The sequence below is a fragment of the Streptomyces sp. NPDC053069 genome (assembly GCF_044546895.1).
In the GTDB taxonomy this organism is placed as follows: domain Bacteria; phylum Actinomycetota; class Actinomycetes; order Streptomycetales; family Streptomycetaceae; genus Streptomyces.
This window is the reverse complement of record NZ_JBITZN010000004.1, coordinates 394,260-573,231: the sequence shown is the minus strand read 5'-3', so window position 1 is coordinate 573,231 and position 178,972 is coordinate 394,260. Positions and strand designations below refer to the sequence as shown.

Genomic DNA, 178,972 nt, shown 5'->3' with positions numbered 1-178,972 from the left:
CCTCGTCACCGGAAGGATCCGGTAGACGGGGTATCAACATATCTGGCGTTGATTTTTGGCACGCTGTTGAGTTCTCAAGGAACGGTCGCTTCCTTCGTACTCACCCTCTCGGGCTTTCCTCCGGGCGCTTCCCTTCGGTGTTTCCGACTCTATCAGATCTTTTCTCGATCCGATTTCCTCGGTGCTTTCCAGGTTCCCGCTCTCGCGTTTCCCTTTCCGGCGGTTCCGACTCTATCAGATCCTTTCGGCGTCTGACTCCCAGTCAGCGGGTTTGTCTTCCCGGCCGTTGGGCCGTTCCGACGTCTCAAACCTTAGCGGATCCGCTCGGCGATTCCCAATCGGACCGCCGGGCTTCCCTTCGAATTGAATTCGGGCACGCCGAATACAACCCGTGCGGGAGATCATGCTGATGGTGTGAGGGGTGCCGCTCGGGGCGGCTCAGTTGTTGCTGCGGAACCGTTACGGCTCCCTGACAACCCGAAGAACTTTACGGAACGGGGAGAGCCGTGTCAACCGGTCCCTGTCAAGATCTTTTCCGCGCCCTCAGTCGAGGTCGCTGAGACGGCCGCCGGCATCCGGCTGGGCGTGCTCCACCCTGCGCAGGAGGCGGGTCAGCACCTCGCCGAGGACCGCTCGCTCCGCCGGCGTGAGGTCCTGGAGCAGGTCCTCCTCGAAGACGGTCGCCAGGCGCATTGCCTCCAGCCACTTCTCCCGCCCCTCCGGGGTCAGCTCGACGATGACCCGCACGCGGTTGGACTCGTCCCTCTCACGGGTGACCAGTCCTTCGGAGACCATGCGGTCGATCCGGTGGGTCATCGCGGCCGGGGTGAGGCCGAGGCGCTTGGCGAGGTCGCTGGGGCCCATCCGGTACGGGGCGCCGGAGAGCACCAGGGCCTTGAGGACCTCCCACTCGGCGTTGCTGATGCCGAGGGCGGAGGTCTGGCGGCCGTAGGCGACGTTCATGCGGCGGTTGAGCCGGGACAGCGCCGACACGATCTTCTCGACCTGGGGATCGAGGTCCCGGAACTCGCGCTGGTAGGCGGCGATCTGCTCTTCGAGCGTCGGCTCTGTGACGTCGGGGGCGGTGTCGGCCATGCCCGCAGTATCGCACGCAGCGCCTTTGCCTTGAAGTCCTTCGATGTGTACTCTTTAGCTTCGAACTTTAGCTTCGAAGTCTTCACTCCTAACTAGTGAGAGAGGTGAACGTGACCAGGGCGATGGGCGCAGCGATGCGCCGGATCCACGTGGGCAACGCACTCAGCGCATTCGGGCTCGGCTTCACGGTCCCGTACCTGTACGTCTATGTGGCGCAGGTGCGGGGGCTGGGGGCCATGACGGCGGGACTCGTGCTCGCCGTCTTCGCCGTGGCCGCGCTGATAGTCCTGCCGTTCGCCGGCAGGGCGATCGTGCGGCGCGGCCCGCTGCCGGTCCTGCTCGCCGCCCTGGTCACCGCCGCGCTCGGCGCCCTGAGCCTGGGTCTCGCCGGCAGTGCCGCCGCCGTACTGCTGTCGGCCTCGGCGCTCGGTGCCGGCCAGGCCGTGATGCAGCCGGCGCTGGCGACGATGATCGTGGACTGTTCCTCGGCCGACACCCGGTCGCGGGCGTTCGCGATGCAGTTCTTCCTGCAGAACCTGGGGCTCGGTATGGGCGGCCTCATCGGTGGTCATCTCGTCGACACCACGCGCGTGTCGTCGTTCACGCTGCTGTTCGCGATCGAGGCGGCGATGTTCCTGCTGCTGGTCGGGGTGATGGCGACGGTGCGGATGCCGCACTCGCCGCGTATGGAGGAGGCTCCCGCGGGCTCGGCGAAGGGCAGCTGGAAGCAGTTGCTCGGAAACCGGGCGATGGTGCAGCTGTGCGTGCTGGGCTTCGTGCTGTTCTTCGCCTGCTACGGCCAGTTCGAGTCGGGGCTGAGCGCGTACGGCGTCGAGGCCGCCGGGATATCCACCTCCGCGCTGGGGACGGCCCTGGCCGCGAACACGCTGATGATCGTGGTCGCCCAGTTCGCCGTGCTGAAGTTCGTGGAGCGGCGTCGGCGGTCCCGGGTGATCGCCGGGGTCGGTCTGATCTGGGCCGTCGCCTGGCTGGCCGCCGGGTACGCGGGGCTGGGGCACGGCAGCCAGGAGATGGCGACCGCCGCCTTCGTGTCGACGTACGCGCTGTTCGGACTGGGTGAGGCGATGCTGTCGCCGACGGTCGCGCCGCTGGTCGCCGATCTGGCACCGGAGGGCATGGCCGGGCAGTACAACTCGGCGTTCGCGCTGGTCAAGCAGCTGGCGCTGGCCGTCGGACCGGCGGTGGGCGGGCCTCTGGGCGCCTCGCTGCACGCGCCGTACATCGTGACCTTCCTGCTGTTCTCGCTGGGGATCACCGTCCTGGCGCTGCGGCTCGGGCGGCGGCTCACCGTCGTACAGGACCAGCCGTGGCCGGCGCGCGGGTCGCGGGTGGTCGCCCGTGGCGAAGCGCCCGCGGAGCCGGTTGCCGCATAGCGCTCCACTGGTGGTGCCCCAGTTGTGCGCTGGGGCTACGGCCGTCGCCTTCGGGTGGCGGCCGTTCCGCGTATCCGTCAGCGGGTCGCCGTCAGCAGGATCGCGGTGAAGGGGAGCGTCGCCGTGCCGTCGGGGCGGTGTGGCCGGCGAGCTGGTCGCGGATCAGCTCGCCGGCCCGGGTGAGGGCCTCCTCGCCGCCGGCTTCCGTGATCAGGCCGCCCCAGAGGGTGGCGAGGTGGCCGTGGGCGTACTCGTCCAGCGGGGGCAGGGCGATGCCGAAGGTGACCTCGCGGTGGGCGGTGTCGCCGTAGCCGGCCGTGCGCAGGGCGGTGGTGAGCCGCTCGGCGGAGCAGGAGAAGGCGCGCGCGAAGTAGCGGGGCGCGTCGGGGCCGCCGTACTGCTGGAGGGCTCGTTGCTGGGCGAGGAAGTAGGGCTGGCGGTCCACGGGGGCCCAGACGGTCGCCGCGAAACGGCCCTTGGGGCGGACGACCCTGGCCGTCTCGGCGAGGGCCGCGTCGAGGTCGGGGAAGAACTGGACGCCCTGCTGGCAGAGGACCGCGTCGAAGGTGGCGTCCTCGAAGGGGAGGCGGTCGGCGGGGGACACGGTGAAGTCGATGTCCGGGTAGAGGCGGGGACGGTGTTCCCGGGCGACCCGGATCATGCCCTCGTCGATGTCGACGCCCGACACCCGGCCGGTGGGGCCGACCAGTGCGGCGGCCGCGTGGGCGGCGAAGCCCGTACCGCAGGCGAGGTCGAGGACGGCGTCCCCCGGGCGGAGATCTGCCGCGTCCAGCAGCTCGGCCACGAAGGGGCCCATGATCGGGGCACTGTGGGTGTCGTACGCCTCGGGGCCTTCGCTTCTGCCGTGCGTGTCTGTCATGGGTCCGCTTCTCACACGGGCGTGCGACCGCCGCAGGGTCGGGCGCGGCAGTCGGTCAGGGCTTCACCTTAGGCAGGACGAACTCGCACCACACCGCCTTGCCGCCGCCCGGGGTGCGGCGGCAGCCCCAGCTGGAGGCGATCGTCGCCACGATCGCGATGCCCCGGCCGGACTCGTCGCCGGGTTCGGCGCGGCGGCGCCGGGGCAGGTGGTCGTCGCCGTCGGTGACCTCGATGATCAGCCGGCGGTCGGTGCGGCGCAGGCGCAACCGCATGGGCGGGGTGCCGTGCTGGAGGCTGTTGGCGACCAGTTCGCTGGTGGCGAGGACGCCGAGGTCGTGCAGTTCGGCGGGGAAGCGCCAGCTGGTGAGGACGCCGGAGGCGAAGGCACGCGCGCGGGGGGCGGCTTCGACGCCGCCGAGGAGTTCCAGGGCCGCGTTGCGGAAGAGATCACCGTCGGGGCCCGTGCGGGCGGGGTGCTGGAGGACGAGGACGGCTACGTCGTCGTCGTGGTCGGCGGTGACGCCGGCCGAGCGGACCAGGCGGTCGCAGACGACCTGCGGGGTGCCGGTGGCGCCGGCGAGGGCGCCTTCGAGTGCGGCGATGCCCTCGTCCAGGTCCTCGTCGCGGCGTTCGACCAGGCCGTCGGTGTAGAGGACGGCGGTGGCGCCGGGGCCGAGGGCGATGGAGCCGGAGGAGTGCATCCACCCGCCGGTGCCGAGCGGCGGGCCGGTGGGTTCGTCGGCGCGGGAGACCGTGCCGTTCTCGTCGCGGACCAGGATCGGCAGGTGCCCGGCGGAGGCGTACACCAGGCGGCCCTCGTTGGGGTCGTGGACGGCGTAGACACAGGTGGCGATCTGGTTGGGGTCGATCTCGGTGGCGAGGCCGTCGAGGAGCTGGAGCACCTCGTGCGGGGGCAGGTCGAGGCGGGCGTACGCCCGCACGGCCGTCCGCAGCTGGCCCATCACCGCCGCCGCGCGCACCCCCCGCCCCATGACGTCGCCGATGACCAGGGCGGTGCGGCCGCCGCCGAGGGTGATCACGTCGTACCAGTCGCCGCCGACCGCGGCCTCGGTGCCGCCGGGCTGGTAGGTGGCGGCGATACGCAGGTCGTCGGGCTGTTCCAGCTCTTGTGGGAGCAGGGAGCGCTGGAGGGTGACGGCGGTCTCGCGCTGGCGGCGTTCGCTGGCGCGCAGGCGCTCGGCGGCCTCGGCGTGGTCGGTGACGTCGGTGGCGAAGACGAGCACGCCGCCGTCGCGGTCGCCGTCCTCGGCGACGGGGGTGCAGGTGAAGGTGTAGGAGCGGCCGTCGACGGCCTTGCGGGACTTCAGGGTGCGGGGCTTGCCGCTGCGCAGCACCTGGTCGAGGAGCGGGAGCAGGCCCAGTTCGGCGAGTTCCGGGAGCGCCTCCCGCGCGGGTGTGCCCGTGGGCCGTGCGCCAAAGGCCGCGGTGTAGGCGTCGTTGACGTAACCGATGCGGTGGTCCGGGCCGTGCACGAGCGCGACGAGGGCGGGGACGCGGTCGAGGACGTCACGCGCGGGCAGTTCGTCGACGGGGTGCACCGGGGAGGTGCCGTCGGCCGGGTGTTCGGCGCGGGCCGCGGGCACGGAGCCTTCCCCCCGCCGGTCCGGGGAGACCGGGGTATCGGTCCGCGCGGCGGCGCGGCGCTGCGTTCCGGGGAGCCGGGCGCTCCAGCGCGTGAAGTTCACTTGGGAAGAAGCCTCGTGGGTGCTGTGGGCGGGTGGGTGGCCCGTCCGCGGACGTGGGGCGGTCTGGCAGGGGCGGCGCCGCGGCGACATCGGTCAGACGCCTGGGCGGGCCGGGGAGTTCCTGGGTCCGGTCAGGACGACCCCTTCGGGTTGTCCGAGGGGCTGTGAGGAGGCTTTCCACCGGCCGCGAGTTCGAACTCCGCTCGCGGATGTTCGAGTGAACCGAGCGAGACGATCTCCCGTTTGAAGAGTCCGGCGAGGGTCCATTCCGCCAGGACGCGGGCCTTGCGGTTGACGGTGGGAACCCTGCTGAGGTGGTAGACGCGGTGCATCAACCAGGCAGGGTAGCCCTTCAGCTTGCGCCCGTAGACCTGGGCGACGCCCTTGTGCAGGCCGAGCGAGGCGACCGAGCCGACGTATGCGTGCGCGTACGTCTTGAGCGGCTCGCCGCGCAGCGCATGGGCGATGTTGTCACCGAGGACCTTGGCCTGGCGTACGGCGTGCTGGGCGTTCGGCGCGGTCTCGGTGCCGGGTTCGGCGGCGGTGACGTCGGGTACGGCCGCCGCGTCGCCCGCTCCCCAGGCGTGTTCCGTGCCGTCGACGGTCAGCTGGGCGGTGCACTTCAGCCGGCCGCGGTCGGTGAGCGGCAGGTCGGTGGCGGCGAGCAGCGGGTGGGCTTTGACGCCGGCGGTCCACACGACCGTACGGGTCGGGAAGCGCTGGCCGTCGCTGAGGACGGCGACGCGGTCGGCGCAGGAGTCCAGGCGGGTTTCGAGGAGCACCTGGATGTTGCGGCGGCGCAGCTGGGTGACGGTGTAGCGGCCCATCTCGGCGCCGACCTCGGGCAGGATCCGGTCGGAGGCCTCCACGAGGATCCACTTCATGTCCTCGGGGCGGACGTTGTGGTAGTAGCGCGCGGTGTAGCGGGCCATGTCCTCCAGTTCGGCGAGGGCCTCCACGCCCGCGTAGCCGCCGCCGACGAAGACGAAGGTGAGGGCGGCGTCGCGGATCGCGGGGTCGCGGGTGGAGGAGGCGATGTCCATCTGCTCGATGACGTGGTTGCGCAGGCCGATGGCCTCTTCGACGGTCTTGAAGCCGATGCCGTACTCGGCGAGGCCGGGGATGGGCAGCGTGCGGGAGACCGAGCCGGGGGCGAGGACGAGCTCGTCGTAGCCGAGGAGTTCGGCCGGTTTTCCCTCCTCGGCGGTGGCGAGCGTGTGGACGGCAGCCGTGCGCATTGCGTGGTCGATGGAGGTGACCTCGCCGACGACGACATGGCACTGGTCCAGCACGCGGCGCAGCGGTACGACGACATGGCGGGGGGAGATCGAGCCCGCGGCTGCTTCGGGAAGGAACGGCTGATACGTCATATAGGGGTCGGGGGTGACGACGGTGATCTCGGCCTCACCCCGCTTGAGCTCGCCCTTCAGCTTCCGCTGCAGACGCAGGGCCGTGTACATCCCGACGTAGCCGCCGCCGACAACGAGAATGCGCGCACGTTCCTTCACCATCCCATGACGCACCCGGCGCAGGTGTTTGTCCACAGCCCCGGCAATTTGTGTGACTGGCGGCCGGGTGTACGCCGGGCCGGGTGCGGTGTCCGGGCGGGACGAAAGGGGGCAGGTCAGCGGGGGCGGGCGAGGCGGATCGAAGGTGAGGAAACGGGACGTACGAGACCCGTACTCCGATCGGGGGGCGCACTGTGCGGAACCTGCCCCTTCTGAATTGACTTCCTCTCAACTATGTTCGTGTGTCGACGGGGTGTAGGGAATGTGGTTGAACGGGTGCCGCGACGGGCGGACCCGGTCGAGACCGGCGCACGTTCCGCGCACTCCGCGTTCAGTGGCGGGGAGTCTCCGGGGGGAGACGTCATTACCGGGGGAACACATGCATGTTCAGGACACGCATTGGTCGGCGGCAACCGCGATCGCGACCGGCGGTGGCGCGGTGAGCACGGCGGCGGGCAACGGGCGCGCGCACGGGGCGCGCACGACGCCGCTGCGGGTGGACGCACAGCGCAATCTGGAGCACGTGCTGCGTGCGGCGCGTGAGGTCTTCGGCGAGCTGGGGTACGGCGCGCCGATGGAGGACGTGGCGCGGCGCGCGCGGGTGGGTGTCGGCACGGTGTACCGGCGCTTTCCCAGCAAGGACGTGCTGGTCCGGCGGATAGCCGAGGAGGAGACGGCGCGGCTGACCGAGCAGGCGCGGGCCGCGCTCGGGCAGGAGGACGAGCCGTGGTCGGCGCTGTCGCGGTTCCTGCGGACGTCCGTGGCGTCGGGGGCGGGACGGTTGCTGCCGCCGCAGGTGCTCGTCGGCTCCGCCGGTTCGGCCGGGTCCGTCGAGGAGCCTCGGGTGCCTCAGCAGCGGGTGCAGCCGGGGGCCGGTGAGCTGCGGCTGGTGCCCGGGGAGTCCGCCGGGACTGCCGATGACAGCGGCGTCGGGGCGTTGCTCGATGTCGTCGGGCAGTTGGTGGAACGGGCGCGGGCGGCCGGTGAGCTGCGGGCGGACGTGTCCGTGGGGGATGTGCTGCTGGTGATCGCCACCGCGGCGCCTGCTCTGCCGGATGCCGCGCAGCAGGCGGCGGCTTCCGCCCGGTTGCTGGACATTCTGCTGGAGGGGCTTCGGTCTCGGCCCGCGTAGGGTCCGAGAGCCGGTTGGGGGTGGGTGGTGCGCGCAGTCGTCGGGCTGTGGGTCGTGGGCGCTGGTCGCGCAGTCCCCGCGCCCCCAGGGAAGCTGCGGTGCCGCCTGCCCCATCAGCACCCCCGAGGAACCGCAGCCCCCTCATTCGAGTGATGGACGGGGGTCCGGGCTGACCACAGCCCTCGGACGGGTGGAAGCCGTGAACACACCGGCCCTGGCCGAAAGGCGGTGTGGCACCCTGAGCCGGTGACGGGTTGGGCTGGGCCGGGGTCGGGGGCTTTCCGCGATGGGCGCTGACGGGTGGGACGAGTCACGCGGTGACGACGCGGGCCCGGAGGCCGCCGGGCTGACCCCGCCCCAGGTGCCGCATCAGGGCGGGCGTCCGGTTTCCCGCGGCGGCCGGAGTGACGCGAGCGTGCCCGCCCAGCGTGAGGGCAGCGTGCTGCCACTGCCCCGGGAACTGCCGCCCGACGACGGTGAGCTGGTCGAGCGGATGCGCGGTGGTGACGACTCCGCGTACGCGGAGCTCTACCGGCGCCACGCGGACTCCGTACGGCGGTATGCGCGCACCTGCTGCCGGGACGGGCACACCGCCGACGACCTGACGGCGGAGGTCTTCGCCCGGATGCTGCAGGCGGTGCGCGGCGGGTCGGGGCCCGAACACTCCGTCCGGGCCTATCTGCTGACCTCCGTGCGGCGCGTCGCCGCGCACTGGACCAAGTCGGCCCGGCGCGAGCAGCTCGTCGACGACTTCGCCGTCTTCTCGCAGCAGGCCTCGCGCGCCTCCGAAGTGTCCGACGACGCTGCATCCGTGGGCGCCTTCGGAGCGGGCCTGGACCTCGGCGCCGATGTGCGCGCGATGCACGAGGCCGAGCAGTCCCTGGCCATGCGGGCCTTCCGGTCGCTGCCCGAGCGCTGGCAGGCCGTGCTGTGGCACACCGAGGTGGAGGACGAGTCGCCGAGCGAGGTCGCCGTACTGTTCGGCCTGGATGCCAACGGCACCCGGGTCCTCGCCAGCCGGGCCCGCGAGGGGCTGAAGCAGGCCTATCTGCAGGCCCACGTCAGCGCCTCGCTGGCTGGTGACGCGGAGTGCGCCCGCTACGCCGACCAGCTCGGCACCTACGCCCGCCGCAAACTGCGCATGCGCGCCGAGCGGGGGCTGCGCAAGCATCTGGAGGAGTGCGCCCGGTGCCGGCTGGCGGCCGCGCAGATCGAGGAGGTCGCCGGCGGTATCCCCGGTGTCGTCCCGGTCGCGGTCATCGGCTGGTTCGGGGCCGCCGGGTACGCCAAGGCGCTCGGGATCGTCGCCGGCAGCGCGGGGGCGGGGGCGGCGGGTGCCGCCGCGGCCTCCGGCTCGTCCGGCGGGACCGGCGGCGCGAGCGGTGCCGTGGCCTCCGAGGCGCTCGGGGCGCCGGTGAAGGCGGGGATCGCGGCCGGTGTGGTCGCGGTGGCCGCCGCCGCGGTGGCGCTGGCCCTGGTGAACGACGGTCACCCGCCGGCGAAGGAGGCGGCCAAGCCGTCGCCGGCCGCGCCCGTCGTGCGCTCCGAGCCGCCCAAGCCGACCCCTCCCGAGCCGACCTCGCCGAAGCCGACCCCGCCCAGGCCGACGAGGAAGCCCGCTCCCGAGCCGGTCGTACTGGCCCCCGAGCCGGCCCCCACCCCGACGCCTACGCCGACCCCCAAACCCACACCCACCCCTACGCCGACGCCCACTCCGGCGCCGACTCCCACCCCCGCACCGAAACCGACCCCGAAGCCCGCTCCGCCTCCGGCGCCCACCGTCTACGAGCTGAGCGACCTCGACTACGACCTCACCGGCGACGGCACCCGGCCCGAGATCCGGCTCGGTGAGAGCAGCTGGGTGTGGCAGCGCTACGGCATGACCGTCGGCGGCACGCGCTACGCGCGCGGGGTGACCGTGCACGGCGAGTCCTCCGTCACCGTCGCCCTCAACCGGCAGTGCACCGCCTACGACGCCCTGGCCGGCGTCGACGACATGACACTCGGCCTCGGCAAGGTGTCCTTCGCGGTCTACGCCGACGGGGTCCGGCTGTGGCAGTCCGGGACGGTCAAGGGCAACGACCGGGCCGTGCCCGTCCATGTGGACCTGACCGGGCGCGGAACCGTACGGCTCGTCGTGCGGCCGCACAGCAACCTCTTCGACCGGGGGGCGCTCGCGGACTGGGCTCGGTCCCGGTTCACCTGCCGGTAGCCGTCCTCAGCCGCGCTCCACGGCCGCCTCCGGCACGCCCAGCTCCCGCAGCACACCGGCCACGTCGAGGGACGCGCCCCGGGCGCGCTCGGCCGCGTACCGCCCGGCGGGCAGGGCCACGCGGGCTTCGGACTGCACCCGGACGGCCTCGCTGCGCTCCGGCTCGGGACGCAGATTGCCGTCGCGCCAGTGGTCCGCCGCGGCGAACAGCCGGACCGCACCGGCCGGGTCGCCGCACCGGGCCCGCAGACCGGCCGCGGTGTCCACCAGCACCGCGGTGATCGCCTCGGAGCACCGCTGGGCCACGGCCTCGCGGAGCGCCTCCGCGAGGATCGGCAGTCCGTGCTCGGGGCCCGACTCGTCGGCGGCGAGGAGCGCCTCGACGGCGCGCAGGGCCGCCATGAACTGCGGTGGCGGGGTGCCGCCGTGCGTCACCGCGCGCGTCGCCTCGTACAGCTCACGGGCACGGGCGGTCTGCCCGTCGTGCAGGGCGATGTGAGCGCGCATCAGCAGCACGAAGGCCCGCGACTCCGGCACCGCGTAGCGGTCGGCGGCCGCTTCCGCCTCGTCCAGGGCGGCCAGCGCGGCCTCCGGGTCGCCGGAGCGGTAGGCGATCTCGGCGAGCCGCGCCTTCAGGAACGGCGACTCGGCGTGGGCCCCCACCTCGTGGGCGAGGCGCAGCGCCTCCTCGTACTCATGGCGCGCCTCGTCGAAGCGGCCGCGCGCCATGGCCGCCTCGCCGGCCGCGCTGCACACCTGGGCCCGCATCCAGCGGTCCCCGACGCGCCGGCTGAGCGTCCGCAGTTCGGCGAGGTCCTCGTCCACGCCCCGCAGGTTGCCGGGGGAGTCGACGACCATATGGGTGCGGTACATCAGGGAGACGCCGATCTCCCAGTCGCCGCCGTGGGCACGGCAGTTGGCGACGGCCGCGACCATGTCCGGGCCGAGGTCCACCGGGCCGCCCAGGTAGTAGGAGGTCAGCGGCCAGACGATGCCGGGGAGCCGGGCGGCCCGGGGGCCGCCGGGCTCGTAGGCGGCCCGGACGCGCGCGACGTACTCCGGGGCCCGGGGGTCGGCCCCGAGGTGCTCGTGGCTCGACTCGGAGGTCAGGAACAGGTCGAGCATCCGCAGGTCCATCCGCAGCTCCCGCAGCGGGTGCCGGGCCTCGCCGTCGGGCGCGGTGACGAGGGCGCCGATCGGGTCGGCCGACTCCACCAGAGCCATCAGCGCCTCCGCGTCGCCGGCGGCGTCCGCGGCAGGCCCGGAGGGGCGGGAAGCCGCACGGGCGTCCAGGGCCACGCCCAGGCGCAGGACCAGCCGGACCCAGGAGACCGCCTCCTGACGGTGGTTGCGCAGCCACCAGAACCAGCCGATGGCCAGGACGATCGCGCCCGCCTCCGCCTCGTCGCCGGCGCGGACGGAGCGGTCCAGGGCCGCCCGGATGTTGTCCAGTTCGGTCTCCAGGCGGGAGATCCAGGGCAGCTGGTCCGCCGACCGCAGGCGCGGCTCGGCCTCCTCGACCAGTGCCCGCACCCACGCACGGTGCCGGCGCTCGGCCGTGGCGCGCAGACCGGGTACCTCGGCCGCACGCTCGGTGGCGTACTCGTGGATGGTCTCCAGCATGCGGTAGCGCATGCGGCCCGTGGCGTCCGGAGCGGCGACGACGAGGGACTTGTCGACCAGGGCGCCGGTCAGGTCGGCCGCCGGGCCGGTGCATACGGCCTCGGCGCCGCTGAGGTCCCAGCCGCCGGCGAACACCGAGGCCTCGCACAGCACCGTGCGCTCGCGCTCGTCGAGCAGGTCCCAGGACCAGTCGACGACCGCGCGCAGGGTCTGCTGGCGGGGCAGGGCCGTGCGGCTTCCGGAGGTGAGCAGGCGGAAGCGGTCGTCGAGCCGGTCGGCGATCTGCCGTGGGGTCAGCAGCCTGAGCCGGGCGGCGGCCAGCTCGATGGCGAGCGGCAGCCCGTCCAGACGGCGGCAGATCTCCGCCACGGCCTCGGTGTCGGCGAGCACCGCGTCGGCGTCGGGACGGACGGCCTTCGCGCGCTCGGCGAACAGGCGGTGCGCCTGCTCCGGGACAAGAGGCTCGACCGGGCGCACCGACTCACCGGGGACGCCCAGGGGTTCACGGCTGGTCGCGAGGATCGTGAGCCCCGGGCAGTGGGTGAGGAGGGTCTCGGCGAGGGCGGCGGCCGCGCCGATGACATGTTCACAGTTGTCAAGGAGCAGGAGTTGGCTGCGCGGGGCGCAGTACTCGATCAGCAGGGCGACGGGGTCGGCCTGCGGGGTCACCAGCTCGTTGGTCAGCAGCACGGTCTCGCGCAGACCGAGGGCGCTGACCACCGCGCCGGGCACCGCCTCCGGATGGTCGAGCGGGGCCAGCTCGACCAGCCATGCCTGCGGAAGCCCTGCGGCGGCCTCCTCGGCGAGGCGGGTCTTTCCGGAGCCGCCCGGTCCGGTGAGCGTGACCAGGCGGGCCCTGTGCAGATCGGAACGAATGGCTTCGAGTTCGGGTTCCCGTCCGACGAAGGACGTCAGACGGGGGCGGATGTTGCCGGTGCGCTCGGGGGCTCGGGCGGGAGGCGGTGCCTTCCGTGGCTCCGGCTGTGGCCGTGGTTCCTGCTGCGGCTGTGTGGGTGGTTCCTGCTGCCTGAGCAACGACGCGTGCAGGGCTTTGAGTTCCGGGCCGGGGTCGGTGCCGAGCGTGTCGGCGAGGGTCCGGCGGGCGGACTCGTACGCGGCGAGGGCGTCGGCGGGGCGGCCCGTGTCGCGCAGGGCGCGGATGTGGAGGGCGAGCAGGGGCTCGTCCAGGGGGTGGGCCGCGGTGAGTTCCGTCAGCTCCGGTACGACGTCCGGGGCGCGGCCGAGGTCGAGGGCGGCGGCGGCGCGGGCGCGGGTCGCCGCCAGGCGCAGTGCTTCCGGACGGGTGGCGGCGGTGCGGTCGGGCAGGTCGGCGAGGGCGGGGCCGTGCCAGAGGGCGAGGGCCTCGGTGAGGGTGCGGTGGGCGGTGGCTGGGTCGCCTGCGGTGAGGGCCTCGGTGCCGGTGCGGGCGAGGCGTTCGAAGACGAACAGGTCGATGTCGTTCTCGGTCGCCTCCAGGCGGTAGCCGCCGGGGGTGGAGCTGACGGTCTGCCTGCCGAGGGCGCGGCGGAGGCGGCCGACGAGGGCCTGGAGGGCGGCGGGGGCGTCGCTCGGGCGGTCGTCCGGGTGGGCGTCGGCCCAGATCTCCTCGATGAGGGTTTCGGGGGTGGTGGTGCGGCCGGGGCGGAGGGCGAGGGCGGTGAGGAGTGTGCGCAGGCGCCGGCCGCCGATGGGTACGGGGGTGCCGTGATCGTCTGCCGCCTCGGTCACGCCCAGGATTCTGTACCGCACCCGGTCATTGTCGCGGGGGGTGCGGGGTGGGGCGACGGGGTTTCACCGAGCGGTCCTGGATCGTTGCCCCGCAGCGGCGGTGGCGCCATGCAGGCGGGGCGCACTGCAGCTGCGCAGGGGCGCGGGGAACTGCGCGACCAGCCACCACGTGAGCGGCCACCGACGGTCGGAACCACCCGGCAGGGGCCCGGGGGCGGCAGCCCCCAGCAGGGCGGGGACAGCGCCCCGGGCCGTCAAGCACCGGAAGCCAAGGCTCCCCGACGCGGCTGGATCCCGGAGGGCACCGCACGGGCGCGGGCCGGTGTGCCCGTCCAGCACGTCCCCCGGCGGGACAGGAGGCGGTGGAGCCAGAGTTCCAGGGAGATCAGGTCGGCCAGGCCGTCCAGGGGCAGGGGGTCACCGGCGGCTGCCGCGTGGAGCGCCTTGCGGATGACGTGGGCCTCCACCAGGCCGGCGTCGGCCAGCAGGGGCGTGGAGAAGAGGTCCAGCAGGGGGTCGGCCGCCACGCGCAGGCCCGCGCGTGCGGCTGCCGCCGAGGAGGCGTGCGAGGGGGCGCCCCAGCCGGGCGGGAGGTCGGTGACGCCGGCTCCCTCCAGGACCGTACGGAGGACGGCGGCGCGGGCGCCGGGCTGGACGCGCAGGGCCTCGGGCAGGGCCCGGCAGGCGCGGACCACCTGGTTGTCGAGGAACGGCGCGTGCAGGCGCTGGGAGCGGATCTCCGCGGCCTGTTCCAGGACGCGCAGGTCGGCGGCGTAGCGGGCGAGAGCGGCACGCGCGCGATAGTCGCCGGGTCGCTGGACGCCGGTTGCCGAGCGGTCCGCCTCCGACTGCAGCAGAACCGATACTTCGGCCAGAGCCTCCCCCGTCAGCCAGCGGGCCGCCGGCCCGGGGCCGGCCCAGGTCAGCGCGGCCAGGGACGCGCCGACCGCGCCCCTGGGCTCGTCGAAGCGGCGCCGCATCAGCCGCTCGGCCAGCACCTCCAGGCCGGTCCGGTAGGGCGTGCGGGCGAGGCGGCGGGCGGCGCCGTACACGCGCGCGGGGACCATCACCGAGCCGTCGGCCTTGGCCAGCGCGGCGACCGGGCGGACCAGATGGCGGCGTTTGCGGTCCATGAGGAGGTCGGCGAGGCGGGCGGGGTGGGCGTCCAGGACCTGCCGGGCGCCGTGGCCGGTGAAGTGGTCCGCGCTGCCGGCGGCGAGCCGGGCGCGGTGCCGGGCGGCCATGACCAGCGAGGGGCCCGGTTCGTCGGTGAGGGGGCCGTCGAGCTCGGCGTACGGGAGGGTCTCCTCGGCTCCGGTGACCACCATGTGGTGCAGGCGCGGGTTGGCGGCGAGGGCTCCGGCGCGTTCGAGTTCGGCCTCGCGGCCGGCCACGGTCAGGTCGTTGAAGGTGACGGCGACGAGCCGTTCGCCCGCGCCGGTGCCGTGGCCGAGGAGCGTGCCGGGTCTGCCGGGCAGCCCGGCGGCCAGCAGCGCGAGGGTGCCGGAGGCGGGGCCGCCGGAGAGGTCGGCGCCGATGCCGGGCACGGGCATCCCGCGCCGGGCCCGCCGCTCGGCCGGGCCCATGCCGGGCACCGGCCCGGGGTCGAGGCCGGGCACGTGCCGCGGTGCCGACAGCCGGGTGCGGACCGCCTCCACGAGGGCGTCGCGCACGGCGTCCACGGCGCGCTCGGGGTCGGCGGGGGCCGCGGCCACGGCGAGGGAGGCGACCGGCTCGTACCCGGCGATCTCGCGTGCTCCGGCGCGCAGCACGAGCGCGTGCCCCGGCGGAACGCGCCGCACGCCCTCGTAAGGGGTGCTGTCGCGCACCGCGGCCGGTACCTCGGGGGCGGCGAGCAGGGCGGCCAGGTGGGCGAAGTCGAGGTTGGCCTCGATGAGGTCGGCGAGGGGCAGCGCGGCGGTGGCGTAGGCCGTGCCGCCGGCCCAGGGGGTGTGGAAGACCGGGCGGGCGCCGGCGAGATCGCCGCAGACGGTGATGCGGCGGCCGACCTTGACGACGGCCGTGTAGCTGCCGGGCCAGGCCGTCAGATGGCGCAGTGCGCCCCCGCGCGCGGTGAACAGGCCGCGTCTGAGCTCCTCGTCGGAGGCGCCGCAGATGCCGAGGACCGCGATGTGGCTGTCCGCGTCGGCCCGCACCACGCGCACCTCGTCCGGGCGCCAGTCGCCGACGGCCCACAGCGGATCCGGGTCGCCCCACAGGAGGTGGGAGCCGACCGGGTGCAGGGTCTCGCCGTCGTAACCGGTGGCGCCCGCGGTGCCGATCCCGGCGACGCCCGCGGCGGTGCTGCTCCAACCCACCAACCACCGCATCGACGCCTCCACAGGCTGTGGACAACAGTGCACCGTACGAACCGGACCCCCATGCTGCCATGAAGGACGCGCTGTGGAGGGGCGGCGGCACCGGCTTCGATCGAGGGACGTGCACGGGGGGCCGAGGTGAGTACGACTCGAATGCGCCCCCCGTACGCTCCCCCAAGACGCCTTTCGCGCCGTCAAGTTGCATGGTCGGAGCGGATGTCCCTCGTGAGAGACGGGGGCGATTTTCAGCCAAATACGCAGAGCGAAGCGGGAGATGCGCACGCTCCGTACAGGCCCTGCTCAACGCGCGGCGGCGCGAACACGCGCACAGTCCGGGAGGCGGGCATCGCCTCCCGGACCGGTCCGCCACCCGCGGGGATGAAGGTGGCGGTGTCCCCCAGCCCACTGGATCCAGTACAGCGGGCCGACCCACGCAAGAGCCATGGAACCGCTCCCCCGGTGGCCGGAGAAGAGCGCACGGACAGGCGCACGGCCACACGCGCGGGGGCACGTGACGACAGGCCGTGCACGGTGCGTACAGGACCGTACTTCCGTACGGACCACAATCCCGCCATCCGGAACAATGCCCCTTAACGCTTGGGATGCGGCGAACTACGCTGGGTTTACGAATGCCGCATGGTTATGCCAGCGCGGCAGCCGTCTGTGTCGAGGGGTGGCGCATGTCCAGGGAGCAACGCGGGCCGAACGAAAAGCTCGGCGCCGTTCTCGCCCTCGCGGGAATCAGCAACGCAGGACTCGCACGACGCGTCAACGACCTTGGCGCCCAACGCGGGTTGACTCTTCGCTACGACAAGACCTCGGTGGCGCGCTGGGTGTCGAAGGGGATGGTGCCGCAGGGTGCGGCGCCGCACCTCATCGCGGCGGCCATCGGGCAGAAGCTCGGCCGTCCGGTGCCGCTCCACGAGATCGGCCTGGCGGACGCGGATCCCGCGCCCGAAGTGGGCCTCGCCTTCCCCAGAGACGTGGGACAGGCCGTGCGGTCGGCGACGGAGCTGTACCGTCTCGACCTCGCCGGGCGCCGGGCCGGCTCCGGCGGCATCTGGCAGTCCCTCGCCGGGTCGTTCGCAGTGAGCGCATACGCAACGCCCGCCTCACGATGGCTGATAACCCCCGCCGACAGCTCGGTCGCGCGGGAGGCCGGCTCCGCCGAGGGCTCCGGCGCACCGATCAAAGTCGGCCACAGCGATGTGCGCAAACTGCGGGAGGCCGCCGAGGACGCCAGGCGGTGGGACTCCAAGTACGGCGGGGGCGACTGGCGTTCGTCGATGGTGCCGGAGTGCCTGCGGGTGGAGGCGGCGCCGCTGCTGCTCGGGTCCTACTCCGACGAGGTGGGCCGGGCCCTGTTCGGCGCCTCCGCCGAACTCACCCGGCTCGCCGGGTGGATGGCCTTCGACACCGGCCAGCAGGAGGCCGCGCAGCGCTACTACATCCAGGCGCTGCGTCTCGCGCGCGCGGCGGCGGATGTGCCCCTGGGGGGTTACGTCCTGGCCTCCATGTCGCTGCAGGCGACGTACCGCGGCTTCGGCGACGAGGGAGTCGATCTGGCCCAGGCCGCGCTGGAGCGGAACCGGGGGCTGGCGACCGCGCGCACGATGAGCTTCTTCCGGCTGGTGGAGGCGCGGGCACACGCGCGTGCGGGAGACGCGCAGGCGGCTGGTGCGGCGCTGAAGGCCGCCGAGGGGTGGCTGGAGCGGTCCCGGGAGGGCGACAACGATCCTTCTTGGCTTGGTTTCTATGGATATGACCGGTTTGCCGCCGATGCCGCGGAATGCTACCGGGATCTGAAGGCCCCTCGGCAGGTGCGGCGGTTCACCGAGCAGGCGCTGTCCAAGCCGACCGAGGAGTTCGTGCGCTCGCACGGGCTGCGGCTGGTGGTCTCGGCCGTCGCCGAGCTGGAGTCCGGGAATCTCGACGCCGCCTGCGAGCAGGGGGTACGGGCCGTGGAGGTGGCCGGGCGGATCTCGTCCGCGCGCACCACCGAGTACGTGAAGGATCTTCTGCACCGGCTGGAGCCGTACGGGGACGAACCGCGGGTGGTGGAGCTGCGGGAGAGGGCTCGGCCGCTGCTGATGGCACCAGCATGACAACCATCACCACCTGCGTTTGAAGGCATTGTCAGTGGCGCAGTGCACTATCGGGAGTGGAGGTGGTGCTCGTGCCAGTCGGGGCGTACGACGGTGATGTGCTCGTGGTCGGCGGGGGGATCGTCGGGCTGTCCACGGCGTATGCGATCACACGGGCCGCGCCGGGCACGCGGGTCACCGTGCTGGAGAAGGAGCCGGGACCGGCCCGGCACCAGACGGGGCGCAACAGCGGGGTCATCCACAGCGGGATCTACTACCGCCCCGGCTCGCTCAAGGCGCGGTACGCGGTGCGGGGCGCCGCCGAGATGGTGAAGTTCTGCGCCGAGTACGGCATCGCGCACGCCGTCACCGGCAAGCTGATCGTCGCCACGGAGCGGGAGGAGCTGCCCCGGCTGCACGCCCTCGTGCAAAGAGGGCGCGAGAACGGGATTCCGGTGCGGGAGCTGGGCGCCGCACAGATCGGTGAGTACGAGCCCGAGGTCCGGGGGCTGGCTGCCATACACGTCGGGACCACGGGCGTGTGCGACTTCACCGGGGTGGCCCGGCAGCTCGCACGGGCGTCCGGGGCGGAGATCCGGTACGGCGCGCGGGTCGTGCGGGTCGACCGGCGGCCGGAGCGCGGTGTGGCCGTGCTCACCTCGGCCGGGGATGTCGTACGCGCCCGCGTGCTGGTGAACTGCGCCGGGCTGTACTGCGACGAGGTGGCCCGCCTGACCGGGGACGAGCCCGAGGTGCGGATCGTGCCGTTCCGCGGGGAGTACTACGAGCTGGCGCGGCCGGAGCTGGTGCGGGGGCTGGTGTATCCGGTGCCGGATCCGGCGTTCCCGTTCCTCGGGGTGCATCTGACGCGCGGGATCGACGGAGGTGTCCACATCGGGCCCAACGCGGTGCCGGCGCTGGCCCGGGAGGGGTACGGCTGGGGAGTCGTACGGCCCCGGGAGCTGGCCGGGACGGTGGCGTGGCCGGGGTCGTGGGCGATCGCCCGGCGGCACTGGAGATACGGCGCGGGCGAGCTGCGGCGCTCGCTGTCGAAGGGGGCGTTCCTGGAGGCGGTGCGCAGGTTGCTGCCCGGGGTGGAGGCGGACGATCTGGTGCGGGCCCCTGCCGGGGTGCGGGCGCAGGCGGTGTTGCGGGACGGAACGCTGGTGGACGACTTCCTCATCCGGGAGGGGGCGCGGGCTGTGCATGTGCTGAACGCGCCCTCGCCTGCGGCCACCGCGTCCTTGCCCATCGGGCGGGAAGTGGGACGCCGGGTGCTGGACATGCTCGGTTCCCTGTAGTGCCGTACCAGGGGACTCCGTCCCCCGGCCCCCTTCGAAACTGCCGGCCCCGAGGGCGCCCTCGTAGGGCGCCGTAAAATCGGAAGCACTGTGTCTGACTTCCTCAACGCCCCCGAAGCCCCCTCGCCGACCTCCCACACGCCCGGCGTCTCCGTCCGGCACACCCGGGCCAAGGGGGAGCCGCGGTTTCCGGACGGTCCCAAGGCCGATCCCGCCGGATCGCATTTCGAGCGGCGGATCCGGAGTTTCCAACCGCGGCGCAGCCGGGTGACCGCCGGGCAGGCGGATGCGCTGCAGCGGCTGTGGCCCAAGTGGGGGCTCGACATCGACGGGCAGCGGGTCATCGACCTCGGCGAGCTGTTCGGGAACGACAAGCCGGTCGTGCTGGAGATCGGGTTCGGGATGGGCGAGGCCACCGCGCAGATGGCCGCGGCCGACCCGGACACCAACATCCTCGCCGTCGACGTGCACACCCCGGGGCAGGGCAATCTGCTGGGACTCGCCGACCGGAACGGCCTGTCCAACGTCCGGGTGGCGAACGGTGACGCGATCATCCTGCTCAGGCAGATGCTCGCCCCCGACTCGCTCGACGGTCTGCGGGTGTACTTCCCGGACCCGTGGCCGAAGAAGCGGCATCACAAGCGGCGGCTCATCCAGCCCGAGTTCCTGACGCTCGCCGCGACCCGGCTCAAGCCCGGCGCGATCGTGCACTGCGCGACCGACTGGGAACCCTACGCCGAGCAGATGCTGGAGGTGCTCACCGCGCACCCCGACTTCGAGAACACGCAGGCAGACGGCGGTTTCGCGGCACGCCCCGAGTACCGGCCACTGACCCGTTTCGAGGGACAGGGACTGGACAAGGGACATGTCGTGAACGATCTGCTCTTCCGGCGCGTACCGCACAGCAAGGACCGATAACGCGTACCGCATCGGGGCCGCAAACGCTCCGGCCCCTTGTCCCGCCACCGTTAGGGTCGATGCCGTGGCCACCAGTCCTCCGTTTCCGACGTATCCCCCGGGCCCCGACGGGCTTGTGCTCCGCCATCCGCACTGGTGGCAGCACAGGTGGGTGCGGTACGGGGCACTGATCACACTGCTGGCGCTGTCCGGGCTGGTCATCCTCGCGCTGGTGCGCAGACAGACCGGCACGGAGGGGTTTCTCGTCGGTCTCGGACTGGCCGTACTGCCCGTGCCGTGGCTCATAGCCGCCTTCCGGTGGCTGGACCGGGTGGAGCCGGGGCCCTGGCGGAACCTGGTCTTCGCCTTCGCCTGGGGAGCGTGCGCGGCGGCGCTGATAGCCATCGTCGCCAACAGCTTCGCGACCAGGTGGATAGCCACCTCCACCGCCGACCCCGCCGGTGCCGACACCCTGGGCGCCACCGTGATAGCGCCCATCGTGGAGGAATCGGCCAAGGCCGCCGCCGTCCTGCTCGTCTTCCTCTTCCGCAGACGTGATTTCACCGGGATCGTGGACGGGGTGGTGATAGCCGGGACCACCGCCACCGGCTTCGCGTTCACCGAGAACATCCTCTACCTGGGTACGGCCTTCGGGACCGACCAGCTCAGCGGCGGCCGTGGCATCGCCTCCGTCACCGCCGCCACCTTCTTCGTGCGCATCGTGATGTCCCCGTTCGCGCACCCCCTGTTCACCACGTTCACCGGCATCGGCTTCGGCATCGCCGCGCTCTGTGCCGAGCGGCAGCATGCCCGGCGGGTGCTGTTGCCGCTGTGCGGTCTGCTGCTCGCGATGAGCATGCACGCCTTCTGGAACGGCTCCTCCACCTTCGGCGAGTTCGGGTTCTTCGCCGTCTACGGCGGGTTCATGGTGCCCACGTTCGGGTTGCTGACCTGGCTCGCGATCTGGACACGGCAGCGGGAGCTGCGGACCGTGCGCTCGGAGTTGCCGGCGTATGTGCCGGCCGGGTGGCTGGGGCCCGCCGAACCCCTCGCGCTCGGGTCGATGAGGGCACGGCGGGCGGCCCGTGACTACGCCCGCCACCACGCCGGGCGGCCTGCGGCGCGCGCCGTGGCGCAGTACGAGGCGTACGCGACGTCGCTGGCGTCTCTGCGGCACCGGGGGCGCCGGGGGAAGGGCGGGGCGGACTTCGTCGTACGGGAGCGGGAGCTGCTGGACGAGCTGTGGAAGCGGAGGGAGGTGGCCCGGCCGGCTCTGGAGTATGCGGCCAGGGCGACTGTTCCGGCGCCGGTCCGCTGGGCTCCGCAGTTCGGATATCCGGCGGGGCCGATGCCTACGGCGTACGGACCGGCGTACGGACCGGCGTACGGGTATCCGGCGGGGCCGTATCCCGGGGACAACCCGTATCGCTCATAGGCCTCGGGCCGCGGGAAAGATCAAGCCGACGCTTGCGTCAGCTTGGTCAGCTCCTCGTCCGTCAGTTTCAGGTCCGCCACCCCCAGCAGCGCCGGGAGCTGCTCCACCGTGCGGGCCGAGGCGATCGGGGCCGTGATCGTCGGCTGTGCGGCCAGCCAGGCGAGGGCGACCGTGGCGACGGGGGCCCCGTGGGCGGCGGCGATCTCGTCCAGGGCCGCCAGGACCTGCCGGCCGTGCGCGGAGTCGGCGTACTGCTGGGCGCGGCCGGCGCGGGCGCTGTCGACCTTGGTGCCGGGGCGGTACTTGCCGGTCAGGAAGCCCGCGGCGAGGGAGAAGTACGGCACGGCGGACAGGCCCTCGCGGGCGGCCAGGTCCTGCAGCGGGCCCTCGTAGGTGTCGCGGGAGACGAGGTTGTAGTGCGGCTGGAGGGCGACGTAGCGGGCCAGGCCCTCGCGGTCGGAGAAGTCCAGGGAGGCCTGCAGCCGCTCGGGGCTGATGTTCGAGGCGGCGATGTACCGGACCTTGCCCGCCTTCACCAGCTCGTCCAGCGCGCCGATGATCTCCTCGACCGGCACCTCGGGCTGGTCGAAGTGCGTGTAGTAGAGGTCGATGTGGTCGGTGTCCAGGCGGCGCAGGGAGGCGTCGGCGGCGGCCTTGATGTTGGCCGCGGACAGGCCCTGGTACTCGGGGTGCTGGCTGACCTTGGTGGCGATGACGACGTCGGCGCGGTTGCCGCGGGCCTTGACCCACTTGCCGATGATCGTCTCGGACTCACCGCCCTTGTTGCCCTCGATCCAGGCGGAGTAGGCGTCGGCGGTGTCGATGAAGTTGCCGCCCGCGGCGGCGTAGGCGTCGAGGACGGCGAAGGAGGTCTCCTCGTCGGCGGTCCAGCCGAAGACGTTGCCGCCCAGGGAGAGCGGGAAGACCTTGAGGTCGGAGGAACCGAGCTTGCGCAGAGAAGTCATGCCTTGTGCCAACGCCGGCGGTGGATGATCGCATTCCACCGCCGGCGCCGAAATCCCTCGAAAGGAGATCAGGGGGTGAGCCCCTTGTCCCGCAGCCACGGCGCCGGGTCGATGCCGGCGGCCTGGCCGTTCGGGTGGACCTCCAGGTGGAGGTGCGGGCCGGTGACATTGCCGGTGGCGCCGATGCGGCCGATGACCTCACCGGTCGAGACCTTCTGGCCGACCCGGACGTTGATCGAGGACTGGTGGCAGAACCACAGCTCGGTGCCGTCGTCCAGGGTGAGGACCGTGCGGTAGCCGTAGGCACCGGCCCAGCCGGCCTGGGTGATCGTGCCGCTGTGGATGGCCTTGATGAGGGTGCCGGTGGGGGCGGCGAAGTCGAGACCGGTGTGGTAGCCGGAGGACCACATGGCGCCGGGCTGGCCGAAGGTGCCGGTGATCGTGTACGAGACGACGGGCAGCTGGTACTGCTTGGCCAGCTCGGCCAGGCGCTTGGCCTCGGCCGCCTTCTTGGCGTCGGCCTCCGCCTTCTCCTTGGCGGCGGCGGCCTTGGCGGCGGCCTCCTGCTCCGCCTTGGCCGCGGCGTCGGCGGTCTGCTTCTCGGCGGCGGCGAGCGCGGCGGCGGTGGCCTTGCTGTCGGCCTTGCTCTGCTGCTGCTCGGCCTGGGCCATGATCCGGTTGCGCAGTGCCTCGCCCGCGTCGGAGTCCTTGCTGTCGGCCGAGGTCACGCCCATGGTGCTGAGCGCGGTGGAGTTCGTCCGGGGTGCGTCGGAGGAGTCGTCGCCGAAGAGGTGGCCGACGGAGTCCAGGTCCGGCAGGGATATGGAGACCGGCGGCTTGCCGGTGTTGGCGCTGGCCATGCCCCCCGCGCCGACCGCGGCCAGCACGCCGACGCCGAGGACGGTGGAGCTGCGCGCGAAGCCGCCGCGCTGCTTGGTGACGCGGTGCCGGCCGCGGACCGGGGCGACGGAGTCCTCGGTGGGGTTCCACTCCTCCCAGGGGCCCTCTTCGGCGCGGTAGGTGCCGTAGCCGAAGGTCTCGGGCTCGGCCGGCGCGGGCATGAACGGGGCTTCTGGGGCAGGCCGGTTGGACGCCACTCGGGCGCACTCCTTTCCTTCCTCCGCCTACCGGGTTAGCTGACGGGTTCGGAGCAGGAAGGTCTCCTACGCGCGTATACCAACTGCGGCATTCGCACGATTCACCCCAAGGTGGTGGTTCCCCGGTTCCCTCGCGGGATTCGGCGCGTGCGCACGGAGCCGTCTCTTGTGACGGCTGGGACGACCGCGCTGCGTTATCGAACGTTAATAGACCTGCCGGTTACTTTCCAAGCCGTTCGACTTGATCATTAACGATTTCGGGCGTGGACTTACCGGTCAGGAGCGCCGCAAAGCGGGCGAGTTGTCCGGCGTTCAGGAGTCTCGGCGTTTTTGATGGTGTCTCAGATGTTATGCGCACGGCGGTCGCCCAGTCACCGTGGGTGACCTGGCGGGAGGGGGCCGGGAATACCGGTGTGCGTGCCGCCCTGCGCATGGGGTACTCTGGAGTCACAACGACGCGGGGTGGAGCAGCTCGGTAGCTCGCTGGGCTCATAACCCAGAGGTCGCAGGTTCAAATCCTGTCCCCGCTACTGAAGGCCCGGGGCCGGAATCCAGTGGATTCCGGCCCCGGGTGTTTTCAGCCTCCCAGCAGATGCCTGTTCGGCGCCTTGGCGAGTGCCTCCAGCTCCGGCACCACGGCCACCTGCGCACCGGCCGTGACCAGGACCCCCGTGCCGTCGGCCGCCGAGACGAACGTGTCCGGCTCACGCCACGCGGTGACCACCCTGCGCACCCCCGCCCGCAGAATCAGCTCGGCGCAGGGCGCGGGCCGCGAGGCCCGCCGGGCACAGGGCTCCAGGCTGCTGTAGACCGTTGCGCCGGCCAACCGGGCATCCGCCGGGTCGATCTTCGCCAGCGCCGCCTCCTCCGCGTGGACCACGGGGTCGTCGCCCTCGCGTGAATGGCCCCGGGCCAGCTCCGTCCCGTCGGCGGCGACCACGACCGCGCCGACGCTGAACGCCGTCTCCGACGGCGGGCACAGCGCGGCCAGCTCGCAGGCGGTGCGCAGCCAGTGCCGGTCGGCGGCGACGGGGGCCGGGCCGGTGCCGGGGGCCGTGGGCTCGTAGCGCATGAGGACCACGTCCTCGATGCGGCGGGTCTCGGTGAGGCGCAGCCGGCCGGGCTGGTAGACGCCCGGGCCGAACAGGCGGGGGGCGGCCGGATCGCCGACGAACAGCGGCGCGAGGACCAGCTGGAGCTCGTCGGCGAGGCCCAGCTGGAGCAGCTGGGTGTGGACCGTGCCGCCGCCCTCGACCATCAGGCGCCGTACGCCGCGCACGTCGTGCAGATGACCCAGCAGGGCGTGCCAGTCGAGGTCGGGGCCGAGCGGGACGATGCCGGCGGCGGCGCCGAGGAGGCGTGCGGCCCGTTCGGCGCCCTTGTCGGTCGTGTAGACGAGTTTGTCCCCGCCGGTGTGCCAGAAGTGGGCGTCGGGATCGAGGTCGCCGGTGGCGGTGACGGTCACCTTCAGCGGGTACTCCGGCCTGCCCCCGGCCACCCGGGCCGCGCGGCGCTCGGCGGAGTTGACCAGCAGCCGGGGGTTGTCGGCACGGATCGTGCCGGCGCCGACCAGGATCGCGTCGACGGAGGCCCGGACCGCGTCGACCCGGTCGAAGTCGGCCGGACTGGACAGCAGGAGCCGGTCGGGGCCGGTGTCGTCCAGGTAACCGTCGAGGGAGACGGCGGCGGACAGCAGCACATAGGGGTACGACATCGGCGCGCTCTCCCTGCGAAGTCGCTCTTGGTTCAAGTTTGAAACAAACCTACACTGGGTGCATGACGACCCGCTGGCTCACTCCCGAGGAGCAGCGCGCCTGGCGCGCCTACCTGGCCGCCGCCCGGCTCCTGGACGACGCGATCGACCGGAACCTGCAGCAGACGGCCGGCATGCCGCATCTGTTCTACTCCGTGCTGGCCAACCTCTCGGAAGCGCCCGACCGGCGGCTGCGCATGACCGATCTCGCCGGGACGCTGAAGATCACCCGCAGCAGGCTGACATACGCGGTGACCCGGCTGGAGCGGGACGGGCTGGTGCGCCGCGAGGACTGCCGCTGGGACAAGCGCAGCAGCATCGCCGTACTGACGGACGAGGGACTGGCCGTGCTGGAGCGTACGGCGCCCGGGCACGTGGAGACCGTGCGCGCCACCATGTTCGACCGGCTCACGCCGGAACAGGTGGGTCAGCTGGAGGAGATCTGCACCGGGATCGCGCGCGGACTGCAGGGCGACGACACCGAGCCGGGGGCGGAGGACGTGCCCTGGCGGCGCCGGTCGTCCTGTTCCTCGTCGAACCCGCCCGCGTCCCCGGATTCCCGTCCCGCACCCGGAAACTAATTGCTTTAAGTTTTAAGCATGAGATAGGGTCCCTGCGAACCGCTGCTTCAAATCTGAAGCAACCTCCCGGAGGGATCCGCATGCCCGACACCACCGCCGCCACGCCGCGCGCCCGCGTCCGGGTACCGCTGCGCTTCCACGACGGCTACAGCGTCGACGCCGAACTCGTCACCTTCCACGGCCTGACCGACGGCCAGGAGCATGTCGCCGTCGTCCTCGGCGACCCCGGCCCGGTCCCGCTGGTGCGCCTGCACTCCGAGTGCCTGACCGGCGACGTCTTCGGCTCGGCCCGCTGCGACTGCGGACCCCAGCTGCGCGAGGCGGTCGAGCGCATCGCCGCCACCGGTGGCGTCCTGCTCTACCTCCGCCAGGAGGGCCGCGGCATCGGCCTCTACAACAAGCTCGACGCCTACGCCCTCCAGGACCAGGGCCTCGACACCTACGAGGCGAACGCCGCGCTCGGCCTGCCGGAGGACGCCCGCGACTACACCGCCGCCGCGCAGATGCTCACCGCCCTCGGCATCGACGAGCTGGACCTGCTGTCCAACAATCCCGACAAGGCCGAGCAGTTGCGCGCACTGGGCGTCGTCGTACGGGACCGGGTACCGACCGGTGTCTTCACCACGGACCACAATGTCCGCTACCTGCGCGCGAAGGTCCTCCAGACCCGCCACACCCTGCCCCTGGCCGAACTGACGGAGCTGACGGCGGGCTGAAGGGCGGGCTGGAGCCGGGGTGGGCCGGGGGGATCGGCGGAACGGATCCGCCCCTCACCGCACGTGCCTGCGGCCCGGAAGCGCAAGGGCCGGCAGGGCCGCCAGGGCCAGCAGGGCCGCCGCGACGGTGTACGCGGTGCGGAAGCCGGACGGGTGCAGGCCCGCCGATCCCAGCACCACCGACAGCACGGCCGTGCCGACGGAGGCGCCCAGCTGGGAGTTGATGCTCAGGGCGGTGCTCGCCGCGGGCAGCCGCTCCCCGGGCAGTTCCCGGCTCGCGGTGGTCATCGCCGGCATCAGCACCGTGCCGGCACCGATGCCCATCACCATCGACGACGCGACCATCCGCCAGGACTCGACCCCGGGTGTCCCGGACTGCCAGGCCAGCAGGGCCATGCCGAGGGCGGCGACCGCGATGCCGGCCGGGATCAGCCGGCGCGGCGCCACCTTGTCGATCCGCCGCGCCGCGATCTGCATCGTCGTACCGACCACGAGACCGACCGGCACGCCCAGCAGCCCGGTCGCCGTGGCGCTCAGGCCCCGCTCCTGCTGCCAGTACAGCGGGCCGAGCAGCATCGAGCCGAAGTAGCCGCAGGTGAACAGGGCCAGCGTGCCGGCGCCGGCGGCGAAGGTGCGGTCACGCAACAGCCGCAGGTCCAGCAGCGGCGAGGAGGCGGTGAGCGCCCGTCGTACGAAGGCCGCCGCGAGGGCCGCGCCGGCGAGCGTCGGCACGAGGGCGCCGGGCGCGGTGAAGTCGCCGCGCTCACCGCCCCGGGCCAGGCCGTACAGGAGCAGGGCGAGGCCCGGCGAGAGCATCAGCAAGCCGGGGAGGTCGAGGCGGGCGGCGGTCCGCCCGGGCCCGGGCGCCGGCGCGTCCGGCGGCAGCAGTCGTAGGGCGAGGGCCAGGGCCAGGGCGCCCACGGGCAGGTTGACCAGGAAGATCCAGTGCCAGGAGGCCGTGTCGACCAGCCAGCCGCCGAGCACCGGCCCGGCGACCGGACCGACCAGGACGGGCAGCCCGCCCACGGCCATCGCGCGGCCGAGCCGGCTGCGGTCGGCCGCGCCCATCACCATGGCCATGCCGACCGGCTGCAGCAGTCCGCCGCCGAGCCCCTGCACCGCCCGGAAGGCGATGAGGCTGCCCGCGTCCCAGGCGCACGCGGCGAGCAGCGAACCGAACGTGAAGAGGGTCAGCGCGGTCAGATAGGTGCGCTTGGCGCCGATCCGGGCCATGGCCCAGGCGGCCGACGGGATGACGGCGGCCAGCGCGAGCGTGTACGCGGTGGCGGTCCACTGGATGGTCTCCAGCGAGGCGCCGAAGGACTGCGAGAGCCGGCGCATCGCGACGTTGACGATCGTCATGTCGAGCACCGCCATCACGGTGCCGATGACGGTGACGGCCAGGATGCGGTTCAAAGCCGCGGCCGGGTTCCGGGCCGGGTGGACCGGTGTCGCGGCGGGTGCGGTCGTACGCATCTGCCCCACCTCTCTTCCCCCGCCCTCAGCCCGCGTACGGGCGCTCGGCCCGCGCGGCCCGCAACGCCCGGCCCCACCAGGTGAGTTGGCCGAGCATGCCCTTCGCGGCACCGGCGCACACGGCCGCGTCCCGCGGGGCGCCGTCCTCACCGAGGCCGGACCAGGGACCGTGCAGGCTGACCGAGTCGCGCACGGTCGTCGCGTGCAGTTCGGCGAAGACCAGCCGGAGTTGCTCGACCGCGCGCAGCCCGCCGCCGAGCCCGCCGTACGAGACGAAGCCCACCGGCTTGGCATGCCACTGGGTGTGGTGCCAGTCGATGAAGTTCTTCAGGGACGCCGGGAAGCTGTGGTTGTACTCGGGCGTGACGACGACGAACGCGTCGGCGGCGGCGAGCCGCGGCGAGACCTCCCGCAGCGCGGCGGCGGCCTCGGGGCTCGGCGTGCCGCCCCAGCCGGGCAGCACCAGCGGCAGATCGACCTCGGCGAGGTCGATGACGTCGAAGTGCAGGCCCTCGTCCCCGGCGGCGGTGCCGAGGAACCAGTCGGTGACGGCCCGGCCCTGCCGGCCCTCCCGGACGCTGCCCACGACGACGGCGACGCGCAGCGGTGCTTCGGTGCCCTCGGACACGGCTTCCTCGCTGGTGACAGACACAGGTGTCCCCCTTCTCCGGTGGGGCGACCGCCCGGTGCGGCCTCCCGCACCAAAGTACAACGGTCGTTGTAAAAAGCACAACGATCGTTGTAATTCGGGTAGGGTGGCTGGTCACGAGGAGGCAGGTGTGGGCGAAACGAACGAGTCCCGGACGGCGCAGGCGCGACGCGAGGTCTCACCGCGCAAGCTGGAGAAGCAGATGGCCATCGCGAGCGCGTCGTGCACGCTCTTCGGCCGCGAGGGCTATGCACGCGCCTCGGTCGACGCGCTGGCCGCCGAGGCCGGCGTCTCCACGCGCACGCTCTACAACCACTTCCCCGGCGGCAAGGCACAGCTCTTCCAGACCGTGGTGACCTGGACCTCCAACGAGGTCCGCGACGCCCAACTGGCCCGCCTGCACGCCGTACTGGACCCGGAACGGCCGCCGCGCGCCGAGGACCTGGAACGCGATCTGGTCGCCCTGGCCCGCGCGTTCGTCGGCCTCATGGCCGACTACCCGAACCACTTCGCCCTCGTCCGCCACATCCACGCCGAGGCCGACCATGTACCACCGGAGGTCCTCAAGGCCTGGTACGAGGCGGGACCGGGACCGGTCGGCCGGGCCGTCGCCGAGGCGATGGCGCAGCTCGCGGACGCCGGCCTGCTCGACCTGCACGGCGACGCGGCCATGACCGCCGCGCACTTCACGGCCCTGACCACACATACGATCGTCCAGCTCACCAACTACGGCGTCCGCCCCCTCCCACCGGCGGAGACGGACCGTCTGATCAGGGGCGGAGTGGCGGCGTTCCTGCGGGCCTACCGCGCGTGACGGGTCCCCGCCCCACCGGGTGAACGGCCCGGCACCCGCGGCCCGCCTGCAGCCGCCCGACGATCACTTTCGGACAGGCCTTGCGGCGGGCCGCGCGCCCGCGCCTTACCGCACCCCTGCCGTTCGCTTCCCACTCCGGCCCGCGCGCCACGGGCTGTTTCACCCTGACGGACGCACGGAGGGCCCAGCAGGCCGGCCGTGACGACCAGGCCGTCCGTGGCTGGATCTGATCCCTCTATATTCACGGAATGCAATTTCCCAGTTACTCGCATTTTCGCCAATTGCTGTCATCGGACCCGCCGGATACTGCGTTCGGACCACGGAAACACCCGAATGCCGCACACCCCCGCGACCCAAGGAGCTCGTTAGGCGGTCGTGACACTGACTGAGAGGCTCGCAGCCGGGAATCTTCGCTCGGCGCTCACACTTCAGGCGGAACACGACGAAGGGGAGGGACGCTTTGACGGATGTTCGGATCTACTCGATGAGTTCCTGAGGAGAATCACCCAGCTGGAAACCGAGTATCTGCAGGCGATGGTGGGGCTATAGGACTTACCTGATGGACAGGATTCAGGACGAAGACATCTTCAGCGACACCGAGTTCAGCACGATCGAGATAGAGTGGGATCCGGTCGAAGAGCTGGCCCAGATGCTGTCCGCCGCGTCCGGCGCGAGTCCCGAGCCGAGCCCGCCGCACGAACGGTCCAGCCACAGACGGAACCGGCGGCGGATCCGCACGGAGTCCCGCTCGCCCGAGAACAGTCGCAGCGCTCACGTCACCCTCTTGATCGCGACGATCTCGGTGTGCGCAATCTGCATGTTGGGCTGGTCGTTTTCTTATTCTTATACCCAGCTCCGCGCCACCGCTTCTTCCGTACTGCCGATGAGACTGGCCCAGTGGTGGCCGCTGACGGTGTACGGGCCGTGGCTCGTTGCGGCCCTGTCCATTCTGCGGGCCACCGTGCAGAGTCGGAGTGCGCGCAGATCCTGGGGTGTGCTGCTGGGTGCCTCCGCCATGGCCGTCGCCCTGTGCGTCAGTCATTCATCACATTCACCGCTTTCACTGATCATCTTCGGAATTCCGCCGATCACCGCACTGGTGTGTTTCTGGGAGATCGTGGGACAGGTCTCGTCGAAGGTGTCCAAGCCCCGGCACGCCGCACACAGTCGGCGGAACTCCAAGCCGCAGGGGCAGTCGTTCGAGACCCCGTGAAAGTACGGCGTCCGGACCGGCCTCGGCCGGTCCGGACGCCGCCGCGGTCACGGACCGTGTTCGTTCGACATGCGGAGCGTGCGGGTCTACGCAAGCCTGGGCTCATTCCCCCAAGACACCTGTCTTGCCGGAGGACCCAGAAAGGACCGTTCGCCATGCGACACATCTCCGCCCTCTTCATCGCCGCGCTCCTTGCGGCCCTTGCGATCCCCGCCGGTACCGCTGCGGCCGCCGACGGCCACATCTGCGATACCCACACGATTAGCTCGCTGTGCTGGCGGTAACCCCTTCTTGAGCGTGGACAGGCCGTCGACCGTGGAGGTCGCGGCCTGTTCGCGTTCCGTGTGAAGGTCGTGCGAGCAGGGCCAACTTCCTGTAAAAACTGCCCTGTTGGCGTATCTTCCGAAGTGTCCACGGCTGACGGAAGCGACACGGGGGACGCACGGGGGGCCGCGTGTATGAACAGGAGCCGGAACTTCCAACTGGTGAGGAAACCGCCGCCGCGTGGTGTGCAGCGGGCGGCCAGAGGGCGCGTGCTGGTCTGGGGCGGGTGGACCCTGCGGATCGTGGGTGCGGCTGCGGGCCTGCTCGGGTTCACGGCCTTCAGGAGGAGCCTGGGAAGCGATCAGTGGGCTTCCATCCCCCATGTCCGCTGGTGGTTACGCCTGTTGGGGACGGTGACGGCGGTCTTCGCCGGTGTGGTCGCCTTCATGACGGGCCGGCTGGCGGTGGTGCGCGGCAAGCAGCATCTCACCGACGTCGTCGACTCCTTGGAGCGCCTGCCCGGCACCCACTACCTCCTGTACTTGCGCCCGTTCTCCAACGACGAGGTCATGAGCGCGCTGCCCGATGACATCCAGGGTGGCGGGGCGAACCTCCAGGCCCTCTTCTTCATCTCGGGGCTGACGCATGAGGAGTCCCTGGTCCGCCGCTTCCGGCGGTTCGGCCGTGTCATCGCGATCGGCCGGCCCGGCGAGGAACTCCCACTGCCCGGCGCGGCACGCGGCTACCTGCCCCTGCACGACTGGCAGTCCACGGTGAGCAGGCTGATCGCAGGCGCGCACGCCGTGCTGCTGTCGGCAGGTCCCGGACCGGGCACCGTATGGGAGTTCACCGAGGCGGTGCGCCTCGTGCCGCCGACGCGGCTGTTCCTGCTGGCCTACTGCGACGCCCCGACCTACGACCGCTTCCGCGAGGCCGTGGCCGAGGAGTACGAGCGGCGGTCACACGCCGAACCGGGGGCGCCGGGCACGGGGCTGTGGCCCCCACTGCCCGACCTGCCGGACTACCCGCCGCCCGCGCGCCCCGAGCGGCCCCGCTGGGAAGTGTTCCTGAACGGCGGGCGGAAGCGGTTGCGCTGGGACTTCACCCTCAAGGGGTTGATCGTCTTCGGGCCGGGCTGGGAGGCCCGGTTCGTACGGTTCGACCCCACGACCCTCCGCCTGCCCAGCACCTGGTCACTCAGCCGCCTGGTCAAGCGTGAACTGCAGCCGGTTGTCGACCAGTTGACCGCGCTGGACCCACGACACCAATGAGGGGAGGACGGGTGACGGCGAATCCCCGGCCGGAGCAGCGGCCGGAGTTGCTGGAGCTGTACACACTCGCCGTGGAGATGGCCGACCGTGTCTCCGCTCGTCGAGGCAGCGCCAACGCCTTCTTTCTGTCGGTGCAGTCCGCGCTGGTCACCCTGGTCGGCTTCGGCACACCCCAGTTCGAGCGGTCGCCCTGGTGGGTACCGCTGGCCGTGGCCTCGGCGGGCATCACCCTGTCCGTCACCTGGTGGATGCAGCTGCGCAGCTACCGCGATCTCAACCGGGCGAAGTTCAAGGTCATTCTCAAGCTGGAGGAAGGCCTCGCAGCGAGGGTCTTCGGGGACGAGTGGGACATTCTCCGGCGTGATCCGCTTCCCGGCCGGCGGGGGCGCTACGCAGAGCTGGGCACGTCCGAGCGTGTCGTTCCCCTCGTGTTCGCCGTGGCGCACCTGATCCTGTTTGCGGGCACACTGTCCGTGTGACCTACCTGGACGCTCTCGCCGATCGCATCCGGTCCTGTCTGCCCCCGCACGCCGAGCCTCCCGCGGACTCCGACGCCCTGTTCCGCCTCTATGCCGTGCTGCTGCAGGCCAAGGGGGAGCAGGTGACCGACGAGGACGTGCACAACGCCTGGTGTGCCTGGATGCAGACGGTGAACGGCAACCACAAGGCCCTGGTCCCCTTCGACGACCTCGACCAGGAAACGCGCGCCGCGGACGCCCCGTACACACAGGCCATCCGCACGGCGGCACGCCGGGAGCTTCACGGCCAGGAGTAGCCGTCCACCCGGCCGGACACCACCGTGTCCGTCGCTTCGGGGAGTGCCGATCGGCCCGGAGCTCCTCGTCGCTCGTGCACCGCGCCGTCGGCCATGGCATCGGTCGCGGGTTCCGGACCGACGATCTTCGGGCCACTGGCGAAGGGGGACGGCTCCTGGCTCCCCCCGAGGCAGTCTCGAAGACCTTCCGCCGCATCCTCGCACGGCACATCCGATCGGGCACCGCTCCCGCAAGCACCCGGAAACGAGACAGCGCCCGAGCCGACCGAAGCCGGCTCAGGCGCTGCACCGCAGGTCAGGGGCCATATCCCCCCGCCCGTCGTCCGTAGGCCCTGTGGGACTCGAACCCACAACCAATGGATTAAAAGTCCACTGCTCTGCCAATTGAGCTAAGGGCCCAGGCGATGTTGCCTGTCCGAGCATAGCCGGACGAGGCCGAGTCTCCGATCGGGTATCGGTGACCCGGCCGCGTCACGTGGGGTTCGGAACGGGAGGAGCGTGCCGGATGGTCACTTTTCGACCAGCGTCGGGGTAGCGGCCCGCTCCCCGGCGAGGAACCAGTGGCGGGCCGAGGCCAGCCACCAGGCCGCCGCGAAGCCGAGGACGACCAGGACGGCGACGGGGGCGTAGTTGAAGGTCTTCCAGGTGACCGGGGAGACCTGCGGGAGCATGAAGAGGATCGTGATCACCACGACCCAGGTCACCGAGACGACACCGATCAGGGACGACCAGCGGCCCAGGTGCCACGGCCCGCGTTCGAAGGCGGCGCCCCTGCGGACCCGCAGGAAGGTCGGGATGACGTACGCGATGTAGAGGCCGATGACCGCGATCGAGGTCACCGCCGCGTACGCCGTCGAGTTGATCAGGTAGGGCAGGCCGAGGGCCAGGGCACCCAGTGCGGCCAGCCAGACCGCTGCCACGGGGGTGCGGGTGCGCGGGCTGACCGTGTGCCAGACATGGGAGAACGGCAGTGCGCCGTCGCGCGAAAAGGCGTAGATCATGCGGCTGTTGGCGGTGACGGACGCCATGCCGCAGAAGAGCTGGGCGCCGATCACGACCAGGAGCAGGAGTTTGCCGGTCGTGGCACCGAGTGCGTCCAGGAGGATCTGGGCCGGGGGCGCGCCCGTCGGGGACGTCAGTTCCCCGTCGTAGGACTGGATCGCGAACGTGAAGCCCAGCAGGAGCACGAACCCGGCGATCCAGGACGTCCAGATCGAGCGGACGATGCCCTTCGGGCCGGCCGTGGCCGCGTCGTGGGTCTCCTCGGTCATATGGGCGGAGGCGTCGTAGCCGGTGAAGGTGTACTGGGCCATGAGGAGGCCGAGGAGGACGACGTACGGGCCGCTGCCCCAGCCCGTCTCGTTGACGAAGTGGGTGAACACGAAGGACGCCGACTGGTGGTGACCGGGGACGAACGCCAGCGCGCCGACGATCACCGCCACGCCCAGCACGTGCCACCACACGCTCACGCTGTTCAGGAACGCGACGATGCGCACGCCGAAGGTGTTCAGCAGGCCGTGGAGGACGAGGATCGCCGCGAACAGCAGGACCGTGCGGACCGGTGTCACCTCGAAGTCGAACTGGAGGTTCAGGTACGCGCCCAGGAAGGAAGCCGCGCCGAAGTCGATGCCCGCGGTCACCGCGACCTGGCCCAGCACGTTGAACCAGCCGGTGAACCAGGCCCAGGCCGCCGCCGAGCGGGGTGGTGCGAGGCGGTGGGCCCAGAAGTACAGGCCGGCCGAGGTCGGGTACGCCGAGCAGATTTCGGCCATGGAGAGTCCGACGAACAGGGTCAGCAGTCCCACCGCCACCCAGCCCCAGGTGATCACCGCCGGACCGCCGGTGGTCATGCCGAAGAGGTAGAGCGTCAGGCAGCCGGACAGGACCGAGATGATCGTGAACGAGACGGCGTAGTTGGAGAACGCCGACATCCGGCGGGCCAGGACCTGTGTGTAGCCGAGCTGGGCCAGCCGCTCCTCGTCCGAGAGGCCGTGGGTCCCGCTCGCTCTCGCGTCTTCTGTCATGCCCCCAGCAATTCCCTCCCTGGGTGCGTGACATGCGTCACGCAGTGACTGAAAAGGGCCCGTACGACCGGAGTCGTACGGGCCCTCGTCAGGTCACTCTGCGTCAGCCGTTGCGCTTCCAGCGCGGCTTGTCCTCACGGCGGCCGAAGGAGCCGTTGCCGCGGTGGTCGTCACGGCGGCCGTAGGGGCGCTCGTGGCCGCCGGAGCGGAAGCCCGGGCGGTCGTCGCGGCGGTCGCGGTTGAACGGACGGTCGCTGCCCCGGTGCCCGCCGCGCTCGTCCCGACGGAAACCGCCACGGTCGTCACGGCGGTCGAAGGAACGGCCACCGCGGTCGCCGCGGTCGCTGCGCTCGCTGCGGTCGCGGTCGAACGGACGGCGGTCGTCACGGCGGTCGTCACGGCGCTCGAACCCACGGCCACCGCGGTCGTCACGACGCTCGAAACCGCCACGGTCGTCACGGCGCTCGAAGGAGCGGCCACCGCGGTCGCTGCGCTCGCTGCGGTCGCGGTCGAACGGACGGCGGTCGTCACGGCGCTCGAACCCGCGGCCGCCCCGGTCGTCACGGCGCTCGAAGGAGCGGTCGCGGTCGAACGGGCGGCGCTCGTCACGCCGCTCGAAGCCACGGCCACCCCGGTCGCCCCGCTCACCGCGCTCCTCGCGACGGTCGAAGCCACGCTCACCACGCTCACCACGGTCGTCGCGGCGGTCGAAGCCGCGCCGCTCCCGGCGCTCGTACGGCGCCGAAACCGCCGGGCGCTCCTCGCGCTCGGTCTCGCGCTCCGCCGACTCCTGGGCCACGGCGAGCTCCTCGGCCGCCGTCGCCTGCGCCTCGGCCACCGCGGCCTCGGGGTCCTCGCCGCGCTCGCGGGCGACCCGGACCACCAGCCGGTCGGCCTCCTCGCGCAGCTCGGTCGCACGGCGCTGGGCGCGCTCCAGCTGCTTGGTGAGCTGGGCGACCTCACGCTCGGCCTGCTGGGCGGCGTTGGCGGCGGACTCGGCCTGGACCTCGGTCATGGAGCGGGCGCCGGTGATCTCGGCGACCTCGGGGTCGAAGGCGGCACCGCCCTGGATGATGTGGCGGGCCGCGTCGACGCCGGCGTCCTCCATCAGGCGGAAGATCTGGCGCCGCTGGTGCGGCAGGGAGAGGGAGACGACCGTGCCGGTACGGCCCGCACGGGCGGTACGGCCGGCGCGGTGCAGGTAGTCCTTGTGGTCGCCGGCCGGGTCCACGTTCAGCACCAGGTCGATGCCGTCGACGTGGATGCCGCGCGCGGCGACGTCCGTCGCGACCAGGACGTTGACGTAGCCGTCCTTGAAGTCGGCCAGGGTGCGGGTGCGGGCGCCCTGGGTCATGCCGCCGTGCAGCGCGTCGGCCTTCACGCCGGCGTCGCGCAGCTGCTCGGCGACACGGTCGGCGCCCAGCTGGGTGCGGACGAAGATGATCGTGCGGCCCTTGCGGGAGGCGATCGCGGCCGTGACCGGCGCCTTGTCCTTGGGCTTCACGATGAGGATGTGGTGCGACATGGTCGTCACCGCGCCCTGGGCCGCGTCCACCTCGTGGGAGACGGGGCTGTTCAGGTAGCGGTCGACCAGGGTCTGGATCTCGTTCTCCATCGTGGCGGAGAAGAGCATGCGCTGGCCCCCGGCCGGGACCTGGTCGAGCAGTTCCGTCACCTCGGGCAGGAAGCCCAGGTCGGACATCTGGTCGGCCTCGTCCAGGACGGCGATCTGCACGTCCTCCAGGGAGCAGGCGCCGCGGTTGATGATGTCGCGCAGGCGGCCCGGGGTGGCGACGAGGATGTCGACGCCGCGCTCCAGGGCGTAGATCTGGTTGCCCATGGAGGTGCCGCCGCAGACGACCTTCATCTTCAGGCCGACGACGTCGCCGTACGGCTGGAGGGCGTCGGCGACCTGCATGGCCAGCTCGCGGGTCGGGGTCAGGATGACCGCGCGGGGCCGCTTCTTCTCGGTGCGGCCGCCGGCCAGCTGGGCCAGGGTCGGCAGACCGAAGGAGAGGGTCTTGCCGGAGCCGGTACGGCCCCGGCCGAGGATGTCCTTGCCGGCCAGGGCGTCCGGGATGGTCGCGGCCTGGATCGGGAAGGGGGTGGTCACGCCGTTCTGCGCGAGCTTGCGCACGACACCCTCGGGCAGGCCGAGGTCGGCGAAGGTGGTCTGGGGGGTCTGGGTGGTGTCGGCCTCGGGGGCCTCGGTGACCTCGGTCGTCACGTCGACGAGTTCGTTCTCGAGCTCGTTCTCGGACACGACGATCTGATCAACACTGGACACGGACATGCGAATGCGAAACCTTCCGGAGTCTCTTCGGCACGCGCCCGTCAACTCCGTGATTCGCTCACGACCGCCTCAATGCGGTCCGCCACGGCAAAGGAGAGTACGCGCCACACGGCGCGCTCTGTGGTGGCGCCGGGCAAATGGGATCAAACGATCTACCACCATACGCACCCACCACCCCTGAAGGCAAACTGAGCCTCATCGCCGCAGGTCAGGTCGGCAGCCGGGGGCGACTGGATGGGCGGGAAGGGCAGCTCGTCGCCCGCGGACCGGCTCGGCGCCGGCTGAGCCGACTCGATGTCCGCCGGGTCGGCACGGTGCCAGTGGGGTCGGCTCGTCGGCTGCGGACCGGATCGGTGCTCGTGCGTCGGCCCATCGTCCGCTCGGCCGCTCACGCCGGTGCGCCGGCCGTGGGTGCCGGCTCCCGCTGGACGAGCTGTGGTCCGGTCTCCTCGTGCGCCGAGGAGGACGGCTCGGCCGACGGCGGCTCGGAGGTCGCCGGGGGCGGGGTGGAGGCCGGGGGCGGCTCGGGCGGGGCGGAGGTGACCGGCGGAGCCGACGGGGCCTTGGTCGGCTCCGGGTCCACGGGCTCTTTGGTCTTCGGCGGCTTCGCCGAGGCCGCCGGGGCGCTGCCCTGGCCGGACGGGGTGGCCGACGCGGAGGCCCGCTTCTCCGGCTTCGCCTTACCGCCGCGCCCGTGCTTGCCGTCGACCGCCGCGCCGTTGTGACCGAGGCCGCCGGCACCGACCACCGGGCCGCCGTCGGGCGCCTTGCCGTCGTGCTGCCCCGCCGAGTGGGAGGGCCTGGCCGGGCCCGCGGCGTCACCCACGTTCACACAGCCGGCGGCAGCGGCGAGGGCCAGCACCGTGACGGTGAGCCGGACGGGTACGGGCAAGGGGCGCACGGCGGCCACCTCCGAGGCGAGGAAAGGAGTCAACCTCCCCAACTCCCGTTACCCACAAGAGGACACGCGCCCCCGCCCCTTCCCCGCACCCATCACCGATCACATACACCCGCATCACCGATCGGCCCCGGCATCCACAACCCATCCACACCCGCCCACGCTCAACCCCGCCCGCCCGGGGCCACGCCCAGTGCCACACCCGGCGCCACCCGGCCACACCCGGCCCCACACTGCGCCGCGCCCAGCCTCAGCCCGCCCCCGCCCCTCCATCCACCCTCACCCATAACCGAGCGCGTGCAGGCGGGCGTCGTCGATGCCGAAGTGGTGGGCGATTTCGTGCACCACGGTGACCTCGGTCTCCGCGACGACGTCCGCGCGGCTGGTGCACATTCTGAGTGTGGGTCCGCGGTAGATGGTGATCCGGTCCGGCAGCACCCCCGCGTACCACTCGCCGCGGTCGGTCAGCGGTGTCCCCTCGTACAGACCCAGCAGCTCGGGGTCGTCGGCGGGCGGTTCGTCCTCCACGAACACCGCCACGTTGTCCATGAGCCGCATCAGCTCCGGCGGGATCCGGTCGAGCGCCTCGGCGACCAGTTCCTCGAACTCCTCGCGCGTCATCTCCAGCACACGGTCATTGTCCGGTACGAGAGGCTCGCGGGAGCGGTCCCGGACGGGCCGGGCGCGGCCCGCACGAGGCCGACAGGGGCGTATTTCCGCATATCCGCACGGGGCCGTGGGCATACGGCACCAATGGTCCGCGTCCCGGTCGCAGCACTCCGCACGATGACGAACCGCATGACGATGACGAGCCGCATGCTCACCGCCCGCCACGGCAGCCGCCCCCTGCCCGACCCGGAGCTCGCCCCTCGCCCCCGCCCCTGGCTCCGCGCCCTCGGCCTCACGGCCGTCGTTCTGCTCGGCGCCTGGCTGGGCCTGCTGATCGTGGGGAACGTACGGACCCCGGTCGGCCCCATGAACACGACGATGGCGCTGCGCCCGTCCCTGACCGGCGGCACGAGGATCAACATCTCGCCCCTGGGCGCGCTCTCCCTGGACAGTCATGTGGCACCGGTCCGCCTCGACGTGAACGTGGACCAGCTGGACCCGCTCCGCTCCCAGGCCCTGGTCGACCACCCGGAGCGGATCTCCGGCCTCCAGGACGAGGTCGCCAAGGATGTCGAGCACGGCACGCTGGACCTGGCCGTACGCTCCTGTGTCGCCGTGGTCGCCGGTGCCACGGCCCTCGGCCTGGCCGTCTACCGCAGCCCCCGCCGCGCCCTCGCCGCCGGCGGCCTCGCGCTGGCCCTGCTGGCGGCGTCCGGGGTGAGCGCGTACGCCACCTGGAACCCGAAGTCGATCCTGGAGCCGAAGTTCTCCGGGCTGCTCAGCTCGGCGCCGCAGGTGGTCGGCAACGCGCGCAGCATCGTCACCGATTTCGGCGTCTACCAGCAGGAGCTGGCCCGCCTGGTGACGAACGTGACGAAGCTCTACGACGTCACCTCCACGCTCCCGGCCTACCAGCCGGACCCCTCCACCGTCCGGGTCCTGCACGTGTCGGACATCCATCTCAACCCGGCGAGCTGGAAGATCATCGCTTCGCTGGTGGAGCAGTACAAGGTGAACGTGATCGTCGACTCCGGCGACACGATGGACCACGGCACGGCGGCGGAGAACGGCTTCCTGGACCCGATCCGGGACCTGGGGGTGCCCTATGTGTGGGTGCGGGGCAATCACGACTCCCGGACCACCCAGCGCTATCTGGAACGGATGAAGAACGTGCATGTCCTGGACGACGGCCGGGCCGAGACCGTCGCGGGCCTGCGCTTCGCGGGCATCGGCGATCCCCAGTTCACCCCCGACCGCTCGGTCGAGCCCGGCGGAGACGCGGCCGAGCAGCTGGCCGGTGACCGGCTGGCCAGCGCCCTGCGCGACCAGCGGGCGGCCGGGAAGCCGGTCGATGTCGCGGTCGCACACGAGCCCTCCGCGGCCCGTGAGACGGACGGTGAGGTGCCGCTGGTGCTGTGCGGCCATCTGCACCACGAAGGCGACGAGACGCTCCCCTACGGCACCCGGCTGCGCATGGAGGGCTCCACGGGCGGGAGCGGGCTGCGTGCGGTGGAGCGCACGTACCCCGCCCCCATCGAGGCCTCGATCCTCTACTTCGACCGCGACAACCGCCGTCTGCAGGCGTGGGACGCGATCAAACTGGGCGGGCTGGGCGAGACGACGGCCGAGGTCAGCCGCCACCTGGCCGACGACGCCCTCGGCCATCGGCACCACCGCGAGCAACGAGGCGTCACACTGGCTCCGACGGCCCCTTCGCGCGCCTCCACCGCGCCCTCGCCGTAAACCGTTTTGGCGATACCCCCCGCCATCCCATATGCTTCTCACGTCCCCGACGCGCTGAGAAGCGCCCAGGCGGGCCGATAGCCCTCATCGTCTAGCGGCCTAGGACGCCGCCCTTTCAAGGCGGTAGCACGGGTTCGAATCCCGTTGGGGGCACGCAATACCGTGTGCGACACTGTTGCATGCACGCTTGGTCCTGTGGAGCAGTTTGGAGTGCTCGCCACCCTGTCAAGGTGGAGGCCGCGGGTTCAAATCCCGTCAGGACCGCTGGTGTTTCACGTGAAACACCGTGGCTGGGTAGCTCAGTTGGTACGAGCGTCCGCCTGAAAAGCGGAAGGTCGCCGGTTCGACCCCGGCCCCAGCCACAGCCAGAAGGCCCCGTTCAGCGAACGGGGCCTTCGTCGTACGGGGCTGGACGCTGCTGAACAGGGGGAACGGGGAGATGAGCCAGAATCAGGCCGCCGCTCTGCCGGCCGACACCCAGCTGGAGAAGGTCCGGGCGCGTTACGGGCTGCTCGCGGTCGTGGTCAGCAATCTTGCGATCGTCGCCGTCGCGATCTTCGGGGTGTGGCGGCTCGACGGGGACAAGTCCGTGATCGTCGGCATCTTGACCGCCGCGTTCACCGCCATGAGCGGTATGACGACCGCCTACCTGGGCATCAAGGCCGTTTCCAATACGGCGAGGTCGATCGCGCTGGGGCAGCAGAACGCCGCGTCGGCCGCCGCACCGCCGGTCTCCGCACCGCCCGCCCGGCCCGCCCCCTAGGCAACGCAGCAAATCGTTCGCGTGTTTTTCGGACGGGGTGAGATCCTGGACCGCGTATGTCTACGCATCCCGCCCCCGTCCTCGGCACCCTCGCCCCCCGTCTGACCGAGCTGTCGCTGCGCGACGCGCACCGGCTCGGCCGGCGGCTTGAGGGCGCGCGCAAGATCCGTAAGCCGGAGGCCCGCGCCGCCGTCCTCGAAGACATCGAGGCCGAGATCGGCAGGGCCGAGGAACGGATCGGTGAGCGGCGTGCCCGTGTGCCCGCCGTCACATATCCCGAGCAGCTGCCGGTCAGCCAGAAGAAGGACGACATCGCGGCGGCCATCCGCGATCACCAGGTCGTCATCGTCGCCGGTGAGACCGGCTCCGGAAAGACCACGCAGATCCCGAAGATCTGTATGGAGCTGGGCCGTGGCGTGCGCGGCATGATCGGGCACACGCAGCCCCGTCGTATCGCCGCCCGGACCGTGGCCGAGCGGGTCGCGGACGAACTGAGGACGCCGCTCGGCGAGGCCGTCGGCTGGAAGGTGCGGTTCACCGACCAGGTGAACCCCGACGCCACGTTCATCAAGCTGATGACGGACGGCATCCTGCTCGCCGAGATCCAGACCGACCGCGAGCTGCGCGCCTACGACACGATCATCATCGACGAGGCCCACGAGCGGTCCCTCAACATCGACTTCCTGCTCGGTTATCTGGCGCAGCTGCTGCCCAAGCGGCCGGATCTCAAGGTCGTCATCACCTCGGCGACCATCGACCCCGAACGCTTCTCGCGGCACTTCGACGACGCTCCGATCATCGAGGTCAGCGGCCGGACGTATCCGGTGGAGGTGCGCTACCGGCCCCTCCTGGAGGAGGAGAGCGACGACGCCGACCGGGACCAGATCACCGCGATCTGCGATGCCGTGGAGGAACTCCAGGCCGAGGGCCCGGGCGACATCCTCGTCTTCCTCTCCGGCGAACGGGAGATCCGGGACACCGCGGACGCGCTGGAGAAGAAGAAGTACCGCTTCACGGAGGTGCTGCCGCTGTACGCCCGGCTGTCCCACGCCGAGCAGCACCGCGTGTTCCAGCCGCACACCGGGCGCAGGATCGTTCTGGCCACCAACGTCGCCGAGACCTCCCTCACCGTCCCCGGCATCAAGTACGTGATCGACCCCGGCTTCGCCCGGATCAGCCGCTACAGCCACCGCACCAAGGTCCAGCGGCTGCCCATCGAGCCGATCTCGCAGGCCAGCGCCAACCAGCGCAAGGGCCGCTGCGGCCGGACGAGCGACGGCATCTGCATCCGGCTGTACAGCGAGGAGGACTTCCTCGCCCGGCCGGAGTTCACGGACGCCGAGATCCTCCGTACGAACCTCGCCTCCGTCATCCTGCAGATGACCGCGGCCGGCCTCGGCGACATCGAGAAGTTCCCGTTCATCGACCCGCCGGACCACCGCAACATCCGCGACGGCGTCCAGCTGCTCCAGGAACTGGGCGCGCTGGACCCGACGCAGAAGGACGTGCGCAAGCGGCTCACCGACACCGGCCGCAAGCTCGCCCAGCTGCCCGTCGACCCGCGCCTGGCCCGGATGGTGCTGGAAGCGGACAAGAACGCCTGTGTCCGCGAGGTGATGGTCATCGCCGCCGCGCTGTCCATCCAGGACCCGCGCGAGCGCCCGGCCGACAAACAGACCCAGGCCGACCAGCAGCATGCCCGCTTCAAGGACGAGACCAGCGACTTCCTCGCCTACCTGAACCTGTGGCGGTACGTCCGCGAGCAGCAGAAGGAACGCGGCTCCAGCTCCTTCCGCCGGATGTGCAAGCAGGAGTACCTGAACTTCCTGCGCATTCGCGAATGGCAGGACATCTATACCCAGCTGCGCACGGTCGCCAAGCAGATGGGGATCCACCTCAACGAGGAGGACGCCCCGGCCGACCGCGTCCACGTCTCGCTCCTCGCCGGCCTGCTCTCCCACATCGGGATGAAGGACGTACGGGACGGCAACAAGAACGAGTACCTGGGCGCCCGCAACGCCAAGTTCGCGATCTTCCCGGGCTCGGCGCTGTTCAAGAAGCAGCCCAAGTTCCTGATGTCGGCCGAGCTGGTGGAGACGAGCCGGCTCTGGGCGCGGGTCAACGCGAAGATCGAGCCCGAGTGGGTCGAACCGCTGGCCGGGCACCTGCTCAAGCGGACGTACAGCGAACCGCACTGGGAGAAGGACCAGGCGGCCGTGATGGCGTACGAGAAGGTCACGCTGTACGGCGTCCCGATCGTCGCCCAGCGGAAGGTGAACTACGGCCGGATCGACCCGGAGACGAGCCGCGAGCTGTTCATCCGCAACGCGCTCGTGGAGGGCGACTGGCGTACGCACCACAAGTTCTTCGCCGACAACCGCAAGCTCCTCAGTGAGGTCGAGGAGCTGGAGCACCGGGCGCGGCGCCGGGACATCGTGGTCGACGACGAGACGCTCTTCGACTTCTACGACCAGCGGGTACCCGAACACGTCGTCTCCGGCGCGCACTTCGACTCCTGGTGGAAGCGGAAGCGGCACGAGCAGCCGGACTTCCTGGACTTCGAGCGGGAGATGCTCATCCGGGAGTCGGCGGAGGCGGTCACCAAGGCCGACTATCCGGACTCCTGGCGGCAGGGGCAGCTCAAGTTCCGGGTGACGTACCAGTTCGAGCCGGGTGCGGACGCGGACGGTGTGACGGTCCACATCCCGCTCCAGGTGCTCAACCAGGTCACGGACGAGGGCTTCGACTGGCAGATCCCGGGCCTGCGCGAGGAGGTCGTGACAGAGCTGATCCGCTCCCTGCCGAAGCCCATCCGCCGTCACTACGTGCCCGCGCCGAACTACGCGAGGGCGTTCCTGGAGAAGGCGGTGCCCCTGCAGGAGCCGCTGACGGTGACGATGGCGCGCGAGCTGAAGCGGATGGTCGGCGTTCCCTTCGAGGCGGACGACTTCGACTGGTCCAGGCTCCCCGACCACCTCAAGATCACCTTCCGTATCGTCGACGAACGGCGCCGGAAACTGGCCGAGGACAAGGACCTGGAGGCGCTGAAGCTCAGGCTGAAGCCGAAGGCGAGGCAGGCGCTGTCCCAGGCGGCAGCGGCGACGGCCTCCCGCGAGGGCGGCGAGTCCCTGGAGCGCAAGGGCCTGACCGACTGGACGATCGGCACGCTGACCCGAGTCTTCGAGACCCGCCGCGCCGGCCAGCCGGTCAAGGCGTACCCGGCGCTGGTGGACGACGGCGACACGGTCTCGGTCCGGCTCTTCGACACGGAGGCGGAACAGGCCGAGGCGATGTGGAAGGGCACCCGGCGCCTGATCCTGCGGAACATCCCGGTGAATCCGGCGAAGTTCGCGTCGGACAAGCTGACGAACGCCCAGAAGCTGGCGCTCTCCGCCAACCCGCACGGCTCCGTCCAGGCGTTGTTCGACGACTGCGCGATGGCGGCGGCCGACAAGCTGATCGCGGACTTCGGCGGCCCGGTGTGGGACGAGGAGTCGTACCGCAAGCTCTACGACAAGGTGCGGGCGGAGATCGTCGACACGACGGTCCGTGCGGTCGCCCAGGTGCAGCAGGTCCTCACGGCCTGGCAGGCCTGTGAGCGCCGTCTGAAGGCCGTGCGCAGCCCCGCGCTCCTCGCAAACCTGACGGACGTCCGCAAGCAGCTGGACGCCCTTGTGAAGCCCGGTTTCGTGACGTGGGCGGGCATACGGCGCCTCCCCGACCTCATGCGCTACCTGGTGGCCGCCGACCGGCGCCTGCAGCAGATGCCGACGGGCGTCCAGCGGGACACCACCCGCATGGAGAAGGTCCACGAGATGCAGGACGAGTACGCCTGGCTCCTGGAGCAGCTCCCCCAGGGCCGCCCGGTGCCGCAGCAGGTCCTGGACATCCGCTGGATGATCGAGGAGCTCCGGGTCAGCTATTTCGCCCACGCCCTGGGCACCGCGTACCCCGTCTCCGACAAGCGGATCGTGAAGGCGATCGACGCGGCCGTCCCGTAACCGTACACACACAGAGGGTGAGTTCGACCAGGCGGGCTCCCCTCCTGTACAGTCTCTTCTCGCAGCGCAACGCAGCAAGCCGAGCGCCGCGAAACCTGGTCCTGTGGAGCAGTTTGGAGTGCTCGCCACCCTGTCAAGGTGGAGGCCGCGGGTTCAAATCCCGTCAGGACCGCACAAGAAGGGCCCGCATCCGGCAACGGACGCGGGCCCTTTCTCATGCCCCCAGTCACAGCGGAGGCCGCGCCCGCGGCGGAGCATCCGACAACGGACGCGATCCCTTCCCCAGGCCGTCAGCTTCTCGGGTCGACCGGGGCTGGGGGCGGCGGCACCCAGAGGGCTCCAGGGGGCGCACCGGCTTCGGTGGCGGTGCTCGTGATCGACTGAACCGGCGGAGCCCCCCGCCCTTGACGGCGGCACATTGCGCCGGTACCCAAGGACCAGGGCCCGTTCCCCTGTGCGGTCCGCGGAGGTGGCATATGGCGGCATCGGCCAGGCACGAGACGCGGGCGCTGCTGAGGGCGCACCTGTCGGCTGCCTCGTCCTACCGGCATCTCACCCGCCACTGCCCCATCTGTCACCACCTGCTGAGGCTGGCCATGGACGCCGGCCCCCGGGTCACGGAACCGAGCGACGAGGAAGCCGAGGACGAAAGTCCCCGCAGCGCATGACCGACGCCGGCCCCAACTGCCCACCGCATGAGGGACGCTGGAACAGGCCACTCCGCTAGCGCACACATGCCGTCGGCAACAACCGCCGGGGCATGTGACGGGAGTCACCGCATGAGTTTTTGAAAGGCCGGTACTTACCCCCGCCCTACAACTGTTCAATTTAATATGTGCAATTGCACCGGCCCCCGGGGTCATGCACAGCGGTTCCGGCAGCCCTGCCCAGACTCCGACAAGGCCGCTCACAGCGATCCACCCACCACCCGACCAGCGCACAAAAAAGATCGCGCTGGACCCGGCGGAGTCCAGCGCGATCTACGACGCACCCTGTGTCGCTGCCTACAACGTTCTTTTCGGCTTGGGCGAGGGGCCTGTTGGGGCAGGTCCCGCGTCGCTTGGAGCTAGCGTTCCAGGCGCCTCGGCGGGTTGGGGGACCAGCCGTATTGCCCGGTTATGCGATGGTTCAGGCCTCGCTGCGCTGCTGCGGGATGCCCGCGAGCAGAGCGCGGACCTCGGCCTCGCGGTAGCGGCGGTGCCCGCCGAGCGTACGGATGGACGTGAGCTTGCCGGCCTTCGCCCACCGCGTGACCGTCTTGGGGTCGACGCGGAACATGGTGGCGACCTCAGCCGGGGTCAGCAGCGGCTCGGCATCAGGGGTGCGAGCGGTCATGAGCGGCCTCCTCGGGAGAACCGAACCTTCTCGGTTCTTTCCTCTAAATTCTGCACCTTGACCCGCGTTGCCCGAAATGGCGGACGCGAGTCGAGTCGGTTATAGGACGAACGGCTTGTCCTCGGCACTACAACTACACCATCTGTCCAGCCGCGTCGGCCAAACCGATGGAATTGCCCTCCCAGGTGTTCATCAGCGACGGAAGCCGATGGACCATGCCATAGCGGACAGTCACGCCACTGTGACGATCAGTCACAGGACGATCAGGAGCCACGAGACCCCCCAAAGCGCGCAATGCCGAGAATCCGCCCATGATGGAGCATAGTTGGACGGACGGAGCCCTCCCCGGACTCCTTGTCCTATTTTGGCATGAGGGGCGGCACTTAGGGCAAGGCTCTTGTAAGTGCCGTCCGTCACCCTTGGGACAAAAGTCCAGATCGGGACCAACGTCCCGTCAGATGAGCAAGTGCCGTAGACCGTACGTCGTGCGACGCCATTCGAGCCGTGACCTACGTCACTCGACTGCGTCACTCAGTTCGCGGACCGCCGGTCCCGCACCGCCCGCCACCGCTCCACGAGCCGCACATAGGCCTCTCCGGCCGCCGCCCCGTCACCCCGGCGCAGCGCCGCGATGCCCTCGGCCACCTCCGCCGCCGAGTGGTCGCCCTCCAGCTCGCCGGCCGGCAGGACGTGCACCAGGCCGCCGTAGTCCAGCTCCACCAGCGAGCGCGGGTGGAACTCCTCCAGCCAGCGGCCGACGTCCAGCAGGCCGTCGATCAGCGGGCTCTCCTCGACGGTGTCCTTCAGCGTGCGCAGCGCGCGTGCCACCCGCCTGCGGGCCTGCACCATCGGCGTGCGGTAACGCAGCAGCGGCGGCACCTCCGCGGTGCCCTTCTCGTACCGCCGCTCCTCGTCGGACACCAGCACGAACCAGTTCAGCGGCACCTGCCAGGTCGCCGTACGGATCCACGGGCGGGCGTCGGGGTTGCGGGCGAGCCAGCGCTCGTAGTCCTGCGCCGCCTGACGGCGTACGACCGGGGGCAGCACCGCGTCCAGGACCGGCGCCGGAAGCTCCTCCGCCAGCTCGTCGAGCGCCTGCCAGCCGCGCAGCCGGGTCCGCCACGGGCACACGCAGACCACGCCGTCGACCTCGGCCACGAAGGCGTCACTGCTCTCGTGCACCGGCACCGCGACCGGCGGGGTGGGCAGCAAGTCGGCCAGGGAGCGGCGCAGTTCGTCCTGGTAGGAGGGGCGGTCGGAGCGACGGGCGTACCGCGCCCAGTGGCTGCGCTCCGGCTCCGGGAAGGCGCCCAGCGGCTCGTACACGCGCAGATACGCGGCATAGGGGACGACGACGGAGGACACCTTCGGCACGCCTGCTCCCTCCCCATCGGGCCCCGCTCGAAAACCGCTGCAAAACCACTGCAAATCGTGCCACGGTCATGCGTGCACAAGAGGCCCGCGCGAGTGATCCTGAACACTGCGCGGATGGTGGTCGTGCGAAGGCTCTACGCTCATGCCACCAGCACCCGCCACCCGCACGGGGGCTGAGCCCCACTCGCCGCTCTTTACACAGGAGTCACCACAGTGACCGACGTAATTGGCGCACCTGCTGATGTCCTGCACACCCTGTTCCACTCGGACCAGGGGGGCCATGAGCAGGTCGTGCTCTGCCAGGATCGGGCGACCGGCCTGAAAGCCGTGATCGCCATCCACTCCACCGCCCTGGGTCCGGCCCTCGGCGGCACGCGCTTCTACCCCTACGCGACCGAGAGCGAGGCCGTAGCCGACGCCCTCAACCTCGCGCGCGGCATGTCGTACAAGAACGCCATGGCCGGTCTCGACCACGGCGGCGGCAAGGCCGTCATCATCGGCGACCCGGAGCGCGACAAGACCGAGGAGCTGCTGCTCGCCTACGGCCGCATGGTCGCCTCGCTCGGCGGCCGCTACGTCACCGCGTGCGACGTCGGCACATACGTCGCCGACATGGACGTCGTGGCCCGTGAGTGCCGCTGGACCACCGGCCGCTCCCCGGAGAACGGCGGCGCCGGCGATTCCTCGGTGCTCACCGCCTTCGGCGTCTACCAGGGCATGCGCGCCTCCGCCCAGCACCTGTGGGGCGACCCCTCGCTGCGCGGCCGCAAGGTCGGCGTCGCCGGCGTCGGCAAGGTCGGCCACCACCTGGTGAAGCACCTGCGCGACGAGGGCGCCGAGGTCGTCGTCACGGACGTGCGCGCGGACGTCGTCCAGCGGATCCTCGAGCAGTACCCCGTGGGCGTGACGGCGGTCGCCGACACCGAGCAGCTGATCCGGGTCGAGGGGCTGGACATCTACGCCCCCTGCGCGCTCGGCGGCGCCCTGAACGACGACAGCGTGCCGGTGCTCACCGCCAAGGTGGTGTGCGGCGCGGCCAACAACCAGCTCGCCCACCCGGGCGTCGAGAAGGACCTCGCCGACCGCGGGATCCTCTACGCGCCGGACTACGTGGTGAACGCCGGCGGGGTCATCCAGGTGGCCGACGAACTGCACGGGTTCGACTTCGACCGGTGCAAGGCGAAGGCGGCGAAGATCTTCGACACCACGCTGGCCATATTCGCACGTGCGAAGGAGGACGGGATCCCGCCGGCCGCGGCGGCCGACCGGATCGCCGAGCAGCGGATGGCCGAGGCGCGCGCGGGACACGCTGCGCACTGACCCGGTCGCACAGGTGAGCGGTACCCGTCGGCGGGAACTTAGAGAGAACTCTCACTTCCACCGGCGGGTCGTTCCCCGATAAGTGGTTAAAATCGCCACTGACCAGCGAGGACGGGGCGCCTCGAAGGTCCTGGGCACACGCGCGTGCTGCGGGCGACGTACCGTATGGGCGCGGGCTCAGGTACCGTGGAAGCCCTACGGACCGGCCTCTCCGCGGAGGGTCCGTTCCAGATCATGAACGCGTGTCAGACTCTGGGGCCATCAAGCCCCGTCACCGAGGGGGTCGAGCCATGGGGCGCGGCCGGGCCAAGGCCAAGCAGACGAAGGTCGCCCGCCAGCTGAAGTACAACAGCGGTGGGACTGACCTGTCACGGCTGGCCAGTGAACTGGGCGCATCGACTTCGAGCCAGCCGCCGAACAGCGAGCCGTTCGAGGACGATGAGAATGAAGAGGACGATCTTTACTCTCGTTACGCCGACCTCTACGAGGACGACGACGAGGATGAAGACGACGGTCCCTCACAACATCGTCGCGGCGCTTGACCTTGCACTGAGCACTCGCCCGGTCGGTGGCACTGCCACCGACCGGGTTCTGTGCTACCCGCAGGTTCAGCCGGCGTAGTCTCCGGCCATTTCCGCGCCGGTCTCCTTCTCGCCCCGCTCGGTGATCTCGCCGGCGACCCAGGCGTCGACCCCACGGTCGGCCAGCGTCGCGAGGGCCACCTCGGTGGACTCCTCGGGGACGATCGCCATCATGCCGACGCCCATGTTGAGGGTCTTCTCCAGCTCCAGGCGCTCGACGTTCCCGGTCTTCCCGACCAGGTCGAAGATCGCGCCCGGGGTCCAGGTGGAGCGGTCGACGGTCGCGTGCAGCCCGTCCGGGATGACGCGGGCCAGGTTGGCCGCGAGTCCGCCGCCGGTGATGTGCGAGAAGGCGTGCACATCCGTGGTGCGGGTCAGGGCGAGACAGTCCAGCGAGTAGATCTTCGTGGGCTCCAGCAGTTCCTCGCCGAGCGTACGGCCGAGCTCCGCGACCTCCGTCTCCAGGGCCAGGCCCGCCGTGTTCAGCAGGACGTGGCGGACCAGGGAGTACCCGTTCGAGTGAAGCCCGGAGGACGCCATGGCGATCACCGCGTCACCCTTACGGATGCGATCCGCGCCGAGCAGCCGGTCGGCCTCCACGACGCCCGTACCGGCGCCGGCGACGTCGAAGTCGTCCTCGCCCAGCAGGCCGGGGTGCTCGGCCGTCTCACCGCCCACCAGGGCGCACCCGGCGAGCACACAGCCCTCCGCGATGCCCTTCACGATGGCCGCGACGCGCTCGGGGTGGACCTTGCCGACGCAGATGTAGTCGGTCATGAACAGCGGCTCGGCGCCGCACACCACGATGTCGTCCATGACCATGGCGACCAGGTCGTGGCCGATGGTGTCGTAGACGCCCATGCGGCGCGCGATGTCGACCTTCGTGCCGACGCCGTCCGTGGCGGAGGCCAGCAGGGGGCGCTCGTAGCGCTTGAGGGCGGAGGCGTCGAAGAGCCCGGCGAAGCCGCCGAGGCCGCCGAGGACCTCGGGGCGCTGGGTCTTCTTCACCCACTCCTTCATGAGTTCTACGGCGCGGTCGCCCGCCTCGATGTCGACGCCCGCCGCTGCGTAGCTGGCACCAGTGGTCTCAGACATGACTGTGACTTTCGTGTCGTACTGCAGGGTGTTACGGGCGACGGATCGCGTCGCTGGCAGCGGTGGCTGCCGGGCCGGCGGCCAGCTCGGTCTCCAGCAGCTGCTTGCCGAGCAGCTCCGGGTCCGGCAGCTCCATCGGGTACTCGCCGTCGAAGCAGGCACGGCACAGGTTCGGCTTGGCGATGGTGGTCGCCTCGATCATGCCGTCGATGGAGATGTAGGCGAGCGAGTCGGCGCCGAGGCTGGTGCCGATCTCCTCGATGGTCATGCCGTTGGCGATCAGCTCCGCGCGCGTGGCGAAGTCGATGCCGAAGAAGCAGGGCCACTTCACGGGCGGCGACGAGATCCGGATGTGGACCTCGGCGGCGCCGGCCTCGCGGAGCATGCGGACCAGGGCCCGCTGGGTGTTGCCGCGCACGATCGAGTCGTCGACGACGACCAGGCGCTTGCCCTTGATGACTTCCTTCAGCGGGTTCAGCTTCAGGCGGATGCCCAGCTGGCGGATGGTCTGCGAGGGCTGGATGAAGGTCCGCCCGACGTACGCGTTCTTCACCAGACCCGCGCCGAAGGGGATGCCGGAGGCCTCCGCGTAGCCGATGGCGGCCGGGGTGCCGGACTCCGGGGTCGCTATGACGAGGTCGGCCTCGACGGGGGCTTCCTTGGCGAGCCGGCGGCCCATCTCCACGCGGGAGAGGTACACGTTCCGGCCGGCGATGTCGGTGTCCGGGCGGGCCAGGTACACATACTCGAAGACACAGCCCTTGGGCTTCGCTTCCGCGAATCGGGAGCTGCGCAGACCGTTCTCGTCGACGGCGACGAACTCGCCCGGCTCGATCTCGCGGACGAAGCTGGCGCCGCAGATGTCCAGGGCGGCGGTCTCGGAGGCGACCACCCAGCCGCGCTCCAGCCGGCCGAGGACCAGCGGGCGGATGCCCTGCGGGTCACGGGCGGCGTAGAGGGTGTGCTCGTCCATGAAGACGAGCGAGAAGGCGCCCCGCACCTTCGGCAGGACCTGGTGGGCGGCCTGCTCGATGGTGAGCGGTTTGCCGTCCTCGTCGACCTGTGCGGCGAGCAGCGCCGTCAGCAGGTCGGTGTCGTTGGTGGCCGCGACCCGGGTGGACCGGCTGTTGTTGTCGTTCGGGAGCTCGGCGACCATCTCGGCGAGCTGCGCCGTGTTGACCAGGTTGCCGTTGTGGCCGAGCGCGATCGAGCCGTGCGCGGTGGCGCGGAACGTCGGCTGGGCGTTCTCCCACACGGAGGCGCCGGTGGTCGAGTAGCGGGCGTGTCCGACCGCGATATGACCCTGGAGCGAACCGAGCGAGGTCTCGTCGAAGACCTGGGAGACCAGGCCCATGTCCTTGAAGACGAGGATCTGGGAGCCGTTGCTGACCGCGATTCCCGCGGATTCCTGACCCCGGTGCTGGAGGGCGTAGAGCCCGAAGTACGTGAGCTTTGCGACCTCTTCACCCGGAGCCCAGACACCGAAGACGCCGCAAGCGTCCTGGGGGCCCTTCTCGCCGGGAAGCAGATCGTGATTGAGTCGACCGTCACCACGTGGCACGCCACCGAGTGTAGGCGAGGTCGACCACTGGTCCGAATTGGGGATACGTGGCCGTAACCGACACAGCGGTCGCGATCACCTTGTGGGTTTCCTCGTTTGCGCTGGTCAGCGCGGTGCCGCTGGTGCGCGGGCGGCCGTGGGGGGCCTGCCCCGCGGCGGTCGAAGGCTCTTTTCGCCCGATGCGCGAGTGAGGCGTCGCACATCATTCGGGCGCGCTGCGGCTGAGGTGGATGCGGTCGCCGTCGCCGTCGGTGAGCGTCAGCTTCCCGTCGTCCGCCTTGGCGACGAGGGTGCCGGTGGTGAGCGCGCGGGCGAGGGCGCGCTCGAAGTCCATGCGGTCCGGGGCACAGGCCATCCTGGTCGTGCGCAGGTCGCCGAAGGTGATCCGGTCGCCGTGCACGGTGGCCCGGGCGCTGAACTGGTTGCAGCCCAGGTTGCCGGCCGCCTTGCCGTCGTCGTCGATGCGGAGCCGGGCTGCGGCGGGTGCGTGCCGGGTGGTGCCGCCGGCGGTGATGCTGTCGACCCGCCAGTCGATGCCGGTCAGCCGTGACTGCTGGACGCCCACCGGACCACTGTCCGCCTTTCCGATGCCACAGGCCACCGTGAGCGGGACGAGCACGGCGGCCGCCGTCAGGGTCATGCGCTGCTTGTACCGGTTCATATGGGTTCGACGGCCAGGCGGTACGACCGGTTCCGCCTGGGGCTCTACGACATGAGCGGCAGCAGTCCCCCGATGTCCGCCCGCTCCCCGCCGGCCCTCACCTTGGCCTCCTCCAGGGCGTCCTTCCAGGCCAGGCGCCCGGTGGCGAGCCGGATCCAGGTCAGCGGGTCGGTCTCGACCACGTTGGGCGGGGTGCCGCGGGTGTGCCGGGGCCCCTCGACGCACTGCACCACGGCGTACGGCGGCACGCGGACCTCGGTGGAACCGCCGGGCGCCTTGACGGCGAGGGCGTCGGCGAGCAGCCGGGTGGCGGCGGCCAGGGCCTGGCGGTCGTAGGGCACCTCCAGGCCGGGCACGGCGGCGTTCAGGTCGTCGGTGTGGACGACGAGTTCGGCGGTGCGGGTGACCAGATAGTCGTCCAGAGGCATCGCGCCGGCGCTCGTCCGCAGGATCCGGGTGCCGGAGTGCTCCGCGAGCAGGGCGCGCAGGGACTGCTCGATGTCTGCGAGGTAGGCGTCGGGGTCGGGGTGTCCGGCGGTGATCTCCCGGGTGAACGCGTCGATGGCGGCGGCGTTGGCCGCAGTGGCGAAGGGCCAGTCGAGCAGGACGGCGTCCGCCTTCGGCGGCTCGGGCAGGGCGAGCGCCCGGGGGATCGCGGTGAGCGCCATGCCGATGTGCGCGATCAGGTCGCGTACGGTCCACTCGCCGAGCCGCGTGGGCAGCGCGAGCTGCTCCGGTGACAGGCCGCGTACGGCCTCCCGTACGTGTCCGAACTGGGCGAGGACCGCCGCGCGGGTCTTGACGGGGTCGTAGCTGCGGGCGCGCTTCTTGGCCGGGGACATGGCAGCGACCCTATGCCTTGACCGCGTAGCCCTTCAGGCCGTTTTCGACCAGGCCGAAGGCGGTCCTGGCCCGTTCCACGGCGTCGGCGGCGACCTGCTCCGGGCTCTCGCCCTCGGCGATACGGCGGTGGTGCTCCTCGATGAGGGCGTTGCGGGCGGCGCTCAGGGTAGCGGCGGCGACCGTGGCCTGCATCAGGTCCCCGGTCTCGGCGGCCAGCAGGGCGGCCAGCTCACGGGTGCCCTTCTGGAAGCTGACGAAGGCACGCTCCATCAGGACGGGGGTGTCGCGCACGAGTTGCCGGACCTGGCGGGCGGTCGGCTCGGGGTTCAGCCCGATCGAGGGGTCGCGGGACTCGACCATCTCCAGAAACTGCCGTCGTACGGCGTCCAGGGCGGATTCTCCCGGCTGCCGCTCGCGCACCGCGCGGGCCGTGTCGCCGAAGTGCTCCTCCATCGGCCGGAAGATCAAGTCCTCCTTGGTGCCGAAGTAGTTGAAGACGGTCATCTTGGAGACCTCGGCGGCGTCGGCGATCTCCTGCACGGAGACGTTGTCGTAGCCGCGTTCGACGAACAGGCCGACCGCGACCCGGTAGATCCGCATCGCCGTCTGCAGCTTCTTGCGCTCGCGCAGCCCCATCGCCTCAGCCATGGCGTCAGATTACCAAGATGAACATTGTGCTCGGATTAAATGTAATCGCAGACAAAACATTGACTGGGTACATAGTCGTGGGGCAGTGTGATGCCCATGACCGACACCCAGCGCAAGATCGGCTTCCTCGTCTGCCTCGTCACGATCGTCCTGGCCGTCCTGGACATGCAGATCGTGTCCGCGGCGACCGTCCCGATCGTCCGCGACCTCGACCCCTCGCACGGCATCGCCACGATCCCGTGGCTGGTCAGCGCCTTCTCGCTGGCGTCCGCGGCGATGCTCCCGCTCTACGGCAGGCTGTGCGACGTGCTGGGCGCCAAGCGGGTCTTCCTCGGCGCGCTCGGCGCCTTCCTGACCGGCTCGGCGCTGTGCGGAGCGGCCCCGTCGATCGGCTGGCTGATCGCGTCCCGGGCCGTGCAGGGCATCGGCGCGGGCGGGCTGATGAGCGTCACGATGGTCGTGATCGCCCAGCTGAAGGGGCCGGGCGAGAAGAAGAACAAGGGTGCCGGGACCGGCGGGATCGTCGCGGGCGGCGGCATGGCGGTCGGGCCGTGGCTCGGCGGCTTCCTCGCCGACCACGCGAGCTGGCGCTGGGCCTTCTACCTCAACCTGCCCCTCGGCATCGCCGCCCTGGCCACCGCCGTGGTCGTCCTCAAGCTCCCCCGCCACACCGCCGACCGCGCGATCGACTTCCCCGGCGCGGCCCTCGCCGCCGCGTTCTCCACCACGCTGCTGCTGGTCACCGAGTGGGGCGGCAAGCAGTACGCCTGGACGTCACCGCAGGTCCTCGGCGTCGCCCTGGCCTCGGTGATCGCGCTCGCGCTCTTCCTGCGCCGCCAGTTCACCACCGCCGAACCGATCCTGCCGCCCTCGCTGTTCCGCGTGCCCGAACTGCGGCTGGGGTTCGCGATCCAGGGTCTGATGGGCGTGGCCATGACCGGCGCCATGTACTACGTCCTGGTCTATCTCCAGGTCGCACGCGGCATCGCCAGCTCATCCGCCGGGCTCTTCCTCATCCCGATGGCCGTCGGCATCATGACCGTCGGCATCGCCGCCGGCCGGCTCACCGAACGCGGCTGGTCCGAGCGCACCTTCGTGATCAGCGGTGCCTCCGTGGCCACGGCGGCCTTCCTGCTCCTCGCCACCACCGGCACCGGCACCTCGCTGTGGCAGCTGCGCGCCGCCCTGCTGCTCGTCGGCATCGGCTTCGGCCAGCTCCTCGGCCAGCTGATCCAGGTGGTGCAGGAGGCGGCACCCCGGCACCAGCTCGGCGTAGCCACCACCGCCGTCCGCTTCTTCCAGACCCTGGGCACGGCGCTGGGCGCCACCCTCTTCGGCACCCTCCTCAACCGCCTGTACGACGGCCCCGGCGACATCGGCTCCCTGGCCGCCCTGCGGGGAGCGGCACACGCTGCCGGTGTGGAGGCGTACGTCTCCGCGATGGACACGGTGTTCCTGTGCGGCGCCGGGGTGATGGCGCTGTGCCTGCTGCTCGCCCTACACCTGCCGAAGGCCCGCCCGGCCGGGGCGGAACCGGCGAAGGAACCCGTCACCGCATGAGAAAGGCCCCGCCCGGCGTCCCGGACGGGGCCTTCACCGGCGTACGACCACTACGCCAGCAGCGCCGGAATCGTCTCCTCGTGCGCCTTCCGCAGCTCCTCCAGCGTGAGCGTGAACTCGCCCTGGATCTCCACGGCCGCACCGTCCACGACACCGATCCGGGTGGCCGGCAGGCCCCGCGCACCGCACATGTCGTTGAAGCGGACCTCCTCCGAGCGCGGCACGGCGACGATCGCGCGGCCGGCCGACTCGGAGAACAGGAAGGTGAAGGCGTCCAGGCCGTCCGGGACGACCAGCCGGGCACCCTTGCCGCCGAGCAGCGCGGACTCCACGACCGCCTGGACCAGACCGCCGTCGGACAGGTCGTGCGCGGAGTCGATCATGCCGTCGCGGGAGGCCGAGACCAGGATCTCGGCCAGCAGGCGCTCCCGTTCCAGGTCCACGGCCGGGGGAAGGCCGCCGAGGTGGTCGTGGATCACCTGGGACCAGGCCGAGCCGCCGAACTCCTCACGGGTGTCGCCGAGGAGGTAGATCAGCTGGCCCTCCTCCTGGAAGGCGACCGGCGTGCGGCGGGCGACGTCGTCGATCACGCCGAGGACCGCCACGACCGGCGTCGGGTGGATCGCCGCCTCGCCCGTCTGGTTGTACAAAGACACATTGCCGCCGGTCACCGGGGTGCCCAGCTGCTGGCAGGCGTCCGCCAGACCGCGTACGGCCTCCGCGAACTGCCACATGACCGCCGGGTCCTCGGGCGAGCCGAAGTTCAGGCAGTCCGACACCGCGAGCGGCTTCGCGCCCGTCGTCGCCACGTTCCGGTACGCCTCCGCCAGCGCCAGCTGCGCGCCCGTGTACGGGTCGAGCTTGGCGTAGCGGCCGTTGCCGTCGGTAGCGATGGCGACGCCGAGGCCGGTCTCCTCGTCGATGCGGATCATGCCGGAGTCCTCCGGCTGGGCCAGGACGGTGTTGCCCTGCACGAAGTGGTCGTACTGGGACGTGATCCACTTCTTCGACGCCTGGTTGGGGGAGCCGACCAGCTTCAGGACCTGGTCCTTCAGCTCCTCGCCCGACGACGGACGCGGCAGCTTGTTCGCGTCGTCGGCCTGGAGGGCGTCCTGCCAGGACGGGCGGGCGTACGGGCGCTCGTACACCGGGCCCTCGTGGGCGACCGTACGCGGGTCGACGTCGACGATCTTGCCGCCGTGCCAGTAGATCTCCAGGCGGTCGCCGTCCGTCACCTCACCGATGACCGTGGCGATCACGTCCCACTTGGCGCAGATCTCCAGGAAGCGGTCGACCTTCTCCGGCTCCACGACCGCGCACATGCGTTCCTGCGACTCGCTCATGAGGATCTCCTCAGGAGACAGGGTCGAGTCGCGCAGGGGGACGTCGTCCAGCGTCACGCGCATACCGCCGGAGCCGTTCGACGCCAGCTCCGACGTGGCACAGGACAGGCCCGCGGCGCCCAGGTCCTGGATGCCGACGACCAGCTTCTCCTTGAAGGCCTCCAGGGTGCACTCGATGAGGAGCTTCTCCTGGAAGGGGTCGCCGACCTGGACGGCCGGACGCTTGGACGGCTTGGCGTCGTCGAAGGTCTCCGAGGCCAGGATCGACGCGCCGCCGATGCCGTCGCCGCCGGTCCGGGCGCCGTAGAGGATGACCTTGTTGCCCGCGCCGGACGCCTTCGCGAGGTGGATGTCCTCGTGTCGCATCACGCCGATGGCACCGGCGTTGACCAGCGGGTTTCCCTGGTAGCAGGAATCGAAGACGACCTCGCCGCCGATGTTCGGCAGGCCCAGGCAGTTGCCGTAGCCGCCGATGCCCGCGACCACGCCCGGGAGCACCCGCTTGGTGTCCGGGTGGTCCGCGGCACCGAAGCGCAGCGGGTCGACCACCGCGACCGGGCGGGCACCCATCGCGATGATGTCGCGGACGATGCCGCCGACGCCGGTGGCCGCGCCCTGGTAGGGCTCGACGTACGACGGGTGGTTGTGCGACTCGACCTTGAAAGTGACCGCGTAGCCCTGGCCGACGTCGACGACACCGGCGTTCTCGCCGATGCCGACCAGCAGGGCGTCGTTCTCGGGGGCCTTCTCGCCGAACTGGCGAAGGTGGACCTTGGAGGACTTGTACGAGCAGTGCTCGGACCACATGACCGAGTACATGGCGAGCTCGGCACCGGTGGGCCGGCGGCCGAGGATCTCGACCACGCGCTCGTACTCGTCCTTCTTCAGGCCGAGTTCGGCCCAGGGCAGCTCGACGTCGGGGGTCGCGGCCGCGTGCTCGACCGTGTCCAGAGGCGTCCGGCTCATGCGTTGACCAGCTTCTTGAGGATCGAGGTGAAGAAGGGGAGGCCGTCGGTGCGGCCGGTGCCGACGAGCGGCTCCACGGCGTGCTCCGGGTGCGGCATCAGGCCGACGACATTGCCCGCCTCGTTGGTGATGCCGGCGATGTCGCGCAGCGAGCCGTTGGGGTTGAAGTCGAGGTACCGGAAGACGACACGGCCCTCCGCCTCCAGCTTGTCGAGCGTGTACTCGTCGGCGACGTACCGGCCGTCCATGTTCTTCAGCGGGATGTGGATCTCCTGGCTCTGGCGGTAGTCACCGGTCCAGGAGGTCTCCGCGTTCTCCACCCGCAGCTTCTGGTCGCGGCAGATGAAGTGGAGGTGGTCGTTGCCGAGCATCGCGCCCGGCAGGAGGTGGGCCTCGGTGAGGACCTGGAAGCCGTTGCAGATGCCGAGGACCGGCAGGCCGGCCTTCGCCTGCTCGATGACGGTCTCCATCACCGGCGAGAAGCGGGAGATGGCGCCGGCCCGCAGATAGTCGCCGTAGGAGAAACCGCCGGGGAGGACCACGGCGTCGACCTGCTTGAGGTCCTTGTCCTTGTGCCACAGGGCGACCGGTTCGGCGCCCGCAAGGCGGATCGCGCGCTGGGTGTCCCGGTCGTCGAGGCTGCCCGGGAAAGTGACGACGCCAATACGAGCGGTCACTTGGCCGCCTCCGCGACTTCTTCCACCTTGACGGTGAAGTCCTCGATCACCGTGTTGGCGAGGAAGGATTCCGCAAGATCGTGGATGCGGGCGAGCGCGGCCTCGTCAACGGGCCCGTCAACTTCCAGTTCGAAACGCTTTCCCTGACGTACGTCCGAGATCCCTTCGAAACCCAGACGCGGCAGCGCACGCTGGACCGCCTGGCCCTGGGGGTCGAGGATCTCCGGCTTGAGCATGACGTCGACTACGACGCGTGCCACTGGCACTCCCGGTGTGTGGTGCTGAGCAGGTTCCTTCAGACTACCCGCACAAAATTTCTACGCGAGTAGAGTTGTAGGAAACTACGTGAGGCGCATCACGATCGGGTGTCGAAGCCGTACCGCCGCGAAAAGTTCTGGGAAAGTTCGACAGTCCACCCGGCCTGCCTATTGTGTTCGGACACGCGGGCGGATTTAGTCGGGCTTCACTTTGCATTGCCGGGCACTGTACAAATGAATTGGCAATAGCCGATACTCGGCACGTCATCGCTGTTGAGCTGTATCGACGTGCCGCACGAAGGGACCGATATTCGTGGCGCAAAAGGTCGTGGTCACGCTCTTTGACGACATCGACGGCTCGGAAGCGGCGGAAACGATCGCCTTCGGACTCGACGGCAAGTCGTACGAGATCGACCTGAACGAAACCAACGCCAAGAAACTGCGCAAGGCGCTCGCGCCCTACGTCGAGGCCGGCCGCAAGCGGTCGCGCTCCGGCAAGGCGTACAAGCAGACGGAGGTCGCCCCCGATCCGGCGGCCGTCCGTGCCTGGGCCCAGGCCAACAAGATGGACGTCCCGGCCCGCGGACGCATCCCCAAGAAGGTCTACGAGGCCTTCAGCGCCGCGCAGTGAAGCCCGCGAAGGGGCAGTCCTCAGGGCCCGTCAGCGGACCCTGAGGACCGTGCACTTGGGCATACCGGACAGCAAGGGGAGCCGACTTGCGCGACCCCCCTGCTGATCAGCTAATGTCTGGAGCACGCCGAGGGGCGAGGCCGAAAAGGCCGAAACCCCGAGGAGCGTGCGGGTGTAGTTCAGTAGCAGAACATCCCCCTTCCAGGGGGAAGGCGCAGTGTGCGATTCCTGTCACCCGCTCCGGCACCGGTCACGACCACTCGTGTGGATCAGGTAGGCTGGTGCTCGCACCGATCGGTGGGAGCCGGTCGGGAGCAGTGCGGACGTAGCTCAGTTGGTAGAGCGCAACCTTGCCAAGGTTGAGGTCGCGAGTTCGAGCCTCGTCGTCCGCTCCAGGGAAAGCCCCGGTCCTCGCGACCGGGGTTTTTTCGTGCGCCTGTGCCTCCGGCACGTTCCGGTTCGCCTCTGACATTTGTCATGCCGGGCGATGACAGCGCGCACTGCCGTCCCGCCCCGGGCGCCGCGACGCTGGCTTCATGCACTACGACGAACACGAACACGTGATTGAGGTCACCGATCTCAGGCGCGTCTACGGGGGCGGGTTCGAGGCCGTACGCGGAATCAGCTTCTCCGTGGCCCGCGGGGAGATCTTCGCCCTGCTCGGTACCAACGGGGCGGGCAAGACGTCGACGGTCGAACTGCTGGAGGGCCTCGCCGCACCCGCCGGAGGCCGGGTCCGCATCCTCGGACACGATCCCTGCCGGGAACGGGCGGCCGTACGCCCCCGCACCGGCGTGATGCTCCAGGAGGGCGGCTTCCCGGCCGAACTGACCGTCGCCGAGACAGCCAGGATGTGGGCGGGGTGCACGAGCGGGGCCCGGCCGGAGACCGAGGTGCTGGAGCTGGTCGGGCTGGCCGGCAAACACGGGGTGCGGGTCAAACAGCTCTCCGGTGGTGAGCGGCGCCGGCTCGACCTGGCGCTCGCCCTGCTCGGCGATCCCGAGGTGCTCTTCCTCGACGAGCCGACGACCGGGCTCGACGCGGAAGGCCGCCGGGACACCTGGGAGTTGGTGCGCAGGCTGCGCGACGCGGGTACGACCGTGCTGCTCACCACGCACTACCTGGAGGAGGCCGAGGGCCTCGCCGACCGGCTCGCCATCCTGCACGAGGGCCGGATCGCGGCCTCCGGAACCCCGGCCGAGGTCACGGCGGGCCGCCCCTCCCGGATGACGTTCGAACTGCCCGACGGCTACTTCCTCGGCGACCTGCCACCCCTGGCCGACCTCGGCGTCTGCTCCCACGAGAGCGACGGAAGGGTCGTACGGCTGCGCACGACCCAGCTGCAGCGGACCGCGACCGGCGTCCTGACCTGGGCCGAGCGGACCGGGGTCGAGCTGCGCGCCCTGGACATGCGCTCGGCGTCACTGGAGGAGGCATTCCTCGGAATCGCCCGCGAGCACGCACCACGGGCGGCGGCATGAGCGGAACCGAGACACGTCCGAGGGGGCGCAGCGGGGTGAACGGGGCCGGAGCGGAGACGGAGGGTTGCGCGGTGAGCGGGACGAGTGGGGTTCGGGTGGCGGCCGGGGACGGTGTACGGGCAGTGGGCGGTACGCGGGTGAGTGGCCGGGATCGTGTGGGCAGTGGTGGCTGGGGGGTGGTGGGGCGGCGGCTGGGGGCGCTGGGGCGGGCCGAGTTCGTGCTGCTCGGCCGTAACCGCGGGGTCGTGTTCACCGCGCTGGCCGTGCCACTGCTGCTGCCGTTCAGCGTGCGGCCGGCCATCGATCAGCTGGACCTGAGGAAGCAGGGACTGACCGTCGGCACCACTCTGCTGACGGCCGCGATCGGCTTCTCCTTCCTCTTCGCCGTGTACACCTCGCTGGTCAACGCCTACGTCGCCCGACGCGAGGAACTCGTCCTCAAACGGCTGCGCACCGGCGAGCTCTCCGACGCCGAGATCCTCACCGGCACCGCCCTGCCCGCGCTCGGCATCGGACTCGCCCAGGCGCTCGTGCTGTGCGTCGGATGCGCGGCCCTGCTGTCCACCGGCGCGCCCAGGGCGCCGTATCTGATCCTGCCCGGACTGCTGGCCGGCTACCTGGTCAGTGCCGCGCTCGCCGCGCTCACCGCGTCCTTCACCCGGACCGTGGAGAGCAGCCAGGTCACCGCGCTGCCGCTGATGTTCCTGTCGATGCTCGGATCCGGGATCACGTTCCCGACCGAGCTCCTGCCGGACAAGCTGGCCACCGTCTGCGAACTGCTCCCGCTGTCCCCGGCGATCCGGCTCGTCCGCGGCGGCTGGACGGGCCAGTTGAGCGCCGGCGAGGCACTCGGCGCCCTTGTCACCGCGTTGGCCTGGATCTTCATCGCGGTGTTTGCTGTACGGCGGCGGTTCCGGTGGGAACCGCGGCGCTGAGCACGGAAGCGACGGGGGACGGGCGCGCATGGTGGGCCGGATACGAGGATGGCAGCAGCGGCACTGGGGGCGGCGGAGCAAGGCGGAGCGGGTCGAGCTGACCAGCGTCTTCACCTGGTACGGCACGATCTGGTTCATCATGTGCTTCTGGGTGCTGCTGCCGTTGCCCGGCGGTCTCGCCCACCGGCCGGTGGCGGGTGGGCTCGGCGCCCTCCTCGTCCTCGTGGCGATCCTGCAGTGCGTGGTCGCGAACCGGCTCACCAGGCCCGTGCTCAGCCACTATCTCGGGCGTGCCGAGCTGCCGGCCGGGGCGCACCGCACACCGGCCGTCCTGCTGGGGCTGGCGCTGGCGCTGATCGTGGCGCTCGCCGGGCTGAACGCGGCGAGCGGGATGACGGTCCGGTTCACGATCGGCGGCGTCGTGCTGCCGTTCGCGCTGCTCTACGGGTTCATGGTCCCCGTCGGGGTGTTCCTGCGCCGGTCCGCGGTGTTCACGGTCCTGCTCACGACGGCCGTCGGGCTCGCCGACCGTGACGGCTTCGGCCTGGTGGCGACCGTCGCGACGATCGTCTTCCAGGCGGTCTTCGCGCTGCTCGCCGGCCGCTGCGGCGCCTGGACCCTCTCCGTGCTGTGGGAGGGGGAGCGGGCCCGTGAGGTGGAGGCCCGGCTCGCCGTCGCGGAGGAGCGGCTGCGGTTCGGGCGGGATCTGCACGACGTGCTGGGCCGGAACCTGTCCGTGATCTCGCTCAAGAGCGAGCTGGCGGTGCAACTGGCCCGGCGGGGGCGGCCGGAGGCCGTGGAGCAGATGATCGAGGTGCAGCGCATCGCGCAGGAGTCCCAGCGCGAGGTACGGGCCGTCGTACGCGGCTACCGGGAGGCCGACCTCGGGGCCGAACTCACCGGCGCCCAGGGTGTGTTGACGGCCGCCGGGATCGACTGCGAGGTCAGCGCGGAGACGGCGGGGCTGCCCGCAGAGGTGCAGTCCGCGCTCGGCTGGGTGGTGCGCGAGGCGACCACCAATGTGCTGCGGCATGGGGACGCCGGACGCTGCACGTTGTGTCTGCGGGTGCTTGAGGGGCGTGTGGTGCTGACGGTGGAGAACGACGGGCTGCCCGGAACCCCCCACGGGGGTGGGGGTTCCGGGCTCGCCGGGCTGCGGGAACGGCTGGCGGTCGTCGGCGGCACCTTGAAGGCGGGCGCGGTGCCCGAGGCCCGGTTCCGGCTGGTGGCAGAGGTGCCACTGGAACAGAAAGTGAGTGAAGTCACGTCATGAGCACTCCGGTACGGCTGTTGCTCGCCGACGACGAGCATCTGATCCGCGGCGCGCTGGCCGCGCTGCTGTCGCTGGAGGACGATCTCCTCGTCGTCGCGGAGGCGGCCAGCGGACCCGAGGCGCTGGCGATGGCGCGGGCCCACGCACCCGACGTCGCCGTGCTCGATCTCCAGATGCCGGGCGCCGACGGTGTGAAGGTCGCCACATCCCTGCGGGCCGAACTGCCCGGCTGCCGGGTGCTGATCGTCACCGGACACGGACGGCCGGGCCATCTGAAACGGGCACTCGCGGCCGGTGTGCGGGGGTTCGTCCCGAAGACGGTCAGCGCGCAGCGGCTCGCCGAGATCATCCGGACGGTGCACGCCGGAAACCGTTACGTCGACCCGGAGTTGGCCGCCGACGCGATCTCCGCCGGGGACTCCCCGCTGACCGCGCGGGAGGCCGAGGTGCTGGAGCTGGCGGCCGACGGAGCACCGGTCGCGGAGATCGCCGAGCGGGCCGCACTGTCCCCGGGGACCGTACGGAACTACCTCTCCTCGGCCGTCACGAAGCTCGGCGCGGAAAACCGTCATGCGGCAGTGCGTCTCGCACGGGAGCGAGGTTGGGTATAGTTGCTCTCGCGCCACGGCGCAACGCGGACGTAGCTCAGTTGGTAGAGCGCAACCTTGCCAAGGTTGAGGTCGCGAGTTCGAGCCTCGTCGTCCGCTCCAGTAAGGCCCCCGGTCTCCCGGGGGCCTTTTGCGTCACCGCTCGCGGGTCAGGACCAGCTCATGCCCGTCAGCCGCTCGTACGCCTCCACGTACTTCTGCCGGGTCGCCTCCACGACGTCCTGCGGCAGCGGCGGCGGGGGCTGCTCACTCTTGCGGTCCCAGCCGGACTCCGCCGAGGTCAGCCAGTTCCGGACGAACTGCTTGTCGTACGACGGCTGCGTCCGGCCCGGCTGCCACTGGTCGGCCGGCCAGAAGCGGGAGGAGTCCGGGGTGAGGACCTCGTCGGCGAGGACGAGGGTGTCCCCGTCGAAGCCGAACTCGAACTTGGTGTCGGCCAGGATGATCCCCCGCTCGCGGGCGATGTCCCGGGCGCGGGAGTACACGGCGAGCGTGGCCTGGCGCAGCTGGGCCGCGGTCTCGGCACCGACCTGGCGGGCGACCTCCTCGTAGGAGACGTTCTCGTCGTGTTCGCCGACCTCGGCCTTGGTGGCGGGGGTGAAGATCGGGGCGGGCAGTTCGGAGCCGTCGACGAGGCCTTCGGGGAGGGCGAGGCCGCAGACCGTACGGGACTCGTCGTACTCGACGAGTCCCGAGCCGGTGAGATAGCCGCGGGCCACGCACTCGACCGGGACCATCCTCAGGGACTTGCAGACCAGCGTGCGGCCCGCCCAGTCGGCGGGGGCGCCCTCGGGCAGCTCGGTGCTGATCACATGGTTGGCGGCCAGGTCCCGCAGCTGGTCGAACCACCACAGGGAGAGCTGGGTGAGGACGCGGCCCTTGTCGGGGATCTCCGTGGGCAGCACCCAGTCGTAGGCGGAGATGCGGTCGCTGGCGACCATCACGAGGTCGCCCGCCTCGTTCCGGTACAGCTCGCGCACCTTTCCGGTGTGCAGATGCACCAGGCCCGGAACCTGGATCGGCTCGGGCTTTTCTACGAATCCGGACACGGTTCCTCCCCGTGGTTCTGTCCAATGGCTTGATTGTCCCGTATGGAACCCCCGAGCCGGACAGCGGGTCAGTCGCGTTTGCAGATGCGGTCCAGCAGATTCGCCGTGGCGCGCTGGATACGGGGGTCCACATGGCCGGGGCGGTCGAGGGCCGGGGACCAGGCGAAGGTTCCGGAGGCGAAGACCCAGGCGCCGGAGGGGGCCCGGTACAGGGACGTCTCCTGGTGGCGCAGGGCGCCCTCGCCGTCGGTGTACGGGGAGTGGGCGAGCAGGATGCGCTCCTCGTGCTCGGGCAGCGGGGTGCGCGGGAAGTACCGGTCGGCCTCGCCGGCGACCAGGCCCTCGATCTCGTCGCCCTCGTGCGCGCCCGTCGCCTCCCACAGCCAGTGGCCGGCGTTGCGGACGATCAGCGGGTGCGGCTCGGGTACGCGGCCCGCGTACTGGATGCCGACCAGCTGCTGCTCGGGCCGGTCGATCTCGCGCCACAGCACCGGCTTTCCGGGGCCCTTGCGTTTGCGGCAGGTCAGCAGCCGGTCCGGGACGCCGGACGGGGAGGGGCCCAGCTCCACCTGCCAGTACATGGTGTTGGCGGAGAGGAAGACCAGCGAGGTGCCCCGGTCCCGGGCGTCCTCGACGGCCCGGCGCATCGGCACCGACCAGTACTCGTCGTGGCCGGGGAAGACCAGGCCCCGGTAGCGGGTGGGGTCGACGCGGCCGGCGTGCAGATCGCGGGCTTCGGCGTAGGCGAGGTCGTAGCCGTAGCGCTCGGCCCAGCGGATGAAGTCGTAGGCGTGCCCGACATGCAGGGGCAGGCCCGCTCCCGCGTAGGGGCGGTCGAAGGAGACCGTGGTGGCAGCGTCGGCCTCGCCGAGCAGCCGGCCGTTCTCGTCCCAGGCGTGGTAGAGGCTGGCGCCGGTGCGGCCGTCCTCCGGATACAGGTTGTACGCCTGCCAGGTGATGTCCGGCAGCAGCAGGAGCAGGTCGGCGGGGTGGTCGTCGCGGACCGTGAACGGCACGTGGGAGCGGTAGCCGTCGGCGGTGGTGAGGACGGCCACATAGGCGCCGATGCGCCAGTGGGAGGGCACCTGGAGGCGCCAGGACAGCCACCAGTGGTGGCAGGAGACCGTGCGGTCGGCGGCGAGCGGCGGGAGCTGGACGATGCCGGACAGCCGCGGGCTGGTGGTGATCTTGGAGGCGCCGTCGCCGCCGTAGTGGCCGATCCGGTAGACGTCGACGCTGAACTCCTGGGGCGGGTCGACCGTGACGTGGAAGTCGATCGCCTCGCCCGGCCTGACCGCGCCGGTGGAGGTGAAGCCCTTGATCTGGCGGTGCACGTCGTCGGCGGCGCGGGGCCCGGTTGCACCCGCACGCGGCGCGGGCACCCGGGGCCTGCCGTCGGTGAGCTGCTGCGGGCTCGCATCGACGTACCAGGGCACGACGTGACCGGTGTCGTCGAAGTAGGTCTCACTGCCGCGCAGCCAGGGCAGAGGACCCTGGCCGAAAGGATCCGTGACGGCGTGCGCGAGCGCTCCGGACTCCCAGCGGCGAATGTGGTCCGAGGCCATGGCCGTCCCCTCCCTCATGCCCCCGTGTCGTCCTGTCTCGGTGGTGCTCGCGGTGCTCGGTGGTGCGCCCCGGGCTCGGCCGTGCTGTCGTATGTCGCACGCCTTTGCCAGGTGCGTGGTCGCTCCCAGCACATCACATAACGCACGGGCTCGGTCACTACTCGTTGCGAATTGACCTGAACTGGAAGACAGGGCTTCCGTCAGACGAGCCGAACGGGCTTCTCGGGGCGTATGCCGGAAGCGGCCAGCCAATCGCGCAGCGGGCCCGGGTCTCCCTCTTCGACCAGGCTGAGCACCCTGGTCGTGAGGTCGGCGGCCCGCTCGCCGCCGAGCAGCAGGGAGGGGCCGTCCAGCCAGTCCAGGGCGGGGACCGCGCCGGCGGTGTCGATGGCCGCGCAGCACACCATCGCCGTGACGTGGTCGGTGAGCAGGTCGCGGGCGGTGCGCGGGGGCTGCAGCGGGAACAGCGGCAGCCCGCCGTCGTCCCACAGGGCGCTCTCGGGGCTCCGGCCGGTGGCAGTCGCGCCCCCGGGCACCCCGTGCTCCTCACGGGCCAGCGCGGCGCTCAGACCGGCGGCAAGGGCGGCGCTCCGCTCCCCCTGCGGCGCCTCGCCCTCACCTTCGGCGGGGATCCGCATCCCACCCCCGCGGCTTTCGCCATCGGGCACGTGCGGCGCCTGTGGGGGGTGCTCGCCGTCGGGGATGTGCGGGTCGGGCGCCGGGGCGGGCGGCTCCAGGGGGCCGTGCTCGCCCTCGGCGGCTCGCGGGTTGCTGTGGGGGGTTCGGGGGGCTGCCGCCTCTGTGGCGGGCACGGTCAGGTGGTCCAGGACGCGGGCCAGGGTGGGGCCGCCGGGGTCGGGGGTCGCGGGGTCGAGCGAGGCGCGGACGCCGAGGGAGTCCAGGACGCGGTGCAGACGGGCCGCGTCGGCACGCCAGGTGCGGTCCACGACCTCCTCCGGGTACGCCTGCCAGTCCACCGGCGCCCAGTCCGGACCGGACTCCGCGGGACCGCCGTGGAACAGCCGCGCGGCGAGCAGCGAGGCGGCCTCGTCCACCGCGCCGGGCTCTTCCAGCAGGTCGCAGGCGGGGCGCTCGCCGAGCCGGGAGGTGAAGCCCTCGGCCAGGCGGTCCCGCCGGGACAGCTCGGTGAGCGCGGCGACCACGCCCGCGTCCAGCCCGGAGGGCCAGCGGCCCATCCGCCAGGCGGGCAGTGCGACCCGGGTCAGCAGCCGGTCCCAGCCGGCGTAGGCGAGGCCGACCTGCTCCTGGGCGACGATCCTCAGGCCGTAGTCGACGGCCTGGGCCCGCTCGGCCGCCGCCGCGGCGACCCCGCGCTCCATCTGCGTCGCGTGCTCCCGGCAGCCGCGCAGCAGCAGCCGGGCCACCCCGCCGAGGGCCGCGCACACCCCCCGGGCCACCAGGCAGCGGCCCGGTGCGGAGGCGACCGCGACCGCGGCATCCAGACCGCGCACGAAGCGCCGGGCGGCCGCTATGTCCGGGTGCGCCGAAGGGCCCGTACCCGCGATGACCGGGGCGAGGACCGCGCGCAGCTCCCCGACGCGCATCCACCACAGAAACGGGGAGCCGATGACGAGCACCGGCGCGACGGGGGCCCGGCGGCGGCCCGGGCCCGCTATCTCGTCGGGCGCGGGGCGCGGGGGCGGGCCGTGGGCCGCGTGTGTGCGGTCCTCCAGCCAGCTGTCGCAGTCCGGGGTGAGCGCTATGGCCGAGGGGGCCGGGACGTCCAGGCGGTCGGCGAGGTCGCGCACCAACCGGTACAGGTCCGGGGCGGACTGCTCCGGGATGGGCACCGTCGGGCTGACTGCGGGACGCGCCCGGGCCACGACCAGCGCGATGCCGACGGCGGCCAGCAGCACCAGCACGGCGAGGACGCCCACGGCCCAGCGCGCGGCGTCCCAGCCCCGGCCGACGAAGTGGCCGGTGGACACGCCGGTCAGCAGGATCACCGCGGCAGCCGCGGGCAGCAGGGCCACGCCCAGCGCGCGGCCCCGGACCCGCAGTACGGCGAGGGCCCGGGAACGCGCGGCCTGCGCGCCCGCCTCCGCACCGATTCCGGTCACGTGCCGACCTCACCCCCTCGCTGCCGATGCCGTGCCGATCTGGTGGTGCTCACTCCCCCACTGTGGCACCCGCCACTGACATCGCAATGCCGGTGGGCCAAGTGCCGGAACGCTTGCGCGGCACCCTAGTTGGGGCCCCGGCCCCCGTCAGCCGTATGGGCGATTGCTCACTCGATGGAATGGCTTTGGTCAGAGGTGGGTGACAGACAGCAAAGATCAGGCCCCGGATTCGGAAATCCGGGGCCTGGGTGTCGTGCCGGCGGCAGGGGGGCGGGTCAGGCGCTTGCCCGCGCCGCCTTCGCGGCGATGTCGGTGCGGTGCTGGGAGCCGTCCAGACGGATCCGGCCCACCGCCCGGTACGCCCGCTCGCGCGCCTCGGTCAGGTCCTTGCCGGTGGCGGTGACGGACAGCACGCGCCCGCCCGCACTGACCACGGCGTCGCCGTCCCGCTTCGTCCCGGCGTGCAGGACGTACGCGTGCGGGGCGTCCTCGGCGGCCACCTCGTCCAGACCGGTGATCGGGTCGCCGGTGCGGGGGGTGCCGGGGTAGTTGTGCGAGGCGACGACGACGGTGACGGCCGCGTCCTCGCTCCAGCGCAGGGGCGGCAGATCGGCGAGGTTGCCGGTGGCGGCGGCCATCAGCAGCCCGGCCAGCGGGGTCCTCAGCCGGGCCAGCACCACCTGGGTCTCCGGGTCGCCGAAGCGGGCGTTGAACTCGATGACCCGGACACCGCGGCTGGTGATCGCCAGGCCCGCGTAGAGAAGGCCGGAGAACGGGGTGCCGCGGCGGTGCAGCTCGTCCACGGTCGGCTGCAGGACCGTCTGCAGGACCTCGTCGACCAGCTTCGGCTCGGCCCACGGCAGCGGCGAGTAGGCGCCCATGCCACCGGTGTTCGGACCCTCGTCGCCGTCCAGGGCGCGCTTGAAGTCCTGGGCGGGCTGGAGCGGTACGACCGTCACGCCGTCGGTGATCGCGAAGAGGGACACCTCGGGGCCGTCGAGGAACTCCTCGACGACCACGCGTTCACAGGCGGCGGCGTGGGCCTTGGCGGCGTCCAGGTCATCGGTGACGACGACGCCCTTGCCGGCGGCGAGGCCGTCGTCCTTGACGACGTAGGGGGCGCCGAAGGCGTCCAGGGCCTCGGCGACCTCATCGGCCGTCGTGCACACGTAGGAACGGGCGGTCGGCACCCCGGCCGCCGCCATGACGTCCTTGGCGAAGGCCTTGGAGCCCTCCAGCTGCGCGGCTTCCTTCGACGGACCGAACACCGGGATGCCGGCCGCACGGACGGCGTCGGCCACACCGGCGACCAACGGGGCCTCCGGGCCGACGACGACCAGGTCGGCACCGAGGCCGGCGGCCAGCTCGGCGACCGCCTTGCCGTCGAGCGCGTCGACCGGGTGCAGCTCGGCGACCTCCGCGATGCCGGCGTTGCCGGGGGCGCAGTGCAGCGCGGTGACGTCGGGGTCGAGGGACAGGGAGCGGCACAGGGCGTGTTCGCGGGCGCCGCTGCCGATGACGAGGACCTTCACGGGGTCAGCCTAATGGCAAGGTTGCCGAAGACCGGGGCCCGGGCTTGTTGGACTTTCCTCCAAAGGGCCCGCGCCGGTCCTGCCTGTTCGTTGCCGACCCAGCCCATTCGTCCGGTCCGGCCCATTCGTAGCCGGTCCGGCCTATTCGTTGGAGAACTCCTCCACCACCGTCGCCCCCAGCTCCTTGACGATCAGTTCGTGGCCGGAGAGTGCCGACTCGTCGAGGTCCGGGTCGTCGTCCTCCGGAATGTCGTCCTCCAGGGAGACCGGCGGCGGCTCCGGGGCGGCCGTGGGCCGCGGGGCGGGTGCGGCAGGAACGGCAGCGGGGCCGGACCGCGCGGGTGCGGACGGCTGCGGGGCCGGCTGGGGAGCAGGGCGGGGCGAGGCGGGGGCGCCGTAACCGCCACTCCCGGCCGAAGCGCCGCCGTAACCGCCTCCGCCGAAGCCACCGGCGGACTGGGGTGCGGATCCGCCGCCGGACGGGTCGACGACCGCCTCGATCTTCCACTGCACGTGGAACTGCTCGGCCAGCGCCGCCCGCAACACGTCCTCGCTGCCGCTGCCGGCGAAGTTGTCCCGGGCGCCGGCGTTGACGAAGCCGAGTTGCAGGGTGGTGCCGTCGAAACCGGTCACCTGGGCGTTCTGGCTGAGCAGGATCCAGGTGAAGCGGCGGCGGTTCTTGACGGCCTCCAGGATGTTCGGCCAGAGCACACGCGGATCGAGGCCGCCGGCCGCGGGAGCTGCTGCCGGAGCCGGTGCGGGTGCCGCCGGAGCCGCGGGGGCCGTCTGCGCGGCGCCGCCCGCCTGGTGCTGCGGCGCAGCGGGTGCCTGGCCGGGAGCCGGCCGGCCCTGCTGCCCACCCTGCTGACCGCCCGCCGGTGCCGCGGCCGTGGGCCAGCCACCGGGGCGCCGACCGCTGCCGGCAGCAGCGGCAGTGGGCCAGGCGCCGGGAGCGGCGGGGGACGGGGTGGAAGCACCGGCCGGGGCCGGGAAGGCAGCGGGCGCACCAGGGGAGTCGGACGGCCGTACCGGGGCCTGGTCGGTGGGGGTGGGGCCGGGGGCCGTCGTGGGGGTGGCCGGGGTCGGCGCTGCCGGGGTGGGGGCTGTGGGTGCGGGGGCGGCCGGAGCCGGACCACCGACGCCGGAGCCGGGACCGTCAACGCCCGGGCCACCGGCACCGTGACCAGGGACGCCAGGACCAGCGGCCTCCGGACCACCGGCACCCGGACCAGCGACACCAGGACCACCTGCGCCCGGACCGCCCGGGACGGATCCGCCCACGCCCGGCTCCCCGGCCCCCGGACCACCGGCACCCGGACCGTTGGCCGCGCGCACCGCCGCGCGGGCCGCCGCGGGACCGCCGCCGGGCGGCACTGGGGCGCTCGCGGGCGATACCGGAGCACCGGCGGGCGATGCCGGGGCACCGGCGCCGTGGGCCTCGGGCCCGGGGACGTACCCCATGGCGGGCGCACCGGTGCCGCCCGAGAAGTGGACGCCGCGTTCGAGACGGTCGAGGCGGGCCATCACGGACCGCTGGTCTCCGTAGGCGGCGGGGAGCAGCACGCGCGCGCAGATCAGTTCCAGCTGGAGGCGGGGCGAGGTGGCACCGCGCATCTCCGTCAGGCCCTCGTTGACGAGGTCGGCGGCGCGGCTCAGCTCGGCGGCGCCGAAGGTGGAGGCCTGGGCCTGCATCCGCTCCAGGACGTCGGCGGGGGCGTCGAGGAGCCCCTTGTCCACGGCGTCCGGAACGGCGGCGAGGATCACCAGGTCCCGCAGCCGCTCCAGCAGGTCGGCGACGAAGCGCCGCGGGTCGTTGCCGCCCTCGATGACGCGGTCCACGACCTCGAAGGCGGCGGCCCCGTCGCCGGTGGCGAAGGCCTCGACGACGGAGTCGAGCAGCGAGCCGTCGGTGTAGCCGAGGAGGGAGGTGGCCATGGCATACGTCACACCCTCCGCTCCGGCGCCGGCGAGCAGCTGGTCCATGACGGACATGGAGTCACGCACGGAACCGGCGCCGGCGCGCACGACGAGCGGGAGGACGCCCTCCTCGACCGGGATGTTCTCCTTCTGGCACACCTCGGCCAGGTAGTCCCGCAGGGTGCCGGGCGGGACCAGCCGGAAGGGGTAGTGATGGGTCCGGGACCGGATGGTGCCGATGACCTTCTCGGGCTCGGTGGTGGCGAAGATGAACTTCAGATGCTCCGGCGGCTCCTCCACGACCTTCAGCAGCGCGTTGAAGCCGGCCGACGTGACCATGTGGGCCTCGTCGATGATGTAGATCTTGTACCGGCTGCTCGCGGGGCCGAAGAAGGCTTTCTCACGCAGCTCACGGGCGTCGTCCACACCACCGTGGGAAGCGGCGTCGATCTCGATGACGTCGATCGAGCCGGGCCCGTTCCTGGCCAGGTCCCGGCACGACTGGCACTCCCCGCAGGGCGTCGGCGTGGGACCTTGCTCACAGTTCAGACAGCGGGCGAGGATCCGCGCGCTGGTCGTCTTGCCGCAGCCGCGCGGACCGCTGAACAGGTACGCGTGATTGACCCGGTTGTTCCGCAGCGCCTGCTGCAGCGGGTCGGTGACATGCTCCTGCCCGATGACCTCGGCAAAGGTCTCCGGGCGATAGCGGCGGTACAGCGCGAGAGACGACACGCATACGAGGTTATAGGCGCTCACTGACAACCGGCCCCGGCCGCGGACGCCCCGGGAACGCAAGGGCCCCCCACGCACCCGCCAGAGCCGACCTACCCTTGCTGCCTTCCGGCCCTGGGGGAGTTCAGTCAGATAGCGCCGCGTGAGGGGCTGCGCCCACAGTACCCGATCGCGGCCCGTGGGCTGTAACGGATGCGGGCCTGCGGGAACGGGTTCGCGAGCACTCCCCTCGGTCATGTAATGTTTCCGGCGGAGGATTCGCCTAGAGGCCTAGGGCGCACGCTTGGAAAGCGTGTTGGGGGCAACCCCTCACGAGTTCGAATCTCGTATCCTCCGCCAGCCCGAAGGGCCGGACCGCAGCAGCGGTCCGGCCCTTCGGCGTATGTATGTCTGTCCGAGCAGGCCCTTCCCGAACCCGCGACCGGTGGGGAGGGGTCAGCGGCTCGGGGAGGAAGTGGGTGGGGTTGTCGGGAGGGGGCTGATGCCCGGCTCGTAGTGGTCGCGGAGGTAGATGCGGGTGCGGTCCGGGGCGTAGTCGTGGGCGTAGAGGCTGACGCAGCCGGTGTCCGAGGTGCCGTACGGATCGGCGAGCGGGTCCGGGCTCGCGGTGGGCTCGGGGTCGGCGCCGGGGCAGACGGAGCCGTAGCGCATGCCCTTCTTGAACGACTCCGGCTCCGGCACACCCAGGTGTCTGAAGTCGTGGGTCCGCACGTCGGTCACGGCGGCCGTGGGCTCCAGCAGTTCGCCGGCCGGCGGATAGGCGGCCAGGAAGGCCCGTGCCTGGGACCTGGTCAGTGTGAAGGTGAGCACACCAGTGTCGAAGCGGGAGGTCACCTGATAGCCGGCCCGCGCGTCCTGGGCCGCCGCCGGGATGTCGACGCCCATGTGCCCGCTCATCCACCCCGGCGTGACGCCCTCGACCCACCTGTCGTCCGCGGTCTGCCGGGCGGCGCGGTCACCGGCCGGGCCGGTACCGGAGTCGGGTACGGAGCAGCCTGTCGCCGTCAGGGCGCCCAGCAGGGCCAGCGTGCCGAGGGCCGCCCCGGCGGCGCGCGTCCGGCGGTGGCCGCCTGTGTTGTCGTGGGCGTCGTTCATCGGCCGGCCGTCCTCCCGGGTGACCTGTGCGTCGTACGGCCCTGCTGTTGCTCCCGGCCCGGGTCCGTGCGTCCGTCCCTGCTTTCGTCGGGGCCCGGCGGCGGGGACTGGTTGGGCTGCGAGGAGCCGAGATCGTAGTGGTGCGTGCTGCTGCTCCCCGCCATGTCGTACTCCTGGGCGAGTCCCACCCGGTGGAGCTTGGCCATCTGGCCGTCGGGGATCTTCATCGGGCCCACGTTGACGCCCTTGCCCTCGTCCCAGTTGTAGCGGTCCCAGACGTTCGCCTGGTAGTCGACGGAGATCTTCGGGTTGCCGTGCGCATCCGGTACGGCCGTCACGACGCCGGTGACGTTGGTGTTGGCGCCGCCCACCGCGTAGAACCAGTTCTCGTTGATGTCCTTGCTGAAGTAGAAGCCGTCGGGCAGCTTCGCCTCCACCGGGATGGCGACCGGTTTGCCGCCGTTCTCCCGGAACTGCTGCAGGGCCTGCTGGCGCCAGCCGTTCTGGTGGTGCCGGACGATGTCGTCGACGTACGTCTTGAACTCCGGGACGTCCGCCATCATCTTGTCCACGGGCAGGACCATCGGGGAGCCGCTGTTGCCGAGGTAGTGGGCCATGTTGCGGGAGGCGTCCGTCATGCCCTTCCAGTCGGCGCCCTCGGCGAGCAGTTCCATCTTTCGCTTGGTGGCCCACTCGTCGAATCCGGGTGACTCCGATCCGTGCGCCCCCGCCCCGGCGTCGGCCGCGACCTGCGGCATGGTCGGGCTCAGGATGCCGGCCGCCATGAGGTCGTCCTTCTTCGCGAGCCAGAGGCGGGCCCGCGCCTCGGGGCTCAGCGACCCCCACAGGCGTTTCAGCTCGGCGCGTTGTTTCGCGTCGGCGTCACCGCCCAGCGCGGCGAGTTCCTCGGCGCGGGGCAGCTGCTCCTCGTCGAGGGAGGTGTACTTGGCGTGCCCGGCGTTGTACGGGTCGTTGCCGTGGCTCTTGCGCAGCGCCCGTACCGCCGCGGCGTCGACCTCGGCGGCGTGCTGGACGATTCCGGTGAGCGTGTCGGCATACCACTGGATGTAGTCCTTGGTGCGCTGGTTCGGGCCCTTGGGTGTGCACATCGCCTCCATCACGCGGACCGTGCCGCCCGGCCCGTCCGTGACGAAGAGAGGGGGGTCCGGGGGGTCGTGGGCGGGGTTGCCCTTGCGCGCCGCGTCGGTGAGGCTCTTCGCCTGCTTCTGGTACGTCGTCAACTCCGCGTGGGTGTCCGCGAGCACGGCGGCGATGCTCTCCGCCTCCGACTGGAGATCGGCGATCTCCTTGGCCGTCTTGCGTACGAACTCCCTTGTGACGTCCGCGTTGACACCCTTCCAGCGAGCCCCTTCGGACTTCTTGAGCATGCCGTCCCGCGTGTCGGTGGCCAGTTCGGCCAGGCCCTCGGCCATCGACTTCCAGTCGGACACCGCCGTGCCCAGCTTGCCGAGGTCCAGAGCCATGAGATCCGAGTAGGTGAAGTCCCCCATGTCCTCTCCTACCTGCCCTACTTGAAGTACTCGCTCAGCACCGAGACGGGCACCGGTCCGTTACGTCCACTGATGTCGGCGGCGATCCGGGCATCGTCCCGCGCGTGCAGCTTCTTGCTGTAGTCGAGGTGGTTGGAGATGTGCGCACACGCCTGCAGCACGTGCTTCACCTGGGAGGTCCAGATCTCGACGGTCGTCTCCAGTTCCGAACCGAGCCCGAGGTGGCTGCTCTTCAGTTCGGCAGCCGCCTGCATAGTGGATCCGGACGCGTGACGGCCGGCGCCGGCCGCGGCGATGTCGGCCTTCTTGCTCAGCTCACCATGGAGAACGAACGCCTCGTGGCCCACGGCCCCCAAGTCGTCCTCGTGCACGACGAGATCCGCGTCATCGGATCCTCCGAGCCCGGCCTGGTTCAGCTGCATCCGGGCGCCGCCGCCCTGCGCTGTCGCAGCCTTGGCCCTCTCCCACTCTTCCCACGCCATGTGTTCCCCCCTGACACCCGTCAGCCCGTGCGACGACCGATCAAACGCCGCACCAGCGAACCTATCAATTCCTTTACCAATTCGGGTGGAGGTTTTGGTCTATCGAGGCACCCGCACCGGTACCGGCACCGTCACCTGGTCCACGTCCGACACCCGTACCGTCACCTTCATCGTCCAGGTCCCCGGCAGGGGCAGGTCGAAGGAGTCGGAGGCCCAGTAGCCGCCCCGGTCGGTGACCCTGGTGTCCAGGGGGCCGATCCGCCGTCCGGCCAGGGTGAAGGTGACCCGCAGTTCGGGGACCGAGGACAGGCCGCCGTCGGGGCCGTAGACCACCGCCTGGACGGAGGTGCGGCCCACCCGGCCCGGGTCCAGGGTGACCTGGACCTTGCCGTGGCCGCCGGGGGTGCCGACATCGAAGGGGACCGTGGTGACGGAGGCCGTCGGGATGCCGCTCGCCGGTGCCGCCGTCTCCGCGGTCTCCGCGGCCTCGGTGGCCGTCCGGCCCGGCACCGTGCTCGTCAGGAGCGTCGTCAGGGCCAGCACCACCACGCCGACGGCCGCCTCCGCCAGCACCGAGCGGCGCAGGAGGTGGAAGGGGAGCTGCGGGGGCGGGGCGGGGGGGTCCGGCGGGAGCGGGGGACCCGTGGCCGGTTCGGGGACGCGGGCGGCGGGTGCCGCCTTGCGGGCCCGGGCCTGCGTCAGGCGGGCTGTCCAGGTGCGGGAGCAGGCCGCCGCCAGCAGCAGCGCGGTGACCGCCGCCAGTTTGGCCAGCAGGGTGCGCCCGTACGTCGTGTCCGTGAGCGCCTGCCAGGAACCGAGGCCCCGCCAGGACTGGTAGACACCGGTCAGGACCAGGACCGTCACCGAGGCGAAGGCCAGGCGCGAGAAGCGGGCCGGGACCGAGGCCGGGAGGGCGGGGGTGCGCTGCAGCATCCTCAGCAGCGCGGCCAGGCCGCCCAGCCAGGCCGCCATGGCCAGCAGGTGAAGGGTGGCGGAGGTGATCGCCGGCGGGACTTGCAGGCCCGCGGAGGCGTGCTCGGCCGCCGACCAGGTCAGGACGAGGGGCAGGGACAGGGCCGCGGCCACGGCGAGGGTGGCGCGGCGGGGAAGCCTTCTGCGGCGGGCCCTGAGCAGGGCCACGGCGGCTGCCGCCAGGAGCAGCAGCGCCAGCCGGGCGAGCAGGAGTGCGCCGGGGCGGGTCGTGGCCGCGTGCGCGAGGGCGCGCAGGGAGAGGGCCTGCGCGGGGGAGGTGCCTTCCTCGTAGGGGGTGCGCAGGACGAACAGGGCGGCCGTCGAGGCGAGGAGGGTCCAGGCGGCGGCCAGGGCGGGGGTGCGCAGCGGGGCCGCGACGGGCGGGCGGCAGTACGCGACGAACGCGGTGGTGCCGAGGAGGAGGGCCAGGCAGAGGTAGGCGAGCCAGCGGGCGATGTTGTACAGGGCCGCCGTGGCGGGGTTCTCCGTGGCGTCGGGGACCGCGCTCACGGTCGTCGCCGTGCGCTTGCCGACCGAGAAGGTGAGCGCGCCGGACACCGGGTGGCTGTCCGCCGACACCACCCGCCAGGCGACCGTGTAGGTGCCGGTGGCGAGGTGGGCGGGCAGGGAGACGCGGGCCGTGTCCGAGCGGCCCGGGGCGTGGCCGGCGGGGCCCGTGCGCACCCGGTGGTTGCGGGGGTCGTAGACCCGGAAGGAGTCGGTGAGCAGGCCGACCGACTCGGTGAAGGTCAGGGTGACGTGCCGGGGGGCCGTACGTACGACGCTGCCGTCGCCGGGGTCGCTCGTGCGCAGGGCCGCGTGCGCCGACGCGGGGGCGGCCGGGACGAGCAGGAGGAACAGCAGGCCCGCGCAGAGCAGGGTCAGCCGTCGTGGCCACCGCCGGTGTCGGTCGCGCAAGCGCACCTCGTCCCCTCCGTCACCGCATGCCCTCGTGCGAGCAGGCCTCGCCACAGCCCTCGGGTGAACACGTCTCGCCGCGTGCCCTGCCTACGAGTACGCAGAGACCGGCCGGAGTGCTCACCACGTCGGGCGGGCCGAGACACCGCCGTCCACGGTCAGGTCGTGGCCGGTGATCCAGCTCGCGAGCGGCGAGGCCAGGAACACGCACGCGTCGGCCACGTCCCGGGGACGGCCGAGGCGGCCGGTGGGGGCGGCGGCCAGCCAGCGGCGTACGCCGTCCGGCCAGGACTCCGCCAGGCCCTCCCGGTCGATCAGGCCGGGCGAGACGCTGTTGACACGGATGCCGTCGGGCCCGTACTCCAGGGCGGCCGCGCGGGCGTGCATGACGACCGCTGCCTTGGCCGCGCTGTAGTGGGCGTGGCCGGGGGCGGGGCGGGCGGCCTCGATGGAGGCGATGTGCGTGATGGTGCCGCCGCCGTGTGCGCGCAGGTGCGCGGCGGCGGCCTGGGTGCAGGAGAAGACGCTGGTGAGGTCGGTGTCGACGACCGTGCGCCACTCGTCCGCCGTCATACCGGGCAGGGGCTGGACGGGCTGGACGGCCGCGTTGTTGACGAGGGCGGTCAGCCGGCCGCCGGACCAGTCCGTCACCTCCCGGACGAGGCGGTGGCAGGCGTCGTCGTCCGTCAGATCCGCCTGGAGTACGACGGCCTCGCCGCCCGATTCCCGGATCCGGGCCGCCACTTCCCCGGCCGCGTCCACCGCCGTACGGCAGTGGAGGGCCACCGCCGCGCCCTCCTCGGCGAAGCGCAGCGCGATGGCGCGGCCGATGCCGCCGCCCGCGCCGGTCACCAGGACGGTCTGTCCGTCGAGCAGGCTCATGGGCGGCACAGTTCCGTGATCCGGGCGGCCTCGGCCGGGTAACGCGCCGTGAGCTCGGCCGCGTCGCCGTGTTCGTAGTCCGCGTAGGTGAATCCCGGGGCCATCGTGCAGCCGAAGAACGACCATGCGCCGGCCGGCGCCACCCGTGCGCCCATCCAGGTGCCGGCCGGCACGGTCAGCTGGACGTGCTGCCCCGACAGCGGGGCGGGGCCGAGGGTTTCGGTGCGGGTGGTGCCGTCGGGGGCGAGCAGCAGGAGATGCAGCGGGTCGCCGAGGTAGAAGTGCCAGATCTCGTCGGTGGGCAGGCGGTGCAGGGCGCAGAAGTCGTCCGAGGTGAGCAGGGCGACGATGGCCGAGCCCGCGGGACGGCCGTCGGTCCCCTCCGGCCCCTGCCAGGTGCGGCGGAACAGGCCGCCCTCGCGGGGGATGGGTTCGAGGCCGTAGTGGGCGATCAGCTCTTCGGGCGTCGTCGTCACGCGGGCAAGGTTAGCCTTCCGGAAAGGCCATCGCCCGTTCCAGGAAGGCGAGTTGGGCGTGCTTCTCGGGCAGGTACACGTCGGGGACGTCCACCTCGGGCAGGACGACCACGGGGCCGCACACGAATCCCTGGCGTTCGAAGCGGGCGATCGCCTTGGTGTTGCGTACGTCCGGGTCGACCACGAGCCGGCGCCGGTCCAGGACGCGCAGCGCGTAGGCCGTCATCACGTGCAGCAGGGCGGCGGTCCAGCCGGGACGGCGGCCGTCGGGGCCGGCGGGGCCGAGGAGCACATGGACGCCGAGGTCGCCGGGGAGGACGTCGTAGCACTCGCCGACCCGGTCCGCGGCCGGCTCGTACGTCTGGAGCAGAGCCGCCGGCGTGCCGTCCTTGGTGACGAGGTGGGCGTGGTGGGTGTCGAGGCCGGCCATGTGGGTGTAGACGTCGGCGACCTGGTCCCGGGTGAGGCCGTTCATGCCCCAGAAGGCGGCGCGTTCCTCGCTCACCCAGCCGTGGATCACGTCCGCGTCGCACGCCGGGTCGAGGGGACGGACGCGGATGGTGCCGAAGCCGTCGACGTGCTGGGCGAAGGCTTCCTCGAAGCGGTCAGTCATGGGTTTCCTCGGTGCGTTCCAGGAGGGTCAGCAGGGTCCAGTCGGTGACGACGGGGGCCAGTTCCCCCTTGAGCCACAGGGGGAGTTGGTCACGGTGGTGGGGGGCGCCGGGGACGCCGTCGGCGCCGAAGGGGACCACCCAGCGGCTGCCCGCGCGGTCGGCCAGGTCCCAGACGTACCGGGCGGCCGGGCCACGGGCCGCGCGGTCGGTGAGACCGGGTACGGCGGAGGTGCAGAGCACGCAGTCGTGGTCACCGGCGAGCCCGGGTCCGGGGTCCTCCGGCGCTTGCGGGAGTGCGCGCCAGGGGGCGAGGCGGTGGGTCGTGGACCAGGTGCCGGCCGGCTGTGCGGCGGCCACCTCCTCCAGGGCCGCACGGACGGTCGCCGGGCGGTCGATGCCGTACAACTCCCTGGCGCGCAGCAGGTGTTCCAGGGCGTATCCGATGCGCGGGACGAGGGCCAGCCAGGGGAGCAGGACCTCCGGGTAGGCCGGGGGCTCGGCGAGCGGGGCGAACACCGGGTGGGCGGCGAGACGGCGTACGACCGCGGAGCGTACGGCGGCGTAGGCGGCCGCGTCGGTGCTGTCGGCGTCCATGCGGCGGTTCCAGGCGAGCAGGCGGGCACGCAGGCGGGCCGCTGCGGGGCTGAGGCCGGCGAGGGCGGAGAGATGGTCCAGCAGGGGCGCGGCGGAGGCCAGATGGGTGTCGGTGTGGATCGCGGGCATGCCGTCGGCGGTCCAGGTGCGGTGCGCGTCGAGGAGGGCGCGGATGCGGTCGGCGCGGTGCGGTGGGGCGAACTCGACGCCGAGGGGGGTGGCGGGGCCGCGCTGGTTGGCCATCACCGCGATGCCGTCCGGCACGGGCGCGTACGGCGTCTCGTGCCAGCCGTGCCATTCGTGGCCGGGGTGCCAGGCGGGGACGGGGTGGAGGCGGTTGGCCCGGGCGCGCACGGGGACGCGGCCGGCGACGCGGTGCAGGGTGCCGCCCCGGGTGTCCGCGGCCTGTACGACGTTGACGGGCTCGGCCCAGGCGTCGAGGGCACGGTCGACGTCTTCGACGGTGCGGGCGCGGAGGAGGGGCAGGAGGGCGCTGAAGCCGAGGTCTGCGGTGACGCGCGGCGGGCAGCGGAGAGCGAGTGCCTGCGGCGCTTCGGCGCGAGGGGATCCCGCCTCGGCTTCGTCCTCGGCTCGGATTGCGTTCCCACCGGCAGCACCCGTACTGCCTTCGTGGTCGGGCGCGGGTGGCCCCTGTGGGGAGTTCTCGACGTCGGCGGCCTGCGGGGTGTACGGCCGTGTCGACGTGAGACCCGCTTCCAGCCCCTCCGGCCCCCCGATGATCACCGGCCCCCGGTCCGTCTCGATCACCTCGATCGCGATCGGCGGTTCGCCCGCGATGTCGACCGTCTCCGTGTGCCGCGTGGCCCGGTGCCAGTGGCCGTCCGGGCCGAGGGCCTGGACGCCGGTGCCCGTGCGGCGCAGGCGTTCTCGGTACAGGTCCTGGTAGTCGGCCATGGCGTTGGTGATGGCCCAGGCGACCGTGCCGGTGTGACCGAAGTGGGCGATGCCGGGGACGCCGGGCACGGCAAGGCCGATGACGTCGAACTCGGGGCAGGCCAGGCGGATCTGCTGGTAGACGCCGGGGTCCTCGATGAAACGGTGCGGGTCGCCGGCGATCAGGGCGTGGCCGGAGGCAGTGCGGGCGCCGGTGACGAGCCAGCCGTTGCTGCCGGCGGTGCCGGGGCCGTCGGTGGCGAACAGGCGGACGACGTCGGGGCCGAGGTGCCGTATCGCCTGCTCGCGCCAGAGCTTGGCCGGGAAGCCGGCGAAGAGGAGGTGGGTGGCGAGCCAGACGCCGAGCGGGGTCCAGGGCTGCCAGCGGCCGGGGGCGAGGCCGGTGCGGCCGAACTCGCAGGCGCGGCGGGCGCCTTCGGGCAGGCCCGCATTGACGCCGTCGACGTATGCGCGGACCCAGTCGGCCGTTTCGGGGTCCCGGCGGTCCAGCGCGGCGAAGCACCGGCGGGCGGTGTCGTCGAGCCGGGCCCGGCGGGCGAGGACGTCCCAGGACAGGGCGCCGGCGCCGAGGAAGGAGGCGGAGGTGCCCTGGGACCGGTGGCGTTCGACCTCCAGCTGCCAGGCGCGGTCCAGTGCGGTCACCCGGCCCTGGGCATGGGCCAGTTCACGGGCGCTGGAGGCGCGCAGGTGGGGGATGCCCCAGGCGTCGCGGTAGGTCTCGGTGGTCACCCGTGAGCCCCCCTTTGTTTTAGGTAAGCCTTGCCTAAGTTCCTTGCAGGAAGGAATCGTACGCGATGCATGGCCGACCCCGGCCGAGGTTCGCTTCCGCAGGCGGACAACCATTCGAGTACTTCATGGGTCGAGTGGGACGTCCGTTACTAGTGGGGGAGATTTCGTGCGAAGAGTTCTGACCGCGGGCACCGTGCTGGCCGCCGTCGCCGCCGTTCCGCTGACCCCGGTGGCGTCCGCCGCCGCCACGCCCTACAAGGGGGCCAACACCGCCGCCGTCCAGGACGACTTCAACGGGGACGGGTACCGGGACCTGGTCATCGGTGCGCCCGACGCCGCGAGCGGCGGCGTGCTGAAGGCCGGCGCGGTCGTCGTGCTGTACGGCTCGGCCTCGGGCGTGAGCACGGCCCACCGTCAGGTCATCACCCCGGCCACGGCCGGGATTCCGGGGGCCCCGGAGAAGAACGACCGCTTCGGCCAGACCGTCACCACCGCCGACCTGGACCGGGACGGGTATGCGGACCTGATCGTCGGCACCCCGCGCGAGGACTTCGGCCTGCAGCAGGGCTTGCGCGGCACCGTGACGGTGATCTGGGGCGGCCCGAGCGGCCTCAAGGGCGGCGCTGACATCGCTCCGCCCGCCGGCTACGGCCCGGACCGGACGTACTGCCTCTTCGGGCGGTCGCTCGCCACCGGGGACATGAACGGCGACGGCGCCCCCGAGCTGTCCGTCGGCAGCAACTGCCAGAGCGTCACCTACACCGGGCCCTTCACCCGCAGCGGAAAGCCCGTCTCCGGCTACCTCGGCAAGGGCGAAAACCACAGTGTGGTCATGGGTGACGTCGACGGCGACGGCAAGGCCGAGCTGTTCTCGCTGCCCGGCCCGGTCCAGGCCTACAGCGGGCCCCTCTCCGTCGGCCAGGACGATCCGGCCGCACCGATGACCCGGCTGCCGCTCGCCCACGGCTGGAACGGGCAGGTCGGCGACGTCAACGGCGACGGCTACGGCGACCTCGTCACGGGCATCCAGTACGACACCCACTTCACCCAGGACCCGCACGGCGCCCACAGCGGCGGCGAGATCCAGGTCCTGTACGGCAGCGCGCACGGCATCACCGCCGACCAGCAGCCCGTCGCCATCCACCAGGACACGCCGGGCGTCCCCGGCGTCGGCAAGGACGGCGGCCAGTTCGGCTCGTCGCTCAGCGTCGGCGACGTCAACGGCGACAAGTACGCCGACGTGCTCGTCGGCGTGCCGTGGAAGACCGTCGGCTCGGCCAAGTGGGCCGGTGAGGCCGTTCTGCTGCGCGGTTCCGCCGCCGGGCTCACCGGCGCCGAGGCCACCGCCTACACCCAGAACACGGCGGGCGTCCCCGGCACCGCCGAGACGGAGGATCACTTCGGCTGGGCCGTCCACCTCGCCGACCTCAACAAGGACGGCGAGGCCGAGGTCGTCGTCGGCACGCCCGGTGAGAACACCGACGGCCTGGTGTGGATCGCCCGCGGGTCGGCAGGCGGACCGGTGACGAACGGCTCGGCCGCCATCTCCGGCAAGAGCGCCGGCCTCACTGTCCGCACGACCGACAGTGCCTCCGGCCTCGGGGCCGCGCTGCCCAGCACCGCGATGACCCGGTAGCGGGCTGCCCGGCAGCGGGCGGATCCCGGGCGAGGCATGATCGACGCATGGACGTCACGCTGCACCTCGCCCAGGATCCCGAGGCGGACGCGCTCCTCGGGCGCAGTCCACTCGCCGCGCTGACCGGGATGCTGCTGGACCAGCAGATCCCGATGGAGTGGGCGTTCAAGGGACCCCGGACCATCGCCGACCGGCTCGGCGCCGGAGCCGGCGGGGATCTCGACGCGCACGACATCGCCGCGATGGACCCGGAGGCCTTCGCCGCGCTGCTCGCCGAGAAACCGGCCGTGCACCGCTACCCCGGCTCGATGGCCAAGCGCATCCAGCAGCTGTGCCAGTACCTCGTCGAGCACTACGACGGGGACGCCGAGGCGGTCTGGCGGGACGCCGGCAGCGGTGCCGAGCTGCTGAAGCGGCTGGAGGCACTGCCGGGGTTCGGCAAGCAGAAGGCACAGATCTTCCTCGCGCTGCTCGGCAAGCAGCTCGGGGTCACCCCGAAGGGCTGGCGGGAGGCCGCGGGCGCGTACGGCGAGCCCAAGTCCTTCCGCTCCGTCGCCGACATCACCGGACCCGAGTCACTGGCGAAGGTCCGCGCGCACAAGCAGGAGATGAAGGCGGCGGCAAGGGCGGCGAAGGCCTCCGGCACGCAGGACGTCCGGGACGCGTAAACCTCTCGGACGTCACCCGACCGGCCCCTCTCTGCTGGCAGCTCCCGCCCCGCCGGTCCAAGCATGGACCATGACCGAAGCACCCAACAGCGGCCCCGAGTGGGGCCGTGAGTACGACGACCAGCGCGCCCACGCCGCACAGCCGCCCGGCGGGCCGCACGCCCGCCATGAGCCCGAGCCGCCGTTCGAGGGCCCTCTGCACGCCCTGTCCCGGGCCGCCTGGCAGGTGGTCCTGGTCACCGGGATCGCCTCGCTGATCCTCGGCATCCTGGTCCTCATCTGGCCCGGTGCCTCCCTGCTCGTCGCCGGCGTGCTCTTCGGCGTCTACCTCGTGATCAGCGGCATCTTCCAGCTGGCCTCCGCGTTCGGCACGCACAAGACGACCTCGCTGCGCGTACTGGCCTTCATCAGCGGCGCCCTGTCGATCCTGCTCGGCCTGTTCTGCTTCCGCGGGCCCATGCAGTCGATCCTGCTGCTCGCCCTGTGGATCGGCATCGGCTGGCTGATCCGCGGGATCACCCAGACCCTGGCCGCCCTGCACGACTCCCGGATGCCCGCCCGGGGCTGGCAGATCTTCCTCGGGGTCATCACCTTCATCGCCGGAATCGTGCTGATCGACTCGCCGTTCCGGTCGGTCGGCGTGCTGACCCTGGTCGGCGGCATCTGGCTGGTCGTCGTGGGGATCACCGAGATCGTCACCGCGTTCCGCATCCGGGGCCGGGCCAAGGCGGTCCCGCAGACGCTGTGATCCCGGGCCACGGACCTGTGATCCCGGGGCACGGACGCCGCGACACGAGCGTCAACCGCGCGCCCCGTTCCTACGCCGAGCGGGCGGATCTCGCGCCCCGCATGCTGCGTTCCGCTGTCGCCCCGGGGAGACACCTGCTGTGAGCAGGACCGCAAGCCGTCCCCGCAGCCGGACCTGGCTGCGGGTGCTCGTGCTGCTCCTCGCCCTGTGGGTGCCCGGCGTCCATGCACAGGTACAGGCGGCCCCCGCGCTGGGCGTGTCGGCCGAGACCTTCGAGCACGACGTCTTCGACATCCTCGTACGCCCACCCGCCCGTGCCGTCCACCTTGCCGACGTGCCCGAGCGCCCGGCTCCCCTCGCCGACCCGGCACCCGTCCGGCCGACGGCCCGGACGCGCCCCGCCGCGCCACGGGTGGCCTACCCCTCGTCCCTGCCGCGCACGGTGGTCCTGCGCTGCTGACAGACCCGCGTCCCCCACGACAGGTCGGTCGGCTCGACGCAAGGAGCACAGCCATGCCCATGGATCCCTACGCCGTCCTGCGCGCCCTGCTGCGCGCGGAGGCCAGACGTGCGACGGCACCCAGACCGGAGCAGAAGGAGGAACCGCAGCGGCCGCCCGGGCAACCGGGCCGCTGAACCGGCGCCGGCGGAGGCGGGCCACCGCCTTCGCCGGCCGTCCTCGGCCGAACGGAGGAAATCGGCCGCGTCCTTGTTCCGGCGCACCGCAGCGGACGATAGCCACCCCTATGACCCTTTCGCGGCATCTTTTCAAGCGGCACACTCCGCCGCCATGGCTGCGCCCGGAACGTCTTGACCGGTAGGCTTTCCGTGTGATCTTCAAGCGCATCGGAAACGGCCGGCCGTACCCCGACCACGGCCGGGAAAGCACCCGGCAGTGGGCGGACGTCGCGCCGCGCCCGGTCCGCCTCGATCAGCTCGTGACCACCAAGCAGCAGCTCGACCTGGAAACCCTGCTGGCGGAGGACTCGACGTTCTACGGCGACCTCTTCGCGCACGTCGTGAAGTGGCAGGGCGACCTCTACCTGGAGGACGGGCTGCACCGCGCGGTCCGCGCCGCCCTCCAGCAGCGCCAGGTGCTGCACGCACGCGTGCTCGAACTCGACTGACCCGGCGCGACAGGGCCGTTGGCCCTTGACCCTTTCGGGTTCCGCTGAGCGGCGTCTACTGATCATCTAATAGGCATCGCCGCTCAGGCGCACTACGCTGCGCCCATGAGCATGCTGACTCCCCCGGGCATGGGCGGCCAGTACCGGATCACGGGGGACAAATACCCTCGGATGCGTCCGCCGCGCCGGCACGGCAGGCTCGTGGCCGCCGTGGTGGCGTCCGCCGCCGTGCTCGGCCTGCTCGGCTGGGGCACCCTGCAGCTCATCGACGTCTTCACCGGCGGCAAGAAGGGCACGGTGGCAGCCGCCAAGACCGAGTGCCGGAAGACCAAGGCCGCACCGGCGGCCCGGGTCAGGGCCCTGCCCAGGCCCGGCGACATCACCGTGAACGTCTACAACGCCACCCAGCGCACCGGGCTGGCCAAGGACACCGCGGACGCACTGAAAAGACGCGGCTTCAAGATCGGCGACGTGGGCAACGCGACCAAGGAGTTCGACAAGAAGGTCAAGAACGCCGGGATGCTCCTCGGCCCGCCCGAGGCCCGGAACACCTCACTGGCGGTGCTCGGCACCCACCTCGCCGGGGCCGAACAGCGCACCGCCGCCGGCCGCAAGGGCGCCGCCGTGGACCTGATCATCGGCGACGCCTTCAAGGGCCTGACCTCACCCGCGGCGGCGGACCAGGCACTGGCGGCCCTGACGGCACCCGAACCGACGGCATCTCCGAAGAAGAGCTGCTGACGAGCGCCCCGAAAGGGGCCCGGGGAACGGCGTGGTCGACCACCACGCACCCGCAGTCGCCGGACGGCCAGTGGCCGCCTATTCAGCCGCGCCGTAAAGCCGGTCCCCCGCGTCCCCCAGCCCCGGCACGATGTACCCCTGCTCGTTGAGGTGATCGTCCACGGCCGCCGTCACCACCGTCACCGGCGTCCCCGCCAGCTCCCGCTCCATGACCGCGACCCCCTCGGGTGCGGCGAGCAGCACGACGGCGGTCACGTCGTCGGCCCCGCGCTTGATCAGCTCCTGGATCGCCGCGACCAGCGTGCCGCCCGTGGCCAGCATCGGATCCAGGACATACACCTGGCGGCCCGAGAGGTCCTCCGGCATACGCGAGGCGTAGGTGGAGGCCTGCAGCGTCTCCTCGTTGCGGATCATGCCCAGGAAGCCCACCTCGGCGGTCGGCAGCAGCCGCACCATGCCGTCGAGCATGCCGAGGCCGGCGCGCAGGATCGGCACGACCAGCGGGCGCGGACGGGCGAGCTTGACGCCGGTGGTCTGCGCGACCGGCGTCCGGATGTCGACGGCGTCCGTGCGCACGTCCCGCGTGGCCTCGTAGGCGAGCAGGGTGACCAGCTCGTCGGCCAGCCGGCGGAAAGTCGCGGAGTCGGTGCGCTGGTCGCGCAGCGTGGTGAGCTTGTGGGCGACCAGGGGGTGGTCGACGACGTGGAGACGCATGCCCCTAACGGTACCCGCGCCCGGCACCCCGCCGACCCTGGCGTCGGACCCGCCGTCCGAGGGAAAGTGGGAGGGACGGACTGGGGTGGTGTGACGTGCCCGACCTGCCTGAGCTGCCCGACGACACGGGCGGCGATCCCGAGACGGCCGAGACCGCGACGCCGGAGACGGCCGCCGAGCGGCGGCGCCGCCGCGCCCAGTTCCTGCGCGACCTCGCCGAGGCCCGCGCGCTGCGCGCCCGGGTCCAGCCGCGACGCGCCAAGGCCGCACGGCTGCGCCACGCGATGCGCATGCGGACGTTCCGCTGGTAGGGAGGACCCTTGTGAGCCCGGTGAGCACGACACTGCAGGGAAAGTTCTGGTGAGGAAGTTCCGCGTGCGCCCCGGCGTTTGGGCGGTGGGCGTGCGTGAGTGCTTGGAAAAGCCGCGTACGATCCGCAGGTGGTGGCAACGAACGCTCAAGACACAGGGAGCCGAAGACGTCCCCTGACAGCCTTGTTTCTGCCACGATTCCGAGTGGGTGGGGCTCGGAGCCCAGCTCTCTCCGCCCAAGTACCTCCGCCGGGGGGACCCCCAACCGGCACGCCTATGACCAGTGGGAGAGTCACGGTGTACTTCGCCGCACTGCTCGCGCGCACCGAAGACGGGTGGGAAGCGAGCGACACAGAGCTCGACGATGTGGAGACCCTGTCGGATCTGGCCGACCTGGCCCGGGAAGCCTCTCCCGACGAGGACACGGTGCTCGTCCTGATCGAGCAGGAGGACGCCTGGTTCGGCGTCGTCCGCGTGGACGGCGAGGACGACCCTCGCATCTACGTCTCGGATGCCGCCGCCGCCCAGCGCAGCGCGTACGGTGAGCTGCTGCTCACCGACGAGCTGCTCGGCCGGGAGCCGGGTGCCGACGACGGCCCCGATCTGGACTCCCTGGACCTCGACGGCACGGAGGACGGCGAGTCCGAGTCCGACGAGGACGACGAGGAGGGCGGCGCCGACGCGGTCCCGCACAGCCCGGTGGGCGACAGCCGGATCCTCGACGACCTGGGCATCAGCGAGAAGGAACTGCGCGCCCTGGACGCCGATGACGCGCTCAGCTCGATCGCCGAGGCGCTGGGCGCCTCGGAGGTGCTGGAGACCGTCCGCTGACCGCGGCACAGGACACGCAGGGCCCCGTGGACCCGGTACGCGACCGCTGGCGGGCCGCGATGCGGCTCGCCCTGGACGAGGCCGGACGGGCCGTCCAGGGCGGGGACGTCCCCGTCGGCGCCGTCGTGCTGTCCCCGGACGGTACGACGGTGCTGGCCGCCGGGCACAACGAGCGTGAGGCCACCGGCGATCCCACGGGCCACGCCGAGGTCCTCGCGATCCGGCGGGCCGCCGCCCGGCTCGGGGAGTGGCGGCTGGCCGGCTGCACTCTCGTGGTCACCCTGGAGCCCTGCACGATGTGCGCGGGCGCGATCGTCCAGTCGCGGATCGACCGGGTCGTCTACGGCGCCCGGGACGACAAGGCGGGTGCGGCCGGTTCGCTCTGGGACGTGATCCGCGACCGTCGGCTCAATCACCGTCCGGAAGTCGTGGAGGGCGTTCTCGCGGCGGAGTGCGCGCGGCTTCTCACCGAGTTCTTCCGGGACCGGTGACGGCGCCGCCGAATTCCGATTTCAAACCATGCCCCACCTTGCTGTAAGGTCTCCCTCGGTAGCGTGTCCGAGCGGCCGAAGGAGCTCGCCTCGAAAGCGAGTGTGGCGCAAGTCACCGAGGGTTCAAATCCCTCCGCTACCGCTCGAAGAAGGGCCCCGTCGAAAGACGGGGCCCTTCTCGTCGTAACGGTCCCTTGAGCACAGGGCGGGGCAAATGACCCGGGGCGGCGGGCCGTTGGTCCCCAAAAGGGGCGTGAAGGTTACACTCGCCGCCGGCAGCAGGGGGCCCACAGGGCGCAGACGCAGCACAGGGGAGGCCGCGGTGGCGGTGAACGCCAAGAAGATCGCCGTATACGTGCTCGTGGTCTTCGCGCTGTACGTGATCATCACGGACCCGCCCAAGGCGGCCCACTACGTCCAGATAGTCTTCGAGGGCATATCGGACGCGGCCAAGGCCATCGGCGACTTCATGACATGGGTCGCCAACGGAGGAAAGAGCTGAGGTACACCCCATGATCCGCCACCTGGTCCTCTTCAAGCTCAACGAAGGTGTCGAGCGCGACGATCCGCGGGTCGTCCAGGGGGTGCAGGCCTTCCGTGAGCTCGGCGACCGGATCGAGGAGCTGCGCTTCTGGGAGTGCGACTGGAACATCAGCGACCGGCCGATCGCCTACGACTTCGCGATCAACTCGGCGGTCGAGGACAGCGACGCCCTCAAGCGCTACCTGGAGCACCCGGCCCATCAGGCGGGCGTCGCGCTGTGGCGCGAGTTCGCCACGTGGGTGATCGCCGACTACGAATTCTGAGTCGGCCGCGCCAAGAGCCCCCCGCTGGAACGGCGGGGGGCTTTCCTATGTTTACGCCCCAACTTGTCATTGTTTGACCACAACACGGCGTAATGCGGTGCTTGCACACAGTGCACATCTCTTGTGATGCTATGACCACTTTTGACGGATGGTTGATCGATGAAGAGGTGGCGTTGACCGTGTCGGCCAGTACTGCGCCGCCCCAGGAGGAGGCGGCAGCCCCTGCCTGCGAGCCCGCTCCCGCGGCCCCCGAGAAGCGGCGCGGCGCCGACACCCGAGCCCTCACCCAGGTGCTCTTCGCCGAGCTGAAGCAGCTGACCCCGGGCACGCCGGAGCACAACCGCGTGCGGGGGACGCTGATCGAGGCGAACCTCCCGCTCGTGCGCTACGCGGCCGCCCGCTTCCGCTCCCGCAACGAACCGATGGAGGACGTGATCCAGGTCGGCACCATCGGCCTGATCAACGCCATCGACCGCTTCGACCCGGACCGGGGCGTGCAGTTTCCGACCTTCGCGATGCCGACCGTGGTCGGCGAGATCAAGCGCTACTTCCGGGACAACGTCCGCACGGTCCACGTACCGCGCCGGCTGCACGAGCTGTGGGTGCAGGTCAACAGCGCCACCGAGGACCTCACCACCCTCTACGGCCGCTCGCCGACCACCGCCGAGATCGCCGAGCGGCTGCGCATCACCGAGGACGAGGTGCTGGGCTGCATCGAGGCGGGACGCTCGTACCACGCCACCTCGCTGGAGGCCGCACAGGAGGGCGACGGACTGCCCGGCCTGCTGGACCGGATCGGCTACGAGGACCCGGCCCTGGACGGCGTGGAACACCGCGACCTGGTCCGGCATCTGCTCGTCCAACTCCCCGAACGCGAACAGAGAATCCTTCTCCTGCGCTACTACAGCAATCTCACCCAGTCACAGATCAGTGCGGAACTCGGCGTCTCCCAGATGCATGTCTCCCGGCTCCTCGCCCGCAGCTTCCAGCGACTGCGCTCCGCGAATCGCATTGACGCATAGAAGGACATCGGCGCATAGAAGGACTCGCGGCGAAGCACAGCAGGCGCACGGAAGCACACCCGCGAAGACCCCCGCATCGCAAACCCGCTCGATCCATCACCACCGCGAGCGAATCGCTCACCAGCACAGATGCCGACAGTTGAGACCCGAAAAAGCGTCAGACCCCTTCTTTCCAGGGCCGATTCGCCTCTCACATGTCGACATGTCACTACAGCGTGTTGCCGACATGTGACATTCTGCGGGAGACGCGTTTGCCGGGCCTTCGGCTCCGGTATTCAGGTGAAGGCTGCGTTGTCCGAAAGACAGCGCCGCCACGACCGTCCCGCGACCCAAAGGGGGTGGCATGTCCGCAGACCAGGGCAGCTCGAAGGTGCTGACGCCCGCGAAGAGCGAGGCTGCACCCAAGGAGCTCGACGCTTTCGACGTCCTCGACGGCATCGAGGGCGTCACGGCCCTCGATGCCGTGCCGGCCCCGCCCGCCCAGGCGGCCGCCGACACTCCGGCCCCGCCGGCGTCGGGAGACATCGACACCCGCACCCTGTCCCGCTCCCTGTTCCTGCGGCTCGCCGCACTCGACGAGGAGAGCCCCGAGCGGGCCTATGTCCGGGACACCCTGATCGAGCTCAACCTGCCGCTGGTCCGCTACGCGGCCGCGCGCTTCCGCTCCCGCAACGAGCCGATGGAGGACATCGTCCAGGTCGGCACCATCGGCCTGATCAAGGCGATCGACCGGTTCGACTGCGAACGGGGCGTGGAGTTCCCGACCTTCGCGATGCCGACGGTGGTCGGCGAGATCAAGCGCTTCTTCCGGGACACCTCATGGTCGGTCCGCGTCCCGCGCCGGCTCCAGGAACTGCGCCTGGCCCTGACCAAGGCCAGCGACGAGCTGTCCCAGAAGCTGGACCGCTCCCCGACGGTGACGGAGCTGGCCGCGGTGCTCGGCGTCTCCGAGGAGGACGTGGTCGACGGCCTCGCGGTCGGCAACGCCTACACCGCCTCCTCGCTGGACTCCCCCGCCCCCGAGGACGACGGCGGCGAGGGCTCCCTGGCCGACCGGCTCGGCTACGAGGACGCGGCCCTGGAGGGCGTGGAGTACCGCGAGTCCCTCAAGCCCCTGCTGGCCAAGCTGCCGCCCCGGGAACGCCGGATCATCATGCTGCGCTTCTTCGCCAACATGACCCAGTCGCAGATCGGCGAGGAGGTCGGCATCTCCCAGATGCACGTCTCCCGCCTGCTCACCCGGACACTGGCTCAGCTGCGGGAGGGGCTCATCTCGGACTGACCCTTCAGTTCTGACAGCCCGTCAGACACACTGGCCCGATGCTGCGAGCGACAGGGTCGGGCAGGGCGACGGGAACGGCATGGACACGTGGCCGCCGAGGCGCCGTTACGGCAGCGTCGGCGGCCGTCGTCGTCCTGGGCGGGGTGTCGGCCGCAGGCGGGGACCACGGGCCGGGCGGCGGCTACGTCGCGGTCGGCCCGGCGGGCGGTCCGGAGAAGCAGCGTACGGCGAGCACACCGACGGACCCCGTGTCACTGGTGCCACTGGACGGCAACCGGGACACGGCGGGCGTCAATCCGCCCGCGGCCACGACCCGTTCACCGCACCGGAGCAGTGGATCAACCGCCCACGACAGCCCAGCGCCGCCCCCACCGACGCCGGATACGCCGGACCCTTCCGGCAGTACGGGCGACGGACGCGGCCGCGCGGACGGCCGTACGACAGCACCCCCCGCCGCCCCGGCGACCCCAACACCCGGCCGTAGCACGCCACCCGTGCCCGCCGACCTCTCCTGGGGGAAGCCGGCGACCGACGCGGCGGACCATCGCTGGTGCCAGAAGGTGACCGTCGGCTTCCACAACTCCGGGGGTGTGGCGGTGCGTTCGGGCTCGGTGAGCTTCGGCACGCACATCATCGGCGCGCTCGGCATCGACTGGGGGACGGTCACCTCGACGGTGGACCTCCCGGCGCCGATCCCTCCGCGGACGCACAAGGGTCACACCTGGACGGTGTGCGTGGACGCCTGGCGGGTACCTCTCGGCATGCACATCGAGACGCGGGACGTCTCGGTGAAGTGGAAGTGACTCCTACTTCAGCGCCAGCCAGGCGACTCCGGCCACCACGGCCAGGGCCACGATGACGCCGATGATCACGCCGATGCGGGGGCCGGAGGAAGCGGCCGCCTGCGCCTGGCGTCCCTGGGGAGCCTCGTCGACGAACGCGCGGAACATCTGGGTGCTGCCGGCGGGGTCGTAATTGCCCTGGGGGCCCTGGGTGTTAGCCATGGCCCGAGACACTAGCGAATCCACGTGACCGACCCAAGTGCGGGGCCACCGGGACAGACGGGGGCAGCTCACCCGCACCCACCTGCGCGTTTACGGTAGCAATACTTGCCTTTGCCAAGTTTTTGCGCCGCCCCCTCCCGATTTGTTTGCCTGCAGCAACCAAACACAGCTATGGTTGCCCCAAGCAACGAATACGGGAGGTGTGATGGCCGAGCAGGCGCAGTTCGAAGAGCTGGCGCGTCAGCTCAGTGCCGTCGGCGCCGTGAAACGGGACATGGGGCGGATCCTGCCGCCCGACTGCCCGGCCGGCTCGGCCGCCGTGCTGACCCTGCTCAGCCGCCACGGAGCCATGCGCATGAGCAAGCTCGCGGAGCTGCTCGCCGTGGACATGTCGGTCACCAGCCGGCATGTCGCGCACGTCGCCGCGCGCGGCTGGATCGAGCGGCACCCGGACCCGGCGGACAAGCGCTCGCGCATCCTGCGCCTGACGCCCGCCGGCCTGGAGCAGCTCGACGATCTGTCCCGGCGGACCACGCACCTGCTGGCCGAGCGGCTCGCCGACTGGACCGACGACGAGGTGGCGCAGCTGATCCGGCTGATGTCCCGCCTGCGCGAGTCCTTCGGCGACTGCCGGTCCACCGCGTTCCGGCACCTGGCCCCCGTGGCCGCTCCCGTAGTCGAAGAGACCACCCGTACACCCGCAAGCACGTAAGAAAAGGAAGCCCATGGCAACGACCACACCAGCCGGTGTGCGGGCTCACGCCAAGCACGGGGGAGGCTCCCACGGCGACGCCCCGATGACGCACCGGCAGATCATGGAGGCCCTGTCCGGGCTGCTGCTCGGCATGTTCGTGGCGATCCTGTCGTCCACGATCGTCTCCAACGCCCTGCCGCACATCATCGGAGACCTCGGCGGCGGCCAGTCCGCCTACACCTGGGTGGTCACCGCCGCCCTGCTGTCGATGACCGCGGCCACTCCCCTGTGGGGCAAGCTCGCCGACCTGTACAGCAAGAAGGCTCTCGTCCAGATGGCCCTGGTCATCTACGTGATCGCCTCGATGGCGGCCGGTCTGTCGCAGAACCCGGGCATGCTGATCACCTTCCGGGTGTTCCAGGGCATCGGCGTCGGCGGTCTGTCCGCCCTGGCGCAGATCGTCATGGCGGCGATGATCTCCCCGCGCGAGCGCGGCCGGTACTCCGGCTACCTGGGTGCCACCTTCGCCGTCGCCACCGTCGGCGGTCCGCTGCTCGGCGGTGTCATCACCGACACGTCCTGGCTGGGCTGGCGCTGGTGCTTCTACGTCGGCGTCCCCTTCGCGGTCATCGCGCTGATCGTGCTGCAGAAGACCCTGCATCTGCCCGTGGTCAAGCGGGAGGTCAAGGTCGACTGGGCCGGCGCGTTCTTCATCTCCGCCGCCGTCTCCCTGCTGCTGATCTGGGTCACCTTCGCCGGTGACAAGTACGACTGGCTGTCCTGGCAGACGTACACGATGGTCGCCGGTTCGATCGTCCTCGGCGCGATCTTCGTGCTCATCGAGGCCAGGGCGAGCGAGCCGATCATCCCGCTGCGCCTGTTCCGGAACCGCACCATCACCCTCGCGTCGCTCGCCTCGCTGTTCGTCGGTGTCGCGATGTTCACCGGCACGGTGTTCTTCAGCCAGTACTTCCAGCTGGCCCGCGACAAGTCGCCGACGATGTCGGGCGTCATGACGATCCCGATGATCGGCGGTCTGTTCGTCTCCTCGACCGTCTCGGGGCAGTTCATCACCCGCACCGGCCGCTGGAAGGCATGGCTGGTCAGCGGTGGCGTGCTCGTCACGGCCGGTCTGGTGCTGCTCGGCCAGATCCGGTACGACACCGACTACTGGAAGATGGCCGTCTTCATGGCGCTGCTGGGTCTCGGCATCGGCATGATGATGCAGAACCTGGTGCTCGCCACGCAGAACCAGGTGGCGCCCTCGGACCTCGGCTCGGCCAGCTCCACGGTCACCTTCTTCCGCTCCCTCGGCGGTGCGGTCGGCGTCTCCGCGCTGGGCGCGGTGATGTCCCGCCGGATCACGCACTACGTCCAGGACGGCGTCGCCGCCCTGAGCCCCAAGTACCAGGCGGCCCTCGCGGGCAGCTCGGGCTCGACCGACAGCATCCCGGACATGGACAAGCTCCCGGCGCCCATCCGGACGCTGCTGGAGAGCGCCTACGGCCACGGCATCGCCGACGTCTTCTTCATCGCCGGCTGCCTCGCCGCCGCCGCCTTCCTGATCACCCTGTTCATCAAGGAGGTCCCGCTGAAGACCAAGGGCGCGCTCGCGCAGGCCGCCGAGGGCGAGGCCCCCGTCGCCGACCCGGCCGCCGCCCCTGTCGAGGCCACCCCGGAGAACGCCGTGGAGAACCCCGTGCGGGAACCCGCCCGGGAGCAGGTGCCCAGCTGGGCCGAGCCCGCCGTCCCGTCGGACCGCTTCCAGGAGGCTCCGGCCACCGCGACCGCCACCCGGCAGCTGACCGCCGTCGCCACGCTCGCCGAGTCCGGCACCGGTGGCGGCACCCCGGTGCACGGCTTCGTCCGCGGCGTCGAGAGCGCCCCGGTCCCGCAGGCCGCGGTCACCCTGATCTCGCTGTCCGGCCGCCAGCTGGGCCGCGCGGTCGCCCACACCGACGGTGGCTACGCGGTCGAGGCCCCGGGCACCGGTTCGTACGTCCTGATCGCCTCCGCCGACGGCTACCAGCCGCAGGCCTCCACCATCGTGGTGGGCGAGGAACCGCTGTCGTACGACATCCTGCTCAGCGGCACCAGCGGGCTGACCGGTGTGGTCCGGGCCGCCGACAGCGCGCTGCCGGTCAAGGACGCCATGGTGATCGTCACCGACGTGCGCGGTGACCTGCTGGCCACGGCCGCCACCGGCGAGCAGGGCGACTTCGCCTTCACCGACCTGGTGCCGGGCACGGTGACCATGGCGGTCAACGCGAGCGGGTTCCGGCCGCGCGCGCTGCCGGTCGAGATCGGCGCCACCGGCGTCACCCGGATCGAGGTCGACCTGGACGCGGGCGCCTGCCTCCAGGGGGTCGTCAAGGCCCCGCACGGTCCGCTGGCCGACGCCCGGGTGACGCTCGTCGACCAGGCGGGCAACGTGGTCGGCACCGCCACCACCGGTTCGGACGGCGCGTACGCCTTCACCGACCTGGACAGCGGCGAGTACACCGTCATCGCGACGGGCTACCCGCCGGTGGCGACGGCCCTGACCGTCTCCGGCACCGGAGTCGACGGCCACGACATCCAGCTCGCCCACCCGGGCGAGTAGTTCACCGCCGGCCTGTGGCACACGGACATCCGTGCGCCACAGGCCGGTTCCCTACGACCGATTCATAAGACTTTTTCAGGGAGTTGGCGGGATGGGACTGACCGCGAAGATCCGTACCCGGGACGGATGGGCCGTGTCGCACGCGGTCGTCACGGTGACCGACATGACCGGTACGCAGGTGCTGCGCGCCGAGGCGGACGCCGAGGGAGCCGTACGGGATGCCACCGAGCTGGCACCGGGGGCGTACACGGTGATCGTGACGGCCGTCGGCTACGCACCCGCGGCCTCCTCCGCGATCGTCACCGCTGGGGGTGCCCCCTCTGGGGGAGGGCGGGCGGAGGTCGGCACGGTCACGCTGGCCCGGCAGGGCGGCACCGAACTGCCGCCGCCCGGGCCCTGGACCATCGACCCGGTGCACTCCTCGGTCGCCGCGGTCGCCCAGCACCTGGGAATCTCCAGTGTGCACGGCCGGTTCACGGAGTTCGGCGGCACGATCGAGATCGCACCGGACGACGTCACCAAGTCCCGCGTGGAGGCGGTGATCAGGGCCGCGTCCATCGACACGGGCAACGGCATGCGTGACACGCATCTGAAGTCCGGGGACTTCCTCGACGTGGAGCGGCACCCCGAGATCACCTACCGCTCCACCGGCGTGACGACCGCGGGTCCGGACCGCTGGACGGTCCACGGCGAGCTGTCCATGCACGGGGTCGTACGACCGGTGGACCTGGACCTGGCCTACCTGGGCACCGGCGCCGACCCGTGGGGCGGCACCCGCGCCGCCTTCCGCGCCACCACCGAACTGCACCGCGAGGACTTCGCCATGAACTACAACCAGGTCCTGCAGGCGGGCATCGCGGCCATCGGCACGACACTGAAGGTGGAGCTGGACATCCAGGCGGTGCAGGGGGATTCGCTGCCCCAGGCATAGGCAGAGCAAGGGAGCAGTCAGCCGCGTTCGACCATCGCCTCGATGCCGGCGATCAGCAGGTCCAGGGCGAAGTCGAAGTCACGGTCCATCATCTCGGCGACCGTGTCCCCGCCGCAGGCGTCCATGATCTCCTTGGACTCCTGGAGGAGGTCCGCGGCCTGGGGATGCCGCTGGGCCTCGGACATGGACTGCTGGAAGTAGTCGTCGGGGGACAGCCCGGAGTCCGCGATCCGTCCCAGGAACTGGACCTCCAGCGTGCCGTAGCCGTACACGAACTGGAAGACGGCCGAGATGGCGCTCATCATGCGGTGCGCGGGCAGCCCGGTGCGCCGCACCACCCGCTGGACCACCCGGGAGTACGCCAGCGCGTTGGGGCCGATGTTGAGGTACTGCCCGGCCAGCGGCGACAGCCAGGGGTGACGCACCAGCAGCGCCCGGTACGCGGCCGCCAGCCTCCGCAGCTGGTCCCGCCAGTCCTCCGCGGTGTTCTCCGGGTCGGGCAGCGGCAGCTCGCCGAAGGCCGCGTCCAGGGCGAGCTCCAGCAGGTCGTCCTTGGTGTCGACGTACCAGTACAGGGACATGGCGGTGACGTTCAGCTCCGCGGCCAGCCGCCGCATGGAGAACTTCGCCAGCCCCTCGGCGTCGAGCAGCCGCACGGACGCCGAGGTGATCCGCTCCCGGTCGAGCCCGGAGGGCTGCCCGCCGCTCCGGCCACCCCGGCGGGCCTTCCCCTCCAGCCAGACGCTGGCTCGCGGAGGCCGACCTGCATCCTTTGCCACCAGCGCACCTTCCTAGTTTCCGGCAACTGGTCCAACCTAAAGGGGCGCGGGGCTCCGACGACATACGGCTCCGCGGCGCGGGCGAGGGAAACACGACCAACCCGCATTCGTACCCATACCCACGCCACCCGAGCTGTCAGGCGGTCTTTTCCTCCGAGGACGAAGGCGTGTTGTACACCGCATAGGCAGCCATACGGTGCACAACACGCTTTTCCGTCAGCTGTTCTTCTGCGTGAGGTCGTAGAACGTGGCCGAGCCGGCCGCGACCTTCTTGAAGTTGCTCTGGACCCAGGAGCTGATCTGCGAGGACGTGCCGGAGTTCGCACCGGCGCCCATGCCTCCGCCGGCGATGAAGTAGTGGATCCTTCCTTCGGCCACGTACTTCTTGAACTGCGCGAGCGTCGGGGACGGGTCGGTGCCGTTGAAGCCGCCGATCGCCATCACCGGGTCCCCGGTGGCGAGCTGGTAGGCGGCCGCGTTCTGGGAACCGACGGACGCCGCGACCCAGGTGTACCGGGAGTCGTCCTTCGCCAGCAGCTGCTTGGCGGCGGAGGACACGTTCGCGCCGTTCAGCAGGCCGCCGGCGCCACCGCCGCGGCGCATGCCGCCTTCGCCCGCACTGCCGCGGCCGGGGAAGCCGCCACCGGGGAAGCCGTTGCCGGGGAAGCCGTTGCCGTTCTGCGGGCCTTGCCGGCCCTGCCCGTTCTGCCCCGGACCGTTCTGCCCCGGACCGTTCTGGCCGGGACCGTTCTGGCCCTGTCCGCCGGGCATGCCGCCGCCGGGGAAGGCGCCGCCGCCCGGGAAGCCGTTGCCGTTCTGCTGCCCCTGGGCGTTCTGGCCCTGACGGCCCGGCATCCCACCGCCGAAGCCGTCCCGCATGCCGCCACCGCCGGGACCCCGCCCGCCGCCGAAGCCCATGATGCTCGCGCCCGCCGGGCCCGCCGTCGGGATGGAGCCGGTGTGCGCGGAGTCCACCGTGCTGAGGGTGTACGCCGTCGGTCCGGCGAGCGCGGCCACCAGGCCCACGGCAGCCGCCACGAGGGCCGGCCGCCGGGAGGTCCGGCCGGCGAAGACCAGGCCCACCGCCGCCGCCGTGCCGCAGATCAGCACCAGCCACTTCAGCCAGGGCAGGTAGGCGGAGGTGCGGTCGAGCAGGACGTAACCCCAGGCCGCCGCTGCCACGACGGACCCGGCGAGGGTGATCGACGCCCAGGTCTCCCTGCGCCTCTCCCACAGCAGCCCGGCACCCATGCCGACGACGGCCGCGAGGTAGGGCGCGAGGGCCACCGTGTAGTACTGGTGGAAGATGCCCGCCATGTAGCTGAACACCGCCATGGTGATCAGCAGCGAGCCGCCCCACACCAGGAACGACGCCCGGGTGACGGACGTACGGCGCAGTTTCCTGGTCGCCCACAGGCCCGCGACCAGCAGGATCAGCGCGGCCGGGAGCAGCCAGGAGATCTGGCTGCCGATCTCGGAGTTGAACATCCGGTCCCAGCCGGTCTCCCCCCACTGCCCGCCGCCGTTGCCACCGCGACCGCCACCACCGCCGCCGGGTACGACGCTGCCGGTCTCGTCGCCGCTGATCCGGCCGAGGCCGTTGTAGCCGAAGGTCAGCTCCAGGAAGCTGTTGTGCTGCGAACCGCCGATGTAGGGGCGGGAGGAGGCCGGCCACAGCTCGACGACCGCCACCCACCAACCACCGGAGACGACGAGCGCGACGGTGGCGAGGCCCAGCTGGAGCAGGCGCTTGCGCAGCTTCACCGGACCGCAGACGGCGTAGACGAGCGCCAGCGGCGGCAGGATCAGGAAGGCCTGCAGGGTCTTGGCGAGGAAGGCGAAGCCGATCGCGGCCCCGGCCGCGACCAGCCACCCGGTCCGGCCGTCCTCCACCGCCCGTACGACGAAGTAGCAGGCCAGCGCCATCAGCAGGGCCAGCATCGCGTCCGGGTTGTCGAACCGGAACATCAGCGCGGCGACCGGCGTGAGCGCGAGCACCGCGCCCGCGACCAGACCGGCCACCGGGCTGAACCGGCGCCGTACGGCCGCGTGGACCACCGCCACCGTGCCGACGCCCATGAGGACCTCGGGCGTGAGGATCGCCCACGAGTTCAGGCCGAAGATCCGGACCGACAGCTCCATCGGCCACAGGAACGCCGACGGCTTGTCGACGGTGATCGCGTTGCCCGCGTCCAGCGAGCCGAAGAAGAACGCCTTCCAGGACGTGCTGCCGGCCTGTACGGCCGCCGAGTAGAACGAGTTGGCGTAGCCGGAGGCGCTGAGGTTGTACAGGTAGAGCAGGAGGGTGGCGGCCAGCAGGCCGAAGAGGGCCGGGCGCGCCCAGCCCGGGTCCTCGGGCCGGCCGCGCCACAGTCTGCGGACGAACGGCCGGCGCGGTGCGGTCGGGGGAGCGGTCGGCGACGGGCCCCGGACGGCGGTACTGCCCCGATCGGTGGCCGGCTGGTCGTAATGGGTGGTCATCGGGGATCCCCCGCATCGGTGTCGTGAGGGCGCACCGGCTGCAGTTGCACGGTGGCGTCCCTCCAGCTGCCGTCCGCGGCTGCACCGGCGCGGACCTGGGCGGTCGTCGGACACGACGGCTGGTACGGCACCGGCCGCCGGGGCAGCGGTGCGTGCGGGGCCGTCGTCGTGCTGTGGGCCGGCGAGGACACGGCCGGTGCGGCGGTCACCGTCGGGGCGGCGCCGGACTCGCCGCGGTCCGGGAAGACCCACGCGCGGAAGAGCAGGAACCGCAGCACGGTCGCGGCGAGGTTGGCGGCGATGAGCACCGCCAGTTCGGTGGAGTGCGCGGGGCTGCCGCCGGCCGCGTCGAGGGCGGCCAGCGAGCCGCTGGTCAGGGCGAGCCCGATGCCGAAGACGACCAGGCCCTGCGCCTGGTGCCGTACGGCCCCGCCCCGGCCGCGCACCCCGAAGGTGAGCCGGCGGTTCGCGGCCGTGTTGGCGACCGCCGAGACCAGCAGCGCGAGGGCGTTGGCCGGCTGGGAGCCGGAGAAGTGCCGGAAGACGCTGTAGAGGAGGAGATAGAAGAGGGTGGACAGGCCGCCCACGACACAGAACCCGACGAGCTGGCGGGCCAGTCCCTGCGGAACGTTGGTCAGTTCACGGTCACGCGGGTCGTCACCGAAGGGCCGGGCGAGCCGGTCCAGCGGCAGTGAGCCGCCGGCCAGCGCCCTGCCGACCCGCCAGACGCCCTTGAGGTCGTCGGTCGCGGTCTTCACGATGTGCACGGTCGAATCGGGGTCGTCGACCCAGTCGACCGGCACCTCGTGGATCCTGAGCCCCGCCCGCTCGGCGAGCACCAGCATCTCGGTGTCGAAGAACCAGCCGGTGTCCTCCACCAGCGGCAGCAGCACCCGTGCCACGTCCCGCCGGATGGCCTTGAAGCCGCACTGCGCATCCGAGAAGCGCGCCTGCAGGGAGCCGCGCAGGATCAGGTTGTAGGCCCGGCTGATGAACTCCCGCTTCGGGCCGCGCACGACCCGGGAGGTGCGGGCGAGCCGGGAGCCGATCGCGAGGTCCGAGTGGCCGGAGATCAGCGGGGCCACCAGCGGCAGCAGGGCGTTGAGGTCGGTGGACAGGTCGACGTCCATGTAGGCGAGGATCGGCGCGTCCGAGGCCGACCACACGGTCCGCAGGGCCCGCCCCCGGCCCTTCTGCTCCAGGCGGACGCCGGCCACCTCGGGGATCTCCGCCGCCAGCCGCGCCGCCACCAGCGGGGTGGTGTCCGTGGACGCGTTGTCCGCGATCGTGATGCGGAAGGCGTACGGGAAGGTGCGGGTGAGGTGCTCATGCAGTCTGCGGACGCACGGCCGGAGGTCCTTCTCCTCGTTGTAGACGGGTATCACTACGTCCAGGACAGGCGTACCGGCGTCCGTGGCCGGGAGGTGCTCCCGCGCCGGCAGGGTGCCGGGAGAAGAGTGGGTTCGCATGGGAGCGACTCTCGTCAAGCGCCCTGTCGCACCCGTGTGGTGGCGCTGTGCTGTGCCTGTGAGTGCTGTTGCCAGTTCATTTCGGGCTGCGGCTGCGGGGCCAGTGCGGGCAGGTGCACGGTGAACACCGTCCGCCCCGGGACGCTGTCCACGGTGACGGCACCGCCGTGCGCGGCGGCGACGGCCTGCACGATGGCGAGCCCGAGGCCCGTGGACCCGGTTGCCCTGGACCGTGCGGAGTCCCCTCGGGCGAACCGTTCGAAGACGTGCGGCAGCAGGGCCGGCGGAATGCCCTGCCCATTGTCCTCGACGTCCACGCACATCCAGGGCCCGCGCCGCTGCACGCGCGCGGTGACGGTCGTACCGGGCGGGGTGTGCTTGCGGGCATTGCCCAGCAGGTTGACCAGCACCTGCTGGATGCGGGCGGCGTCCGCGGACACGAGCGCGGGCTCGTCGGGCAGGTCGAGCCGCCAGTTGTGGTCCAGACCGGCCGCGCGGGAGTCGCTGACGGTGTCCACGACGAGCGGAATCAGATCGGTCTGCTCGAACTGCAGCGGCCGGCCGGCGTCCAGCCGGGCGAGCAGCAGCAGATCCTCCACAAGGAGGGTCATCCGCCCGGCCTCGGACTCGATCCGTCCGAGCGCGTGCCGCGTGTCGGGCCCGACCTGCTCGCGCCCGCGCCGGGTCAGTTCGGCGTAGCCGCGGATGGAGGCGAGGGGGGTGCGCAGCTCATGGCTGGCATCGGCGACGAACTGCCGTACCCGCATCTCGCTCTGCTGCCGGGCGTGCAGCGCGCCGTGCACATGATCCAGCATCCGGTTGAGCGCGGCCCCGACCTGGCCGACCTCGGTGTGCGGATCGGTCTCCGACTCCGGGACCCGCTCGCTGAGGTTGACCTCGCCGGTGTGCAGGGGGAGTTCGGAGACGCGGGTGGCGGTGGCGGCGACCTTGCGGAGGGGGCGGGTGGCGACGCCGACGATGACCGTGCCGGCGAGGGAGGCGGCGACCAGTCCGGCCACGGTGACGCAGACCTCGACGACGACCAGGGTGTCGATGTTGTCGTCGACGTCCTTGGTGGGCAGGGCGACGTAGTAGGCGTCGCCGTTGCCGTCGGGACTCGCCTCGTAGCGGACGAGGTAGTCCCCGAGCCCGGGCAGCTCGACGGTGTGCGGCTCGGTGTCCCTCGGCACCTCGGCGAGCGCCCGCTTCTGCGCGGCGGTGAGACCGACGGAGTCCATCTGCTTGAAGCCGCCGTAACTGTCGTTCAGCTGGACGGTCTTGCCCGCGTCCGCGATCGTGCCGTTCCTCAGGTAGGCCGCGACCGTGTTGCGCTGCGTCGGGCCGCTGGTGAGGAGGCGCTTGAGTCTTTCGCTCGGCGTCAGGACGGTGTGCGACCTGCCGGGCTCCACGGGTGCGTCCGGCGCCGTACCGTTCGGGTTCGGCATGCGGCCGCCCGTCGCCCGGATGCCGATGTCCTTCACCTTTTCGTCGAGCTGGCCGTACAGATGGGTCCGCAGCGCGAGCGTGGTCACGGTGCCGATCACCGCGGACACCACGGCTATCAGCACCACGGACGCGACGACGAGCCGCGCCCGCAGGGTCCGCGGCTGTCCCGCGCGGCGTCTCCGCGGAGCCGGCCGTCGTCGCCCGCTCATGACACGGCGGGCTTGATCAGATAACCGGCCCCCCGCCGGGTGTGGATCATCGGCTCACGCCCCGCGTCGATCTTCCGCCGCAGATAGGAGATGTACAGCTCGACGACATTGGCCTGCCCGCCGAAGTCGTACGACCACACGCGGTCCAGGATCTGCGCCTTGCTGAGGACGCGCCGCGGGTTGCGCATGAGGAAGCGCAGCAGTTCGAACTCGGTGGCGGTCAGGTGGATGTTCTCCCCCGCCCGCGACACCTCGTGGCTGTCCTCGTCCAGGGTCAGGTCCCCGACGACGAGCACGGAGTCCGACCGCCGGTCGGCCGCCCCGGACCGCCGGATGAGCCCGCGCAGCCGGGCCACGACCTCCTCCAGGCTGAACGGCTTGGTGACGTAGTCGTCGCCGCCCGCGGTGAGCCCGGCGATACGGTCCTCGACCGCGTCCTTGGCGGTCAGGAACAGGACGGGCACGTCCGGCAGCTCGCGGCGCAGCCGCCCCAGCACGGTGAGCCCGTCCATGTCGGGCAGCATCATGTCCAGTACGACGGCGTCGGGCCGGAACTCACGCGCGGTCTGCACGGCTCCCTGCCCGTCCCCCGCACTCCTGATCTGCCAGCCCTCGTAGCGAAGGGCCATGCTCAGCAGTTCGGTGATCGACAGCTCGTCGTCCACCACAAGCACTCGGACGGGGCTCCCGTCCGGCCTCAGCAGTTCGGTGCGCCCCTGGGGCGAGGTCGTGGTCATGGCGGACACCTTGTCGGGGTCCTCTGAGAAGACGCTTTCCCTACTCTGTGATTTCCCTGAGAAACACACAGGCGTCTCTCAGGAATCACCTGGGAAACGCTCATTCCCGCGCGAAGACATGCGCGTGCTCGACCCTGGCGATGTGGATCGCGTACCGCTCGTACCAGCGCTCCCGGCCGCGCCGCTTGGCCGCGAGATGCGCCGGGTGGTCCCGCCACTGCTCGATCCCGGCGAGGTCCCGGAAGTAGGCGACGGAGATGGCGAGTCCGCCGGGGGTGCGGGCGGCGTCCTCACCGAGGAAGCCGGGGACTTCGCGGACGAGACGGGAGAGGTGTTCGGCGGTGCGCTGGTATTCGCCGGGGTCGTCGTCGGTACGGACGGAGGTGAAGACGACGGCGTAGTACGGCGGTTCGGGAAGGCTGGTGGGTCGTACAGGGGCTTTCGTTCGATCATTCATGGCAACCACGGTCGCCCGAAGGCCTCTTCGGGTCCATGCCCCTTGCCGAAAGGGATCCGTACGGGATCCGAGTCTTTGCCTTCGGCCCCCGGGATCCTCAGAACAGGCCCTCCGGCTGCTGGGTGAACTCCCGCAGGGGGAAGGGCGTTTCAGCGGCCCTGGGAGCCGTGGGGGACACCAGCGCCCAGCCGGTCATGAGGCGGGTGTCGAGGACGACGACCCCTCGTCGGCCTCCGGCGACCGCCAGATGCAGATCGGGCCCGGCGGCCGCGACCAGCTCACCGCTCACTGCGCCACCCGGGACGAGCTCCACCACTTCCCCGAGGGCGGCTGGAGCACCGGCGAGCCCGAACACCCGGATGTGGTCGACCACTTCGCAGGGCTCGGGCCGCAGGGTCTCCGGCCATCCACTGAGCGCGCCGGCCCGCGCATGCAGCTCCCGCAGCTCCGCCGCACGCTCCGCCTCGGTCTGCGGCAACGCCGACCGCACCGCCCGCTTCTCGGCGTACGGAATCCGGTCCGGCACCTGGAGCGCGGCCCGCAGCAGCTCCTCGGTGCGCCGGGCGGCCATCAGCGGTCCGGTGCCGAGCCAGCTGAAACAGACGGCACCCTGCTCCAGCAGCCGGGCCGAGCCCCGCTCGACCGCGGTGATCCCCACCTTGACCATCCCGGGACCGAACCACGCCAGATACACCCGGTACGGCCGCGGATCATCGGCGATCGTGTCGGCGGCCACGGAGTGCGCCCGGTCCAGCCGCGCGCACTCCTCGCACCGGGCCCCCGTACTCCGCCCCGGCACCACGGCCCGCACCGGGCAGGCATGTCCCCGCGCCCCGACGCACTGCCGCGCCGAGCCGTCCGCGACGGCGAACGCGACCCGCTTCCCCCGGGGCAGGGCACTGCGCCGCCCGCCGTCCCACATCAGCACGGGGCCGTCCGGCGTCCAGCGCAGTCCCGCGCATGTCCATACGTGTGCCATCACCGGTGAGCGTAGAGGCCGGGTCCGACAGTGCCCGGGGACGGCCCCGCGGAGGCAGCCGACGGGAGTGCTGAGCCGCCCGTCGCGGGCCAGGCGCATGACGAAGGCCCCGGATCTCTCCGGGGCCTTCTCAAGAGCGGCCGGCTCACTCACTCAGGAGTGAGCAGCGGATCTCGTGGGTCAGCGGACGTCGACGTAGTCGTAGGCGTCGGCGACGGACGAGTTGCTGTTGCCCGCGTAGTGGAAGCGCCAGGTGCCGTCCACGGAGGCGGTGACCGTGGTCTTCGCGTAACCGCTGGAGGAGGTCGTCACGGTCTTGACGGTGCTGTAGGTGCTGGTGCCCGCCTTCTTGAACTGCAGCTGGACGGGCTGGCTGCCGTAGCCGTAGTACTTCATGTTGCTCCAGCTGGCGCGGTTCAGGGTGCCGGAGACCGTGATGGTCCTGCCCTTGGCGACGGGCTCGGGGCCGGCGTTGAAGCCGCTGAAGCTGCTGGCGCGCTTGATCCAGTGGTTCTTGTAGAAGTCGTTCTCGTAGGAGTCGCCGTCGTTGGCGGACGCGAAGACGGTGACGTTCCACTTGCCGTTCAGCGAGCTGTCCCACAGCCCGTCGGCCTCGCCCGGCTTGGCCGTGATGGTGAACTTGCAGGTGGCGGCGGTCGCGCTCCAGTAGTCGCAGCTCTCGGCGCCGTTCTCGTTCCAGAGGAAGCCGTCGACGTCGCCGCCCTCCAGGTCGGTGCCGTGCCACAGGGCGACGTCCACGCCGTGCTGCTCCGGGTTGACGCCCGACGGGTCGGTCACCGTCACGTAGACGTTGAACGACTTCGGCGACAGACCGACGACGACGTCCTTGTTGGCGTTGACGGTGACCTTGGTGACCTGGATGTCGCCGTCCGTCTCGGTGGCGGGCGACGCGGCGACGGACTGCTTGCTCGGCGCCTGGTGGGCGCTCTTGAACTGCTCGGCCTGTGCGGCAGCCGGGTTTCCCTCGGCGTGCGCGGCCGGGACGGCCAGGGCGGTCAGGGCGGCACCGGAGAGGGCCGCGGCGGCCAGGCTGGCACGAATGCGCATGTTGTTCCCCAAGTGAGGAATGGGGCCCGAGCGAGGTGGGGGACTCGCGAGCCCGACGGGTCTGAGGAGTCTGGCGACTCTTACCTGAGACTTACTGGAACGTTGAACGGTTGTACGGGAAATGGAAGTTTTCTCGACCGGTTTCACCGCCCCGGTGGCCTACAACCTTCGCGCCGGGCCGCGGGTCTCCCCTGCGTCCGCCCAGCCCGCGCCCGAGGGGACCCCATCATGCACAAACGCCGCAGTCTGGTCCTGGCCACCGCGACCCTCGCCGCCCTCGCCGGCGGACCGCTCGCCGTCCAGGCGGCGGCCGCCGCCCCCCGGGTGGAGAACGACTTCAACGGCGACGGATACAGCGATGTCGCCGTCTCCGCGCCCGGCGCCGAGGTCTCCGGACATCCGGGCGCCGGTGCGGTCGCGGTGTTCTACGGCTCCCCGACCGGCCCCTCTCTGGAAGGCCGCACGATCCTCAGCCAGGACTCGCCCGGATCCGCGGGTGCCGCCGAGGACACCGACCTGTTCGGTGCGGCCACCGCGCCCGGCGACTTCAACTCCGACGGGTACTGGGACCTGGCGGTCGGCACGCCCAAGGAGGACACCGACGCGGGGGCCGACTCCGGGGCCGTGCACATCTTCTGGGGCTCCCCGCACGGCCTGACCGGCGGGGCCGGCGTGCCCAACCCCGCTCCCGGCCCGCAGGCGAGGTTCGGCGCCTCGCTGGCCGCGGGTGACTTCGACGGTGACGGCAGGACGGACCTGGCGGTCGGCTCGGCCTCGGCCACCCTGCGCGTCTTCTCGCACGGCATCGCCGCGAACGGCACCCCCGGCAGGGTGGCGGCAGTCCCCCTGCCCCTCCACACCGGCGTCTCCGCCGGCATCCTCAACCTCACGGCCGGCAGGGTCGACAAGGACGGCTGCACCGACCTCGTGGTCGACGGCCAGAGCCGCAACATCTCGGGCGGCAAGCACCACAACGTGAACTACTACCTCCCCGGCGCGGCCGGCGGTTTCAAGGCGTCCGGCGCCAAACTGCTCCCCGGCGGCATCAGCGGGGCGATCGGCGACCTGAACGGCGACGGATACGGCGACATCGTCACCGGTGTGTGGTGGGCCGCCGCCGGGCCCAAGCAGCTGGCCGCCGGCAAGGTGATCATCAACTACGGCTCGCCGAGCGGGCCCTCGGGACGCACCCAGAGCATCGACCAGAGCACCGGTGCGGTCCCGGGCGACCCGGAGAGTCTGGAGCGCTTCGGCGACGCCGTCTCGGTCGGGGACGTCGACGGCGACGGCACGAAGGACCTCGCCATCGGCACCCCGCGCGAGAGCTTCGCCCTGCGCACCACCACCTTCCCCGACGTCGGCACGGTCATCGTCCTGCGCGGCACCGCGAAGGGCGTCGACACCTCGTCCGTGCAGAACCTGCACCACCTCGTCCCGGGCATGCCGGGCGTCGACGAGCTGGGCGCCCGCTTCGGCGGCGACGTACTGCTGTCCGACCTCAACGGGGACAGGAAGGCCGACCTGACCGTCGGCTCCCGTTACGCGACCGCGGGCCGCGGCATGATCACCACGCTGCCCTCGAACGACGGCAGGATCGTCGTCCAGGGAGCCTTCCACGCCAGCGTCAAGGACGCCGGGCTGTCCTGGAGCGGCTACCCGCAGTTCGGCGGCGGACTGCACAATTCCCGCATCACATCGACGATCTCCCACTCCGGAGACCAGTAGCCCCTGCGAGGCCGGCACCCTCCCTGCTTGGGTCCCCGACTCCCTTTCCCACTCGAATGACGCATCTGCATATGACGACGACATGACCAGCTGGCAATCCTGAAGACGTCGTCGCAGAGCGCGAGACATGAGATCGAGGAGAGTGACCGACCGATGCCGGACACCGCGACCGACTTCCAGAACCAGCTGATGGCCCAGATCGCCAAGCTGCAAGCAGAGAACGACCAGCTGAAGAAGGAGAACGAGGACCTGAAGAAGAAGCAGGAGGGCGGCGGGGGCAGTACCAACGGCCAGGCCGGCCAGAAGGAGCCCGTCCAGCTCACCGCGTCGGACACGAAGGGCACCGTCTCCGGCCTGGCCAGCGGCACGGGAAAGGCGACCCTCCTCGACAAGAACGGCAACCCGATCGTCGGCGAGAAAATCGTCTTCAAGGTCGGTGACACGCTGGTCGGCACCGGCGTCACCGATGCCAATGGCACCGCGACCGTGAACTCGGGGTCGTACCTCGGGGACCCCGTGTTCTGGTTCAAGGCGGTCACCAGCGGATACAAGGCCGTCTACAACGGCAATGGGAAGTATTCGCCCGCGGAGGCTCACGCCGCTGTGACACCCGCCTTCTCATGACACGGCAAGCCCCGGCCGGCCGTTCCGCGGACAGACCGAGTGCCGCCTGACCAGAGGTCACGGCAACCGACGTGTCCGACCACTGCCGAGCCGGCGACCGGCACCGAGCGCAGCCCCCGGCCTTCCCGATCACCCCACGATCGGGAAGGCCGACTCGCGATCCGGCCCTGTCACCTGTCCGGCGCTCCCCTGTCGCGACCGGGAACAGGGTGGCCAAGCATGGACGTGAACCCAAGGCGCTGCGCGCTCCCGCCCGCCTTGCACCCCTCGTCCACGGCAATGCCGAAACCGGAGGAACGCCCATGCCCATCACGCCCGTACGACCTGTACCGCCCGCGGACACGCCGCAGGTGCTCGTGCACTCGGTCAGCGGCCTGTTCATCACACCGATCGGTCATACACATGACCCCGGAGAGGTACGGCTGTGGCGGGGGGACTTCCGCACCAGCAACAAACAGGACATGTGGGAGTTTTTGCCCGCCGACGAGGAAGGACTGTGGCGGATCAAGAACGGACGGGACGATCTGTACCTGACCGTCAGGGACAAGCACCCGAAGGCGGTCGTCTACCAGGACCGCTGGAACGACAGCCACAAGGGGCAGCTCTGGCGGATGATCCAGGCCGACCCCGCCCAGGCTGATGTGGTCATCGCTTCGGCGCTGGACGAACGACTGGTGATCTCGCCGGTCGAGGGCTGCCATTGGGCGGAGACCACCCTGGAAGTCGACCAGGTCGGACCGTACTCGGACCAGTTCTGGCGCTGGCGCACCCCGCGCGGCTGACCCGGCGACGGGCCACGACCGGACGCCTTCGGCGACACGGCCCTGCCAAGACACGTTCCTGGCAGGGCCGTCGTGCGTGCGTGTCGCCGTTGCCGTCGGAGTCGCCGTCAACTCCGGCCTCAGTGCCGTCCGAGCGTCGGCCGGCATGGATGCGAAGTGCCAGGCACGGCCTGTCACGAGGTGACGATGGAGATGCCGTCTCCGAGCAGTTTCAGCCCGAGGACGAAGAACAGGGCGGCCATCACGGCGACATTGTGCTGAGCTGCCCAGTCTTTCCAGTTTCCGAGCGTGGTCCTGGCCCGTTCTCCACCGAGGAGGTAAACGCCGAGCGGGACCAGCAGGCCGAGCGTGGCGATCACGACGAAAATCGCCAGTGATGCGATCTGCTGCCCGACCGGAAGACCGGCCGAGCCGATGGCGGCCCCCGCGGCGATGGTCAGCGGCGCGTTCTTGGCGTTGAGCGCGGCCAGGGCCGTTCCGAGCCCGAAAACCTTGACCGGCGTGAGGCGGTCGATCGCACCCATCCACTTCGGCAGCTTCGCCTGCGAGGGATCCTTGGGGCGCCGCCGCCACTGCCGGGCGCCGAAGAAGACGAGGAGCAGGCCGAGTGCGAGCTTGAGAGCCCCGACCCAGGTGGCCGGTTGCTTGTGCGCGGAGGCGCCCGCCGGGGAGGCGACCGCCAGCATCACGGCGCCCAGCACCGAGAGTCCGAGGATCCAACCGACGGTGAAGAGGATTCCGTTGAGACGTCCTCGGGGCGTGGCGAGAATGAGGATGACGGCGATGACCGGAAGCGGGCTGACCGCGACGCCGGCCGCGAAACCCAGCACGTCACCGAGAACTGCGCCCATGGCTGCCTCCAACTGGGGTCGGGTGGCGATCCCGTTGAGCAATGGTCCGGCGGGGGGAGGCGAGTGCCCCGGCCGTCTGCCCGGCGCGAGGGGTTCTTGTGCAAAAGCTGTGGCCCAGTCCCATCTTCCTGCGCCCGGTTCGATCTGTCCTGGCAGCTGTCCTCGGCGGCTTCGGCTCGTGCCGCGTTCCTCAGCGGCCGAGATGCAAGGCCGGGCCTCCGTTGTGAGCATGGAGGGGTGGGGCGATGGTGCCCCGGTTTCGGGTGCTTGGCGGCCCTCACACCGATCCGTGGCAGGAGAGTTTCACGATGACTGCAACGGCACGAGCGAATCAGTCGGCCCACCCCGAACGTCCGGGCAGGTCGGACGGGGTATGCAGCGAGTTCACCGTGTTCACCGAAATCAAGCCCGGCCATGCGGATGCGTTGCGGAAGGATCTCGCCGCAATGGCCGACGTGGCGGATGACGAGAGGGTCCATGCGGCGGTCCGCCAGATCGGCACCCTGCATGACGCACGGCACGTGATCTTCGACAACGACACCCGGTTCATGTTCGCCAGCGTCTTCGACGGCTCGTGGGACGCGTACATCGACGACTTCGCCAAGACGGTGGTCGGGGAGCGCTTCGACAAGGTCTTCTCGCACAGCGTGGGGTTCCCCGGCGTCAAGGATCCCGGGGTGAAGGACTGGTTCGTGGCCCATCAGGCGCCCGCAGGAGTCTTCGTCAGCGCCTATCCCGATCTGACCGTTCAGCAGATCTACAAGGACCACCGCGTGGAGGAGGCGTTCGAAGAGGTGCTGGACACCCCCGAGTTCCGCGCGGCGCTGGAGAACCCGGCCAACGCGGAGCTGGTGAACACACCCGCCTTCCAGAAGCTGCTGGAAGAAGCCTCCGCCTAGAACCCGGGCACAGCTGTCCCGCAGAGTTGTGCCCGCTTCGGTGAACAGCGTCAGCGGGCGCAAACCGCCTCTGCGGGGCCGTCCGGACAGGAACCCATGCGGAGGCCGAAGCGATCATGAGCACGGCAGACAGCGGCAGCGCGACCGGTGTACGCGTCGAGGTCGAGGACGTCCAGAGCGGGGCGCTGCGCCCGCGGCCCGTCCCCTACGAGGGAAAGTTCATCTTCCTGCGCGTCGACGACCGCCACGCCGGACGTGCCCTGCTGCGGCGGCTGCTGCCGCTGACCTCGGGCGGCCTGCCGAGCGCGGACCGGAGCCGGGATGCCTGGGTGGCTGTGGCGTTCACTTATCAGGGGCTGAGGGCCCTCGGGGTGCCCCAGGAGTCGCTGGACAGTTTCCCGCGGGCGTTCCGCGAGGGCATGGCCGCTCGGGCGGAACTGATCGGCGATGTGGGCGAGAATGCCCCGGCGCACTGGGAGAAACCCTTCGGGACGGGTGACGTCCACATCGCGTTGAGCGCCCTCGCCTCGGATGCGGCACAACTCGACCGGGAACTGGCACGGGCCCGGGTCGCCTACCGGGAAACCCCCGGTGTCCAGGTGATCTGGGAACAGGACGTCCACCAGCTTCCGACCGGACGCACCACCTTCGGTTTCCGGGACGGCATCAGCCATCCCAACATCGAAGGTGTCGGTCTGCCCGGCTCCAATCCGCAGGAAGCCCCCATCAAGGCCGGCGAGTTCATCCTCGGCTACCCCGACGAGACCGGCAATCTCCCGCCCATGCCCAGCCCCGATGTGCTGGGGCGCAACGGGACCTACGTGGCCGTTCGCAAGATTCACACCAACGTGGCGGCCTGGCGCCGGTACCTGCGCGCCAACAGTTCCAACGCCGAGGAGGAAGCCCTCCTGGCGGCGAAAATGGTCGGCCGCTGGCCGAGTGGCGCGCCGCTGACGCTGACGCCGGAGCACGACGACCCGGAGCTGGCCGCGGACCCGCAGCGCGTCAACGACTTCCTGTACCGGGAGAACGACGATCGCGGCTTGCGATGCCCCGCCGGCGCGCACATCCGCCGGAACAATCCCCGCGATGCCACCATCATCGGCGACGCACGGATGCACCGGATCATCCGCCGCGGCACCACCTACGGTCCGCCGCTGCCCGACGGTGTGCTGGAGGACGACGGTGCCGACCGGGGCCTGGTGGGAGTCTTCATCGGGGCCCACATCGAACGGCAGTTCGAGTTCATCAAGTCCGAATGGGTCAACGACGGCAACTTCATCGGCTACCCCGGCGAACAGGACCCGGTGGCCGGCCATCACGACGGAACCGGCAGCGTCACCATTCCCGGCAAACCAGTCCGACGCCGCCTGCGCAACCTGCCCAGCTTCGTGGTCACCCGCGGCGGCGAGTACTGCTTCGTGCCGGGGCTGCGTGCCCTGCGCTGGCTCGCCGAACTGGAGAACTGAAAGGAAGTCCACCCCGAGCTCCGAACGCCCTCTCGAAGGAGAGACCGAAGTCATGGCAGCACAGTTCGTCCCCTACACGCCTGACGTCGAGGTACAGGACCCGGACTTCGACCGGCACGTGCAGACGGTGATCGAGAAGACCGAGAACTACATCGCCGAATCCGTCCAGTCCGGTGGCACCGGACAGGCCCTGCGCGACGCCCACGCCAAAGGCTACGGACTGGTCCGCGGGGAAGTGGAAATCCTGGACGGGCTGCCCCCCGAGTACGCCCAAGGCATCTACGCGACGCCGGGAACCCACGATGCGCTCATCCGCTTCTCCAACGGCTCGCCGCATGCCGGAGCGGACGCGCGACTGGGGGCCGCCACCGGACTGGCCCTGAAGATGTTCGACATCCCCGGCCCGACCCTGCTGGAAGACGAACCGGACACGGGCACCTTCGACTACGCCAACATCAACGGACCGATCTTCTTCTGCAACACGGTCGAGCACTACCTGTTCATCCAGGAATTGTTCTTGAACGCGCCGGCCTACTTCTCCCAGGGCCGCCCCGGCGCGCATCGCTTCTTCACCGAGTTCGTGACCGGCAAGGGAACGCTGGACCAGGACAACTGGGCATGGGACGAGTTCCTGGCCTTCCTCCGCCTGGCGAAGACCCCGCCGGCCAACCTGCTGCTGTCGACCTACTGGACGATGGGTGCGGTCAGGCACGGCGACTACATCGCCAAGGTGCGCATCACCCCCGACCCGGACTGTGCCGCCGCGGTGGTCCGGCGTGCCATCGACCCGTCCTCCGAGCAGGAGGTCTTCCGACCGGCCCTCCAGGCCGAACTGCAGGAGCGGCCGTACGCCTTCGACATCCAGGTCCAGCTCTGCACCGACCTGCAACGCATGCCGGTGGAGGACACCACCGTGGAGTGGCCCGAGAAACTGTCCCCGTCCGTCACCGTGGCCAGGCTGCGGCTCCCGCAGCAGGACATCTCCGGCCCGGAGAACCTGGCGAAGATGGACTCACTGTCCTTCACACCCTGGAGGGTCACCGCCGAGCACGCCCCGCTGGGCAACATCATGCGGGCCCGCAAAGAGGTCTACCGACAATCCTCCATCGCCCGCCACAAGCTCAATCAGCAGGCGCGCACAGAGCCGCGCAGCGCCGACGAGGTGCTCGGCCCGGCTCAATGACACGATGCACCAAACACTGCCGTCAAGGAAAAGGCCAGAGGCCCTGGGGATTGATCCACAGGGCCTCTGGCATGCTGCGCACTCGGCAGGATTCGAACCTGCAACCTTCTGATCCGTAGGATCGGGCAGGCTGTGGGGTGAGGGCCCCGCCTTCCTCCCGGCTGATCGCTGACGGTCGTGATCAACGGTCTCTGTGTGCCGTCGTTGCCGTCAGGGTTGCCGTCAGCGCTGAACGGTGGCACCGGCTAGCGCCGACTCGCAGTGTGCGCAGGACTTCAGGCCCAGCCCGGATGAGAGTTACAAGTTTCTCTACAGGTTCAAGGGCTCGCTGCGCTCGCCGTGCTCCCGGCCTCCTGAACTGCAAGCAGTCTGATGCAGAGATCAGAGGTGCCGCGCACAGCGCGGCAGCGCCGGCCGGTCGGCTCCACGGCAACCTCAGTTAGCGCGACTAGAAGCCCAGAGGACACACCTTTAGGCCGACCGAGCGTGCTTTGCGAATTGCATCTGTGGCGTAGCGGCTCGATTCGTCAAGGTAGTGATTTGCCCTGTCCTCATTCCCCTGTGAGCCCCAATGCACGGCGGTTTCCCACTCCTTCGCGGCGGAGTCAGCCGCGAAGTAGGCATCGTTTATCTCGCCCTGCAGATGCGAGGGCACCTTCACTGCCCCCCAGTCTTTGAGTGCAGCACGTATGATGTCACCGCGGCGTTGCAGGTAGGCCGTGTACGCTTGCTGGTTGTCACCAGGGGGCTCCGGACCCAAGGCATCCAGATCCGACTGGTGCCTCGCACAAGCGCTGTCCGCCTTATCTATGTAAGCGCTCTCGGTGACTCTTTCTTCACCGGTGTCGATCACACTCCAAGCGATAGGGATCGCCGCCAGAACAATTCCGACTACGGCGATAATCGTCGCCTTTTTAGCGTGAGAATCCTGCGAGGGTGGGGAGCTGGTGTCATCCGAACTGTCGCTCAATTTCACTCCCTTGATCCGCGTACTGGCGTGAGCGAACCTAGAGTCCTCAAAAGGATCCCACCAGGTGTCTGCGTTAAGGGGTCGATGCGCGCGGGAGCGCGAGCGGGCAAGAGTGCGCCGTTACTTCAGGTAATCTTTCACTCAAGTCTCACCTATAACTTCTGATTCTCACTTCAGCCATCCGACGCGGCGCTGTGGCACCTCGAGGGCCTTGGCCAGGCACGGGAACGGGCCCGGCTCCGGAGGATTCTCGATCTTGTTCCACCGCACCTTGTTCCACCAGGTCACTGACTGGTCCGATGACATCCAGCGCTGACATCAACGAGGGTGGACGACAGTGCCTGTCGGCACCCACGTACGGCACGACCACGTAACGCAGACCCCACCCACGCTGATGGTCGATCGAACTCCTAAAGCGGGTGTCGCAGGTTCGATCAGCCGAGGTAGGGCCGTTCCCGGTGCTCCAGGAAGTGACGGATCCGGAGCCGCTGCGTGTGGTGCATCGGCAGTTGATCGATTTCCTCCGGCTGGACGAACCGCAGCTCCGTGGACTCGTCCGAGATGGCGAGCCGACCGCCGACTACGCGGGCGGTGAAGCAGACGTTGAACTGTCGGCGCACCTCACCGTCCGAGTAGGCAATGATGTGGCGAGGGTCGGTGTACGTGCCCACGAGCCCGGTGATCTCCACGTCCAGGCCCGTTTCCTCCTTCACCTCCCGGACAGCCGCGCCCGGAAGTGAGTCGGTCATCTCCATGCCGCCGCCAGGGAGCGCCCAAAGGTCGTTGTCCCGCCGACGCTGAAGGAGTACGCGCCCTTCCTCATCGGTAACCACGGCGGACGCGGCGACCACCAAGCTGTTCGGCTTAGGTGCCGCCGGGTCGTCGTAGTACTCGGTCCGTGCCATGGTCAGTCTTTTCCTACCGGCGTCGCGGTCTCCCACACCGCGTCGAAGCTGCTGGCGTAGGTATCGAACATGCCGCCCTCTCCGTTGCGCCGAAGATGCCACACGGGAGCACCGTACGCGTTCACGCCCCAAACATGGGCATTGACCAGCGCCTGGTCATCCGCTCGATAGATCGAGTTGTAGAGCGTGGTGGCATGGGTCCGCACCTCGATGCCGGGTACCTCGGCCAGGGGGCGATAGTGCATAAGGGCGAGTCGGCAGCGGGACTCAATCCCATGGCCGAACCTCTCCTCGCTACCGCGCTGTTGGACGTTCGTGCTGTCCGGGTCGCCGATCGCGATACCCCACCGACGCGGGCAAGCCCCGGCCCTGCGCCTGCGGCAACACCCACGCCGAAGACGCCCCCGAACTCGGCACCCCACTGAACCCATCCACCTACGACTACGCCGGGGCCGTGCTCTGGAACGCGCACGCCGGACAGCTCTGGGCGCGGTTCACCACGTACCTGCGCCGCGCCCTGGCCGAACACCTCGGCATGACGCAGAAGGCGCTGAACACCGCTCTCCGCGTCTCCTTCGCCAAGGTCGCCGAGTACCAAAAACGCGGCCTGGTCCACTTCCACGCCGTGATCCGCTTCGACGGACCCGACGGCCACACCAGCGCGCCCCCGCTCTGGGCCACCTTCGACGCCCTGAAAGCCGCCGTGGGCCTGGCTCGGAAGCGCGCCCGGCTCACCGTCGAGTCGGACGCAATCGGCGAACGAGTCATCGCCTGGGGCTGCCGGTTCAAAGTCGACCCCATCTCGGCCCTGGGCGACGGTGAACTGACCGACGCCAGGGTTGCCGAGTACACAGACGCCAAGGTCGCCGGATACATCGCCAAGTACGCCACCAAGAACGCTGAAGGCGCGGGCACCGTCGACCGCACCTTGATGTGCCGCCCCTGCCAGGGACGCGGCTACGTACGCGGCCCCGACGGCTTCCGCGACCTGTGCGCCGACTGCGACGGCACCGGACAGGCGGAACCCATCAAGGCCCTGCCCGTCCAGCAGCACGTACGGCAGATGATCCGTACCGCCTGGGACCTCGGCCACCTGCCGGAGTTCGCCGAACTCAAGCTCTGGAAGTGGGCCCACATGTTGGGCTTCCGCGGCCACTTCTCCAGCAAATCCCGCGCCTACTCCACCACCCTCGGCGCCCTCCGCGACGTACGCCGCACCTGGCGCAGCGCCCAGGCGGAAGCCGCCCGCGCCCGCGCCGGCCTCCCCGCCACCGACGAGACCACCCTCGTTACCGCCTCCTCCTGGACCTACCTCAGCAGCGGCTACCGCCCCGGCGAAGAGCTCCTGGCCGCCCAAGTCCGCCACGACATAGCCCATGCCCAACGCCTCAAGCAGGAAGGACTGGTGCCCGAATGACGTCGGCCGTCCTCACCGTGGACCAGGTCGCCGAGCGTCTCGGCATCAGCCGTTGGAAGGTCAACGACCTGATCCGCTCCCGCGAACTCGCCTCCTTCGAGATCGGCCGCTGCCGCCGCATCAGCGAAACAGCCGTGGACGCCTACATATCCCTCCGCGCCGAACAGGAAGCCGCCTGATGGCCAAGCCGAAGAAGAACGCCAACAACGAAGGCACCATCTACAAACGGAAGGACGGCCGTTGGGAGGGCAGTGCCTACGTGCTGACGACGGACGGCACGTACAAGCGGCGCAGCGTCTACGGCAAAACCTGGGACGACGCCCACGAGAAGCTCACCAAGCTCAAGGCCGACTCACTCAACGGCCTCCCGGTCGCCACCAGCAAGATGACCATCGCCCAATACCTGACGTACTGGCTGGCGAACGTCGCCAAGGGCAAGGTCCGCCGGACGACCTACGTCAACTACGAGTCGCTCGTCCGCAACTACGTCACGCCCGAGTTCGGCAGGAAGAAGCTGACCCGGCTCACCGCCCGCGACATCCGGGCCTTCCTGACCAAGACGGCGGCAACCTGCCAGTGCTGCGCACAGGGCAAGGACAACAAGCGGCCCGAGCACAAGCGGCGCTGCTGCGCCCTCGGCAAGTGCTGCAAGAAGCTCCCCTCTGACCGGACCGTGCGCTTCCTGCTGGTGATCCTGCGGGCAGCTCTCCAGCACGCCGTACGTGAGGACGAGCTGCCTCGCAACGTGGCCCGGAACGTGGAGCTGAGCATGGGAACGCAGCGCGAGATCGAACCGCTCACCGCCAAGGAAGGGCGTCAGCTCCTGACAGCGGCCCGTGAGAACCGGCTGTGGGCTGCGTACGAGCTGGCTGTCCGCATCGGCCTGCGGCGGGGTGAGGTGCTGGGGCTGCGCTGGTCGGATGTGGATCTCCACGAAGGCGTCCTCACCGTGCGGCAGGCCCTACAGCGGGTCGGCGGCGAACTGCTGATCGTCGCACCGAAGACTCAGCGCTCGGCCCGCCGCGTCGCCCTGCCGGCCGAGTGCGTGACCGCACTCCGTGCGCAGCGTGCTCAGCAGATAGCCGACCGGAAGGCCGCCGGTGCCAACTGGAAAGGAACGGGTCAGGGCCTCGTCTTCACCACAAGGAACGGGACCCCCATCGAGCCGCGCAACCTGAACCGGTCCTTCGAGGCCCTGTGCGCCCGCGCCGCCGTCCGTAAGGTCCGCTTTCATGACCTCCGCCACACCTGCGCGTCCCTGCTCCACGAACAGGGCGCCGACGCCCGAATGATCATGGAAGTCCTGGGTCACAGCTCCATCCGCGTGACCATGGACATCTACACCTTCGTACGGCTCGACTCCCAGCGCTCCGCGTTCGATCGCGTCGGCGACGCGCTGAGGGGTGACGGCAACGGGCCGGACGATGACGACGGCGCGGCCGGTGTCCTCGTAGCCGTTTGATCGAGCCCACACTCACCGGTTAGGTCGAACTGACGGCGCTCCTCGTTCCGACCCAGCGATTCATGGGAAAGGCAGTGGAGGACAGCGCGACAGAAGGGTGGCAGCGTGCAGGCCAGTGTTGGTGACAGGATTCTTGTCCACGGTCGGATCGTGGGGCAGCACGATCGCACCGCAGAGATCATCGAGGTGCTCGGGGCGCATGGGGGACCTCCCTACCGGGTCCGTTTCGAGGACGGGCACGAGACGCTGATGAGTCCAGGCCCGGACACTGTTGTCCGTCCCTTCGGATCCGACGACTAGGCAGCACTCCAACCCGGCGGTTGCCGTCAAACACTGCCGTCAAGGCAAAAGCCAGAGGCCCTGTGGATCGCTCCACAGGGCCTCTGAACTGTTGTGCACTCGGCAGGATTCGAACCTGCAACCTTCTGATCCGTAGTCAGATGCTCTATCCGTTAAGCTACGAGTGCTTGTGTTCTTTTGTTCTTGTCTCCGTTTCGGCCCTTTCGGCCCGTCCCGGCGACAGGAAGAACATTACATGACTGCCGCCGTCATGTGAAATCCGATTCGCACACCCCTTGTGACCTGCGAAAACGTCGATGGAGGCGGAGGAGGAGGACCTAGGGGCGCGGCCGGGGCGGGAACGCCGAAGCCCCGGTCCTGGGGACCGGGGCTTCGGGATCGGTGCGGAGGCGGAGGGATTTGAACCCTCGATGGGCTTTAAGGCCCAAACCGCATTAGCAGTGCGGCGCCATAGACCGGACTAGGCGACGCCTCCAGCACAACCGCTCACACGAGCGCGCGAGTGGTGCGTGCAGATGATGACACAGCCGAGGGGCTTGTCACCAATCGCCCCCCACGGTACTAGGCAGTCGGGTCACAGAGCAAAGGGCTTCGTCCGGCGAGGCGCGCGCAACGTCCGGGGGCCGGAGGCGTTGGGCAGGTCATGGTCTTTCTTCTTCAGCGAGGTCCGGCGCGCGCCGGTGTCCGGCCGGGTCCGGTTCGGGGCGGCGCCGGGCCGGTCCTCGCCGCTGTCTCGGGACTCCTCGCCCTGTCCGCCGTACCCGCCGTAGCCGTCGCCGTACCCGCCGTCGCCGTACCCGCCGTCGCCGCGCCCGCCGGGCCGTCGCCCGTGCGGCCCGGGGACCGGAGCGGCGATCACCTCACCGTCGTCGTGCGGCAGGCCGGATCCGGGCGGGACGGGAGGTACGAGCTGTCCTGCCATCCGGCCGGCGGGAGTCACCCGGACGCGGCGCAGGCCTGCCGGGTGCTGGACGAGCGCACGCGCTGGGGGCAGGATCTCTTCGCTCCGGTGCCGCCCGGTACCCTCTGCACCATGATCTACGGCGGTCCGGCCACCGCCCGGGTGACCGGTACCTGGGCCGGGCGCAGGGTCGACGCCGGCTACGACCGCAGCAACGGGTGCGAGATCGGGCGGTGGGACGGTCTGGTGCCACTGCTGCCGAAGCTGGGCTCGGTGCCCGCCTGAGCGGCCGGCCGGCGAAGGGGCCGGGTGGGTGGCTCAGTGGCGTTCTCCTGGTGGCATCACCGGTCCGGTAAAGGTCCCGCGAAGGTCTCACGGAATCGGAGTGGAGCCGGAGCGGAGCCGGAATGGAGCCGGAGTCGGAAGCGGCGGAGCAGTCTGCCTGCGGCCGGAGGGCGTGGTCGGCGTGTGGTCATGCGTTCGGTGTCACTTCGTCGTGGGACCTCCCTCTCATCCGGCGTCGCGAGCGCAACGCGTGCGCTTAGACTCCCTCGCGTGACACGTCGCGGGCCGGTTGGCAAGATGGCCCGAGCGGTCGGCAAGGTGCGGTAACAGGGAGGAAGGCGTCTCGTGAGCAGCAGGCCATCCCGAGGCGCTGCTCGCCTCGCAGCCATACTCGACGCGCTGCCGGACGCGTTGGTCCTGGTCAACGCCAACGGAACCGTCGTCAACGCGAACACCATCGCGCTGGAGGCCTTCGAGGCGCCGGGCACGGCGCTCGTCGGGCGCGGGTTGCTCGATCTGCTGCCGGAGTTCGACTCGCGGCTCATCCCGGGATCGATGCGGCGGCCCGATCACATGGACCCGCGGGGGCGGACCAAGCCCACGCGGATGATCGCTCGGCGGACCGACGGGACCGAGTTCCCGGTCGAGGTCACGAGCGCGAATCTGGAGAACGGCCAGCAGGCCTACGACGGTTACGGCTACACCGGCGACGAGCTGCTGATGGTCGTCGTACGGGACCTGTCCGGGACCGTCGACACCGAGGCCGAGCTGGCGCGCTCGCAGCGGCAGACCGAGATGATCCTGCGGGCCGCGTCCGAAGGCGTCGTGGGCACCGACACCGAGGGGCGGATCGTCCTCGTCAATCCGGCCGCCGCCCAGATACTGGGTTACCGGGCCGGTGAGCTGGGCGGCAAGGAGCTGCACACGCTCGTGCTGCACTCGCGTGCCGACGGTTCCCCCTTCCCGTACGAGGAGTCCCCGCTCGCCGACACCCTGCGCTCCGGGCGCAAGCACCGGGTGCGCGGGCAGGTGCTGTGGTCCAAGGGGGAGCAGAAGGTCTCCGTCGATCTCACCACCGCTCCTGTGCGCGACGGGGACCAGCTCGTCGGCGCCGTGATGACCTTCACCGACCGGCGGCCGTACGAGGCGCTGGCCGAGGAGAAGGCGGCGCTGGAGAAGGCGCACGCGGAGGAGGTGGAGCGGCTCACCGAGGAGCACGCCTCCGATCTGACCGCGCTGCGCCAGCAGCACGTCACCGAGCTCGAGGAACTGCGCGAGAAGCACGCGGAGGAGCTGGCGTCCGGCGAGGAGCGGTACGCCGCGCTCGCCGAGCGGGAGAAGGACCGGTACGAGGCCCTCGCCGGGCGGCACGAGCAGCTGCTGACCCTGCTCGGGCAGTCGCTGCGCGGGCCCCTGGAGGAGCTGCGGCGCGAGCTGGCCGCGCTGGCCGCCGACGACGCCGGGCAGCTGTGGCCCGAGGCCAATCAGGTGCTCCACCACCTTTCCGCGGGGTACTCGCGGATCACGACGCTGATCGACAACGTCCTCGGCTATCAGCGGCTGGACGCCGGCGCCGAGGACATCACCCGTACGAAGGTGATGCTGGACGCCGTCGTCGCCGCGGGTGTGGACGGGGCCGTCGAGCTGATCGGGCCGGGGCGGGTGCAGTTCGCCGTGCACGCGCCGCCCATCGAGGCCGAGGTGGACCCGCAGCGGCTCGCCACCGCGCTCGCCCATCTCGTGGCGGATGTCGCCGGCGTGGACGCGACCGGCAACTCGCCGGTCTCCGCGGGCGGTTACCTGGACAACACGGTCGTGGTCGCGGCGGCGCAGCGCGGTGAGGTCGCGCGGATCGAGGTGCGCGGGCCGTACGCCGGGGGAGACGCGGTGCACGAACCGATCGTGCGCGGGATCGTACGGGCCCACGGCGGCGTGCTGCAGACCCACGAGGTGCCGGGCATGAGCGGCAGCGCGTATGTGCTGGAAGTGCCGCTCGGCGGGGGCGCCGGGACGGTCGACGGACAGGTGCCGCAGGTCGCTGCGCTCCCGGCCGGGCAGGGTCCGGGCGAGCAGGGGCCGGGCACGCCGGTCTCCGGCGGCGGTGAGCCGGCCGCGGAGGAGTCGGCCGGTGTCGTCGAGCAGTCGGCCGGTGGCGGACGGCGGCGGGCCCGGCGCGCCTCCACGGACGCCTTCCTGGAGAGTGAGGTGCCCGCGGCGGGTCAGGCCGGTGACACGGAGGCGCCCGTGCCGACCGGGCGGCGCCGCAGGCGTGCCGCCGCGCCCGCCGAGGAGACCGGCGCGGTCCCGGTGGCCGAGGGCACGGAGAGCGCGTCCGGCGGTACCGGGCGGCGCCGTGGCCGGCCCGCCGAGAGCAACGGCGGTTCCGGTGCGGCCGTGAGCGAGGGTTCGGTGGTGACGGCTGCCGAGCATGCCGCCGGGGCCGCTGCCTCGGGTACGGGCCTCGGCTCCGCCGTTCCGCCGCAGGGCGTGCCCGCGCCCACGGGCCGACGCGCGCCCCAGGACTCGGGCGCCCCGCAGCCGGCCCTGCCGCCCGCCCTGCCCGCAGCGGCAGGCAGCGGGGCGGCGCCGGGGGCTCCGGCCGTTCCGGGAGCGGAGATCGTTCCGGGTACGCAGGCTGTTGCGGGTACGCAGGCCACTTCGGCTGCGGAGACCGTTCCGGCCGAGGGCGGGCAGCCGACCGGGCGGCGCCGGCGTGCGCTGGCCGCCGCGGCGGAGCGGGCCGCCGCCCAGGAGGCCGGCGCCCGTACGGTCTTCGCCCTGCCTCCGGCCGAGGCCGACCGCTCACCGCAGTCCGCGGACGCGGCGAACGGGGTGGGTACGGTTCCGGCGGCCGGTGGGGTTCCGGGCGTGGGCACGCCTGTGGGACCGGGGGCCGCTGTGCCGGTCGGGCCCGGGGCGGTCGCGCCTGCCGGGCCGGGTGCCGGTCTTGTGGCGGGTGCCGTGGCAGGCGCCGCTCCGGGAGCCGTCGAGGGGCAGCCGCGGATTCCGGGGCAGGGCTCGGGGCACGTGCAGATGCCCACTCAGCAGCCGCTGCCCGTCACGGGGGTACCCGGTGGTGACGGCCGGCACGACGCCGTACCGCTCGACCAGGGCTCGGACCACACCCCGCCGCAGCCGCATCCGACCAGCGCGCCGACCGGTCGCCGCCGCCGGGCCGTGGCCCAGCCGACGGGATCCGGTCAGCCGACGGCCTCCGAGGCGCAGAGCGCACAGCCGGTCTCGGCGCCGACACCTCCCGCACGGACGCCTTCCGTGCCGACACCTCCCGCACCGACCCCTTCCGTGCCGACGCCTCCGGCACAAGCCGCTCCCGGCCAGGCTCTCGCGGGGCAGGCCGGAGCGGGGCAGATGACTCCTCCCCAGGGGGTTCCGGTCGCTCCGGGGCAGGCCGTGCCGCACCCCGCCGGGGCGCCGACTCCCGGTCAGGGTACGCCCGTTCGCGGCCTCCCGGCGCACGGTACGGCCGGACAGGGCATCCCCGTCCAGGCCGGTCCCGCGGCAGCCACGGCGCAGACGCCCGCTCCCGTGCAGGCTGTGCCGGGTGCCCAGGCCGGTGTCTCCGCGCCCGGTCAGCAGCCTGCCGTACCGCATCCCGCCGCGCCCGCGCACGACACCGCCGGCCGGCCCGTGCCGGCCGCCTCCGGACCGGTCCTCCCGGCCCAGCAGCCCGCCCCGGCCTCCCCCACGACTCCGCCCGCCGGTACCCCGAACGGCGGGCCGCTGCCCGCCGCGGCGGGTACCGGACAGGTACCGGCGGCCGTCCAGCCGCCCGGCGTGCCCCAGCAGTGGCCCGGCGCCGATGACACCTCCGGCGCGGGCACACCCGTGGCGCAGACCGGTACGCCGGCCACGGGCACCCCGCTTCCCGCGGAACACGCCGGTGCGCAGGCGCCGCGGGCCGCGCAGCCGTTGCCCGCCGAGGATGCCGCGGTCGACCCGAACTCGACGCAGGGGCGGGCGATCAGTGTCCGCACGCTCGGGCAGGGCGTGCCGTTCTCACGGCAGGCCGCGCAGGTGCAGCAGCCGACGGCGACCCCGCCGCCGCACGCGCCGGGCGGATCCGGCCGGCGGCGCAAGCTGGGCACGCCTCCCGACCCGGCCCAGCGCGCGGAACAGCAGCCGGAGCAGGCGGCCCTGCCGCATCCCCCGGCCGAGCCGACGCCCGCACAGCCCTCGCCCGCACAGCCGTCGCTCGGCGGACAGCCGCTCCCCGCTCAGGCGCAGCCCTCGCTCCCCGGGCAGTCCCTGCTCGCCCCGGGCACCGAGGGCGCCGGGCGGTCGTACGCCATAGGCGCGCCGGACGCGAATGCCGCCGAGGGGCCCGAGCCGCTGGACGGTCCCGGCGGGGCGGTCGAGATCTCGGACGCACCGTTGCCGCAGCCGCTCGACGACGAGCTGCCCCCGGAGCCGCTGGACAACCCGCGCCGGCTGCTGGTGTGGCCCGCGCCGGACGTGACGACCCAGCAGGCGCTGAGCGACCGTGGCTACCGGCCGGTGATCGTGCACTCCCGTGAGGAGGTCGACGCGCAGATCGCGGCGTTCCCGGCCGCGCTGTTCGTGGACCCGCTGACGGGGCCGATCACGCGTACGGCCCTGCAGGCGCTGCGGCAGGCCGCGGTCGCGGCCGAGGTGCCGGTCCTGGTGACGGCCGGACTCGGGCAGGCGACGCGCGAGGCGGCGTACGGCGCCGATCCCGCCGTTCTGCTGAAGGCGCTGGCGCCGCGGGACAGCGAGCAGCATCCGCCGCGAGTGCTGCTCATCGAGGAGCACGCGGAGATCGCGCTGGCGCTGACCGCGACGCTGGAGCGGCGCGGGATGCAGGTGGCGCGGGCCGCGAACGACAACGACGCGGTGACGCTCGCGGGGCAGTTCCGGCCGAACCTCGTGGTGATGGACCTGATGCAGGTGCAGGTGCGGCAGGCCGGCTTCACCGGGATCGTCGACTGGCTCCGCGCGAACGGGCAGCTCAACCGCACCCCGCTGGTCGTCTACACGGCAGCCGTCGACCAGGCCGACCTGCCCCGGCTGGCCTCGGGCGAAACGGTGCTGTTTCTCGCGGAGCGGTCGACCAGCACCGACGTGCAGAGCCGGATCGTGGATCTGCTGGCCAGGATCGGCACGAACTAGGGGGTGTCGGGCGCAGGTCCGGGGGCTTCCCGTATCGGGCGGCCGCGGGGGCGTGGGGGCTGATCGTGCCGTCAGCTGCCTGGTGCTGCCGCCTAGCGCGCCACCAGCCTGCGGGCCGCCTCCTTGACGGAGGCCCGCAGGCGGTCGTGGTCGGTGTCCTCCGCCCCCGTCAGGATGCGCCGCATCTGCGGGACCACCGCCATCCAGTTGGTCAGGGCGGTCAGCAGCAGGAGGAGGTCGCCGGGCGGGAACGCGTCGGTGATCACGCCCCGGGCCTGGCCGTCGGCGACGGCGGCCACCTTCCGGGCGTAGTGCTCCTGGCGGGTCGGCTCGTCGGGCAGCTCGGCGGTGCCGTACTCGATTCCCTCCCAGAACAGCAGGCGCAGCAGCTCGGGGTGGGCGGAGTGGTAGTCGAGCAGGCGGTCGACCCAGCCTTCGATGTCGTCGGGGTCGACGGGGACGGCGGCGGCCAGATCGACCATGCAGGTGCCCAGTACCTGGGTGAACAGCTCCGCCTTGTTGCCGAAGTAGGCGTAGATCAGCTGCTTGTTGGCCTTGGCCTCGGCGGCGATGCGGTCGATGCGGGCGCCCGCGATGCCGTGCCGGGCGAACTCGGCGACCGCCGCCTCGAAGATACGGGCCTTGGTGGCCTCGGGGTCCCTGACTGCTGCCATGGGGACAGGGTAGGGCCAGGCCAGACAGGTAACCAACTATTTGGTTGACGGGAATGAGGGCGGGGTGCACCCTGTTGAGAGTTACCAACCAACGAGTTAGTTGTCAGAGTCGGCTCCAAGGAGTGTCCCCGCTCATGCCGTCAGCCACCAGCACCCGCCCGGAACCCCGGAATCGTCTCCGCGGCCGTGTCCCCGGCCTCGGGCCCGCCGCCGCACCCGGCGCTTCCGGAGGTCCGTTCCTCCTGCTCATCGCCGTCTGTACGGCCGTCACCGCCGCCAACATCTATCTCGCGGCCCCGCTGCTTCCCCTGATCGCCCACGACTTCGGTACGGTCCCCGCGGCCGTGACCTGGATCGCATCCGTGGCCCAGCTCGGCTATGCGGCCGGCCTGCTCTTCTTCGCCCCGCTCGGCGACCGCGTCAACCGGCGCCCGCTCGTCGCCGGCCTGTCCGCGGGCACCGCGGTGGCACTGGTCGCCGCCGCCGCGGCCCCGGGCACCGCCGCCCTCGCCGCCGCCGTGTTCCTGGCCGCCGCCGCGACCGTCGTACCGCAGCTGCTGGTCCCGCTGGTCGCCGAGCGGGCCCCCGCGGACCGGCGCGCCCGGCATGTCGCGGCCGTCATCGCCGGGCTGTTCACCGGGATCGTGGCCGCCCGTGTCGTCGGCGGCCTGGCCGGACAGGTCTTCGGCTGGCGCTGGGTGTTCGCCGGGTCCGCCGTACTGACCCTCGCACTGGGTCTGGCCACCGCCCTGGCCCTGCCCTCGGAGCGGCGGACGCGGCAGGGCGGGCTGTTCTCCGGACTGGCCGAGCTGCCGGGACTGCTGCGCCGCTCGCCCGCCCTGTGGCGGGCGTGCCTCAGGCAGGCGGGCATGTTCGGCGCCTGGAGCGCACTGTGGACGTCGCTGGCCCTGCTGCTGACCGGCCCCTCCTACGGCCTGTCCACGGCGACCGCCGGGCTCTTCGGCCTCTTCGGACTGACCGCCAGCGCGGTGGCGCCGCTGGCGGGGGATCTGGTCGACCGCTTCGGTGCGGCACGGGTCGTCGGCACCGCGTATCTGCTCGCGGCCGTGGCCGTGCCGCTGTTCTGGCTCGGCGGACACGTCCTGGTCGCGCTGTTCGCCGCCGCGATCGCCGTCCATGCGGCGCTGGTCGCCTCGCACGTCGCCAACCAGACCCTCGCCCTGACGACGACGTCCACCCCGGCCACCGCCAACACCGCCTACGTCGTCTCCGGCTTCGCCGGCGGCGCCCTCGCCTCGGCCGTAGCGGGCCCCGCCTTCGGCCACTGGGGCTGGACCGGGGTGTGCACGGTGGCCGGTCTGTGGCTGCTGCTGGGCTGGGCGACCACGCTGCGGCGCGGGTGAGGGCACGGCAGCGCCGGCCGCCTGCCGCAGCCCATCAGAGGGATGCGGCAGGGCGGGGCCGCACGGCCGGCGCTGCAAGGCCGGCCGTACACCGAGAACCGACGCCGTACGGCGGGTGCCACACCGCTGCCGCACCACGAGTGCCACACCAGCCGGCGCCCTACGGCGAGGGCCGTTTCCCGGTCAGAGGTGGGTGACGTCCAGGTGGCCGTCCGCGTACTGCCTGCGCAGCACCTTCTTGTCGAACTTGCCCACGCTCGTCTTGGGCACCGTCTCGACGACCGTCCAGCGCTCGGGCAGCTGCCACCTGGCGATGCGGCCCTCCTCGGCGAGGAAGGCGCGCAGGGTCGCGAAGTCGGCGGTGGCGCCTTCCCGCAGGACGACCGTGGCCAGCGGGCGCTCGCCCCACTTCTCGTCGGGCACGGCGACCACCGCGGCCTCGGCGACGTCCGGGTGGGACATCAGCGCGTTCTCCAGCTCCACCGAGGAGATCCACTCGCCGCCGGACTTGATGACGTCCTTGGCGCGGTCGGTGAGGGTGAGGAACCCGTCGGGGGAGATGGTCCCGACGTCACCCGTCTTCAGCCAGCCGTCCTTGCTGAACTTGTCGGCGGGGCGGAGGGGTTCGGCGCCGGGGCCGTTGTAGTAGGCCCCCGCGATCCACGGGCCGCGCACCTCCAGCTCGCCCGCCGACTCGCCGTCCCAGGGCAGGCGTTCGCCGCCGGGGCCGATGAGGCGGCCCTCGACGCCGGCCGGGAAGCGGCCCTGGGTGAGGCGGTAGGCGAACTCCTCCTCGGTGCCGACCGCGTGGGCCGGCGGGCGGGCCACCGTGCCCAGCGGCGAGGTCTCCGTCATGCCCCAGGCGTGACAGACCCGCATGCCGAGCTTGTCGAAGGCCTCCATGAGGGAGGGCGGACAGGCGGCACCGCCGATGGTGACCTGGGTGAGGGACGTCACGTCCCGGGGGCGCGCGGTGAGTTCGGCGAGCAGGCCCTGCCAGATGGTCGGGACGGCAGCCGCGTGGGTGGGCCTCTCGCATTCGATCATCTCGGCGAGCGGTGCGGGCTGCAGGAAACGGTCCGGCATCAGCATGTTCACGCCGGTCATGAAGGTGGCGTGCGGCAGGCCCCAGGCGTTGACGTGGAACTGGGGGACGACGACCAGTGAGGTGTCCTGGTCGGTCAGGCCCATCGACTGGGTCATGTTGACCTGCATGGAGTGCAGGTAGATCGAACGGTGGCTGTACACCACGCCCTTCGGGTCCCCCGTCGTGCCGGAGGTGTAGCACATGGCGGCTGCCTGGCGTTCGTCCAGCTCCGGCCAGTCGTACGTGGTCGGCCGGCCCGCGATCAGCTCCTCGTACTCGTGCACCCGCGCGGTGGCGCCCGCGAGCGGCGTACGGTCGCCGGGGCCGGACACGACGATGTGCTCCACCGTCGGCAGCTCGGTCAGCAGCGGCGCGAGCAGCGGGATCAGGGAGCCGTTGACGATGACGACCTTGTCGGCCGCGTGGTTGACGATCCACACCAGCTGCTCGGCGGGCAGTCGCAGATTGAGCGTGTGCAGCACCGCGCCCATGGACGGGACCGCGAAGTACGCCTCGACGTGCTCGGCGTTGTTCCACATCAGGGTCGCCACCCGGTCGTCGCCCCGGACGCCGAGTTCGTCCCGCAGGGCGTTCGCCAGCTGCACGGCACGCGTACCTGCCTCGGCGAAACTGCGCCGCTGCGGCTCGGCCTCACCGGTCCAGGTGGTGATCTGGGACCGCCCGTGCACCAGCGTCCCGTGTACGAGGATGCGGGTGACGGTCAGCGGTACGTCCTGCATGGTGCTCAGCACGGAGTCCTCCCGGGGCGGCGTTGCCTACGCGGTGGTAGAGGTAGCGCTGATTGTGCTCACATACCGCGCGGTATGTCACTAGGGGATGGGTCACCGGGGGAGGAAAACGGAAGGAAAATCCGGCTAGCGGACCAGTTCCAGTTCGGGGTCCTCGCGCAGTTTGCCGAGCGCACGGGACACCGCCGACTTCACCGTGCCCACCGACACCCCGAGCACCTCGGCGGTCTGGGCCTCGCTGAGGTCCTCGTAGTAGCGCAGGACGACCATCGCCCGCTGTCGCGCCGGCAGCCTCATGACCGCCTGCCACATGGCGTCATGCAGCGCCTGCCGCTCGGCCGGATCGCCGTCGCCGGGCACGGGCTCCGGCTCGGGCAGCTCGTCGCAGCTGAACTCGTCCACTCTGCGCTTGCGCCACTGCGAGGTCCGGGTGTTCAGCAGCGCCCTGCGCACATAGCCGTCGAGCGCCCGGTGGTCCTCGATCCGCTCCCACGCCACATAGGTCTTGGTGAGCGCGGTCTGCAGCAGGTCCTCGGCGTCGCTCAGGTTCGCGGTCAGCGAGCGGGCGGTGCGCAGCAGGACCGGCTGGCGGGCTCGCACGTACGACGCGAACGACGGGTAGGCCGGAGTCTCCCCGCCCGGCCTGAGCCGTGCGTGCGGGAGGGTCTGCCGCCTTGGTGCGGCGGCGGCCGAGGCGCTGGTGCAGACGGGTGTGGTCATGGCTCCACGCTAGGAGCGGGTCCCCCTGCTGCGGATCGCCCGCAGGTCCCGAAGCGGAGTCCGCCTCAGGTTGTAGGGGTGGGGCCGGCCCCACCTCCTGAAGGTGGACGGCGGATGCACCCGCTCTACGGGTACGACCCTGACTCCGCACCGATCAGCCCTGGCTCCGCCCGACGGGCCGACCCTGACACGGGGCGGGCCGTGGACACCGGTCAGCGGGCCACCCGTGCAGGTGACGGACGCCGGTCTGCGTGCTTCCGTGCGGGTCCCGGCCCTCGGATCAGTCGTCTGCCGTCAGGATCAACCCCGACGTCGGTACTCCCGTGCCGGCCGTCACCAGGGTCCGGGTCGCTCCCGGTATCTGGTTCACGGCCGTGCCCCGCAGCTGGCGTACCGCCTCCGCGATGCCGTTCATGCCGTGCAGGTACGCCTCCCCGAGCTGGCCCCCGTGCGTGTTGAGCGGCAGCCGCTCCTCGGCCACGAAGCCGGCCGCCTCCCCCTTCCCGCAGAACCCGAACTCCTCCAGCTGCATCAGCACGAACGGTGTGAAGTGGTCGTACAGGATCCCCACATCGATGTCGGCCGGGCCGAGACCCGAGCTGCGCCACAGCCGGCGGGCCACCCCGGCAGTCTCCGGCAGGCCGGTCAGATCGTCCCGGTAGAAGCTGGTCATCTGCTCCTGCGCCCGGCCCGCGCCCTGGGCGGCCGCCGCGATCACGGCGGGCGAGTGCGGCAGGTCCCGGGCCCGCTCCAGGGACGTGACGACGATCGCCTGTCCGCCGTCGGTCTCCTGGCAGCAGTCCAGCAGCCGCAGCGGCTCCACGATCCAGCGGGAGGCCGCGTGGTCGGCGAGCGTGATCGGGCGGCCGTGGAAGTACGCCGCCGGGTTCGTCGCCGCGTACCTGCGGTCCACCACGGCCACATGACCGAACACCTCCGGCGTCAGCCCGTACGTGTGCAGATACCGCTGGGCCGCCATCGCCACCCAGGAGGCCGGCGTGAGCAGCCCGAACGGCAGCACCCAGCCGAGCGCCACGCCCTCCGCCGAGGGCTCCCGGTGCTGTACGCCCGCGCCGAACCTGCGGCCCGACCGCTCGTTGAAGGCGCGGTAGCAGACCACCACCTCCGCCACGCCCGCCGCCACCGCGAGCGCCGCCTGCAGAACCGTCGCGCAGGCCGCACCGCCGCCGTAGTGGACCCGGGAGAAGAAGGAGAGCTCGCCCATCCCGCAGGCCTGGGCCACCGTGATCTCCGGGTTGGTGTCCATGGTGAACGTCACCATCCCGTCCACGTCCGCCGGCGCCAGCCCCGCGTCGTCCAGCGCGGCCCGCACCGCCTCCACGGCCAGCCGCAGCTCACTGCGCCCGGAGTCCTTGGAGAACTCGGTGGCCCCGATGCCGACGACCGCGGCGCGTCCGGCCAGGGTGTCGCGGCTGCGCACGCTCATCGGCGGCCCTCCGGGACCGTGACCGTCACCGTGCCCGTCACATGTCTGCCGAGGGCGTTGGCGCCGACGACCCGTACGGTGGCGGTGTCGCCGTCGACCGCCTCGACCGTGCCCGTCAACACCATCGTGTCTCCCGGATAGTTGGGCGCCCCCAGCCTGATGGCGACCTTGCGGAGCACCGCCGTCGGGCCGAAGTGGTCCGTGATGTACCTGCCGACCAGACCGTTCGTCGTCAGGATGTTCATGAAGACGTCCGGCGAGCCCTTCTGCCTGGCGAGCTCTGCGTCGTGGTGGACGTCCTGGTAGTCCCGCGAGGCGATCGCCCCCGCCACGATCAGCGTCCGCGTGACCGGGATCTCCAGCGGGGGCAGTTCCTCCCCGGCCCTCACCGTTCCACCACCCGGAACACCGGCACCGTCAACTCCTCGTCGCAGGACTGGAATTCGAGCCGCACGGGCAGCCCGATGCGCACCTTGTCGTACGGCACCCCCACCACGTTGCTCACCATCCGCACCCCCTCGGCGAGCTCGATCAGGCCGACCACGTACGGGGGCCGGAAGGCCGGAAAGGGCGGGTGGTGCATCACCACGTACGAGTGGACCGTCCCCTCCCCGCTCGCCTCGACGGTGTCCCAGTCGAGGCAGCCGCAGGCGTTGCAGCCCGGCAGCCAGGGGTGGCGCAGGGTGCCGCAGCCCGTGCAGCGCTGGATCAGGAGCCGGCGGGCGGTCACCCCCTCCCAGAAGCCCGCGTTGTCCCGGTTGACCACCGGGCGGGGACGCGGGGCCGGGCGTTCCCGGCGGGCCGGGGCGTACTTGAGGATGCGGAAGCGGTGCGTGCCCACGAGGTCGCCGCCGACCCGGACGTCCGTGCGGGTCGTGACGAAGTACCCGGTGCCGAGCTTCGTCGTCTTGCGGTCGGAGACCGACTCGATCACCGAGTCGAACGTGACCCGGTCGCCCGGGCGCAGGGGCCGTAGGTACTCCTGCTCGCAGTCGGTGGCCACCACCGACGTACAGCCCGAGGCGTCGAGGAGGGCCAGCAGCTCGTCGTAGGCGCCGGTGCGGCCCTCGTGTCCGGACAGGCCGCCCATCGTCCAGGCCTGGAGCATGGTGGGCGGGGCGACGGCGTCCGGGCCGGAGTAGGCCGGGTTGGCATCGCCCATGGCCTCGCACCAGTGCCGGATCATCGGCGCGTTCACCGGGTCCTTGCCCTCCCCGGCGACGGCGGCCGGCCGGCCCTCGTACGCCTTGAGCCGGGCACCGAGCAGGTCGGACACCACGTCTGCCGTGCTCACAGCCGCCCCCTCGTCATCCCGAGCCGCATCACCGCGACCCCGGTTTCTGACTGTCCGTCAGATACTGGCGGGTGTCAAGGTCCGGAAAACGCCTGCGCGGCGGCACCGAAGCGCGTTCCTTCGCACATCGGGCCAATTTCTCCTCGTCCGGCGCGCCACCGCGACCCCCCTTCCCTTTTTCGAACATGCGTACGAACATGGAGGCATGGCCACCACCGACCGGCAGGCCACGACGCTGGCCCTCGCACACGCCCTGTCAGCCGCCGACCGCGGCCTGGCCGTCATCCCCCTGTCCCGGACGAAGCTCCCGGCCCTGCGCTCCCCCCACCACGACGACCCCGGCCCGGCCGGAGCCCGCTGCCACGGCGAGTGCGGCCGTTTCGGGCACGGCGTGTACGACGCCTCGACCGACCCGGTCCGCATCCGCGAGCTGTTCGCCGCCGCGCCCTGGGCCACCGGCTACGGCATCGCCTGCGGCCTGCCGCCGTACCATCTGATCGGCGTCGACCTGGACACCAAGTCCGGCACCGACTCCCCGACCGCGCTGCGCGAACTGGCCCTGCGCCACCTGTTCACCATTCCGGAGACGGTCGTCGTACGCACGCCGAGCGGCGGGCGGCACCTGTGGCTCACCGGCCCGCCCGACGTCGTCGTACCGAACTCCGCCGGCCGTCTCGCCCCCGGCATCGACATCCGCGGCGCCGGCGGCTACCTCGTGGGCCCCGGCTCCCGTACCGACCACGGCGTGTACACGACCACCCCAGCCACCGCACACCTGGCCCCGGCCCCCTGTCCGCCCTCCCTGCTGCGCCTGCTCGTGCCCCCGCCCCGGCCCCCGCACCCGGGCCCGCCCGCCCCCGGCGACCACGGCCGCGGGCTGGTCCAGTTCGTCCTCTCCGCGCACGAGGGCCAGCGCAACACCCGTCTGTTCTGGGCGGCCTGCCGCGCCTACGAGAACGGCATCGGCCCCGCCCTGGTCGACCCGTTGACCGAGGCGGCCCGGGGCACCGGCCTGTCGGAACGCGAGGCCCGGGCGACGATCGCCTCGGCGGCACGGATGACGGGGCACCGGCCGTGACCACGGGGAAGACGGCCGGGCACACGAAAGGGGCGCCCCCTCAGGAGGCGCCCCTTCCCGGCATCCGCGGTGGGTGTGGGATTTGAACCCACGGTGACTCGCGCCACGACGGTTTTCAAGACCGTTCCCTTAGGCCGCTCGGGCAACCCACCTCGGCCCCGTCCCACCTGGGGCGGAGCGGCTACAGCCTACCGGCCTCGGCAGCCGTACGGGGGCTGTGGTCCGCACAGGGCCCACTGGCCGTGCTGGTGGAGCCGGGCGAGGTAGGTCCGTTCGTTGGCCAGGTGGTCACCGGTCTCCGCAGGCCCGGTCGCCCCGGCCGGCGACCGGCGGCGACGCGAGGACCCGGGAGGTCAGCTGGATGGGGTCAGTTGTCGCCCACCCGCGACCCCAGCGTCAGCTGCGCCGTGTGCTCCTGGCCGTCCCGCTTGTAGGTGAGGGTCACCTTGTCGCCCGGCTTGTGGGTCCAGATCTCGCCGATCAGGGTCGGGCCGCTGTCGATCACCATGTCGTCCAGCCTGGTGATCACGTCGCCGGGCTTGAGGCCCGCCTTGTCGGCCGGGCCCCCCGACTCGACCGGGGCGGAACCGGACGCGCCCTGGTCGGTGATCTTCGCGCCGTTCGAGGAGTCCTCCAGCGAGACGGAGGCGCCGATCTTGGCGTACACCGGCTTGCCGGTCCTGATCAGCTGCTGGGCGACGTACTTGGCCTGGTTGATGGGGATGGCGAAGCCCAGGCCGATCGAGCCGGACTGGCCGGAGCCGAAGCCGCCGCTGCTGCTCGACTGGATCGCGGAGTTGATGCCGATGACCGCTCCGGAGGCGTCCAGCAGTGGGCCGCCGGAGTTGCCCGGGTTGATCGACGCGTCGGTCTGCAGGGCGCTCATGTACGACGCCTTGCTGGTGGAGCTGCCGTCGCTGGAGGCCACCGGGCGGTTCTTGGCACTGATGATGCCGGTCGTGACCGTGTTGGACAGGCCGAAGGGCGCGCCGATGGCGATCGTCTCGTCGCCGACGGCCACCTTGTCGGAGTCGCCGAGGGCGAGCGGATTGAGGTCCGAGGGGGCGTTCTTGAGCTTGATGACGGCGACGTCGTAGCCCTGCGCGTGGCCGACGACCTCGGCGTCGTACTTCCTGCCGTTGGGGAACGTGGCCGTGAGCTTGCCGCCGTCCACCGCGTCCGCCACCACGTGGTTGTTGGTGACGATGTGGCCCTGTTTGTCGAAGACGAAGCCGGTACCGGTGCCACCCTCGCCGTTGTTGCTCTCCGCCTCGATGGTGACCGTGCTGGGCAGCGCCCTGGCGGCCACGTTGGCGATCGTGCCGGGCGCACGCTTGACCTGCGCGGCGCTGCTGTCGGAGGCGGAGACGGTGGTGGAGCCGCTGCTGTCGTGGTCCTTGGCCAGGGTGTAGCCGAGGCCGCCGCCCAGGCCGCCCGCGACCAGCGCGGCCACCAGGACCGCGGCGACGAGACCGCCGCGCCCGCTGCGGGGCTTGGGGGCGGGCTGCTGGTACGACGCTCCCCAGCCGCCGTCGCCGTACGGCGGGGTGGCCGGCGGCGGGGGCGGCCAGGAGCCGTCGGGGGCCGGACCGGAGGCGTACGGCGCGCCTGCCGGGCCCGCCGGCGCCTCGGGCGCGGGGCCCTGCGGGGAGGCGGGAGAGGCCACCGGCACGGGAGGCGCGGACGGGGCCGGGGGTACCTCGTTGCCCTCGTTCTCGGTGCTCACAGCTCTTCTCCTCGATCCACGGCTGTTGTCCCGTTGTATGCGGTCAGCTTTTCCCACGGGCCGTCAGAGCACGATAAGCGGTGGCTGTGGGTCCGGGGGTTCTCTTTATATAAGACCATTCGGGCAAAAGTTATATAAATGATCAGAGCGGATGGTGTCGTTCGCCGCAAGGACGCATCCGCGCCGCCACGTGTACCCCGGGACGGTGGCACCATGACGCGGTGACCCACGCACCACACCGCTCCCTGCAGGTCGTAGCCCACCGAGGCGCCTCGGAAGACGCGCCCGAGCACACCCTGGCCGCCTACAAGAAGGCGATCGAGGACGGCGCCGACGCCCTCGAGTGCGACGTACGGCTGACCGCCGACGGCCATCTGGTCTGCGTCCACGACCGGCGGGTGAACCGTACCTCCAACGGCCGCGGCGCCGTATCCGCCCTGGAACTGGCCGATCTCGCCGCCCTCGACTTCGGGTCCTGGAAGACGCGCGAGGCCTGGCGCGGGCGGGACGAGGAGCCCGACTGGGTGTCCCGTCCGGAGGACCCCGCGGACACCTCCGTGCTCACCCTGGAGCGGCTGCTGGAGCTGGTCGCGGACGCCGGGCGGCGGGTGGAGCTGGCCATCGAGACCAAGCACCCCACGCGCTGGGCTGGCCAGGTCGAGGAGCGGCTGCTGGAGCTGCTGAAGCGGTTTGCGCTGGACGCGCCGGCCTCCGCCGACGAGTCCCCGGTGCGGGTCATGAGCTTCTCGGCGCGTTCGCTGCACCGCGTGCGTGCCGCCGCGCCCACGCTGCCGGCGGTCTACCTGGTGCAGTTCCTCACCCCGCGGCTGCGCGACGGGCGGCTGCCCGCGGGCGTGCGGATCGCGGGGCCCTCGATCCGCATCGTGCGCAACCACCCCTCCTATGTGGAACGACTGAAACGCGCCGGCCACCAGGTGCACGTGTGGACCGTGAACGAGCCCGAGGACGTCGACCTGTGCGTGGAGCTGGGGATCGACGCCGTCATCACCAACCGGCCGGGCGCCGTCCTGCGGCAGTTGGGACGGGTGTGACCTCAAGAGGCCGGTAAAGAGCTGTGCACATGCCTTGACCCAGCTGTGCGGCTGCTGGATTCTCCCTCTCGGCCACACCAATGAAATCCAGCCATACGACAGCCATACGACCAGCCGAGGCGAAGGGCCTTCGTCACAGGGAGTACCCCGGCGCGTTCGCTCCGTACAGGGCCGTTGCGAATGCGTCACCGGAAGGGGATTGGCCGGTTTCCGGTACAGGCCAATGGGGCATCCACACCGTGGCGTGGGGCAAAGGAGGTCTCGGGGGTGGCGTTGGTGGTGGCACAGGAGGTGCCCACGTCGTCGAGCATGGCCGTACCCCATGGCCCTGCGGGCGTGGGGAAGGCGCGGCACCGGATGCGTGCACAGTTGCGCAGCGGGGGCGTGGCCGAATCGGTCATCGACGATGCCGTACTGATCCTTTCCGAACTGTTGAGCAACGCCTGCAAACACGGGCGGCCCCTGGGCGATGCGCTGTCCGGCGACGGTGATGTGCGCGCCGCGTGGCGGGTCGACGCGCGTGGCCGGCTCATCGTGGAGGTGACGGACGGCGGCGGTCCGACCCGGCCGGCGCCGGCCACGCCGTCGGTGACCGCGCACGGCGGCCGCGGGCTGAACATCATCACCGCCCTCGCCGACGACTGGGGCGTACGGGACGACGTCCACGGCGAGGTGACGGTCTGGGTGGTGGTCCACGAGGACGTGCACGATCCCGATGCCGGGGGCTGCCCGGACGGTTTCGCTACGCGCGTCACTGCGCCCGCGCTCCCGGACATGGCCGGCCTGGACTTCACCAAGGCCTTCGAGGACCTGGACTGACGGGATCTCACGGACTGACCGGCTCTCATGGACTGACGGGAATTCACGGACTCGCGGGATGTCACGGACCGGGAGACCCCGCACCGGGCCGCGGTGCACCCCGAGGTCGTCCCCAGGTTCACTCCCCTGGCGCCGAGCGGGCGTGCGTTGTCCACAGGTTCCCGTCGGTCACGGCCCGAACGGCTAGGCTCCCGCCCGTACGAGAAGAGCCGTAACCGGGAGACACCCACGATGGCCAAGAAGCGACCCCAGACGAAGGCCGAGCGGCCGCAGCTCAGCGATGCAGAGGTCCCGGTGGTCGGCGCCCGCGAACCCTGCCCCTGCGGCAGCGGCCGGCGCTACAAGGCATGCCACGGCCGGGCCGCGGCGCACGCGGCGACCGAGCTGGTGCAGCGCCCGTTCGAGGGGCTGCCCGGCGAGTGCGACTGGGTGGCGCTGCGCGAGCTGGTGCCGGCCGCGACGGCCGAGCTGACCCTCAAGGACGGCCTGCCCGAGGGCGTTCCCTCGGTCACGCTCGCCACGGTGCTGCCGATGGCCTGGCCCGCGCTGCGCCGCGACGACGGCTCGGTGCTGCTCGGCCTGCAGAACGACACGGCCTCCGGCGACCTCAGCCGCGACCTCGCCGACATCCTGCAGCGCGCCCTCCAGGCCGACCCCGGCACCCCGGTGCAGGGCCGCCGCGCCCCGTCCGGCGGTCCGCGGCTGCAGGACCTGCTCGACCTCGATGCGCCGTTCGAGCCGGTCGTGCACAGCGGTTTCGAGTTCTGGGTGCCGGACGCGGAGAACGCCACTCCGGAGGTGACCGCCTCCCTGGAGCGGGCCAACGCCGCCGCCATCCCGACGGCGAAGCTCACCGGCGTGGACGCCGCGTACTGGTGCCAGACGCCCGAGAAGAACCACCTGCGCTGGGTGATGCCGCATCCGGAGGAGCAGCTTCTGGACGCTCTCGCGCGGCTGCACGCGGCGGGCCGCTCCAGCCTGGGCGAGGGCACCCGGCTCGTGGGCTCCTTCCGTGCTCACGGCCTCACGGTGCCGGTCTGGGACCTGCCGGGCGGGGTCTCGGCGGAGGACGTGGAGAAGCCGGCCGCCGAGTTCGCCGAGCGGCTCGCCTCCGCCCTGGCCGCCGGCGAGCCGCTCACGGCGGACGAGCGCCGGGCGCGCGGCGGACTGACCAACCGGCAGGTCACGCTCAGCTGACGGCACCCGCGCGGGGCCGCAACTGAACGGTCGGTAAGGCGGGGAAGCGGCCCGCACACCAGGTGACTCCTGTCACAACTCCCCGTTGTGACAGGGAAATCGGTGGCTGAATGACCGAGGCGGAATTTGCGAACCGCGGATCTCTTGTTACGGTTCCAATAGCCCGGTTGCTGGTGCATCCCCCGTCGCCAGCAACCGGGTCTTTCCATCTCCGCGTACGGCGTACAACGCGCCGCGGACCGTCAACTCCCCTTTTGGATGACGGAGTTGCCGTCGGTGTCCGCCGAGTCGCTGCCCGAGCGCAGCAGCAGGGCGCCGTCGGCTCCGCGCGAGGCGAACTCGGTGACCGCCGTGTAGGCGTCCGGCCCGCCCTTGCTGTGCCGACGGGGTGTCTCACAGGTGGCGGGCTCGTCGTCCGCAGTCGTGACACAGTGCATCTGCAGGGTGCGGCCGTCCGGACCCATCAGGCTCAGCACGGAGTCCAGCGGCTTGCCGGTGGCGTTGCGGTAGTAGGTGCGGGCCCAGGTGTCCTCGCCCTGGGTCAGCACACAGGTCTGCGCCTCGATGCCGTCCGGGGAGGTGAGCTGGGGGCCGCACCGCGCGGCGGTGTCCAGGCCCAGCCCGAGCAGCCGGGGCGCCCCGCCGGACGGCGGAATCTTGCCGTCCGCGGACCCGGTGGCGTCCTCGCGGGAACCGGTGCCGTCCTCGCCCCCGGAGGCCTTCTGTCGCCCTGACTTCTCCCCGCCGTGCGGCTTTGCAGCCGCCGCATGCCGGGCCGCCTCGCCCACCTGCACCGCGGACGCCACAGCCAACGGCAGCACGACCGCGGCCGACACGCCGCCGACGAGCGCGAGCAGCCGCAGCCTGTGGGATTCCGGTCCGCCCCGCTGTGGCGATCTGCGGCCGTGTCGCCCGGAGTGTCGACGGCCATGTCCCCCAGAAATTCGCAGCATGTGCGGAAGATAACGATCGCGTGGGGCTTGCCCGCCACGACCGTGCCGGAGACCGCTACAACTCGGGTGCGATCACACCCGTACGAGTGAGGGCGTCGACCACGGCGTCGACCACGGCCTCCACATCGGGCACCCAGGGCGCGGCCGAACCCGGCAGCGGGGCACGCTCCCAGCGGACGGCGCCCTGGCCGGTCTCGGACGGGGGCAGGGCGAGATAACCGCCCTCGCCGTGAAAGCGCAGGGAACCGGGGACGAAGTCCTTGGCGTAGAGCAGTTCGCCCAACTGCTCCATCGAGTACGGCTTGACGAGCAGCGCCCAGCGGTTGGGCGCGGCGATCACCGGGCCGAGGCGCATGCCCCGCCGGTCGAGCAGGGCGAGAGCGCGCGAGGCGGCGAGCGCCGGCAGGCTGACCGCGCAGGGCGCCCTGCCTCCGGTGGCCAGGATGACCGGCGCGCTCGGCCGATTGGTCCACCACCAGCGCACCATGCGCGCGTCGGTCGTGGCCGCGAGCAGGCCGGGTTCGAAGGGGTGCGCACCCGGCACCGTGCATTCGGGATCGGGGCAGGCGCAGCGGGCCCGCCCCTGCGGGTCGGGGGCCACGCCCGGGAGTACGGGCCACTGCCACTCGGTCGCGAAGGTCAGGGCCGCGCCGATCAGCTCAGGCCTTCCGTCGTTACGCCGGGGCCTCCCGTCGTTCCGCTTGGACAGGAGCCTGCGTCGCCTTCCGAGGATCTCGCGCATGAGCGCTCGTTCCTTTCCGTTGCACCGCTGGCAACACCGTGGTCCACATCATGTGTCGATCACTTCACTGTGCGTACCTGTTGGCGCATCACACCCCTGCGCACAGCAGGGGGAACCCCAGGGGGTCGAGCATGGGCCGCGTCCGCGTCCCCGGTGCGTCCATCACAAGCACGGGTGCGGCGCGGGGGTGGCGAAGTCTGGCGTTTTGCCGTCGCGCGTGTTTCTCTCCGCCTCCGCCAGGGAGGATGGGGCTCGGCCGTCGGTGGCTATGACGCCCGGGTCCGTCGCCAGGTTCCGGGTGGCCCCCAACCACCCCTGGCCTTCTCCGAGTACGTACCCATCACGACCGCTGTGACGCTCTGTGGAGCAGGGCCAGTCGACCGCAATGAACCGATACCCGAGGCAGTTTCAAGCCAACTTGGCAGTAAGGCAAGGGGTTCGGAAGAAACCCTCGGCAACCCCATGGACACCAGGAATCCCCGCAGGACAATGCTGGACATCCCCTCACGAGTGCGTGTACATGTGGAGACACTGCTAGCGGCGCAGAATGACATGGGGGTTTGCGATGCTTTTCAGCAATACGCACCGGTCTGAAGGCCGGACGCCATGAACGCCCCGCACCCTCCGAAAGTGGCCGGAATCGATCCAACAGTTTCCACGTCAGCACACACTGTCGCGCCCGCTCCCCCCGCCCCCGGCGCCGCTGCTTCCCCGGACACCCCTCCCGTCCCCGCCCCGCACGCCCCCGCGCCCGGCACCCTCCTCCAGGACCGGCTGGCCGGCTGGGTCTCCGACCTCACCACCCTCCATGAACTCACCGAGCGCCTGTCCCGCACGGACACGCTGGAAGGCGCCCTCCACGAGCTGCTGCGCGCCGGAGCCGCCCTCGTCGGCGCCCGGCGCGGCATCGTCGCCCTGGAACCCGGCGACGGACGCGGCCCCCGCACCACCCTCGGCCTCGGCCTCGGCCGCGCCGACCTCGGCCACATCGAGACCGTCCCGCGCGGCGCACTGCCGTACGACACCGCAGCCGCCGCCGAGATCGTCCACCCCGACCTGTTCGCCGAGGACGGCCTCGACCCCCGGCACCGCGAGGTGGCTGCCCGCCTCGGCTACGCCGCCAGCTACTGCCTGCCCCTCGCCACCGAATCCGCCGGCCGCTACGGCGCCGCCGTCTGGCTGTACGACGAGCCGGCCGAACCCCACGAGCGCCGGCGCCACCTCGCCGGCCTCTACGTCCGGCACGCCACCGAGCACCTCGCCCGGCTGCTGGAAGTGGAACGCACGCGCGCGTGCGTGGCGACCCTCACCGAGGAACTGCTGCCCACCCGGCTGCCCCGCGTGCCCGGCGTCCAGCTCGCCGCCCGCCGCCGCACCGGTCCGCGCGGCGGCGGCGACTGGTACGACGCGCTGCCGCTGCCGGACGCCGCGCTCGGCCTCTCCGTCGGTTCGGTCACCGGCTCCGGTCCGAGTGCCGTGGCCGCCATGGGCCGGCTGCGCGCCTCGCTGCGCGCCTACGCGGTGATGGAGGGCGAGGACCCGGTCGCCGTCCTGTCCGACCTGGAGCTGCTGCTGCGGCTGACCGAGCCCGCCCGCTCGGCCACCGCCCTGTTCGCCTACTGCGAGCCCGCCCTGCGCAAGGTCACCCTGGCCGGCGCCGGCCACAGTCCGCCGCTGCTGATCGGCGAGCGGCGCACCGAGTTCGCCGAGACCTCCGTCTCCGCGCCGCTCGGCATGCTCGCCTGCTGGGAGGCGCCCAGCGTGGAGATCCAGGCCGAGGCCGGGGAGACGGTGCTGCTGTACACCGACGGGCTGCTGCACCGTACCGGCGACTCGATGGACCGCGCCTTCGCCCGGCTGCACTCGGCCGCCGCGAGCATCCCGCGCACGCTGCGCCACGACCCCGGCGCGATCGCCGACCACGTCCTGCGCACCGTCCTGCCGGAGGGTCTGGACACGGCCGACAGCGAGGAGGACGTGGTGCTGCTGGCGGCCCGCTTCGACTGAGCCCGCCTGGAATGACCGGGCATAACAGGGCATCCGGCCCTGGTCCGCTCCTGGTACGACCGTACGATGATGGAGGTCCCCGCTCGGCCACAAGCAGGAGCGACGCGGGCCCCGGGGGAGATCACCAGGCGTATCGAGGAGGATCACGTGTCCGACGAGCTCAACCCGGTCGTGCCCGACACCGCTACCGCGGAGGGCCCCGAGACCGAGTCCGAGGAGCCCATCAAGCAGCGGAAGAACGGCCTGTACCCGGGCGTCTCCGACGAGCTGGCCGAGAACATGAAGTCCGGCTGGGCCGACACGGAACTGCGTGACCTGAAGCCCGTCCCGCAGGCCGCCGAGACCGCGCGCCGCCGCGCCGCGCTGTCCGCCCGCTTCCCGGGCGAGCGCCTGGTGATCCCGGCGGGCAATCTGAAGACCCGCTCGAACGACACCGAGTACCCCTTCCGGTCCTCCGTCGAGTACGCGTACCTCACCGGCAACCAGACCGAGGACGGCGTCCTGGTCCTGGAGCCCAAGGACGACGGCCACGAGGAAACGATCTACCTGCTGCCCCGCTCGGACCGCGAGAACGGCGAGTTCTGGCTCTCCGGCCAGGGCGAGCTGTGGGTGGGCCGCCGCCACTCCCTCGCCGAGTCGGAGGCGCTGTACGGCATCCCGGCCGCGGACGTACGGGAGCTGGCGGACAAGCTGCGCGAGGCCACCGGCCCGGTGCGCGTCGTGCGCGGCCACGACGCCGGCATCGAGGCCGCCCTGACCGACAAGGTCACCGCCGAGCGCGACGAGGAGCTGCGCGTCTTCCTCTCCGAGGCCCGTCTGATCAAGGACGAGTTCGAGATCGGCGAGCTGCAGAAGGCCGTCGACTCGACGGTGCGCGGCTTCGAGGACGTCGTGAAGGTCCTCGACAAGGCCGAGGCCACCTCCGAGCGCTACATCGAGGGCACGTTCTTCCTCCGCGCGCGCGTGGAGGGCAACGACGTCGGCTACGGCTCCATCTGCGCGGCCGGCCCGCACGCCTGCACCCTGCACTGGGTGCGCAACGACGGCCCGGTCCGCTCCGGCGACCTGCTCCTGCTCGACGCCGGCGTGGAGACGCACACCCTCTACACCGCCGACGTCACGCGCACGCTGCCGGTCAACGGCACGTACAGCGAGATCCAGAAGAAGATCTACGACGCCGTGTACGAGGCCCAGGAGGCCGGAATCGCGGCGGTCAAGCCGGGCGCCAAGTACCGCGACTTCCACGACGCCGCCCAGCGCGTGCTCGCCGAGAAGCTCGTCGAGTGGGGCCTGGTCGAGGGCCCGGTCGAGCGCGTCCTGGAGCTGGGCCTGCAGCGCCGCTGGACCCTGCACGGCACCGGCCACATGCTCGGCATGGACGTCCACGACTGCGCTGCCGCGCGGACCGAGACGTACGTGGACGGCGTCCTGGAGCCGGGCATGGTGCTCACCGTCGAGCCGGGGCTGTACTTCCAGGCCGACGACCTGACCGTGCCGGAGGAGTACCGGGGCATCGGGGTGCGGATCGAGGACGACATCCTCGTCACCGAGGACGGCAACCGAAACCTTTCGGCCGGTCTGCCGCGCCGCTCCGACGAGGTCGAGGCGTGGATGGCCGCGCTCAAGGGCTGATCTGAGATTCAATGGCCGGGTACCGGGCAGGTGCCCGGCCATTCGCGTGCCTGGGGGAAGGTTCTCGTGGACGACTTCTGGTCCGGTGTCGGTGTCGATCTGCATCTGGAGCCGGACTCGGCGGACGGGCGCCGTATCGGACTGGAGCGGGCTCTGCGGGACGCCGTACGGGACGGGCGGCTCGTGCCCGGGACCCGGTTGCCGGCCACCCGGCGGCTCGCCGCCGGGCTCGGCATCTCGCGCGGCACCGCCAAGGCCGCCTACGACCAGCTCGTCGCCGAAGGATATCTGACGGCCCGTCAGGGTTCGGGCACCCGGGTCGCCGAGCTGCCGGCCGTCGCATCGGCGGAACCGGGGACGGCGACACACACGCGTGCCCCGCGTTTCGATCTGCGCCCCGGCAGCCCGGACGTCGGCGCGTTCCCCGCGGCGGCCTGGCTGCGCGCGCTGCGCCGGGCCATAGCGACGGCGCCCTCACTGGCGTACGACTACGGCGACCCGCGCGGCCGGATCGAGCTGCGCACCGCGCTCTCCGGCTATCTGGGCCGGGCACGCGGGGTGCTCGCGCCGCCGGAGCGGATCGTCATCACCTCCGGGTACGTGCAGGGCCTCGCGCTCCTCACACGCGTGCTGGACGGCGCCGCCGTCGCCATGGAGGACCCCGGGCTGCCGTTCCACCGGGAGGTGGTGCGGCGCAACGGCGGAACGGTCCTGCCGGTCCCGGTGGACGCGCGCGGGGTGCGCCCCGAGGAGCTGGACGAGGCGGCCGCGGTGGTCGTCACCCCCGCGCACCAGTACCCGACCGGGGTGACCCTGCGTCCCGAGCGGCGGCGGGCGCTCGGCGACTGGGCACGCGCGCGTGGCGGACTGATCGTCGAGGACGACTACGACGGGGAGTTCCGCTACGACCGCCAGCCGGTGGGCGCCTTGCAGGGCATGGCGCCCGGCCAGGTGGTGTACCTCGGCACGGCCTCCAAGACGCTCGGCCCGGCGCTGCGGCTCGGCTGGATGGTGCTGCCGCCGCACCTGGTCGACGCGGTCGCCGACGCCAAGCTGCACAGCGACCACCACACCGAGACCATCGGCCAGCTGGCGCTCGCCGAGCTGATCGACAGTCATGCCTACGACCGGCACGTCCGCGCGTGCCGGCTGCGCTACCGGCGCCGCCGCGACCAGCTGCTGGCCCGGCTGGGCGCGGGCCGGAACGTGCACGGCATCGCGGCCGGCCTGCACGCCCTGATCGACGTGCCCGACGAGGCCGAGGTGCTGGCCCGCGCAGCGGCGGAGGGCCTCGCCCTGGGCGCCCTCGGCGACCACTGGCACGCCCCCGGCCCCGACCGGCCGCAGGGCCTGGTCGTCGGCTACGGCACACCCCGCGAACGGGCGTATCCGGAGGCCCTGGAGGCCCTGGCGAAGGTCCTCGGCAGGGGCTGAGCGCGCCGAGCCCCGGCTCAGAGGACCGGATCGTGGTCGTGCAGGACCCGCTGGAAGAGGCGGCAGTCGCGCCGCTGCCCGTCGATGTGCAGGTACTTCGGGGCCATGCCGATCGGTTCGAAGCCGCACTTCGCCAGCACCCGCTGTGAGCCGATGTTGTCGAGCAGCGTGGACGCCTCGATCCGGTGCAGCCCCACCACATCCCGCGCGATCTCGCAGACCCGCTCCACCGCGGCGCCGGCCAGGCCCTGTTTCTGCTGGTCGGCGGCGACCCAGTAGCCGAGCGACGCACTGCAGAAGGGTCCTCGGACGATCCCGGTCAGGGTGACGGTCCCGACGATCCGCCCATGCGCCGCCTGGAACACCAGGGGCACCGCGGCGCCCTCGGCGAACAGATGCAGCAGCCCCCGGATCCGCTCGCGCTGTCCCGCCCCGGTGAAGAAGGACTCCGGCCGGTGCGGCTCCCACGGCCGCAGGTGCTCGCGGTTGTCCACGTAGGCCGCGCACAGCGTGTCCGCGTCGGTCTCCGCCAGCAGCCGCAGTGTCACCCCGGCCGCTATCTCTGCGCTCTCGATCCGCATGCCGACACTATGCCGTCAGCAGTGAAGGATCCTTCTTCCATTTGAGGATCTTGTCGAAGCTGACCACCGTGCCGCCGCGGCCGGGCTTGGGGCCGATGTGGACGTGGTCGGCGAGTTCGCGGATGAGACACAGACCCCGGCCGTGCTCGGCGTCCGGGCGGGCGGGCCGGAGGTCGTGGGCGCGGGAGAAACCCGGTCCGGAATCGGCCACTTCGATGCGGCACTTCTCGCCGTCGAGGTACGCGGTCACCCGGTACGCCTCCGAGGAGCCGCCGTTCGGGGTGTCACCGCCGTGCTCGACGGCGTTCGCGCAGGCCTCGCTCAGGGCGACGGAGAGGTCGTAGGAGATCTCGGGGTCGACGCCCGCCGTCTCCATGGTGCCGATCAGCAGCCGTCGGGCGAGCGGCACGCTCGCGGCCTCGCGGCGCAGATGGAGTGACCACCAGATGCTCATGCTCCAGCCTCCTGGCCGCGGCTCGACATACCGATACGTATTGCCGCCCGTAGGGGGCCGTAAGCACACAGTTGACGTGACTCCGCCCATACAGCCGATGCGCCGGGGGAGGAATCGGTGTATGAGGGACGTTCCCGCGGCCCTGTCGTAGGACGCCGATAAGCACAGTGGGATGATGAGGCCGCCATGACTGCCCCCCACCCGCGCACGGCGCGTCCCGGAGCCGGGCTCCGGATCCTGCGGGCCGCGGTGTTCGCCGCGGTCTGTGTCGCGCTGTCCGCGTGCGGGCACACCCTCGCCTCCTGTGCGAGCGTGCCGCTGTGGACGCTGGGTGCGGGCTTCCTGGGCTGTCTGCTGCTCGTGGTGCCGCTCGCCGGGCGGGCCCGCTCACTGCCGGGCATCGCCGCGCTCCTCGCACTCGGCCAGGGCGCGCTGCACACGCTGTTCGTGCTGGGCCGGCACGGGACCGCCATGGCCCCGGGCGGGATGACCTCGGGCGGGATGGCCTCGGGCGGCATGGCGATGACGGCACCGGGTGCGCGCGGCTCCTCGTTGAGCGACACCGCGCTCGTCGAGCAGGCCGCGCGCTTCCTGTGCGGTTCGAACCCCACCGCCCTCACCCCCGGGCGTGCCTTCCACGTCCTGCTCACCGCCCACCTCATCGATCGCTCGGGCCGGCCCGTGACCGTCCTGGGCGGCGTGTACCGCACCCAGGACACCGCCGGCTCCGCCGCGGGGCTGCTGCCCTCGCTGCCGATGCTGCTCGGCCACGTCCTCGCGGCCGTCGCCGTCGGCTGGCTGCTGCGCCGCGGCGATCTCGCCCTGCTCCGGCTGATCGAGCTGTCGGCGCACGGAGTCGCGGAGGGGGCGCTCGTACGATCCCTGCGGGCGGCGCTGGCGCTGGCGCACGCCCTGTGCGCCGGGCTGCTGCCCGCCTCCGCGCCCCGTCCGGGCGGCCGTCGTACCGCGCGGGACGACGCGCCCGGCCCGCACACCACCGCACTCCAGCACACGGTGATCCGGCGCGGCCCGCCCGCCGCCGGTTTCCTCCTCGCCGCCTGACGCGACGCGCGCACCACTCCACTGATCCGAGAGGGAGAGGGCTGCCGCCGTCGCGCGGCACGCGCGCGTGCGCGTCCTCTCCTCGCCATCAGAACTCTCAGAGTGGAGTGCTCCTGTCATGCAGGTTTCCCGAATCGCTTCCCGTGTCACCGCTGCCGGCGCCGTCGCGGGCACGGCCGTACTGGCGCTGTCCGTCCCCGCCTTCGCGCACGTCACCGTCCAGCCGGAGGGCACCGCGGCCAAGGGCGGCTACGCCGTCGTCGACTTCAAGGTCCCCAACGAGCGCGACAAGGCCTCGACCACCAAGGTCGAGGTCAGCCTTCCGGCCGACCACCCGATCGCCTCGGTCATGGCCCAGCCCGTGCCCGGCTGGAACGTGCAGGTCACCAAGTCCAAGCTGGCCAAACCGCTGACCGTGCACGACGAGAAGATCGACGAGGCCGTCACCAAGGTCACCTGGACCGCCGCCGACGGCAAGGGCATCCAGCCCGGCTACTTCCAGAAGTTCCCGCTCTCCCTCGGCGCCCTGCCCGACAACGCCGACCAGCTCGTCTTCAAGGCGATCCAGACGTACTCCGACAAGGAGGTCGTGCGCTGGATCGAGGTGCCGCAGGCCGGCCAGGACGAGCCGGAGAACCCGGCGCCGGTGCTGGAGCTGTCCGCCGCCACCGACGACCACCACGGCACGGCGAGCGCCGAGGACGCCTCCGAGAAGACCGCGAACGCGGCCGCCGCCACCGGCTCCCGCACCGACACCACCGCGCGCGTGCTCGGCGTGGTCGGCATCGTCATCGGCATCGCAGGCGTGGCCTACGGCGTCCTCGCGGGCCGCCGCCGCACCGCCTGAGCCCCGCCGCTTCCGGACCGCGCACGGGGGTCGTACGACGCGTGCGACGCTGTCATGGCCGTTTGCCATGGCTGTCGTACGACCCCGGTACGCACCGGAGTACTCACACCTGGGACATTTTTCTATGCGCAAGAAGACGTTCGCCGCGGCCGCGCTGCTCGCCGCCGCCACCCTGACCCTCTCCGCCTGCGGCAGCGGGAACGACGGCAAGGCACCGATCGCCGTGGTCTCGGAGGAGTCCGACTCGGGCAAGCCCGCCATCGTCCTCGACAAGCCCTTCGAGAAGCCGGACCTCGTCCTCACCGACACGCACGGCAAGAAGTACGACCTCCGCAAGGAGACCCAGGGCCGTCCGACCCTGCTGTACTTCGGCTACACCCACTGCCCCGACATCTGCCCGACGACGATGAGCAACATCGCCGTCGCCAAGAAGGCGCTGCCCAAGGCCGAGCAGAACGACCTGAGGGTCGTCTTCGTCACCACCGACCCCGGCCGTGACACCCCGGCCGAGCTGGCCAAGTGGCTCAAGGGCATCGACCCGCAGTTCATCGGCCTGACCGGGGACTTCGCCACCGTCCAGGCCGGTGCCCGCTCGGTCGGCATCACCGTCGAGCCGACGACGAAGGACAAGAACGGCAAGCTCGTCTCCGTTCACGGCACCCAGGTCATCGCCTTCTCACCGAAGACGGACGGCGGTTACGTCTACTACGGCGAGAACACCACGGTCGACGACTACACCAAGGACCTGCCCAAGCTCGTGAAGGGGGAGAAGCCGTGAGGCGCCACGCCCTTGTGACGGCGGCTGTCTGCACGGGGGCCCTCGCCCTCGCGGGCTGCTCGGGCTCCGGGCCGAAGGCCGGCTCCGCGAAGGCCGAGCTGTCGGTGAACGGGCCGTACATGCCGCAGCCGGTCTCCGCCGACATGGCCGCCGGCTTTCTGACGATCACCAACAACGGCGGCGCGAAGGACGAGCTGACCGCGGTGAGCAGTGACACCGCCGGCCAGGTCACCATGCACAGCACCATGGGCGGCGCCATGCAGGAGAAGACCTCCTTCGCGATACCCGCCCATGGTCAACTCGTGTTCAAAAGCGGCGGCAACCACCTGATGTTCGAGAAGCTGAAACGCAAGCCGAAGCAGGGCCAGACGGTCACCGTGAAGCTCACCTTCGCCGAGTCCGGGCCCCTCACCGTCGAGATGCCGGTGAAGTCCGCCACGTACAACCCTTCGACCGGCCACTGAGGGAGGACCGACCACCGTGACGCGGACCATCACCCCCACGCGACACCGGAGCAGCCTGCGCACCCTGGTGCTGCTGCTCCTCGCCGTCACCGGCGCACTGCTCGCGGGTGCCGCACCGGCCTCCGCCCACGCGGCGCTGACCGGCAGCGACCCCGCGCAGGGGGTGGTGGTCAAGCAGGCACCCAGCCAGGTGGCGCTGACCTTCTCCGAGAAGGTGGCGATGAACGACGACTCCCTGCGCGTCCTCGACCCCAAGGGCAAGCCGGTCCAGACCGGCACACCCGCCAACCTGAGCGGGACGACCTACGCCGTGCGGCTCAAGAGCGGCCTGGGCAAGGGCACCTACACGGTGACCTACCAGGTCGTCTCCGCCGACAGCCACCCCGTCTCCGGCGCCTACACGTTCTCCATCGGGGCGCCCTCGCAGACCGTGGTCTCCGGCACCGGGCCGGTCGCGGGCGGCGGAGTCGTGGGCGGGCTCTACGCGTTCGGGCGGTACGCGTCGTACGCCGGGTTCATCGTGCTCGCCGGCGGCGCGGCGTTCGTGCTCGCCTGCTGGCAGCGCGGCGCGGGCGTACGGGCCCTGCAGCGGCTGGTCGTCGGAGGCTGGCTCACGCTCACCGCGGCCACCCTGTGGCTGCTGCTCCTGCGCGGCGCGTACACCACCTCCGGGAAGGTCGCCGACGTCTTCGACCTCGGTCTGCTCGGCCAGGTGCTGCAGACCAAGACCGGTGCGGCGCTGGTCTCCCGGCTGCTGCTGCTCGCCGCCGCCGCGCTGTTCATCGCCGTCCTCTTCGGCGCGTTCACCAAGCGCGAGGAGGGCCCGGAGAAGCGTGATCTGACCTTCGGGCTCGCGGTCGGCGGGGTGGTCGTCGCGGCGGGGCTCGCCACCAGCTGGGCCATGGCCGAGCACGCCTCGGTCGGACTCCAGCCGGGCATCGCCATGCCGGTCGACGTCCTCCACCTGCTCGCGGTCGCCACCTGGCTGGGCGGGCTCACCGCCCTGCTGGTCGCCCTGTACCGGGCGCCCGCCGGGACACCGGTTCAGGCCTCCGCGGTGCGCCGCTTCTCCCGCGTGGCCTTCGGCTCCGTCATCGCGCTCGTCGCGACCGGCACCTACCAGTCCTGGCGCCAGCTGGGGTCCTGGTCGGCGTTCACCGACACCCGGTACGGACAGCTGCTGCTGGTCAAGATCGGGCTGGTGGCGCTGCTGATCGGCATCGCGTCCGTTTCGCGGCGGTGGACGGGCCGGCTCGCCGACGCCGTCGCCCTCGCCAGGCCCGCCAAGGAACGTGTCGCCGCGTCGAAGGCGGCCGGGAAGAGCAGCGGCTCCGGGGACTCCCGGCGCGCCGCCCAGCTCGCCCGGCAGCAGGCCGCGATGGACGCCGCCCGGCAGAAGCGGCTGCGGGACGGCGACCCGAACCGTCTCGGGCTGCGCCGCTCGGTGCTCGCCGAGGCCGGTGTCGCGGTGGTCCTGCTCGCCGTCACCACCTGGCTGACCCAGACCGAGCCGGGCCGCACCGAGCTGGAGGCCAAGGCCGCCGCCCCGTCCTCGTCCAGCTCTTCGACGGCGCCCTCGAACGGCGCCCTCACCCTGGACATGCCCTTCGACACCGGCGGCACCGACGGCAAGGGCGTCGTCAGCATCGACCTCGACCCCGCGCGCGTGGGCGGCAACGAGATGCACGTGTACGTCCAGCGGCCCAACGGCCGGGCCTTCGACATCCCCGAGGTGAAGGTCGCCTTCACCCTGGAGGCGAAGAAGATCGGCCCGCTTCCCGTGACCCCCGACCACATCACGACCGGCCACTGGTCGGCGAACGGAGTACAGATCCCCATGGCCGGCGACTGGAAGATCGCCGTGACCGTGCGGACCTCCGACGTCGACCAGGTGACCGTCTCCAAGAACGCGCAGATCGGCTGACCGACACCATGCCCGACCAGTCCATCCCTCAGGTCCGCACATCCCCCGAGGCGTCCCGGGCGTCCGAGACGTCCGAGCCCGCGGGCGGCCGCGGCATCTCCCGGCGGGCCCTGCTCGGCACCGCTGGCGCCACCGGTCTCGTGCTCGGCGCGGCGGGCGGGGCCGTGGGGTACGCCGCCGCCCCCGCCCAGGCCACCCCGCTGACCTCGGTGGGCTCCGACCGGGCGATGTTTCACGGGAAACATCAGCCCGGTATCACCGAGGGGCTTCAGGCGCACGGTCATCTCGCCGCCTTCGACCTGGTGGCGGGCGCGGGCCGCAGGGAGGCGGCGGCACTGCTGCGCCGCTGGTCCACGACGGCCGAGCGGCTGATGGCGGGCGAGGCCGCGCCGCACGACGACACCGATGTGGCCCGCGACGCCGGGCCGTCCTCGCTGACGATCACCTTCGGCTTCGGGCACTCCTTCTTCGGCAGGACCGGTCTGGAGAAGCAGCGGCCGACCGCACTGGATCCGCTGCCGGACTTCTCCTCCGACCACCTCGACAAGGCGCGCAGCGACGGCGACCTGTGGGTGCAGATCGGTGCGAACGACGCCCTGGTCGCCTTCCACGCCCTGCGTGCGATCCAGAAGGAGGCAGGCGGTGCGGCCCGGCTGCGCTGGCAGATGAACGGCTTCAACCGCACCCCGGGCGCCACCGCGCACCCCATGACGGCCCGCAACCTCATGGGCCAGCTGGACGGCACCCGCAATCCGAAGCCGGCCGACTCCGACTTCGACCGGCGGATCTTCGTACCCGCCGCGGGCGAGCCCGCCTGGATGGCGAACGGCTCCTATGCCGTCGTACGCCGCATCCGCATGCTCCTGGACGACTGGGAGAAGCTGTCCGTGCCGGCCCAGGAGGCGGTCATCGGGCGCCGGAAGTCCAACGGGGCGCCGCTGTCCGGAGGCGACGAGACAACCCCGATGGACCTGGAGAAGACCGACGCCAAGGGCGAGTACGTCGTCCCGCTCAACGCGCACGCCCGGATCACCCGGCCCGACAAGAACGGCGGCGCGGCCATGCTGCGGCGCCCCTTCTCCTACCACGACGGCTTCGACGCGGACGGCACGCCGGACGCCGGTCTGCTGTTCATCTGCTGGCAGGCGGACCCGCTGCGCGGTTTCGTACCGGTGCAGCGCAAGCTCGACCGAGGCGACGCGCTGTCACCGTTCATCCGGCACGAGGCGAGCGGACTGTTCGCGGTGCCGGGCGGGGCGGCGAAGGGCGAGTATGTGGGACAGCGGCTGCTGGAAGGGTGAATGTCCGGCCTCAAACCACCCGGTCGTGTGGTGTTCATGGGACAGCGAAGCCGCTCTGCCCTGCGCCCATTAGGGTGAGGACATGCCAGCGAGCTATGCGTATCTCGGCCCGGAGGGCACTTTCACCGAGGTCGCCCTGCGGACGCTCCCGGAAGCGGCCACCCGGGAGCTGATCCCGTATGTGTCGGTGCAGTCCGCGCTGGACGCGGTGCGGGCCGGGGACGCCGAGGCGGCGTTCGTACCGATCGAGAACTCCGTCGAGGGCGGCATCACCACCACCCTCGACGAGCTGGTCGCGGGCGAACCGCTGATGATCTACCGCGAGGTGCTGCTGTCGATCACCTTCGCGCTGCTCGTCCGGCCCGGCACGGACCTCACGGACATCAAGACGGTCTCCGCCCACCCCGCGGCCCAGCCGCAGGTGCGCAACTGGCTGCGGCGGCATCTCCCGGACGCGACGTGGGAATCGGCCGCCTCCAACGCGGACGCCGCCCGCCTGGTCCAGGAAGGCCGTTACGACGCCGCTTTCGCGGGCGAGTTCGCCGCGGCCCGGTACGGCCTGACGGCGCTGGAGACCGGGATCCACGACGCGGAGAACGCACAGACCCGTTTCGTGCTGGTCGGCCGCCCGGCCCGGCCCGCCGCGCCGACCGGTGCCGACAAGACCTCGGTGGTGCTGTGGCAGCGCGACGACCACCCCGGTGCCCTGCGGGACCTGCTGGGCGAGTTCGCCTCGCGCGGGATCAACCTGATGCTGCTGCAGTCCCGGCCGACCGGCGCCGGCATCGGCAACTACTGCTTCTGCATAGACGCCGAGGGTCATATCTCCGACCGGCGGATGGCGGAGGCGCTGATGGGGCTGAAGCGGATCTGTCTCCAGGTGCGTTTCCTCGGCTCCTATCCGCGTGCGGACATCAAGCCGGACGATGCTCCGGGGACACGGCCGGGAACCTCGGACGAGGAGTTCATGGCGGCGGCGGACTGGGTGGCGCGCTGCCAGGACGGCCGGTTCTAGCCAGCCCTACCTGCATATCATCGTTATCCACAGAAGTTATCCACAGGTGCCCTTCTCGACCTGGGGACAAGTCGACAGACAAGGGCGACCGGGTCGACAAATCGCCCTGCAGCCCCTGGATCGGGACACCGTCACCCGGTTCACCCTTCGCCCATCCGTTTCCTTTGGTTCATCTTTCAGGGCGACCGTTTTCCACCCGAAGGCAGGTGTCGAGGTGGTTTGACCCGGGAATTCTTCCCTCCGTTCCTCACTTCCGGAGTGATCAATTCCGAAGTCCACAGACCTTCCACACAGCCTGTGGATAACTCTTCGGAGGGTGTGGATTTCTGTGGACAACCGACCCGCCAAGTCCCGTTCTCCACAAGGGAATCCAGTCAACCCGAGGCCCGACGCATGCCCCGTCCCAGGGAGTGAGACACTTTTCCTTGACACGCTCGGCAATTACGGCATAACGGAACGTAAGTCGCGAATCAGAACACGTCGGAATAGAGATTCGTGAGCGGCAACCCGGCACCGGTAGCCTTGGCCTCGTGATTGACCTTCGCCTGCTCCGTGAGGACCCCGACCGTGTGCGCGCGTCCCAGCGCGCCCGTGGAGAGGACGTCGCGCTCGTCGACTCCCTCCTGTCTGCCGACGAGCGGCGCAGGTCCTCCGGCGTCCGCTTCGACGAACTGCGCGCCGAGCAGAAGCAGCTCGGCAAGCTGATTCCCAAGGCCACCGCCGACGAGAAGGCCGAGCTGCTCAAGCGTGCCGAACAGCTGAAGGCCGACGTCAAGACCGCCGACGCCGAGCGCGACGCGGCCGACGCCGAGACCCAGGAGCTGCTGCTCCGGCTCGGCAACCTCGTCCACCCCGACGTGCCCGTCGGCGGCGAGGAGGACTTCGTCACGCTGGAGACGCACGGCACCATCCGTGACTTCGGTGTCGAGGGCTTCGAGCCCAAGGACCACCTGGAGCTGGGCCAGCTGCTCGGCGCGATCGACGTCGAGCGCGGCGCCAAGGTCTCGGGCTCCCGCTTCTACTTCCTCACCGGCGTCGGCGCCCTGCTGGAGCTCGCCCTGGTGAACGCCGCGATCGCGCAGGCCACGGCGGCCGGCTTCACCCCGATGCTCACCCCGGCGCTGGTCCGGCCCCAGTCCATGGCCGGCACCGGCTTCCTCGGCCAGGCGGCCCAGGACGTCTACCACCTCGACAAGGACGACCTGTACCTGGTCGGCACCTCCGAGGTCCCGCTGGCGGCCTACCACATGGACGAGATCATCGACGCCGACAGGCTGCCGCTGCGGTACGCCGGCTTCTCGCCGTGCTTCCGCCGTGAGGCCGGCTCGCACGGCAAGGACACGCGGGGCATCTTCCGTGTGCACCAGTTCGACAAGGTCGAGATGTTCTCCTACGTCGCGCCGGAGGACTCCCAGGCCGAGCACCAGCGGCTGCTGGAGTGGGAGAAGCAGTGGCTGACCTCGCTGGAGCTGCCGTTCCGCGTCATCGATGTCGCCAGCGGTGACCTCGGCGCCTCGGCCGCCCGCAAGTACGACTGCGAGGCGTGGATCCCGACCCAGGGCAAGTACCGCGAGCTGACCTCGACCTCGGACTGCACCGAGTTCCAGTCCCGCCGCCTGTCGATCCGCGTCCGCGACGGCAAGCAGGTCAAGCCGCTCGCCACCCTCAACGGCACGCTGTGCGCCGTACCGCGCACGATCGTGGCGATCCTGGAGAATCACCAGCAGGCCGACGGCTCCGTCCGGGTCCCCGAGGTGCTGCGCCCGTACCTGGGCGGCCGGGAGGTCCTGGAGCCGGTCGCCAGGTGACCGGTTTCCCGTACCGACTGATCGCCACCGACCTCGACGGAACGCTCCTGCGCTCCGACGAGTCGGTCTCCCCGCGCACCCGTGACGCGCTCGCCGCGGCCACCGCGGCGGGCGCGGCCCACATCGTCGTCACCGGGCGCGCGGTCCCCTGGACCCGGCACATCCTGGACGACCTCGGCTACGACGGCCTGGCCGTCTGCGGCCAGGGCGCGCAGGTCTACGACGCCGGAGCGCACCGCCTGCTGACGTCCGTGACCCTGGACCGGCAGCTGGCGGGCGTGGCGCTGGCCAAGATCGAGGCCGAGGTGGGCCCGCTGTACCTGGCGGCCAGCCGGGACGGTCTGGACGGCGAGGTGCTGGTGGGCCCGGGCTACGCGGTCACGGGCAAGCTCCCCGCCACCCCCTTCACGGACGCGTCCGACCTGTGGACGGCTCCGCTGGGCAAGATCTACATACAGCATCCGACGATGGGCGACGACGAGCTGGCGGACGCCGCCCGGCAGGCTGCCGGGGGCTTCGTCACGGTCGCCATGGCGGGCCAGGGCATCGTGGAACTGCTCCCGCTGGGCCTGTCCAAGGCCACGGGCCTGTCTCTCGCCGCCCGCCGTCTCGGTCTGAGGGCCGCGGACACGATCGCCTTCGGCGACATGCCCAACGACATCCCGATGTTCACCTGGGCGGCCCACGGGGTGGCCATGGGAAACGCTCACGACGAGCTCCGCGCGGTGGCCGACGAAGTGACGGCCTCCCATGAGGAGGACGGGATCGCGATGGTGCTGGAGAGACTGCTGCCGTAGTCGCGGTGCCCCGCCGTGGGTCCTGCGGTCCGCTGCCGAGTGCGGGTGGATGGTGGGCCGATCGCGCAGTTCCCCGCCCCCCGGGAGGTGCGGTTCCGCCTGCTCTCTGGGCACCGCCGCTGCTGCGGACGGTCGTGCCGCTGGGGCGGCACGGGTGGGCGCAGCAGCACTTCGTCAGCGCCGCATTGCGCGACTCACCCGGCCACCCCAGCGCAGAGTGCCCCCTTGCAGCAGGGGGCCACGGGGAAGGCGGCCCACGCGAGAGCGACATCGCGTGCTCGAAGCGGCCGCCCCGGGCTGCCCCTTGGGCTCCACGGTGGGGTAACTACACCGGAGCCGGCCTCGGGCCGCCCTGTCGGGAGCTGGGCGTACTGCCGTGCATGGACATCGCCCACCTCCACTCCCAGTTCGCGACGCCGGGACACTCCCGGCGGATGGGGCACAACCACTCTGCCCCGCCGCCGTGTTGGGCGCCACCCAATTACATCCGGGCCCGGGCGGACGGCTCGGCGGTCTCGGCGGCGCGTACGAAGTCCTCGTCCAGCACGGGCCCGTCCCAGACTTCGCCCCCGGGCCGCCCGTGCCCGCCGGTCCCCGGTATCTGCTCTGCCATCAGCAGCCTCCTACCGTTCATCCGCTTTGCCCAGTGTGCCCGGACCGGTGTGAGCTCCTCGTCAAGCCGCCGGAGGCCTACTCCTCGCCCGCCAGCTTCAGCGTCCGCAGCTTCTGACCGGCGTACCAGGTGGCCAGCACGGTGACCGCCACCAGCAGCACGGTGGCCGTCGGCAGGCCCACCTCCGAGGTGACCAGGTCGCCTCCGGCGATCTTGTGGGCGACGGCCAGCGACCACTGCTGGACGCTCAGCGTGCGCGCCCCGGGCACCAGGGACCCGAACAGGGCCTCCCAGACGAGTGCGTAGACCAGCCCGAAGACCACCGCGTGCCGGGACACCGTGCCGAGGAGCAGGAAGAGCGCGGAGTACGCGATGGAGGAGACCAGTGCGGCCACCGTGTAGGCGACGGCGATCTGCTGACCGTTGCCGTTGAGGATCAGGCCCGCGATCAGGGTCGGTACCGCCGAGAAGACCATGGTCACGGCGATGGCGACGATCAACTTGGTGAAGATGATCGCGGGCCGCTTCAGCGGCTTGGACAGCAGGTAGACGACGGAGCCGTCGTCGATCTCCGGACCGATCGCGCCCGTACCGGCAATGACACCGATGATCGGCACCATGGTGGCGATCGCGAAGCCGCCGAGCACGTCGGCGGCGGTCTGGTCGTCGGCTCCGGTCAGGCCGCGCACGGCCACGGAGAGCACGATCAGCAGCAACGGCAGCGCCGCCAGGATGAGGGCCCGACGGCGGCCGAGCAGGGCCCGGTAGGTGAGCCGGGCGACGGTGGGGTCGTACATCTTCGGCCTCCTACGCCGCGACCAGATACGAGAAGACGGACTCCAGGGACTCGTCCGACGGCGAGACCGTGAGCAGCCGGATGCCGTGGTCCCGGGCGACCTTCGGCAGCAGGGCGGTGAAGCGGCCGAAGTCGACGGCCTGGATGCGCAGCGCTCCCTCGGTCAGGTCGACCTCGATGCCGGCCGTCGAGGGGTCGGCGATCAGTGCGGCCGCGAGGGCGCGGTCGTCGCTGGAGCGGACCAGATAGCGGTGCGGGCGGTCGGTCATCAGCCGGCGGATCCTGCGGAAGTCACCGCTGGCCGCGTGCCGTCCGGCGACGACGACCTCGATGTGCCGGGCGAGCTGCTCGACCTCCTCGAGGATGTGCGAGGAGAACAGCACGGTGCGGCCCTCGTCGCCCATCTTCCGCAGCAGGTCCATCAGTTGCATGCGCTGGCGCGGGTCCATGCCGTTGAACGGCTCGTCCAGCAGGAGCAGCGACGGGTCGTGGACCAGCGCGCTCGCCATCTTCACGCGCTGCCGCATGCCCTTGGAGTACGTGGAGATCTTCCGGTCCTGCGCGTACTCCATCTCGACCGTGGCGAGGGCCCGCCTGGCCGCCTTGTCGCCGAGTCCGTGCAGTTCGGCATTGGCGACGACGAACTCACGCCCGGTCAGGAAGTCGTACATCGCCTCGCGTTCGGGGACGATGCCGATGTGCTGGTAGATCTGCTCGTTCCGCCACACCGGCTGTCCGTCGAGGGTGACGGTGCCGGTGGACGGGGCGAGGAAGCCGCCCATCATGTTGATCAGGGTGGACTTTCCGGCGCCGTTGGGGCCGAGCAGGCCGGTGACGCCGGGGCCGATGGTCATGGTGATGTCGTTGACGGCGACCACGTTGCCGAACCAGCGGGAGACGTGGTCGATGTTGAGGGTCGTCACAGTCCCACCTTCTTGTAGCGGCGCATCAGCAGGCCGTAGCTGCCGGCGATCAGGGCGAGCACGACCAGGACGTAGACCACGCCCTGTCCGGCCGACGGGTCGATCGCGCCGGGGTTGCGGGCGGTCGCGCCCAGGAAGGCCGACTGGACGCCGTCGATGAGCGTGACGGGCGAGAACAGGCCGATCCACGGGATGGCGCTGGAGTGGTTCTGTACGTCGGCGATGGCCTGGAGCGTACTGACCGCGCCGTAGGAGATGATCATCACGGCGATCACCGCGGCGATGCCGAAGCCCCGGCGCGGGGTGACGGCGGCGATGACCAGGCCGATGCCGGCGAAGAGCAGGGAGAGCAGGGCCACGGAGACCAGTCCCTCGGCGAATTCCTTCGTCTGGTGGGCGAAGCCCAGCTTGGACAGCAGCGCGCCCACGTACATCACGAGCAGGGGAGCGGCGGTGAGGACGAAGATCGCCGAGGCGAGCGCGGCGAACTTGGCGCGGACGTAGTCGGCGGTTTCGATGGGCCGTGAGAAGTACAGCGGCACGGTCTTGAAGCGCAGGTCGCGGGAGACGGCCTGGGGTGCCTGTGCGGCGACGTACAGACTGATCACGGCCTGCATCATGATCGCGTAACGGGTGTAGGCCACCGGCAGTTCGTGCGCCTTGGTGGCGACCGCGACGGCCACCATGATGGCCGCGGGCACGCACATCACCGCGAACAGCAGCATCGGCAGCACCTTGGTCTTGGCCGAGCGGCCGAGGCCGTAGGCGCCGCGCAGGGACTGCGAGTACAGCGAGCGGCGGGCGTAGGCGCGGCCGAGGCGGGGGCCGTCGTAGCCGCGGTAGCCGATGTCGTGGATGCGGGTCTGGTCGCCCGCGGGCGAGGTCAGGGGCTGCACGGGGTGCTCAACCGCCATGGCCGACGGCCTCCTTCCGCTGCTCGTCGTTGCTGTTCTGCTCGTCCTGGCTGGTGAACACCTCGGAGATGTGGTGCCGGCGCTGCTCCATGCGGACGAGGCCGAGCCCGAGGTCGGCGACGACGTCCCGGACCAGGTCGTAGGTCTCCTCGCCCTGGGCGGTCAGCAGCAGGATGTGTCCGGCACCGGGCAGCCCCGCACCCTCGGCGTGGGTGTCCACCCCGCGCGCGTGGAGCGCGTCGCGGACCGCGCGGGTGCCGTCGGGGTGGGTGTCGCTGTCGGTGACCTCGATCGCGAGGGTGGTCGTGGTCTGGGTGAAATCGGTGGTGGAGCTGGAGCGCAGCAGTGTGCCGCCGTCGATGACGACGACGTGGTCGCAGGTGCGTTCCAGTTCGCCGAGGAGGTGGGAGGTGACCAGCACCGAGATCCCGAACTCGGTGTGGATGCGGCGGATCAGGCCGAGCATCTCGTCCCGGCCGACCGGGTCGAGGCCGTTGGTCGGCTCGTCCAGGAACACCAGCTGCGGGTCGTGCACCAGCGCCTGGGCGAGCTTCACGCGCTGCTTCATGCCGGTCGAGTAGCCGCCGATGGGGCGGTAGCGCTCCTCGTACAGGCCGACGTGGCGCAGCGTGTCCGCGGTGCGTTCGCGGGCGGCGGTGGGCGGCAGGCCGGCCATGCGCGCCATGTGCACGACGAACTCGGTGGCCGAGACGTCGGGCGGCAGGCAGTCGTGCTCCGGCATGTAGCCGACGCGCTCGCGGATGGCGCCGCCCTTGGTGGCGACGTCCAGGCCGAGCACCTCGGCGCGGCCCTCGCTCGCGGGGGACAGACCCAGCAGGATCTTGATCAGGGTGGACTTGCCGGCGCCGTTGGCTCCGACGAGTCCGGTCACACCGGGCCCGATGTCCACGGACAGCCGGTCGAGCGCGGTCACCCGGGGGAACCGCTTGCTCAGGCTTTCGGTCGCGATCACAGTCACGCCTACGACGGTAGTGACCCGGGCCACGCCGGGCGTCAGACCTCAGAGCCGTCTTCGCGTCAGACCCAGGTATTACGGGGCCCTAGGGGATGCCCTGCCTCAGGGTTACCGCGAGTTGTCCACAGGCCGCCGACCCTCCTATTGACGCCGCCTCTAACAACTGTCACATTCACCAGTGTCAAGTTACGGACGCGTACCGCGGTCGGCTGGACGAGTCGACGGCACGACGGGACGGGGCGGCATGACGACGACAGTGAGCAGCGAACTCTCCGTGGAACTGGGAGGGTTCAGGCGGGTGCAGCGCCTCGCCTACGAGTGCGCGGAGGCGGTCGCGGCGCGGCTGGAGCCAGGTGTGACCGAACGCGAGGCGGCGCGGATGCAGCGCGAATGGCTGCGCGAGCGCGGGGTGCGGGACTGGTTCCACCTGCCCTTCGCCTGGTTCGGCGACCGCACGGCGTTCGTGAACTTCCGCATCCCGCTGCAGTTCTTCCCCACTGACCGCGCCCTGGAGCCCGGGATGCCGTTCATCCTGGACATGGCGCCGGTGTACGAGGGATGCACGGCGGACATCGGCTACTCGGGCTCGCTCGGCGTCAACCCGGTGCAGAACCGGCTGATGGCCGACCTGGAAGCCCATCGCGAGCTGATCCTGCGCGAGGTGCGCGAGCGGCGTCCGCTGCGCGAGATCTACGAGGACGTGGACCGTCTCATGGTCCGCCAGGGCTGTGCCAACCGGCATCGCGCGTACCCCTTCGGCGTGATCGCCCACAAGGTGGACCGCGTGAAGCAGCGCCGCTTCTCCCCCCACCTCTTCGGGTTCGGTACGCAGTCCCTGAAGGGCCTGGCCGCCGACGCGCTGCACGGCCACCGCGAGGGCTGGTCGCCGCTGTGGTCGCCGTACCGCTTCTCGGACCATCCGCCGCAGCCGGGCCTGTGGGCGGTGGAACCACACCTCGGCTTCCGGGGGACGGGCGCGAAGTTCGAGGAGATCCTGGTGGTCACGGACTCGGCGGACCCCGAGGAGAGCGCCTTCTGGCTGGACGACGATCTGCCGCACGTGCGGCGCTGGGCGGAGGACAAGTGACACTGCAGGGCGCGCGCGAGCGCTGGGTACGGACCGGTGGGGTCGAGCTGTGCGTGGCCGAGCTGGGCGACCCGGAGCAGCCGACGGTGGTACTGGTGCACGGCTACCCGGACAGCAAGGAGGTCTGGTCGGAGGTCGCCGTCCGCCTCGCCGACCGCTTCCACGTGGTGCTGTACGACGTCCGGGGCCACGGCCGCTCGACGGCCCCCCAGCCGCTGCGCGGCGGCTTCACGCTGGCCAAGCTCACCGATGACTTCCTGGCCGTCGTGGACGCGGTCAGCCCGGACCGCCCGGTCCACCTGGTCGGTCACGACTGGGGGTCGGTGCAGTCCTGGGAGTTCGTGACGGTGGGCCGCACCGAGGGCCGTATCGCCTCCTTCACGTCGATGTCCGGGCCGTCCCTGGACCACTTCGGGCACTGGATCAACGCGCGCGTGAAGCGCCCGACGCCCCGCCGGGTGGGCCAGCTCCTCGGCCAGGGAGCCAAGTCCTGGTACGTGTACCTGCTGCACACGCCGGTCCTGCCCGAGCTGGCCTGGCGCGGTCCGCTCGGCAAGCGCTGGCCGAAGATCCTCCAGCGGGTCGAGAAGGTGCCCGGCGGCGGCTATCCGACCTCCTCGCTGCCCACCGACGCGGCGCACGGCGCCTGGCTGTACCGCGACAACGTCCGCGCCCGGCTGAGGAGGCCCCGCCCCGACGCATACGCGCACGCGCCCGTGCAGCTCATCACGCCCCAGGGGGACGTGTTCCTCTCCGAGCGTCTCTACGACGACCTGGAGCAGTGGGTGCCCCAGCTGACCCGCCGTACGCTCCCGGCCAAGCACTGGATCCCGCGCACCCGGCCCGATCAGCTCGCCTCCTGGGTCGGGGAATTCGTCCTGTCCGTGGAAGGCGGCCGCCCGGAGCCGAAGGCCACCGGCCGCCATGCCGAACGGTTCGGCGGCCAGTTGGTTCTGGTCACCGGCGCGGGCAGCGGCATCGGCCGGGCCACGGCGTTCGCGTTCGCGGAGGCCGGCGCGCGCGTGGTGGCCGTCGACCGCGACACCGAGGCCGCGGCACGCACCGCCGAGCTGTCCCGGCTGGTCGGCGCGCCCGAGGCGTGGGCCGAGACGGCCGACGTCTCCGACGAGCAGGCGATGGAGAAGCTCGCCGAGAAAGTGCACCGCGCGTACGGCGTGCCCGATGTGCTGGTCAACAACGCGGGCATCGGCCTGTCGGGCTCGTTCTTCGCCACCACGTCCGACGACTGGCGCAGGGTCCTCGACGTGAACCTGTGGGGCGTGATCCACGGCTGCCGGCTGTTCGGCGGGCGGATGGCCGAGCGCGGCCAGGGCGGCCACATCGTCAACATCGCCTCGGCGGCGGCCTTCCAGCCCTCCCGGGCCCTGCCCGCCTACAGCACCTCCAAGGCGGCGGTGCTGATGCTCTCCGAGTGCCTGCGCGCCGAACTCGCCGGTCAGGGCATCGGTGTCACGGCGATCTGCCCGGGTTTCGTCAATACCAACATCACCGCCACGGCTCGCTTCGCCGGTGTGGACGAGACGGAGGAGCGCCGCCGCCAGAGGAAGTCGGCCCGGCTGTACGGCATGCGCAACTACCCGCCGGAGAAGGTGGCCGAGGCGATCCTGGACGCGGTGGCCCGCAACCGGGCGGTCGTCCCGGTGACCCCGGAGGCCCGCGGCGCCCACCTCATGTCCCGTTTCCTGCCGGTGGTGTTGCGGCGGGTCGCGCGCGTGGAGCCGAGGCTGTGACATGACCGACCCGCCGCCCCAGCGGACCTACCGCATCGAGGACCTCGCCCACCACACCGCCACCACGGTCCGGACCATCCGTGCCTACCAGGACCGCGGTCTGCTCCCCCGGCCCGAGCGCCGGGGCCGGGCCAACGTCTACTCCGAGGCGCATGTCACCCGGCTCCACCAGATCGCCCATCTCCTCGACCGCGGCTACACGCTGGCCTCGATCAAGGAGCTGCTGGACGCCTGGGACACCGGCCGCGGTCTGGGCGGGGTGCTCGGCCTGGTCGCCGAGGTGGAGGGGCCATGGACGGACGAGCGCCCCGACCGTCTCACGCGGGCCGAACTGGACGCGCGCTTCGGGGGCAGACCCGACGACGACGCGGTGAGCGAAGCCGTCGAACTCGGTGTGCTGGAGCGGATCGACGGTGACCCCGACGCGTTCCTCGTACCGAGCCCCCAAGAGCTGGCCGTGGCCGTGGAGTTGCACGCGGCCGGGGTGCCGCTCTCCGCGATCTCGGGTCATCTACGGGAGTTGAGGGGCCAGGTCGAGCACATCGCCGCCCGTTTCCTGGAGTTCACCACCGAGTACGTCTTCGCCCGCTACCTGGACGATCCCGAGCGCCGCACGGACGCGCACGCGGCGGAGGCCGCCTCGCTCGTGCGCCGGCTGCGCCCGCTGGCCCAGCAGACGATGGACGCCGAACTGGCTTGCGCCATGCGTGCATTGGCGACCCGGCATCTGCGGACGCGTCTCGGCGCACAGCAGCCCCCGGAAGAGCAGCCCTACGCCCGTTCCGTCTCCCTTCCGGCCAGGACGATCGATGCCGTGGAAGGGCTCGTTGGGCGCACACACGTTTCCGACTTCATCGCGCTGGCAGCCGAACGCGAGGTGATGGCACGCACGTTGGACGGGTTCGCCACAGGCTTCGTAAGGACAGGGAAGTTGGCGAACCATCCTAAAAGGTGCATCACTTGTCCACAGATTCTCCAATTCGCTTGTGGATAACTCCACTTGGTTGTGGATCAAACCCATGAAGAAAAAAATCTGCGTGATTCACGCCTCTCCCGCACGCTGGTCGTATGAACGGGCCATACGACGAAAGACGCACCGTGAAGGTGTCGAAGTACCTCTCCAGGCACCTGCGCCACCAGCCGGAGGGAATCGGGCTCACGCTCGACCCGGGCGGCTGGGTGGAGATCGACACGTTGATCGCCGCGGCCGCCGCACACGGCTTCCGGTTCACACGTGAGGAACTGGACCATGTCGTGGCCACCAACGACAAGCAGCGCTTCGCGATCGAGGGCACCAGGATCCGGGCCAGCCAGGGCCACAGCATCGACGTGGACCTCGGCCTGCCCCCGGCCACCCCACCGCCGTACCTCTACCACGGGACCGTCGCCCGGAACCTGGACGCGATCCGCGCCACCGGCCTCAGGCCGATGAGCAGACACGACGTCCACCTCTCCGCCGACCGTGAGACCGCCACCCGGGTCGGCGCCCGCCGCGGCCGCCCCGTGGTGCTCGTGATCGACGCCGGCGCCATGCACCGCGACGGCCACGTCTTCCGCGTCAGCGCCAACGGGGTCTGGCTGACGAGGGCCGTACCCCCGCGCTACCTGCGCTTTCCGGGACCCCACTGACACGGGATACCGGCTCACGGCTGTGATCGGCGGTACGGACCAGTCGTCGGCTTCCAGGCATGGTCCTGCTCGTTGTGTGGCTGAGCACATGCGCTCGGTGACCGTTTGGTCCCTTGTCCGTGGGGCCGCTTACTCTCGAACGCATGACTCTGCGCCTGAGCACCGTGATCCTGCCGTACCGCCGCTGGAGCGAAGGCGGCCGTTCGGCCTGGGTGCGGGCCGAGCAGCTCGGCTTCCACACCGCGTACACCTACGACCACCTGTCCTGGCGCAGCTTCCGTGACGGGCCCTGGTTCGGCGCGATCCCGACCCTGACGGCCGCCGCCGGCGTCACCGAGCGGCTGCGTCTCGGCACGCTGGTGACCTCGCCGAACTTCCGGCACCCGGTGACCCTTGCCAAGGAGCTGATCTCCCTCGACGACATCTCCGGCGGCCGGATCACCCTCGGCATCGGCGCCGGCGGCACCGGTTTCGACGCCACCGCGCTGGGCCAGGAACCGTGGAGCCCGCGCGAGCGCGCCGACCGGCTCGCCGAGTTCGTGCCGCTGCTGGACCGGCTGCTCACCGAGGACGCGGTGACGCACGAGGGCCGCTTCTACTCGGCGCACGAGGCGCGAAACATCCCGGGCTGTGTGCAGCGGCCCCGGCTCCCGTTCGCGGTGGCGGCCACCGGCCCGCGCGGCCTGAGGCTCGCCGCGCGGCACGGGCAGGCCTGGGTGACCACCGGCGATCCGAAGCTGTACGAGTCCGGCACCCCGGAGCAGTCCGTCGAAGCCCTGCGCGGGCAGATCACCAAGCTGTCCGAGGCCTGCGCGGACGCCGGGCGGGACCCGGCCGGCCTGGAGAAGATCCTGCTCACCGGCTTCACTCCGGACCGCGCCCGGCCGCTGCAGTCCCTGGACGCCTTCGTGGACTTCGCCGGCCGCCACCAGGAGCTGGGCTTCACCGAGATCGTGATCCACTGGCCCATCCCGGACTCCGACTTCGCCGCGGACGAGAAGGTCTTCGAGCAGATCGCGATGGAGGCCGTGGCTCAGCTGAGCTGACGGGACCGGGGCTTCGGGCGTCTGGGCTTGCGAACGTCGGCCCGGAGCCGGGGCTTCGGGCGTCCGAACTGGCGGACGCCGGACGGGAGCCGGGGCTTACGGGAGCGGGGGCTTACGGCGTCGGACGCCGAGCCGTGGCCGACCGAACGTCTGGACCGACGGGCGCTGAGGGTCATCTGTGTCTCATCTGTGCGCAGTCCCGCACGGCCGTGCTGGCATATGCGTGAGAATGGCCGGGTGACCTCAGCGACCAGACAGCCCGGAACCCCGTCCGCCGCCGTACGTCCGCGGCTGATCGCCACCGACCTCGACGGCACACTGCTGCGCGACGACAAGTCGGTCTCGCCCCGCACGGTCGCCGCGCTGGCGGCCGCGGAGGAGGCGGGCATCGAGGTCTTCTTCGTCACCGGCCGCCCGGCCCGCTGGATGGACGTCGTCAGCGACCACGTCCACGGCCACGGCCTGGCGATCTGCGGCAACGGCGCCGCCGTGGTCGACCTGCACGGCGGCCCCGGCGCGCACCGCTTCGTGAAGGTGCGCGAACTGGCCCGCGAGAACGCCCTGGACGCCGTACGACTGCTGCGCCAGGCGGCACCCGGCACGGTGTTCGCGGTCGAGCAGACCTACGGCTTCCACCAGGAGCCGGACTATCCCAAGCTGCACATGGAGATACCGGACAACCTCCTGCCCGCCGAGCAACTCCTCGCCCCTCACGGCCCGGACGCCGACCAGCCCGTGCTCAAGATCCTGGCCTACCACCCGGACCTCGACCCGGACGCCTTCCTCACCCTCGCCCGGCTCGCGATCGGCAACCGCGCCAACGTCACCCGCTCCAGTCCCAGCGCCCTGCTCGAACTGAGCGGTCCCGACGTTTCCAAGGCCAGCACACTCGCCCTGTGCTGCGCCGAGCGCGGCATCTCGCACGAGGAGGTCGTCGCCTTCGGCGACATGCCCAACGACGTCGAGATGCTGAACTGGGCCGGCCACTCGTACGCCATGGGCAACGCCCACCCGGACGTCATCGCCGCCGCGTCGGGCCGTACGGTCGCCAACAACGAGGACGGTGTCGCGGTCGTCATCGAACAACTGCTCGCGGAAAGCTTCTGACCGGGCCGGTCCCGTCGAGCGACTCAACCCGCCCCCACCAACGACTCCGCCTCCGCCTCCCACCGTGCCAACGCCCGCAGCGGGCCGTCGGTCGCGAGCAGCTGCGCATAGGTGCCCCGCTGCACCACCCGGCCCGCGTCGAGGACGATCACCTCGTCCACCGCCTCCAGGCCGGCCAGCCGGTGGGTGATCAGCAGCGTCGTACGGCCCTCCGTGGCGGCCAGCAGATCGGCGGTCAGTGCGTCGGCCGTCGGCAGGTCCAGGTGCTCGGCGGGCTCGTCGAGGACCAGGACGGGGAAGTCGGCCAGCAGGGCACGGGCCAGTGCCAGCCGCTGCCGCTGGCCGCCGGACAGCCGCGCTCCGTGCTCGCCGACGAGCGTGTCCAGGCCGTCGGGCAGCCCGTCCGCCCAGTCCAGCAAGCGGGCCCGGTCCAGCGCCCGGCGCAGCTCGGCCTCGGTGGCGTCCTTCCTGGCCAGCAGCAGGTTCTCGCGCACCGAGCTGCCGAAGATATGCGCGTCCTGCGCACACAGTCCGACAAGCCGCCGCACGTCGTCACCGGCCAGCGCATGGGCGTCCACACCGGCGAGCGTGTAGGAGCCCTCCCGTGGATCGAGGAAGCGCAGCAGCACCTGGGCGAGCGTCGTCTTGCCGGAACCCGACGCCCCGACCACCGCGATCCGCCGGCCCTCCTCCAGGGTGAGGTCGAAGCCGGCCAGCGCTTCCCGCCGCTGCCCCTCATACCGTGCGGCCAGCCCCTTGACCACCAGAGGGAAGGGCGAGGCGGGCGCCTGCCGGGGCCGTTCGGGCTCACGCACGGGCTCCGGGGCATCCAGCACCTCGTGGACACGGTCGGCGCTCCGCCGCACCCGCTGCCGGTAGCGCACGGCGAGCGGCAGCCCCAGTACGGCCTCGAAGGCGGCCAGCGGAGTGAGGACGACCACGGCCATCGCCACGCCGTGGAGCCGGCCCCCGGCCACCGCCTGGGCGCCGAACAGCGCGGTCGCCGTGACGGTCAGACCCGAGATCAGCGCGGTGAGCCCGTCGCCGAGCGCCGTCACGGCGGCGGCACGCGAGGCGATCCGGGTGAGGGTGCCGTCGGCTCGCCGGGCCGCGTCCGTACGGGCGGGCAGCGCACCGGCGACGGTCAGCTCGGCGGTGCCGGTGAACAGGTCGGTGACGCGGGTGGCGAGGACTCCCCGGGCAGGGGCCAGCCGTCGCTCGGTCCGCCGGGCCACGGTCGCGGTGACGAGCGGGACACCGACGCCGGCCGCCACGAGGCCCGCCGCGAGGGCGGCACCGGCCTCGGGCAGCAGCCAGGCCGTGAAACCGACGGAGACAGCCGACACGGCGACGGCGACCGACGCGGGCAGCAGCCAGCGCAGCCAGTAGTCCTGGAGCGCATCGACGTCCGCGACCAGCCGGGTCAGCAGATCGCCGCGACGGACGGTCCGCAGTCCGGCAGGTGCCAGCCGCTCCAGACGCCGGTACACGGCGACGCGGGTGTCGGCCAGCATCCGCAGCACGGCGTCGTGCGACACCAGCCGCTCGGCGTACCGGAAGACGGCCCGCCCGATCCCGAAGGCCCGCGTGGCCGTCACGGCCACCATCAGATACAGCACCGGAGGGTGTTGCGAGGCCCGCGAGATGAGCCACCCGGAGGTCGCCATCAGCCCCACTGCACTACCGAGCGCCAGACACCCCAACACCAGCGCCAGCACCAACCGCCCCCGCCGGGCCCCGCCGAGCCCCCGCACCCACCCCAGCACACCCCGCGGACGCCGCGGACGCCCCGAATCCCCATCCCCCGCCCCACTCCCGACCCGGCCGGACCGAGAGACCGAGGTGTCACTGTCCAGCCGACCGAGTCGGGTGGCAGGTGGGCGAGGCCGGGGGTCCAGGGGGTGGAGCCCCCTGGGAGTCTCACCGTCGCACCGGTACGCCACCGGCTCCGCATCCCCCAGCCGCACCACCCGATCGGCCACCGCCAACAACGCCGGCCGATGCACAACAAGCAGCACCGTGCGCCCGACAGCAAGCCGCCGCACCGCCGCGACAATCTCCCCCTCCGTCGCCCCGTCCAGCGCAGCGGTCGGCTCATCCAGCAACAGCACTGGCCGATCCGCAAGAAAGGCCCGAGCCAGAGCCAACCGCTGGCGCTGCCCCGCCGACAGCCCGGTCCCGTCCTCGCCGAGCACCGTCTCGGCCCCGTCGGGCAGCGCGTCCACGAACTCCAGCGCACCCGCATCCCGCAGCGCCCCGCGTACGGCACGGTCGTCCGCATCCGGCCGGGCCAACCGCACGTTCTCCGCGATGGTCCCGGCATACAGATGCGGCCGCTGCGGCACCCATGCGATCCGCGACCGCCACTCCTGCAGATCGAGGTCCGCGAGATCCGCTCCCCCGATCCGCACCCGTCCCTCGCTCGGCTGGACGAACCCGAGCAGCACGTTCAACAGCGTCGACTTGCCCGCCCCGCTCGGCCCCACCAGCGCAACCGTCTCGCCGGACTCGACACGGAACGACACCTCGCTCACGGCGTCCAGGGAACGCCCGGGGTAGCGCACGGTGACCCCGTCGAAGACCACCGCGCCCGCAGGGACCGCACCGGTACCCGACGCCGGAACCGGCGTCTCCAGCACACTGAAGATCTCCTCCGCAGCGGCCAGCCCCTCCGCCGCCGCGTGATACTGCGCGCCTACCTGACGCAGCGGCAGATAGGCCTCGGGCGCCAGCACCAGGATCACCAGGCCGATGTACAGGTCCATCTCGCCGTGTACGAGCCGCATGCCGATCGTCACCGCGACCAGGGCGACCGACAGCGTGGCCAGCAACTCCAACGCGAAGGACGAGAGGAAGGCGATCCGCAGGGTCCGCAGGGTGGCCTCGCGGTACTCGCCAGTGATCCGGCGGATGGACTCGGCCTGTGCCTTGGCCCGGCCGAAGACCTTCAGCGTGGGCAGTCCGGCGACCACGTCCAGGAAGTGCCCGGAGAGCCGCGACAGCGCGCGCCACTGACGGTCCATCCGGGACTGGGTGGCCGAGCCGATCAGCATCATGAAGAGCGGGATGAGGGGCAGGGTGCCGACGATGATCGCTGCCGACACCCAGTCCTCGGTGACGATCCGCGCCAGCACCGCCACCGGTACCACCACCGCAAGCCCCAACTGCGGCAGATAACGCGAGAAGTAGTCATCGAGGGCGTCGGCCCCGCGCGTGGCCAGTGTGACCAGCGAACCGGTGCGCTGCCCGGCCAGCCACCCGGGACCGAGCGCCGCCGCCCGGTCGAGAAGCCGTCCCCGCAGTTGGGACTTCACCGCCGCGCTCGCCCGGTGGGCGGCGAGCTCGGTGAGCCAGGCGACAACCGACCGCCCCACGGCCACGGCCGCCAACAGCAGCAGGGGAGTACGCAGTCCGGCGACGGACTCCCCCCGCTGGAACGCTCCGACGACGACCTCGGCGATGAGCATCGCCTGAGCGATGACCAGCCCCGCACCGACGACTCCCAGGCCGACCACCGCCACCAGGAAGCGCCGGGTGGCGCGGGCGTAGCGCAGAAGACGGGGATCGATTGGTTTCACGTGAAACGCATCCTTCGGTCCAGAGGGTGTGTTTCACGTGAAACACACCCTCGGCGGACTCAGTGTGCGGCGTCGGGAGCGATGTGCTGTGTGCCGATCCGCTTGCGGAACACCCAGTAGGTCCAGCCTTGGTAAAGCAGGACGAGCGGCGTGGCGACGGCCGCCAGCCACGTCATGATCTTCAGGGTGTACGGGCTCGACGAGGCATTGCTGACCGTCAGGCTCCAGTTCCCGTTGAGCGTGGAGGGCATGACGTTCGGGAAGAGCGAGAGGAAGAGCATCGCCACGGCGGCCACGATGGTGACTCCGGACAGCGCGAACGCCCAGCCCTCACGGCCGAGTTGATTGGCCACCAGAGCAGCCACCAGAGCGGCGACCGCCACAGCGAGGGCCACCAGGCTCTTGCCGTCACCGCTGTCGGCCTGCGTCCACAGCAGGAAGCCGAGCGCCACGACGGCCGTGACGAGACCGACCCGCAGAGCCAGCTTGCGCGCCCGCACCCGGATGTCACCGACGGTCTTGAGCGCGGTGAAGACCGCTCCGTGGAAGGTGAACAGCGTGAGCGTCACCAGACCGCCGAGCAGGGCGTAGGGGTTGAGCAGGTCCCCGACGGTGCCGACGTACTCGAAGTGCTGGTCGATCTTCACGCCCCGCACGATGTTCCCGAAGGCCACGCCCCACAGGAACGCCGGGATCAGCGAGGTCCAGAAGACCGCTGTCTCCCAGTTGCGCTGCCAGTTCTCCTCTGGACGCTTCGCCCGGTACTCGAAGGCGACACCCCGGACGATCAGGCAGACCAGGATGATCAGCAGCGGCAGGTAGAAACCGGAGAAGAGGGTGGCGTACCACTCCGGGAACGCGGCGAAGGTCGCGCCGCCGGCCGTGAGCAGCCACACCTCATTGCCGTCCCAGACGGGTCCGATGGTGTTGATCAGCACCCGCCGCTCCGGCCGGTTGCGGGCCAGCAGCTTGGTGAGGATGCCGACTCCGAAGTCGAACCCCTCCAGGAAGAAGTAGCCGGTCCACAGGACGGCGATGAGGACGAACCAGACGTCGTGAAGTTCCATGACTGTTCCCCCGGCCTAGTACGAGAAGGCCATCGGCTTGTCGGCGTCACGTGTGTCGCCGCCGATCTTCGTGGGCGGGTTGAGGTCGGCCTCGGTCAGTTCGGGCGGGCCGGCCTTGACGTACTTCGCGAGCAGCTTGACCTCGACGACGGCGAGGATCGCGTACAGCGAGGTGAAGACGATCATCGAGGTGAGGACCTCGCCCTGGGAGACACCGGGGGAGACCGCGTGCCGGGTCTGCAGGACGCCGTAGACGACCCACGGCTGACGACCCATCTCGGTGAAGATCCAGCCCCACGAGTTGGCGATCAGTGGGAAGGCCAGCGTCCAGGTCGCGATGCGCCAGTACCAGGGCGTCAGCTCCGGGCTCAGCGCCTTGTTCTTGAACAGCACCAGATGCGGCACCTCGTCCTCACCGACCCGCAGATGCTGCGGCAGCATGAACTTCTTGCGGGTCAGCCACAGTCCGGCCAGGCCGATGGCGAAGGAGGCCATGCCGAAGCCGATCATCCAACGGAAGCCCCAGAAGGCGACCGGGATGTTGGGCCGGTAGTCACCCGGCCCGAACTTCTGCTGTTCGGCCTTGTTGACGTCGTTGATGCCGGGGACGTACGAGGTGAAGTCGTCGTCGGCGAGGAAGGACAGCAGGCCCGGAATCTCGATCGCGACGCTGTTGTGGCCCTTCTCCACGTCGCCGTAGGCGAAGATCGAGAACGGCGCCGGTTTCTGGCCGTCCCAGAGCGCCTCGGCGGCGGCCATCTTCATGGGCTGCTGCTTGAACATGACCTTGCCGAGGGTGTCACCGCTGATCGCGGTGAGCAGACCGGCGATGACCACGGTGACCAGACCGAGCCGCAGCGAGGTCTTCATCTCGCGGATGTGCTTCTTGCGAGCCAGGTGGTACGCGGCGATGCCCACCATGAAGGCTCCACCGGTCAGGAAGGCCGCGGACAGGGTGTGGAAGGCCTGGCTGAGCGCGGTGTTCTGGGTCAGCACGGCCCAGAAGTCGGTCAGCTCGGCGCGCCCCTTCGCCTTGTCGATCTTGTAGCCGACCGGGTGCTGCATCCACGAGTTGGCGGCGAGGATGAAGTACGCCGACAGGATCGTGCCGATCGAGACCATCCATATGCAGGCCAGGTGGATCTTCTTCGGGAGCTTGTCCCAGCCGAAGATCCACAGGCCTATGAAGGTGGACTCGAAGAAGAACGCGATCAGCGCCTCGAAGGCGAGCGGCGCGCCGAAGATGTCACCGACGAAGCGGGAGTAGTCGGACCAGTTCATGCCGAACTGGAACTCCTGCACGATGCCGGTGACCACGCCCATGGCGATGTTGATCAGGAAGAGCTTGCCCCAGAACTTCGTCGCCCTGAGGTACTTCTCCTTCTCCGTGCGCACCCAGGCCGTCTGCAGCCCGGCCGTGAGGGCGGCCAGGGAGATGGTCAGCGGGACGAACAGGAAGTGGTAGACGGTGGTGATGCCGAACTGCCAGCGCGCCAGTGTCTCCGGCGCCAGAGCCAGGTCCACGTCGTCACTCTCCTTACTACGCCGTGGTACAGCGGCGGTTTGCCCTGTTTATCGCGCATATACAGGGCAATCGGGACGCGCTTGTGAACGCGTTCACATTCACAAGCCATTATGACGCACTGATTTTCGGCAACAAACAGGGGGTCCCCCCTTCGCCTTCGCGTCAAGGCCTTGGCAGCGACTTCAACATCTTGTTGAATTGCGCGCCATGCAGATACGCATCTCCTGGCCCGCGGGAAACATCACCGCGACCCTCGACGCAGACACACCGACCGCGCAGGCCCTCACCAAGGCGCTGCCACTCACCTCCAGCGCCTGCACATGGGGCGAGGAGGTCTATTTCGACACAGGAGTCTCTGTTTCACGTGAAACGGACGCCCGGCAGGTTGTAGCGCCGGGCACGGTGGCCTTCTGGACGGACGGCGACGCGCTCGCCCTCCCCTACGGGCCCACACCGATCTCGCAAGGCTGGGGGTCCCCCCGAACGAAGTTCGAGGGAGAGTGCCGCCTCGCGAGTCCGTGCAATGTCCTCGGCAGCCTGGACGGGGACGCCGGCATCCTGGCGACCGTACGAGACGGCGACCCCATCCGTGTGGAACTGATCAACGAGTAGAGCCGAACTCGGACTACAGCTCCTTGCGGAACGCCTCCGCCGCCTTCACGAAGATGTCGTTCGCCTCGGTCTCTCCGACCGTCACCCGCACACCCTCGCCCGGGAACGGCCGGACGACCACGCCATGCTGCTCACAGGCCTGCGCGAACGCGACCGTACGCTCCCCCAGCCGCAGCCAGACGAAGTTCGCCTGCGTCTCCGGCACCGTCCAGCCCTGGGCGCGCAGTGCGTCGACCACGCGCTTGCGCTCGCACACAAGGGAGCCGACCCGGCCGAGCAACTCGTCCTCGGCCCGCAGTGAGGCGATCGCCGCTTCCTGGGCGAGCTGGCTGACCCCGAAGGGCACCGCCGTCTTGCGCAGCGCCGCCGCGACCGGCTCATGGGCGATCGCGAAACCGACGCGCAGCCCGGCGAGCCCGTAGGCCTTGGAGAAGGTACGCAGAACGCAGACGTTGGGCCGGTTCCGGTACAGCTCGACGCCGTCGGGCACCTCCGGGTCGCGGATGAACTCGCGGTACGCCTCGTCCAGCACCACCAGGACATCGCCGGGCACCCGGTCGAGGAACCGCTCCAGCTCGGCCCGCCGCACCACCGTGCCGGTCGGGTTGTTGGGGTTGCAGACGAAGATCAGATGCGTCCGGTCGGTGATCGCGTCCGCCATCGCGTCCAGGTCGTGCACATCACCGGGCGTGAGCGGCACCTGCACCGACCGGGCGCCGCTGATCTGCGTGATGATCGGGTACGCCTCGAACGACCGCCAGGCGTAGATCACCTCGTCACCGGGACCGCTGGTGGCCTGGACGAGCTGCTGGGCGACACCCACCGAGCCGGTGCCGGTGGCCAGGTGGGAGAGCGGGACGCCGAAGCGTTCGGACAGTTCCTCCATCAGCCCCGTGCACGCCATGTCCGGGTAGCGGTTGAAGTTGCAGGCGGCCGCCGTGACGCTCTCCATCACGCCGGGCAGCGGCGGATACGGGTTCTCGTTGGAGGACAGCTTGTAGGCGACCGGCCCGCCGGCCGCGGCGGGCTTGCCCGGCTTGTAGGTGGGGATACCCTCCAGCTCGGCGCGCAGCTTGGGGCTCGTCTCGCTCACCGCAGTCCTCCTCGCGATCACCGGCGGACCGTCGACGCCGCCGGCTTCCAATACTCCTCACCTTATGAGGATTCGGCTCCGGTGCGTACAGGTGCGGACCGGCAATACGCGAACGGCATCCGCTCCGGTGCCGTCGCGGGCATCACCGTACGAAGGCGTACGTTTCAGGGGGCGCGCCATACATATATCTATGCGCCGGTGGCTCGCGCCGTGGCGCGCATCCCCCGTGCAGGTGAGTTGAGACCTCTTCGAGACATCGGACCCTTGGCAGGCCCATGCGCGTTGACAAGACACGTCCTACCGCTGGATCGTTTAACTACCTTTGTTTCCAAGGCAGTTGTGCCTTAGCGACCATGCAGAAACGTGCCTGTCAACGCGTGCATATGCGTCCGCACTACCCCACCGTATGAGCCCTACTATCGGCTCGCCATGACAGCAGCAGGGAAGCACCAGGTGAGCCGCGCGGAAACCTCACGTCGAGGCAGTCGGCCGGGCCGGGCGGGCATCAGAGACGTGGCCGCCGCCGCCGGGGTCTCCATCACGACCGTCTCCGACGCTCTCAACGGCAAGGGCAGGCTCCCGGATGCCACCCGCCGCCATGTCCGCGAGGTCGCCGACCGACTGGGGTACCGCCCCTCGGCCGCCGCCCGCACCCTCCGTACCGGCAAGTCGGGTCTCATCGGCCTGACCGTGACGACATACGGGGATGAACCTTTCACCTTCACCGAATTCGCGTACTTCGCCGAGATGGCCCGGGCCGCCACCTCGGCCGCGCTCGCCCGCGGCTACGCCCTCGTGATCCTGCCCGCGACCTCGCGCCACGACGTGTGGTCCAACGTCGCCCTGGACGGCACGGTCGTCATCGACCCCTCCGACCAGGACCCGGTGGTCAGCGAGCTGGTCCGGCAGGGGCTGCCGGTCGTCTCCGACGGCCGCCCGGCCGGCTCGCTGCCGGTCACCGCCTGGGTCGACAACGACCACGAGGCCGCCGTCCTCGGCATCCTCGACCACCTCGCCGCCGCCGGCGCCCGCCGTATCGGCCTGCTCACCGGCACCACGACGGACACGTACACCCACCTGTCGACCACCGCGTACCTGCGCTGGTGCGAACGCGTCGGCCAGGACCCCGTCTACGAGGCCTACCCGGCGCACGACCCGTGCGCGGGCGCCGTCGCCGCCGACCGGCTGCTCGCCCGCCCCGACCGGCCCGACGCGGTCTACGGTCTGTTCGACCCCAACGGCACGGACCTGCTGGCCGCCGCCCGCCGCTACGGGCTCCGCGTGCCCGACGACCTGCTGCTCGTGTGCTGCAGCGAGTCCATGGTGTACGCCAGCACCGAGCCGCCCATCACCACGCTCTCCCTGAAACCCCGCCGCATCGGCACCGCGGTGGTCCAGCTCCTCATCGACGCCATCGAGGGTGTGGAGTCGAACCAGCCGGTCGAGCAGGTGATACCGACCGAGCTGATCGTGCGCACCTCCTCCCAGCGGCGCCCGCCGCGCACGACGGTCAGCCCGCCGCGGTCACCGGACGGGAAATAGCGCCGGAAAGCGGGGCGCTCACCCCGCACCGCCCTCTGCCGACGGAGGGGGCAGGGCGGGCCGGCGACCGGCGAGCCGGGTGTTCGGTCGGCGCGGAGTCGGCCGAACACCTGCCCAAACGGGGCGAAAGCCGCGGTGAACCGGAGTCTTGTTCCGATTCACCACCCCTGGGTCATCACACGGCGCGACGCGCATTCCTATGATGGGCCCACGACACCGCGGACCGCTGCGACCAGGCAGTCCGAAGCGGTGCAGCTGCGGCGCGATGGTGGAGGGGTCTGATGACTCAGGGGGCCGGTCAGGGACCCGAAGTGGAGCGGACGGCGACGCTGCGCGACTTCCGGGTACCTGCGTACGTCCACGAGACCGGTCCGTACGTCCACACCGCCCCTCCGGGCGACACCGTGCCGCCCGTCGACGAGGCGTACCCCGACGGCTACACACCCACCCAGCGCGACCTCCCCGTCATCAACCGGCCGCAGACGCTCCAGGTCCCCGTCGAACCGGCACCCTCGGCCCCGGCCCCGCAGCCCGCGACCGGGCCCGGACCCCTGTTCGTCGTCGGAGACGTCCACGGATACCTCGACGAACTGGTGACCGCCCTGCAGGAGCAGGGCCTGATCGACGCCTCGGGCCAGTGGTGCGCCGGCACCGCCCGGCTGTGGTTCCTCGGCGACTTCACCGACCGCGGGCCCGACGGCATCGGCGTCATCGACCTCGTGATGCGGCTGTCCGCCGAGGCCGCGGCGGCCGGCGGCTACTGCAAGGCCCTCATGGGCAACCACGAACTGCTGCTGCTCGGCGCCAAGCGGTTCGGGGACACCCCCGTCAACTCCGGTGCGGGGACCGCCACCTTCCAGGCGGCCTGGCTGCTCAACGGCGGCCAGAAGACCGACATGGACCGCCTCCAGGACCACCATCTGCAGTGGATGGCCCGCCTCGACGCCGTCGAGGAGGTCGACGGCTATCTGCTCGTGCACTCGGACACCACCGCCTACCTCGACTACGGCGACTCCATCGAGGCGGTCAACGACACCGTCCGCGAGACCCTCACCCGCAATGACGCGGACGAGTGCTGGGATCTGTTCCGCAAGTTCACCAAGCGCTTCTCCTTCCGCGA

154 protein-coding genes, 14 tRNA genes, 1 other RNA gene, 2 pseudogenes and 1 riboswitch (1 of these 172 running past the window's edge) are annotated in these 178,972 nt (G+C 71.2%); of the genes and pseudogenes, 94 read left to right on the top strand and 77 right to left on the bottom strand.

The features are described from left to right. Window positions 1–255: hypothetical protein (locus ACIGXP_RS12510; RefSeq protein WP_399767216.1), on the top strand; the 255-nt coding region annotated here is incomplete at its 5' end. Between the two features lie 288 nt (window positions 256–543). Here the strand turns inward: ACIGXP_RS12510 and ACIGXP_RS12505 are convergent. After that, window positions 544–1,095 (bottom strand): MarR family transcriptional regulator, encoded by a 552-nt coding sequence (locus ACIGXP_RS12505; RefSeq protein WP_363215678.1) that lies wholly within the window; start codon window positions 1,093–1,095, stop codon window positions 544–546. Between the two features lie 110 nt (window positions 1,096–1,205). On the opposite strand from ACIGXP_RS12505, the gene ACIGXP_RS12500 reads away from it, so the two are divergent. Then, a complete protein-coding gene (locus ACIGXP_RS12500) occupies window positions 1,206–2,489 on the top strand; it encodes an MFS transporter (protein WP_363215677.1) in 1,284 nt (427 codons plus the stop codon). 91 nt (window positions 2,490–2,580) lie between these two features. On the opposite strand, the gene ACIGXP_RS12495 is transcribed toward ACIGXP_RS12500, so the two are convergent. The 3 genes from ACIGXP_RS12495 to ACIGXP_RS12485 all read right to left on the bottom strand — a co-directional run bounded on the left by ACIGXP_RS12495 (window position 2,581) and on the right by ACIGXP_RS12485 (window position 6,588). After that, a complete protein-coding gene (locus ACIGXP_RS12495; protein ID WP_399767213.1) occupies window positions 2,581–3,369 on the bottom strand; it encodes a class I SAM-dependent methyltransferase in 789 nt (262 codons plus the stop codon). 55 nt (window positions 3,370–3,424) lie between these two features. Continuing rightward, window positions 3,425–5,077 carry a SpoIIE family protein phosphatase gene (locus ACIGXP_RS12490; protein WP_399767210.1) on the bottom strand — a complete coding sequence of 551 codons (1,653 nt, stop codon included), beginning with the start codon at window positions 5,075–5,077 and terminating at the stop codon, window positions 3,425–3,427. 131 nt (window positions 5,078–5,208) lie between these two features. Further along, window positions 5,209–6,588, bottom strand: a complete 1,380-nt coding sequence (locus tag ACIGXP_RS12485) for an NAD(P)/FAD-dependent oxidoreductase (RefSeq protein ID WP_399767208.1) — start codon at window positions 6,586–6,588, stop codon at window positions 5,209–5,211. A 376-nt stretch (window positions 6,589–6,964) separates the two neighbouring features. On the opposite strand from ACIGXP_RS12485, the gene ACIGXP_RS12480 reads away from it, so the two are divergent. Further along, complete coding sequence (locus ACIGXP_RS12480; RefSeq protein WP_363215673.1) at window positions 6,965–7,717, top strand: helix-turn-helix domain-containing protein; 753 nt, start codon at window positions 6,965–6,967, stop codon at window positions 7,715–7,717. Between the two features lie 286 nt (window positions 7,718–8,003). Continuing rightward, entirely contained in the window at window positions 8,004–9,929 is a 1,926-nt protein-coding gene (locus tag ACIGXP_RS12475; RefSeq protein WP_399767204.1) for a sigma-70 family RNA polymerase sigma factor, read from the top strand. A 6-nt stretch (window positions 9,930–9,935) separates the two neighbouring features. Here ACIGXP_RS12475 and ACIGXP_RS12470 read toward each other — a convergent pair whose 3' ends face one another. Both ACIGXP_RS12470 and ACIGXP_RS12465 read right to left on the bottom strand, forming a co-directional pair. Beyond that, window positions 9,936–13,301, bottom strand: a complete 3,366-nt coding sequence (locus ACIGXP_RS12470; RefSeq protein ID WP_399767201.1) for an AfsR/SARP family transcriptional regulator — start codon at window positions 13,299–13,301, stop codon at window positions 9,936–9,938. A 233-nt stretch (window positions 13,302–13,534) separates the two neighbouring features. After that, window positions 13,535–15,610 (bottom strand): asparagine synthase-related protein, encoded by a 2,076-nt coding sequence (locus ACIGXP_RS12465; RefSeq protein ID WP_363215670.1) that lies wholly within the window; start codon window positions 15,608–15,610, stop codon window positions 13,535–13,537. Between the two features lie 668 nt (window positions 15,611–16,278). Here ACIGXP_RS12465 and ACIGXP_RS12460 point away from each other — a divergent pair. From ACIGXP_RS12460 to ACIGXP_RS12445, 4 genes are all read left to right on the top strand, one after another. Then, window positions 16,279–17,703: an MFS transporter gene (locus tag ACIGXP_RS12460; protein WP_363215669.1), complete on the top strand. Its 1,425-nt coding sequence runs from the start codon at window positions 16,279–16,281 to the stop codon at window positions 17,701–17,703. Window positions 17,704–17,765: 62 nt separating this feature from the next. Continuing rightward, window positions 17,766–18,983 carry an L-2-hydroxyglutarate oxidase gene (gene lhgO / locus ACIGXP_RS12455; RefSeq protein ID WP_363215668.1) on the top strand — a complete coding sequence of 406 codons (1,218 nt, stop codon included), beginning with the start codon at window positions 17,766–17,768 and terminating at the stop codon, window positions 18,981–18,983. A 90-nt stretch (window positions 18,984–19,073) separates the two neighbouring features. Next, window positions 19,074–19,901, top strand: coding sequence for a tRNA (guanosine(46)-N7)-methyltransferase TrmB (gene trmB, locus ACIGXP_RS12450; RefSeq protein ID WP_363215667.1), 828 nt, complete (start codon window positions 19,074–19,076; stop codon window positions 19,899–19,901). Between the two features lie 64 nt (window positions 19,902–19,965). Further along, window positions 19,966–21,315, top strand: a complete 1,350-nt coding sequence (locus ACIGXP_RS12445) for a PrsW family intramembrane metalloprotease (RefSeq protein ID WP_399767196.1) — start codon at window positions 19,966–19,968, stop codon at window positions 21,313–21,315. A gap of 20 nt (window positions 21,316–21,335) precedes the next feature. Here the strand turns inward: ACIGXP_RS12445 and ACIGXP_RS12440 are convergent, their stop codons facing one another. Both ACIGXP_RS12440 and ACIGXP_RS12435 read right to left on the bottom strand, forming a co-directional pair. After that, a complete protein-coding gene (locus tag ACIGXP_RS12440; RefSeq protein ID WP_363215665.1) occupies window positions 21,336–22,280 on the bottom strand; it encodes an aldo/keto reductase in 945 nt (314 codons plus the stop codon). Window positions 22,281–22,348: 68 nt separating this feature from the next. After that, window positions 22,349–23,377, bottom strand: coding sequence for a M23 family metallopeptidase (locus ACIGXP_RS12435; protein WP_363215664.1), 1,029 nt, complete (start codon window positions 23,375–23,377; stop codon window positions 22,349–22,351). Between the two features lie 7 nt (window positions 23,378–23,384). Next, window positions 23,385–23,533: riboswitch (cyclic di-AMP (ydaO/yuaA leader) on the bottom strand. 300 nt (window positions 23,534–23,833) lie between these two features. On the opposite strand from ACIGXP_RS12435, the gene ACIGXP_RS12430 reads away from it, so the two are divergent. After that, window positions 23,834–23,907, top strand: a tRNA-Met gene (locus ACIGXP_RS12430). A 47-nt stretch (window positions 23,908–23,954) separates the two neighbouring features. Here the strand turns inward: ACIGXP_RS12430 and ACIGXP_RS12425 are convergent. Next, entirely contained in the window at window positions 23,955–25,091 is a 1,137-nt protein-coding gene (locus ACIGXP_RS12425; protein ID WP_399767192.1) for a dihydrofolate reductase family protein, read from the bottom strand. Between the two features lie 62 nt (window positions 25,092–25,153). On the opposite strand from ACIGXP_RS12425, the gene ACIGXP_RS12420 reads away from it, so the two are divergent. Beyond that, window positions 25,154–25,711, top strand: coding sequence for a MarR family transcriptional regulator (locus ACIGXP_RS12420; RefSeq protein ID WP_363215662.1), 558 nt, complete (start codon window positions 25,154–25,156; stop codon window positions 25,709–25,711). Between the two features lie 80 nt (window positions 25,712–25,791). Then, a complete protein-coding gene (gene ribA / locus ACIGXP_RS12415; protein ID WP_399767189.1) occupies window positions 25,792–26,427 on the top strand; it encodes a GTP cyclohydrolase II in 636 nt (211 codons plus the stop codon). 54 nt (window positions 26,428–26,481) lie between these two features. Here ribA and ACIGXP_RS12410 read toward each other — a convergent pair whose 3' ends face one another. Both ACIGXP_RS12410 and ACIGXP_RS12405 read right to left on the bottom strand, forming a co-directional pair. Next, window positions 26,482–27,903 carry a DHA2 family efflux MFS transporter permease subunit gene (locus ACIGXP_RS12410; RefSeq protein WP_399767186.1) on the bottom strand — a complete coding sequence of 474 codons (1,422 nt, stop codon included), beginning with the start codon at window positions 27,901–27,903 and terminating at the stop codon, window positions 26,482–26,484. A gap of 25 nt (window positions 27,904–27,928) precedes the next feature. Further along, a complete protein-coding gene (locus ACIGXP_RS12405; RefSeq protein ID WP_399767184.1) occupies window positions 27,929–28,555 on the bottom strand; it encodes an NADPH-dependent FMN reductase in 627 nt (208 codons plus the stop codon). A gap of 127 nt (window positions 28,556–28,682) precedes the next feature. On the opposite strand from ACIGXP_RS12405, the gene ACIGXP_RS12400 reads away from it, so the two are divergent. The 6 genes from ACIGXP_RS12400 (at window position 28,683) to ACIGXP_RS12375 (ending at window position 32,889) form a co-directional block, all read left to right on the top strand. Continuing rightward, window positions 28,683–29,366 (top strand): TetR/AcrR family transcriptional regulator, encoded by a 684-nt coding sequence (locus ACIGXP_RS12400; RefSeq protein ID WP_399767182.1) that lies wholly within the window; start codon window positions 28,683–28,685, stop codon window positions 29,364–29,366. 559 nt (window positions 29,367–29,925) lie between these two features. Continuing rightward, entirely contained in the window at window positions 29,926–30,579 is a 654-nt protein-coding gene (locus ACIGXP_RS12395) for a DUF2637 domain-containing protein (protein WP_399767180.1), read from the top strand. Window positions 30,580–30,734: 155 nt separating this feature from the next. Further along, window positions 30,735–30,863: a hypothetical protein gene (locus ACIGXP_RS12390; RefSeq protein WP_399767178.1), complete on the top strand. Its 129-nt coding sequence runs from the start codon at window positions 30,735–30,737 to the stop codon at window positions 30,861–30,863. A gap of 174 nt (window positions 30,864–31,037) precedes the next feature. Next, window positions 31,038–32,114, top strand: a complete 1,077-nt coding sequence (locus tag ACIGXP_RS12385; RefSeq protein ID WP_399767176.1) for a hypothetical protein — start codon at window positions 31,038–31,040, stop codon at window positions 32,112–32,114. Window positions 32,115–32,125: 11 nt separating this feature from the next. Next, on the top strand, window positions 32,126–32,593 hold the full coding sequence (locus ACIGXP_RS12380) for a hypothetical protein (RefSeq protein ID WP_399767174.1): 468 nt from the start codon (window positions 32,126–32,128) through the stop codon (window positions 32,591–32,593). Beyond that, entirely contained in the window at window positions 32,590–32,889 is a 300-nt protein-coding gene (locus tag ACIGXP_RS12375; protein WP_363215654.1) for a hypothetical protein, read from the top strand. Before ACIGXP_RS12380 ends, ACIGXP_RS12375 begins: the two co-directional genes overlap by 4 nt. Before the next feature lie 326 nt (window positions 32,890–33,215). Here the strand turns inward: ACIGXP_RS12375 and ACIGXP_RS12370 are convergent. From ACIGXP_RS12370 to ACIGXP_RS12350, 5 genes are all read right to left on the bottom strand, one after another. After that, window positions 33,216–33,288, bottom strand: a tRNA-Lys gene (locus ACIGXP_RS12370). Between the two features lie 110 nt (window positions 33,289–33,398). Next, on the bottom strand, window positions 33,399–34,913 hold the full coding sequence (locus ACIGXP_RS12365; RefSeq protein ID WP_399767171.1) for an amino acid permease: 1,515 nt from the start codon (window positions 34,911–34,913) through the stop codon (window positions 33,399–33,401). Between the two features lie 103 nt (window positions 34,914–35,016). Next, window positions 35,017–37,206: a DEAD/DEAH box helicase gene (locus ACIGXP_RS12360; RefSeq protein ID WP_399767168.1), complete on the bottom strand. Its 2,190-nt coding sequence runs from the start codon at window positions 37,204–37,206 to the stop codon at window positions 35,017–35,019. Window positions 37,207–37,594: 388 nt separating this feature from the next. Then, on the bottom strand, window positions 37,595–38,107 hold the full coding sequence (locus ACIGXP_RS12355; protein WP_399767165.1) for a hypothetical protein: 513 nt from the start codon (window positions 38,105–38,107) through the stop codon (window positions 37,595–37,597). A 276-nt stretch (window positions 38,108–38,383) separates the two neighbouring features. Continuing rightward, window positions 38,384–38,734: a metallopeptidase family protein gene (locus ACIGXP_RS12350; protein WP_363215650.1), complete on the bottom strand. Its 351-nt coding sequence runs from the start codon at window positions 38,732–38,734 to the stop codon at window positions 38,384–38,386. A 123-nt stretch (window positions 38,735–38,857) separates the two neighbouring features. On the opposite strand from ACIGXP_RS12350, the gene ACIGXP_RS12345 reads away from it, so the two are divergent. The 8 genes from ACIGXP_RS12345 to ACIGXP_RS12310 all read left to right on the top strand — a co-directional run bounded on the left by ACIGXP_RS12345 (window position 38,858) and on the right by ACIGXP_RS12310 (window position 45,888). After that, window positions 38,858–40,456 carry a metallophosphoesterase gene (locus tag ACIGXP_RS12345; RefSeq protein WP_399767163.1) on the top strand — a complete coding sequence of 533 codons (1,599 nt, stop codon included), beginning with the start codon at window positions 38,858–38,860 and terminating at the stop codon, window positions 40,454–40,456. 80 nt (window positions 40,457–40,536) lie between these two features. Beyond that, a tRNA-Glu gene (locus tag ACIGXP_RS12340) sits at window positions 40,537–40,609 on the top strand. A 36-nt stretch (window positions 40,610–40,645) separates the two neighbouring features. Beyond that, window positions 40,646–40,720, top strand: a tRNA-Asp gene (locus ACIGXP_RS12335). Between the two features lie 24 nt (window positions 40,721–40,744). Beyond that, window positions 40,745–40,818 (top strand) — tRNA-Phe (locus ACIGXP_RS12330). 77 nt (window positions 40,819–40,895) lie between these two features. Further along, entirely contained in the window at window positions 40,896–41,219 is a 324-nt protein-coding gene (locus ACIGXP_RS12325; protein WP_399767161.1) for a hypothetical protein, read from the top strand. 56 nt (window positions 41,220–41,275) lie between these two features. Continuing rightward, window positions 41,276–45,220: an ATP-dependent RNA helicase HrpA gene (hrpA, locus tag ACIGXP_RS12320; RefSeq protein WP_399767159.1), complete on the top strand. Its 3,945-nt coding sequence runs from the start codon at window positions 41,276–41,278 to the stop codon at window positions 45,218–45,220. A 97-nt stretch (window positions 45,221–45,317) separates the two neighbouring features. Beyond that, window positions 45,318–45,392 (top strand) — tRNA-Asp (locus ACIGXP_RS12315). A gap of 304 nt (window positions 45,393–45,696) precedes the next feature. Next, window positions 45,697–45,888: a DUF6274 family protein gene (locus ACIGXP_RS12310; protein WP_363215647.1), complete on the top strand. Its 192-nt coding sequence runs from the start codon at window positions 45,697–45,699 to the stop codon at window positions 45,886–45,888. A 460-nt stretch (window positions 45,889–46,348) separates the two neighbouring features. On the opposite strand, the gene bldC is transcribed toward ACIGXP_RS12310, so the two are convergent. Both bldC and ACIGXP_RS12300 read right to left on the bottom strand, forming a co-directional pair. Then, entirely contained in the window at window positions 46,349–46,555 is a 207-nt protein-coding gene (gene bldC, locus ACIGXP_RS12305; protein ID WP_003949541.1) for a developmental transcriptional regulator BldC, read from the bottom strand. A 531-nt stretch (window positions 46,556–47,086) separates the two neighbouring features. Then, complete coding sequence (locus ACIGXP_RS12300) at window positions 47,087–47,929, bottom strand: hypothetical protein (protein ID WP_399767157.1); 843 nt, start codon at window positions 47,927–47,929, stop codon at window positions 47,087–47,089. 213 nt (window positions 47,930–48,142) lie between these two features. Here ACIGXP_RS12300 and ACIGXP_RS12295 point away from each other — a divergent pair, with 213 nt between their 5' ends. Together ACIGXP_RS12295 and ACIGXP_RS12290 are read left to right on the top strand one after the other, a co-directional pair. Next, window positions 48,143–49,249: a Glu/Leu/Phe/Val dehydrogenase dimerization domain-containing protein gene (locus ACIGXP_RS12295; protein ID WP_363215645.1), complete on the top strand. Its 1,107-nt coding sequence runs from the start codon at window positions 48,143–48,145 to the stop codon at window positions 49,247–49,249. Between the two features lie 290 nt (window positions 49,250–49,539). Then, window positions 49,540–49,791 (top strand): DUF3073 domain-containing protein, encoded by a 252-nt coding sequence (locus tag ACIGXP_RS12290; protein WP_069780012.1) that lies wholly within the window; start codon window positions 49,540–49,542, stop codon window positions 49,789–49,791. Window positions 49,792–49,857: 66 nt separating this feature from the next. Here the strand turns inward: ACIGXP_RS12290 and purM are convergent, their stop codons facing one another. The 5 genes from purM to ACIGXP_RS12265 all read right to left on the bottom strand — a co-directional run bounded on the left by purM (window position 49,858) and on the right by ACIGXP_RS12265 (window position 54,638). Continuing rightward, window positions 49,858–50,925, bottom strand: a complete 1,068-nt coding sequence (gene purM / locus ACIGXP_RS12285) for a phosphoribosylformylglycinamidine cyclo-ligase (RefSeq protein WP_363215644.1) — start codon at window positions 50,923–50,925, stop codon at window positions 49,858–49,860. Between the two features lie 31 nt (window positions 50,926–50,956). Further along, window positions 50,957–52,486 carry an amidophosphoribosyltransferase gene (purF, locus tag ACIGXP_RS12280; RefSeq protein WP_363215643.1) on the bottom strand — a complete coding sequence of 510 codons (1,530 nt, stop codon included), beginning with the start codon at window positions 52,484–52,486 and terminating at the stop codon, window positions 50,957–50,959. 202 nt (window positions 52,487–52,688) lie between these two features. After that, the gene (locus tag ACIGXP_RS12275; RefSeq protein ID WP_399767152.1) at window positions 52,689–53,126 is read right to left on the bottom strand and encodes an META domain-containing protein; all 438 of its coding nucleotides are present in this window, start codon (window positions 53,124–53,126) and stop codon (window positions 52,689–52,691) included. A gap of 65 nt (window positions 53,127–53,191) precedes the next feature. After that, entirely contained in the window at window positions 53,192–53,989 is a 798-nt protein-coding gene (locus ACIGXP_RS12270) for a sterol carrier family protein (RefSeq protein ID WP_399767150.1), read from the bottom strand. A 10-nt stretch (window positions 53,990–53,999) separates the two neighbouring features. Beyond that, window positions 54,000–54,638 carry a helix-turn-helix domain-containing protein gene (locus ACIGXP_RS12265; protein ID WP_363215640.1) on the bottom strand — a complete coding sequence of 213 codons (639 nt, stop codon included), beginning with the start codon at window positions 54,636–54,638 and terminating at the stop codon, window positions 54,000–54,002. A gap of 96 nt (window positions 54,639–54,734) precedes the next feature. Between ACIGXP_RS12265 and ACIGXP_RS12260 the strand changes: the two genes are divergently transcribed. Beyond that, the gene (locus ACIGXP_RS12260; protein WP_399767146.1) at window positions 54,735–56,198 is read left to right on the top strand and encodes an MFS transporter; all 1,464 of its coding nucleotides are present in this window, start codon (window positions 54,735–54,737) and stop codon (window positions 56,196–56,198) included. Between the two features lie 50 nt (window positions 56,199–56,248). On the opposite strand, the gene purL is transcribed toward ACIGXP_RS12260, so the two are convergent. Genes purL through purS form a run of 3 tightly spaced genes read right to left on the bottom strand, consistent with a single transcriptional unit; the run spans window position 56,249 to window position 59,444 of the window. Beyond that, window positions 56,249–58,507, bottom strand: a complete 2,259-nt coding sequence (gene purL, locus ACIGXP_RS12255) for a phosphoribosylformylglycinamidine synthase subunit PurL (protein ID WP_399767143.1) — start codon at window positions 58,505–58,507, stop codon at window positions 56,249–56,251. Then, complete coding sequence (gene purQ, locus ACIGXP_RS12250) at window positions 58,504–59,184, bottom strand: phosphoribosylformylglycinamidine synthase subunit PurQ (protein WP_363215637.1); 681 nt, start codon at window positions 59,182–59,184, stop codon at window positions 58,504–58,506. The genes purL and purQ overlap by 4 nt, the downstream gene beginning before the upstream one ends. Next, entirely contained in the window at window positions 59,181–59,444 is a 264-nt protein-coding gene (gene purS, locus ACIGXP_RS12245) for a phosphoribosylformylglycinamidine synthase subunit PurS (RefSeq protein ID WP_015659417.1), read from the bottom strand. The genes purQ and purS overlap by 4 nt, the downstream gene beginning before the upstream one ends. Window positions 59,445–59,754: 310 nt before the next feature. On the opposite strand from purS, the gene ACIGXP_RS12240 reads away from it, so the two are divergent. From ACIGXP_RS12240 to ACIGXP_RS12205, 8 genes are all read left to right on the top strand, one after another. Further along, entirely contained in the window at window positions 59,755–60,072 is a 318-nt protein-coding gene (locus ACIGXP_RS12240) for an Lsr2 family protein (protein ID WP_031164632.1), read from the top strand. Between the two features lie 168 nt (window positions 60,073–60,240). Continuing rightward, window positions 60,241–60,312, top strand: a tRNA-Gly gene (locus ACIGXP_RS12235). Between the two features lie 79 nt (window positions 60,313–60,391). Then, window positions 60,392–60,467, top strand: a tRNA-Gly gene (locus tag ACIGXP_RS12230). Window positions 60,468–60,608: 141 nt separating this feature from the next. Next, window positions 60,609–61,553: an ABC transporter ATP-binding protein gene (locus ACIGXP_RS12225; protein ID WP_399767138.1), complete on the top strand. Its 945-nt coding sequence runs from the start codon at window positions 60,609–60,611 to the stop codon at window positions 61,551–61,553. 176 nt (window positions 61,554–61,729) lie between these two features. Further along, a complete protein-coding gene (locus ACIGXP_RS12220) occupies window positions 61,730–62,488 on the top strand; it encodes an ABC transporter permease (protein ID WP_399767135.1) in 759 nt (252 codons plus the stop codon). 28 nt (window positions 62,489–62,516) lie between these two features. After that, window positions 62,517–63,761, top strand: coding sequence for a sensor histidine kinase (locus ACIGXP_RS12215; protein WP_399767132.1), 1,245 nt, complete (start codon window positions 62,517–62,519; stop codon window positions 63,759–63,761). Beyond that, entirely contained in the window at window positions 63,758–64,372 is a 615-nt protein-coding gene (locus ACIGXP_RS12210) for a response regulator transcription factor (RefSeq protein WP_363215634.1), read from the top strand. Before ACIGXP_RS12215 ends, ACIGXP_RS12210 begins: the two co-directional genes overlap by 4 nt. Before the next feature lie 23 nt (window positions 64,373–64,395). Then, window positions 64,396–64,471: transfer RNA gene (locus ACIGXP_RS12205), tRNA-Gly, on the top strand. 47 nt (window positions 64,472–64,518) lie between these two features. Here ACIGXP_RS12205 and ACIGXP_RS12200 read toward each other — a convergent pair. The 6 genes from ACIGXP_RS12200 to ffs all read right to left on the bottom strand — a co-directional run bounded on the left by ACIGXP_RS12200 (window position 64,519) and on the right by ffs (window position 73,400). After that, window positions 64,519–65,418, bottom strand: coding sequence for a phosphoribosylaminoimidazolesuccinocarboxamide synthase (locus tag ACIGXP_RS12200; protein ID WP_363215633.1), 900 nt, complete (start codon window positions 65,416–65,418; stop codon window positions 64,519–64,521). Between the two features lie 68 nt (window positions 65,419–65,486). Further along, complete coding sequence (locus tag ACIGXP_RS12195) at window positions 65,487–66,983, bottom strand: N,N-dimethylformamidase beta subunit family domain-containing protein (protein ID WP_399767127.1); 1,497 nt, start codon at window positions 66,981–66,983, stop codon at window positions 65,487–65,489. Between the two features lie 200 nt (window positions 66,984–67,183). Further along, the gene (locus ACIGXP_RS12190) at window positions 67,184–69,064 is read right to left on the bottom strand and encodes a hypothetical protein (RefSeq protein WP_399767124.1); all 1,881 of its coding nucleotides are present in this window, start codon (window positions 69,062–69,064) and stop codon (window positions 67,184–67,186) included. Window positions 69,065–69,339: 275 nt separating this feature from the next. Beyond that, entirely contained in the window at window positions 69,340–70,596 is a 1,257-nt protein-coding gene (purD, locus tag ACIGXP_RS12185; RefSeq protein WP_399767120.1) for a phosphoribosylamine--glycine ligase, read from the bottom strand. 141 nt (window positions 70,597–70,737) lie between these two features. Continuing rightward, window positions 70,738–73,245, bottom strand: coding sequence for a DNA polymerase III subunit gamma and tau (locus tag ACIGXP_RS12180; RefSeq protein ID WP_399767117.1), 2,508 nt, complete (start codon window positions 73,243–73,245; stop codon window positions 70,738–70,740). 58 nt (window positions 73,246–73,303) lie between these two features. Continuing rightward, window positions 73,304–73,400, bottom strand: an RNA gene (gene ffs, locus ACIGXP_RS12175) — signal recognition particle sRNA small type. Window positions 73,401–73,496: 96 nt separating this feature from the next. Between ffs and ACIGXP_RS12170 the strand changes: the two genes are divergently transcribed. After that, a tRNA-Ser gene (locus tag ACIGXP_RS12170) sits at window positions 73,497–73,584 on the top strand. A 96-nt stretch (window positions 73,585–73,680) separates the two neighbouring features. Here the strand turns inward: ACIGXP_RS12170 and ACIGXP_RS12165 are convergent. The 8 genes from ACIGXP_RS12165 to ACIGXP_RS12130 form a co-directional block, all read right to left on the bottom strand. Continuing rightward, a complete protein-coding gene (locus ACIGXP_RS12165; RefSeq protein WP_363219041.1) occupies window positions 73,681–74,340 on the bottom strand; it encodes a hypothetical protein in 660 nt (219 codons plus the stop codon). Further along, on the bottom strand, window positions 74,337–75,851 hold the full coding sequence (locus tag ACIGXP_RS12160) for a hypothetical protein (RefSeq protein WP_399767113.1): 1,515 nt from the start codon (window positions 75,849–75,851) through the stop codon (window positions 74,337–74,339). Before ACIGXP_RS12160 ends, ACIGXP_RS12165 begins: the two co-directional genes overlap by 4 nt. A gap of 17 nt (window positions 75,852–75,868) precedes the next feature. After that, window positions 75,869–76,333: a hypothetical protein gene (locus ACIGXP_RS12155; protein WP_399767110.1), complete on the bottom strand. Its 465-nt coding sequence runs from the start codon at window positions 76,331–76,333 to the stop codon at window positions 75,869–75,871. A gap of 99 nt (window positions 76,334–76,432) precedes the next feature. Beyond that, window positions 76,433–78,229 (bottom strand): copper resistance protein CopC, encoded by a 1,797-nt coding sequence (locus ACIGXP_RS12150; protein WP_399767108.1) that lies wholly within the window; start codon window positions 78,227–78,229, stop codon window positions 76,433–76,435. A 114-nt stretch (window positions 78,230–78,343) separates the two neighbouring features. After that, window positions 78,344–79,105, bottom strand: a complete 762-nt coding sequence (locus ACIGXP_RS12145; protein WP_363219037.1) for an SDR family NAD(P)-dependent oxidoreductase — start codon at window positions 79,103–79,105, stop codon at window positions 78,344–78,346. Next, on the bottom strand, window positions 79,102–79,581 hold the full coding sequence (locus ACIGXP_RS12140) for a cupin domain-containing protein (protein WP_363219036.1): 480 nt from the start codon (window positions 79,579–79,581) through the stop codon (window positions 79,102–79,104). Before ACIGXP_RS12140 ends, ACIGXP_RS12145 begins: the two co-directional genes overlap by 4 nt. A gap of 10 nt (window positions 79,582–79,591) precedes the next feature. After that, a complete protein-coding gene (locus ACIGXP_RS12135; RefSeq protein ID WP_399767103.1) occupies window positions 79,592–80,194 on the bottom strand; it encodes a GNAT family N-acetyltransferase in 603 nt (200 codons plus the stop codon). Then, the gene (locus ACIGXP_RS12130; protein ID WP_399767100.1) at window positions 80,187–82,433 is read right to left on the bottom strand and encodes a penicillin acylase family protein; all 2,247 of its coding nucleotides are present in this window, start codon (window positions 82,431–82,433) and stop codon (window positions 80,187–80,189) included. The genes ACIGXP_RS12135 and ACIGXP_RS12130 overlap by 8 nt, the downstream gene beginning before the upstream one ends. A 166-nt stretch (window positions 82,434–82,599) precedes the next feature. Between ACIGXP_RS12130 and ACIGXP_RS12125 the strand changes: the two genes are divergently transcribed. The 7 genes from ACIGXP_RS12125 (at window position 82,600) to ACIGXP_RS12095 (ending at window position 87,353) form a co-directional block, all read left to right on the top strand. Further along, window positions 82,600–84,069, top strand: coding sequence for an FG-GAP and VCBS repeat-containing protein (locus ACIGXP_RS12125; protein ID WP_399767097.1), 1,470 nt, complete (start codon window positions 82,600–82,602; stop codon window positions 84,067–84,069). Between the two features lie 47 nt (window positions 84,070–84,116). Continuing rightward, window positions 84,117–84,737 carry an HhH-GPD-type base excision DNA repair protein gene (locus tag ACIGXP_RS12120; RefSeq protein ID WP_399767094.1) on the top strand — a complete coding sequence of 207 codons (621 nt, stop codon included), beginning with the start codon at window positions 84,117–84,119 and terminating at the stop codon, window positions 84,735–84,737. Between the two features lie 70 nt (window positions 84,738–84,807). Beyond that, window positions 84,808–85,485 (top strand): HdeD family acid-resistance protein, encoded by a 678-nt coding sequence (locus tag ACIGXP_RS12115; RefSeq protein ID WP_363219031.1) that lies wholly within the window; start codon window positions 84,808–84,810, stop codon window positions 85,483–85,485. Between the two features lie 139 nt (window positions 85,486–85,624). Further along, window positions 85,625–85,945, top strand: a complete 321-nt coding sequence (locus tag ACIGXP_RS12110; RefSeq protein WP_399767091.1) for a hypothetical protein — start codon at window positions 85,625–85,627, stop codon at window positions 85,943–85,945. Between the two features lie 53 nt (window positions 85,946–85,998). Continuing rightward, entirely contained in the window at window positions 85,999–86,121 is a 123-nt protein-coding gene (locus ACIGXP_RS12105; protein ID WP_363219029.1) for a hypothetical protein, read from the top strand. Between the two features lie 194 nt (window positions 86,122–86,315). Continuing rightward, window positions 86,316–86,612 (top strand): type II toxin-antitoxin system VapB family antitoxin, encoded by a 297-nt coding sequence (locus ACIGXP_RS12100; protein WP_004943146.1) that lies wholly within the window; start codon window positions 86,316–86,318, stop codon window positions 86,610–86,612. Between the two features lie 105 nt (window positions 86,613–86,717). After that, window positions 86,718–87,353: a LytR C-terminal domain-containing protein gene (locus tag ACIGXP_RS12095; protein WP_363216405.1), complete on the top strand. Its 636-nt coding sequence runs from the start codon at window positions 86,718–86,720 to the stop codon at window positions 87,351–87,353. Between the two features lie 78 nt (window positions 87,354–87,431). Here ACIGXP_RS12095 and upp read toward each other — a convergent pair whose 3' ends face one another. Next, window positions 87,432–88,067 (bottom strand): uracil phosphoribosyltransferase, encoded by a 636-nt coding sequence (upp, locus tag ACIGXP_RS12090; RefSeq protein ID WP_363216404.1) that lies wholly within the window; start codon window positions 88,065–88,067, stop codon window positions 87,432–87,434. 113 nt (window positions 88,068–88,180) lie between these two features. On the opposite strand from upp, the gene ACIGXP_RS12085 reads away from it, so the two are divergent. The 9 genes from ACIGXP_RS12085 (at window position 88,181) to ACIGXP_RS12045 (ending at window position 93,613) form a co-directional block, all read left to right on the top strand. Beyond that, window positions 88,181–88,378: a hypothetical protein gene (locus ACIGXP_RS12085; RefSeq protein ID WP_363216408.1), complete on the top strand. Its 198-nt coding sequence runs from the start codon at window positions 88,181–88,183 to the stop codon at window positions 88,376–88,378. Between the two features lie 297 nt (window positions 88,379–88,675). Then, the gene (locus ACIGXP_RS12080) at window positions 88,676–89,209 is read left to right on the top strand and encodes a hypothetical protein (protein ID WP_363216407.1); all 534 of its coding nucleotides are present in this window, start codon (window positions 88,676–88,678) and stop codon (window positions 89,207–89,209) included. A 59-nt stretch (window positions 89,210–89,268) separates the two neighbouring features. Then, window positions 89,269–89,700: a tRNA adenosine(34) deaminase TadA gene (gene tadA, locus ACIGXP_RS12075; RefSeq protein WP_399767249.1), complete on the top strand. Its 432-nt coding sequence runs from the start codon at window positions 89,269–89,271 to the stop codon at window positions 89,698–89,700. 57 nt (window positions 89,701–89,757) lie between these two features. Continuing rightward, window positions 89,758–89,842 (top strand) — tRNA-Ser (locus ACIGXP_RS12070). A 180-nt stretch (window positions 89,843–90,022) separates the two neighbouring features. Beyond that, a complete protein-coding gene (locus tag ACIGXP_RS12065; RefSeq protein ID WP_363216403.1) occupies window positions 90,023–90,202 on the top strand; it encodes a hypothetical protein in 180 nt (59 codons plus the stop codon). A gap of 10 nt (window positions 90,203–90,212) precedes the next feature. Continuing rightward, the gene (locus ACIGXP_RS12060) at window positions 90,213–90,506 is read left to right on the top strand and encodes a Dabb family protein (RefSeq protein WP_363216402.1); all 294 of its coding nucleotides are present in this window, start codon (window positions 90,213–90,215) and stop codon (window positions 90,504–90,506) included. Between the two features lie 131 nt (window positions 90,507–90,637). Further along, window positions 90,638–91,528 (top strand): RNA polymerase sigma factor SigF, encoded by an 891-nt coding sequence (locus ACIGXP_RS12055; RefSeq protein ID WP_363216401.1) that lies wholly within the window; start codon window positions 90,638–90,640, stop codon window positions 91,526–91,528. 343 nt (window positions 91,529–91,871) lie between these two features. Continuing rightward, window positions 91,872–92,810, top strand: coding sequence for an RNA polymerase sigma factor SigF (locus ACIGXP_RS12050; protein WP_363216400.1), 939 nt, complete (start codon window positions 91,872–91,874; stop codon window positions 92,808–92,810). A gap of 494 nt (window positions 92,811–93,304) precedes the next feature. Further along, a complete protein-coding gene (locus ACIGXP_RS12045) occupies window positions 93,305–93,613 on the top strand; it encodes a hypothetical protein (RefSeq protein WP_399767083.1) in 309 nt (102 codons plus the stop codon). Between the two features lie 3 nt (window positions 93,614–93,616). On the opposite strand, the gene ACIGXP_RS12040 is transcribed toward ACIGXP_RS12045, so the two are convergent. Next, window positions 93,617–93,814, bottom strand: a complete 198-nt coding sequence (locus ACIGXP_RS12040) for a hypothetical protein (RefSeq protein WP_363216398.1) — start codon at window positions 93,812–93,814, stop codon at window positions 93,617–93,619. Window positions 93,815–94,019: 205 nt separating this feature from the next. Here ACIGXP_RS12040 and ACIGXP_RS12035 point away from each other — a divergent pair, with 205 nt between their 5' ends. The 3 genes from ACIGXP_RS12035 to ACIGXP_RS12025 all read left to right on the top strand — a co-directional run bounded on the left by ACIGXP_RS12035 (window position 94,020) and on the right by ACIGXP_RS12025 (window position 98,041). Further along, window positions 94,020–94,526 carry a MarR family winged helix-turn-helix transcriptional regulator gene (locus ACIGXP_RS12035; protein ID WP_399767079.1) on the top strand — a complete coding sequence of 169 codons (507 nt, stop codon included), beginning with the start codon at window positions 94,020–94,022 and terminating at the stop codon, window positions 94,524–94,526. A 13-nt stretch (window positions 94,527–94,539) separates the two neighbouring features. Then, window positions 94,540–97,110: a DHA2 family efflux MFS transporter permease subunit gene (locus tag ACIGXP_RS12030; RefSeq protein WP_399767076.1), complete on the top strand. Its 2,571-nt coding sequence runs from the start codon at window positions 94,540–94,542 to the stop codon at window positions 97,108–97,110. A 91-nt stretch (window positions 97,111–97,201) separates the two neighbouring features. Next, window positions 97,202–98,041 (top strand): YceI family protein, encoded by an 840-nt coding sequence (locus tag ACIGXP_RS12025; protein ID WP_399767073.1) that lies wholly within the window; start codon window positions 97,202–97,204, stop codon window positions 98,039–98,041. Window positions 98,042–98,058: 17 nt separating this feature from the next. Here ACIGXP_RS12025 and ACIGXP_RS12020 read toward each other — a convergent pair whose 3' ends face one another. The 8 genes from ACIGXP_RS12020 to ACIGXP_RS11985 all read right to left on the bottom strand — a co-directional run bounded on the left by ACIGXP_RS12020 (window position 98,059) and on the right by ACIGXP_RS11985 (window position 107,666). Beyond that, a complete protein-coding gene (locus tag ACIGXP_RS12020; RefSeq protein WP_399767070.1) occupies window positions 98,059–98,820 on the bottom strand; it encodes a TetR/AcrR family transcriptional regulator in 762 nt (253 codons plus the stop codon). A 216-nt stretch (window positions 98,821–99,036) separates the two neighbouring features. Continuing rightward, a complete protein-coding gene (locus tag ACIGXP_RS12015) occupies window positions 99,037–101,301 on the bottom strand; it encodes a glycosyltransferase family 39 protein (RefSeq protein WP_399767067.1) in 2,265 nt (754 codons plus the stop codon). Continuing rightward, on the bottom strand, window positions 101,298–102,770 hold the full coding sequence (locus ACIGXP_RS12010) for a glycosyltransferase (RefSeq protein WP_399767064.1): 1,473 nt from the start codon (window positions 102,768–102,770) through the stop codon (window positions 101,298–101,300). The genes ACIGXP_RS12015 and ACIGXP_RS12010 overlap by 4 nt, the downstream gene beginning before the upstream one ends. A 14-nt stretch (window positions 102,771–102,784) precedes the next feature. Then, window positions 102,785–104,425, bottom strand: coding sequence for an ATP-binding protein (locus tag ACIGXP_RS12005; RefSeq protein WP_399767061.1), 1,641 nt, complete (start codon window positions 104,423–104,425; stop codon window positions 102,785–102,787). Beyond that, window positions 104,422–105,162, bottom strand: coding sequence for a response regulator transcription factor (locus ACIGXP_RS12000; RefSeq protein WP_363216390.1), 741 nt, complete (start codon window positions 105,160–105,162; stop codon window positions 104,422–104,424). Before ACIGXP_RS12000 ends, ACIGXP_RS12005 begins: the two co-directional genes overlap by 4 nt. A gap of 100 nt (window positions 105,163–105,262) precedes the next feature. Then, complete coding sequence (locus ACIGXP_RS11995) at window positions 105,263–105,619, bottom strand: antibiotic biosynthesis monooxygenase family protein (RefSeq protein WP_399767057.1); 357 nt, start codon at window positions 105,617–105,619, stop codon at window positions 105,263–105,265. Window positions 105,620–105,716: 97 nt separating this feature from the next. After that, on the bottom strand, window positions 105,717–106,598 hold the full coding sequence (locus ACIGXP_RS11990; RefSeq protein ID WP_363216388.1) for a DUF2797 domain-containing protein: 882 nt from the start codon (window positions 106,596–106,598) through the stop codon (window positions 105,717–105,719). Between the two features lie 180 nt (window positions 106,599–106,778). Next, the gene (locus ACIGXP_RS11985; protein WP_399767053.1) at window positions 106,779–107,666 is read right to left on the bottom strand and encodes a calcium-binding protein; all 888 of its coding nucleotides are present in this window, start codon (window positions 107,664–107,666) and stop codon (window positions 106,779–106,781) included. Between the two features lie 228 nt (window positions 107,667–107,894). Here ACIGXP_RS11985 and ACIGXP_RS11980 point away from each other — a divergent pair, with 228 nt between their 5' ends. The 3 genes from ACIGXP_RS11980 to ACIGXP_RS11970 all read left to right on the top strand — a co-directional run bounded on the left by ACIGXP_RS11980 (window position 107,895) and on the right by ACIGXP_RS11970 (window position 110,797). Next, window positions 107,895–109,391 carry an FG-GAP-like repeat-containing protein gene (locus ACIGXP_RS11980; protein WP_399767050.1) on the top strand — a complete coding sequence of 499 codons (1,497 nt, stop codon included), beginning with the start codon at window positions 107,895–107,897 and terminating at the stop codon, window positions 109,389–109,391. Window positions 109,392–109,544: 153 nt separating this feature from the next. Further along, a complete protein-coding gene (locus ACIGXP_RS11975; protein WP_399767047.1) occupies window positions 109,545–110,015 on the top strand; it encodes a hypothetical protein in 471 nt (156 codons plus the stop codon). Between the two features lie 302 nt (window positions 110,016–110,317). Then, window positions 110,318–110,797 (top strand): RICIN domain-containing protein, encoded by a 480-nt coding sequence (locus tag ACIGXP_RS11970; RefSeq protein WP_399767044.1) that lies wholly within the window; start codon window positions 110,318–110,320, stop codon window positions 110,795–110,797. Window positions 110,798–110,970: 173 nt separating this feature from the next. Here the strand turns inward: ACIGXP_RS11970 and ACIGXP_RS11965 are convergent, their stop codons facing one another. Next, window positions 110,971–111,648 carry a GAP family protein gene (locus ACIGXP_RS11965; protein ID WP_399767041.1) on the bottom strand — a complete coding sequence of 226 codons (678 nt, stop codon included), beginning with the start codon at window positions 111,646–111,648 and terminating at the stop codon, window positions 110,971–110,973. 446 nt (window positions 111,649–112,094) lie between these two features. Here ACIGXP_RS11965 and ACIGXP_RS11960 point away from each other — a divergent pair, with 446 nt between their 5' ends. From ACIGXP_RS11960 to ACIGXP_RS11950, 3 genes are all read left to right on the top strand, one after another. Then, entirely contained in the window at window positions 112,095–112,547 is a 453-nt protein-coding gene (locus ACIGXP_RS11960; RefSeq protein ID WP_399767038.1) for a hypothetical protein, read from the top strand. Between the two features lie 116 nt (window positions 112,548–112,663). Beyond that, the gene (locus ACIGXP_RS11955) at window positions 112,664–114,016 is read left to right on the top strand and encodes a Dyp-type peroxidase (RefSeq protein ID WP_399767035.1); all 1,353 of its coding nucleotides are present in this window, start codon (window positions 112,664–112,666) and stop codon (window positions 114,014–114,016) included. Window positions 114,017–114,068: 52 nt separating this feature from the next. After that, window positions 114,069–115,199, top strand: coding sequence for a catalase family protein (locus tag ACIGXP_RS11950; protein WP_399767032.1), 1,131 nt, complete (start codon window positions 114,069–114,071; stop codon window positions 115,197–115,199). Window positions 115,200–115,647: 448 nt separating this feature from the next. On the opposite strand, the gene ACIGXP_RS11945 is transcribed toward ACIGXP_RS11950, so the two are convergent. The 3 genes and pseudogenes from ACIGXP_RS11945 to ACIGXP_RS11935 form a co-directional block, all read right to left on the bottom strand. Continuing rightward, window positions 115,648–116,169 (bottom strand): hypothetical protein, encoded by a 522-nt coding sequence (locus tag ACIGXP_RS11945; protein ID WP_399767029.1) that lies wholly within the window; start codon window positions 116,167–116,169, stop codon window positions 115,648–115,650. 434 nt (window positions 116,170–116,603) lie between these two features. After that, entirely contained in the window at window positions 116,604–117,074 is a 471-nt protein-coding gene (locus ACIGXP_RS11940; RefSeq protein WP_399767026.1) for an NUDIX domain-containing protein, read from the bottom strand. 2 nt (window positions 117,075–117,076) lie between these two features. Further along, window positions 117,077–117,415: pseudogene (locus ACIGXP_RS11935) on the bottom strand (XRE family transcriptional regulator); the annotation flags it as partial. On the opposite strand from ACIGXP_RS11935, the pseudogene ACIGXP_RS11930 reads away from it, so the two are divergent. The 4 genes and pseudogenes from ACIGXP_RS11930 to ACIGXP_RS11915 all read left to right on the top strand — a co-directional run. Then, window positions 117,409–118,491 (top strand): annotated as a pseudogene (locus ACIGXP_RS11930) (replication initiator); the annotation flags it as partial. The pseudogenes ACIGXP_RS11935 and ACIGXP_RS11930 overlap by 7 nt on opposite strands. Continuing rightward, window positions 118,488–118,670: an excisionase family DNA-binding protein gene (locus ACIGXP_RS11925; RefSeq protein ID WP_399767023.1), complete on the top strand. Its 183-nt coding sequence runs from the start codon at window positions 118,488–118,490 to the stop codon at window positions 118,668–118,670. The pseudogene ACIGXP_RS11930 and the gene ACIGXP_RS11925, both read left to right, overlap by 4 nt. After that, entirely contained in the window at window positions 118,670–119,953 is a 1,284-nt protein-coding gene (gene xerC, locus ACIGXP_RS11920; protein WP_399767020.1) for a tyrosine recombinase XerC, read from the top strand. Before ACIGXP_RS11925 ends, xerC begins: the two co-directional genes overlap by 1 nt. A 105-nt stretch (window positions 119,954–120,058) precedes the next feature. Further along, the gene (locus ACIGXP_RS11915; RefSeq protein ID WP_399073671.1) at window positions 120,059–120,253 is read left to right on the top strand and encodes a DUF1918 domain-containing protein; all 195 of its coding nucleotides are present in this window, start codon (window positions 120,059–120,061) and stop codon (window positions 120,251–120,253) included. Between the two features lie 94 nt (window positions 120,254–120,347). Here the strand turns inward: ACIGXP_RS11915 and ACIGXP_RS11910 are convergent. Further along, a tRNA-Arg gene (locus ACIGXP_RS11910) sits at window positions 120,348–120,420 on the bottom strand. A 217-nt stretch (window positions 120,421–120,637) separates the two neighbouring features. Further along, window positions 120,638–120,728: transfer RNA gene (locus ACIGXP_RS11905), tRNA-Ser, on the bottom strand. Between the two features lie 168 nt (window positions 120,729–120,896). On the opposite strand from ACIGXP_RS11905, the gene ACIGXP_RS11900 reads away from it, so the two are divergent. Both ACIGXP_RS11900 and ACIGXP_RS11895 read left to right on the top strand, forming a co-directional pair. Beyond that, complete coding sequence (locus ACIGXP_RS11900) at window positions 120,897–121,439, top strand: SSI family serine proteinase inhibitor (RefSeq protein WP_399767016.1); 543 nt, start codon at window positions 120,897–120,899, stop codon at window positions 121,437–121,439. 345 nt (window positions 121,440–121,784) lie between these two features. Further along, entirely contained in the window at window positions 121,785–126,587 is a 4,803-nt protein-coding gene (locus tag ACIGXP_RS11895) for a PAS domain-containing protein (RefSeq protein ID WP_399767013.1), read from the top strand. Window positions 126,588–126,679: 92 nt separating this feature from the next. Here the strand turns inward: ACIGXP_RS11895 and ACIGXP_RS11890 are convergent, their stop codons facing one another. Then, window positions 126,680–127,261, bottom strand: coding sequence for a TetR family transcriptional regulator (locus ACIGXP_RS11890; RefSeq protein WP_363216380.1), 582 nt, complete (start codon window positions 127,259–127,261; stop codon window positions 126,680–126,682). A 134-nt stretch (window positions 127,262–127,395) separates the two neighbouring features. On the opposite strand from ACIGXP_RS11890, the gene ACIGXP_RS11885 reads away from it, so the two are divergent. Further along, window positions 127,396–128,625, top strand: coding sequence for an MFS transporter (locus tag ACIGXP_RS11885; protein WP_399767009.1), 1,230 nt, complete (start codon window positions 127,396–127,398; stop codon window positions 128,623–128,625). A gap of 183 nt (window positions 128,626–128,808) precedes the next feature. Here ACIGXP_RS11885 and ACIGXP_RS11880 read toward each other — a convergent pair whose 3' ends face one another. From ACIGXP_RS11880 to ACIGXP_RS11860, 5 genes are all read right to left on the bottom strand, one after another. Further along, a complete protein-coding gene (locus ACIGXP_RS11880; RefSeq protein ID WP_399767006.1) occupies window positions 128,809–130,464 on the bottom strand; it encodes a long-chain fatty acid--CoA ligase in 1,656 nt (551 codons plus the stop codon). A 123-nt stretch (window positions 130,465–130,587) separates the two neighbouring features. After that, window positions 130,588–131,181, bottom strand: coding sequence for a SigE family RNA polymerase sigma factor (locus ACIGXP_RS11875; RefSeq protein WP_363216377.1), 594 nt, complete (start codon window positions 131,179–131,181; stop codon window positions 130,588–130,590). Between the two features lie 280 nt (window positions 131,182–131,461). Continuing rightward, window positions 131,462–132,628, bottom strand: a complete 1,167-nt coding sequence (locus tag ACIGXP_RS11870; RefSeq protein WP_399767002.1) for a lipid-transfer protein — start codon at window positions 132,626–132,628, stop codon at window positions 131,462–131,464. Further along, a complete protein-coding gene (locus tag ACIGXP_RS11865; RefSeq protein ID WP_363216375.1) occupies window positions 132,625–133,017 on the bottom strand; it encodes a MaoC family dehydratase in 393 nt (130 codons plus the stop codon). Before ACIGXP_RS11865 ends, ACIGXP_RS11870 begins: the two co-directional genes overlap by 4 nt. Beyond that, the gene (locus ACIGXP_RS11860; RefSeq protein ID WP_363216374.1) at window positions 133,014–133,922 is read right to left on the bottom strand and encodes a bifunctional MaoC family dehydratase N-terminal/OB-fold nucleic acid binding domain-containing protein; all 909 of its coding nucleotides are present in this window, start codon (window positions 133,920–133,922) and stop codon (window positions 133,014–133,016) included. The genes ACIGXP_RS11865 and ACIGXP_RS11860 overlap by 4 nt, the downstream gene beginning before the upstream one ends. A 205-nt stretch (window positions 133,923–134,127) precedes the next feature. Here ACIGXP_RS11860 and ACIGXP_RS11855 point away from each other — a divergent pair, with 205 nt between their 5' ends. Next, window positions 134,128–135,000, top strand: coding sequence for a bifunctional DNA primase/polymerase (locus ACIGXP_RS11855; RefSeq protein ID WP_363216373.1), 873 nt, complete (start codon window positions 134,128–134,130; stop codon window positions 134,998–135,000). A 67-nt stretch (window positions 135,001–135,067) separates the two neighbouring features. Here the strand turns inward: ACIGXP_RS11855 and ACIGXP_RS11850 are convergent. Both ACIGXP_RS11850 and ACIGXP_RS11845 read right to left on the bottom strand, forming a co-directional pair. Next, window positions 135,068–135,152, bottom strand: a tRNA-Ser gene (locus ACIGXP_RS11850). 215 nt (window positions 135,153–135,367) lie between these two features. After that, on the bottom strand, window positions 135,368–136,726 hold the full coding sequence (locus tag ACIGXP_RS11845; RefSeq protein ID WP_399766996.1) for a S1C family serine protease: 1,359 nt from the start codon (window positions 136,724–136,726) through the stop codon (window positions 135,368–135,370). Window positions 136,727–136,947: 221 nt separating this feature from the next. Here ACIGXP_RS11845 and ACIGXP_RS11840 point away from each other — a divergent pair, with 221 nt between their 5' ends. From ACIGXP_RS11840 to ACIGXP_RS11830, 3 genes are all read left to right on the top strand, one after another. Beyond that, window positions 136,948–137,778 (top strand): glycerophosphodiester phosphodiesterase, encoded by an 831-nt coding sequence (locus ACIGXP_RS11840; RefSeq protein ID WP_399766993.1) that lies wholly within the window; start codon window positions 136,948–136,950, stop codon window positions 137,776–137,778. A 180-nt stretch (window positions 137,779–137,958) separates the two neighbouring features. Continuing rightward, window positions 137,959–138,597, top strand: a complete 639-nt coding sequence (locus ACIGXP_RS11835) for an ATP-binding protein (protein ID WP_363216370.1) — start codon at window positions 137,959–137,961, stop codon at window positions 138,595–138,597. A 231-nt stretch (window positions 138,598–138,828) separates the two neighbouring features. After that, the gene (locus ACIGXP_RS11830) at window positions 138,829–139,794 is read left to right on the top strand and encodes a DUF5926 family protein (protein ID WP_399766989.1); all 966 of its coding nucleotides are present in this window, start codon (window positions 138,829–138,831) and stop codon (window positions 139,792–139,794) included. A gap of 242 nt (window positions 139,795–140,036) precedes the next feature. Here ACIGXP_RS11830 and ACIGXP_RS11825 read toward each other — a convergent pair whose 3' ends face one another. Both ACIGXP_RS11825 and ACIGXP_RS11820 read right to left on the bottom strand, forming a co-directional pair. Next, a complete protein-coding gene (locus ACIGXP_RS11825; protein WP_399766987.1) occupies window positions 140,037–140,630 on the bottom strand; it encodes a hypothetical protein in 594 nt (197 codons plus the stop codon). Window positions 140,631–140,802: 172 nt separating this feature from the next. Next, window positions 140,803–141,489: a bifunctional DNA primase/polymerase gene (locus tag ACIGXP_RS11820; protein WP_363216367.1), complete on the bottom strand. Its 687-nt coding sequence runs from the start codon at window positions 141,487–141,489 to the stop codon at window positions 140,803–140,805. Between the two features lie 606 nt (window positions 141,490–142,095). Here ACIGXP_RS11820 and ACIGXP_RS11815 point away from each other — a divergent pair. The 3 genes from ACIGXP_RS11815 (at window position 142,096) to ACIGXP_RS11805 (ending at window position 146,562) form a co-directional block, all read left to right on the top strand. After that, the gene (locus ACIGXP_RS11815; protein ID WP_399766983.1) at window positions 142,096–143,496 is read left to right on the top strand and encodes a PP2C family protein-serine/threonine phosphatase; all 1,401 of its coding nucleotides are present in this window, start codon (window positions 142,096–142,098) and stop codon (window positions 143,494–143,496) included. A 147-nt stretch (window positions 143,497–143,643) separates the two neighbouring features. Then, window positions 143,644–145,128, top strand: a complete 1,485-nt coding sequence (locus tag ACIGXP_RS11810; protein ID WP_363214055.1) for an aminopeptidase P family protein — start codon at window positions 143,644–143,646, stop codon at window positions 145,126–145,128. 66 nt (window positions 145,129–145,194) lie between these two features. After that, window positions 145,195–146,562, top strand: a complete 1,368-nt coding sequence (locus ACIGXP_RS11805; RefSeq protein WP_399766979.1) for a PLP-dependent aminotransferase family protein — start codon at window positions 145,195–145,197, stop codon at window positions 146,560–146,562. Window positions 146,563–146,579: 17 nt separating this feature from the next. Here ACIGXP_RS11805 and ACIGXP_RS11800 read toward each other — a convergent pair whose 3' ends face one another. Both ACIGXP_RS11800 and ACIGXP_RS11795 read right to left on the bottom strand, forming a co-directional pair. Next, on the bottom strand, window positions 146,580–147,143 hold the full coding sequence (locus tag ACIGXP_RS11800) for a GNAT family N-acetyltransferase (protein ID WP_399766976.1): 564 nt from the start codon (window positions 147,141–147,143) through the stop codon (window positions 146,580–146,582). A gap of 7 nt (window positions 147,144–147,150) precedes the next feature. Continuing rightward, window positions 147,151–147,597 (bottom strand): ATP-binding protein, encoded by a 447-nt coding sequence (locus ACIGXP_RS11795; RefSeq protein WP_363214058.1) that lies wholly within the window; start codon window positions 147,595–147,597, stop codon window positions 147,151–147,153. 186 nt (window positions 147,598–147,783) lie between these two features. On the opposite strand from ACIGXP_RS11795, the gene ACIGXP_RS11790 reads away from it, so the two are divergent. The 9 genes from ACIGXP_RS11790 (at window position 147,784) to ACIGXP_RS11750 (ending at window position 157,593) form a co-directional block, all read left to right on the top strand. Next, window positions 147,784–148,659 (top strand): hypothetical protein, encoded by an 876-nt coding sequence (locus tag ACIGXP_RS11790; protein ID WP_399766971.1) that lies wholly within the window; start codon window positions 147,784–147,786, stop codon window positions 148,657–148,659. A 118-nt stretch (window positions 148,660–148,777) separates the two neighbouring features. Beyond that, window positions 148,778–149,506 (top strand): YcnI family protein, encoded by a 729-nt coding sequence (locus ACIGXP_RS11785; protein ID WP_399766968.1) that lies wholly within the window; start codon window positions 148,778–148,780, stop codon window positions 149,504–149,506. 124 nt (window positions 149,507–149,630) lie between these two features. After that, a complete protein-coding gene (locus tag ACIGXP_RS11780; protein ID WP_399766965.1) occupies window positions 149,631–150,284 on the top strand; it encodes an SCO family protein in 654 nt (217 codons plus the stop codon). After that, on the top strand, window positions 150,281–150,748 hold the full coding sequence (locus ACIGXP_RS11775; protein WP_363214062.1) for a copper chaperone PCu(A)C: 468 nt from the start codon (window positions 150,281–150,283) through the stop codon (window positions 150,746–150,748). The genes ACIGXP_RS11780 and ACIGXP_RS11775 overlap by 4 nt, the downstream gene beginning before the upstream one ends. A gap of 16 nt (window positions 150,749–150,764) precedes the next feature. Beyond that, window positions 150,765–152,672: a copper resistance CopC/CopD family protein gene (locus ACIGXP_RS11770; protein ID WP_399766961.1), complete on the top strand. Its 1,908-nt coding sequence runs from the start codon at window positions 150,765–150,767 to the stop codon at window positions 152,670–152,672. 8 nt (window positions 152,673–152,680) lie between these two features. Further along, window positions 152,681–153,973, top strand: a complete 1,293-nt coding sequence (efeB, locus tag ACIGXP_RS11765; RefSeq protein WP_363214064.1) for an iron uptake transporter deferrochelatase/peroxidase subunit — start codon at window positions 152,681–152,683, stop codon at window positions 153,971–153,973. An 82-nt stretch (window positions 153,974–154,055) separates the two neighbouring features. Further along, window positions 154,056–154,988, top strand: a complete 933-nt coding sequence (gene pheA, locus ACIGXP_RS11760) for a prephenate dehydratase (RefSeq protein WP_363214065.1) — start codon at window positions 154,056–154,058, stop codon at window positions 154,986–154,988. Window positions 154,989–155,518: 530 nt separating this feature from the next. Next, a complete protein-coding gene (gene serS / locus ACIGXP_RS11755) occupies window positions 155,519–156,796 on the top strand; it encodes a serine--tRNA ligase (protein WP_399766956.1) in 1,278 nt (425 codons plus the stop codon). Beyond that, window positions 156,793–157,593: an HAD family hydrolase gene (locus ACIGXP_RS11750; RefSeq protein WP_399766953.1), complete on the top strand. Its 801-nt coding sequence runs from the start codon at window positions 156,793–156,795 to the stop codon at window positions 157,591–157,593. Before serS ends, ACIGXP_RS11750 begins: the two co-directional genes overlap by 4 nt. A gap of 481 nt (window positions 157,594–158,074) precedes the next feature. Here ACIGXP_RS11750 and ACIGXP_RS11745 read toward each other — a convergent pair whose 3' ends face one another. The 5 genes from ACIGXP_RS11745 to ACIGXP_RS11725 form a co-directional block, all read right to left on the bottom strand. Then, the gene (locus tag ACIGXP_RS11745) at window positions 158,075–158,206 is read right to left on the bottom strand and encodes a hypothetical protein (RefSeq protein ID WP_399766950.1); all 132 of its coding nucleotides are present in this window, start codon (window positions 158,204–158,206) and stop codon (window positions 158,075–158,077) included. 77 nt (window positions 158,207–158,283) lie between these two features. Then, window positions 158,284–159,003, bottom strand: coding sequence for an ABC transporter permease (locus tag ACIGXP_RS11740; protein ID WP_363214069.1), 720 nt, complete (start codon window positions 159,001–159,003; stop codon window positions 158,284–158,286). Window positions 159,004–159,013: 10 nt separating this feature from the next. Then, complete coding sequence (locus ACIGXP_RS11735) at window positions 159,014–159,925, bottom strand: ABC transporter ATP-binding protein (RefSeq protein ID WP_399766947.1); 912 nt, start codon at window positions 159,923–159,925, stop codon at window positions 159,014–159,016. Further along, the gene (locus ACIGXP_RS11730) at window positions 159,922–160,839 is read right to left on the bottom strand and encodes an ABC transporter permease subunit (protein ID WP_363214071.1); all 918 of its coding nucleotides are present in this window, start codon (window positions 160,837–160,839) and stop codon (window positions 159,922–159,924) included. The genes ACIGXP_RS11735 and ACIGXP_RS11730 overlap by 4 nt, the downstream gene beginning before the upstream one ends. Next, window positions 160,829–161,812: an ABC transporter ATP-binding protein gene (locus ACIGXP_RS11725; RefSeq protein ID WP_363214173.1), complete on the bottom strand. Its 984-nt coding sequence runs from the start codon at window positions 161,810–161,812 to the stop codon at window positions 160,829–160,831. The genes ACIGXP_RS11730 and ACIGXP_RS11725 overlap by 11 nt, the downstream gene beginning before the upstream one ends. Window positions 161,813–162,059: 247 nt before the next feature. On the opposite strand from ACIGXP_RS11725, the gene ACIGXP_RS11720 reads away from it, so the two are divergent. The 6 genes from ACIGXP_RS11720 to ACIGXP_RS11695 all read left to right on the top strand — a co-directional run bounded on the left by ACIGXP_RS11720 (window position 162,060) and on the right by ACIGXP_RS11695 (window position 168,435). Beyond that, window positions 162,060–162,902 carry a M24 family metallopeptidase gene (locus tag ACIGXP_RS11720; RefSeq protein ID WP_399766943.1) on the top strand — a complete coding sequence of 281 codons (843 nt, stop codon included), beginning with the start codon at window positions 162,060–162,062 and terminating at the stop codon, window positions 162,900–162,902. Further along, the gene (locus ACIGXP_RS11715) at window positions 162,899–164,653 is read left to right on the top strand and encodes an SDR family oxidoreductase (RefSeq protein WP_399766936.1); all 1,755 of its coding nucleotides are present in this window, start codon (window positions 162,899–162,901) and stop codon (window positions 164,651–164,653) included. The genes ACIGXP_RS11720 and ACIGXP_RS11715 overlap by 4 nt, the downstream gene beginning before the upstream one ends. A 1-nt stretch (window position 164,654) precedes the next feature. Further along, window positions 164,655–165,647 carry a MerR family transcriptional regulator gene (locus ACIGXP_RS11710; protein WP_399766933.1) on the top strand — a complete coding sequence of 331 codons (993 nt, stop codon included), beginning with the start codon at window positions 164,655–164,657 and terminating at the stop codon, window positions 165,645–165,647. A 74-nt stretch (window positions 165,648–165,721) separates the two neighbouring features. Beyond that, on the top strand, window positions 165,722–166,282 hold the full coding sequence (locus ACIGXP_RS11705; protein WP_399766930.1) for an RNA 2'-phosphotransferase: 561 nt from the start codon (window positions 165,722–165,724) through the stop codon (window positions 166,280–166,282). Between the two features lie 143 nt (window positions 166,283–166,425). Beyond that, a complete protein-coding gene (locus tag ACIGXP_RS11700) occupies window positions 166,426–167,328 on the top strand; it encodes an LLM class flavin-dependent oxidoreductase (protein WP_399766927.1) in 903 nt (300 codons plus the stop codon). 219 nt (window positions 167,329–167,547) lie between these two features. After that, complete coding sequence (locus tag ACIGXP_RS11695) at window positions 167,548–168,435, top strand: Cof-type HAD-IIB family hydrolase (protein WP_363214078.1); 888 nt, start codon at window positions 167,548–167,550, stop codon at window positions 168,433–168,435. Window positions 168,436–168,458: 23 nt separating this feature from the next. On the opposite strand, the gene cydD is transcribed toward ACIGXP_RS11695, so the two are convergent. Genes cydD through ACIGXP_RS11680 form a run of 3 tightly spaced genes read right to left on the bottom strand, consistent with a single transcriptional unit; the run spans window position 168,459 to window position 174,604 of the window. Beyond that, the gene (gene cydD / locus ACIGXP_RS11690) at window positions 168,459–172,013 is read right to left on the bottom strand and encodes a thiol reductant ABC exporter subunit CydD (RefSeq protein ID WP_399766923.1); all 3,555 of its coding nucleotides are present in this window, start codon (window positions 172,011–172,013) and stop codon (window positions 168,459–168,461) included. A gap of 59 nt (window positions 172,014–172,072) precedes the next feature. After that, on the bottom strand, window positions 172,073–173,080 hold the full coding sequence (cydB, locus tag ACIGXP_RS11685) for a cytochrome d ubiquinol oxidase subunit II (protein WP_399766920.1): 1,008 nt from the start codon (window positions 173,078–173,080) through the stop codon (window positions 172,073–172,075). A gap of 15 nt (window positions 173,081–173,095) precedes the next feature. Further along, complete coding sequence (locus ACIGXP_RS11680) at window positions 173,096–174,604, bottom strand: cytochrome ubiquinol oxidase subunit I (RefSeq protein WP_399766917.1); 1,509 nt, start codon at window positions 174,602–174,604, stop codon at window positions 173,096–173,098. Window positions 174,605–174,812: 208 nt separating this feature from the next. Between ACIGXP_RS11680 and ACIGXP_RS11675 the strand changes: the two genes are divergently transcribed. After that, window positions 174,813–175,217, top strand: coding sequence for a cyclophilin-like fold protein (locus ACIGXP_RS11675; RefSeq protein WP_399766914.1), 405 nt, complete (start codon window positions 174,813–174,815; stop codon window positions 175,215–175,217). 13 nt (window positions 175,218–175,230) lie between these two features. Here the strand turns inward: ACIGXP_RS11675 and hisC are convergent, their stop codons facing one another. Next, complete coding sequence (gene hisC, locus ACIGXP_RS11670) at window positions 175,231–176,310, bottom strand: histidinol-phosphate transaminase (protein WP_399766911.1); 1,080 nt, start codon at window positions 176,308–176,310, stop codon at window positions 175,231–175,233. Between the two features lie 429 nt (window positions 176,311–176,739). Here hisC and ACIGXP_RS11665 point away from each other — a divergent pair, with 429 nt between their 5' ends. Further along, on the top strand, window positions 176,740–177,852 hold the full coding sequence (locus ACIGXP_RS11665; RefSeq protein ID WP_363214085.1) for a LacI family DNA-binding transcriptional regulator: 1,113 nt from the start codon (window positions 176,740–176,742) through the stop codon (window positions 177,850–177,852). Window positions 177,853–178,133: 281 nt separating this feature from the next. After that, a protein-coding gene (locus ACIGXP_RS11660; protein ID WP_399766908.1) for a metallophosphoesterase crosses the window boundary here: on the top strand, window positions 178,134–178,972 show its 5' portion. The gene runs 241 nt beyond the window's last position; the window shows 839 of its 1,080 coding nt (coding positions 1–839); the start codon lies at window positions 178,134–178,136; its stop codon lies beyond the right edge, outside the window.

Bases quoted from the DNA above. Each gene is read 5' to 3' on its own strand.
- ACIGXP_RS12505 (WP_363215678.1), bottom strand. From the start codon at position 1,095: ATGGCCGACACCGCCCCCGACGTCACAGAGCCGACGCTCGAAGAGCAG.
- ACIGXP_RS12495 (WP_399767213.1), bottom strand. From the start codon at position 3,369: ATGACAGACACGCACGGCAGAAGCGAAGGCCCCGAGGCGTACGACACC.
- ACIGXP_RS12485 (WP_399767208.1), bottom strand. From the start codon at position 6,588: ATGGTGAAGGAACGTGCGCGCATTCTCGTTGTCGGCGGCGGCTACGTC.
- ACIGXP_RS12480 (WP_363215673.1), top strand. From the start codon at position 6,965: ATGCATGTTCAGGACACGCATTGGTCGGCGGCAACCGCGATCGCGACC.
- ACIGXP_RS12475 (WP_399767204.1), top strand. From the start codon at position 8,004: ATGGGCGCTGACGGGTGGGACGAGTCACGCGGTGACGACGCGGGCCCG.
- ACIGXP_RS12465 (WP_363215670.1), bottom strand. From the start codon at position 15,610: ATGCGGTGGTTGGTGGGTTGGAGCAGCACCGCCGCGGGCGTCGCCGGG.
- ACIGXP_RS12460 (WP_363215669.1), top strand. From the start codon at position 16,279: ATGTCCAGGGAGCAACGCGGGCCGAACGAAAAGCTCGGCGCCGTTCTC.
- ACIGXP_RS12440 (WP_363215665.1), bottom strand. From the start codon at position 22,280: ATGACTTCTCTGCGCAAGCTCGGTTCCTCCGACCTCAAGGTCTTCCCG.
- ACIGXP_RS12425 (WP_399767192.1), bottom strand. From the start codon at position 25,091: ATGTCGTACCCCTATGTGCTGCTGTCCGCCGCCGTCTCCCTCGACGGT.
- ACIGXP_RS12420 (WP_363215662.1), top strand. From the start codon at position 25,154: ATGACGACCCGCTGGCTCACTCCCGAGGAGCAGCGCGCCTGGCGCGCC.
- ribA (WP_399767189.1), top strand. From the start codon at position 25,792: ATGCCCGACACCACCGCCGCCACGCCGCGCGCCCGCGTCCGGGTACCG.
- ACIGXP_RS12410 (WP_399767186.1), bottom strand. From the start codon at position 27,903: ATGCGTACGACCGCACCCGCCGCGACACCGGTCCACCCGGCCCGGAAC.
- ACIGXP_RS12395 (WP_399767180.1), top strand. From the start codon at position 29,926: ATGGACAGGATTCAGGACGAAGACATCTTCAGCGACACCGAGTTCAGC.
- ACIGXP_RS12390 (WP_399767178.1), top strand. From the start codon at position 30,735: ATGCGACACATCTCCGCCCTCTTCATCGCCGCGCTCCTTGCGGCCCTT.
- ACIGXP_RS12385 (WP_399767176.1), top strand. From the start codon at position 31,038: ATGAACAGGAGCCGGAACTTCCAACTGGTGAGGAAACCGCCGCCGCGT.
- ACIGXP_RS12365 (WP_399767171.1), bottom strand. From the start codon at position 34,913: ATGACAGAAGACGCGAGAGCGAGCGGGACCCACGGCCTCTCGGACGAG.
- ACIGXP_RS12360 (WP_399767168.1), bottom strand. From the start codon at position 37,206: ATGTCCGTGTCCAGTGTTGATCAGATCGTCGTGTCCGAGAACGAGCTC.
- ACIGXP_RS12345 (WP_399767163.1), top strand. From the start codon at position 38,858: ATGGTCCGCGTCCCGGTCGCAGCACTCCGCACGATGACGAACCGCATG.
- ACIGXP_RS12325 (WP_399767161.1), top strand. From the start codon at position 40,896: ATGAGCCAGAATCAGGCCGCCGCTCTGCCGGCCGACACCCAGCTGGAG.
- hrpA (WP_399767159.1), top strand. From the start codon at position 41,276: ATGTCTACGCATCCCGCCCCCGTCCTCGGCACCCTCGCCCCCCGTCTG.
- ACIGXP_RS12310 (WP_363215647.1), top strand. From the start codon at position 45,697: ATGGCGGCATCGGCCAGGCACGAGACGCGGGCGCTGCTGAGGGCGCAC.
- bldC (WP_003949541.1), bottom strand. From the start codon at position 46,555: ATGACCGCTCGCACCCCTGATGCCGAGCCGCTGCTGACCCCGGCTGAG.
- ACIGXP_RS12290 (WP_069780012.1), top strand. From the start codon at position 49,540: ATGGGGCGCGGCCGGGCCAAGGCCAAGCAGACGAAGGTCGCCCGCCAG.
- purM (WP_363215644.1), bottom strand. From the start codon at position 50,925: ATGTCTGAGACCACTGGTGCCAGCTACGCAGCGGCGGGCGTCGACATC.
- ACIGXP_RS12275 (WP_399767152.1), bottom strand. From the start codon at position 53,126: ATGACCCTGACGGCGGCCGCCGTGCTCGTCCCGCTCACGGTGGCCTGT.
- ACIGXP_RS12270 (WP_399767150.1), bottom strand. From the start codon at position 53,989: ATGTCCCCGGCCAAGAAGCGCGCCCGCAGCTACGACCCCGTCAAGACC.
- ACIGXP_RS12265 (WP_363215640.1), bottom strand. From the start codon at position 54,638: ATGGCTGAGGCGATGGGGCTGCGCGAGCGCAAGAAGCTGCAGACGGCG.
- ACIGXP_RS12260 (WP_399767146.1), top strand. From the start codon at position 54,735: ATGACCGACACCCAGCGCAAGATCGGCTTCCTCGTCTGCCTCGTCACG.
- purL (WP_399767143.1), bottom strand. From the start codon at position 58,507: ATGAGCCGGACGCCTCTGGACACGGTCGAGCACGCGGCCGCGACCCCC.
- ACIGXP_RS12225 (WP_399767138.1), top strand. From the start codon at position 60,609: ATGCACTACGACGAACACGAACACGTGATTGAGGTCACCGATCTCAGG.
- ACIGXP_RS12215 (WP_399767132.1), top strand. From the start codon at position 62,517: ATGGTGGGCCGGATACGAGGATGGCAGCAGCGGCACTGGGGGCGGCGG.
- ACIGXP_RS12210 (WP_363215634.1), top strand. From the start codon at position 63,758: ATGAGCACTCCGGTACGGCTGTTGCTCGCCGACGACGAGCATCTGATC.
- ACIGXP_RS12195 (WP_399767127.1), bottom strand. From the start codon at position 66,983: ATGGCCTCGGACCACATTCGCCGCTGGGAGTCCGGAGCGCTCGCGCAC.
- ACIGXP_RS12165 (WP_363219041.1), bottom strand. From the start codon at position 74,340: ATGAACGACGCCCACGACAACACAGGCGGCCACCGCCGGACGCGCGCC.
- ACIGXP_RS12160 (WP_399767113.1), bottom strand. From the start codon at position 75,851: ATGGGGGACTTCACCTACTCGGATCTCATGGCTCTGGACCTCGGCAAG.
- ACIGXP_RS12155 (WP_399767110.1), bottom strand. From the start codon at position 76,333: ATGGCGTGGGAAGAGTGGGAGAGGGCCAAGGCTGCGACAGCGCAGGGC.
- ACIGXP_RS12145 (WP_363219037.1), bottom strand. From the start codon at position 79,105: ATGAGCCTGCTCGACGGACAGACCGTCCTGGTGACCGGCGCGGGCGGC.
- ACIGXP_RS12135 (WP_399767103.1), bottom strand. From the start codon at position 80,194: ATGACTGACCGCTTCGAGGAAGCCTTCGCCCAGCACGTCGACGGCTTC.
- ACIGXP_RS12120 (WP_399767094.1), top strand. From the start codon at position 84,117: ATGGACGTCACGCTGCACCTCGCCCAGGATCCCGAGGCGGACGCGCTC.
- ACIGXP_RS12115 (WP_363219031.1), top strand. From the start codon at position 84,808: ATGACCGAAGCACCCAACAGCGGCCCCGAGTGGGGCCGTGAGTACGAC.
- ACIGXP_RS12105 (WP_363219029.1), top strand. From the start codon at position 85,999: ATGCCCATGGATCCCTACGCCGTCCTGCGCGCCCTGCTGCGCGCGGAG.
- ACIGXP_RS12095 (WP_363216405.1), top strand. From the start codon at position 86,718: ATGAGCATGCTGACTCCCCCGGGCATGGGCGGCCAGTACCGGATCACG.
- upp (WP_363216404.1), bottom strand. From the start codon at position 88,067: ATGCGTCTCCACGTCGTCGACCACCCCCTGGTCGCCCACAAGCTCACC.
- tadA (WP_399767249.1), top strand. From the start codon at position 89,269: ATGCGGCTCGCCCTGGACGAGGCCGGACGGGCCGTCCAGGGCGGGGAC.
- ACIGXP_RS12060 (WP_363216402.1), top strand. From the start codon at position 90,213: ATGATCCGCCACCTGGTCCTCTTCAAGCTCAACGAAGGTGTCGAGCGC.
- ACIGXP_RS12055 (WP_363216401.1), top strand. From the start codon at position 90,638: ATGACCACTTTTGACGGATGGTTGATCGATGAAGAGGTGGCGTTGACC.
- ACIGXP_RS12050 (WP_363216400.1), top strand. From the start codon at position 91,872: ATGTCCGCAGACCAGGGCAGCTCGAAGGTGCTGACGCCCGCGAAGAGC.
- ACIGXP_RS12040 (WP_363216398.1), bottom strand. From the start codon at position 93,814: ATGGCTAACACCCAGGGCCCCCAGGGCAATTACGACCCCGCCGGCAGC.
- ACIGXP_RS12035 (WP_399767079.1), top strand. From the start codon at position 94,020: ATGGCCGAGCAGGCGCAGTTCGAAGAGCTGGCGCGTCAGCTCAGTGCC.
- ACIGXP_RS12030 (WP_399767076.1), top strand. From the start codon at position 94,540: ATGGCAACGACCACACCAGCCGGTGTGCGGGCTCACGCCAAGCACGGG.
- ACIGXP_RS12025 (WP_399767073.1), top strand. From the start codon at position 97,202: ATGGGACTGACCGCGAAGATCCGTACCCGGGACGGATGGGCCGTGTCG.
- ACIGXP_RS12015 (WP_399767067.1), bottom strand. From the start codon at position 101,301: ATGACCACCCATTACGACCAGCCGGCCACCGATCGGGGCAGTACCGCC.
- ACIGXP_RS12010 (WP_399767064.1), bottom strand. From the start codon at position 102,770: ATGCGAACCCACTCTTCTCCCGGCACCCTGCCGGCGCGGGAGCACCTC.
- ACIGXP_RS12005 (WP_399767061.1), bottom strand. From the start codon at position 104,425: ATGAGCGGGCGACGACGGCCGGCTCCGCGGAGACGCCGCGCGGGACAG.
- ACIGXP_RS12000 (WP_363216390.1), bottom strand. From the start codon at position 105,162: ATGACCACGACCTCGCCCCAGGGGCGCACCGAACTGCTGAGGCCGGAC.
- ACIGXP_RS11995 (WP_399767057.1), bottom strand. From the start codon at position 105,619: ATGAATGATCGAACGAAAGCCCCTGTACGACCCACCAGCCTTCCCGAA.
- ACIGXP_RS11990 (WP_363216388.1), bottom strand. From the start codon at position 106,598: ATGGCACACGTATGGACATGCGCGGGACTGCGCTGGACGCCGGACGGC.
- ACIGXP_RS11985 (WP_399767053.1), bottom strand. From the start codon at position 107,666: ATGCGCATTCGTGCCAGCCTGGCCGCCGCGGCCCTCTCCGGTGCCGCC.
- ACIGXP_RS11980 (WP_399767050.1), top strand. From the start codon at position 107,895: ATGCACAAACGCCGCAGTCTGGTCCTGGCCACCGCGACCCTCGCCGCC.
- ACIGXP_RS11975 (WP_399767047.1), top strand. From the start codon at position 109,545: ATGCCGGACACCGCGACCGACTTCCAGAACCAGCTGATGGCCCAGATC.
- ACIGXP_RS11970 (WP_399767044.1), top strand. From the start codon at position 110,318: ATGCCCATCACGCCCGTACGACCTGTACCGCCCGCGGACACGCCGCAG.
- ACIGXP_RS11965 (WP_399767041.1), bottom strand. From the start codon at position 111,648: ATGGGCGCAGTTCTCGGTGACGTGCTGGGTTTCGCGGCCGGCGTCGCG.
- ACIGXP_RS11960 (WP_399767038.1), top strand. From the start codon at position 112,095: ATGGCCGACGTGGCGGATGACGAGAGGGTCCATGCGGCGGTCCGCCAG.
- ACIGXP_RS11955 (WP_399767035.1), top strand. From the start codon at position 112,664: ATGAGCACGGCAGACAGCGGCAGCGCGACCGGTGTACGCGTCGAGGTC.
- ACIGXP_RS11950 (WP_399767032.1), top strand. From the start codon at position 114,069: ATGGCAGCACAGTTCGTCCCCTACACGCCTGACGTCGAGGTACAGGAC.
- ACIGXP_RS11940 (WP_399767026.1), bottom strand. From the start codon at position 117,074: ATGGCACGGACCGAGTACTACGACGACCCGGCGGCACCTAAGCCGAAC.
- ACIGXP_RS11925 (WP_399767023.1), top strand. From the start codon at position 118,488: ATGACGTCGGCCGTCCTCACCGTGGACCAGGTCGCCGAGCGTCTCGGC.
- xerC (WP_399767020.1), top strand. From the start codon at position 118,670: ATGGCCAAGCCGAAGAAGAACGCCAACAACGAAGGCACCATCTACAAA.
- ACIGXP_RS11900 (WP_399767016.1), top strand. From the start codon at position 120,897: ATGGTCTTTCTTCTTCAGCGAGGTCCGGCGCGCGCCGGTGTCCGGCCG.
- ACIGXP_RS11890 (WP_363216380.1), bottom strand. From the start codon at position 127,261: ATGGCAGCAGTCAGGGACCCCGAGGCCACCAAGGCCCGTATCTTCGAG.
- ACIGXP_RS11885 (WP_399767009.1), top strand. From the start codon at position 127,396: ATGCCGTCAGCCACCAGCACCCGCCCGGAACCCCGGAATCGTCTCCGC.
- ACIGXP_RS11875 (WP_363216377.1), bottom strand. From the start codon at position 131,181: ATGACCACACCCGTCTGCACCAGCGCCTCGGCCGCCGCCGCACCAAGG.
- ACIGXP_RS11870 (WP_399767002.1), bottom strand. From the start codon at position 132,628: ATGAGCGTGCGCAGCCGCGACACCCTGGCCGGACGCGCCGCGGTCGTC.
- ACIGXP_RS11855 (WP_363216373.1), top strand. From the start codon at position 134,128: ATGGCCACCACCGACCGGCAGGCCACGACGCTGGCCCTCGCACACGCC.
- ACIGXP_RS11835 (WP_363216370.1), top strand. From the start codon at position 137,959: ATGCGTCACCGGAAGGGGATTGGCCGGTTTCCGGTACAGGCCAATGGG.
- ACIGXP_RS11830 (WP_399766989.1), top strand. From the start codon at position 138,829: ATGGCCAAGAAGCGACCCCAGACGAAGGCCGAGCGGCCGCAGCTCAGC.
- ACIGXP_RS11820 (WP_363216367.1), bottom strand. From the start codon at position 141,489: ATGCGCGAGATCCTCGGAAGGCGACGCAGGCTCCTGTCCAAGCGGAAC.
- ACIGXP_RS11815 (WP_399766983.1), top strand. From the start codon at position 142,096: ATGAACGCCCCGCACCCTCCGAAAGTGGCCGGAATCGATCCAACAGTT.
- ACIGXP_RS11800 (WP_399766976.1), bottom strand. From the start codon at position 147,143: ATGCGGATCGAGAGCGCAGAGATAGCGGCCGGGGTGACACTGCGGCTG.
- ACIGXP_RS11795 (WP_363214058.1), bottom strand. From the start codon at position 147,597: ATGAGCATCTGGTGGTCACTCCATCTGCGCCGCGAGGCCGCGAGCGTG.
- ACIGXP_RS11790 (WP_399766971.1), top strand. From the start codon at position 147,784: ATGACTGCCCCCCACCCGCGCACGGCGCGTCCCGGAGCCGGGCTCCGG.
- ACIGXP_RS11785 (WP_399766968.1), top strand. From the start codon at position 148,778: ATGCAGGTTTCCCGAATCGCTTCCCGTGTCACCGCTGCCGGCGCCGTC.
- ACIGXP_RS11780 (WP_399766965.1), top strand. From the start codon at position 149,631: ATGCGCAAGAAGACGTTCGCCGCGGCCGCGCTGCTCGCCGCCGCCACC.
- efeB (WP_363214064.1), top strand. From the start codon at position 152,681: ATGCCCGACCAGTCCATCCCTCAGGTCCGCACATCCCCCGAGGCGTCC.
- pheA (WP_363214065.1), top strand. From the start codon at position 154,056: ATGCCAGCGAGCTATGCGTATCTCGGCCCGGAGGGCACTTTCACCGAG.
- ACIGXP_RS11745 (WP_399766950.1), bottom strand. From the start codon at position 158,206: ATGGCAGAGCAGATACCGGGGACCGGCGGGCACGGGCGGCCCGGGGGC.
- ACIGXP_RS11740 (WP_363214069.1), bottom strand. From the start codon at position 159,003: ATGTACGACCCCACCGTCGCCCGGCTCACCTACCGGGCCCTGCTCGGC.
- ACIGXP_RS11730 (WP_363214071.1), bottom strand. From the start codon at position 160,839: ATGGCGGTTGAGCACCCCGTGCAGCCCCTGACCTCGCCCGCGGGCGAC.
- ACIGXP_RS11720 (WP_399766943.1), top strand. From the start codon at position 162,060: ATGACGACGACAGTGAGCAGCGAACTCTCCGTGGAACTGGGAGGGTTC.
- ACIGXP_RS11710 (WP_399766933.1), top strand. From the start codon at position 164,655: ATGACCGACCCGCCGCCCCAGCGGACCTACCGCATCGAGGACCTCGCC.
- ACIGXP_RS11705 (WP_399766930.1), top strand. From the start codon at position 165,722: ATGAACGGGCCATACGACGAAAGACGCACCGTGAAGGTGTCGAAGTAC.
- ACIGXP_RS11700 (WP_399766927.1), top strand. From the start codon at position 166,426: ATGACTCTGCGCCTGAGCACCGTGATCCTGCCGTACCGCCGCTGGAGC.
- ACIGXP_RS11695 (WP_363214078.1), top strand. From the start codon at position 167,548: ATGCGTGAGAATGGCCGGGTGACCTCAGCGACCAGACAGCCCGGAACC.
- cydB (WP_399766920.1), bottom strand. From the start codon at position 173,080: ATGGAACTTCACGACGTCTGGTTCGTCCTCATCGCCGTCCTGTGGACC.
- ACIGXP_RS11675 (WP_399766914.1), top strand. From the start codon at position 174,813: ATGCAGATACGCATCTCCTGGCCCGCGGGAAACATCACCGCGACCCTC.
- ACIGXP_RS11665 (WP_363214085.1), top strand. From the start codon at position 176,740: ATGACAGCAGCAGGGAAGCACCAGGTGAGCCGCGCGGAAACCTCACGT.